Below are 230,686 nucleotides of genomic sequence, written 5' to 3' on the forward strand. Positions count from 1 at the left end.
GTGAAATGTACTGCGTCATCTCCTCCCCACAATAGGGACACTTTATCTTCAGCCAGTCAAGCCTTGTCAGTTCTCTCAGGTTCTGTATCAATTTCCCCAGAGCATCCTCATAAGCTTCTGGAGAAAAGACAATGGGCTGCAGGTGACGTATCAGGACAGGCAATTCGACCCCTGTCTCTACCAGTGGAATTATAAGCTGATCTACCCCGACTGCAAAGCCGATTTCCTGATTTACTTCTTGCGACCCTGCCCCTTCCTTTGTGAGAATGGGGATAAAACAATCTGACTGACGAATCCCAAAACGTATCCTCTCACCAGGGGAAAGAATTCGAGCCTTCCTGTACAGGAATGAAAAGCTCTCCAGTTCCACAGCCCAGAGAGCTCTGACAAGTTCCCGAGCAAGTGGTTCATCCTGCTCGCAGTGAGCTATATAAACTTTTGAGATCATAACTGCCGCATTTTATCGAAATTCCTCTATTTCCTTGGTTTTTTATCGTGCTCGATTTCCGGCTCGGGATGAGGTATCGGCTCAGGCGGAGTAACAGGTTCAGGTTCAGGTATCGGTTCAGGCTGGAAAGATGGTTCTCTGTCTTCTTCTGGCAAAATTATTCCCCCCTTATTCATTGATGCCTTTTCGTGATTTCTCAAAAAGTTTATCTGGATTATCTGGTTTCTTTCTTTTAAATCAGGTTTTCTACTGAGTTTTTTAATGAAAATAATTTCTATATCATCCGGAAGTTCAACTACTTCAGAGTTAACAGATCCATGTATTATTCTTTTAATTACCCTTCACACATTGCGTGCACTTATTTTTATTATATCCTCCGAGTCCAGATATTTATTTTGTTATAAATAAGGTCAGCTTTGTCGGCTATAGAAACATAGGAATCTGGCTTTCTGAACTCAAATCACGTAATATAAATTTCAATTATATCTTTAATAAATTCTTAATTGATCCGTTTTTTATGTCTGCAGCTTAAATTGAAGTTTAAATAATTACAAAAATATACTGAATTAAAAGTAAAAGATATCTCAAAAAAATCAACTACGGAATCAATTTGGGAGGGGTATAATGAAAATAAAAGTAAAAATAAGAAATAAGAGCAGAAGCCTGGTTTCTTTATCCTTTATTGCCATAATCATCGTAGTTTTATTTTCATCAGGCTGTGCCGAGCAGGGAGTAAGTTCTCCCGAATCTGACGAGCAGCCAGTAAATTCTGATGGAATCTCTGTTGAAAATTTGACAAATATTGAATGGCAGTGGATAGGTTTCCAGCAGTCCGACAGCCCTGAAAATAGAACTGTAGTGCCGGACCCTGAGAATTATACGCTTGCTTTCTTCTCTGACAACACATACTATGTCAAAGCTGATTGTAACAGCGGCGGCGGGAACTATATTCTGGAGGGGGACAGTCTTTCCCTTGATCCGCCTGTGATGACGCTCATTGCATGCGGGCCAGAATCTCTGGACAATGAATACCTGTCGCTTTTAAGCAATGTAAGTTCGGCAGCTTTTGAGAATGAACAGCTTATACTGCATTCAGGAAGCACAGGTCAGAAGATGTTCTTTATCAGCGGAGGGCGGACTGAACAATCCATTTAATCTAAAACTGACCCTACTTTTTTGTCAATGAGGAACTATGAGCTTTTTTTATGCTAGTAAAACACATTTCCCGTTTAATTTTTCAGAATTAATTTTTAACGACAAATTAATAAAATTATTTATATAAAAACAAATGATTATACGATATAGCAGGCTATTTAAATCAATGTCTCTGGAAGAAGATCTGAAACTATGTGTGGTAGCCATAGCCTGCACACTATTACTTGTTACAGTACCAGAGAATTTAATTCATGTCCAGCTTGATTTTGCATCAAAATATGCGCCTTTATTGGTTTTTCTATTTTATTTATTCTTAAGAGAAGAAGAAAAAAGTAGTCCTTTACCCTGGTATTTTTTAATGATTTATGCAACCGCTGGAATTCTGATTCTTAATATAATTGATTTTTTTTTCTAATGGTACGGTGTAAATTGGATTCTTTTACTAATGGTACGGTGTAAATTGATTATTGTAATTGACTTACTCTTTTCACAGACAGGGATTTCCTGAGACGAGGATTGCCTGTATTCATAGCTTCCACCAATTCCAACAACTTTAAAAACAATGCCTGTAATCAAAACGTTAATTTTAATGTCTGCAGGTCAGGGTTTACATTCCCCTGGTTTATTACTAAAAACCGGGTTGGTTTTTTCAGACTTTAACCTTAGAAGCTTTATGAGAGATTAAAATGGAGCTTGACGAAGTTATAATCACACGGGCAATCTTTGATGAGTATTCCAGAACCTTCCTTGATTACACGGATATCGATGTGGCACTCGTAGGAGGAGGGCCTGCAAACCTGGTAGCTGCAAAGTATCTTGCAGAGGCTGGGGCAAAGGTTGCTATTTACGAACAGAAATTGTCACTGGGAGGTGGCATGTGGGCTGGCGGCATGATGTTCCCGCGCATAGTTGTGCAGGAGGAAGCCCGCCGCATTCTTGATGACTTCGGGATCAGGTACAGGGAGTACCAGCCCGGATATTATGTGGCAAACTCTGTAGAGTCTGTCGGAAAGCTGATTGCAGGCGCAACTTCAGCCGGGGCTGAGGTCTTCAACCTTGTGAGTTTTGAGGATGTTATTATCCGGGAAAACGACAGGGTTGCCGGAATCGTGATAAACTGGGGACCTGTCACGGCACAGCGCCTGCATGTGGATCCTCTCATGATCCGGACAAAATTCGTAATTGATGGCACAGGGCATGATGCGGCTGTGTGCAATACAATTCTCAGGAAGATTCCCAATGCAAAGATTGGAGAATTTGGGTCTCTTGGAGAAAAGCCCATGTGGTCAGAGGTTGGCGAGCGTCTGGCTGTCGATGCAACCCAGGAGATTTATCCGGGTCTGATCGTTGCGGGCATGGCTGCAAATGCCGCAACATGTGCCCCAAGGATGGGACCGATCTTCGGAGGCATGCTCCTCTCGGGAGAAAAGGCTGCAAAACTTGCCCTTGAGAAACTTGAAAAACTCTGATGATTATTCAGGGGAAACATTTAGCTGGATTCGGTACATCCCTGAGGCAAAAAAGCAGAGATCTTCCCTTCCCAGGGAATGGTCTCCTGCCTTTTTCGGCAAAAACTTTATATAAAAAAACTCCATCTATAGCTTGCTTCTATCTTAAGCATCAGACCCCAGTGGCCGGGGTAGGGTAGAGGTCCATCCTGTGGCCCTGTGGAGGCTACGACCCGAGTTCGATTCTCGGTCCCGGCCCTAATTATTTTTCTAAATTCTTCATAAACTTTTAACCAGTCCCTTTATTTTTGTGGCGATTTTGGTTATTACGGTCTTACCTCTCTTTATATCCTTGCATATCCCTTTAATACGATTTTTAAAACCTGTTCGTTTACCAGTACTTTATATCTGGCTGCGCTCTATACTTTCGATTATCAAGCAAATGAAAACAAGAATTGACATGAAAGCACTTATTATAGATGGCTATGTGGACGAACCTGCCTGCCTTGGGGTTCCTCCTTACCTTTCTCCCTATCCACGTTACATGGCAGGCGCTCTCAGGGAACGCGGACTTTCTGAAAAAGATATTCACTATCTGGCCATTGACACCCTGCGGGAAAACCCTCCCGGAGCAGGGGAGCTTGCAAGAAAAGCGGATCTTGTTATCGTTATAGCAGGCATGACTGTGCCAGGTAAATATTTGAGGGCTTCCCCGATCACACTGGGGGAAATTGAGACAATTTTTCGAACTGCACATGGAGTAAAGGTTATAGGCGGTCCTATCAGGCTCGGTTTCAGCAGTGAAGGCGGAAGGGCTGCAAAAGGTACTGAAGGCAAAATAAACCTCTCAGGTGCAGTGCTTGCGAGAATGGACCTTGAAGCTTTTGTTTATGACCTTTTTAAAGACGATGCCAACCGGGTTTCTTCTGCAAAACTCAGAGATCCTGAGACTGTAGAACACCGCTTCAGGACAACAGCCGAAATCGGGCGCTGGGGTCCCGGTGGAGCTTTTCTTGTCAGGCAGCACCCTGATTTTCCTTACTGCATGTGCGAGCTTGAGACCTATAGGGGCTGTGGCAGAGAAGTCCATTGCTCCTTCTGCACGGAACCTTTTTACGGGGCTTCTGACTACCGACCCATCGAGGATGTGATCTCCGAGGTTTCCTCCCTTTACTCCCATGGAGCCCGCTATTTCAGGATAGGTAGACAGCCTGACCTCTTTTCCTATCACGGCATGGATACCGGCGGACCTGTGCCAAAGCCCAATCCGGCTGCTATTGAGAGGCTCTACAGAGGAATCCGAAACTCAGCCCCGGAATTGTCGGTGCTCCATATGGACAATGCAAACCCGATAACCCTTGCAGCTTACCCTGAAGAGTCCGAGCAAATCCTGAAAACCATAATTAAATATCATACACCAGGAGATGTGTCAGCTTTTGGAATGGAGAGTGCCGATCAGGCAGTAATTGAGGCAAATTTCCTAAAGGCATCTTCTGAGGAAGTCTTTGAGGCAATCAAACTTGTTAACAGGTTTGGGGCAGTACGAGGAGCAAACGGGCTTCCTGAAATTCTTCCTGGCATTAATTTCGTGCATGGGCTGATGGGTGAATCCAGGAAAACCTTCCAGCTTAATTATGACTTCCTGAAGCAAGTGCTCGATTCTGGACTGCTCCTGCGCAGGATCAACATCCGCCAGGTCATGGCTTTTCCAGGGACTTCAATATATGGAAAAGACGAGGCTGCAAGGAAGCATAAAAAACTCTTTCTGGATTACAAGGAGCGGGTACGGAAAAATATTGACCTTCCTATGCTTCGGCGTGTTGTGCCCGAAGGGACTGTACTCAGGGACGTAATGTGTGAGGTACATGAAAATGGAGTTACTTTTGGAAGACAGCTTGGGTCTTATCCTCTGTTAATAGGGATTCCTGCTCCCTTGCCTTTGCGGAAATTTATCGACGTAACGGTCACAGGACATGGAATGCGCTCGATTACCGGCATCCCTTACCCTCTGCCTATCAACACCGCTTCTCCCAATCTAATCAGGGAACTCCCCGGGCTTGGCAGGAAAGCTGCGGATCGTATAATTGCCGGTCTTCCCTATACCGACAGAGCTGATTTTCTTAAGCGAGTGAGTGAAGGAGACAAATTGAACCGATTTATTGAGATTTAATTATTTATTAAAATTTGAATTGTTAGAATTTGAGTTGTTGGGCTATCACAGTTGATACATGTATGAATTATATTACAATGTAGATAACTCAAGCAGCTACTTCTAATAAAGGAGATATACAATTTAAAAAAATGTTTGGATTAAATAAGGTAAACTCATTAATAAAGTAAACCCAATCAAATTATACTGCCTTGATTATAACTGTCTCACGAAAATTCATTTCTTCTCGATGACCCCGCAGGCAATCCGCGCCCCACTGTTACCAGATGGATTCGTCATCTGGTCGTCAGGATCGGAATGGATAATCAGCGCAGTGCCGTTGGCTGAGAACAGCGTTGTCGGTCCGGGTGAGAGCGTCACAAGGTCTGTGGTGACGTTCATCTGTCCCCTGCCGTCCTTGCCAACCTTTAGATTGGGCAGGTCACCGGCATGAGGACCTTTAGGGTTATTGAGGCCGTGCTCTTTACCCAGAGGATTATAGTGTCCGCCAGCAGAGGCGAAGTCTGGTCCGGTACAGTTCCCTTTCTCGTGGATATGGATTCCATGCATGCCCGGCGTCAGGCATTTTACGTTGACATTGATGCGGACAAGCCCATCACACTCCTCGGTAAAAGTTGCCAGTCCTACAGTATTGCCCTTTGCATCTTTCATGACAGCTACGGCACTATTTGTGGTGTTTTCACGGGCATAGACCGTAGTCGCAGATATCAATGCTGCCGAAATGATCAGTATTGTTATCAATCCAGCTCTCATAGTTTGTTCCCCCCAGAAAAATGATTATCTTGACGTAAGAGAAGTTTGCCTGCTAAAATCCTGGATGATAAGATAATGGCTTCCTTTTCTGTAACGGTTGATGCAGGACGCCCCATCTCAGTTCCAATCCATTGCATATGCCCAGTCTCCGTTCCAGAATCGGTATAACTGCAGTAATAATATACCATCTGAATGCCGGATGTCTGCAATTCGAAGAATGTCTGTTAGGCATACGCCTAAGAAAAATAAATGTATTATACTATAAATTAATTATTATAAATATTAAATTTATAATCTAATCCCAGTAAGCGTTTTATTCATAATCTTTTGCTCTGATTGTGCTCCAGGTGTTCTACTGAATGTCCTGAATCAGTACTGGCGCCTACTAAAAATGGAAATTATCCGGTCTCTACCGGATGCTGAAGGCTCAATTTATCATTGTTGGGCTCAGAATTCGCCCAGGTTTCAGGTGACTTTTTACAGTGCTTTTTATATTCGTATTTTCTCAAGATCTGTCATTCCAATAAACACATATTTATTCAATCAAGAATTATTTTTATTCGGGATCTTTGGAGGGGTTCTTTGAGGGGGATTTTGTTAAGCAAAAGCGAGGAGAATTTATACAGGGTAAAGATTGCTCTTCAACTCAGTTTCATCGTCTGGGTCATGCTTGCAATTTTCATGTTTTATGCTACTTTTGAGGCAACGACCCGAATGTACGGTACTTTTCTGCTACTATTTATGGTAGTCATTTTCACTCCTTTCCTGCCAGATGGGGCAGGTTATGAGGAAGGAAAACCAGAGTAGCAGGGCAGATAAACCTGATTTGTAGTTGCAGGGCAGATATACCTGATTTTTTTCTGTCAATCCAGCTGTTTGTGAAGACAGCTCTCAAAATTTTACCTTTTTATAAAAATTCTCTTTATTATCTCAGTCGTTTATCTAGTCGTAACTGAACTGCTCTGTACTTCATGGCATAAGGAAAAGTAGAACCTCTAAACTTTCTTCTCATTGTTTGTTCTGTTCTTAGTGTTACTATCTCTTAGTACCTGACTGTTTTTTAGTCAAGCATCCGATACTCTTAAAAGTGCAGCTAGTTCTTTTCCTTCGCTTCCGAGGGTTGAGAGTTCCCTGTAAATCTCCGACTTCTCAAGATATTTCTCGGTCCTGATCCCGACTGGCTCTTCAATTTTTATGGTAATTTCCCCTTCGGTATATCCCCTCTCAAGGCACTCTGTTACCAGTTTTCCGTATATTGAGGCAATTAGTTTCAGGCAGTCAAAGATTTTATTCTCCTCAACTGCATTTCTCCCGTCAATTGTTATACGCCTGAGACTTTCCGACCCCACAGATTCTCTGAAAAAATTTTTTAGCTTTGATATGAATGCATCGACCGAATTCTTGTTTAATGCGGCTGCCAGATCTGGGTCCCGTGTAATCTCGTAATCTCTGTGCGCAATCAGAAAGGCTTTCTCATCCGATGAGATTATGAACCTGTTTTCCGAGTCTTTGTCTTCAATAACAGCTCTCAGGTTATTTCCCTCATACTCGATATTCGTTATATAAAAATCGGATACATCGAAGCTTTTTACTTTCTTCTCTCTGGACAGAATTCCACTCTTTGCCCAGATCGGCAAAGAAAGGTTTTGCAGGTCTTTTACCTTCAGGGTGTCCTGTGTAAAAAGAAGGTCAAACTCATACTGCATGTTCTCAATGGAACCAATATGCTTTCCCCTCAGTACCTTATCCTCAATATACACATAATATGTATTTTGAGCTCCATATATGCTGTCTTCGAAAAATGGACCGAGAACTGAGAGTATCCTTTCATAAAGCTGCTGTGTCTCCATAAGATCCAGTTTATTCTGCCGGTCAAGCTCCGCAAGTTTTTCATTTTTCATCTCCAGCGCCGCGCTTGAGGAGGTTTCTAATATCCTTTTCCTGAGCTCAAGAATCTCAGGTGCATCGATTCCGGCTGTACGGCTTTCAATATAATCCCTGATATCCTTCTCTAATCTATTGATTTCTTGAATTCTCCTCTCGAAAACTCCAAGCTTTTCTTGGTTCTCTTTTTTTATTTTGATAGCTGACTTTTCCAGAGGTATGACTTCCTTTGAAATCTTTATAAAATCCTGTAGGTCACCAATAAAATCTCTCTGGATAGGAAAATCCGTATAATCCTGAAAAGTATATCGAATTTTAAGCCCCCCATTCCTTCCGCATAGAAAGCGTTTTTATTAAATTATGTTTTTCCGGACTTTAAGCTTGTGAGTTTAAATTTTGAAAATTTATGCTCTCTAAGAATCTCTATTTGCGAAATTTTACAATCATAAGATAATTTATCCTTTGCCGGACGCTCTGAGCTTTTCTATAAACTGACATAATATAATCATTTCTATCTTTTACTGTCTAAGTAATTTCTATGGAATAACCTGAAGTTTCTTTTTATAACTATCTAAATTTAATTACTCTATTCTTTTAGAAAGATTTATATCAGTTATTGTGTAATCTTAGCTATATTATCGTCACAAGATAATATACAGAGATATGTGCACCGCGTCAAAACATTATGTTTGCCGTTGGCGAAATTTCAGTTTGTGACGATTTACGCCTTGCGGTATTGGCACGTATCTCACGCACAGACTGATAGTTCAGAACTGGCACAAAAACAGGTTCAATAGCCTCCCTGTATGCAGCAAAATCCTTTGAGGTTATTGCTTGCCGCATCAGGATCTAAATGTTACCGCACTTCATCCAAAAACGAACTATGGAGAAGTGTTGAGTTCCTTGTAATTGCACATATCAAATTATCTCAACTCATTTATATTAAGGGGGTTTGATTGAAAAATTGGGGGTAAAATATAAACTGCAATTGCCAAATAGTCTTAACTTATTTATTAAATGAGTGTCCCACTAACTCATAATTCATATACTGTTTGGAGGAAATATTTTAATAGCTAAGATTTGCTATATCTTTCAACATAAAAATTTTATTTAATAAGATATAATATTCAATGTTTAATCTGGAACAAAATGGATATTAGAGGTAAGGTGCAGAACATGAAACGAATAATGAAATTTAGTGTGCTGCTCATGATATTTCTACTCTTTGGAATGGGGAATGCACTTGCTGCAGAAACAAAGAGTATTGCATTACAGAACATGAGCGCTAATATCACATACGACAAAACCGATGTTGTACCGGGAGATATTGTAAATATCACCGTTGATTTCAATACGTCTGTCAAGTACGCCAATATAGCAATTGACAACTCTTCTGGTTCACGTATATTGAACAATGTGTCAATGGAAGGTTTGGCAGCAGATAATTCATTTGCTTACAACAACTATACCATCCCACCGGACATAATAAGTGGTCCTCTGGCTGTAAACATCTATGCGTTTGATGCAGAAAACAATCCGCTGCTGGATGGTGAACCTGTAAAAGACCCTGAAGCATTTAAGTTTGATATTGATAGATATCTAGACATTGATATCGGATTCAACGACACCGGTCCTTTCATACCGGGAAAAATTGTAAACATCATTGCCAATTTCAGTAAACCTGTCGATAAAGCCAAAATATTGATTAAAGAAGGTGGTTTTCCTAATGCCAGTAATGCAAGCCTAGTAGGCACTACTCCAGTGACTGAAGCTGAGATGTATCCAATAGGTGACGATGGTAAAGCCTTTGGTTATGACTATGAGATTCCACAGGACATAAGTGGTCCTTTAGACATAGATGTCTTTGGCTATGACGAGCTCGGAAATTTACTGGGTGATAAATCTTTCCCTGGCGGGATTAATTTTGATCCGAGCTTTGATTACTGGAGCCCACAATTTAAACTGGTTACACCTGAGTCAGAGTTTGCCAATAAGAAATGTGTAAAGTTCAATTTCAGTGCTTTTTACTATGACTACAGGTCTAATGATATTACCTACACTTTCGAGCTCAATGGTATCCAGAAGTTTAACGGAGTTTTGAAACCCGGGTCATATAAGCAATTTGAGCTTGATCTGGCTGACGGCAAATACACCTGGGAAGTCAAACTGAGGGACGAACAAGGAAACATAGGTGGCAGTGGTCTCAGAACTCTGTATGTGGATACAAAATGCCCCACTGTGAAACTTGTTTCTCCTGCAGACTGCTACAAAGAGGTAATAGGTCCTGAAACTAAATTCAACTTCATCTGTGAAGATGAATTAGCTGCTCAGTATAAAGATGATCTTAAGCTCAAATACACACTCTACATAGATGGAAAACCTGCTGGAAAATATGACCAAATTCCTGGCTATGTTCCCGGGTATAACTATGATGAGGATGACTATGGGCAGATTCCCTGGGATCAGATATTCCCCGACGGTATTCCATGGAATGAACTATTCCCTGGTATGTCCTTGGATGAACTATTCCCTGGTATGTCCTTGGATGAACTATTCCCTGGTATTCCTGAGGGTCAAATCCCTGAAAATGGTATTCCTGAGAGTGGTATTCCTGAAGAATATTGGGATGACCTGTTCCCAGATGATGTAATCTCCGGGGCAGTTGTATCTGGAGATTCAGTCACCGAGAAAATCCACCTTGCAGATGGCGCTCACAACTGGTCGGTTGAAGTTGAGGACGCAGCCGGAAACAAAGCTAAAAGCGAAGTCCGGAAATTCTATGTCAGCCTCGACGGACTTGTAGTCACTCTCGAGAAACCTGACGGAGGATACGTCACCTCAACCCCGACATTCATATTCAGAGTTGAAGGAAAGAATGGAGAAGGAGCAGGACTGCCTTTCCACTACAAGCTTCTTATTAACAACACACAGGTAGATTCAAGCTGCGATGAAAAAGATAAGAATGTCTGCAGTGGAGTTTCCTGTGAAGGAGGCGCTTGCGATGAATGCGATTTCCTTGTTGGTGCAGACAACTATTCAGTAAAAGCGTCGGTGAAAGACGGGGAGCAGGTATCCTGGACGGTACTCGTTACTGACTGTACAAGCGGCAGGACTTACCAGCCTGATCCGAAGTACTTCTCAGTTGACAGCAAGTGCCCGGCTCCTGTGGCAAACCTGACTGTTGAAGACGCACTTGGCCTTACTGATTGGTTCTTAGTGAGAGATTATCCAGGGTTGATGGTTAGCTGGAGTGCAAACACCGAAGAAGATCTTGACTCTGACGAGCCATATGAAGTTTACATCAGCACATCTAAGCCGACTTGCATTGAAGATATGAAGAAGGTAATCATAGACGGGTCAGAGACTCACACAGATGGCACAGACACTCCAAATCAGAAATTAAAGAGTTCAGAAGATAAGAGTGTATACTATCTGTGTATTGAAGCAGTCGAAGGTAAGGACCTTGTCTTCGGCAAGGACTACTGGGTAGCTGTTATTGCTCGTGATAAAGCCGGCAACTACGATCCTAAGTTTGCCATGTGCGGTCCTGTACAGACATATGAAGATATGACCATCACGCTCGAGCAGGGCTGGAACCTTAAATCCGTGCCGAAGAGACTTATTGATTCAAAGGCATGTCCTGAAGATGTCTTTGGCGCTGGTAACTATGTTATCTACTGGAACGGCTCATGCTGGGAAATTCCAAAAACAATTGAACCTTGCAAGGGCTACTGGGTCTATGCTAAACAGCCTTGCGTGACCAATGTTAAGTTCAAGGGAATGGCTTCTGACAGCGCTAACCCAGATGTTCCAGCTTCTCTGACTCTGAGCCGTGGATGGCACATGATAGGTCACACCTCTTCATACTTTGCACCCTGGTCAACAGCTCTGGCTTCGCTCAATGAGTTCAATACCGATAATGCTCAAAACTACAAGTTCTCCAACCTCATAACTTTCCAAAATAATGAAGGTTGGGGCGGCATAATCCCTGGTGCGAGCGCTGTAAGCGGAGTTGCCAAGTACGTCGGTGAATCAGATCCCAGACCAGTCGGAGCACTTGAGACTGATAACTGTATGGTTCCCGGACAGGGCTACTGGATCTTCATGAAGAGTGAAGGTACCTACGCATCCATAGAAAACTCGTACAAACCGAATTTAGGTCAGGATGAGGGAGGTTTTAATCCGTTTGATCCGTCTACATGGCCAGAAGACTTTGACCTGAATGATCCATCTACTTGGCCAGATGGCTTTGATTTGACGGACCCATCCACCTGGGGAATCTTCTAAGTGGGTGTAATTTCAGAACAACTGACTGTTCAGCCTCTGCAGGCTGAACGGTTTTTTTCTTTTTGTTGTTCACGTATATTTGGAGGTCTACAATGGATAAAAAATTAAAAAGCTGCCTGGTAACAACATCCGTATTATTGTTGTTTTTCCTGGCATTACCCCTGGGATGTATGGCAGCAGCGGATGTTCCTCCCTCTCCCCCAATACTTCCGATGACAGTAACAGGGGTAGCTCTCATTAACGGCACTCCTGCTCCCGACGGGACTGTCGTTGCAGCTTATCTTGATGAAAAGGAGTATCTTGCAAATACCTCCTCAGGAAATTACTCCCTCTTTATTCCTGGTACTGCCGAAGATGTAGGAAAACTGGTTACTTTTAAGGTGGATGGAAAGGCTGCTTCGAGCAGCGTTGCCTGGGAATCCGGCAGTATGGTTACCCTCGAGCTGCCTGATGGTAAGGCAATTTATTCCACAATTGCTGAAAGTGATTCAAGTAGTGGTTTAAACAGCAATTCAAACAGCAACTCAAATACTAATTCAAACAGCAACTCAAATACTAATTCAAACAGCAACTCAAATTCAAAAATAAGTTCAAAACCCCTGGTAGAAGATGAAGAACAGGAAGATTCCGCAGAAAGCTCCAAAGTCGATACCGTTGAAAGTTCAGTCCCTGAGCCGAACATGACGGCATTGCAAAATACGAGCGCAAACTCTGAAGATTATGAGGCAGTTGAATCTTCCGAATCTTCCGAAAGTTCCCCTAAACCAGAAAGTGCTCCAGGTTTCCTTAGTGTTTATGCGGTTGCAGGCATACTTCTGCTCGCTTTTGGATTCAATTTTGGGAGGGGATCCAGAAAGAATCCCTGAAGGACTTTTAAAAAGAGTCTGCATGAGTAATGGTAAAATTTCAAGGTGACAAGATGACGATCAAGGACAACTACTTAAAAATTTTATCATGCCTGGTTATTCTGCTACTGGGCATGTCCCTTGTTCCGGCTGCATCTGCCAATAGTGATTCCTCTACTATTCCTTCTCTCCCCAACGTGTTTGGAGGAAATCTGAAAGGAGATGCTGCAAATGCGGGTGCCGGACTTGTAATCTCTGCGTACATAGATTCAAGGCTTGTTGGCTCAAACACTATTGACGGAAATGGAAGATATCTGGTGACAGTTGACGGTACGAAGGAAGATAATGGAAAGGCGATAACTTTCAAGCTGGCAGGTGTCCCATCCGAACCAGTTTTAGTGACTTATAAGCATGGAGCTGATCCCGTAGAAATTGACCTGACGTTCAATGGAGACTTTGAACCCCCAACAATAGAAAGTTTATCAGCGTTCCCTCTATACATCCTGAATGATGGAAAGGACTCCTCAACTGTAAGGGCAAAAGTTGTGGGCCGACCCTCTGGAGCACCTTCAGTGACTATCGACCTTAATGGCATAGATCAGGGTGTTGTCTCATTGAATCCAGATAGTGGAGGCCTCTATTCCTGTGAAATAAAAAGTACTAAAACGGGTAAATTCAAATTCCCCTTTACGGCTGCGAACCCTTCAGGAAGCAGTATTACAGATAAAGAGAGCATTTCTATCATTATACTGAGTGAAGGTGAACTCGAAGCTGAGTTCGGAAACGCTGACGGAGCTTTCTCCCCTGAAGAAATTATGAATCTTGTAAGTAACAACGATGTATCCAGCGGAATCAAATATGCAGCTCTGGGTATATACTTTGCTGATGGGTGGGATAAAATATGAGACAGCCTAAATTTAAGTTCATTATTATACTGCTCCTGGCTCTGACTTTGTGTACTGCCCCAGCTTCTGCAGGCAGTGCAAATAGGGCTGTCCCTGCTACGGTCAATCCAGGCCAGGAGTTCCAGGTAACAGTCACTGTAGATGAGTATGGTGCTGCCGGGCAGGTTCTTGAAAAGCTTCCAGCTGGCTTCACCTTTGTTAAATCTTCCCTGCCGGAAAGAGCTGTAACTGTAAACGGTGATAAAGTTTCTTTCCTGCTCATGGGTGAAAAAAGCTTCACTTATACTCTGAAAGCTCCGGCATCAACCGGTACGTACAAATTTACGGGAATTTTAAGGGATATCAACAAAGCTGAGTTCGCTATCACTCCTGCCGACTCTTCCATCACTGTCATTCAACCTCCCAGTGGAGGCGGCGGAGGCGGTAAATCACGCAGTGGAGGCGGCGGAGCAGGAGCTTCCCAGGAGCCTCAGAGCAATGTAGAGGCTAAAGAACTGTCCCAGAAAACAGTTACCACAGGGAAACACATTAAGTTCGATTTCCCGAAGGGTGCAACCTGCGTAAGATATGTGGAGTTTGATGCCAAGAAGAGTCTTGGAAAGGTTACTACCATTGTCGAGATGCTGAAAGGTCAGTCCAAGCTTGTTCCTAACCTGCCCGAGGGTTCGGTCTATAAAAACATTAACATCTGGGTAGGTTCAGGTGGAATCGCAAACTCCAATAATATCGAAAACGCTGTTGTTGGCTTCAGAGTCGAGAAAGCATGGCTTGAGGAGCGCGGAGTTGACGAGTCGTCTGTGGCTCTCTGGCACTACAACAAAGGCTGGAATAAGCTCGAGACTGAGAAGGTTGGTGAGGATAACACCTACGTCTTCTACGATGCCAAAACTTCAGGCTTCGGCTGCTTCTCAATTGTAGTACCTGAGAAGATAATAGAGCCTTCTATCGAGGAAGACACCAGCTCTCCCACTCCTGAAAACGACACAAAACCACCGGCTAATGAAACACGAAAACCCCTTGGATGGAGATCTATTCCTGGCTTTGAGTCTGTAATAGCCATCGGCGTTCTCGGAGCTGTGTATCTGGTTCTGAGAAGGAAATAAAAAGTACCGAATTAGAAACAAATTTCAATTAAAGCAGCTTCCAAAGCTGCTTTTCTTTCTTTTTTAACCTGCCCACCAGCAGTCCCCTGTTTTTCAAATGCATCTCTTCTGGAGTTCTCATAATTGAGGCAACGATCGAGAATACTGAAAAACTTAAAATAAATATATTCATTCAAAATCTCAAAATTAACTTCTTAAGGAATAAAAAACAGCTTATTTTGACTACAAATAGCCCTCTTGAGCGAAGCGAAAAGGGCACCGTCCTCCCGAGATGGGACTCGGGTGATACATCAGCCGGGATTCGAACCCGGGTTCGAGCGTTGGCAACGCCCGGTGATAACCGCTACACTACTGATGTTCGAAGCTTACAGGATGCCCTGCCTTTTTTATTGTATATATTTTCTCATTAATTAATTTGACCCTTGATAGATCTTCGAGGCATTTTTTTATATTATCACGCCGGTATAGTCTGACATCCCTTATGCTCTGGCAGCATTTACTAATTCAACATCTTAAATTGGGCTTTTGACTTTGTTACTGAATCTCTTGAGTGATGGATTTTGAGCGAGCTTGAGAAACTGATAAATCTTGCAAAAAATGCAGCCGAAAAAATCCGGAAATACAGATTTGCACGTGTAGTCTCACACAATGATGCGGATGGGCTGACCTCAGCCGGGATAATGGCACAGGCACTGCTGCGGGCAGGCATTTGTTTCCAGATTTCTATAGTTGGAAGGCTGGATGAAGCTGTGATTGAGGAAGTGAACCGAAGTATCTCCGTGGAAGAAGTTGTTATTTTCTGTGATATGGGCAGCGGGCAGCCTGAACTTATAGGCAAGGTGGCGGCTGACGTTATAGTGCTTGACCATCACCAGCCTGTAGGGCAGTCGCCGGCAAAGGCAATCGTAAACGCCCATCTTGCAGGAATTGATGGAGCCACTGACATCTCGGCTTCCGGAACCTGCTATCTTGTAGCCAGAGAACTGTCAGCCGATAACATTGATCTTGCAGGGCTTGCGCTTGCAGGCGCAGTCGGTGACAAGCAGCTTTTCCGCACAGCTAATGCCTTCATTCTGGGAGAGGCTCTAAAAGCAGGGGTCGTGTCCATCAGGAAGGGGCTCAAAGTAGGAGACGGAGACCTTGTAGACGTGCTTGCATATACTATTGAGCCTTTCATGGATATAACCGGCTACCCTGAGAAAACTAAAGAATTTCTGGACCTGCTGGAGCTTTCAGGAAGGATTGAAGATCTTTCTGAGGAGGAAGTCTCAAGGCTTGCCAATGCTGTCGCCCTCAAACTTGTAAGGCAGGCAAGCCCGGAAGCTATCGAAGCTGTCATAGGAGAAGTTTTACTCCTGAACCGGGAGCTTGTAAGAAATGTTTACGATTTTAACTCTATTCTTAGCACATGCGGAAAGCAAAAAATCTATGGACTGGCTATTTCACTCTGCCTGAAAGACCGGGAAATTGTCAATGAAGCTCTCTCTCTTAAAAAAGAATACGAGAAGAAACTTGTACTGAATATCAGGGAAAATGTTGAAAAAATTCGCAAAGGAGAAAACATCTGGTATGTTATTACCGCTGATGCCATTTCTACAGGCAGCCTTGCAAGTACAGTTGTCCGTTACCTTCATCCCGAACTCCCTTTCATCTGCGTAAACGAATCTGAAGGTATCCTGAAAGTCTCCGCAAGAGGCACCCGTGAACTCGTCTCAAAGGGTCTTGACCTTGCTTTTGCCCTGAGAGAGGCAGCAAGCGCAGTTGGAGGAAGCGGAGGTGGGCATAATGTAGCTTCTGGAGCTGTACTCCCTATAGGGAGTGAAGAGGAATTCCTGAGCATTGCAGATCGGATAATAGGTGAGCAGCTCCGAAAGCCTGGAAAAGGAAAAGCAAGATAAAATGATAAAAAATAAAGGAAAAACAAAATCAAAAGTTATTAAGATAAAAGCCACAAAGCGGCGAGGAATGCTTATGAAAATAACAGGTACAATTGAATTTCCCGATCCTGAATCAAGAAAGGCTGCTGCGAAAATTCTTCAAGCTCTCTCTCCTGATAATCTTAGAAGTATGGAAAGTGAGATCAGTGATGAAAAAGTTGCTGTCCGGTTTCACGCGGAAAAAATAGGCTCTTTGCTTGCAACTGTCGATGATTTTCTCATGAATGTTAAAATCGGGGAAGGAATTGAGCAGGTTTTAGAAAAAGAAGAGATAGCCAGCGAGATTTGAGTTTATTTCTCAGCTTATCTCTTCCTTATTTCACTCCTCTATTGCCTTTAAATTTACTGGCGGAAGCTATTTCCTGCTGAACCTTATTTCCTGCCTGAACCTTCCTGCCAGAGTAAAATAAGCTCTTTAAGTCTCTCTTTCGTGAGTTCTGCTCCGGTTTCGGGGATTTGCAGCCCATTGAGGTAGATACGGATAGCTTCCTGCAATTCTTGGGTGCTTATCTTTTCTCCTTCTTGAGAATCCGGGCTATCCCAGGGATTCCAGGAGCGAACTGTCCAGTTCCAGCTCTGTATAACTTTCTCACTTCTGGTTTCGGCAACTACTGTGACTTTACAAAGCCCAGTAGAATTGATGGTCTCTTTATGTGAACTATTCTTGACACAGGATTCGGATTTCCTGTTCTCTCCGTTAAGATACCAGCTTACATTACAGGCAGAGTTTGTACTGATATTAAAAATTTGTTCCTCCCCCCTGAAGGTTATAATATCCTTCTCAGGGCTGGCTGAGTTAATTGAGAAGGGAACAACTTCAATGTAACCCGGTTTTATTATAGTATCCGATCCTTCACTATTACTGCTGGTAAGCGAAACTGTATAACATCCGTAAGAGCAGTAGGTATAAACTGGGTTCCTGGCAGTTGAGTCAATTTTTCCATCACCATTCATATCCCATTTCCAGGAAGAGGCATTGCGGGAACGGTCTGTGAACTGGACTGTTAGAGGGGAAATCCCTGCTGTAACGTTTGAAGAAAAATCAGCTTCAGGAAGTTTGTTAACGGTTGTGAAAGCTTTAATGCAGAGATTTGCCTCCGAGCTGCCGGCGGATATATCCTCCCATTTTATCCCGTCAGGGCTAACATAACTTTCTCCGGGATTAGCCTGTGCCTTGCTGCTGTAAAAAACTATAGGCTGTTCGACTGCAAGAGGACCAGGATTCGAAGGGTTAATGAACTTTATAACTATTGAGAATCTTTCTCCAGCACTTATTGCTACACCAGAGCGCAGCACATGTGTATGATATCCTGGGTAGGTATATCTCCCGCTTTCCTGCGCAACGAATCCCTGTTCCAGATTAACGGGACCGGAGACAGGATTTTTGTAAACATATATCTCATAAGCAGTATTAAGGTCTGTAGTATAGAATCCTACGGCTTTGAGTGTCTCATTTCTCTCCGACAAGAAAACATTGCCTCCCCAGGCAACCAGGCTCCCTGGATATTCTTTCGATATTATCCATCCCAGTGGATCATACTGGTAGATATGGTCATAATTGTCCACACTTTCGGCTGTGAACACGGCATTCTCTTCATATCCAAGTTTTGTGTCGTAGTATGAGACATAGAAATACCCATCCTCACCCCAGGTCTCTCCCCAGCTATTCTTGACTATAAAAGCACCGTCTCCGGGCGGAACTCGTGCAAACGAATTTCTGTCAAAATAATCGTTCCAGCCCACGATAGTTACAGCGTGATTAACAGGCTGATATCCTGTATACCGATATGTGTGATTTTTCTCCTGATAGTAAGCAGGATTCCAGTACATTGTTGTATACACAGCTCCATATTCCAGAAGCGCCCTTTTGAGAACCTCATTATTTAGCGGCTCGGTCTTTCCTGGAAGGAGAAGTACCTCCTGTACATGTTTCTGTACGGGAAGTCCTGTGGGCGAATAGACAGAGGAGTCATTATAAGGATCTTGAGATTCATCTACAGGCCCACTCCAGCGGGAAAGGTATGCTGTTGATATTAATGCGTTGCCACCTTCACTCGGAGTAAGGTCAAAACCCTGAGGATAGCTGTTTGTGACAAGATTTTTTATGTTATTTTCGGAAAAATCATAGGTTTTTCCTTCTTTTCCCAGGATATAAGACTCAAGAGAAGCAATAGTTGAAAAAGCCCAGCAACTTCCGTCTTTTCCCTGGTTTTTTGCGGATGTTACCTTCCCTTCACTCCGCAAATCATAAACTGGCGGAAGATTTGAACCTGAAGCTCTCACTAACTGTCTTCCTTCAGGGGTTACAGGTTCTGGAAGTTTGACAGGTGAAGGCTTATACCCTGTACCTGAAATCTGTCCGTTCCTATCCACCAGAGACAGGGGTTCAATTGGACAGGGCTGCAAGCTTTCCAGGAAATCGGGATTTATCGGTACCGTTTCAATCACAGGTTCAACGGTGGACTCAGTGGAAGCTGTGCAGTTCTGCAGCATTTCAGGGTTTTCTGCATTTCCTGCAGCAAAACCCGGGCTACCCGGCAGGCACAAAAACAAGACCATTAAAACAGGCAGAAAAAATTTTAGTCTTCTAAGCAGGGAGAGTTTAATTCTTTTCAAGATTTTTGGCCTCAGTTAGATTGTCTCCGGACAGCTTTTGGATAATTTCTTGAAGCTTGCCGGGATATAAATTCCTATCATTATTTTTACAGAAAGTCTGTAAAAATATTTATGATATTTGTCTATATATCTTTTTCCAACTGGGCACAATTTTTTATTATATCCGGACAGCTTATTCATCTACATTGTCTCTACAAGCTAACTGGGATTATTCTCTAGCGAAAAACCGCATTCTTTCTAGAAAAATTTCCAATAGAAAGAAACATTACTCTTGCCTTTCCATACTTTATGGGGGAGCATTTTAACGGGGGTGAAAATCTGCTTTCGGAAGCACTTGCAGACCTTGAGAAAATCAAGCCTGAGGACCTTGATAAGGAGATCCTTAGAGCTGCCATGATTGCTGAACTGGACGCTATCAATATTTATGAGCAGATGGCAAACCTGACAAAAAGCGAAGAGATACGCAAAATCCTGCTTGACGTTGCCAGAAAAGAAAAAATTCACGTAGCGATGTTTGAAACCGTACTGCTGCAAACCGACCAGGAGTTTTTGAGAATCTACTCAGAATATGCTCTTGCCAGAAGTAGAGAATAAACTTTATTTTCTCCATTTTTTTCAGTTTTTCCTTATTTTTTCCCTACTTCTGTCCTGTCCTTACGAGGTTAGCCAATCTTAACACCAGATCAGCCTGTTTTTAACCAATTACCCTGCCATACCCAGACTGACCTTCCACATTAACTTTATCTCGTCAGAACCACATTTTCTATTGATCCTCCATGTTTGATGAATACGAGAAGAAGAGAAATTTTAAGAAGACTCCTGAGCCTCCAGTCAGCGATCTTAAGAAAAGCTCTGACAAACTGATTTTTGTGGTTCAACGCCATGATGCACGTAATCTTCACTACGATCTACGCCTGGAGATGGATGGGGTTCTGAAAAGCTGGGCTGTGCCAAAGGAACCCCCTAAAGAAGCAGGCATACGAAGGCTCGCTGTCGAGACTGAGGACCATCCTCTGGAATATGCCGATTTCGAGGGAGAAATCCCTGAAGGGGAGTACGGAGCCGGCACGGTCGAGATATGGGATAAGGGAACCTTTGAACTTTTGAAGCGTGAGGAAAAGGAAATTGTGGTAGCGCTTGAAGGAGAAAAACTGAGAGGGGATTATGTTTTGATCAGGACAAAGTATGGGAAAGGGGAAAAAGGTTGGCTTTTCTTTAAAAAGGCTAACTGAAGATTGGCTAAAGATTGGCTGAAGATTGGCTGAAAATGGGCTGAAGATCAGCTGAAGATCAGCTGAAGATCGGCTAAAACTCGGCTGAAGCCCGGTATGCAGGGTTACTCAAACCGTGTGACGAGAATAAGGCATAAAGCGAAGCTATCAACGAAGCACATTAATGAAAAATAGGTTTGAGATACCCTGGATTAGGGCTCGAACCCTGACCTTTTTAAACTATTATGAATAATAATCATATGGGGATACTTACGGAAGAAAGGGTAAAAATCAATGTTTCTGAAACTGCTGGGGAAAACTGCTGCGTTGCCGCGCGTGATGGACAGAAGGTTTATAATAAAATTGCAGCTGCACTCTGCGAAAATAAGAAAATTGAACTTTCTTTTGCAGAGACGGCTGAGCTGACGCCTGCCTTTCTGAACTCAGCAATAGGGCAGCTTTATGGCTGTTTTCCCGCAGAACAGATAGAGAGCAGCCTTTTATTCACGGATATCTCCGATGAAGACGAGGTTATTCTTAAAAGGGTCATCGAACGGGCAAAAACCTATTTTGAGCACGCGTATACCTGCAGAAAGGCGTTGAAAGACGTGCTTGGAGGAGAAGAGGATGCGTAAGAGCATTCACCGTGCAACCGTTTATCCTGTGAGACGCCGCCCGAGGCTTCGCGCCGGAGCATCCAGACCGGCAGAACCTCTCCCTGTAAAAGAAGTCCATTCCATAGACGAATATGATTTTCCCGAAGGAAAAGGCTACTTCTTTGACACCAATATCTGGCTGTACATCTACGGCCCGATCGGCTGGCCTGACCCGAGGTCGGACGCCTACTCCAAAGCCCTGAAGGAAATCCTGAACTCAGACGGCACGATCTATATAAACTGCATGATAATCTCAGAATTCATCAATGCCTTCGCCAGAATAGAATTCAAGCAGCAGACTGATTTTACGCGGTTCAAGGATTTCCGAAACTCCCTTGCCTTCCGGGCAATCGCCCAGGATATTGCCTACAACGTGAGAAAAATCCTTAAAAGCACCCTTGCCTGCGACCCCGAACTTCAGGCAATAGACCTTCCAGAAGTCATGGACTTTTTCGAGCAAGGAAAATACGATTTCAACGACCTCCTCTTTGCCCAGATCTGCCGCGCAAAAAATATGGTTTTCGTAACCCATGACAAGGATTTCAGCGAACTCGGAGTCGAGATCCTGACCGCAAACGAGAAGCTGGTGAATACTGGAAGAAAGTAACCGATTTTTTTACTTTTGGGGCTTAACCTCAAGATAGAGTTCAATTGCTTTTTTCATTCTCCTGTTCAATTCGCCAAGAATTTTTGATTGTGTGTGGCAGCCTGGGAGTTCAGGTACAGAGGCTACATAAATTTCAATACTTCTTTAAATCTATTTTGTAAATGTGCTGCGGAGCGAACTGCTTTTTATCATTAAGAATGATCCCTCCGTTGTAGAACTGAAAATCAGGAAATACGGCAAAATAAACCACTGTTCCCAGTTTCAAGAAATACCCGGGAATCAATCTTTTGTTTGAATTTTTCTGAACCTGCTTGATGGAAAAATAACTTTGTGCCAGCCGAGATCCAGGCCGCCTCTCCCATCTGGAAAATTCTTCCCTTCAAAGAAATAAATACAATTTTCCGTAAATATCGAGTAGTCCAGGTCTTCCATCACTTCATACCTGAAAATCTTAATGATTTCCTGTGTCCTTTTATCCTTGAAATAGACGCAAAAGCCGATCTTTTACCTCCTCTCGGACCGATATAATACTCGTTTTCCGAACTTATCCTGCCTATTATTTGCTTAAAAACCCCTAAAAACCATAAATGCTCTATAGAGAAATTCTCAATCAGATTTTCCTTAAGGCATCTTCCAGATGTCCAAAATTCTCTGGGATTTCATAATCCAGTTCTTCCGCCCTGGATAAGTCCAGATCTAAATAGGGTTTTTCAAACCGATTTTCATCAAAAATGACAAAATTACCTTTTCCAGTCCTTATTACAAAATAGTTTTTGTCCCTTAGCTCTTTAGACTGCATGGAGTAAAAATCAATTGAAAGATAATTTGGAGTGCGACCTTGCAGTTTTAATCGGTGCTTAGTTTTATATTCGGAAAAATTTCTTTCTTTAGAGTGACCCTGTGTTGAGAGTTCTTTGAGAAATTTGGGGTCGTTGATGAGTGGAAGCCAAACAGTATTAATTATGAAAGACAGTTGGCGAGGGAGTTAATAAATTTTTTTGATTTAGTTGTGAGTGGGAGTTTTGGGATGATTTTATTGGTTAATAGTTTCTATTCTAGATTTTTTACAGGAATAATGGTTCACGAAGTTTAATGATCTATTGGAAATTGAACTAATTCGAGTAAATAAAATTTTATAGGCTAAATAAAGTTGATGAATTTATTATAAAATAACTTTTTTATTAATCAGATCTCTTTATTGATTCTTTAATCTTTGGCTATAATATATATTATTATAATTCTCTATAAAAAAACCAAAAAATTTATTAATTTAGTAAGTTTCCCCGTATACATGCTGCTTTTCAAAAATTCAGCTAAAACTATGGAAGGAGTTCTCAGTAACGCAAAGCATGCTACAGATGGGAAGCCACATTATGTCAAACCGGGCGATATAATATTGACAGCTCAAACTAAAAGCACGTTGTTGCCTGGACAAAAGCCAATAAGATGGATAATGAATTATGTGTCTTGTGAAGAAGATGTAAATAATCTAAGCGACAAAATCTGGGGTAAGCACTGGAGATATATAATAAACGGGAAAAACGTGAGATCTGTGGAGCCTTTCGATATAAACGATATAAAAGTTACTTCAAAAAATTACGATGCAGTCCAAACTTTTGCTATAGTTGAACCTGAAGATGAAGAAAAAGTGCTTAATTGGATAAACGAGCCTACAATCACTTATGCATATGATTCTGGTATCTTCTCCGAAGAATTTAAAGAAGGACAAATCCTAGATTACGATGAAGTAATACAAAAATTAGACTTGAAATATAGAAATACTCCTGAGTTCAAAGAAACTGTCATTAATCTAATACAAAGACCTTCTCTACTATCTAATGCTATTAAAGAAAAATATGGATATAAGTGTATGATTTGTGGATATCCCGGATTTGTGAAAAAAGATGGAGAAAAGTATGCAGAAGTTCACCATATGATAGAGCTAAATAAAAAAGCTCCAGAAACACTTCAGAGCTGGAATTTGCTAGTTGTTTGCCCACTTTGCCATAAGAAACTTCATTATGCAGAAGTGAGATCAGATTATTTAAATCCAGGATGGAAAATAGTGATTGATGGTGAAGAGCACATTATTAAGTAACGTTTCTTAAAGTGTCAAAAATTATTTAAAGAAAATTCAGTGAAATCTCTCTGATCTTTCTTGTAAGTCATAAAGATATCACTTCATTGAGAACACGTTTCCCAATGTTGGGTTTAAGCCCTGTCCTGGTAACAAGGTCTACTTTCACTCCCAGCAGGTCACTCAGATAATACTCAAGTTCAATGTACTTAAGGAGCCCAGGAGTTTCATCAAATTCTACCAGAATATCAAGATCGCTTTCACCTGTTTGTTCCCCTCTTACATATGACCCGAAAACTCCGAGATAGCTCACGCTGTACTTTTCTCTAATCTCCGGCAGGTGTTGCCTGAGTATTCTTATGAAATAGTCAACATCTTTAAGTTGTTGGGAAGGCATTTTTATTCTTCTTATGTTTCATTCTTTATTTACTAGATAAAGATGGCTACTTTATTATGATATTGACTTCATGTTATCTGGCTTTTCTGCTGTCCAGCCTTTTATACAAAATATGCATTCAAGCTAAAAAGAGTAATAGCTGCATAAAGTATCGGATGAGAATTCGGATGAAAATTATGCAACGATTTCGTCAAAGATGTAGCTAGCTATTTTTCCAGACGCTAAATATATAAATAGCTGGTCAGGTTTTTATGTAGGTGACACAAGTATAAGCGGGTTACAGATATCTATAACTAATTCTATGTCTGAATTATAGGTGTAAACTCTTAAACTATAACTACAATGTTTCAAAACTCGATATCCTCTATCTGAGTTACGAATACTCGCCATAGAATAGGCATTTATATTAGAAACAGGATTTAGACTCTGTTTACATCCTTATTCCAATCCACATATTACATTATATTACATTATTTCCACATCACACAAAAGAGGCTTAAACTTTGGAATTAAAGTTCAATCTCAAGGCTTATTTTAAAACAAGTGCAGACCCCACTCCTGCAAAGGACACCATAGCTGCGCTTTTCGAAGAGGCAAATAAGACCCTTCTTACAAAAGGAGCGCCTGAAGGACAGGGAGCAAAGGTTACGGAATGGAAGCTCGGGGAGGATAGGATCGAGCTTGCGCTTGTATCCGGCAGGTATGTCAGGGTGCACGATGCGATATTCAGGCTGAGGAAACAGTTAGCTGAGGCTCTGGGAAAGAAATACAAGATCGGGATTCGCGGAATCGAGGTTGAATCCTTTATCATTCAGGTGCCGGCTGAACACGAGCTCAGAATGCTGAAGGTACCCTACATAAAAGGCATGGAATACATAGAAGGTGGGATTCAGCTTGAGCTTGAGGTCGGGGAAACTGAGATGAAGAATCGGGTGCCGGACAGAATTCTCACGCTCCTTGAAGAGAAAATCGAGGCTTTGCAGTACGGGGCAAAAGCCGAGCACTGGAATTTGCTCTGGCAGAGAGAGCCTATGGAACACCCTTTCAAGGAAGACCCAACCCAGGCAATGATAAAAGAAGGCTGGATCAAGCGAGGTTCAAGCCGTGGGCAGTGGATCCACGGGCCGCAGTCCACAAGGATCTTCCGGACTTTCGAAAAGATTGTCCTTGAAGAGCTTCTTGAGCCTCTCGGATACAGGGAGATGATTTTCCCGAAACTTGTAACCTGGGAAGTCTGGATGAAATCTGGACATGCCAAGGGTGTATACCCTGAGATATATTACATATGCCCACCGAAGACAAGGGACCCCGATTACTGGGAAGAAGTTGCCGATTATTATAAGGTCACCCATGAAGTGCCCACGAAACTCATCAAGGAAAAAATCGGAGAACCCATCGGGGGCATGGCTTATGCCCAGTGCCCTCCTTTCTGGATGTATCTGGCAGGGGAAACCCTTCCAAATGAAGAGATCCCTATAAAGGTCTTTGACAGGTCAGGCACCTCACACAGGTATGAAAGCGGTGGAATCCACGGGATCGAAAGGGTGGATGAGTTCCACAGGATAGAAATCGTATGGGTCGGGACAAAGGAAGAGGTAATAAAGTGTGCAGATGAACTCCATGAGCGTTATGCACATATCTTCAATAATATCATGGATATTGAGTGGAGAAAAGCAAGAGTTACCCCCTGGTTCATGGCACAGGAAGGGCTTCTCGGGCTTGCTGAAGAAAACACTGTGGGAACTACGGATTACGAAGCCTGCCTGCCTTACCGTGGCCCTGATGGAGAGTGGCTTGAGTTCCAGAACGTGAGCATCAACGGAGACAAGTATCCCAAAGGCTTCAATGTCAAACTCCAGTCAGGAGAAGAACTCTGGTCTGGCTGTTCTGGAGTGGGGCTTGAAAGATGGGCTGCGGTCTTCCTCGCACAGAAAGGACTTGATCCTGCAAACTGGCCTGAGGAATTCAGAAAGAGGGTAGGTGAGATGCCGAAAGGTATCCGCTTCCTCTAAACTTCTTCTTTTAAACTTTCTCATATCCCTCTTTTAGATAATAGGCAGGAAGCGTTTCTGACCGATTTGTTTATATACTGAAATGATATGTATAGTGAGCCATTAACTAGTATAGATACCGCTAATTTCTGAGAACTTCTGGCATTTCCCGAATCATATTTTTGATTATCAGGAGCCTTTAGCTGCCGGAAGATAGGGGACGGGTTCAGTTCGGAAGCCTGTGGAAGCTCGGAAATTTATCTCGAAAGAGAGACTATAGTGTTGAAAGCACCATAAACTGCGCCGAGCAGCGTAAGATCTGTGCAAACGCGCTGAAGGTCATTCATTATCATTGATTAAGGAGAAAGCTCACCTGAGCATCCGGAAGAAGAAACTGAAAGGCTTGAGGGCCGCAGGACAAAAGCAGCATACAAAACTGCACGACAACACCTATAAAATAAAAAATAAGAATAAAAATGAGCATCACTTCGGAGGAATCACTTGGCAAGAAAGAAAGTACAGAGAAAGCTTGACGGATGGAAATCCAAGGAATGGTTTAATATTGAAGCCCCCGTTTATTTAAACAGGGCTATTGTCGGCACCACTATGGCATCAGACCCTTCCCTGCTCATAGGGCGCAATGTTGAAACCACTGTTGGGGAACTCACTAACGATATCACCAAGAACAATACAAAGGTCATCCTCAGGATCAACAATGTCGTCGGGGATGTCGCAACCACGGACCTTATAGGTCATGAACTAACAACCGACTATGTCCGCTCAATCGTGAAGAGACAGACCTCAAGGATAGATGCAAACATCGATGTCACAACAAAAGATGGCTATGTCATCCGTGTAAAGCCCACCTGCTTCACCATCAAAAGGGCACGCTCAAGCCAGATTAAAGCTATCAGGGAAATAATGGTCGACATCGTCCAGAAGCGCGCATCTGAAACCGATTTCGAAACCTTCATGCAGGAAGCAATCCTTGGCAGGCTCTCAGCAGCCATTTACAGGCAGGCAAAATCCATTTATCCGCTCCGCAGAGTCGAAATCAGAAAAACCCAGGTCAAAACCGCGCCTGCACTTGCACCCGCACCTGCAGCAGCATAATTTCGTTTCGGTTTAATACAAAGAAGCAGGAGAAAATCCTTTCGGATTTTCTTAATCTCTTTTCTCAATCTCTTGCTGATAATTTTGAAGTTTTTCCACTTATCAGGCTTTTGTTTAAGTTTGCTGTTGAACCTACCTCTGAGCTTGCTTCTGGGCTTGCAGAAGCTTTTTCCTTCCTGATTCTAGTTTCTCATTTCCTTTGCCTGATTTTTTCCAGTATTCTCTACCTTCTTTGCAGCGCCGGTTTACACAAAAAATCATTTCAGTGCTTTGATCCCCTTCTTCTTTTAATCTGAAGAGCTTCCAGCCGCAGCTCTCACAGGTTCTATCAACAAGGGTCAATTTTCCGGTTTTGGGGACAGAGTGAGTATACCCGCAGCGTTTCGTACAGCCCAAGAATCGGGTATCTTTATAGGTGATCAGGAACATGCTTCCGTCACATTCAGGGCAGGGACCGACTGTTTCGGGAGGGTAGCATTCTTTTTCAAGGTCGCAGGTAAAGCAGGGACCTATACCTACAGCCCAGTTATACTTGTTTCCGACTTTCAGGACAGCGATTCCTTCCTTCTTGCATTCTTTACTCCTTAACACGGTAAGAGCCCCGGCTTTGGGCAGGGGATAGGAATTCCGACAATCAGGATAGCCTGTGCAGCCCACGAAACGTCCCGATTCTGTCTGTACTATCCTGAGCACATGCCCGCAAGCTTTGCACGTTCCTATGTAATTTTTTTTGTCTTCAAGGGCAGCTTCGTCCTTTATCGCGCCTGCTATGCTTGAGGTCAGTTCCTTTTTGTTTGCTTCAAGCTGGGCGTACATCTCCCGAATAAGGGCTGTACCTTCCTCAAGGGCAGCTTCAAATTCTTTTTTCCCGTCTTCGACTTCCTGGATTAAAGCCTCAATCTTTGCTCTTATATCCGGCTTGATAAGAATTGGGACGGTAAGAGAGAGCCCTTCCATAAGGGTAAAACCTGTATCCAGGATAGAAATTGTTTTTCCCTTTGTCTCGAAATACCCTCGCTTCTTGTTTGTTTCTATATGTGTAGGAGCTGTTGCCTTTGTCCCAATCCCATTTTTGTCCATAAGGGTCAGAAGTTCGGCTTCGGTCAGCTTTTTTGGAGGGCTGGTTTTGGATTTTGTGTTGCTTAGTTTTTTTATGCCCACTTTCTGTCCTTCTTCCACAAACGGGAGAAGCTTATCCTTCTTATTTTCAAAGGGATACGCTTCAAGCCAGCCCATTTCCTTGAGCACAGTTCCCGATGAGTCAAAGGGTTCTTCCTGCACAAGCAGGTGAAGATGGGTTTTTTCGAAAACTGCTGCCGGCATAAGATTTGCCAGGAAATGCCTTGCTATAAGGTCATAGACTTCAGAAGCCTGAGGGATGTTTACTGCCGAGCTTACCTCTTCTCTTGAAGCTGCCCTTATTGGGTGGATAGGAGGATGGTCATGTGCATCTTTTTCTCCATTCTTCGGAGCAATCGGGGCTATAAGTATACTCTCTGCAAAAGGTTTGTACTCCTTCTGGCGTGCAAAATCAAGGACAAGAGATTTGAAATCGAAGTCATCGGCGTACTTGTTAGTCTCGGTTCTGGGATAACTGGTAAACCCTGCAAGGTAAAGCTGTTCTGCAACCTCAAGGGCTAGCTCGGGGCTTATCCCAAGGTACTTGGATGACCGTTTCAGAAATTCGGTAGTATTTAATGGGCTGGGAGGGCTGGTCTTTGTCTCCTTCACCGTTTTCTTCGCGACCACCCCTTCTTTTGCTCCTTTCAGCCGCTTGAAAATCTCAGCAGCTTTTTCCTTGTCATGAATATTTCCTGCTCTGTGGGTGCCTTCGAAATCTCCCCCTTCTTTTCCGCCTTCTGCCGAGAAAATAGCGGTTATCTTCCAGAAGTCCTTTGCCTGGAAAGCCCGGATTGCCTTTTCCCTTTCGTATACAAACCCGCAGGTAGGCGTCTGGCAGGGACCAATTGAAAGAATATCCTTTGTCCTGGTTTTTTCCCTGACTGAAAGCGTGACAAAACGCGTAAAAGCAGCTCCCATTTTCAGGTCAAGAATCTGCCTTGCTTCGGCAGCCATTGCCATGTTATAATCCGGCTCTACCAGGCTCTCAAAGGCTTTTTTTACCTCTCTTGGGGACAGGGCTGAGAAGCGTGCCCTTGCAATCGGTACATCTGTCACTTCCTCGGCAAGCGTTTTGGCTTCGAATCCTATGTTTTCTCCTTCCCTATCATAGTCGCAGGCAAGCACGATCTTATTCGCCCTTTTTGCAAGGGTCTTTATAGCAGCCGCATAATCGGCTCGCGTTACAAGCTTTTGAGGGTCAATTTCAAAGAGTACACCCGGGTTGACATCACTCCATTTATTATACTGCTCCGGAAAATCATAATTCATAATATGCCCGGACAACCCCATTACCAGCCATTCTTCCCCTTTCCACTTAAATTCGTATACTGGCAGCCCTTCCACTGTAATTTTCTCGACTTCTCCTTCGCCCAGAATGCTGGCAATCTGGGCTGCTGCCTTATTTTTTTCCGCAAATGCTACAATTGTCATAAAATACCCTGATTTTGTTCTTGAGATCGCCTTCAGACCTAAAATAGTGTAAATTAAGAGATCTGTAAAAAGTAATAATCGAATTTATGATTAAATTCGTAAGTTAACACATAAATAAATATATAATTGAGTAACAATCAAATGCACAGGTGGATAATGAATTAATGGTTAACGATACTACTGATTCGATTTAATTCTGCTGACTCAGTTTAATTCTACTGACTCAGTATAATTCTACAGACTCGATTTAATTTTACTGATTTAATTTAATTTTACTGTTTTAATTTCATTATACGGGCTATCTGTAAAACCCTTTACTTTTTGAATAATTTCGGCATTTTTCTCTTTGCTTTCTTGCTATACAATATGCTAAAAAATACGTCTACATTATTTATATATTTGTCTGTTTATACATAATAAACGACTTCCCAGACATGAAAAGATATATCAGTTCACTGTCTGTTCTGCCCTGAAATAAAGGAGCATCGAGTTAATCTTTACGCTCAGACCTCTGGTCGGGTTGTAAAATATGAGAATTAATTGCAGTCAAGATTATTCATACTATCGCGATGTGTTTTTATCAAATGTGTTTTTACCAATACACTTTAATTAAATATTAGATTATAGCTGCTTTATTCACCTCACAATCTGGAGTAACAATGACACTGATGGAAGATGCGAAGAGGGGAATTATTACTCCCACAATAGAAGCCGTGGCAAAAGCTGAAGGAATAGACCCTGAAATCGTCCGCTCCTGCGTAGCAAAAGGGTTGATAACGATTCCTTTAAATAATAGACGAGAGACCCGTCCAGTCGGCATTGGCAAATATATGAGCACAAAAATCAATGCCAATGTGGGAACTTCAAGGGATTGCATAGACATTGAAGCCGAAATCGAAAAAGCAAAAGCTGCAGAAGCTTTTGGCGCTCATGCAGTAATGGATCTTTCCACAGGCGGGAACCTGGATGAAATCCGCACCCGCATCCTGAAATCCGTTAATATTCCTGTCGGAACAGTTCCGATTTATCAGGCTGCAGCTTCCAGAAAAGTTGTTGTGGAGATGACCTCGGATGATATGTTCAATGCTGTCCGGAAACACGCCGAACAGGGTGTGGACTTCGTAACCGTGCATGCCGGAATCAATTTAAATTCCCTTGAGCGCCTGCGCCAGAGCGAGAGGATAATGAACATTGTAAGCCGGGGAGGTTCTTTTACCCTTGCCTGGATGCTGCACAATGGGGAAGACAATCCCTTCTATGCCGAATACGATTACCTCCTTGAAATCGCAAAAGAATATGATATGACCCTGAGCCTCGGAGACGGTATGCGCCCGGGCTGCATTGCCGATGCCTCCGACCGTCCGAAATTCATGGAATTTATTACACTCGGCGAACTTGTAAAGCGGGCAAGGGCAGCTAATGTCCAGACCTTTGTGGAAGGTCCTGGTCATGTGCCTCTGAACGAGATTGAGCTAAGTGTCAGGGGTATGAAAGAACTTTGTAACGATGCTCCCCTCTATCTACTGGGTCCCCTCGTAACCGATATTGCTCCAGGCTTCGATCACATTACTGGCGCAATAGGGGGCGCAGTTGCAGGTATGCATGGCGCGGATTTCCTCTGCATGGTAACCCCATCCGAACATCTTGCCCTTCCGACTCTCGATGATATAAAAGAGGGCTTGCTTGTAACAAAGGTTGCAGCTCACACCATTGATCTTATAAAAGAAGGTCCTAGAGAACGCGCCTGGGAAAAAGACCTGGCAATGGCATATGCTCGCAGGGATCTTGACTGGGAAAAGCAGTTCGAGCTGGCAATCGACGGCAACAGAGCTCGAAAAATCCGGAACGCCAGAAAAACCGAGAGCGATACCTGCTCGATGTGTGGGGATCTCTGTGCCCTGAAAATCGTAAAGGAAGCTTTTGAGGACAAGAAAAAGGGATAATGAGTTTTTCTCAATTCTTTTCTATTTTAGTTCTTCTTTACTTCATTTTATCTCATATTATCTCTTTTTTAGATCTTTTTAACTCTTTTTTAGACCTTTTTAACTCTATCTTTATTTTTAATTCTCATTTGAATCTTTTTTAATCCTTTTTCAAACTTGCTGTCTGAAAAATAAAGTTCATTTGATAGATGGAAAACAGGTTCACTGTCTGAGCGAATAAACCTCAACCATATGATGAGGGTGGTATCTCAGCTTTGCCTTTCGAAGCCCGTCGATGCCGAGATCGCTTTCGCGGTTGATAAACTCCACCTCGCTGGCAAGAACTGCTGCGGTCTCGGTATTGATTACCTTGTAAATTCCTTCATATTCAGGCAGACCTTTCTCGAAATGAATCAGTGCTGTGTTAGCGTTAAGACGTTCAAAAAGAGAGATAGCTGCTACCTCTGAATCTACCCTTATCATAAGACCTCTTAGGGGCAGTTCGGTGAAATGCTCTATCGCGTAAGAGATTGCCTCTATCTCGTGGGCAAGGAAGAGATTATCCTCGCACTTTTTGCTCTCACACCATTTTACCAGGAACTCCATTATCTCTTCCCGGTTACCGGGTTTTATCGGCTCGACCGTATGCCGATATTTTTTTCGGAATCTGTTAATCTGGCTGCGGATCTTGAGATATTTTTTTCCCGGAAGCTTCACAAGGTCTGAAGCCCGGTATACGTAATCGAAGTGGTTCAGGTCTGGAACCAGCAAAAGCTCAGGTTCAAGTCTCTTAATCCACTTTGCAGTCTCAGGGTCAATCCGTATAAGGGGCTTCTTATCGTCGCCTATATCAAGTGCGAGCCGTATTACCTCCCGCATGAGTTCAGGATCGCGGGGACCGATAGGCGGATGCAGCCGGGTCACTCCTGCGGCAGTACACGCAAGAATCACGTTTCCTTTCACATACGCATACCTGTGATGCATAAAACTGTTCCAGCAGACCATGCTCGTGAAAGTATAATCGCTATGAGTTTGCGGGTAAAGCGCATAATGCCGCTCGAAAAAGGCCCGATCTGCAAGTGTGACCGGTTTGAAATCTTCCTGACAAAGCATTTTAAACAAGACTTTTTAGCTATTAAATAAATTTTTTAATCTCAAATCTATTTTTCTGTTGATAAAAATCGTATACAGTTGATTACTCTTACTTTTGAGGTAATATAATTTTTACTAAATATTTCTTTTTATGAGAGTTTAAGATGAGATTTACTTAAAATTAAATTGGAATATTTTACGATCCTTTTTTCATAACTTTTTTACCTTCGCAGGAAAGCCGGCGATCTGTATCGGGTAGATTTTCATAAAATCTGAATTATGGGGAAAAGAAGCAGGAAAAGCGGTATTTCTTCACTATGTAAGGCTTGCAAAAAGGAAACTGAAGAAGAGTGGAATGGGCAGCCCCTTTCTGGAATCCTGCCAGAAAATTCTATGAACATTCTGGAGGATGCCCTGTTTTGAGGGCTGGCATATCTACAGATCGGATGCGGATAAGTTCGAGAATATCATTGAAAAATAAAAAATCGACCTTTTCTAGCCCTGACCGTACTCCTGACCGTACTTACTTTGAGTCCCACATTTTTACAGTTGATTTCAACCTACTGAAATCAAGGTGACACTTTCCAGTTCAGGTAACGTCTTCCTGCTGGATAAAAGAATGCCGTTCGAGATGTTCAATCCTCTTTTCAAGTTTTTCTATTTCTTGCAAAATATCTTTTACTGCCGCTTCTTTACCCTGTTCAGCACCCGGCTCTTTTCCTTCGGTTTTTTCTACAAATTCCTGAGCCAGCTGCATAAAATGGTCAAGTTTCATGACCGGAAAGGTCTCGAACCTGCACAGCCCAATAAAAGGTATCACTGATTCTGCATAAGTTTTTTCATTCTCAGATTCATAAATTACAAATGTTCGATAGCCCCTAAGATCGGTCCATTCATCAATTACTTTTATGCCCTTCGGATATTTGTAATTCTTATAGAGTTCTGCAACTTTTAAGGAATCTTTCGGCTCCCAGGTAATGATATCCATTAGCAGCATTTCATTATACCCCACGTAAAAAATGATCCAGATTCTCTCTTATTTTTTTTCATTGAATCGGAAACGGATTAAAAAGTACATCTGGCAAAGTTAAGTATCGTTTCTTTCCAAATAGTATATACTTTTAGGAACAAATATTCAGGAAAAAAGGTTCAGGAAAAATCTTATTTTTAAATCTGTATTTAAAATCTCTATTTATATTCTTTATTTTGATTTCCCGATTAAGTTTACTCTCAGGTTTTTCCTGTTGGAGTAAAAGTATACGAGCTTTTTGAGTTAAAAAAACGAGAGTCTGGATCACTTTTGTCTTCTATCCGAAAGTTCACTTCTTTAAGACCTGAACATAATTATCTATGTATACATTTTTAGGTACTGTTCTTATTGCAATGTAGATAAGAATAGGAACGATTATCATGTCGTCAAGATGTCCAATTACAGGTATGAAATCCGGTATTAAATCAATCGGAGATACTGCATAGCCTATGGCTATCCATAACAGTATTTTTGCACGCCTGGGAGTTCGAGGATCTGCGTATATAAGCTTGCACAATTCTATGTACTTTTTTGCATTAATTTTTATTTCTCTTAATTTTAGCATGACTAACAATAGATACAAAATTCATTGTTTATAAATAATTATCTGTATTATTAATAGTATATAATCATTAATATGTAAAAACAAAATTTGTTCATTGATGATAGCCTGATTTAGCTAAGATCACGAATTTTAATCAGAGCACGCGTTAAATCTATTCAAAACTAATTTTTTTCATTACTCAATATAAAAAGCAGGCATGGAATAATTTGCATAGACTGATAAGGGAGAAGGACTAACTTGTGAGATTCAGGTGGCACTTCGCCTAATTCCACTCCCCAGATCAGTCGGCTTGAACGCAAATAAAAACAATCAGTTTTTTCTGCTAATCTGTTCTAAGTTCTGAAAAAAAAGCTAATCTAAAATAACTACATATATTTTAAAAAATAGTGACAATGTCCCTTCGTTCATCTTCGAAAAAATTAATATTCTGCTGATCTTTATATGTCCTAACTCGCTTTCTGCACGCTTGTAACTGGAAGATCAGCGGAAAACGCCAAAAAATATGTGCAAATAAATTGATCTATTTCGAAACAGAAGCAGAATAAGGCTTTTTGAAACCCTATTACAAAACAGCCTCCAGCAAAACAGGGATCGAGACAATAAAAACATGGAGAAAAACATATGAAGGGAAATGAATATGACTGGGATAAGGAACTTAAGCCAGACATGAAGTACTATCGCGGCTGGCATTTGATAGCTCTTATCATTCTTATGCTTGCTAATATATATCTAGAAATTAAATGGCTTTTCTTTAGTTAAATATCACAAAACTGATTCAAGCAAAACAAGGATTGAGACTTGCTATCATCTCTAAATTCTTTGAAGCATCTCTTAAGAGAGTTAAATGTTGAAAAACAGCTCCCAGCAATACGAGAAAGAAAATATAATCAGTGAGAAAATCTTTTTAGAAATAAAATCTTTTTAGAAATATTATTTTTCTTTTCTTTAGATTCGATTTTATATCTTTACTAATGGTGCACGTTTATGCCGGTTATTTATAAAATAACATATCCTAATGGTAAAATATACATTGGGCAGGACAGGACAGATAGCATCAACTATTTTGGAAGTGCTAACAATGATCTCATTGAAAAAGATTTCACCAAGGATCAAAAAAGAGATTTTACAATAAGGAAAGAAATTATATGGGAATCCGAAACTTCTTCTATCGAAGAGCTTAATCGAATGGAGATAATGTTCATAGAAAAGTTTCAATCAAATAATCCCGACATAGGTTATAATAGAAGACCAAAATTCAAAAAGTAATATATTCTCAACTAAGTTTCTATCCACACTTAATTACTTTCTTATCTATAGAGAAAAATAATCTATTAATCCCACTTCCCGCATCTATACACAAAGTTGCCACTTTTTTAAAATAAAAGTGAATTTTGAAAAAAGAGATATTTATTAGTGACTAATTATGACCCCTTTGAAAAAAGGAGATCTAAAATAGACTCTTTCTGCCTCTCAATAATCTCTCCCCAGAAAAACCTCAGTACAGTTCTTCTTCAAAATCTTCCTCATTTTGAATACACTTTAACACTTCAAGTTTCCTTTTCGCATCTGCCATATCGGGGTAGAGGCGCAGGATCTCATTGAAGGTTTTTATAGCTTCTTCATATCTTTCCATCTTTCCGAGGATAACTCCTCTGTAGTTCATGGACTGAACATCGCGCGGGTTTATCCTGAGCAACCTGTCAAAGGTTCGCAGGGCGTCTTCGTACTTTCCGAGTTTTGCAAGGGAAATTCCCAGATATTTCAGGGACTTCTCGTGCCAGGGGTTGAGGGCAAGGGCTTCCCCGAAAGCCCGGCAGGCAGTTTCGTAGAGTTTCTGTTTGAAGCAGACAACCCCTACATTGTAGATTGCCATGATGTTTTCTGGATCTTTTTCCAGCACAAGACCAAAGGCTTTTAAGGCTTCCCTATACATTTCAAGCGTGCAGAAAGCGATACCTTTGTAGTTCAGGGCATCAAGGTTTTCAGGGGAGATGTCAAGGATGCGGTCGAGATAGCCAATAGATTCCTGAGCCCGACCGAGTTTGATAAGGGTCGTGGCTGCGTTGTAAAGGGCTTCTTCGTTTTTCGGGTTGAAAAGGGCTGCTTTTTCAAAGGCTTTCAGGGCTGCTTCAGGGTTTTCGAGTTTAAGCAGGCAGAGCCCGAGGTAGTTCAGGCATTCAGGATCCTCAGGCGAGGCTTCAAGCAAAACTTCAAAAGTTTCGGCAGCAGCCTCGTATTTCCCAAGGTTGAAAAGCGAAAGTGCGGTGTGGTAGAGGGCTTCGCTGTGAGTAGGGTCGTGTTTCAGAATCAGGTCAAAAGCCTCAAGGGCTTTTTCATACTCCTGAAGCTCCATTCTGGCAATTCCAAGCAGGTAGCAGGCTTCAATGGAATCAGGGTAGTCAGGGGTGAACAGGGGCAGCCTTTCAAGGTACTGCACTGCTTCCTCAAAGCGCTGGAGTTTGAAATTCGCGACTGACTGGTTGTAGAGCGCGTTTAAGCTCTCAGGGTTCAGGGTCAGGACTGAACTGAAAGCCTGGCATGCTTCCTCGTACCTGCCCATTCCTAGAAGGGTAAGCCCCATTTGCTCCCAGCCAGCTTCCAGGGCTGGATCGAGTTCCACAGCCTTCTCTAAAAACTCAATAGCTTGCTCGTTCTGGTCAAGCCCCCTTAAAGCAAGCCCTGATACATACCATAGGTCAGCAGCCTCAGGTTTTATCTCAAGGAGCTTTCCAAATGTCTCAAAAGCAGCTTCATAATATCCCATTTTGAGCTGGGAAAGCCCTATTTTCATCCAGGCATCCTCGGTCTCAGCTTCATTTAGTTTATCTTCTAATCTGCGACTTTTTTCCCGGCTTTCCTCATGATTCTCTGCTCTGGCTGCTCCCTGTATTTGTCCCTGACTTTCTTCCTTAATTTTTCTATCTAATTCGGATTTATCATCTTCAAGACTTTCCAGATTGTTTTTTTCAGGGATTTTGGTCTGATTTCCCGTGATTGCTTGCTCGAAAGCCTCCAGGGCTTCAGCATAGTACCCCGCAGAAAACAGGATAAGACCTTTTCTGTACCAGGCTTTTTCAAAGTCAGGATAACGTAAAAGGAGCTCGGAAAACACCTCCATAGCCTCTTCAAGCCTTCCGAGTTCCAGAAACACAATTCCTTTACCATAAAGAACTTCTTTAGAAGCCATTCCGCTCACTGACAGCTTTTCGAGCGGCAGGAGAGCTTCTTCATATCTGCCAAGCTCTATCAGGGAGAACGCAAGTTTTTCAAGGAGTTCTTCAAAAGCCCTGCTGTTCTTGAGAGCCAGAGTTTCTTTTGCAGTTTCTCCCTTACCTTCTTCTCCGAGCACTTCAATGCCTTCAATATCAAGGTTCTCAGCTGCAAGTTCAAGAAGAGTGTCAACTGCAGAGACTGCTTCTTCTATCTTTCCGAGTTCGAAAAGGGCAAGGGCTTTTTTGTGCAGAAGCTCCAGATCGGTACCTTTGACATCAAGGGCAGCATCAAAAGCTTTTACGGCTTTTTCATGTTCTCCGAGCTCGAAGCAGGAAAGCCCTGTATAATAGGGTAATTCGGGCTTCTGGCAGCCAAGCTCATAGGCATTTTCAAAAGCTTTTACAGCTTCTTCAAAGTTCCCGAGCCTGAAGAAGGCAATACCTTTGTAGTAATACAGATCTTCCTTTCTCGAGCAGTGTTTCAGTGCTGTACTAAAAGCTTCGACTGCCTTGTCATATTCCTTAAGTTCAAAATGAGTATGCCCTTTTTGCTCAAGGGCGAAAGTACAGTCAGGCTTAAGTTTAAGCACGGAATCGAAGATGGCTGAGGCCTCCTTTAGCTTCCCGCGGGTTTTCAAAACAAGCCCTTTCCTGAAAAGGACAGTTTTCCTCTCTGGATTTCTCTTCAGAACCATATCGAAAAGTTCAAGGGCTTCATCGTAAAGCCCCTGTTTGAAGTAGGTTGTGCTCAGGTGTGCAAGAGCCTCAATATTTGACGGCTCTCTCTCAAGAACTTCCCTGAAGCCTGAAGCTGATTCTTTATATCTTCCCGACCGCAATAAAGCAAGGCTTTTCATGTAGAGAGCGTCAAGGTTTTCAAAATCTATTTCAAGCGCGGCTTCAAAAGCCCTTACAGCCTCCTCAAAATTCCCGAGTTCGAAACAGGAAAGCCCGAACTGGTAACGTGCATCCTTGTAAGCAGGGTCAAGCTCAAGAACCTTTTCAAAGGCTTTTATAGCCTCCTCATGCTGTTTCAACTTTGAATGGGCTGTGCCTTTAAGGTACCAGGCTTCTCTGGATTCCGGTTTTTTGTTGAGCACTTTGTCAAAAGCCCCAAGGGCAGTCTCATATTCCCCGAGTTCCATTGCAAGTTTTCCTTTTTTACAGTGTATTTCCGGATTTTCGGCATTTTCCGAAGGAAGCTTCTGAAAAATTTCCAGGGCTTCCTTTAACTTCCCTAGTTCCAGCAGGGCAGTCACAAGGTTGTCTAAGAGATCTGGGTAATCAGGATTAATAGAGAACACTTTTTCAAAGCATTCCAGGGCAGCTTCTATTCTTCCGAGCTTGAACAGGGCTGTTCCCCTGCTGTAAATAAAATCTGGATTCTCTGGGTTTGTTTTAAGCGCTTCGGCAAAAGCTTCGCTTGCTTTTTCATATTCTTCTCTAGCCAGTAAAATCAATCCCAGATTTTTCCAGGCGTCCTCAAAATCAGGTTTGAGCTTTACAGCTTCTTTGAACGCCTCAATAGCTTTATCCTTTTTTCCAAGTTCTCTGAGAACAATACCCTTTTTATTCCAGACCTGCTCAAGATAAGGGTTAAGCCGCAGACCTTCTTCAAAAGCGCTCAGGGCTTCCTCATAACGTTCCAGGGAATAGAGAGCAAAACCCCTGTTAATCCAGCAGGTATCGCAATCGGGTTTAAATTCTGTAGCTTTCTCAAGAGCTTTAAGGGCAGTTTCAAATTTTCCGCAGTCAAGCAGAATTAATCCTTGCTGGAGCCACAGCCTGTAGTTTTCAGGTTCTTTTTCGAGACTCTGTGCAAGGGACTTAAGGGCTTCTTCAAAGCGACCAAGTTTAATAAGCACATCCCCTCTCAATTTCTGGGCGTCTGTAAATTCTGGATTGTGCTCAAGCATGGAATCGAAAGCTTCGAGGGCTTCTTCGTACTTTCCTATCCTTACAAGCAAACGCCCCTGCTGATACAGGGCATCCCCGTACACAGGATCAAGTTTGGCAACTTCGGAGAAAGCCTGTGCAGCCTCCTCAAAGCGCTGCAGTTTCACGAGAGCAAGAGCTCGATTGTACTGGATTTCTTTTGCTTTCGGATAGATCTCAAGCATTGCATCAAAGGCTTCAAGGGCTTCATCATAGACCTCAAGTTTCATCAGTGCAAAGCATTTGTAATTCCAGGCTTCAAAATAAGTGGGATCCAGCCGGATGGCTTCATCGAAAGCTTCTATGGCATCATTGAGCCTGAGCAGCTGGATAAGAGCCAGACCTTTCCTGAGCCAGATCTCTTTATTCTCTGGACTGATTTTCAGAACTCTGGAGAAAGCTTTTTCCGCATCTTCATAACGACCAAGTTTATTTAAGAGGATGCCCCTGTGATAGAGCGCAGTCTCGCTGGCAGGAAATTTTCTTAAAAATGCATCAGTACATTCCAGAGCTTCTTCATACTTCCCAAGCTTTGTCAATAAAAGGCATCTTTGTTCCCAGGCATCGGTATGCTTTGGATTTTCACGGATCAGAGAATTGAAGCATTCAAGTGCCTTTTCATACTGCTCAAGCTTTGCAAGAACCAGCCCTTTTGCATAGCAAACGTCTGCGTTTTTAGGGTCGATTTCAAGTGCATGCTCGAAACACTCCAGAGCCTCTTGGTAGTTGCCAGCTTTTCCAGCTACAGTTCCGCGCGCATGCCAGGCGTCTCCGCATTTGGGCTCAATTTCAAGTACCTTCTCAAAACAAAGAATTGAAGCCTCATTCTTTCCTAACTCGGCAAGTGCAAGCCCTTTCCAGTACCAGGCTTTTGGGCTTTCTGGATTTATTTCAAGTGCATTGTCATAAGCTTCCAGAGAAGCTTCAAATTTTCCAATAGTGGACAGAGCAATTCCTTTTTTGTACAGGGCATCGAAATTCTCTGGCTCGAAGTGCAGGATTTGATCAAAAGAATCGAGGGCTTCTTCTGTCTTCCCAATTTTCAGCAGGGCTAGTCCTCTGTTAAAAAGAGCTCCTGTGTGACCTGGAGTTTTGTCCAAAATCTTATTGAAAACATTAATTGCTTTTTCGTACCTTTTTTGCCTGATCAGGCTAAGGCCTTTTTGAAAGGCTTCATCGTGATTGATAACCAACTCCTCCGATCCTTTTTTCTAATTTTCTTCCTGCAATTTTTCTCAATCATATTCTTAAGTTTTCTATACTCGTTCGTTTTCGCTTACACTGCCATTTATTCATAAAAGTTTTTATAAGATTTTCTTTCATTTTCTTTCAAGTTAAAACCAGTCTAAATGTAATATACAGGTCTTTTCATGGAGACTTTAATAATATTTTCCCTTTACTTATTACTATTATATGTGAAAGACTAAATGCAGGATTTCTAAACTTGATTAAACTACAAAACTTTCTGACAATGCTGCCTTAAGATGCCTGCATGTTTCTTCATTGAAGCAAATAAGGAAGACCTTCTCCGGCAATTGGTTTTCCTGAATAAACTTTTTTATTTCGGAGACTGCAATTCTTGCAGCCCTTTCTGAAGGAAAATTGTATGCTCCTGTACTTATGGCTGGAAAGGCAATGGTTCTTACTTCATATTCTCTGGCAAGCTCAAGACTTTTTCTATAACAGGAAGCCAGCAGATTGTCCTCTCCTTTCTGTCCCCCCTGCCATACAGGACCCACAGTATGTATTACCCATTTTGCAGGCAGGAGATAACCCTTTGTAATTTTTGCCTCTCCTGTAGCACAACCTTTTAAACCTTTACATTCTTCAAGGAGTCCGGGTCCTGCAGCTCTATGGATAGCGCCATCGACCCCTCCACCTCCAAGGAGAGTAGGGTTTGCGGCATTTACAATTGCATCAACTTCCATTTTTACAATGTCTCCCTGGATTATTCTTATCCTGTCCGAAATCTGCAACATATTCCATTCTTTTGCTTTGGTTTCTTTATATTTTATTCGATTTTTATATTCTCCATTAAAATCTTTTCTAATGTAGTGTATACCTATGTTTATCTGTATGTTCTGTTTTTGCTATTTTCACGCTGTTTCTTGCTTACCTTCTTGCTTTATAACTACATTATCTGCTCTTGCTTTGTCATTTTGGTTCTATTCGTTTAATCGTCTCTCTCATTTCAATGTTTTAGATTGTGTGCTTTCTCTCTTTCACTTCAATATCTTAGATTGTGCATTCCCAAACAATCATATAGCATAAAACATAGATAATATTAATCAAATTGGGCATGGGGATTTCGGTTTTCCGAAGGCAGTTATTTGCCTTTGACGGTAACTCCGAAAATTTTGATATGCTTCAAAGAGGCTCCAAATCTACATTACTGCCGATCTTAAAGCTTGGCAGTGCCAAAAGTAAGCAACATTGGGAGTAAAAATACCAGAAATTTTCAAATTGAAATTTAATATGGGGAGAAAATTATGGCTGAAATGACACTTAGAGAGAGACTTTTAAACGCACTGGAAGGGAAAGAAGTTGACAAAGTGCCGGTCTGTTCTGTAACCCAGACCGGAATTGTTGAATTAATGGAAGAAGTGGGAGCTCCCTGGCCAGAAGCTCATTCTGACCCAGATAAGATGGCAAAGCTGGCAATTGCAAATTACGAGCTTAGCGGACTTGAAGCTGTAAGAGTTCCTTACTGTCTGACCGTACTTGCCGAAGCCATGGGCTGCGAGGTGAACTTAGGCACAGTTAGCAGGCAGCCTTCCGTTACTGGGCATCCTTATCCTAAAGATCTGGAAGACATGAAGATGCCAGAGAATCTGCTTGATATGGGCAGAATCCGGGCTGTACTGGATTCAATAAAAATAATAAGAGAAAGAGTTGGACCGGATGTGCCCATTATAGGTGGTCTGGAAGGTCCTATTACCCTTGCTTCCGATTTGGTGAGTATAAAATCCTTTATGAAATGGTCTATTAAAAAACCCGATCTGCTACGGCAGGCACTGGATTTTGCAACCGATGCAACGATAGCTTATGCGAATGCTATGGCTATTGCAGGAGCAGACGTTGTCTCTGTTGCTGATCCTGTAGCATCTCCTGACCTCATGAGTCCGGACTCCTTTAAAAATGAACTCCAACCAAGGCTACAGAGATTTGCTTCAGAAGTAAACTCTGTTAAAGTCCTGCATGTCTGTGGAAATGTCGCCCCTATCCTTGATTATATGGCTGACTGCGGTTTCGAAGGCTTGAGCGTTGAAGAGAAAGTCGGCAGTATAAAGAAGGCTAAGGAAATACTTGGGGACAGGGCAAGGCTAGTAGGAAATATCTCCAGTCCATTTGTCCTTCTTCCGGGTCCGATTGAAAAAATAAAGGAGGAAGCGAAAAAGGCTCTTGCCGAGGGTGTAGATGTACTGGCTCCAGGATGTGGAATCGCACCTATGACCCCGCTTTCTCACATTAAGGCTATGGTCGAGGCAAGAGACGAGTATTATGCCTCAGGATCCGCAAAGTAAAACTGATTTAATTACATTTTACCGATTTTATTAATTATTTTTTATTAATTATTTTTTATTAATTATTTTTTATTAATTATTTTTTATTAATTATTTTTTTATTAATAGTTTAACTTCTACACAATTTTATATATTTTTGTATATAAATATAAAAAACTTTATATGAATTAAATGAATTTATCAGGAAAATTAAAGTTTGTATTCCGTATTCTGTATTAAAAAAGGAAAATACACCCAAAAAATGAAAGTACATCCCGTGTTTTAAAAAAGGGAAAAGGAGAAATTGCCTTGATTAGAGGCCGTAATTCTCCGGCTTAAATACTTTAATTTCCTGTTTGTACTTTGTAAGGCAATCACTCATGAACTGTTCCTTATCATCAGTAAGACTCTCGAGTGCAGCTTTTGCATCTGAAAGGGCTTTGGATTCGAATCTGGAGAGTTCGAGGTTTTTCTTCGCTCCTTCCTCAATAATATTGATACATTCAATAGCTGCGTTCTTGGCGCGGAGATAAATATCATCTCCGTTTCTTGTGATTGCCTCTCCGATTCTGTAGGCGTTATTGTATGCTAGTACATAGCCCTGTGCATCTCTGTTCATGTCGGAAGCCACAAACATGTCTCTCAGGATTTTTTCGTTGCCCGACTGCAGGGCTACATTCATGAGTGCGCAGTCATAAGCAAGGGTCTCGGCCCAGCACTGGACAGTTGTACCGCCGAATTCTCCGTGATATTCAACGGATTCATTGGACCAGAGGTCACAGCACTGCATAGTGAGGTTACCCATGAGGTCAGAGTGGGCACAGGTTGAGGTCTTACCTTCCTGAGAAATCGGGACACCTGCAATAGCCTTACAAATGGTGTTTTCGTAACCACAGTCCTTTCCGGGTCCTACTGCACCTGCTTCATAAGCAACGAGAGATCTGGCGGCAGAAACTGCCCTTGCAATGATTGCAAGTGTGTGAGCGAGGTTCTTATCCAACAACCCGCCTGCAATGAACATTGCAGTGTTTGCCTGGGCACAGTCAGTATCACCGGATGCCACTACGTTGTTTTTCTTTGCAATTGATGCAATGTCCTGCCATATCATTTCCATATCCATGCTGCCAAGAACGCCTATGCCATAAAGCACTCCAGCCATATCGTTCCTGAGAATTGCATAGTCAAAGACTTCTTTCCCACCCATTGACTCAACCGCGAGCATGTCGGCTCCATTCTCGGCACACTGTTCAAATGCCTCCATAAAGACGCTGTACTTGTCTCCTCTGAGTTCGAGGAAATCCCTGCTCTCACGGATATCACCAATGGTGTGGCGGAGTGCGCACTTTATGCCATACTCGTCATGGTAATCTTCCATGATAGTCTTCTGGGCATGTGCAACCTCTGCTCCCCAGTCAGGGTTGTTTGACATCTGCTGAACGTGTTCGGTTTCAAGTACCACAGCAGGAGCTCCGATTTGTACCATCCTTGCCATAATGTCGGTGGTGATCCTTTCATATTCTTTTACGAGTTTTTCTTTGGATACTCCGGCTTCAGGTCTTGGAGCATAGTTCACTTCGGGAGTTGTATAACCAGCACCGATCTCAAGTCCCAGTCCGGCTTTGACGGGATTGACAGCTCTTCCGAAAACCATCTCATCTGCGCTTGAATAAGCCATTTTAGTACATCTTGTTACTGCCATCTACTACACCTCCTCAGTGCTTATGGAATTTCTCCCTCAGTTTTACGATGTTGTCCCCATGCTCCCTGATGAAATCGGCTATCTTGGGAGCATCGGCTGCTTCTTCACCATATACTCCAAGTTCATACTGGGATACGAAGTCCTGGTTCACAGCACCGCCGCCACATGCAAAAGGAATCCTGTAGCCTTTCTCCAGAAGTTTGTCATTAACTTCCTTGAATGCATACATGGTCGTGGTCATGAGAGCCGTACCTGTAAGCATAAGGGGATTTTCTCTTTCAACAGCTGCTACCACTTCGTCTACAGGGACATCTCTTCCAAGATCCACTACATCATAGCCAGCTGCTCTCAATAGTGCGGCTACAATATTCTTTCCAATATCGTGGACATCACCTTCTGCAACATGGCAGACAACTTTTCCTTTGGTTTCAGGTGCTTTTCCTGCTTTCTCCTTGACGAATTCTATACCTTCTAACATGGCATCAGCGGACATCATAACATTTGGCAGGAAAATGACTCCTTCATCGTAAAGCCTGGAGACTACTCCCATTCCAACCATCAATGCATCGTTAATAAGAGAGATTGGGTCTCTCCCAGCGTCGATGGCTTTTTGCAGTCCCTCTACGACATCATCTTCTTCGCCTTCAAAGATAGCTTTTGCAATCGGGTAAATCAGTGAATCCTTTGGGTAAAGTTCTTCTGCAGCCTCTTCCGGTGTCATTTCCTTTTCCATTTTTACATTGTAACGAACCAGAATACTACTGGGATCTATTTCTATCAAATGTTTAACCTCCATTTTGGCATTTGAGGAGCAAGCAATCCCTGATTATCTACAGGAATCAGAGCCGGGTTTAAAGCTAAAATTCTCCCTGAATTAGATCCTACTGTTATTTAGGCATCTAAATATCTGGGTTTTTTCATAGAGATAACTAAATGAGATCTAATCAGGTATAAATCCCCAAATTCTTCCCAATTTATTAAAGGGACTCTTAACTCCCCTTAATTTAATTGGAATCCCGCATATATAAAACTCACTGAGCAAGTTTAACGTTCTAATACTGAGTTACAATTACTATTTTTGTCATTAGGAGGCTTTGTTATCCTCAATGTCATCGCCTTTACTGAACTCTTTCTAACATATATCCGATTAAATAATATACAGAGTTCTTAACGTTTCGACTACCTCTAACAAAATATACTTTTCAAGTTTCCAGCAGAATGAGGAACAGCCAGAGGATCTAAGGTAGAAAAAGAAATTTAGCAAGCGTAAAATTAGTTGTTTTATATTAATTGCAGTTCAATATAACAAGTTCTAATCCAATAGTGACAGATTTTAAATTACTCATTTTCTCTTGACTTAATGGATACTGGAAATAGTCTCCCGAAAGATAACTGTAGATAGTCTCCCGAAAGGTATATGTAGGTAATGCATTTAGGAAATTCCCTGATTTGGATTAATCAGGGTACTAAAAACTATAGCTTTAGTAAATGCATGCATTTGCTGTATTGATCTTTAGCTGAATGTCCCCTCAACAAAATCTTTATCAAAAACTTTATATAAGATTTGTCTTATGTGATTCCTCACAGAAGACAGTTTGTGAACATTCGACTTTCTTACGATCCTGAAAAATCGTAATGATAATATTCTCTATAAATTCAAACAAATTTTCCTTTTGTTCTGAATTTGTGGAGATAATCGGATGAAAAAGCTTTATATATCAGACTGACCTTGTATCTGATCCTCACACAAATCAAATGTGTTGAGAGGAATGATACAAAGCTTTATATATATGAAATATCTTGTATGAATTCCTCATAACTCAAAACGCAATGAGGAATGATACAAAGTTTTATATACAAGAAATGTCCTGTATATATTCCCTTACAGCACGACTGTGTTGAGAGGAATGATGCAAAGCTTTATATACAAGAAATGTCTTGTATATGATCCTGCGCAAGATGATTGCGTGGGTTAAATCATATATCTCTTTCATCTTTTAATGGAGTCAGGAGTTTTTTCCTGTCTGACGAGGATTTTGTCGGTTCGGTTAATTCTGGGCGGTGAGAGTTTATCATAAACAAATACAGATCATCGCGGAACTGGAATAACTGAATTGATAGTTGTTAGTGCAGTTTCTGCGACCAAGCCCTTTAATTTTCAGTGTGCGACACACAATTCTGGTTGATCCTGCCAGAGGTTACTGCTATCGGTGTTCGCCTAAGCCATGCGAGTCATATGTTCTTCGTGAACATGGCGTACTGCTCAGTAACACGTGGATAACCTGCCCTTGGGACCGGGATAACCCCGGGAAACTGGGGATAATACCGGATAACGCATATCTGCTGGAATGCTTTATGCGTAAAATGGATTTGTCTGCCCAAGGATGGGTCTGCGGCCTATCAGGTAGTAGTGGGTGTAATGTACCTACTAGCCTACGACGGGTACGGGTTGTGAGAGCAAGAGCCCGGAGATGGATTCTGAGACATGAATCCAGGCCCTACGGGGCGCAGCAGGCGCGAAAACTTTACAATGCGGGAAACCGTGATAAGGGGACACCGAGTGCCAGCATCATATGTTGGCTGTCCAGATGTGTAAAATACATCTGTTAGCAAGGGCCGGGCAAGACCGGTGCCAGCCGCCGCGGTAACACCGGCGGCCCGAGTGGTGATCGTGATTATTGGGTCTAAAGGGTCCGTAGCCGGTTTGGTCAGTCCTCCGGGAAATCTGACGGCTCAACCGTTAGGCTTTCGGTGGATACTGCCAGACTTGGAACCGGGAGAGGTAAGAGGTACTACAGGGGTAGGAGTGAAATCTTGTAATCCCTGTGAGACCACCTGTGGCGAAGGCGTCTTACCAGAACGGGTTCGACGGTGAGGGACGAAAGCTGGGGGCACGAACCGGATTAGATACCCGGGTAGTCCCAGCCGTAAACGATGCTCGCTAGGTGTCAGGCATGGCGCGACCGTGTCTGGTGCCGCAGGGAAGCCGTGAAGCGAGCCACCTGGGAAGTACGGCCGCAAGGCTGAAACTTAAAGGAATTGGCGGGGGAGCACAACAACGGGTGGAGCCTGCGGTTTAATTGGACTCAACGCCGGACAACTCACCGGGGACGACAGCAATATGTAGGCCAGGCTAAAGACCTTGCCTGAATCGCTGAGAGGAGGTGCATGGCCGTCGCCAGTTCGTACTGTGAAGCATCCTGTTAAGTCAGGCAACGAGCGAGACCCGTGCCCACTGTTACCAGCATGTCCTCCGGGACGATGGGTACTCTGTGGGGACCGCCGATGTTAAATCGGAGGAAGGTGCGGGCTACGGTAGGTCAGTATGCCCCGAATTTCCCGGGCTACACGCGGGCTACAATGAATGGGACAATGGGTCCCTACCCCGAGAGGGGTTGGTAATCTCCCAAACCCATCCGTAGTTCGGATCGAGGGCTGTAACTCGCCCTCGTGAAGCTGGAATCCGTAGTAATCGCGTTTCAATATAGCGCGGTGAATACGTCCCTGCTCCTTGCACACACCGCCCGTCAAACCACCCGAGTGAGGTATGGGTGAGGGCACGAACTTCGTGTCGTGTTCGAACCTGTGCTTTGCAAGGGGGGTTAAGTCGTAACAAGGTAGCCGTAGGGGAATCTGCGGCTGGATCACCTCCTAAGCAAAAAACTCACCACCCAGATGCCGATAAACCGAAACAAAATCCTCAAACCATTAAAATAATCGATCATAATTCTATGATCAATTCAAACTCATCAAATGCACCCGGGAAGTAAATTTCCGGGGAAGGGCGGATTGCCTGCGTTGACACGCAGGTACATGAAGTCATGTACAGGTGCTGTATACTGGACGCTTACTGGACCTGGTTAGGATACACAGGAGCTATGCTATCAGGTGGATGGCTCGGCTCAAGAGCTGATGAAGGACGTGCCAAGCTGCGATAAGCCTGGGGTAGGCGCAAGGAGCCAATGAACCCGGGATCTCCGAATGGGACCTCTCCATAGTGATCAGTAATGATCGGGAACGCTCCGAATTGAAACATCTCAGTAGGAGCAGGAAGAGAAATCAACTGAGATGCCGTGAGTAACGGCGAGTGAAACCGGCACAGTTCAAACCGAATCCCCTTGGGGAAATGTGGTGTTGCAGGGCTGTTCAAACGTCTGACGGCTAAGCAGAACTTGCCTGAAACGGCAGACCATAGAGTGTGACAGTCACGTATGTGTAAACCAAAAGACCGGAACATGTCCCTGAGTACCGTGCGTTGGATATCGTGCGGGAATCTGGGGGGCACCAACCTCCAAAACTAAATACTCCTTGAGACCGATAGCGAAATAGTAGGGTGACCGAACGCTGAAAAGTACCCCGAGAAGGGAGGTGCAAAGTGCCTGAAACCTGGTAGTGATGGAACGATACGGCATGAAAGGATCTCTGGTACGAAGGAAACACTCGCGAGGGTGCAGTACGAGTACCACTGCCAGTGTCGTATCTTACGTTTTGAAGAACGGGCCAGGGAGTGTGTTTTGGTGGCGATGGCTAACCATTAAATTGGGCAGCCGAAGCGAAAGCAACATGTGCGCAGCTCTTTTGAGTGAGGCACGGCGTATACAAGTGCGTGGAGTCACCGGGACACGACCCGAAGCCGGGTGATCTAGGCGTGGGCAGGTTGAAGCGTGGCGAAAGCTACGTGGAGGACCGCAAGCGGTGTTGATCTGCAAATCATTCGCGTGACCTGCGTCTCGTAGTGAAATGCTAATCTAACCCGGCATCAGCTGGTTCCTTCCGAAACATGCCGCAGCATGACCTGACTGGAGATCGTCGGTGGAGTAGAGCACTGATTGGCGGTTCCGGGGGGGAAACCCCTCGCCCGCTTGTCAAACTCCAAACCCACCGTCGTCTGAGAAGGTCGGAGTCCGGACTGCTGGGGTAAGCTTGTAGTCCGTAAGGGAGACAACCCAGCCCGTGGTTAAGGTCCCCAAGTGTCGACTAAGTGTTAACACTAAAGGGCGTCCCAAGCCCAAGACAGCTGGAAGGTTAGCTTAGAAGCAGCTATCCTTTAAAGAGTGCGTAACAGCTCACCAGTCGAGGTTTGGGGCCCCGAAAATTGACGGGGCTCAAGTCGACCACCGATACCACGGAGTACCGCAAGGTAATCTTGTAGGAAGGCGTTGCGTTCGGACAGAAGCAGGGCTGTGAAGTCCTGTGGACCGTTCGCAAACGAAAATCCTGGTAATAGTAGCAGCATAGAAGGGTGAGAATCCCTTCCGCCGAAGGGGCCAGGTTTCCTCGGCAATGTTCGTCAGCCGAGGGTTAGTCGGTCCTAAGACGTACCGTAACTCGAGTACGCCGAAAGGGAAACAGGTTAATATTCCTGTACCATTTAGCAATTTAGTCTGACGTCTCAGGGCAGGCCGAGCGGAGTCGTCGCTCCGTCTAAGCAGCGAAACCCGTGGAGAGCCGTAATGGCGAGAAGCGGGTGAATCTGTGAATGCGCAAGTCGGTTGCACCCAGGGACCCGTGAAAAGGCTGCTAAATGTCCGTACCGAGAACTGACACAGGTGCCCCTGGCTGAAAAGGCCAAGGCGTGTCGGAGTAATTCAGTTAAGGGAATTCGGCAAATTAGCTCCGTAACTTCGGGAGAAGGAGTGCCTGCTGTGAAGACAGCAGGTCGCAGTGACCAGGGGGCTCTAACTGTCTAATACCAACATAGGAGATTGCAAACCTGTAAAGGCTAGTACAATCTCTGAATCCTGCTCAGTGCAGGTACCTGAAACCCCGGTTCAACGGGAAGAAGGGCCTGTAAACAGCGGGGGTAACTATGACCCTCTTAAGGTAGCGTAGTACCTTGTCGCTTAATTGGCGACTTGCATGAATGGATCAATGAGAGCCCTACTGTCCCTAACTGGAATCCGGTGAAGCTTACATTCTAGTGCACAGTCTAGAGACCTCTAGGGGGAAGTGAAGACCCCGTGGAGCTTTACTGCAGCCTGTCGTTGGGTTGTGGTTCTGGATGTACAGTGTAGGTAGGAGGCGTCGAAGCGGGTGCGCCAGCATCCGTGGAGCCGTCCATGGGACACTACCCTTCTGGGACTGCGACCCTAACTCTGAGAAGAGGACCCCGATAGGTGGGCAGTTTGCCTGGGGCGGGACGCCCTTGAAAAGATATCAAGGGCGCGCAATGGTTGACTCAAGTGGGTCGGAAACTCACTGAAGAGTGTAAGAGCATAAGTCAGCCTGACGTTATTCAGCACAGTAGTGGATGACGAGACGAAAGTCGGCTCTAGCGAACTTTTGTGCCTCCTTGGTGGGGGCCAAAAATGACAGAAAAGTTACCCCGGGGATAATTGAGTCGTTGCCGGCAAGAGTACATATCGACCCGGCAGCTTGCTACCTCGATGTCGGTTCTTTCCATCCTGGCCGTGCAGCATCGGCCAAGGGTGAGGTTGTTCGCCTATTAAAGGAGATCGTGAGCTGGGTTTAGACCGTCGTGAGACAGGTCGGTTACTATCTACTAGAGGTGTCTGAGGTCTGCGGGTAAGCTGCTTTTAGTACGAGAGGAACCAAGCAGCGGCGCCACTGGTGTACCGGTTGTTCGACAGGGCATTGCCGGGCAGCTACGCGCTAAGGAATAAGAGCTGAATGCATCTAAGTTCGAAATCCGACCTAAAAAGAGACCTCATTAAGGATTCCGGTAAAAGACCGGTTTGATAGAAACGGGATGTAAGCACCAAGGCAACGAGGTGTTCAGTCCGCGTTTACTAACCATCCGTTCCTTTCCTAATCCGGTCCAGGCGAAATCCAGTCTTGCAGCACCGTACATGACTTCTTGTCTTGCGTTTGTCATAGACAAATTTCATTCATCAATTCCGTTCATAGGCGAGTGTGGCGGCCATAGCGGCAGGGCAACTCCTGTACCCATCCCGAACACAGAAGATAAGCCTGCCCACGTTCCTGACTGTACTGAAGTGCGCGAGCCTTCGGGAACTCAGGATCGCTGCCATGCTCACCCTATATCACTCTAATCTTTTTCTAACTAGTTTTTGTTACTCTTTATTACTGTTACTCTTTATTACTGATCGTATTTTGCCAGTTTTGTGTAATACTTTGGACTTGTTCTCTAGCCAGCCTGTTACATAAGTTTCAGAAATAGTTGAACTGAGGCCGTTTCATAGGCAGCGATTAATGATCTCAGGAATTGACGCTTCAATTTTGAGCTTGAAGACTTAAGAAGCATACCTGTACCTTGCCAGGGTTTTTGAACCCCATAGGAATATTACGAGTACAGCCGTGATTGCAGTGAGCAGTCCGGTAATAGCTGGATCATAATGTGAGCCATTATTCGGGAATAAAGACCAGCTGACATTGTCCATGTCATGAAAGAGTACCACTGCAAATATACTATTTCCGGTATTATTGTAAATCCATACAATCAGGATACGAAATGCAACCGAATAGACACCGCGTTGCCATACTATCCATGCTAGATCATGATGAGCCTGGATATCGGGCACAACATGTAATAATCCCCACACAAGCCCAAGAACAATGCCGGTCGTCAATGCACTCCACCGACATCGCATAGAATCAGAAGCATATCCCATCCAGCCCAGCTCTTCACATACCGCGGTAATAAAGAACCCGATGAAAAGGATCGGTATTGTCAGAAATGGAATTTGTGGTTCTGGAAGTGGTCTGTCCAGAAGGCGCATGATCCCATACGACAGCGAATATATGGCAGGCAGCAGAAAAATAATGAGCAGATACCAGAGCTTTGGCTTGATTTTTTTATAATCAAATATTCTCTTAAATAATTGCTCTATTCCAGAGAGTTTACTTTTTCTATAGGTAAGGATCAAAGCCGCAATCAAAGGACTAACGAATGAAAGCGCACTCACAGGAAGATTCATTGGAACTGGAAGTCCCTTCTCAACCATAGAGCCAATTAACCAGAACGGAGTGGAAAGAGCGAAGGTTAATAGAAAGAACTTTAAAGGCGATCTTTTTGCTAAATTGTCGTTGTTCACGATTCGCGGTCACCTGGGCGGTTTGATCTGATTTTGACTGGATAAGAAGCTTTTTGCGCTGTACTGCATAAACGAGAATCAAGATGTTGATTTTTTATTCCTTTCCGGGATCATTATGGTTTTTAATATATGTTTTTATAATTCTTATTATTTGATAAAAAATGTTTAAACCGTGTTTTCTATAATTGAATTAAAGAATTCATAGAAATTCAAGGGTTCAAAGGGGCAAATCTCATCAAAGAGGATTGTTTCAATGCAGACATAATAAATTATTTATTAATGTTCGCTCAATTACTAGTTATGAATAAATATTATTCATACTGGTTAGCTCTGATCATTCTTTCTGGTATATTTTATATCATATTTGGAGCATCGTATGCACTCTTTGGCTTTAATGGCTTTCTAATTATTGCAGGCACTCTTCTTGTTTTGAGTATTATATACGGTCTATGGTATTCTATTACTCATAAGCCCCATAATTGAAAGAAAGTATAACTGTTTTTAATTATTACGTTTTCAGGGAAGTGTGGAGATAACAGCAAAAAAGTGAAAAATTAAAAACAATTTAAAAGTTAGAAGTTATTTGTTTGCCTTAAAAAATAAAGATTTTGGATCTGTAATAAAATTTGATCCAACTGCACAGAAGACAATTTTTTAAAAAACAATTTTTAATTCATATTCTAAGAGCGTTATCTACGCATCTGTTTATTTCGTAAAGGCTCTGACGTGAGTCAACGAAATAGAAGCGTTCTATCAGAATCTTTTCTTCCTTCAGCCTGTTTAATGCATATCTTACTGTGCGTGAAGGAAGTATTGTTTCACGAATTATGTCTTTCTGTGTCATCTGCCCTTTGGCTTCAAGGGTTTTAAACACCAGCTTTGCCGATGGAGGCAATCTTTCAAGTTTCTCATAGTTTATATCATTCAGAGTTTCATTAGCAACAAAAACGATCCCTCATAGTGAATCACCAACACCTTAAAAGAGTTCTTTGTTTTTAAATCTTTTGGCTCAAACTCTCTGTATAAAGACAAAAAGGATATTTTATTATCCGATAATTCAAAAATAACTTTTTTAATTGTGATAAATTATACAATTGTACCTTCCAGTATCACAATTGTAGAATATTCTGAAATTCGAGCCTGACACCCGATTAAATAAGAAGGATTTAAGTGAGATTGGCAAGGTCTAAGGATTAACTAATAAGGATTAACTAATGATGATAAGTTCAAACGTTCCATCCATACATGAGACTGCAAATTCATGGAAATACTTCATATTATCGGACATTTCTTCGTAAATTGAAGGGGAGACATAAATCCTCATATGTGGGCTCTTTTCAGGATTCTTTTTAAGCTCCATATATAAATCCTTAAAAATTTCCATAAGCGTCCTCAAATTAATACGCCTGAGTATCCTTATATGGCCTATGCCTTCCGAATCGATCATAATCCGGTAGTTTTTACTCTCCTTTAAATTTTGATCACTCAACCCCATTGTTCCTACCAGGGAAATTTGATCTTTATTTTATATATTGAGGTACTGATAATTAATTTTAAATAATCTAACTTTAATAATCAAATTCACAATTGTGAACTATCCTTATTACTTAAGTTATAAAAACATTGTGTTTCCATGAAACATTTAAATTGTCAATCTATTGAAGTGTTGATGAGAATTACAACTTATTGAATTATTGCAATGAGATTTTATTGCAATGAGAATTATATCATACAAATACTATAAGTTCAAGATTTCTGCTGTATAGAAAGTTACAGCAGAAATTTGTTCAGCGAATTGCTAACACTGTGGCTCTCAATTTTTTCATGCAAATTTATCTCAGATCTCGATGCCTACAGGGTTTATTTCTCCGATACTGTGTTTCACCTGTCCTTTCTGTTCGCGCTCCCTGAGAAGTATGTCTGACCAGCTCTCAGCCCAGATTTTGAGTTTTTCGGACTCAAGAGGTGCAGGCACATACTTTTTATCGTTGTTTAAAATGCTTCTTGCAAGTTCCCTGTATAATTCAGCCTGTTCGGATTCGGGTGCATGTTCGATCACGGTCTGTCCTCTGAGTTCACTTCGGGTAACATCAAGCGAACGAGGTATGAAGCCTGCAATCGTTGTCTTTGTCTGTAGTGCAAAGTCATTAATGATCTCTTTTTGAATAGGCTGGTTCATTGAATTTGCAATTATGCCGCTGAACAGTGCACCGCCGTTGTTTGCATATTTTCTTATTCCCTTGAAGAGGTTATTAGCCGCGTATATTGCCATGAAATCCGACGATGCGACGGTATAGACCTGTTCTGCAACGCCTTCACGGATAGGTATTGAAAATCCTCCACAGACTACGTCTCCAAGCACGTCGTAGATTACTACATCAGGCTTGAATTCCTTGAAGACATTTTTTTGCCTCAGGAGTTCTATTGCAGTGATAATACCCCTGCCAGCGCATCCTACTCCAGGTTCCGGGCCCCCGGCCTCCACACATAAAACCCCATTGAAGCCTTCATAGACAATATCGCTGATTTCTATTCTTTTCCCACTCCTTAAAGTATCAAGAACCGAAGGAATCGATTTTCCTCCCCTCAGATTATTGGTGGAGTCACTCTTGGGGTCACAGCCGATCTGCATTACCTTAAGCCCCAGATCTGAAAGAGCTGCTGAAAGGTTTGATGAGGTAGTCGATTTTCCAATTCCGCCTTTTCCGTATATTGCAATGTTTCTTGCTTTTGTCATTTCATCACCATACACGGAAACAAATCGAACCGATTTATACGCTTACACTTCAGCAATAATTGACAACGAAATTCTGTTTTTCTGAATTTTGCGGCAAAAATTTCATTATTCGAAACTCAGCAGCTTGCATACCCGAGAATTATTGCCGCAAAAATTCGGATAATGAGAAACTAGACCACATTTTTGCTGAATTCCCGATTTATATATTCATTAATACGAATGGAGGAGGTGATGCCAGGAGCAGAACATAACGGAGACGAATCAATTATGAATAATATGTCTCCTACGGAGAAATATTAATGTCAGGAACAGAACTCACTGAAAATAAATTGATCGAGGAAAGAATCGATCTATCGCGGGCCACATGTCCCAACAGAGAACAGAGGGCAAGCGGTATTAATGTCTGGTATGGAAAAGCAAGCGACCTTGTAAAAGAAGCCCGCAGCGGTTGTCTCAGGCAAAGGGAGAGGAATTTCCAGCAGTCAAGTGGTTGTGTTCTGAACTTCTACCTTTCAGTAAGGATAGGAACAATCCGTGATGCTGTGGCAATATACCATGCACCTGTAGGCTGTTCATCAGCAGCACTCGGATACCGTGAACTCTACAGGCATGTGCCTGTTGAACTCGGGCGCCCTGCAAATTATGACCTCCACTGGATGACAACAAATCTCGGGGAAAAAGATGTCGTGTATGGTGCAGGTGACAAGCTTGCAGCAGCAATAAAAGAAGCTGAGAGACGGTACAATCCGAAAGCAATCTTCATACTCACATCCTGTACTTCAGGAATAATCGGAGAGGACATCGAAGGAGTTGTCGCACAGGTTCAGCCTGAAATAAAGGCAACTATAGTCCCGATTCACTGTGAGGGTTCACGTTCAAAGCTTGTCCAGACTGGGTATGACGCCTTCTGGCATGCAGTTTTGAAATACCTCACAAAAAAGCCGGAAAAGAAGCAGAATGATCTCGTAAATGTAGCGAGTATGCTCTCGTACACCTGGCAGGACAGGCTGGAGATAAAACGCCTGCTTGGGAAAATTGGCCTGAGAGTGAATTTTGTTCCCGAATTCGCATCAGTAGAACAGTTTGAACAGCTCTCAGAAGCTGCTGTTACTGCACCCCTGTGCCCGACTTACACAGACTATCTCGCACGCGGGCTCAAGCAGGAATATGGAGTGCCTTATTTCCTCTATCCCTCGCCTATGGGTATCGCAAATACGGATGAGTGGCTGAGAGAGATCGGAAGGCACACCGGGAAAGAAAAGGAAGTAGAAGCCCTCATCGAAGAAGAACATAAAAAGTGGCTTCCAAAACTGAAAGCAATAAAACACGAGTTTGAGAACTTCAAAGGCAATGGAGAGAAAGTGGAAGTTCTGGGTGCACTTGGTCAGGGAAGACTTCTGGCGCAGGTCCCGTACTTTGACGAACTCGGGCTTAAATCTTCAGCTGCAATGTGCCAGGACTTTGACAATCTCATCCTTCAGGACTTGGAGAGATTACTCTCTCAGGTAGGGGATTTTGACATACTGGTAAATACCTTCCAGGCTGCCGAACAGACACACATAACAAACCATAGGAATCCCGATATTGCAATGACCTGCCCATTCCAGGGAGGCGCATTCAAGCGCGACAAAGGAGTAACAAGGGTGCATGCCTTAAGGTCCGATGCGCATCCCTGGAGCGCTCAGAGCGGGTATACGGGAGCGATTGCATTTGGGAATTTCCTTTTGCAGTCTTTAAAAAGCCATTCTTATCAACGGACAATGAAAGAGAAGACTCAGAGTACATACAAAGACTGGTGGTACAAACAACCTAATCCGCTGTATTATCTAAAAGCGGAGGACTGAGCAGGGAAAGAAAGGATATACAGAGATAAATAAAGGAGATAGAAACTGGCCAGATAAATAAAAAGGTGTAATCATGGGAATCAGTGAAACTTTAGAGACTACTAATCTTATATCAGGTGCAATCGAAGCCCCTCGCTACTCCTGCGCGCTTGGAGGGGCATATGCAACCGCAGTCGGCATATTCGGAACTGTACCTATCCTTCATTCAGGCGCAGGGTGTGGAATCGGACAGCTTTTCGGCCAGTTCTACGCAGGCGGCCAGAACGCAGGAGGACCCTTCGGAGGTACAAGTACTCCCTGTTCATCTCTGGTTGAGGAGCATGTTATTTTCGGTGGGGAGAAGAAACTTGAAAATCTCATAAAATCTACAACTGAACTTGTAAACGGGGAATTATTTGCAATCATCTCAGGCTGTGTGCCCTCCCTCATCGGAGACGATGTCGAATCCGTTGTCAGGGCATTTAAGGAAAAGAATCCAGGAATCCCAATTATACATGTGAATACCTCGGGCTTTGCAGGAACCTCGTATGACGGTTATGAGTACTTCTTCGATGCAGTCATAAATCAGCTTCTTGAGGAGACTCCAAAAGAGAAAGGGCTTGTAAACGTATTCGGAATAGTTCCTTCTCAGCATATCTTCTGGAAAGGCGAGGCAAATGCGGTAAAGAAACTCCTTGAAAGAATAGGCTTGAAGCCGAATCTAATTGTAGGGGAATTTGACGCGCTCAAAAACCTGAAAAAAATCTCGGCTGCGGAATATAATATCGTACTCTCTTCCTGGATCGGGCATAAAACCGCACAGAAACTGGAAGAAAAGTTCGGGATTCCTTATATCTCCTTCCCTGGGGTGCCGGTCGGACCTAAACAGACTTCGGAATTCCTAAGAGTCGTCGGTGAAAGATTAGGTGTTTCATCCGATCTGATTGAAAACCTGATTGCCACTGAGGAAAAGCGGGCTTATAGGTTTGCAGAATACATCGGGGATGTACTTTTGATCGCCAGGCCTCATCCTTATTTTGCAGTGGTCGCTGACAGCAATTCCGCTGTAAGCATTACAAAATACCTTGCAAATGAAGTTGGATACCTGCCTGACCTTGTTCAGATAACGGACAATCCACCTTGGGAAGCCCGTAAACTGATAAATGAGGAACTGACAGTCAATCTTGAAACCCCAGCCTGGCCTGAGATAATATATGAAGTGGATGCCCACAGGATTCGAGAGAATTTGAAAGACAGGAATTTCATGTTCCTGCTTGCAAGTTCTCTTGAGACTTTCATATCCGGCCCGGAATTTAATGCCATACACCTGACGGTTTCATTCCCTTCCTATGACCGTGTGATACTTGAGCGGAGTTACGCAGGGTTCAGCGGAGGGCTTACTTTAATGGAAGACATAATGAGCAAATATGCAGGGCCTCTGTGATATGCCTTGTAAGTTTGCCTCCGTGAGTTTTACCTCTATGAGTGGATCTAACCTCCAGTTTCCACTCATTTTGTAAGTTAGGAGTTTCACCATCTGTCCTTTTCCTTTATCCTTTTTTAAGCCAGGAAAAACAGGAATCGAAAACAATATGCTGGCGGACGCTTTGCAGCCAAAATCCATAGAGTATTGAATATGAAAATCAGAGAAAGCGGTATGCCAGCCGAAAACCAGTGGGAAGACTTTTTTGACCCGGGAAAAATCCAGGTGACGATGGGATTTGATCATGGCGTAGTAAATGCAATTGATTTTGAATGCGGATACGGAACTTTTACCATACCTGCATCAAAGCTGATAAACGGGACAATATATGCTATTGATATTGAAGAAGAAATGGTAAAAAGAGTTACTGAAAAAGCAATCAATGAGAATCTAATAAACGTAAAAGCAATGCTCTGTGACTTTATTCTTGAAGGTTCAGGGCTGAAGGACCAGAGTGTGGACTATGCAATGCTTTTTAATATCCTGCGTGCAGAAAAACCTGAAGGGCTTCTTAAAGAGGCTTACCGTATTTTAATTCCAGGAGGTAAATTCGGCATTATACACTGGAGTTATGATCCTGAAACTCCACGGGGTCCACCAATAGCTATACGGCTCAGACCCGAACAATGCATTAAATGGGCTTCTGATCTGGGATTTAAGTTAGACAGCAGGCATGATCTGAATCTATACCACTATGGGCTTGTCTTTTCAAAGCCAATATGAAAATAAAGTTACGTTCATTATGTGATTACAATGAAGCTATTGATGTTTGATACCGAGGATTTCTGGTATAAAAAGTTCAGCAAGACCGTGGACTCTGCTGAGACCTGTGAGGTTGAAAAATCCACAACTGATTCCCTGGTCATATTTCTTAATGTCGAGAAAGAAGATGAAGACCAGAGGATAGAGTTGTTAAAAAGGCTGTAAATAACATCAGCTGGCTGGCAAAAAAACCGACAGAAACAAAGTCATCCTGCATTCTTTTGGGCACCTCTCTGAGAGCAAGTCAGTATCGAATTTGCTGCAGATGAAATTAAAACAATCATGGAAAAACTAAATTCAAAGGGATTTGAAACTTCGATGACGCCATTCGGATATCTATTCGAATTTAAAATCCACGTGAAAGGGGAATAGCTGGCAAAGGTCTGGAAATCAATATGATCCAAAATGGATAAAAATATTATGAGTCCTGCAATAAGATCTCGAGCTTCTGAATCCTATCCAACTGCTTGAACAGATAATGATTATACTCTAGGTCTGAGTCTATCTTTACTCTGACCTCTTCCCTCGAAGGATGCATGATCCAGTTTCTGAATTTATCCAGACCCCCGAATTGTTCAACATCTCTTATTGACAAACCGTATTTTTGCTTAAAAAAATCATAATTTTTCAGGGCTACAAGATAATCGTAAAAGCTGCACTCTTCAAAAACAGAGAGTTCGTACACCTTATTTTGTGATCTGCATTTGGGTTTTGCGAGTTCTATAAATTCGGCTTCAGACATCCTTTCCTTAAAAAATGCTTTCATCCGGTTCTCCAGCCTGTAAAGCAGTAAATAGAAGAACATCCTCACAGCTCCCTTCCTTAAGTCTGCAACAGTAACTATTCCTACAATCTCGTCATGAGTTACAAAGAAAAATGAGTTTCGATCCAGCATTTTAATTAAAGACATTATATCCAGGTTTTTTGAAACCACCTTGTTCGGCAATATATAATGTTCTCTGGAACCCTCACTATCATAATATCTAATGATTGATCCGTCTTCATTTTTAATAGGAAATATAGTTATTTCTTTATGAAGTTTTGAATCTTGAGGATGGAAATAAAACTCTTCTTTCGGGGTCATTATTTGTTCCACAGTTAAGCTCCTGTGAATTTGTTCAAAAATTTCGTCGTTCACTTAAACCACCCAGTATTATTGATATCAGCTATGGTGTAGTGCGTCTGATAATCTTGATCATTGATATTATAACGTTATCGTAACACTTGATTTTTATTCGGATATATGTTTCATCCTGAAATAATTTCGCCTCAAAACCCAGAAGTTATCTCTTAAATTTTAGTAAATATGAAAATCTACTGTTTTGTTAAATTTATAGTGCACTCATGATTAACTTCACATCTTAGTACAATTCAAATTTATCATCTTAAAAACAAAATTATGGAAAATATTCGATCCAGATTTTATAGCCGCAGAAAACACGGAAGCAACTTTGCCAATAATCAGTATTCTTGAGCAAAATGAAACAGAGCGGAAAGGATATCTTGCTATTGCGATTACATCGTAGCTCTCAGAAAATATACGATTTCCCGTGGGCCTGAAGCAAAACTCGGGAACCGGATTTATAAAGTAAGAATAATCTCTGTGCAGACTAAAATCAATATCTTATGGACACGAATCGATCTTATCAGTCTGTTTTTTTACCATTTTGTATGCGTCTATTACTGCAAATATCCAGATAGTGGGAAATGTGAGTAATCCTATAATGAGAGCCATCAAACATAAGCTAATCCCAGTCCTACAAGTAATGCAAGTCCTCTAAGTAAATCACCTGCATAGACCTGGCCGAGTCCCGAAATTATAAGAAATAATAACGCGGCAAGTAAAGCATTTTTTCTTTTGCTTCTGGTTTTTTCTATGCTGCATTCAGGGTGTATTTCTGCCTCCGGATGAATCTTCAAATCTGTATCGTATTTTTTGTTATATGCTTCTTCCATAGTATTTACTCCACGGTTAATCTACTAAATAATAATATCTGTTTGATCGGAGCTTTGAGAATAGAGCTATTGGCATTTATGAAACTACTCAGGATCATTAACAGCATTTTACGCCAAAAAAAACTGATTCAGGGGATAGAAATATAATTTCTTTTTGGAATGAGTCTATCCCAAAAGCCATTTTTTACTCCCATATTGGGAGGTGCCCATAACTATTTTCCTAATCAGTAGTTCGATTGTTCCTTTCAAAACAAGATTCAAAGAAGTAGTTTTTGAGTTTTGGGATCAGCTCGAATAAGTTATATCTTAAATTATAAGATAAAAAATGTCTCCAATGTATTTGAACAGAGAAGAATAGGTAAATTTTGCCGTAAAATGTGGGTTTAAATATTTAAAAGTGTTATTGGAATTTACCAAACTAAAGATGATCTTAAAATAGATAAAGATGTGAAATCGCAGGTATAAGCATGAACTTAAAAGGATTGAAGTATGGTAAATCAGCTAATCTTTTTGTTTTGAATGCAATAGAATCTTTATCCTTCAGATGTTGTTGATTTAACTCGTCTCTACCTCCCTCCTTTTTTCTTTTTGTATGACTGTACTAATCTACCCAACCAATTACTCTTCCATAAATCTCAAGACAGAATTAAGCACAAAATATTTTTTGACCGTTAGTAGCTCTAAAAACTTGAATGCTGGCTATTATCGCTCAATATCCTGTAATGTAAATTAATTTTGATAATAAAATGTAAAGGAGTAGTTCAAATGGCAAAGAGTGTCTATAAAAGTATTTACAAAAGCACAGTTCCTACTAGAGAGGATCGCTTGAACACTACAATCACATATGGCGGAACCGCCAGTGAACTTGTGAATTTAACAACAAGGAAGTGTTTGAAGTCAAAAGACCGGGCGTTCTCCCAGACTACTTTCTGTCAGGAGTGGCTTGCAATATTCACGCTTGCAACCATAAAAGATGCAGTTTTAATTATTCATGCGCCTGTAGGATGTACCAGCTCACTGCCTTATATTAATATATTCAGCCGCTTTGGACAAATTCTGAGGGGAGAGATACCATTAAATGTTAAATGGATTTCTACAAATCTTACTCATGTAGAGGCCATTCATGGAGGAGAGGACAAACTTAAGGAAGCAATCTTAGAGGCAGATAAAAGACACAATCCGAATGTTATTTTTGTATTTTCCTCATGTGTTGCAGGGATTCTCGGGGAGGACATTGACTCTATAACAAAACGAGTTCAGGGAGAGGTATCTGCAACAGTAATCCCCGTATACTGTGATGGGTTTAAATCAAAGGTATGGGCATCCGGATACGATGGGTCATTCCAGGGAGTTTTGAATCATCTTGTTAAGAAGCCTAAAAAGAGAAGGAATGATTTAGTCAATGTGATAAATCCACTTACAGTAGGAAGACTTGATGAAGTTGAAATCGAACGACTTCTGGCTAAATTAAAACTTAAAGCAAACTTCATCCCAAACTTCACTACTACGGAAGCTATTGGAAAGTCGTCAGAAGCAGCTCTCACTACAAGTATGTGCCCAACGTTCAGCGAGTACTTTGCAAAATCATTAGAAGAACGCTTCCAAGTGCCTTATACTCAAAAAGTAATGCCAGTCGGCCTTGATAATACAGATCTGTGGCTTAGAGAGATTGGGAAATTACTTGGAAAAGAAGATGAGGTAGAAACGGTCATAAAAGCGGAAAGAGAAAGAGTAGAGCCAAAGATAGAAGAACTTAAAGAAAAGCTTGCGGGAAAAAGAGCATTCGTAAGTGCAGGACAATCAAGGGCAGTGGGAATTCCAAACCTTCTTGCAGATCTGGGGATGGATATTGTAGGAGTCACTGCATATCATTATGACGAAGTAATCTTCGAAAGCTTTGCAAATTTAGAGAAGAGATGTGGAAACTTCTGTACCAATATTGCTAATGTACAGCCGTTTGAGCAGACAAATATACTAAATAAAGAACAGCCTGTATTTCTATTTCGGTCACGTGGGGGAGTCAATCTGGGCTGCAAAGCAGGGATTCCCTACAGCTATGATTTACAATTTATCAGTTATCTATGCTGGCTATAATGGCGTAATATCGTTTGGAAGTAGAATTCTTAACTTGCTCAACAATCCTTCATTTAGTAAAAATCTTGCCGAACATTCAAAGCCGATTTATCGTGAAAGCTGGTTAAATGAAAATCCTTTTAAATATCATAAAGGGGAGAACTAAAATGAGCAACATTATTGAAGCACCACGTTTTTCATGTGCTCTTGGAGGAGCTTTAAGCACTATTACAGCTATAGAAGGCCTTGTTCCGATTATTCATGCCGGACCAGGATGCGGTGTTCAGTTATTTTACGGACAGAGCTTTGCCGGAGGTTTTAGAGGATCCGGGTGGATCGGGGGAGTGGGCGTCCCAAGTACAAACACCTATGAAAAAGAAGTTGTGTTTGGAGGAGAAAAACGGCTAAAAGAGCAAATTGAGAAAACAATTGAGCTTATAGAAGGAAACAGATATGTTGTACTTACTGGCTGTACTTCTGAACTTATCGGAGATGACGTGAACTCAGTATTACGTGAATTTAAAGATAAGTCGGTCATCTACGCTCAAACTGCAGGTTTCAAGGGTTCTAGCTATGTAGGTTATGAAATCCTGTTGGACGCATTCATAGATCAGCTAGTTGAAGAAAAGCCCAGAAAAGAAAGGCTTGTCAATATATTTGGAATAGTGCCTTCTCAGGATGTGTTCTGGGAAGGAAACCTTGTCGAGATAGAGCGGATACTAAATAGTATTGGTCTGGAAGTAAACACGCTCTTTAATGGAAAGAAAATCGAAGATTTGTCGTCTGCTGCTCTAAATATTGTATTATCACCCTGGGTAGGTATCAAAGCAGCTGAAAAACTTAAAGATCGATTTGGGACTCCTTACATTATTAATCCGCTTCCTATAGGAGTTATTGAGACAAATTCGTTCTTGAAAAATGTCGGTGCTGCATTAAAAATAGATGTTAGTGATTTCACGGCAAAGGAAGAGGAGAAAACCTACAAATCTATTGATAAAGTTGCGGATTTTATTGTGGATTTTGATGTACAGCTTCGATTTGCAACCATTACGGACTCAAATTATGCAATAGCTCTCAATAAGTTTCTTGTAAATGAGTTAGGATGGATTCCTTCACTTGCCATTATAACGGATGATGTGCCGGAAGATTATAAAGATTCCATTAAAAAAGAATTTAGTTTTAAGAATAATCTGTCCCCGGAAGTCATTTTTGAATCAGATTCCGGAAAAATATGGGACGCTGTGGAAAAAGAAGCTCCGAATTTCATTTTTGGCAGTTCGCTTGATAAGGATCTTGCAACAAAGCTTGGAGCAACAAAATTAAGTGTATCTTTTCCATTTACGGATAAAGTCGTAATTGATAGAGGTTATGCAGGATATAGGGGTGCAATAAGCCTTATAGAAGATGCTTTAAGTGAATTTGTAGCTCCACTTTGAAGGTATATTAATAAAAATCAACACAAACTCTATCATTCTTTTCCTTTTTAGATCCTCTTCATCTTGAGTTTTTAATAGAGAGAGTAGAGGATGAATGGGCTAGATCCTCTGCCCCATTTCTCATTCTTGTCCCTCAATATGGCTACCGTCACACAAAGGCTTATTCTTCGATTTTCCGCACCTGCAAAGAGTTACACGGTTCCGAATTTCGTACAGTTTGCCATCTGCGGATTCTATCGGGATACCGCCACGTACCCAGAGAGGACCTTGTTCGTAGCGCGGAGGAGACTCAACAACAATTGACTTCTCAAATTCAGGCTCAATCGCCTTTCCGGTAGCATTGTCGATGATCACCAGTCTCCCGGAAGGGCAGTTGCAAGTTTCCTCAATAGTTATTTCCCTTGCCTCGGGATTATTGGATTGTCTAACAAGATTCCATGTTCCCCCTTCGCGTACACAGAATTCAGTGTGGAAACAGAGGTGCTTATTAGGTCAGAGTTAGCACAGGGTCAGGGATAACATTCGCACCTTCACTAAAGGGTTCATAGTCGTCCGTCTCGGTTTCGTCAAAGTGAACTTTTTCAAGGTCAAGTTTTTCTTTGATATTGTTCATGAGATCAATAAGCTCTACAAAATCACGATAGTCTGTACTTATATACTCTTTCAGTAAAACAAGAACCAGAAGCTGATGTTGAGTATAAACACATTTTGAATATTTACAGGAGTAAAGGTTCAGTCTGGAAGACTGACCGTTTTAAGACTGAGATCTATAAAATTAATATACTTATTGGGTTTCAATATATGATGCTCCTTCGTTTTTTGTGAGGACAAAAAATAAGGAGCAGTTTTACAACTTTATTACTAAGGGAGTGCAGAGGGTCACGAATACCCCGTCCTTTAGGTCGGGGATGAAGTGAACCCTCGCCTCTTCTTTTTTTCACTCTTATTATCTAAACCCTTACTTTTTTTGTAAAACAAGGTTTTTTTTGGCACCATAACCAGAGATGGTGCCAGCCACCTTTGGCTAGGATGTGATATAGTTGGAATTACGCAGTTTTAGCCATGGCTATGGTCAGATTACTTACCACATCGTATTGGTGCCTAACTATCGATACAGTAGATACAGTATATTCTATAATAAGAGAATTAAAAAGGATTGCGAGTTGATTCTCAGTAACATTTGCGCTAAAAATGGCTACAAAATATATGCAATGGAAGTAGTAGACAATCACGTTCATTTGTTTTTAGAATTTCACCCAAATAATTCCCTTTCAGAGGTAATTCAGTATTTAAAAGGAGGTAACTCTTACAGACTATTCAAGCTTCATCCAGAACTTAAAAAACGATATTGGGGTGGAAGTCTATGGTCAAATGGAAAGTTCTATCGATCCGTTGGAAACGTAACTGCTGATACAATTAAGCATTACATTAAAGAATCGCAAGGAAAACCGAGTGAAGAGTCTCGATTACATAGGTTCATGAAATCCGAGCAAAAAAGACTTGATGATTTCTAAATATCAGAAAAACCGGGCGGGCGGCCCGAAGCATACTCCATCTTTAGGGTGGGGTGACCTCCCGCGATTTGATTTTTAAGCAGCAAAGTTTACTGTACTCGAATGTACCTCAATTATGTAAGTCTAAATACGAAAATACTTCAATAGTGTTAATTCGGCTCAATAGTTTTTTCATGTGCAGCGACTACATCCTCGAGCTTCATGGTGATCTTGTCATCCGAAACCGTATAAGAAATGCTCTCTTTTGGAAATGCTACACAGCTTCCCTCGATACCCTTGTTTGTTACTGCATCAAAAACAGTGCCGCAAGAATCGCACACAAGAGTATCGTTTTTTAGGGAAAATCCTATAGAATTACACGGAAGGCACACATTGGATCTGACAAATAACTTATTATCAAACTGGTATGCCATAATTGAAAGATTGCTGCGCAGTTATCCATGCTTTCTGCTATCGGCACTATTGTTGCTGCCATGCAATGTAGCCGGATGCTGACAATTACAATTTATACCGTATGTATCGTGCTTTCGACTGCAATAATCATGCTGCTGCCAAAGGTATACTACAGGATCCTGATCAAAACTGATCAAAAGGTACAGAGCCCAGCCAGTTACAGATATAATGGACTGGCTTCAGGCATTCGTTAATATCTTGGCTGAAAGGGTAGATGTACTACGAATCCGCAGTCTCTAAAGCCTTTGCTTCGGGAAAATTTATTTTTCTATCTCTGGGCATGCTTGAATTAATGGATGACAAGAAATTGAGAGCTGTACTCGCTCATGAAGTCTGACACATTCGCCACAATAACAAAACTCCTTTGTTAAGACAACTGTCACTTATGACTTTTACAAAAACCGTTCAGAAGGTGAACTCGAACTTCTTGCTGACGCTTTTGCAGGCAAAATTGCTGGCGAAGCAGCAGTAGAATCTGCAAGGGGAAAGCTACAATAAAAATCCCTTCACTTCGAGTTTTAATATTCTTTTTCTTCTATTAATCGGAATTGATCATAACCTTTTTAAGCTCACAATAGTTACCATTAATCTATTCACAATTGTTAACATCTTAAAAATACTGATGTTAATGAATTTAATTTCACCATTGAAAACTTCCTGCTGGTAAACAAGAACCAAACTTAGCAAATACACCATCGCAATATGCTTCTTTAAAGGGTATAACCATGGACGCTGAACTTAATGCATTTATAAAAGCATACCTGATAAGTATTGGAAGTGTTCGGGTAGACAGCTCGCTTCTTCCTGACCAGCATAGTAGTATGGCTACAGCTGGACCAGGGGCAGGATGCTCCTCAGTTTTTCTCAGGTCAGGAGACAAACGGGTCAGGCTAGCAATTAATGATTCTTCTCCTTTGTGTATAATGCCTGAAGATGAACATGTTGTCGTTGTTAAAGGTGAAGAAGTAATTGCTAGGGGTGTACTTGAGCTTCCTCTCTGCCATTGTCCGGAACAGGCATACATTACCCTTTCCGAAAAGTGTGTATATGACTGCCAGTTCTGCCCGGTACCTAAAATGCAGGGCGGAATAAAGGATAGTGCAAAGGTCCACCGGATGGTTGCCGAGGCTTATGCAACAGGGCAGTTAAAGGCGATTTCTCTTACCAGCGGTGTAGCCGTTTCGCCGGAGAAAGAGGTCAGAAGGGCGGCAGAAATTGTAAAGCAGCTTACACGTGAGTATGACCTTCCTATAGGTGTCTCACTGTATCCCACAAAGACCTCATCCGAAGAACTTTATTCGGCAGGCGCATGCGAGATAAAGTACAATGTCGAGACCATGGATCCTGTACTTTTCCGCCGCTTCTGCCCGGATCTTTCACTGGATTCTGTGCTTGATTCTCTTGATACAGCAGTGGATGTATTCGGCCGAAATCGGGTATCTTCGAACTTCATAATTGGCCTTGGGGAAAGTGACGAGACCGTCCGAAGAGGTATTAAACAGCTTACTGAGCGATGCATAATTCCTATTCTCAGGCCTATATCCCCTCATCCTCTCAGAAAAGATGTAAAAAATATTACCAGACCCAGTGCAGAACGGCTTTTGAAGCTCGGGAATATGTTGAGGAATATGCTTGACCGTAATTCGCTATGTGCAGATAAAGCTCAGACAATGTGCCTGTTGTGTACAGGTTGTGACCTTACACCTCATAGAGACCTTTGAAACTGTACTTATGCAGTTCTAATATATGCCGAATATTGAGTTTAAAATGTCCTTAATTAAAAAATCATGACAAGTAGTTTCAGAGATTATTCAGGAACATTGTTTCATTTTAACAGATAATATGGAACTGGAAAAGATAAATTAGAATTATGATAGCAGCTCTTGCAGAGCATCTCTAACTGGCGAATTCACATTCGAGTCAATATTTGATAAAAGGTGAAAAATTAAATTGCGAGCAGCCACCCCACCCTATAAGAGATCTGGCTTGGCAACCTCTGTAAATTTAAGATAGTTTTCACGTTTATTTATAGTATCTTTAATTTGATGGGAAATCCTAGCATATTAAGATCAATTAAGAAAATATTAAGATCAATTAAGAAAATATTAAGATCAATTAAGAAATAATACAAAGGATCAACCTAGTCTGTTTGATTATTTTCCGTCCTTCATAGCATCCTTAATAGTTTTAATTATTTCTTCAAACTCACCATCATCGGGCGTATGTTTTGCAAACTCAACGAGACTGGTCAATTGTAAGCATTTCTCAAATTTCGCATATTCTACACCTTCACTTTTCAGATAATTTATCAGTTCAGAATTTGTAACTTCTCTCTTTAAGCCATATTTATAGCTCAGATACAACCTCAGAGCCTGTGCAGCAGTTCCGTAAGCATCCTTGAACTGTTTTTCTTCATAGAGTGATATTGCTTTTTCCACAAGTTTTCCTGCTTCTTCCCTGTAGTCAAAGTTTCTTTCCTGAAGTGGTATATTCTCTCTAACTAATTTTCTCTGCTCCTTTTTACCTGAAAACCTGTTGTATATAATATAACCAAGAAGAAGAGGTATAAGAACTCCCATGCAGTATATAGGATAAAGGTTTCTTTCCTGCTCTCTTACAAGTTCAACATGCTCAACACTGCCGTTTACAAATTTGGCATTTATCTGAGCTGTTTCATTTTTAGAATTTTCGTATTGTATCTGAAGAGTTGTAGTGTTATTCTCGCGTGAGAAAGTTGAATTGACTTCTTTAAAGCCATCATCTTGCAATTTTTTAAGGTACTTATTAAAGTCGCTATTCTGAGAAAGCAAGTCCCGGAGTTTTTGTCTGCCTTCTGCCGTATCAATCTGCAGACTCTTTATTTTACCATTACTCATTTCTCCCTGAATGCTTGCCTTATCGCCATTTTGTTTCTCATAGCTCACTGTGAAAGTTCCTGTGTTATTTGATGACGGATTAACTTCGAGAGAAGTCAAATCGTATCCAAGACCAGATAATTCCTGATTTGCCTTCTGGAAGTCTTGATTATTTGCAATTTGCTGCTGGAACTGCTGCTGCATTTGTTGCTGCTTTTGTATCTGTTTTTGCATCTCCTCTTTCAGTGATGAAATATCCTGATTCAGCTGATTATTTTGCGAAACCCACTGGGGAGTTTGCACTACATACTGCTGATTTATCATCTGTTGCATTATTTGCTGTATTTGCTGTTCTTGCTGTGCTATACGCTGTTCTTGCTGCGTAAATGGATCCGTTATTTGCTGTGTAGCGGATGTTTCCTGTGAAGAGCTCTGAATTGGATTGACTTTATTTTGTTTATCAGATTCATTTTCAACAAAATGTATTCTAATGTCCTCTAGGCGGACAATTTTGCTTCCTTTATCATCGTAATTGAAAATTAGCGATACACTTAAGTTCTCAGGCTTATCGATACTCCCAAACCCAAGGTTAACTGTAGTATTACCTTTACTTATCTGAAAGCTCGTAGATTTGGTATTTGAACTTGAGAAATGAATTGGTCCACTATTAATTTCCTGTGTGATCGTGTATCCAAGGATGCCATTTATATCTTTATTGTATGAATTAGTGATATTGAGAGGAATATAAGCTTGTTCTCCGACAAGGAAATAATAATCCTTCTGAGGAACTGAAAATGTTATGTTCTCCTCGGCATAAGTTATGGGTACCAGTAGCAAGAAAAGTAAGAAAATAGCAATGGCTTTTCTTATCATTGCAATATCCTTCCTTTTCCGTATCTATAATACATCTGGATAAGTAATGTCAGAAATGCTGCAAAGAAGAACCAATCTTTGATGTTCGTTTCTTCTTTATCTCTTTTTATATTTTCGCCGATGTTTCTGTAAATTTCATCTAATGTTTTATCATCGATGGATTTGAAATATTTTCCTCCAGTACTCTCTGCAATGGTTTGCAGTGTAGCTTCATCAAGTTCTGCGTACTGAGGGTTACCAAACCAATCATATCCAAGTAATACCTGACTGTTTGAACCCATGCCGATAGTATAAACCTGAATGTTGTTAGCTTTCGCATATTGGATCGCTTCCTCAGGGCTAATATAACCCGCATTGTTCACGCCATCACTTATTAAAATAATTATTTTTTTCATGTTTGGAATGGAAGAAGCCATATCAATTCCAAGACTAAGCCCATCCCCTATAGCAGTGCTGCCATCTTTCTGCGCGATGTTATGAAGTTTTTCGATTACTTTTTCTTTATCAGGACTTAGATAAGCCGCAGTAGTAGCCCCTGACTCAAAAGTGACAATTCCCGCATAATCTTTACTTTTAAGGGAATTAATCAGTATCTCTGCAGATGATTTTGCGGCTTCCAGTCTTGATGGGGCGTAGTCTTCTGCCTGCATACTTCCTGAAACATCCATTACCAACACAACACTTACTCCTTCTTTGGTTTGTTCCAGGGGAATATGAGGGTTTGCAAAACCTATTATCATGAGACCGATGGTTAGTAACGATAAATAGAAAAGATGTATATCCCGTTTTGACTTTTTAGTGTCGCCCAATGCGGATTTAATAAAAGCAAGATTGCTGAACTTTATTGCTTCGTTCTTCTTCTGAATCCTGACCTTATTATGCAAATAATAAATAAGTGGGATTATCAGTAAGAATATAAGAATATGAGGGGAGTCAAAACCTGCCATTCTCTTATCTCCTTACTTTTCTATCCCTGAAAAACTTTCTCAGCGCGATTTCATATGGTTCATCTGTAACAAAGTTAACCATGTCGATTTTCATCTTTCTGAACAGTCTTTTTAATGATTCATCATATTCTTTGACAAGTTCTTCATAGCGTATCCTGAAATTTTCGTTGGAAGTGTCGACAAGAAGCTGCTCGCCTGTTTCCTCGTCTTCAAGTTCAATAAGCCCAACATAAGGAAGTTCTTGTTCACGTTTGTCAGTTACTCTTAACGCTACTACATCGTGTCGGTTTCTCATTACTTTAAGAGGCTGTGAGAAGTCATCAGAATAAAAATCTGAGATTACAAAAACGAGACTTCTTCTTTTGAGCAGCGCGGCAATAGCCTCCATACTGTTCATAATGTTAGTCTTTTTTGTTACAGGCTCATAGGAAATCAATGTGCTGAGTAATTTAAGAACATGCCTTTTGCCTTTTCTGGCTGGAATATACTTCTCAATTTCTTCAGTAAAAATGAATAGTCCGACATTATCATTGTTTTTCATGGCTGCAAACATCAAGCTTGCTGCGATATCTATTGCTTTTTGTTTCTTTGTGATGTTACTTCCGAAACTTCCAGAAGCCGACATATCTATAGCAAAATAGACATGCAGATCTCTTTCTTCAATAAATTCTTTAATGAATGGACGATTGAATCTCGCAGTAACCTTCCAGTCAATTGCACGGACATCATCCCCAGCCCTGTATTCTCTTATTTCAGAAAAGTCAATACCCTGGCCCTTGAACACAGAGTGATAATTTCCAGTGATCAGTCCCTCGACCTGTTTTTTTGTGCTAATCTCTATGCGCTTTACCTGCTTAATTACTTCTTTTGCACGCTGCATATAGCACACAACTCACTATGATTTGCATACTTTTTTTGCCAGTGAAAATCTTAATCTGGTCTATCAGGGAACTTTTACTTTGTTAAGTATCTGTGTAATTATCTGGTCGCTGGTGACCTCTTCAACTTCAGCTTCGTAGTTAAGAAGTATGCGATGTCGAAGCACGTTGTATGCAACAGCTTTTATGTCTTCAGGAACCACATATCCTCTCCCATCAAGCATTGCATGCGCTTTCGCAGCAAGTATAAGCCATAAGGATGCACGTGGAGAGGCTCCGTACTCAATGTATCCCTCTACATCAACATTATAAGCCTGTGGATGTCTAGTTGCGTCCACAATCCGCACTACATAGTCTTTGATCTTTCTGTCAGCATATATCAGGGGATTGAAGTCCTGGATTTCAATAATTTGTCTGGATGTGAGTACTCTCGATACCTGTGGTTTTATATCCTGGGTAAATCTCTCGATGATCTCAATTTCCTCGTCCTTCGTGGGATAATCGATAATGAGCTTGAACATGAACCTGTCTACCTGTGCTTCAGGAAGCTTATAGGTACCTTCTGACTCTATAGGATTCTGTGTTGCCATTACAAAGAAAGGGCGCTCGAGTTTGAAGGTCTCTCCCTGGATGCTTACCTGTCTTTCCTGCATCGCTTCTAAAAGCGCTGACTGGACTTTTGGAGGGGCACGATTTATCTCGTCAGCAAGGACAAAGTTAGCAAAGATCGGACCTTTAAGTGTGGAAAAAGAAGCTTCGTTGTGGTTGTATACTTTGGTACCGGTTATATCTGCCGGCAAAAGATCCGGCGTGAATTGAAGTCTCACAAAATCACAATCAAGGCATTCTGCCATTGTCTTGGACATGAGGGTCTTTGCAAGTCCAGGGACTCCTTCAAGCAGAACATGACCCTGGGAAATTAATGCTATGAGCATGCTGTCTATAATATCGTTCTGTCCGATTATTCTATTTTTGATTTCGGCTCTTAGTTTTGAGAGCTGCTCAGAATAATATCTCGCTCTTTCATTGAGCTTCTGAATACTTTCGTCCATTTACTCACACCTGCATTAATTTTACTCACATTTGCATTAATATTCCAGTGTCTTCAGTTCTTTTGCCTAGGTCTTTCGTGAGGAGATGGACACTACGTTCACAAAATATGTATTTCAACTTAATAAAGTTTATTCGATATTTTCAATACGCAGGTACAGAATTCATACAAAATACTAAGTCCTAAAATGGCTTTTACTAAAAATTACACATCAATGAAAGAGGTTCCTGTAAGTTTTTGTGCCTGAGCATTTTGATATATTAATTCAGCCTTGGTTTTCCGGAATGCTTCCTCTTAATAAATGACCTTAGATTCTTTTATGTTCATATTCGCTGAATATAAAATTAAATAATTAAATATTGAATTTATGACCTGGGGATTAACGTTTTTCAAATGAATAAATGGGGAAGAGACTGGTGAATATTAACAAAAGATCATATTCGATAGCTTTAGCCTCAATAATCTTATTTTTTCTGTTTTCTATTTTATTTCCAACCGTAGCGTCAGCGGCGCAGATAATAAAAATTGGCAATGGGACTGATCCTGCCGTTCATGGGAACAAAGTGGTATGGACAGACAACGGTGTTATTCATGTTTATGACCTGACCGCCAGAACAGACACTGCAGTTGACTCTTCTGCAGCATCTCATCCAGCTATCTATGGAAATAAAATAGTGTGGCATGATATGAGTAGCGGGACACCAAAGCTTGCGATATACGATATTCCTACAGCTACAAAAGATTACATAACTCAGAATGTAGACCAATATAGCAAACCTGCTATTTACGGCGACAGAATCGTGTGGAGTGCGGATTACAACGAGACAAGCTACAATTATAATGTATACATGTGGGATATGTCAACTTCTACACTGACTAAAATTGCGGAGGGCAATAGTCCTGATATATACGAGACCAAGATAGCGTATGGTTATGATGGTGACTATGGGCGAAACATTGTTGTTTATGATGTTAATACTAAGGAGACCATAAATGTACATTATTCCGATCAGGTATTCAATCCGCATATATATGGTAATAAAGTGATGTGGTCAGACTTCTTTAACAGAGATGGATACATCCAGATGTATGACCTTGAGACTAAAGAAATTATAGACGTTACCAGTGACCATACAGGTAATACTTTATACGGATCTGATTATGCTGATGCTGGAGCTGACACTGGCACCCACCCCAATATCCATGGTGACAAAATCGTATATTCAAAATCCGGTGATGACCAGTTTGGTTATGCGGGTGTATATATTTATGACATTCCTTCTGCAAAAAGCACTCCGGTCTATATTTATCCAAAAGGGACTCACACAACACCTGATATTTACAATAATACGATTGTGTGGGGGATAGACAGTAACTATGGTGCAATTAATGATACTGGCATCTATATCTATGATCTTTCTGTCACAAACACCTTGCCACCTGTAGCTGAATTTGCTGCAAACACAACCTATGGAGCTGCACCTCTAGTAGTGTTATTCATCGATACCAGCACTGGCGGAGTACCGACCTCTTGGATTTGGGATTTTGGGGACGAGATTTACTCAAAACATGCTATGAATGCAACCCACACGTTTACAAAACCAGGGAACTATACAATCAGTCTGACTGTGGGAAATGAAGCAGGTAATAGTAAAGTAATGAAACCAAATTACATTGTCGTTACTAATCCATTTCCAGTTGCAAACTTCAGTATCAACGCTACCCATGGTTATCCTCCTCTCTCAATTCAGTTTACTGACCTTTCACAAAATGCAACTGGATGGTGCTGGGATTTCGGAGATGGGAATAATTCTACACAAAGGAACCCAGTTCATGAATACACAGATCCAGGAATCTATTCAGTTAATCTGACAGCAAGCAACGAAAATGGTACAGATTCAAAGTTAACTACAATAACAGTAATGCAGCCATTCGGTGTAGGTCCATTTGCTTATATTGCGAACTCCGGCGACAATACTGTATCAGTAATTGACACGGCTACTAATAACGTTACAGCCATAATTCCTGTAGGAAACTATACCATGGGAGTTGCAGTCAGCCCGGATGGAAAAAAGGTATATGTGACTAACTTTTTCGACAGTACTATATCTGTAATTGACGCAGCAAAAAATAAAGTTACAGCCACAATTCCTGTAGGAAACGCTCCTCGCGGAGTTGCAATAAGTCCGGATGGGAAAAAAGTATATGTTCCACATACCGATGTGGGAGCTCCCAGCAACAATATGATTTTTATTATAGACACGGCTACCAACGAGGTTGAAGCCACAGTGCTTGTAGGCGTAGTTCCTTTTGGAGTTGCGGTCACACCGGATGGGAAAAAGGTGTATGTGACTAATCTCGATGATAAAACTGTCTCGGTAATTGACACGGCAACAAACACTGTTATAGCTACAATTCCTGTAGGAAACAATCCTCGTGGAGTTGCAATAAGTCCAGATGGGAAAAAGGTATATGTAGCGTGCGACGAAGGAAGCAATAACGGATATATCTATGTAATTGACGCAGTAAAAAACAAGGTTACAGCCAGAGTACCTGTAGGGGAATTTCCTTCTGAAGTCGCTGTCACACTGGATGGAAAGAGTGTATATGTGACTAATGGTCTTAGTAACACTATATCTGTAATTGATGCAACAAAAAACAAAGTTACAGCCACAATTCCTGTAGGAAATAGTCCGAGTGGAGTTGCTGTTACACCGGATGGATCATGGGTATATGTTACTAACTACGCCAGCAATAATGTTTCTGTAATTGACACATCAACAAACAAGGTTACAGCAACTATGAATGTAGGACGTAGTCCTAATTCCTTTGGGCAGTTCATAGGTTCTCTCCAAGCGTAACCAATATTTGCTGTTGCATATTTTATTACCGGCGTTACCAGAGGTTATGCTCCTCCGGCTGTCCAGTTTATAGGCTATCGGAAAATGTAGTGTCAAAGAGCTGGGATTTCAGTAATGATGGAATTACTGACTCTGCAAAAATGAATCCAGTTTATGAGTTCGTAACTCAAGGAAATTATACTGTTAATCTGACAGTAAAAAATGTGAACGGTGCAAATTCAAAACTTGCTACAATAAATGTACTGACAAAAAGCAACTCTAGCGGTGGAAACAGCGGTAGAAACTTTGGTGGAAGCAGTGGAAACAGTGAAAACAGTGGAAACAATCACAAAAGTGGCGGCATTGGAGGAGGTTCTCCTGAAACTGTAAGGAATGTCCAGGTCAAGGAACTTTTGCAGGCATTTATTACAGGTGGAAAGCCTGTAAAATTTGATTTCACAAAGAATGCAACCTATGTTGTGTATGGATTGCTTGCAGACTTCTGTATAAAAAAGGTAAAATCCAAAGTTAGTGTAAAAAAGAGTGCGACGGGTGGGATTCGAACGCACGAACTCCTACGAGACTAGACCCTGAAACCAGCAATAATACCTGATAAAAATTTGAGATATGCTCAGGTTGTCAAAAATAAGCAAGGAAAGAAGCTTCAAAAATTAGAAAAAAGGATCATCTTTGGTCAAAATATAGATCAAGATAAAATATCAACAAGTTTACTTGAGAGACAGAACCTGACTTTTAGACAGGACTATAATAGGATTTCAAGAAAAACAATAGGATTTTCAAAGGACCTAAAAAGCCTGTATAATCAAATGAGGCTTTACTGTACTCATTTTAACGTCTGTAGAGATCATAGAGGATTAACAAAAAAAGGAGAAGGGAATTCTGGAAAAGAAAACATCTGCATAAGAGTCTGGAATCACTAAAAAGAAATGGAGATTAACAGAGCTGTTAAATTACAGGTGTCAAAATATCAACTGATTAATTAGAGAGCACCAAGGTCTATCTTAATCAGATTAAAGCCAGTGATTTATCTCTGACCATAATTCGGCAGAATTATTGTCCAGTAATATACTGGCGTGTCCCTGGTCGTTCCAGCTAATGGAAGTAACCTTCTTGTTTGTTTTTCCAACCTCATTTTCATACCACCAAGAACCATAATCGCTAAATCCTCCTCCGAGTCCAACATAAAGAACTGGAGAGTCTATTTTGGAAGAATCAATTTCATACCCTTCCACATTACCCATCAGACCAGCCATATATTGATCCATATATTTTGGAGTGTAAGGGACAGCTCCCCCGTTCAAGGTGATGTCGAGTAACCGGCTCTCATCAACATAATAAAGGCCGTTGATATCTCCGCTCCAGTAATGATAATCTGGAGTATATGGGTATAGAGAAAAACTATATGTCTGGCTGGCCAAGAGCCTGAATAACTGGATATTTGTGAGCCCAGCTCCAGAGCTTCCCACTGGATTTGAGAAAGCATTGTAAGCTATCTGCATCATAACTGCCATGCCAGTACCTTGATACTCCCCTTTATCGATACTGCTGGATATAATATCATATTCCTGTGCCTGACTCTGTATTAATTCAGAATATTCAGGATTATATTTAATGATAATATCAACAGGCACTATTTTGTCAACAGATCCCAAGGGCAAATCATCGTAATCACTTGCCTCATAAGCTGTAAGAAGCAGTGCCCCATGACTGTGGCCGATTGCCATAACTTTTATGTTTTTTGCAGGCTTACCGCTTAATAAAGATGTATGGTTTCTTGATTCAGCAATACCTTTGTATGTGTCCTTCAGATGTTCATCAACAGTCCAGCTTTCCATGAAACTGAAATCGTCTTCATTTGAAGGGATATTTGTCTCTCTCCTATCCAGAATATATACACTATATCCCTGTTGAGCGTAATATATCGCCAGATCTGAATAGAACTTTTCAGTCAAACCCTGTCCGGGAAGAATTACCAGATTTTTATTTGCATTTGTATGCCAGGGACTTTTCTCCTTCACATAGTTGGTAAGAATGATATTGTCATATTCTCCAGGTCCAACGGTTACCTTAATTTTATATTCTGCCACGTCCCCGGAAACAAGACCAATTCTATCGTCTCCTGTGAAAGACAGATCTGATTTTGAATTAGCAAACAAAGAAGGATCATATGAAATCCCCAACTTACCTGACAGGATGTCATTATCACCTTGCATATCAGGAATTACGGCTGAAACCGGAAGAGAAACTGATAGCAGAACCAAGAAAGCAGCTATTAATAGTGTCAACATTTTTACGTTCTTACTTCTATGAGGCGTTAAACACACAATTGGAGCTGCTGTCGTTAAGGCTGATGAATGTATTTTTTTAGTTTTCATACTAAATTTTCCTTTCTCTGTAGTTTATTTTTCATATTAAAAATGTTAATATCCAAAGCCTCTCGTAAATTTTTAAACTTTCTCTTTTGAATCAAGCCTTTATAAAAATACACAAATGTGATTTAATATATTTAATTATCAATATGATTATAAAAATCAGATCAAAAAAATAGGGAATTTTGCACAAAAAATAAGGGTTTTATATTGAAAATTAAATAAGCTTAGAAAAGTTGAGAAATTAGACAGTTAAGTTAGTAATAAATGGAAGTGATACCGTGCAGTGTCTAGTTATAACAAGATGAATTATTTTGAGGCAGTCTCTTCAGAATAAGAACTGGTAAAAAATGAAATACAGGGAAATGACGAAATTAGTCTCTAAACAGTTCAAAACCATATGTTTAAGTGGTTTTACTCTATCTTTCAGTTCTTATTCTTAAGCTTCTCAAGCAAACTTGATACTATTTCCTTTGTATCTTTTATCTCTTGAACATCCCTATCAATGGTAATATTCAGATATCTCCTTCCTTACTTTCAGGAGGTAATAAAAAAGAGGGCTTTAAGGAGGTAATAAAAAAGAGGGCTTTCAGGAGGTAATAAAAAAGAGGGATATTAATTTTAACTGTTTCTTCATCCCTCACAAGCAAGACCGCAGTATCTTCTTCGATCCTGTCTAATGTAACTTTAAAATTCTCCGTTATTATCTCTCCAGCATGGAAACAAGTTTTTCGGCATTATCATAAAGATACGCAATATCTCCATCATTGTTCCATACATGCGCATTTTCCGATCTTCCCCAATACAGTGTATTTGCAGTGTTTGTGCCTTTTCCACTATAGAGAGTCACTGTATTCTTAGGTTCTAAGGTATAAGAAGACGGGAAAGAATATGTATGCTTCGCATCTTTGTCTTTAATTTTCCAACCTTTCATATTTACTGATGTTGTTCCTTTATTTGTAATTTTAACATATTCTTGATTTGCTGTTTGATGAGGAGCACCGACATTAAATCACTGATATAAAGTGAGTTAGATGCACTGCTCGTGTCAGTTATATCTGATTTCTTTGAATCTGGTGCTGTAACTTGTACCTTTGCCGGTTCAGATGTTGATGTTTCTGTCGGTATTACTTCACTTGTTTCTGTCGGTGTTGTATTAGGACTTACATATGGGGTATCAGATTTCTGAGTAGTTACTGTATAAGTAGACCCATCTGTTGTAACCGTAATTGTGCCATTTAAGTCTGTTCTGTAAACTTTCGAAGTCGCCTGCAATCTCTCAAGAACTTCAGCATCAGGATGTCCGTACTCGTTTTCTGCTCTAACTTCAATAACACTTACTTCAGGACTTACAGTCGAAATAAAGGTTGATCCACTGCCAGATTGGCTTCCATGATGTCCTACTTTGAGAATATCAGAATCCACATCGTAACCAGCTTTCATTATGTTTTCTTCAGTCTCCAAACCTGCGTCGCCCATGAGCAGGAAAGAAATGTCCTCATAATTTATTTTGAGAACTACGAAATTTTCGTTCAGCTCGTCGGAGTATGTAGTTCCAGGGTTCAGGATCTCAATATCAACATCAGGATCAAAATCAATTTTATGACCGGCCTGAGCTATTTCAAAAAGAATGTCTTTCTGGTCAATTATGGTCAGCATATCTTCATATGTCTGAGTTGTATGAGCATATCCACTGTCAATGAAATGATCAATTTTAAAGCCATTTATAATATCGCTCATACCACCAATATGATCACTCTGAGTTCATTGGAAAACAAAAAATTAGACTTGTAGGTCTAGGGGTTTCAAGGCTAAGGGAAAGAGACATGAGGCAGACTCTGATTACGGACTTTGTATAGGATATCCTGAATCTGGCTTAGAAGTCCACTACAAGCCTGTGACTATCTTCTAGGATGTGGAAAATATCTTTGGCTTCAATCATAAACTAAGTATATAAGGCCGAACAAGAGAGAAGCAAGAAGAAAACATGTATAATCTTTCTACGGAATATAGAAAAAAAACTGATGCGAGGGGTGGGATTCGAACCCATGAAATCCTTCGATACCAGATCTTAAGTCCGGCATCTTTTACATACTTTCTTACCGCAACTCCACAAAAGAGCAAATGAATTAATAATTAAGCAAAAAAGTAACTGAAAGAAAATTAATTGATTAAAAAGAAATAGTGCGAGGGGTGCGATTCGAACGCACGAACTCCTACGAGACTAGACCCTGAATCTAGCGCCTTTGACCTGGCTGGGCAACCCTCGCACGATATAGCTTATGTTGCAGCAGCAATAGTAGTGCTCTTTGTTCTTATACTTTTTCCTTGAAAGCCTGTTCGGAGGGCGAAATTTGTCCGAACTTTTTTAATAATTCTTTTTTCCGTGTATAAAGTTTAACCAGTTTTAAACTTTACTCTTTAAGCTTATACTCAAAAAACAGGAGGCGAAAAACCTTTTCATATCTATAAATTATAAAAAGTTGGGATTGATGAAATTTTCATCTCATCAATTTCAGGATAAGGGCTTTTTGCGCATGCAGGCGGTTTTCGGCTTCCTCGAAAATTACGGAGTTTGGTCCGTCCATAACGTCATCCGTAATCTCAAGCCCGCGCCTGGCTGGGAGGCAGTGCATAACTATTACATCCGGTTTTGCGACCTCGAGGAGTTCGGTATTGACCTGGAATTTGGCAAAGTCCTTCAGGCGCTTCTCCTGTTCGGCTTCATCACCCATTGAGACCCAGACATCCGTATAGATAATATCGGCATCTTTTGCAGCAACTTTTGGGTCGTCTGTAATTATGAACTTTCCTCCGAGGGTTTTTGCTTTCTCAAGGAACTCAGCTTTTGGCTCATATCCCTTTGGGCAGGCTGCAGCAAATTCCATTCCCATAATAGCCGAACCAAGCAGGGCAGAATTGCAAACATTGTTTCCGTCTCCCACCCAGGCGAACTTCAAGCCTTCGAATTTCTTTTTGTATTCCATTATTGTCATGAAATCGCCCAGAATCTGGCAGGGGTGTTCCAGATCCGAAAGTGCGTTGATGACGGGTATTGTTGAGTATTTAGCTAACTTCTCTACAGTTTCGTGTTTCATAACTCTAGCCATAATTCCATGAAGGTAGCCTGATAGGGTCCTGGCAGTATCTTCAATAGTCTCTCCTCTTCCTATCTGGATATCCCTCGAGTTAAGGTATAGGGCGTGTCCCCCAAAGTCGGTCATTGCAACCTCAAAAGATACCCTGGTTCTTGTGGAAGATTTCTCGAAAATCATCCCGAGGCTTTTGTTCTTCAGGAACTCTGTAGGTTCTCCTGCCTTGCGTTTTGCTTTCAGGTCTGCGGCCGATTCGAGGAGCTCATAGATCTCCTCTCTGGTTAGGTCAGTTATTGAAAGTACATCCTTCTTCATCGCTTCAACCCCGACATTATTCTAGCAAAGCTACTCCATTCTAGCTAAATTTGCTTCATTCTGGCTGAACTTAAACTTTATATTACTGCTATAGTACTTATTTGCACGCTGTATATCTGCAGGACTTTTTCAGGCATTTAACAAAATTTTCAGGAGGTTTGCCTTATTTTCAAGAGGTCAGCCCCTGAGTTCTTTCATATGGTCAATTCTCTTCTGGATAAGAGCAGCAGTTCCAATATCTCTCCGGAAGAATAGCTTTCCGTGGAGGTTCTCAAGGGCGTTCTGGGCAATCTTTTCGGCTTCAGCTATAGTTTCTGCAATCCCGACTACTGCAATTGCACGGGAAGTAGTTGTGTAAATTTTTCCTTCTTTTTCATAGACGCTGGCATAATAGATGGAAGCTTCCCCTATATCTCCTACAGTTACCTCGCTGTCCTTCTCAGGTTTATCAGGATAACCAGCAGGAACTGCATATTTACACACAGTTGCTTTTTTACTGAAGCTTACAGGCAAATCTCCAAGGGTACCATTAACCACTGCAGACATAATCTCCACGAAATCGGTCTCAATCAGGGGAATTACATTCATAGCTTCGGGGTCGCCGAATCGCGCATTAAATTCCACGACCTTGGGACCGCTGGCTGTAAGGATAAACTGCCCATAGAGCACGCCCTGATACCCGGTTCCTGTTTCCTCGTAAAGCGCCTTCACGGTATCCTTCATGATTTTCTTTGCTTTTTCAAGGTCGTCAGGAAGCATAAAAGGCAGGAGCTCTCCGGCGTCGCTATATGAACCCATGCCGCCTGTATTGGGTCCCACATCTCCCTCATAGGCTCTTTTATGATCCTGCACGGCAGGGAAGAAAACAAGGCTCTTTCCGTCCACAAAGGCCTGAAGTGTGAATTCCTCTCCTATAAAACGCTCCTCGATAACTACAGGTCCCTTCTCAAGAAGCTCGCTTGCATAGGCTTTAGCAGCTTTAAGATCAGGAAGCTGATCTCCCATGACTTTTACACCTTTGCCCCCTGTCAGGCCTGAGGGTTTTACCGCCACATCGCCAAGTTTTTCTATGAAAGCATGCGCAGGGTTTTCCTCTGTGAAAACCTCATAGGCAGGGCAGCCTTCAATTCCGTATTTTTTCATGAAATTTCTTGCCCAGGCTTTGTCAAATTCTATAATTGCACAGGCTTTTTTAGGTCCTACAACCGGAATTCCGGCTTCCCAGAGGGCATCTGCAGCTCCTGCTGCAAGGGGGGCTTCGGGACCTATGAAAGCCATTTCGATATTTTTGGCTTTTGCATACTCAACGACTTTCTCAATTTCAGTTTCCTTCTCAAGGAGAAAATCCTCACAAAGAGCGGCAATTCCGGGATTTTTTCTCGCCATTAACGCATAAAGGGAGGGTTTATGCTTGCTTTTCTTGATTCCTTCGGCGATTGCATGCTCCCTTCCGCCTCCACCGATAAGCAAAATTTTCATCTTTATTCTCCTGTTTTAAAAAGATTCTTTTTACATTCAAGTATAAGTATGGTTTCAATATGTACTGATATAAGGTGAAATAGATGAGATAAGAAAAAGGTAATGAATTTCAGTCCTCAAAACCTTTCAATGCTGCTTTATACGCTGTCTCTTTTTATTGATAATTTGTTGGCAATTTAACTAAATACATTTAGTAAGGAATGTACTGAAGGACTTCCTAATTCTCTATTTCTTCTAATAAATATCTTGTCATTGTCAGGCTTTAAATCCAACTAATAATTTTCCTTTTTGAGATCGATTTCATATTTTTATTCCAATTTTTTCCAATAATAAAAAATTCATTTTCTCCTAACCGAATACCCGGTTTTTCTTAGGAAGGTGAGAACACGTACTTTCTTTTAGATAAAAACCCAATTTTTATAAAGTAATAGTGGTTAGATTCTTTCAGGAGATGAGAAACACGAACCAAAATCCATATGAAGTTTTCCAGAAAGAATGTCCGGAAGTAGCAGCACGTTTTAATGACCTTATCGAAGCCCAGAAAGCATTAAAGGGCCTTGATGCCAAAACAAAGCAGTTGATCAACATAGCTATCCAGACTGCAAATCGAAATCCAAGAGGTGTACAGATGCATGCAATGATGGCAAAAAGCGAGGGTGCAGCTCGTGAAGAAATTATTGCTGCAGTGGTACTAAACCTTCATCACTCCGGTTTTGCTAACGTTCTTGAGTGTCTTCCTGCAGCAATTGATGGGTTTGAAGGTAAAATCTGAAACTTCCATGCAGGAATGTGCTCTCGAACTTTCCTTATTTTAAAAGATCGCTTGCACTCACAAGAGGAATAAGTTCCGTACCTGCTTCGTTCAAGTTTTCTTTCGCTCCTTCTTCCCTGTCCACGACGCTAATAACGTATTTTACGCTTGCTCCAGTTTCCCTGATAACATCAATTGCATCCCTGACCGAGCCTCCGCTTGTGGTCACGTCTTCAAGTATTACAAGCCTGTTTTTAGGTTTAATGTCACCCACAAATCTGCTCTTTGTACCGTAGTCCTTTACAGCTTTCCGGACTATGAGCAGAGGAAGTTCGGTCTCCAGGGAAACTGCGGTTGCAAGCGGCACACCTCCAAGCTCCACCCCTGCTACTATGTCCACATCCATTTGCTTTATTCTGGATGCAGCCTGCTGCGCTATAAGTTTCAGAGTTTTGGGGTCAGTACTGGCTCTTTTTATGTCTATATAGTACTTGCTTTTCTTTCCCGAGGCAAGCGTGAAGTCTCCGTAGCGGACAGCTCCACAGGCTTTGAGGGCTGCGATCAGTTCCTGCTTCTGCGTCTCTAATTCACTTTCTGTTTCCGATTTTTTCATAGTCTCACCGGTTTGCAGTCTTATAGCTCCCTGTCTTTTATTAAATCTTATCTGTCCAGTATTACCACGGTTCTTTCTTTATGCCTGTAAGGTATCCTATTATATTTGTTGTAAGGTGCATCAGAGGTGTAGTTATAAGGATTATTATCATTATCAAGGGCGTAAAATTGCTTATAAACCATTCCGGCGCTGTAAGGTATGTAAAGACCCACGCTCCTATTACAAAGTCCAGCTGGTCTACGAACGGAAGCGGAGCTCCTCTTTTCAGGCCCATCCTGCGCTTGAAGAAGCTTTTGAACAAATCTCCGAAAAGCGAGCCGAAAGCAAGTGCCAGGACAACTTTGAGAGCTTCTATGTAGTTCGGGCCAAAAGATGGCATCTCGATTCCAAGAATCTCGAACCCTCTAGAATTCAGCCAGATCTGGATGCTACCTGCAAGCGCTCCGAAAAAAACGCCTGAAAAAAATCCTCTGTAAGTTTTTCCATCTCCAAAAATCCTTCTTCCATCCTTTAGAGTCCTGCCTCCGTCAATTGGCTTTCCGCCGCCGAAAACAGCTGCAAAAGGGTTGGGAAGATATGCAGGAATCATCAGCCAGAACGCTTTAATTATTAGCTCTATCGTGGTATCAACTCTTTGTATTAGTTTTGTTTTCTTTGAAGTTAGATCAGCTTCCGAACATTGCTGTACTCCTTATTCTCCTGTGATTTGCCCATAAAACATGCAATTAACTCGTGCCTGCTGTCATGTAACTGTTGACCCTATTTAATTGTATTTATTTATTGAGGTTTAATCTCAGTTGAAGCCTGTCAATGACCTCTTACAACCGTTCTCCGAATAGTTACCTATGACAGGTAAAAGTCAGAATATGCTCTGACAATAAGAAATTGGCTAATACAAAAACCTATAAAAATAAATATTTTCAATATCAAATTTCTCAACATCAGTTTCAATTTTTATCGTTTAGATTATTAAAATTGAGACACTATCATTTTTATAATTTTTATCTCCTGAATTTTTAAACATTCCTGTCTTTTTAGAGAAATTGTTGATATTAAAAAATTATAGTATTGTTTAATTCACCCATTTCGGTCATTGCTTTCCTTCGACTGGGCTTGAAATCCCAGGTTCTAATCTGTTATCTGATCCTTTTCTCCTGAAATTGAGGTCCAAATTATTAAACAGTTGAATTATAATATTTTTATGATTATTATTGAAATTTTTTATTTAGACCAGGTTATTAAAATATATTCTACATTTGAATATTTTAAGAAAGTTACATGTGTCAGGAGTGATTGAAAGTTTTTTCAATTCCTTTTTAATATATACAACTTTAAATAGTATGAGTACATTATTAATTGTTGGAGATGAATAACCTTCTAATTATATACGTATACAGGTTTAATTCTTGAACCTGTATTGCCCTTCCCATCAATCTCATAAAACGGGGCTCTAGTAGTCGGTTACGAACATGTTATATTTGTTTTCGGTAACCGGTTGTTGGACTTAAAACGAGCACAATCTGCTACATCACGTAAAAACGATTTTTATGCCTTTAAAAATTCAAAACGGAATACGTTACCGTATAAATATATCTACAGTGTATATATTTAGGAATTGTTGTCAGTTTTGAAAGGTGATTATAAAAGAAGTCTTTAAAGGTCTAAACATAATTATCTTGAAATTATTTTTACTGACCAACTTATTCGCTAAACTACAAGTATAAAGGGGTTATCATGAAAGACTATGAAGTAAAAGTGCTGGACGAAAACGACCACATTTTTATTGAAACGTTAAGGAATCTCGGGATGTCCAGAAATGTCGCTATGACTATGGCATATCTTATGAATGTTGACGAGGCGTCATCCCGTGAAATCGAAATCAGTACCGGACTAAGACAACCTGAAGTAAGCCTTGCAATGAGGCTGATGCGCAACCAGTCCTGGGTCAACGTTCGTTCGGAAAAGAAACCTGGTAAAGGGCGCCCTATAAAGATTTATTCTCTCGCAGCTCCCGTTGACGAGATTATAAGCTATTATGAAGATAAAATTTATAAAGAATCTCAGGCAACCATCTCAGCAATTAAGAAGCTGAAGGTCATGAGTAAAAAGGTGCCTATTACTCCCTCAAAATAAAGACCCTCAAACAGAATTTGCTCCATAATGGCTGATAATCCTCTCTGGAATTCGCCCATTATGGAAGTAAATATCTTCTCATCATTTTTTCTTTCTATTTCTTTACTCTCCCTGATTCCCCTCAGTACACTCAATAATTTCGTATTAAAACCAATTCTATTTCGAATCTTTGCAGCTCTTACTGCAGTTTCTGTTCTTCCTCGCCCGTTTATATTCAAGCTTTGCACCACTTGATCATGCCGTTGCTTGGGGGTTTTCATTCAAGCCTTTTTTCAAAAGGCTTGTGATCAAGCTATTTTTCTAAAAAGTCTGCAATCAAGCTTTTTTTCTAAAAGGTTTGTGTTTGTGAAAAGGCTTGATAAGAGAAAGGCTTGATAAGATGATAGGATAAGGATTAATAAGAGTAATGTCCTGATGATAAAAATAAGCTCAAAAAAAAGGTGGAAAAAAGGAATTGTAATAAAAGGAGGGTTGTACCTTTTGCTGGCAGGTCAGCCACCTGTGACAACTCTAAGGATTGTAAGTCTGTCGGAATTGACTGCTCCATCTAGGGGGACAGCATTCCCTCCATTTAATACAAGTACTGTTTCCTGATTTATATTCAAAGTGTTTAGCAGGTCTTCGTAGGTAGCGCTCTCAGCTATTTCTACGGTCTGCTCAGAAATCTCTCCAGCTTGGATTGTTACGTGTACTCTTTTACTCACTCTATAGATCCACCGCCGCTTACCTGAATTTCGTTTACGATTTTCTTTATTAATTTCTGCTCCAGTTCATATTCTTTTCTGATGCCTTTCCTTTCTGCATTCCTTTTCTGGAACTTTCCTGCTGCCATTTTCAAATCTCCTACGATTTTTCAGGTTTGCAACATAGTTGGTATAGATCTCCTCGAGCAGACTTGTCTCTGTCTTCTAGAGATGTATATCCAGTAATTATAATGATTTTATGTTTTAATTAATTTTTTGGTTAACGATGAATGGTTAACATATTTAATTTTCCATATCAATGTCTGTTACTATTCTAAATATCGACTCCGATCATGGTTAACGTTGAACCTGATATCATTCGAAAAGTTGACAAAAAATATCTGGGATTGAATTATTAAATATAACAAACAGTACATTTTTTCCAAGATTTTATATTTTTTGGAAGTTCGGACAATAAAATATTTACTTCAAACTCAAAACAAAAAACTTTAATACATGTTTAGTTGGAAGATCAGAACTTCCAGAGAGCAGAGAAAGAAGAGGAAAGTGTTAAAAGAAATTAGCAAGAAGGCAAAAGAGATTAGCAAGCAAGAAAAAAATTAGTAAGAAAGAAAAAGAAATTAATAAAAAGGGTGGAAAATCGATAAAAATAAGAATATCAAAAATTATACTAATTCAACTATTTTTTGGCGTAATTGAATTACAACTCAATCTGCCTGAGTGCAACCATTGAGCTTAAACCGCTGCGACGCTTGACCACACCGTTGCTGCTTGGGGTTTTCGCTCAAGCCTTTTTTGAAAAGGCTTGTGATACATCAGCCGGGATTCGAACCCGGGTTCGAGCGTTGGCAACGCCCGGTGATAACCGCTACACTACTGATGTACTCTGGTGCCCAGACCCGGATTCGAACCGGGGACAACTGCCTCTTCAGGGCAGCGCTCTCCCACTGAGCTACCTGGGCAGGCAAAATTACTATTTAATTATGAATAGTAACCTGTTTTTTACTTTCCAGAAAATCTCCGGAATTTTTGAGTGGGCCCGCTGAGATTCGAACTCAGGACCTCCGCCATGTCAAGGCGACGTCATAACCATCTAGACCACGAGCCCTTTATGTTTGATTTTTTTTGCCAGGAACTCTTTGCCCGGATATTTATCTTTTAAAAAGATTTTTCGCTCAAGCCTTTTTTGAAAAGGTTTTTGATCAAACTTTTTTCTAAAAAGTTTGCGCTCAAGCAGTTTTTTGAAAAGGCTTGTGAAAAGTGCCCCGTCCTCCCGAGACGGGACTCGGGTGATACATCAGCCGGGATTCGAACCCGGGTTCGAGCGTTGGCAACGCCCGGTGATAACCGCTACACTACTGATGTACTCTGGTGCCCAGACCCGGATTCGAACCGGGGACAACTGCCTCTTCAGGGCAGCGCTCTCCCACTGAGCTACCTGGGCAGGCAAAATTGCCATTTAATTATGAATAGTAACCTGTTTTTTACTTTCCAGAAAATCTCCGGAATTTTTGAGTGGGCCCGCTGAGATTCGAACTCAGGACCTCCGCCATGTCAAGGCGACGTCATAACCATCTAGACCACGAGCCCAGTCGTTTATTGCTTCCGTTTTTCGCACCAAAGTGTAACTCCATAGTACACATCATCATTTATATAAGTTTTGGGTGGTCTAGACTTCTTATATTCAAATCAACCTCGAAAACATAAATAATTTTGCATTGTGGGAGCTAATTTTTTACTTCTGCCTCAAACTTTGGACTCTAGGCTCAAATTCTTAAGTTCCGCTCAATTCTTAAAAGCTCTTATACCTTTAACCCTTCCATCCTTTACTTACTTTCCCCATTTCTTACTTATTTTTCCAGCTTTTTCTTTATCTCTTTCCTTTAATAGACTGCTTTAATTTGTTTTCAGGTTTTGTTCTCAGAATTGTGCTATCTATGGTTGTAGCAAACATGCTTCTAAAATAGGATGAACTTCAATATCCCGGTTGAGGTAACATGAACGGAGCACTTGATGACATAGGAAAATCCCGCACAATTCTGGAAATTCAGAATAAGATTGATGCCGGGGACGCCGTGGTTCTAACGGCAACAGAAATTTGTGCGAAAATTCGGGCAGGAGAGGAGATAGGGTTTGAAGATGTGGATGTCGTAACTACTGCAACGCGCGGCATTATGAGCGGAACATACGCTGTACTTTCGTTCAAAGTTGCAGAGCCTGACTCCTTCGTCAAAGCTTCTAAAGTCCTGCTTAACGGTGTGCCTGCAGTTGTGGGTCCCTGCCCTAATGAAAGGCTCGGAATCCTTGATCTGATCGTACTCGGAACCGCTCACAGCGAGTTCGATCCCAATTACGGAGGCGGACATCTATTCAGGGAGATGGTAGAAGGAAAGACTATTAAAGTTGATGTAACTACCAGTGAAGGAAAACAATTCTCGGTGGAGACGCAGCTTTCTGAAATCCCCTATGCAAAACTCCATGCGACAAGGCACACTTTTAAGAATTACCGAGCTTTTGTAAATCCCGGGAAAGAGTCTATCAAAACTATTTTTCATGCCCTACCGTTTGAAGGCGAGTTTAAAGAAATGACTTTTTGCGGCTGTGGTGAGTTAAATCCCATTGAAAATGACCCCAGGCTCGAGACTATAGGGATCGGAACAAGAGTGCTTATCAACGGAGCAGATGGGTTTGTCACCGGTGCCGGCACTCGAAGCGCTCCGGATAATCCGAATCTTACAGGTTTTGCGGACATGCATGACATGATTCCTGAATACATGGGAGGCTTTGTAACATCTGCAGGTCCTGAAATTATCAATACCTGGGCTGTCCCAATCCCTATCCTTCATGAAGGGATGATGAAAAATATCCTGAAACTCGATAAGGAAATTCCACTAAAGCTGGTAGACCTTGCAGGCCGAATCCCGCTCTGTGAGATTACCTACGGTGATGTCTGGGATAATGCGGACCTGAATATTAAGTACGATCCCGAAAAATGCATTAATTGCATGGATTGCCTTGTAATTGAAGCCTGTCCTATGGGTGCTGTAAGACGCGGGGAAACCGGAGCTGTACACCAGCCTGAACTTTGCTTTAACTGTGGGCTTTGCATTTCAAGGTGCAGGGGAGAAGCTTTCAGTGCAAACCTGGGTTCTGTCAGATGTGCAGTCGGAGGTTGCTTCAGGGATATTAAAGTGACCCTGCGCCAGTCTGACCGTGCGAGGGCAATTATAGCCGCTGAGGAACTTAAAGAAAAAATCCTGACAGGAAGATTCAGGCTTACCGAACCTGTAGAAAAAATAAGCTGGAGAGAGTAATACTAAAAAAGGCTGATGGGAATTTTACCAGCTTTCCGGTTTTTAAATTTCCTTTAATTTTCGGCTTTTAGAGCTTCTTTAAAGCGTTTTGTAACTTCTTCAGGGCTCAGGGGGATATTCGGAGCTCCTGTATTTCCGGGTTTCAGGATTACATGTATAAAGGAAAGTTCCTGCATGCTTCGAAATTTCCTGAAAGCTTCGATTAGTCCCTCTCTGCTGTTTACTTTAGCCGTGTTCTGGATTCCACAGGCATTGGCGAGAATCTCTAGGTCAATATATCGTAGAGCGCAGGTTTCCTGTGAGCCTGTGGAGCCGTATGCACCGTTATCAAGGCATATAATTATCAGGTTTTTCGGGGCTTCTCTGGCAATCTCGAGCAGGGCATTGGGGTTCATAAGCAGACTGCCGTCCCCATCAAAGGTCACAACTGTCTTTTTAGTTCGAAGAGCTATGCCAAGCCCTATAGACGAGACAAGCCCCATTGAGCCGAACATATAGAAATTAAGATCCCTGTCCCTGCAAGCATAAAGCTCCTTGCAGGGCACTCCCAGATTTATTACTGTAATTTCATCATCGAGTTCGGAAGCAATTGCACAAATCGCATCGTTCCTTAACATGAGTGGTCTTAGAGTTTCCCTTGTAAAATTAAACCTGCATGTCCTTTCCATAACCTCCGGCTTCTCAGGCATTCCTGCAATTTCCCAGGCGCAGCACTCCGAGCCTTCCCAAACTTTCGGGGAGATCAGGGCAATATGCGGCCTTAAGTTTTCAAACGCATCTCTTATCACGTTTTCAAGGAGAGGGAGTTTTTCAGCTTCATGGATTACTGTAAATTCCAGCCCTGCTCCCTCAAGGATTGCTGACAGATGGACACCAAGCGGAACCTGTGCTTCTATGCCTTCTCTATATACTCCACGCCAGCTTGCCAGCACAGGCAGGGGGATCTTACATATTACATTCAGCGACTCCAGGGCATTTATCATATTTCCTAGCCCTGTGCTCTGGATAAGCATCATGGGCTTCCCCCCTGCAAGGTAAGCTCCCGCACAGATGCCCACACCGTTCTCTTCTCTTGTTAACCGGATTTCTGGAAAATTCTCTGAAACCAGGGGAAGCAGGTTCTTGATTCTGTCACAGGGCAGAGTCGCAGCAAGGTCTATCCCTGTTTTTTTCATAATTGCTATAACTTCTTCTTCCGGATTTGCCATGGAAGCGCCTCTTTAGCTTTCCTTCTCTCACTTTTCTGTAACTTTCTGAACACAGCTAAGATCTTTCTTTAATCAGTTTTTTCCCAATCAGATCTTTCTCAGACCTAGTCTTTTTCCTAATCAAAGTTTTTTGGATCATATATTCAGTTCTTCTAGAGGCATGTCCGGATCTGTGGCAGTAGCTACTGGCGGGACCTGGGAAAGGTTGAAGTCCTCTTTAAGACGTTTATATCCCCCACCTGCAACATTCAGGAGAATGGTATCATCCCTCGAGACCTTTCCTGCCTCTACAGCTTTTAATAGGGACGCTACTGCAACTGCCGAAGGGGACAGGATATCGATTCCTTCCAGGGATTCAAAAAGGGACTTGGCTTCAAGGGCTTCTTCTTTCGTAACTGCATACATTATTCCGTCAGTGTCTACAAGAGCATCATAAAGCCCGCCTGTTACCCCGTACGGGGGAGCCCGATTGGTAAGTACTGTGGCATAAGTTTCCTCGATCTGTTTCTTTGCGTTCTTCATATCAAGTTCGGGAATAATATCTCTTCTCCTCTCCTGCCAGGCATTGTACATTGGCACAAAAGGAAGGTTCTGGGAAAGCTGAAGTTTCGCAAGTTTTTGCCCGAACCGCCCGTCATCCCTGAGGCGTATTGAGGCTTCCCAGGCTGAGATTCCTCCAGTCCCACTTCCGACAGCCTGGAAATAATGGTCAGGAATTCTCCCTATGGTTACGGCTGCATCCAGCATTACAGTGCCCATCCCATCTCTTCTGGCAACATTTCTAGCCCCACCTTCGGGAACCATGCCAGGCAACTTTGCAATCCGACCCGCAAGATTGATAGCATCAGTGTAATCATTTCCGGGGCTCATGCGTATAAGATGAATGGATTCGGTTGGTTCTTCGGGCAGCCAGAGACTTGAGATTCCCGAATCTGGCACCACTATATAAACATCAATTCCTGTCAAAGCCGAGACGTGTGCAAAAGCCCTGCCCGTGTTTCCTGCAGAGGCAAGAACTATTGCTTTTCCCCCGGTTTCTTTCAGAAGCTGCATGGTCGGGTAGGCTTCAAGTTCTTTGAAACTGCAGGTTTTAATGAACGCACTTCTTTCGGGCCAGTATCCACTGAACCCTATATAAAGGTTTGAAAGCCCTAGTTCCCTGGCAAAGGCTTCACTTTTGTAGGTTATAGGTCCCGCGTCCGTGATAAGTTCTTCCTGAACCGGAAGCCAGGAATGAAATCGTCCAATACCTGGCTGGTTTCTTAGTTCCAGCTTTTTTTCGAAGTATTCTGTCCGTAAAAAGGAATCATCGTTCTCACAGGTGAGCCTGTGTTCCTGATCGTATTCTCTTCCACACTTGAGACATTTAAGTTTGAATCTTCCCATCGCAATCAAAGAAAATTGGGTTTCTTATTAAATATATATTCCTAAAATTCGTACAAAATCGTCTTTTTGTACTAAATCATAAAATTAATGTCCTTAAGTGGATATTCTTTTCTTCAGAAAGGAAGAAAAATCACATTCAAATGTATAAAGCTAGAAAAATAAAATTGACTGTAAAGAGATGAATGGGGTAAAAGGAATAGAAAAGCTGCTTGAATGGAGTGAAATTGGAATATTAAGTGTTGGATCACTAAGTATCAGTTAATGGTTAATTAAAAAGCTAATAAATATTAAATAAAAACTAATTAAAAATTAAATAAAAGCTAATTAAAAATTAATTGAAAGCTAATTAAAAATTAATGAAAGCCATCTGAAAGTTACTAATCCAATTGAAAGTTACTTTATAGTTACTTAAAAGTTATACTGAGCAGTCTCAAGCATCGTAAAATATATTCGGAGTGGAGTCTGCGTTTTCACTGTTTCTCCTGGCACCATTGGGATAAATCACAGTAAGGATATCAGGTGACATGCCGAATTTTCGGGACTCATGCAGGTAGTTCTCATCACTCCGCCTGGAGACGCCCTTCACTTCAATTACTGCACTGCTTTTCCCTATCTCCTTGACTTCCACATTTTCAAAATCATAAAAAATCTCCTCTATTTTGGGCTCCAGATGCTTGCTCCCAAAAAGAAATATATACACCTGGGCAAAAGGGCTTAGATGGTACTCAATACTGATTCTCGCATCAGTTTTACTGAACGCGATTTCCATTCTATCAAGGTGGATGTACTTCCCTTCCCTGAACTGGTCAGTATTAACAATCCCCGGAGATAACTTTGCAGCCATCAGGGCAGCCGAAATTATCAGCGCAATCGCAATTATAGCTTTTATTCTCATGGCTCTTACGCAATTATTATTCTTTAATCTAATATTTCTTTTCTCTATTTTTGCAATAATATTAAATATTGCCAGTGTAAAGCTACTCCTGACTAACTGACAAACTCCAGTGAGATCAAAGACAACGAGACAAGAAAATGAGCAGAAATATTAACTTCGTGTGCCCCAAATGCGGTAATAATTCATACGAAACCGGCGAGATCCGCACTACAGGCGGTTTTCTCAGTAAACTCCTCGATCTCCAGAACAAGAAATTCACCCACGTCACCTGCAAGCGCTGTAAATACACCGAATTCTACCAGGCTGACAGCAGCATGCTTGGGAATATTTTCGATTTGTTTACGTAAAGTCAAGCCGCAAAACGAATTCTCTGGCAAAATTGCCAGCCTTCTTACTTTTTTTGCTGTTTTAAGTACTTGTTATCCTTAGCTGAAGAGTAGCATCTTTAACGGAGCTTGAGGAGGTTTTGAGAGATTAATAAGGACAGTTCGTAGAAGTTTCCTTCCGATTTTCCTTTTTCCATTAAGGATAAGGTCTTTTGAGATTGCTTTTCCGCTGAATTTCTCAAACGCTCTGACACAATAAAAGAATTGATTCAGAATAGCTTAAATATTGTGTTTTTTTACTCTGTAGTTGTAGCAAAAAGTGTGAATAAGAGATAGAGATTGTTTGCTTCTTTTTCTTTTCATGCAGGGAAAAGCTGCGCCGAGGCGCATGGACAAAAAAGGTAAATAATGTTAATGGAGAAATAAAGCAAGAAAAAGATACGGAGTGTTGGGGGAAGGGTAGAATCGAGATTTCTGAGATTAGAAAACGAGAACAAATATACCTTCTACTTGTGGGCATCTTTCTCGCAGCTATCCTTATTTATACCCTCTATGTTGGGCAGCTTCTCTGGGGCATAATTATCGATATCCTGATTCTGAGGCTTTACTTCCTGCTGAAGTGGGAAAGAAGTTACTTCACGGAATGTTACCAGGATGAAGAAGAAGCCGGGACCCTGCATGACCCCCGAATGAGAAGGAAAGTCAGGCTTGCAAACATCGCCATTACCCTTTTCGCGCTTGGGCTAGTCATTTATTCATACTTTACTTTCCAGTTTATCTGGGGGGTCGCTGCAGGCCTTTTGGTCTTATTTTATATGCACATGCTGCTGTTTTCGGAAAAAAACCTTTAAATCTGGTGGTATCAGGTTTTGAGAAGTCCCAGGTCTCGGGGATCTGTAGGCTTTAAGATTTTAAGATTTACAGGTTCTGTAATGCTGCGCATTTAATCTGAATTCGGTCTGAGAACCTCAAACCTCTTCCGTACTTTCCGTGTTCCCCGTATTATCTGGGTTCTCCAGTATTTCCTGTTTTTCCGCATTTTCCAGTTTTTTCAGCCTTTCGCGGGTTAAAGCAATCGCTTCTGCTACGTTTTTATTTTCGGGCTGCTGGTTGAGGAGATTTTCCTGCATGGTAAGAGCTTTTTTAAGGTTTGATTTCGCAGAATCGTGATTTTCCGGACCCTGCTGGATAAGGCAGTTTCCAAGCTGGCTGAGTGCGACTGAAAGTCCCGCCTGGTAGTCGAGGTAGTCTGGCTTTTCTTCAAGGAGCTTTTCGTAAAGCTCAATTGCCTGCCTGAGAACCTCCTGTGCTTCTTCAAAAGAGCCCATTTCCGCGAGGAGAGCTGCATAATTATTCAGATTCTCGCCGGCATAGGATCGGAAAACCGCATTCTCAGGCTCTTTTGCTAGGAGGTTTGCATAGATCTCACGGGCTCGGGTGTAATATTCGGCAGCTTGTGAAGTTTCACCTTTCTTTTTAAGCAGGTTTCCGGTATTGCTCAGGGTTGTGCCCATATAGTGCTGGTAATCGACATTCTCAGGATCGGCTTTAAGTAGTTCTGAACCTGCATCAATCGCCCTCTCATAGGTCCCAAGGGCATCATCATATTTCGCTGCAGTATAAAGAATGCTTCCGCGCGTAAAAAGAATATAATAGAGGGCATCAGTGGATTTTGACTTTCTTGCCGAGTTTTCGGCTTTGTCTAGGGTTTCAAGGGCTTTATCCAGCTTACCTTTTTTGATATGGGCTACAGCACTATGAATCTGCTTAAGAAGGAGGAGATTTCTTACCTTGCTTCTGGACATAAAAGAAAAATGCCCCTTGTATTTTTAAATAGCTGTCGATGTCGATTTGTGGGCAACCAGAAGGGCAAGGCATTGAATTAACTTTGAATCAGCTTTGAATTAACCTTGAATCAGCTTTGAATCGACTCAATCCAGCTCTGAATTGGTCCCAAGTTGGCGCACATGCTTAATGTATATATAGGGGAGATGTCATAAAAGATTTGAGACTTCCTAAACATTGATTTGAAAGTTAATTTTCGATTGTGCTTTCGAATCAGATGGATGTCCAACTAGCGAATAGTATATAATAAGAGGTTTCTATATATTGTATATTGTATATACAATGGTAGGTTAATTTTATATACAGTAAGTTTATATAATTAGCCGAAAGTATGGAGAGGGTACTACAGTAACTTTAAAAATCAGTTATTGTAACATCCACTTTTCACCCATCATTTTATCACTAATCTCATTATTTTTAGAAAACTTCAAGTATTTATATTAATCAGTAACGTCTATTCAACAACGTTCGAATATGTGAGCTAACCATGGTGAATAATACTAATAAGAATATAGACGAGTCTTCGGGGAAGATGGACGATCCCACTCAAAATATGGGGGAACCCGTTCAGACCGTAGACAAGTCTGCGGCCAACCAGGAGAGGGATGAGTCCGGTAGGGGTATGACTGAGCCTGAACCCAACCAGATTAAGGCCGCGTCTGAGTCCAATCAGGACATGGATGAAGATGAAGATATTGATATTGGCTTTCATTTTGAAGACACTTCTAGTATAGAAGTGCCCAAACTTCTTATCGACCAAGTGCTGGGGCAGGAGCATGCCGTAGAAGTCGTGAAAAAGGCAGCCAGCCAGAGACGGCACATCATGATGATAGGGACTCCAGGAACAGGGAAATCCCTTCTTGCAAAAGCAATGGCAGAACTTCTTCCTAAAGAGGAGCTCAAGGATATTCTTGTATACCCTAACCTGGAGGATCTGAACAATCCCAAAATAAGGGAGGTTCCTGCAGGAAAGGGCAGAGAAATCGTCATGGCTCACAAGATGGAAGCTAGGAAGAAAGTCCAGGCAAGAAATATGCTTATGATGCTTTTTGTTGTGGGCATTGTTATTTACTCTTATTTTGTTGCCCAGTTGTTATGGGGTATTATTGCAGGCATTATGATACTCATGTTAACCCGCCAGTTCTTGCCTAAAGAAGAAATGATGATTCCAAAACTGGCGGTTTCCAATTACGACAAAGAGCACGCACCCTACATCGATGCAACCGGAGCTCACGCAGGAGCCCTGCTCGGCGATGTAAGGCACGACCCATTCCAGTCAGGTGGGCTTGAAACCCCCGCTCACGATAGGGTAGAGGCAGGAGATATCCACAAGGCACACAAAGGTGTGCTCTTTATTGACGAAATCAACACTCTCAAGCTGGAATCCCAGCAGAGTCTTCTTACTGCACTTCAGGAAAAGGAATATCCAATTACCGGACAGTCCGAGAGAAGTTCGGGAGCACTTGTCAAAACCGAGCCCGTACCCTGTGACTTTATCATGGTCTCTGCAGGAAACCTGGATGCTGTGCAGAAAATGCATCCTGCGCTCAGGTCGAGAATAAAAGGCTATGGTTACGAGGTCTATATGCGGGACTCGATGGAAGACACTCCCGAGAACCGGAAGAAATTGGTCCGCTTCGTGGCTCAGGAAGTTGTCAGAGACGGTCATATCCCTCACTTCGATGAAGGCGCAGTAAAAGAAGTGATCCGTGAAGCCAGAAGGCGGGCAGGCAGGAAAGGACACTTAACCCTCAAGCTGCGTGACCTTGGAGGTCTTGTGCGTGTGGCAGGGGATATTGCCCGTTCCGAAGGCGCTCCATTGACAACTGCAGAGCACGTACTTGCAGCAAAGAGAATTGCAAGATCTATTGAACAGCAGCTTGCAGACAGCTACCTAGAACAGCGCAAGGATTACGAATCCTTCCTCAGAGAAGGTTCTGCTGTGGGCAGGGTTAACGGACTTGCAGTCATGGGCGGAGACTCAGGAATTGTACTCCCTATTGTATCCGAAGTCACTCCTGCAATTTCCGGAGCCGAAGGAAGAATTATAGCAACAGGCAAACTCAAGACGATTGCAAAAGAAGCGGTGCAAAACGTCTCTGCTGTGATTAAAAATATGACCGGTACGGATATCACCAGACATGATGTCCATATCCAATTTGTAGGAACCTACGAAGGTGTAGAGGGAGACAGTGCATCGGTTTCCATTGCAACTGCTGTTATATCTGCCATAGAAAAGATTCCTGTAGACCAGACTGTAGCAATGACAGGTTCCCTTTCAGTCAGGGGCGATGTCTTGCCTGTAGGAGGAGTTACCTATAAGATTGAGGCTGCAGCCCAGGCTGGCCTGAAGAAAGTCATTATTCCTAAAGCAAATGAGGCAGATGTTCTTATCGAGAAGGCTTACAGGAAAAAGATTCAGATTATCCCCGTTTCCTCTATTGCTGAGGTAATGGAACACAGCCTTGTAGGTCCGAAAAAGAACTCAATTATTGAAAAACTTCGATGTATTACAAAGCTCAGCTTTGATATTCCCGAAGTTACACCTGCTTCCGTACAGGCTAAGAATCTTCTTGGGTGCAGGAACTGATCATGACAGATATTATGCAGCACATTAAATTTTATGACTGCAGGATAATTGAGGGCAGTTCTACCTCAATTATTCTTGATAACGGAAAAATTGAGGAGATCTCCAGAAACTTCACAAGAGGAGCCGGCATAAGGGCTCTTTGTGGAGGTTCCTGGGGCTACACCTCAGTAGAAGGGGATATCAACCTTAAAAAAGGAGTCGACGCTGCCTCAAAACTCGCTTTTTCTATGAATGCCAGTACCCCAAAGGAAGAAGTAGAACTTGCAGCCATAAATCCTCCTGAGGTAAAGAATCTTCCTGAAATCAGGATTGACCCGAAGGATGTCTCTATTGAGGAAAAAGTCGATCTTTTAAAGGATATAGAAATTAGTGCAAAAGTAAAGGGCGTTAACAGTACCAAAGTGATGTACCTGGAATCCGAGTTTAAAATCGAATACAGGAGTTCCGAAGGTATTGAGGCGGGGTATGAGCTTACGAACGTCGGTTTTGTAGTTTCTGCGGTTGCCTCCGAGAACGGCGTGTATCAAGCAGGCAGAGAGAGCCGTTTTGGGTACGGATATGAGCTTTTTGAAAACGAAAATGTTCTGGAACTTGCCAGCAAAGCGGGAAATACTGCAGTTGAACTTCTCAATGCGAAAACTCCTAAAGGCGGAGAAATGCCTGTAATTCTTGATCAGGAGTTGGCTGGCGTCTTTGCTCACGAAGCCGTTGGACATGCATCCGAGGCTGATCTTGTCCTTGAAGGAGATTCTATTCTTGAAAACAGGATTGGAGAGCAGATTGCATCTCCCCTTATTACGATTATCGATGATCCTACCCTTCACGAGTTCGGATACTATCCTTTTGACTCCGAAGGGGCACAATCAAAAAGAACAGAAATAATCAAGGACGGAGTCTTTAATTCTTATCTTCATTCCCGTGAAACCGCAGCAAAACTCGGAGGAACTCCAGGGAATTGCAGAGCCCAGGGCTATTCCATGCCCATTGTCAGGATGAGCAATACCTTCATAGATAACGGGGATGCCAGATTTGAAGAAATGCTTGAAGAGATAAAGGACGGGATGTATCTTATAGGATCCAGAGGAGGACAGGTGAATACCGGAGAAGGAATTTTTCAGTTCAATGCTGAGAAAGGATACCTTATAAAAAATGGAGAACTCACCGAACTTATAAAGGATGTTTCTCTCTCAGGTAAAACCCTTGAGATACTCAACCACGTAGTTCTTGTAGGCAACGACCTGAAAATGACCGCAGGGAGATGTGGAAAAGCCGGGCAGCTTGCACCAGTATCAGATGGTTCTCCCCATCTGGCTATCTCAAAAGCCCTTGTTGGAGGTGCCTGAATATGTACGAGCTTGCAAGGAAAGCTCTCAGGCTTGCGGAAAGTGCAGGGGCTGAAGAAGCAGAGATCTATTACGCTGCAAATCGCTCAACAGGCGTGAACTTCAAAAAGGATGCCATAGAACATGCTAAAGACCGTTTTTCGGAAGGTATAGGCATCCGGGCTATAGTAAACGGAGCCGTTGGCTTTGCCAGTACGAATTCTGCAGCGCAGATAGAAAACGCCATAGAGGTCGCTGTTGCTGAAGCAAAGGTAAGGAGAGGCGACCCTGATTGGGTGAGTCTTCCTTCTAACGGGAAATATCCCACGGTTTCTGGTATTTTTGATAAAAAAGTTGAGGCTCTGGAACTTGAAGCCTGTATTGAATATGCCCTTGACCTTATTGAAGGCACAAAAGAGGTTCCGGGCACACTTCCGACTTCTGGAGGCTTTAGCCGTGCAAAAGGTAAGCAGCTTATTCTGAACACAAACGGCGTAGAGATAGAAGAGGAATCAACAGTTGTTTCCGGTTTTGTAGATGTCATCACGGTTAACGGGCAGACTTCGACAGCTTATGACTTCGCGATATCACGTTCTCTTGATATTGATTTCTTTGCCCTCGGAAAGAATGCCGCCGAACTTGCACTGAAGTCTAACGGCGGTATAAAAATCGAACCTCAAAAGACTGACGTGATTTTCCATCCGTTTGCTTTATCCGGCATTATTGTGGAAGCGCTTGCTCCTTCCCTTGATGCGGACAATATCCAGAAGGGAAGATCAGGTTTGATAGATAAACTTGGGGAAGAACTGGCAGCACCGGAACTGAATATCTATGATGACGGGCTGGTTGAAGCCGGAATTGAAACTTCAGCTTCGGATGACGAGGGTGTACCTTCGCAGCACACCACTGTAATTGAAAAAGGCGTGCTTAAGACTTATCTCTATGACAGTTATACCGCGGGGAAAGCAGGTGTAAAGAGCACAGGAAACGGTGCAAGGTCTTCTTATGCAAGCCCGCCTTCCGTAGGGCTCAGGAACTTTATTATTGATTACCCTCAGACTGATATTATTGCTGACACCCAGTCCGGAGTCTTCGTAAATACGGTAATCGGCGCACATACGGCAAATTCAATTTCAGGTGATTTCTCTGTAGAAGCCAGAAATGCCTTCACAATTAAAGACGGGGCTCTTGATAAACCTATAAAATCGCTGATGATTTCAGGCAACGCTTTTGAACTCTTAAAGCAAATTACAGGGGCAGGCTTTGATGTCAGGAAAGTCGGAGGAATAATTACGCCTTCCATCCGGGTTTCGAATATGAGCGTAGTAGGTTAAAGGCTCCTCAAGAGCCTTTTTTCCAATAATTCTTATCATTTTTCGACTTTACCTGGATTTTTCGCCTTTTACAACAAGCACTGGTATCTTTGAGTGCCTGATAACGTTTTCAGCTACACTTCCAAGCAGGAACCTATCAAGTCCCGTTTTTCCAAGTGTCCCCACAACTATCAAATCCATGCCATTCTGCTCTGCAAACCCTATGATTTCTTCTGCCGGATGTCCTTCAAGTATTACGGGTTCAACCTCTACGTTTGCAGCTTTAGCGATTTCTTCCACAAAAGCTGTAGCTCTTTTCCCTTCAGTTCTGAAGTTTTCTATGCTGGCTCTCACCCATCCAAGATCCCTTGCAGTATAGGCTACAGGGGTTACTACATATACGGCGTATACTTTTGCTCCGCTTAGTCTAGCAATATCAACTCCAGTTACAACTGCTTTTTTACTGAATTCTGAACCATCGGTTGCGATCATTATTCTTTGATAAACTTCCCCTCTCATACCAACCCCCCAATTAATTTATTTTAGGCGCTGTTTTAGGCATCCGTTTTTTAAAATGTTTCCACAGGATATTTTTTGATAACTTGTTTTAACAAAACTCAATTTGAGAAAAAATTTTTCCCTTATTTCTCAGCTTCGCCTTTTACGACCATGACCGGGATCTTTGAATGCCTTATCACCTTCTCAGCTACACTCCCAAGCAGGAATCTGTCAAGCCCAGTTCTTCCAAGTGTTCCCATAACTATCAAGTCCATGCTTTCCTGTTCTGAAAATTCCAGAATTTTGTCTGCAGGATGCCCTTCAAGAATTAAGGGTTCAACCTCAATGCCTGCGGCCCTTCCGGCATCCACAACAAAATTAACAGCTTTTTTCGCTTCCGATTCCAGAAATTCTCTCAATGATGCTTCCCAGCCGAAATCTCTAGGAGTATAGCCTGCAGAAACGATTACGTATACAGCGTAAAGCTTTGCTCCTGTGAGTTTAGCAAACTGGATTCCTGCGTCAATTGCTTTCCTTGCATGCTTTGAGCCGTCGGTTGCAATCATCACTTTTGTATAACTCTTGCCTTCCACATCAAGATCCCCCGGTCATTATACACCTTTATATTATTAAATCGAGTTTTTGCATTTTACTCTTGCATTAGAGTTTACTCGCAGCTTTTAAATAATAATTTTTCTTTAATTTTTTCTTTAATACTTTCTTAATGCTTCTTTAATCTTTTCTAACATTTTATAGCATTGTTTTAGTATTTTTAATAATATTTCACATAATCATGAGGACAAAAACACTTAAAATCTGATCTATTCCAACTTATTCTGGCACAAAAAGCTAATACCTTTTTGAGATACCAAAATACATATATACAGCTTAACCTACAGAGGGGAGTAGTGAACGGGTAATCTCAAAATCAAATATTATTGACAATAATTATATCCAACATATTTTAACCTCCTTCAAAAACCCCCGTTCACTGCTGTGTTTTTATATCTTTATTAAATTTACGCAAGTAATTTTTAGTTACTTTTCTCTATTTTTCTTCCTTTTAAAGGATCATTTCTATTTTTTAAAGGCTCTTTAAATAGAGTTTTTCAGCAAATTCTATACTTAATTACTTTACCCGAGATTCCGGTGCTGATGACCCTTATATTGGTGATTTCTATCTAGCTTACTTCTGCCTTCCTGTATTATGCCATGCTTAATAGTAATAACAGGAATGCAAACCTTACGAACACGCTTATTGCAGTCGAGTAAACGACAATCTGAACACCAAGGCGGGCACCAAAGATCGCTACTTTACTTGGGAGCTGGCTGCGAAGCGCAAAAATTGGGAGCATAAACATGCTGCCAAGCATGAGCACAATCATAGCCTGTATGTTTGTTATCTCCCCTGAGTGAATCATGGGACCCAGAAGTGAAATTCCAAGGATAGGGCTGGCTACGTAGCTTGTCAGCGGAACAATTGACACGGTAGGGATTTTAAAAATCTCAGCAAGTGGCAGCACGCTGAAAATTTCGAAAGCTCCCTGCTCCTGAAGTACGAAGACAATGGTAGTTGCAATAAGGTAAACCCCTGAAATCTTTAAAAAAGCCCTAAACTCTTTCCTGAAAGCCCGGCTAACCGCAGTCTTTATGGATACCTTCTTCCTGGCTTCCGGCTCAGGAACCCTGCAGGAGTTGCCTTTAAGAAACAATTTGCTTGCAATCGCAATTATCAGGATTTTAACCACTGCAGTGATTATAAACACAAGGGAATAGAATCCCCCTACCACAAAGCCGAGCGCAGGCAGGACTACTGGAATCTGGTAGGTGAAAAGTTCCCGAAAATAAGCAGGTGTAGCATTCATCATCGAGCAGAGCAGAACTTCCCTGTCCTCCAGACAATTTTCTTTCTTTGCCTGGAGAAGCATGCTGTTTGCAGCTACAGTAGATCCTATTGATACCAGGAAGGCTGAAGCGCAGGTATCGGGCAGGTTGGTGTAGGCGAAAATAGGGCTTACAAGTTTTGAGAACTTCTGCATTAGACCCAGTTCTACCAGTATACCTGTGCCTACAAGCCCCACAAAAATCATTGCAAGTACGGGAAGCGCAAAATCAAGTACCTGGATTAAAAGGTCTATCATTGTTAGTTTATTTGTATAGGGAAGTAAATTAATATATCCGGAAAAGCTCCTGGACTCTTTCTTTGAAAAATTTTAGTTTTTATGTTTATTTGCCTTTTCCGGCAGTTTCTCCTCTTACGACAAGTACAGCCTTTTTCGAATGCCTCATCACATTTTCAGCCACACTTCCAAGCAGGAATCTTTGAATTCCAGTTCTTCCAAGTGTACCCGTAACAATAAGGTCAATATCATTTTCTTCAGCAAATTCGACAATCTCATTCGCAGGATTTCCTTCCAGAAGTACGGATTCGACATTAACATTTTCAGCTTTCGCTAGGTTTTCGACATAAGTGATCGCTTCCCTGCCTTCTGCCCTGAAATAATCGAGAGCGATTTTCTCCCATCCTACATTCCCGGGATAAGTTATCGAAGGTACTCCATAGTTGATCACATACACAGCGTACAATTTTGCTCCGCTTATTTTTGCGATTTTAACTGCTGTTTCGACTGCTTTTCTAACATTTTCCGAACCGTCAGTTGCAACCATTATTTTCCTGTAAATATTACTTGTCATGCCTGATTCCCTGTTTTTAAGTTCCCCATTTAATAGGAAATGCTACTTTAATACTCTTATTTAGGAAAGGAACGATGGTGCAACTCCGTTGTCTAGAGCAGAATGCACCAGTCCATTTAGTTTATTTTAAGAGTTCCTGAGCCTTTCCAAGTTATTTCATCTTTTAACTCTCTTCCGTCTCGAACAAAGTAAGGGCATGTGTTGGACAGGTTTCTACACAGGCAGGCATATCCCTGCCTTCACAGAGATCACATTTTATTCCTGCTTCAGCTTGCCTGTTGATAATTCCGCGATTTGATAACATGGAACTGGTCCAGCAGCCCATAACGAGAATCATATTGTACAGAGAAATGAAACGGGGGCATACTGTAGAACAGATCCAGCAGTTTACACAGCATTCAGGGTTATGAGTTACTGTGCTGGTAATCTCATCCTGGCAGAGGGCATTTGTAGGACAAGCCGAAACACAGGGAGCATCCTTACAATGGCGGCAGGTAATGGGTAGAGAGGTTTCAAGGTCAGGGACGTACTCTAGATTAATGCGTTTTTTGGGAGCTGGCTTTTCTCCTATAGCCGAAAAAAGATTCTTGCTCTCGGAATGTGCAACTGCACAGGCAATCTCACAGGAGCGACAGCCCAGACAGCGTTCGGGCTGAATCATTATGTCTCTCATTGTAAATCATCTCTCTGAGGTCAGGCCCATTGCCTTTCTTTTCCCTGTAATCAAACCCAATGCCTCTCTTTTTCCGTCAATGTGCTCAAGCATCAGACCCGCCGCTTTGATGGGATCGGGTTCAACCGCAAAACTTGCTCCGACCACATCGTTTAAGCCTTCTGTCAGAAGGGACGTAACAGCCTGGCTTCCGAGCACTGCCGGAACAGTACCGAGAACGGTGTATACACCTGATGAAACAACATAAGCCCCGATACTAACTGCCTTTTCGCTCATCCATTCTGGAGCCGCTCCCGCTGCCGGGAGGTCACTTATATCTACACCCAGGCGGTTTGCAAGCGCAGATGAAAGCACAAGGATACGGCTGATATCAACACAGGAGCCCATGTGCAGGACCGGAGGTATGCCAAGGGCTTTACATACAGCTTTCAACCCGTCGCCCGCAAGTTCGGAAGCCTCAGGCAAAAGCAGACCTGCCTCAGCACAGGCAATTGCATTGCAGCCAGTTGTTACCACGAGCACGTTGTTTTTGATTAGTTCCTTAACAAGATTAACATGCCCGTAATTATGCTTCACTTTTACATTGTTGCAGCCGACAACAGCCCCGACTCCTCGAATTGCCCCACTTTTTATCGCCTCAATGAGAGGATCTGGAGTTCCTCCAAGCGCATTCAGGATGGCTTCAACACTGAAACCGACCATGCACTCCTGCTTTTCATCAGGTATGGTAACCTTTTCCGGAACTCTGTTAGGGAAGTTCTCGACGGCTGCTCTTACGATCTCTTTTGCAGTTTCATAAGCCTTATCCTCGTGGAATTCCATTCTTACAGTATTTGGAAAATCAGCTTTTGAGGACGTCGATATAAATTTCGTATGGTAGCAGCCTGCAAGCTCTCCAAGTGATGGCATGACGCACTGGACATCTACTACCATAGCCTCTACAGCACCTGTAATTACTGCAAGTTCCTGCTGGAGGAAAGTTCCTGCTATGGGAGTCCCGTGGCGCATCAGGGTCTCGTTGCCAGTACAGCAAATCCCAGCAACGTTGATGCCTGCTGCACCCTTTTCTTTTGCGAGTTCAAGAAGCTCGGGATCTTCCGCGGCTTCCACGATCATTTCTGAAAGAATTGGCTCATGCCCGTGGACAATTACATTTACTTTGTCTTTGGACAGCACTCCCAGATTAACAGTACTCCTTCTCGGCTGCGGAGTTCCGAAAAGTATATCCTGAATATCGGTGGCGATCATCGAACCTCCCCAGCCGTCCGAAAGCCCTGTGCGCAGCCCTTGCAGCAGGATATGGACTGCATTATTATCCACACCCATGTGGGTTCTGTGCATGCATTCCACGATTTCCCGGTCAATTCCCCTTGGTTCTATTCCAAGCTCTGCCCAGAGTTTGAGCCTTGGTTCGGGGGCTCTTCTGGTACACAGGAGGTGCCCATCCTGTTTTCCAAATTCCAGAAGTAGTATGTCGGCGAGTTTTGCCGCTACTTCCTCAAGGCTTCCCCCTTCGGAAGAAATTCCATATTCCGACGCAAGGGATAACAATTTTGCTGTGTCTTTTATTTTATAACTTCCAGCCTTTCCCTCACTCATTTTCTTGAAGGTCAACACTGAATCTCTTGCATGATCGGAATGAGCTGCTGCACCTGCAGCAATTGATCTTAGGAGGTTTCTTGCAACTATGATATCTGCGGTAGCACCGCATATCCCTTTGTCGGCTTCTTCCCCGAAAGGATCTATCCGGCATGGACCCATATTGCAATTCCGGCAGCAGATTCCTAGCTGTCCGAAACTACACTGAGGTAATTGCTTCTCATACCTTTCCCAGGCAGTTTCAACGCCTTCTTCTTTGGCTTTCTGAAGCATTGCCAGGGTTGCTGGGTCAATGCTTCTCTCGTGTACTTCCTGTTCCATCTCATATCACACAGTTTTCTTTATACTTTTTTATATATCCATGATTTTCGGTTCCAGTACCCGGATTTAGGCAACGAACTTCCTTAAATAATATTAATCTTAAGTAATATTTTCTTGAATTAAATAGCCTGAGCGCCTCTCATTTTCTGAGATAACATTCCGGTTCCTGATCCCGTGCTCCATACCTGGTACTGAGTTCTATGTGATCTAAAAACCGGCTAATCTAGAATCCCTTCAGAATTATCAAATGTTATTGTTTTATAAACTTTTTGAAAATGCCGCATTTCGCCTCATTTATAAAGTAGTAATACTCGATAAAACTTATAAGAACTGAAATCATAAGTGCCGGTAAATATAGATTACATTAAATAAGAGGATGCGTTGTATACCGTAAATAGCAGGATAAACTCACTGGATTAAGAGAATGTGAGGAAAACAATAAAATATTCCGATTATAAATAAAATTCTCTCTTCCCTATAGGAAAAGCGGCTTTAGCGGTGAATTTTAGTGAAAAAAGATCTTATGGATGTTCTGGCTTGCCCTGTATGCAAGGGCGACCTGATTTTGAACGTTGTTGAAGAAAATAAAGAAGAGGTCGTCTCAGGAACCCTGTACTGCCCCGTATGCAAGGAGTACTATCCAATAGATGAGGGAATCCCAAACCTGCTTCCTCCTGACCTCAGGAACTGATGTGGGGGTTAAACTTGCAGCAGATATTCCAGAATGTTATTATTAACCGACAGGAACTAAACTCAATTGAGTTTGAAAAGGAAAGCATCGAGATTCCTCTTTCTCCCGGAGGAGAAGAGACCTTTGAGATCCTGATAACAAACTACGGATCTCCTACTCATATTCATCTCTCGGTAAGTGAAGAATTAAAAGGCCTGATCACTTTTTTGAGGGATAACCCGTATGTGCTTCAAAAAGAGTACGTCTCCGCAGTTGCAAGAATCCCGCAAGAAGGAAAGACACTAATCCAAGGGCAAATCTTTATCACAGCAGGTTACGGATCAAGAAAGAGAGGTTTCCCAGTTCAGCTTGGAAAGACAGACACAAAACCGCAGGAGCATCCGAGGGATGAAGTCTATGCAGTGGATGAGGAAGAGGAACTGAATTCTCAAAAGCCTGTAACGAGGATTTCTGGATCCAGATCTGCAAATGGGTCTGGAAGGTTTTCATCTTTTATTCGTAAAAGCTTTACAGGAGGATTTCCGGCTTCAGCAGGAAGAAGAACTTACAGGAATGTAAGTGGGAACGAAAGACTTTCTTTGAATATGGCTTTCGGAGGTGTTTTGCTACTTATAGGCCTGTTCTTCCTCTACTTTATTCTGCCATCAGGTCTGCAATTCAAAGTTAGTTTTGCGCAGTCGCTTTTATTTTCAATCCTATTTGTGACCTGTATGACATATGTCCTGTTAAGGATTGCAGAGGAAGGTTAAACCCTAATAAAAACTCATTTCGGTCCTGTTTTACACCTGTTAACTCGTTTACAGTCGAGAAAAGCATGAAACTATTCCAAATATTTATGATCTAGGGTTACCGAATTGGAAAAATTGTACTCTTTTGTACTTTCCTCTTCCTCTCCGGGTTTTTCCTGCTGCTACACTTCACATAAATATTCTAAAGTGATCAGAAAGGTTATTCGTCTTATGCAGATTTATTCTCTTACTTCCACTTCTTATTTGAGCCTGTACCTTTTTAGAAGTAGATAGTGTTTTTATACAATGAAGATATTGGTATTGTGTTCGTACCAGAGAATTAATGACAGATATCTTAAACGTTATTAATTTGATCATTTTTATGTCTAATTCAACATAATTATTTTTAGTCTGAAACCGTTATTAGGAAAATCTTTGAGGAAGTTCCCATGAAGTACATAGTAGTTACCGGTGGAGTGATGAGCGGGCTTGGAAAAGGCATTACCATCGCATCCATTGGCAGAAATCTTAAAAACAAAGGTTATAAAGTTACAGCTATCAAAATCGATCCTTACATCAATATAGATGCAGGCACCATGAGCCCCTACCAGCACGGGGAAGTCTTCGTGCTCAAGGACGGGGGTGAGGTTGACCTGGATCTTGGGAATTACGAGCGTTTCCTTGATACGGAACTTACAAGGGATCATAACATTACTACAGGCAAGATTTACCAGGAAGTAATTTCCAAAGAGAGAAGAGGGGACTATCTCGGAAAAACTGTCCAGATTATTCCTCATGTCACAAATGAGATCAAAAGCAGGATCAGGAAGGTTGCAGCCCGCAGCGGGGCTGATATCTGTCTTATTGAAATAGGAGGCACAGTTGGGGACATTGAGAGCATGCCTTTCCTTGAGGCTGTACGCCAGATGCACAGGGAAGAGCCTTCCGAAAATATTGTGTTTATTCATGTGACCCTGGTTATGGAAGACCTTCAGGGTGAACAGAAAACCAAGCCTACCCAGCACTCTGTAAAGGAACTCCGAGCCCTTGGTCTCAGCCCAGAAGTGATCGTTGCAAGATCTAGAACTCCTCTTCAGGAAACTGCCAAAGAAAAAATTGCACTCTTCTGTGATGTGCCTCAGGAACTGGTTATCAGCGCCTATGATGCCGGCGACATTTATGAGGTGCCTCTTACGATAGAAGAGCAGGGCTTGACCAACCAGCTTATGAAACACCTGCAACTGGAATCTAAAGTCGAGAACGGCAGCTGGAAAGAGATGGTCGCAAAGATGAAATCCACAACCGATACGGTTAGACTGGCAATTATCGGTAAATATACCAATCTTGAGGACGCTTATCTCAGCATCCTTGAGGCTGTCAAACATGGAGGGATTGATAACAAGTGCAGGGTTGAGGTTAGCATGGTTGAATCCGAGACCCTGGAAGAGAACCCTGCTGAAGTTGAGAAGCTGAGACAGTACGATGGGATTCTTATTCCGGGCGGCTTTGGAGAGCGCGGCATTGAAGGGAAAATACTGGCAATCAAGTTCGCCAGGGAAAACGATATCCCTTTCCTGGGAATTTGCTTGGGCATGCAGCTTGCGGTTATCGAATTTGCGAGGAATGTGGTTAAACTTGAGAATGCAAACAGCACAGAATTTGACGAGGATACTCCTTATCCTGTGATTGATATCTTGCCTGAGCAGGCATGTGTTGCGGGCATGGGCGGTACAATGCGCCTTGGAGACTATGAGGCTATCCTTAAAGAGGGTTCGCTTGCTTCAAAAATCTATGGAACCAATTACATTGTGGAACGGCACCGCCACAGGTATGAAGTTAACCCTGAGTTCGTGGACAAGCTTGAGTCCTTTGGCATTGTCTTTTCCGGTAAAAACAAGAACAGAATGGAGATTGTTGAGATCCCTGGCAAGCGTTTCTTCTTTGGCTCACAATTCCACCCTGAATTCAAGTCAAGACCGGGCAGGCCATCTCCCCCATTCAAAGGGTTTGTTGCAGCAATGTGCAAATACAGGAAGGAGAGAGAAAGGCAATAATGCCTGTACATACATCGCAACTTCACTAAATTTATAAAGGTGTACACTATGGCAATGTCTAAAAAAGATATGGAGAAAAAGAAGAACGCTAAGAGAGAAAAGATTGCAGAGCTTGAAAAACTTGCTTCCTCAGGCAGCAAGGATGCTAAGAAAAAGCTTGCAAAGGCAAAGAAGAAAAAATAATCTTTAATAAGTGTTTCTTTTCTATGTAGTGTGCGAGAAGGTTCCGGGATAATTCCCGCCGTCCCACCAATTTTATTTTGAGAATTTTAAATAAGTATTCTACGGATTTATTCCTTGTCAACTTGAAATATTCCGTTCTTTACTCAAAATTCCCAGAACTGCTTTTTCTAAAGCTATGTATCTTTTTTCTACGAAAAACAGGTAATACGAAAAATAGGTAATTCTAACATTCAGAATTTTTGTTCATATGAATGTGATAAATTTTTATTTCAATTCTGTTTTAAAGTATTATAAAGGCTGTAATTTGCAGAAAATTCAAATTTATTTTAACAAAGTTTCAAATATTTGAAAAACTTAGTAATTATGGGTGATTACGTGGAAAATATAAGTTTTTCAGATGCTTTTAAGTACCCATTCAAAAAACCAAAAAGGCTTCTATACGGGCTCTGGCTGCTCATTCCGATTCTTGGATGGTTTATAATTTTCGGTTATAGTGTAAGGCTTGTCAATGAATTTATTGAAGGCAGATATGAAGGACCCATTAAACTCAACCCTATGGAAGACCTGAAGCTCGGGTTTGTTATTTTTCTTAAATCTATTCCTTTCTATATCTTATATATAGCTATAATTGTTGCAGTAGATTCTGTCAATGAAACATTGGGATATCTTGTAAGCTTCCTGCTCGGTTTCTTTGTAGTTCAAATTCTTATGGTTAATTTCTTCAGAAAACAAACTATTGGGTCTTTTTTTGAGTTCCAACTGCTGGATATTGTCAGGGATAACCTTGGAGATTATATCATAGCAATGCTGAAGCAATATGCTCTCACTATTGTTTTCCTAATACTTTCAATTATACTCGTAGGAATACCAGCTATGCTCTTTACAAGCTCGATATTCATTGCAAACCTCTACGGAAGGCTTGTTGAACAGAGGCATAACCTCGCCTTAAAAACTCGATCGGATGATCCTGTTACAGTATAACCAGGATGGATTCTATTGGCAGACCAGATTTTTTCCTGGCTGCCGAGTATTTTTCATTCTATAAAAGGAGCTGAAAACTACAAAAGCTGAAGTAAATAAGGAAACTGAAGGATCGGCAGAAGCTTTGCAGGTGTCTGTCAGTATCTCAACTTCGGGGAAATGCTTACTTTTTTGAGAGACACTTAGAGAAAATTATTTGAAGTATTACGAAGAGAGTACAATTTTTGAGGACGTTTATGGGAAGAAATTTGCTCTATCTTACACTACTATTATTTGTTTTTTTATTTGCTTCTGTTTCAGTTGCTTCTGCGGCCGATATAGTTCTTGACACCGAACATCACCACCTTGGGGATAATTTTAAAGAAGAATTGAACCCTGGTGACCCGGAAGGGCTGGTTTACACAGCTACTTTTACCCTGGACCCTTCAGTGGATATAGAAAGTGCAGAACTTACAATGACAGGAAAAAGCATTGTTCCGGGGCCGACAAAAGAATTTCTGGATAAGGTATATCTCAATGAAATAGAAATCGGAACCCTTAACGACTATGTTCCGGCAGAAACCCCGGATTCTACCTCGGTGAGCATTAAAATTCCGGTTCATCATTCTCTTTTCGATTCGGGAACCAACATCATAAAAATTAGCGCCGGGAGTAACGCTAACCGCAGTAATTATGATGACTTTGAGTTCTATAATCTTTCACTTCATTTAAGTGAAGTCGAACCTGTAACTCTGGCTCCGCCTTTAGAAGTCGCCTGGACCTATAAATTTCCGTGGAGATTAATACACGGGGCACCGGAATTCGAAATTCTTGCTGCGGATGGGGTTCTCTACATTTGCCAGGGTTATTCTGAAACCAGTGTTACAGCGATTAATGCGGAAACAGGTGAGTTACTCTGGGATAAGAATCTTACAGAGCAGGGTCACCTCGGGTATAAGGATGGGGTTTTAATTGTTTTAAGCTATCCAACTGTTGATGCACTGAATGCAAAGAACGGTGAACTTTTATGGAGTAGAGGCTATCAGGGTGGTTGGCCGGATATTCCCCTTATTTTTGGGGATACTTTGTTTGTGAGCGAGTATGGTAGCAGGTATGTGACTGCCATTGATATTGGGAGTAGCGCCCTGAAATGGGATTATGAAATTAATTTAACAGGCTCTAGAAATACTGGTAGTTATTATTTATCAGGTCTCCAGACAAACGGAAATGTTCTCGCACTCCGATATAATATATATGATATTCCTTACGAACACGGTTTAATCGCACTCGATATAGATACAGGAAAAGAGGTCTGGAGATATACGGATTTAAGAGAACACTCCCCTGATCCTCTCTTCTACAAAGATTTGATCTATATTGGAGGCGAAGAAATTGTTGCGTTATCTGCTAAATCGGGTGAGGAAGTTTGGAAAACAGATACTAACGGATAGGTAATAAGTACTGAAATAAAGGATGGTAAATTAGTTGTTAAGGAGGAATTATCTAACTATTCCCGCAGGTCTGTAGTTTTAGATGTGAATACAGGAGAAATTTTGGAAGAGTTCCCCAGTTCGGAACGATATTTCTCGTCGTCCGCGGTTACTGATGAATATGTATATTCCACATCCGGGTGCAAGATAAGGGTTTTCGACCCCGTCACAGGGGAACCTGTATGGAGCAGCAGCAGGATAAAAGGTGCTGCACTATCAGAACCAACACTTTACAAAGATAAATTATATCTGGTCTCAAGTGACGGAGTATTATATGCCTTTGAGCAGGGGGAAGGAGGATTATTCTTTACCAGAGGCCTCGAGGATTCTGCTATCCTTTACTTGCCCCCAGTTGCTACTGCTGGAATGCTTTTTCTGCTGCCCTTCCTTCTCAGAAAAAATGAAAACAAAACCCTTGTTCTTGGTTACTGGTTGATAGCTCTTGTGGGAGTTCTTTTGCTTTCATTTATAGCTATACAGCCATATTTCATTGCATGGGATATATTCGGAATGCTGACTTTTCTGGTCTTATGTGCCCTGGGTGTGATATTGCTGTTTGGCATTATATTTCTTGTCTTTGGGCTCCTAAAAAGGAGGAAATAATGGAGAGCAGAAAAAAATCTTCCACTTCTGGAAATAAACTAATTTAACTCCCAGGAAAACTGCTTGCCTTTCGCGTATACGAATCCGGATGCCGGGAAGTAAGAAGCTTCACGGGTTAAAAAGAGCAGGTAGATAGCTGGATTAACCAGCTTCTTCTTTTATTTAACCTTCTTTTGAGTTATCAGCCTCTCAGCTCATCTGCAGCGGGTCTACCTTCATATATTCCCTGAGTACAGTTGTTGCATAACTTCCTTTTGGCAGCATGAATTCAAGCACAGCTTTTGATTTTCCGGGGTTAAGTTCATCTTCGTTAACCTCAAACTTCGGTTCAACCTGAAGGAGGATTTCCCTCCTGGCACCTTTTGAACTCATTTCCGGAATTTCTTCAATATTGAAACCCTGCAGAGGAACTTTTAATTCTTCAAGAACCACCTGCTCGATTTCTCCCGGAACGCCTGAAGCAAACTCCGTATCATAGCCCGGAAGGGGAGCGGTTATGAATGCCCTTTTTCTTTTAATCAGGTTGTTCATGGCATTTACAGTCTCAGCGGTAACTTTTTCAGTTTTTGATGAATCAGGCAGCCCGAGCTCATTCTTAAAACAGACAATATCGCCTTCCACAGCCTGATTTAAGGGAAGACCTTTTTCAATTCTTCTGCACAGGATGGTATTATAAATATACGACTGGTAACCATGCACGAATATTCTGTACAGGTTTTTCGGGAGCACCAGAAAAGCGCCTGCGAAGTCATCAGGGTTAGCTATCAGATGGTTCATCATTGCCCTTTCGTGCCCAAGACGTAAAGGATAGATTTTTAGCCCCTCCTTAAAATTACGGGTTTCCTTTACGAACTGACGAGCCTGTTTTGTTTCTTCCGGCTCATAAGGGAAGGGTTCGGCAATATAGAGCATGGCAGCTTTTTCGAAATTTCCCTCTACAATGGTTTTCCCTACCAGATGTGTAACAGGGCGTACAGAGCCAAAACGCTGGATTCCGAAGAAGTTGGGGACGCCTCCCTGAGCTACGATCTCGTTTGTAGTCTTTTCTAACAGTTTGCCTGCTTCCTCAGTCGAACGGGCTATGTTCCGTATAGTAATTATGAAATCATTTCCCCAAAGGTCTCCTAATTCTACGGGTTTACGGGAGCGTCCAAGGACTTTCAGCTCTATGTCTTTTAAATGGACTTTTTCAATTTCGGAGGCATCAATATCAAAAATGCTGATTTTCTGAGTGGTAAGTGCACGTTTATCCTTTGTGCCTGCAACACTGATCCTTTTCTGGCTTATCTTAAGAATTTTCGCAAGGGTCCGGGTAAAATGGTGGGTGTCCCAATCTCGTTTTACAAGCTCAAGGATAAGATATTTTCCTTCCTGTCCTTCTTCCCGATTCGTAATCTCTTTAACAATAAAATCTTCCACTTCCTGGCGGAGCTGTCCCCCAAGACCGTCGGTATCTGTGGAGTAAAGGTTTACTCCGATCTGTTTTTCAATTTCCGGCACTTGCATGATTAAAAAGCTCTCCTTTATGTATCTGATGAAGTTATAAAGGCCACCTTGGGTCGATATCAATAACCTTTACTACACTCGTGTTTACGAAAGTCCAGCTCCTGTATGCTTCATCTCCTTCATTTTCCTTACTTCTCACCTGGGCTGTTTTCCCGGGAAGTCCGCCTGCATAAAGGCTTGATGTTGGGTCAAGCATCAGCCAGGAGCCGTATTCGTCGGCAAGATAATTCACATCGACATCTCCATAATAAGCTCTGATTCCTTCTACTGAGGCCTCTGTTTCATTGGTTCCATTACCTATATAAACAGCTGCAAAGGCATGGGTGTCGGTCAGGTAAACCCGGGTTGTGCCTCCTATAGCCTCAAGCAGGGATGAAAGAAGGATTGCCTGGTCTTCGCAGTCTCCGGCTCCTATTCTCAGAGTAACGTTGGCAGGCTCCCAGATATCATTACCCCTTGGGTCACTGACATATTCGATATTCTCTTTTACCATGTCAAAGAGGGCACAGATCTGATAAATATTATATTTTCCCGGATATAAGCGAGCCACTTCGGCTGCCTTTCCCCTTACATTAGGTTCGGCTGGCTCAACAAGTCGGTTTATGGTTTTAAAGGAAGAAGCAGGATTGTATCGGTAAACTGGATCCGATTTCTCTGGCATTGGTTTCAGGTTTACAGTGAAATCTTTAAGGAAATAGGATTCGTACTCATGCCATTTACCCTCAGAAGTAGAGGCAAGCAGCCAGAGGACAATCCTGAAACTGGCGCTTTCTTCTTCGGGAATCTGAACTGCGATTACTCCGAGATTTTTCTCCTCACCGGGAGGAATCAAAACTCCACAATCCTCAGAATAAATCCTGTTTTCGGAAGCATTAACCGAAACACCATACCTATCAATAAAAATCGGATTTCGCCCTTCGTTTTTAATGCTGGTTCTTATATACCCCACTCCTCCCTGGAAAAACTCTGAGGTCTGGTAGCTACTGCTCAGAGAGAAACCAGGCTGCAGCGGGGTTCGCAGGATTGGCGTAGGCTCACTTTTCCTGGGAGAATATTTGGGTATTGCAGGAGAAGTAAATAAAGCCGGCTCAGGTGTAAAAACAACCTCCTGGCTTCCGGGTTCCAGTCCTGCTATAATATAGCCTGTCACTTCATCTTTAAAATTCTCAATAGAATCCGAAGACAGTACCCCGGTAAGTGCGGCAAGTATAAGGCATAGGCATGCGCATAAAACAGCAATTATTGAGGCTGTTTCCTTTCCCGAATCCTCTGATTCTCTCATGAGCCCTCCTGACCAGATATCACAAAATATCTATCATCGGAGAAGCTATCGTATTGATAGCTTCTACTATTTAATTTCAGTGTAGCTTCTCTAAACCTGGTTTTCAGGTTTCTGGAACTTAAACAAGTTTAAGATCTCGCGTAATTTTATCTATAAGCTCTTCCTTTGCCGGTCCAATTCCTAGAGCTGTAACAGTTCCCGGTGGAATTTCCGTAAGCCCTGCATCCTGTATAAGGGCAGTAGGAAGTCCTTCCCGCCTTGCTTTTTCCTTAAGCTCATAAAGATCTTTAAGTGTAGGAACCCTCAGGACAATTTTCTTCTGTCCGCCTTCTTTCCATTTTTCAAGATCACTTTTGCTTGCCCACTCCGCAGCCGAAATGGCAGCGTGAGCTACCTGTACTGCAAACTTGCCTTTAGAAAGTTTCAAATCGTCCCTTGTGACTATACACTGTTTATATTCACTCATCCTTTGCCTCGGGTTTATTCAAAGTACATCTATTTCTTAAAGGTTTTTGATGCGACTGCCGAATCCATCTACATCTTGGTCTCTACACTTATTTTCAGGTCATTTAATTGCGGTCTGTCGGCTGCATTAAAAATGATAAAACCTAATGTCTTTACTTGAAGAGCTGATTTCAGTTATATATATGGAGAATTCCATTTATAATTCTTTCACAAAATACTTACAATGTATTCCATGATATATTCTGCAGGGTTTATTCCCCAGGCATCAAAAATACCTTTTCCTGACGGGGTTCCGTTGACCTCAAGAATTTTAGGACTTCCTCCTGTCTGGCTGGAATGAATCTTAACTTCTTTTCCTAGATTGTCAGTCATACCTTCTACAATATCTACACCTGCAAAAACCGTGCCTATTGCCAGTGCAGCTTTCTCAGCAATTTCTTTTTGCTCTTCCGTAAGCGAGCACCTGTCTGCGCTTCCTCCCTGGCTAAGGTTGTTAATCCAGGAGCCAGATGCCGCTTTACGGTAAATGGCACCTATAGCCCTGCCACCAACGACAAAGGCTCTAATATCTCTTCCAGGATTCTCTATAAACTCCTGAATATACAGCATACCTCTCTCTTCAAGCAATTTATTGAGGATTGCTTCCAGGGATGAAGATTCTATCTTTCTGTCCGAAAATCTGACTTTCCCATGCTTTACTCTTGCAATGTCCTTTCCCTTATACCCGAATACAGGCTTTATAACGGCATCTCCGAACCTTGATATTACCCTCAGAGCCGACTCTACATCCTGTACTGCCACAGTTTCGGGCACTGGCAGTCCGGCCCTTGCCAGAAGATAGGAAGCATGGTACTTATTTGCGGCATTCCGGATCGCTTCAGGGGAATTGACAACAGGGATTCCTTCGGCTTCAAGTTCCCGCAGAATATCAAACCTTAAAGACACGCCTTCAAAGGCTCCTGCGCCTACGTCCCTTACAATTATAGCATCAAGATCTCTAAGATCTATATTTCCTACTTTAAAGACTGTCGTTAATTTCCTGGCTATTGGCTCGTCAGTTATCGTATTAATGCCGACCTCTGCAGCCCTGAGGTCCAGAATAAAAGGAGAAAAACCTTTCTTTCTTGCTGCATCAGTAAGTGCTCTGGCTGTCCAGTCTCCAGGGTCAGTAATTATAATTCCTACTTTTTTCATGGAGTATCATCGGGAGAATACAAGATCAACTTTACGATAAGTAAGTAAAGCAGATACGGATATGTAAGCAGATGAGGAATACAGTACATCTAAAAGGTTTTGTGCGTCTCTTGTGTAAGTATGGTAAGGGAAGCGGCTTTTTCAGTAAGCTTAAAAGTTAAATCGGGTAGATTGTTTTTTGTTCTTTTCTTTCAGTCCTGCTCCGGAAGTGTTTCCAGCCCCTGCTTTTTCCTGTAATCGTTAATTGCCCTGTGGATAGCTTCCCTGGAAACGACTGAACACTCCAGTTTGCCTGGAGGCAAGCCTTCAAGAGCTTCGGCAACTGCCTCGTTTGTCAGGTTCCAGGCTTCTTCCAGGGTTTTGCCTTTTATCATTTCAGTCGCCATGCTGCTGGATGCAATCGCTGCCGCACAACCGAATGTCTTGAACTTTACGTCCTCAATGCGGTTATCCCTGATTTTCAGGAAAATCTTCATGTGATCCCCATGTGGGTTTCCTGCTTCTCCAACGCCGTCAGCATCCTCAATTTCCCCTACGTTCCTGGGATTCATGAAGTGATCCATAACTTTTTTATTATACATATAGTTCCCCAGACCTTGTTATTTTATACGTCTTTTTATTTCTCACATATATTTTCTGGTTTATAGAAAGGAGATATAGCTCTGAGTTTTTCAACAATTTCAGGCAGGGCTTCAAGTACATAATCAATGTCTTCTTCAGTATTTTCATCCCCAAGTGTCAGGCGAAGCGTACCCTGAGCTATTTCCGGAGGCAGCCCTATTGCCCTGAGCACATGCGAGGGATCAAGGGAACCTGAAGAACAGGCACTGCCTGTAGAACAGCAGACTCCCATCTCGTCAAGCATAAGAAGCAGGGATTCCCCTTCAATATATTCAAAACTTAAGTTGATGTTGTCTGGAAGGCGTTTTTCCGGGTGTCCGTTTAACCTGCAATGAGGAATTTCCAGAAGTCCAGCAAGAAGCCTGTCTCTCATTTTTCTCATCTTCCTGTCGTGCTCCTCAATATTTGCTGCTGCAAGTTCTATTGCTTTTCCCAATCCAACTATACCTGCAACATTCTCGGTTCCTGCTCGTTTTTTGCTCTCCTGGCCGCCTCCGTGCATGTAGTTATCAATTTCTGTCCCTTCCCGCAGAAAGAGAGCTCCAATTCCCTTGGGCCCATAGAACTTGTGAGCGGAAAGGGAAAGCATGTCAACGTTCCTCTCTTTCTTTTTCATCTCCAGGGGGATTTTACCTATCACCTGCACAGCATCGGTATGGAAAGGAATCTCATGCTCTTGTGCGATCTCACCTATCTCAGAAATCGGCTCTATTGTCCCAATCTCATTGTTTGCATACATTACCGAGATAAGAATCGTGTCCTCCCTGATTGCAGCCTCAACCTCTGCAGGGTCTACAAGTCCGTACCTATCTACAGGCAGATAAGTAACATCAAAGCCCTGTGTTTCCAGGTACTCACAGGGGTAGAGCACGGCATGATGTTCGATTGGCGTTGTGATGATATGTTTTCCTCTCTTTCGCCTGGCAAAAGCCGTTCCTTTAATCGCCCAGTTATCGGATTCTGTTCCCCCTGAGGTAAAATATATCTCTTCAGAATTAGCCCCCAGGGCTTTTGCAAGCTGCTCACGGGCGGCTTCTACTGCCTCTTTACCTTCTCTCCCTATTGAATACAGAGAAGAAGGATTTCCGAAATGTTCCTTTAAAAAAGGCAGCATAGCTTCAAACACTTCAGGTTTTGTAAAGGTAGTGGCTGCATGATCCATGTAAACAAAGCGCTTTTCTGCCATCAGAACTCCCCTATGAAAATAGGGGCTTGCGCAATATGAATTTATTGTATATTTTGCTTCCCTGAGCTGTGCATGAGTCCATTTTTATATAATAATCAATATATACAAACACAGGTCTGAGTCAAAGCGCTGAGCAGTATGGCATACAGTTATGAAGGGGATAGGGTACAGGTCTGGGCCTGCTCTGAAATTACCGATGTACAGCAGTCTATTCTTTCTGGCTATCGATTCTTTCAAGATTATGTGAAAACTGAGAGCTTATTGTATAACTGCCTGGAAGAACTTATCCGAATAACTGCCTGCTGGAGATTCTGTGGCGCTCATGCTCAATATCAGCAGGAATTTGTGCCTGCAGAGGTCAGGATAAAGAGAATCATTAGGGGGGTAATTTAAACGGCAATTTATTCAGTTCAAATCACTGCTAAAACTCTTGAAGAATTGAGGGCTCTGGATAAATTCGAGCTTGATTTAAAGTATAGCTCTGCACGGCAGCTGGCTGCTGATCGTTTTATGGTTCCAGGTATTTTAACGGAGGAACAGATTCGGCAGGTTGAAGCGGCAGGCTATATCGTGGAGAAAGTCTCCGACCTTTCACGGGTAGCTGAGGAACGAGTACAGGAAGTCTCGCCTGTAAACCGCTTTGCTGAACTTGCCGGGCTTTTGGGATTTGAAGAACGTGCAGTAATGGGCTACATGACCGCAGATGAGGTTGAGTCTGCACTTGCCAATCTCCAGGCTCTGCACCCCGGTCTCGTAACTCTCATTGAACTTCCTCATCGTACCTGGGAGAATAGAATATCTCATGCTGTCCATATACGCGCCGGAACGAAAACAGATCGAACTGGTGTACTATTTACCGGCAGTATACATGCGCGGGAATGGGGCGGTTCGGATATCTGCGTAAACTTTCTTGTCAATCTCATCAATGCTTACCGCGCTGGCAGCGAGCTAACCTATGGAGGGAAGAGTTTCCCTGCAGATCAGGTCCGTGAAATTCTTGAAAACCTTGATGTGTTTGTTTTTCCTGATGTGAACCCGGACGGCAAGCACTACAGCCAGACATATGATCCAAACTCGGGTGGTCACCAACATTTCTGGTGGCGTAAGAACCGCAATCCGAATAATGCTGTAGAGATATCATCTCAGGGTGTGGATTTAAACCGGAGTTTCGATTTCCTGTGGAACAGTGGAATTGGAACCTCCTCAAACCCATCGAGTTTTATATACAAAGGGAAAAGTCCATTTTCCGAGCCAGAAACCCGTAATGTACGCTATCTCTTTGATACTTACCCGAATATCGGTTACTTTGTGGATGTGCACAGCTATGGCGGGCTTATACTATATAATTGGGGAGATGATAATAATCAGACCATTAATCCAGAACAAAATTTTTTTAATCCTGTATATAATGGAAAACGTGGATATTTAAATGATACAATTTATGGAGAGTTCATATCCACTCAGGATAAAGACAGGATTATAAATCTAGCCGAACGTATGAACAACGCACTGGCGGCAGTACGTGGAGAGAATTACACCGTTCAACAGTCTGTAGGGCTCTATCCGACATCCGGGACATCAGACGACTATGCCTTTAGCCGTCATATAGTAAACAGCCTTCACAGGAAAGTTTACGCCTATACTATCGAGTTCGGGCAGGAATTCGTTCCACCTTTCAGTGAAATGAGCAATATTATTCAGGATGTCTGCGCCGCCATGAGTGAACTTTGCCTGGCTGCAGCAGGACAGTAATCCTCGATCTTAACGGCATTTTTCCAGGGTAAGCATCCCTGAAGGAAGGACTGATTTTCGTGGGTCATTATATTGTAAGGATACACACCGATACATGGGACCGGTTGCGCGATCTTCAAAGCCTGTATGATCTTGATGTCTTTGGCAAGACGGCAAAACAGCTTGTGGATGGTTCATTTGAGGTCCAGGGAATACTCTCGGAAAAACGAATCAGGATTCTGTCTGAGAAAGGATACCGGATAGAGATTCTTAATGACGTTGAAAAGGTAGCAAAAGAAAGGCTGAAGGATGTAGCCAATCCCGGTTCATTGAACGGAGATCAATCAGACAAGTAGTAATTAGGTAAATAACTTTGATAGAAGGATTGCACTGCTCCTTTAATATTATACTTTTTCTACCTTTTCAAGCAGGAACTGCCAGATGTCTCATCAAAGTTGTTAGAACAAGCTTAAAATGATTAATGAGTTTTTGATCCTTTTGTCAGGGCAAAAGTGGATACTTAAAGTTATCGAAAATTAGTATACATTCTCATCTGCCACTGACCACTCTGTATCTTTTTTCTTATAATCCCTTTTGTGAATTCCACATAAATTTCCCTCATCCGGGGTATGAGCATGGTGAGCCCTATTATATCGGACAGAAAACCCGGAGTTAGAAGGGCAAAGCTGCCAACCAGTACGAAGAAACCATGAAGAAGTTCATTTCCTGGCATGTAACCTCTGCTCATTGTTTCCTGGATCTCGCGGAGCACGCGGAAACCCTGGGATTTTGCCAGATAAGCGCCCAGGCTTGCAGTTATTAAAATAATGAGCACGGTATTTAATGCCCCGATGACTCCCCCTATTTTGATGAGTAAGTAAAGCTCAATAATTGGGATAATCAGGAAAATAGACAAAAGTTTAAAAAACATACTGATCATTTTCAGGATTTTGGGTATTTATCAGTGTTGAGATGTACTTATTAATAATTCTCTATATGTGTTAGCAATAGTTTAAATGTTTGTTTTAAATCTTACAGTGAGGAGCTACTATCCTTCTATGTTAGTCAATTGTATTTTCTTTCATTTTTTACAAAAAATAATAATTGCCTTATTTTATAAATTTCTATTAATTTTTTAAGCCGTCTTACTTTAATAAGGCTGCCCTTATCATGAAAAGCCTGCTTTGTCAGGAAAGTGTTGTTGCTCTAAGCAGGCAACTGTTTTATTTTGCGAGAAAAAGGGATAGCCTGTTATATGATAGGTATAATACTATGTTCGTAATCTAACGCACCATTTATAAAATAATAATATACACCAGATACTTTGCAATACTCACTCACTAATATATTCTATCAAATGTTAAATATAGTCCGGATGTTACAGAGATAGTTTCACTTACCCCCCTAAAAAAATGGTTTTTCTGAGGTGCCGGATGTATGGACTTCGATGCAATTGATGACTTTGTATATAATGTTGTTGGAATAATTGGATCCTACCAGAAAAATCTGTGCTCTGCAGTTAATTTTGCCCTGGAACTTGCGGAAAGAAAATCCATTTCCCCCACAATCTTGCTTGATCTTTCCAGTGCCTGCAAGCAGCAGAAAATGGTCATGGAAGAATATGTTTTCGCAAAAGCATGCTTTACTCGAGCCTCTGGAAAACTCCGTGAGGATGCCTGCTTTGCACTTGGCACTGCGGCTCATGTTCTGGGCTTTTTCCCTGAGGCGGAGGCAAGTTATCTGGAGGCTCTGAAAGAAAGTCCAGAGAACGGAGATGTAAGGTGTGCCTACGCTGAACTTCTTTTGGAACTCGGAAAGACTGAGGATGCCGAGAAGGAATATGAAACCGTACTTAAAGCTTCACCACAGCATGTAAAGGCGAATGCAGGATACGCACATCTCCTGACCGAGTGCGGGTATGTAAGGGAAGCTGAAGAGTACTATTTAAGGGCGCTTACGGTTGACCCTGACTATGTCCCTGCGCGAGGCGGGTACGCAAACCTGCTTTTCGAGCTGGGAAGACTGAGGGATGCGGAAAAGGAGTACAGGCGTGCAATAGTACTGGACCCTGAAGATCCAAGCCTCCACCACAACTATGGAGTCCTGCTCTCTTTCCTGGGGCGCTCTTCAGAAGCCGAAGTCGAGTACAGAAAGGCTCTCTCTCTCAACCCCAGGCACAGGCGAACTCTTTTTAATTATGGGAACCTCCTCGCAAGAGAAGGCAGAGTCTCAGAAGCTGAGGCTCACTACATGGAAGCTCTCGCCCTTGATCAAAACGATGCAAAAGTCCATTCCAATTATGCAAATCTCCTTGCCCGTTTTGGGAGGCGGTACGAAGCTGAAATGGAATACAAGAAAGCGCTCAGTCTGGATCCTGAGAGTGCAGAAGGACATTACAGCTACGGAAACCTTCTTTCAGAAATTGGACGCTTATCCGAAGCCGAGGACGAATATAAGAAGGCACTTGCCCTAAATCCGTATTATCCTCCCCTTCACTACAACTACGGCCTTCTTATGAGAAAAATGGGTCGCTTTGACGAAGCCAAAAAGGAATATATGAAGGCTATGCAGCTAGATCCAGATATAGGAAGCAAGATGACAGAGACCTGGATAATTCTAGACTGAGATAAAAGTCTGGATCTTTATGTCATCAGGCTTTTCGAATCTGCGATCCTGCCTATATAACATCCAACCCTATAGCATCCAACCCTATAATAACATCCAACCCGACATTTTCTTTTTTACTTTGATTATTCCTAGGGTATAAAACGAGATTCTCGGGTATTCCGAGTAGAGTTTTCAGAATACATATTACAGATAGAATTTTTTCTAGAAATTAGTGGCTCAATAAGAGTAAACTTTCTCTTATTCCTGCTGATCCCCGAAGACGAACAGCTTTATTTCCTCTTTTTCAAACAGGGCAAAAGCTGCTGCATTCCCAAGTCCGACATAATCCGGGCAGGAAAAAAGTGAGAGCAGTTTTCCGTCAAACCACCACCTGTACCCTTTGTCAAGGGCTGTATGACCTCTCACTATTCTTTTCAGGTGGTTTGTCTTTAAAAATCCATCTACAATGTCAGGTCCGAATTCCTTTACAGTTGAGCCTCTCCTCGAAGCGGTGAGTCCGGGATGGTTTGAAGGATCATTCCAGAGATAGGGAAAAGCCTTTTCCTTCCTGATATCATTAATGCTGCCTATCCCATTGATCCCTCCATGTACGCAGAATGTGTGCCCGGATAGTACAGCCGCTATCGGCATTTTATCATATGTCTGGCTCACTCTAAAGAGAAATTCCTCATCAAAACCTATCTCTGCAAAAAAACCATAGTAGATGTTCATATCCACAGTTTCGTGATTTCCCCTTAGCAGGAAGATATGATCCGGGTCTTCAAGCTTCATCCGGAAAAGCCTTATAAGAGCCTCGGTACCCTGAGGGCCTCTATCCACGTAATCCCCGAGAAAAAGAAAATTCTTATAATTCATTTCTTCCCTTTTTTCTATTACGTATTCCAGCGCCTGTAAATTCCCGTGAATATCCCCTACGATCATTACCGGCTCAGTATCAATTCTAAGCACAGCTGGTTCCGAATCAAAAATGCGGTCTATCTCAGGTAAAAGGAGAAGCAGTTCTTCTTTTGCGGCAACTTTCCTGGAAACCTTTTTTGATACCACGGGGGCACCTCTACTCAAGAGCCTCTCAGGGAGGCAAATCCGAGTTTTTCTTCCATATATGAAAGGAATTTTTTCACAATAAACGTTTTCCAAACCTCAAGGGAAGTTCTTCAAGCACCATATACTCTATCAGGTTTTCAATTTCCTTTTGTAAAGGCAGGCTTATAAATGTCAAAGTCTAAAATCAAGTATTAATAAGCTTAAAAATCCAGATAATTAGATGTCGGTCAATTAAAAATCCAGTTAATTAAAAATCCAGTTAATTAAAAACCAGCTGAAAAATTCAATCAGTTAAAAAGAACCATGGGAGTTTTTATTCTACTTATACATAGGGGGCAGAATAGTGGAACTTGATATTAATGAACAGGATCCTGAAGACATGGATCTTATGGATGTTGTGCTTGAATACGATGATATTGTCTCTGCAATCTCGATTCTGGAAAAGCGCAGAGAGGAATTGAGAAATCGTATCCTCAATGCCCTTGCGGAAAAAGATATCGATGTATTGAGAATAGGGAACGTAGAAGTCAAGCGGCAGAAGGTTGAATGGAAACTCTGGCGCATCAACAGGTTAAAACCCTACCTCATGAAGAAAGACCTCTGGGATATAGTCGAATCGGTTGACAGGAAAACTCTCAGCAGATTGATTGATAAAGGAATCCTGACCGAAGAAGAACTTAAAGGTACATATGACGTAGAAACGCGCTACAGTTTACATGTAAGCAGAGTCTAAATTGACGGAAAGAGGCGCCTGAGTGGGTCCGGAATTGCTGTACGCAAATTCAAAGAAGTGCTCGCTGAGAATACAGGCAGGCTGAGCTGTTTAAACGAAGTGCCTGGTAACCGATCAATACAGCCTGATGGGTTCAATTCCCATTTTTTCCATCAGGCATGCAGGAATATCCAGCACCTCTTTGACCGAATCTATGATAATTCCGTCGGAAGTTGCTACAATCACATTACTTTCTGGATTTCCTCCTTCGGTTTTAAGCTCAAAATCCGCGATTTTTGAGGTCTTTGCCTCGCCTGAAATTTTATATTCTTTCAATTTACGGCGGGTGAAACCTGCAAGTTCCCCGCTGCGACTTATCTGGGCGTCAAAAAGAAAAAAAACTGATTTTGGGCTGGCTTCGGAAAGAAATCCCAGGACTGCATCAAGAGCTTCCTCAATATCTTCAGCCTGCTTTGCCTTGCTGAAATAGTATCTGGTGTCTCTTATATACCCGTCATCGCAGAACCACATGAGTTCTTTTTTTAGCAGGCTGTCCACAGTAAGGAGAACATTGTACCCGTCAATGAGAATTTTTCTATCTTTTATTTCTGAGCAGTCTATTTTCTTGTTGATCCTGGAGATGATCCTGTCAGGAGGCATAATTACCCTTGCGAGAATATGCCTTTCTTCCAAGCTGAGCTGAAAATGGTCAGCCACAAATCGGATAGTTGAAAACTTGGGGTAACCCCACCGGAGTATGCTCCTGATATCCCGCGCAGGTCTGAGCAATTTTTCTTTGAGCACTTCCTCTTTTATACAGGAATCTGAAAAATCAGCTGAACTTTCATGCATATCTCTCATTAACGGTTGTCTCCTTTTAGGAAGGGAGTTCTTTAAATGAGTGAAGATATATGTTATATATACATATTTGCGCAAATAAAAATGATAATGTGTGGTCTCAGGTCGTTAGTTTGTATCTTAGGTTGTTTCGGATCTGTTGAATTTTATCTTGGTTTTCAGCTGTGAGCCAGCTCACGGTTCAGGCTGGAGGGTTATAATATGGAAGTATTATGGCTGGCTCAAGAAGAAGTAAAAAGCGTTATGGATATGAGTTCTGATATGCAGGTAGTGGAACAGGCTTTCAGGCAGCATGGGCTTGGCAGAGTCCAGATGCCTCCCAAATCGTATCTCTATTATACAGCTTATAACGGAGACCTGCGTACGATGCCTGCATATCTTGAGGAAGAGAATATTACTGGCGTGAAAATTGTAAACGTCCACCCTGGAAACCCTGCTCGTGGACTCCCCACAGTAATGGCGCTTATTGTCCTCATTTCCCCGGAAACAGGGACTCCTATAGCAGTTATGGACGGAACCTACCTGACCGATGTCCGGACAGGAGCTGCAGGCGGGATAGCCGCAAAATATCTTGCAAGAAAGGATTCGAAGATTATAGGCATAGTAGGAGCCGGAAACCAGGCAAAGACCCAGCTCGAAGCCCTATGCAAGGTTTTTGAGCCCGAACTGGTAAGAATCACCTCAAGGACAAAAGAAAGTTCTGAGCAGTTTATCCGGGAGATGGCAGGCATTACGCCCTGTGAAATCCGTTATGAAGATAGTATTGAGAAGGTCTGTGATTGTGATATTCTCGTCACGACTACTCCTACCCGGAAACCTATAGTAAAGGCTCAGTGGATCAAAGAAGGCACCCATATAAACGCAATAGGCGCTGATGCTGTAGGAAAAGAAGAACTTGACCCCGAACTTTTAATTCGGTCCAAGATTATTGTGGACGATATGATCCAAGCCCTCCATTCAGGAGAAGTAAATGTCCCTCTCTCAAAACACTACATCTCGGAAAATGATATTCATGCCCAGCTTGGCGAGGTGATTGTTGGCTTGAAACCAGGCAGGACAAGTGAAGAGGAAATTACTATTTTCGACTCAACTGGTCTTGCTATTCAGGATGTTGCAAGCGCGCACCTTGTTTATGAGAGGGCTGTCAATAAAGGACTCGGCATGAAGGTCAAGATGTTCTAAAATTCGGGCACAGTCTCGCCTGAATTGCGCCCCGAGTTCCGTCTCGCCCGAGTCCCGTCTCGCCCGAGTTCCGTCTCGGGAGGACGGTGCCCTTTTCGCTCACTTCGTTCGCTCAAGAGGGCTTATTATGAGTAGAAACTTTGCTTATTTTCTCCCAAACCCTATAAGTCTTTAAGAAAAGTTTGATCACAAGCCTTTTTTCAAAAGGCTTGAGCGAAAACCCCAATCAACGGCGTGGTCAAGCGGCGCAACGTTTGGTGATAAACCGGCGCAACGGTTTCGGTCAAGCATTTTTTGAAACGGGTTATAGGCAACGGTTTCAGGTCAATGCGAGTCAACGAATTATGCATGCTTTTTGGTCAGGAGATTTCGGGGGATTTTAGCATAAATGTTAAAATTTGAAATTATAATCGAACAAATTCACAATATATAAATAACTAGCAATAAATCAATATTATTGAGCGGTTTCCAGAGGCCGGTTACACCCTCCGCGAACACTGTACCTATTCCCCGATTATATAATTTTTTCTGTCCCAACTATTCCCAATACTCTCCTGAAACCGCTCACTCCTTTTCTAAAATAAGCTTTATCAGGTTTTTCCATCTGGTAGATCCTGATTGTTGTTGTTATATTTTATATTTATACAATGCATATACTGTGAAAACTATTTTTAGACTCCAATTATCTCGTAGATTTTTTCCATTTCAAGATTCTGCTCGACTATATTTGCAAGTTCTTCATAGGCATCGTTTTCGGTCATGACATTATCAGGCTTGTACTCAAGCCCTTTTTTCTCATAGAGGTATTTCATAAGTGCATCTCTTATATTTTTGTTGTCAAAGAGCCCGTGCAGATAGGTGCCAATTACCAGACCGGCTTCATCAATCGCACCATCATCCCCGAAGACATTGCGGTAGGAGTCGGTTATTCCCATATGGATCTCATATCCTTTGATCTCCTCTCCGTCGATGGGAGCCAGTATGGGACCATAAGCATTCACTTTCTTCGTAACCTGAACCGTTCGCTTTTTGTATTCTCCGAACTTTGTCCTTATATCCAGAAGTCCAAGTCCCTCAAATTGCGCTTCAACTCCGTTTTCGACTCCGGAATCGTAAATTATTTTGCCAAGAATCTGGTAGCCGCCACAGATCCCGAAAATCGGGACTCTTCCCTTGAAGGCTTGAATTTTTTCAGCCATACCGCTTGCCTTAAGGGCGAGCAGGTCATTAACCGTATTCTTTGTGCCCGGGATTATGATTGCATCCGGGTTTCCGAGATCTTCATCAATTTCCACATAGCGAACTTTAGCAGATCTCTCCAGGGGTTCGAAGTCTGTAAAATTCGAAATCCTGGGCAGGCGGATAACTGCGATTTCTACCGGTTTTTCGTTTTTTGTTTCTTCTTTATCCTCAATTGAAACTGAATCTTCCGAGGGAATATTGAGCTTGAAATAAGGAAGGACTCCAAGTACAGGGATGCCGGTCATTTCTTCAAGCTGCTTAAGGCCTGGTTTCAGGATTTCCAAGTCGCCTCTGAATTTATTGATAATAAAACCCTTTACATTTTTCCGTACATCCTCAGGAAGAAGTGCAACAGTGCCGTAAAGGCTTGCAAAAACGCCTCCTCTTTCTATATCCCCAACAAGGATTATGGGAGCCTGCGTAAGCCTTGCAGTGCCAATATTCACAATATCCCTTTCATAAAGGTTAATCTCTGCAGCTCCTCCAGCCCCTTCCATAACAATAATATCATGTTCCCTGTAAAGTCTTTCGAGAGCCCCTGCGAGAACTTCATTCATCTCTGCAATGGAATCATAATACTGACCTGCACTCCTGTCAGCATAAGGCTCTCCCAGCAGGATTACCTGGGATACGCAGTCTCCTTTGGGTTTGAGAAGAACAGGGTTCATATCAGCAGTGGGCTCGGTACCTGCGGCTTTTGCCTGGATTGCCTGGGCAATTCCGATTTCCTTTCCATCCTTTGTGATCCAGGAATTCAGGCTCATGTTCTGAGCTTTGAAAGGGGCAACCCTGTACTCCCTCGACAGGATCCTGCATAGAGCAGTCACGATTGAACTTTTCCCAACGTGGGAGGCGGTTCCCAGGATCAAGATGCTTTTCTTTTCCATTTTTTACTACACCTTCTGCTCGAAAACCGATTTTTAAAACTTATTTTTATACTTACGTTTGTAATTCTAATAAGTTGGCTGTTGTTTTCTCCTGAGGATGCAAATCAAGTAAACTTGTTTATTTTCAATATTCCTCCTCATATACCTCAACTAAAGAATAAATACTTTCGGATTCAATGCAGGTTTTGTTTATTTACTTTAAAAACTGACTGATTTCAGATATTTATCTTCTGAAGTTTGTTTTCTTATTTTTTGCCTTTAATCTGGTGCTTCCTTTCCCATTTTCCATCCCTGATCGGCTTATGTTTTTCTCCAAACCGAAAAACTATCTTTTCTCAAGTTACATTTCTTTTAAATAACATCAAAACAATCTTTCTGACAATTGAATCGGGGAAAAAAGACAATGAAAGCCGTGCTTTTTTTATTTGTTTTATCTATCCTTTCCACCATTCCAGCATTTGCAGCAGACGTTTCTCCTCCCGGAGAGAATAACACGGTTCACGTAACCGAACTTTATAGTGATATTGAATCCTTTGATGTTACTCTTTATTCGACCCAGCCCGAAGAAAACCTTAGTTTTGAAGTACTCCTTATAAGTTCCGAAAGGATGCGTGAGAGAACACTTGACAGGCAGGTGCTTTTACTTGGCAGTTTTCCTGCAGGTGTCGAGGTTAGAAAGGTTGGTTTCTGGAACGTCAGCAATCCTGAACGTGGAGCTTATATAGTAAGAGCTCGGCTTCTTGACGGGGGACAGGTTGTTTCAGAGTTGGAATATAACTTTGCTTACGGCAGCAGTTCTGCTCCAAAGCTACAGGTCAATGATCTGGTCCCTAATTCCCAGGGAATAAGTGTTGCACTTTCACCAAAAGAAGCCTCACTTTTTGACATTGAATACATGCTTATAAGCGGCTCAGACGTTGTTTACTCCACAAAGTCCGAAAAATTATCTCTTACCAGCGCTCCAGATATCTTTTCCGCTCCCTGGGGTACCCTTCTTGAGAACAATAAGGAATATGTGGGACGGGTCAAAATTCAGACATATTCTCCTCAGAGGGAATTTATAAGTTCAAGCGAAAGGTTTACTGCCAGGGACGATGCCGAGATTACCTATATCTACGAAGATGAAACCGGAGCCAGTGCAACGGTTTTTGGGCGCTCCCAAGTGCCCTTTGAGGGAAATCTAACATTTTCTGTATATGGACTGGCTGAAAATTCAGGAAATAGAACCTCAGGGCTGATAGAATCTATCCGAGCAAGGATTCCTGTGCTCCTGAATAATGAGGATGAAACAATTGAGGTTGCCTGGAATGAGAGGCTTCCGGAAGGAGTTTACAGGCTTGAGATTGAGCTTCTGGGAAACGATGGCGACATTATTGAGCGCAGGGAAACTATAATCGAATCCGACCTTTCAGCGGTTTCAAATGTAAGTCAGATAAATGATACTGACAACGGGGCAGTAACCCCGGGTGAGAATGATGAAGATGGAATTCCCGGGTTTTCTTCAGTTGCGGGAATTATAGGACTTATTCTGGTGTCGGTTTTTTTGAGGAAAACTCGGAGATGAATCTGTCATTTAAGTATAAGATTCAAAGAAACAGGTTCAAAGAAACAGGTTCAAAGAGATATAAAATTCAAAGCGACATAAACTGAGAAAACTCCAAAATAGGAATGACAGGGAAACTTAAGAAGTAGAGTTGTGAACCAATGCGCTACGAACTCTTTATTTCGTTAAGGCAGATACGGGCAAGAAGATTTCAGACAATTCTTTCGGTTGGAGCGATAGCTCTCGCCGTTATGATACTTACTGTTTCCCAGGCGCTTATGGTTGGTTTCACGGACGAACTCTACGACACTACAGTGGATAAACTCCCTCACGTCTTAGTCTCACCGAAGGAAGGTGAAGATTATATCTATCTTTACAGGACTCTGGTAGACGATATATCTAAGATCGAAGGTGTTTCTACGGTTTCTCCCTTTCTTACTGGAGAAGCTTCCTTCAGGTTCAAGACAAATTCACTTAACGCCGAGCTAAAAGGTGTACTTCCTAAACAGGAAAACAATATCAGTGGTATTGAAGCCGATATGGTAGAAGGAGATTTCAGGGAACTTGAATATTCCAGAAACACAATAGTAATCGGCTCGAGGCTGGCAGATAAACTTGAGGTTAATCTGGGCGATTCCGTTGATGTGTCTTTTCCCAATGCAAGCCCTCTTTCCCTGAGGGTTGTCGGGATCTTTCATACTGGCTCTCCTCTGGATGAATCCCTCACTTATACTTCCCTGGATACCGCCCAGGAGTTTTATGATGTTGCGGATGTAATTAACGGACTTTCTGTAAGGCTTGAGGATTTTAACAGGGACAGAGAAGTAGCTGCCGAGATCGAAAAAACAGGCTATAATGCAAGAGGCTGGACTGAAACCAATCCCGAAATTCTCAGGACTATTGCCATTGAGAGCACCTCTAATACCGTCGTGCTCGGCCTCATTGTCGTAATTGCTTCTTTCGGCGTGGTCAGCACATTGAATCTGGCAGTTATAGGCGCGACACGCCAAATAGGTATGCTTCGCGCAATGGGTGCCACAGTTTCGAGTATCCGGACAATTTTCCTTCTTCAAAGCGGCATTCTCGGCTTGTTAGGAGCTCTTATCGGTACCCTGACAGGGGTAGTGGTAGCCCTGGCAATAGGTCAGTATGAAATCCCTGGTGCTTCTTCCGAACTCTATGGGGGACTTACCACAATTCCCGTCATAGTCAGAGCACAGGATATTCTATTTATTATAATTGCGGTTTTCCTTCTGAATTTAATTGCGGGTATATATCCTGCTCAGCAGGCAGCAAAACTCGATCCAGTAAAAGCCATAAGCTCAAGATGAAGTCATTAAAATGATGTTATTATGTTGTTACCTGCGAGCTTATTATAAGTATAAAGTGAGCCTGGCTAATTCTTGTTTGCGAATCAATCAACTATCCACAAATAGCTCAAATCTCACTGGCGAATCTGCACAATTATGGCAGTATTTACTGGTGAATCTGCACAATTATGGCAATATTTTTATCTGAACAAGGGAGTATTAAGTTAAAAATTCTTTAAAGATTTTGCAAACTCTGGTATTCTTTCTTTTTCCCTGCTTCACCCCTTTTTGCACTTTCCCCCTAAATAATTTAATCCGGCAAAAAATTAGCAGCATGGTTAAAATAATCGCTCTAATTAAACATTTCAATGCCGACTAATATCTCTCCGGGTTTAAAATTTAATTCCCGTTAATTATATATCGTTTTTAGCTATTGTTTTACATACTAGAGCATAGCGAACAAGACCTTGTGCAAGAATTCTCATCAACTGATCACTGTATGGGAATTCTATTTTCTTATTTTCTCGTTTTGTATGATATTTTGCAGTGTTTTTACACATTCTTCAGAAGCACTTAGTTAATTTTTTATATAACAGTTTTCCTAATAATTATTTTTCACATGAAAATTTTGTAGTTTCTCTTGAGACTTGTAGTTCATCAGTTTTTTATCAAACTTGTTAGCGGTTTTAACCTCCAAAAAGCTCAGGAAAATTTACGGCAGATGTACTTAACATGTTTTAGTTCATAGTGCAATACAAATATTTATATTGATTGGTAGATATTTATAATGTAATGGAAAATAATAGTAGAGAATACCAGCTTTTCCTTGAAGCTCTGGATGATGAAAGATCAGCATGGGGAAGGAGAACGGCAGTTAGGCGGCTCTGTGACTGTAAAACCGAGGAGGCTCTGTACTACCTGAATGAGCTTATAGTTGACAGATACTGTCTGGTGCCTGAATGGCTCAAGAAGATCGCAAGAGAGTATTACGTATCGTTATGTCTTGAATTTCTTTGATACGGATCTTTAATGAGTCCGATTTTGTAGATGTCTTCTGACAAAGAAGATCTCTATTATGATAATTCATTTAACCAGAGAGTAACAGGATATTTAATTCTAAGGTGGGAGGTCCCCTTCCTCGGAAGCTTCCGAAGAGAACCGGAAGCTTGCAGGTTGAGATGAAAGCTGTCATCTTGCCAGCATTCTCTTGATATTGATTTTTCAACGTACTTTAGAGCAGGTATTTAGGTATTTATTTTAGATATTAGCCTACTTGCTTAAAGTATTTATATATTTTTTGGTATGATTTTTAGTAGCACAATCTTTAGTATAAGTTTTGGCTAATTTTGTAATTTCTAGTATGATTTCATAATTTTTAGTATAATTTTATAATTTTTAACGTAATTTTCAATAGTTATGGGCATATTATATTAAAGATGGAGTTTAGTAATATTAACGCGTACATTTTTTTGCTGTTTTTAAACAATCTGTTTTCAAAATTTGAGTTTCCCGGTTTATCTGAACTTGAGAATTTCAATTACCTAAGATTTATATGCAATTACCTCAATTCTTTGATAAATCACAGAAACAATTACGCTTGGCTACAGATTTACGTTATTCATGAGTTTTAGCATCTGGTTTCGGCTATGGAAACAGTCTATTTCACTAAAATTTAATTAGTTTATTCGGGAATTTGGTATTATAGGTCTTTAAACCTTAATTTGACGACCTGCTTCAGGATGGATTGGACGATGGTTAGGGATACTGGAAAAGCTTTAAAAGGCCCGGCGTTACTCTTGCTGGCTGTTGGAGCTGTACTCAACATTATTTTGTTCGTTTTAATGTTTAGATTTGCTGACGAGGAAAACCTGCTTATGGTGCTCTTAACTGCAGCGCTTATAGGAATTATTTCACTGGTGGTTGCAAAAGGGCTTGTTTCCATATCTAGGCGTAACTACGGTAAATAACAGGATGAGTAAGTGACCTGATTAATATTGATTATAGCAGCTGCATAGTTATAGCAACTGCATAGTAACGTATGTACTGGATACTAAACTGTAGCCAAATTAAGCTAAAAAGTCAGCAAATTAACTGGACGATAATAATTGATAATAATTATAATATTATTGAAAAAAAGAAGTACAATTTCCAGCTTAATTTATTTCTTAAATCCCTATTAGGGTCGGTTTAAGTTCTTGAGAGTTTTTGAGATCTTTAAAACTTCTATGCGATACAGACAGTAGGGGAGCCAAATATTGGCACACCTATTGATCTTCCTATATAACTTTTATCTTTTATTTACCTGTCTTAAAGTATTTGCGGATTTACTTAAAATAATATGAAGGTTAATGTTATCTCAGTTTAATATTTATTATTTCACGTATCACAGGTATATAATTTCTCAGACCGGGCTGTTAGTTTCCTGATGGAGAACAGGCATAAAGTCGGAGCTCAGGGAAATGAATTCATAGTGACAGATTCACAATTATAATGAGAAAGAAACGGAAGGAGTTTACTCATGCAGTTGAAGCTTGAACATTTTAATATAAAGATTGGGCAGCACAAAGTGTTGCTAAATGTTGCCGATGCAAGGGAACTGGGGGTTAATCCGGGAGATAGGGTTCGTATCCGTGGGCACCAAAGCCTTTCTGCCATTGTGGATACAACGGATGATATGGTTCCTCCGGGTACGCTGGGACTTTTTCACGAAGTATATGAGCACTTTCAGGACTGGGATAAACCTGTTGAGGTTGTCCCAGCATACCGCTCAAAATCTGTATCTGTAATCAAGAAATTCATGGATAAAAAACCTGCAACGCAGGATGAAATCAAAATACTCGTAAACGATATCGTGGAAGAGAATCTCAGTGATATCGAGCTCTCCGCTTTTATAACATCTTCTTATATCCACGGAATGACAGATGACGAGGTCGAATGGCTGACAAGGGCTATGATCGAGAGTGGGGACACGATTGAATTTGATACTCACCCAATAATGGACAAACATTCAATAGGAGGAGTTCCCGGTAATAAGATCTCTTTGCTGGTTGTCCCCATTGTAGCTGCAAACGGGCTTCTTATTCCGAAAACAAGTTCCAGGGCGATCACAGGGGCAGGCGGGACTGCCGACCTCATGGAGGTGCTCTGTCCTGTTGAATTCAGTTCCCAGGAAGTCAAGGAAATAACCGAAAAAGTAGGGGGCGCACTTGTCTGGGGTGGAGCCACCAATATTGCACCTGCTGATGACAAACTCATTAGGGTTGAATATCCCCTCTCCGTTGACCCTTACTATCAGATGCTTGCCTCGATTATGGCAAAAAAGGGAGCCATAGGAGCCGACAATGTTGTGATTGATATCCCTGTAGGTCCAAGTACAAAAGTCCCCTCTGTTCAGGAAGGACAAAAACTTTCAAGAGACCTTATTAATCTCGGGCATAGGCTTGGAATGAACGTCGAGTGTGCAATTACCTACGGCTCCTCGCCTATAGGAAGAAAAGTTGGACCTGCTCTGGAAGTACGGGAGGCTATGAAAGTGCTGGAGAGCATGGAAGGTCCAAACAGCCTTATTGAGAAGAGTGCCGCAATTGCGGGTATTCTTCTAGAAATGGGAGGTGCGGCTCCAAGAAATCGCGGAAAGGAAATTGCACTTGAAACTCTGCGGAGCGGGAAAGCTCTTGAGAAGATGAAACAGATCATTGAAACCCAGGGCGGAGATCCGAACATAAAATCGGATGATGTACAGGTAGGGCAATATACAGCCGACATCTTTGCTTCTGCAGACGGGTATGTAATCGAATTTGACAATAAATGGATAATCGAAATAGCCAGGCTTGCAGGTGCTCCTAATGACAAGGGAGCCGGAGTCTCTATCCATAAGAAAATGGGTGAAGCTGTTCGAAAAGGAGACTCAATCCTCACGATCTATGCTGAGAAAGAATTCAAGTTAGAAAACGCATTGACAACGGCACAGAGAACAAATCCGATAGTTGTTGAGGGCATGCTTCTAAGAAGAGTTCCCGGAACCTACGGGTTCCAGTAATCTTCTCTTTTTTCAGTGAAATCTTTTAATACCTTGCAAGGTGTTAGCACGAGCATGAAAAGGATTGTTTTACTGCGCCTTGGGCACCGCCCGGAAAGAGATAAGAGAATTACCACCCATGTGGGCTTAACTGCCCGTCTGCTCGGTGCAGAAGGTATGCTCCTCGCCTCAGACGATCCAGGAATAGTAAAGACGCTTGAGGACGTTGTCAGGCGCTGGGGTGGGGATTTCTACGTTAAGAATAACGTCAATTTTAAGCAGGAGATCAAGGAATGGAAAGATGCTGGCGGAAAAGTCTGCCATCTTTCTATGTACGGAGTCAATCTTCCCGGCGTCACTGACGAGCTTAAAAGCTGTGACAAGCTTATGATTGTCGTAGGAGCAGAAAAAGTCCCTCCAGAAATTTACCAGCTCGCGGACTGGAACGTCGCGGTTGGAAACCAGCCCCATTCCGAAGTTGCAGCAGTTGCTATTACCTTGGACAGGATTGCAGATGGTGAGCCGCTTGAGAGGGAATTCCCCAATGCTGAACTGACAATTGTGCCTTCAGAAAGGGGAAAGCACGTTATAGAAAATCCTAATGATTGACTGGCAGGGAAGATAAAACCTAATCTTTTTACTTTATTAATTTTCGTTATCTTTAATACTCAGCCCTTTAATTTTTCTTAACTTCGGTCTAAGTTCTCAGGAAATCTGTTTTTAATTTTTCAGAATATTCCCCTTGATTAGAATGAATATTTTAATTCTATTTAAGCTCTTTTCCTTCAAGTTGTCATTTTTTACCTGTATTTTTTAGTGATAACTTATTTAATAATATAATCTAGTATATTTTAATTTATTATTACGATTTATAAGAAAAGTGTTAAATATAAGTTCCATATAGATTTAAATGTCTACAGACAGACAATTCCTCCTGTTAAAGCAGTATCCGGATTTTTCCGTTTCTGTTCCGCCATAAGGGGATGCTAGGCATGAACCCATAACGATTCTCCGGAAATTGCGTTAAGGCTCGGTAGAGGGATGCAAAGGCAGAAATGTCTTTTGGTCTGATTTCTCGCTTAATGGGCATCCTATCCGGCTATTTTTATTGAACAAATTATTAAAAAGCTTATTTCAGACCATAAATATTCAAACTTATTTATGAAAATACAAATCCAGAAGTTTTAAAAGTATATATTACATATTATAAATGGGGTGAAATTCTGGATTTTAATGAACCGAATAGCCAGAAGTACAGCCAGGATAGCCTTGAATAGGAGTTGCACCTTACAAGGCAACTTGTCCTCTGTAAATACGGAGTTCTGCGAGGAAGTAACTGCTGCAGCGCCTATAGACCTGAAAACGTTCTGTATCCAACCCGCTGTTGCTGTCTTTACTGTGCAAACTCAATCTGGATAGGGGATGAGAAGAGCGCGATAAACCCTTTTGCTGCCCTGAAAGGGGACCCGGTCTATGCAATCGAAGTCGTAAGGGAAGAATCTCCGGATGAGACAGAGATAAAGGCGAGAATCTGAAGCCAAAAAGTGGGAATAAAAACGGAATTTCCTTTTTTAAATCGCAGCTTTTAATATTCTTAACTTGCTGTTTCTTGCTCTTCTTAATCCATAACTTTATGATTCTATTTATAATTCTATTCTTTTTAATTCGTAACTTTATAATTCATAAATTCATGGCTTTTCTTATTCCAATTGGTGTGCTCTATTGAATTAAAAAACGATAAAAAACAATAAATAGGGATAGGGCACGTGTATACACTGACTAGAACGGAAAAAAAGGAGTAAATATGTGTGGAATAGCAGGAGCAGCTGGAGCTCCTGATATCAATGAAAAGGTAAAAAGAAGGCTTGTAGCCCTGGGACACAGAGAGTCAAATGCTTGTGGAACATCTCAAGTCGAAGGACTGAGTACAGGAAACATTCTGCTTAAAATTACAGGCGATATGCCCCAATCACTGGTTGGAAAAGGGGCTCTTATATTCGATGGAGATATTTTCAATTTTAGGGAACTCGGAACCGAACAGGGGATAAAAAGCGATTCTGATATTGAAATGCTCTCTACTCTGGTAGAAAAGAAAATTAAGGAAGGATATTCCCCGATAAACGCAGTCTTTTCCTCACTTTCTGGCGCAAACGGAGGTTATGCCCTGGCTTATGCCCTTGATAATGAGCTTGTGCTCGCCAGAGATCCTGTCGGAATCAAATCCCTGTTTTATTCCCTGGAGAAAGAGGCAGAAAAGCCAATAATCTTCTTTGCCTCTGAAAGAAAAGCTTTTTGCGGTGAAAGAAGTAATATACAGCCTCTCCCTCCTGGCAGCATAATGAGTTTCAATGTTTGGAGCGGAGAAGTTAAGGAGAAATTTCTTGGAATTGAACCTCCGAAAGAAAGGATTGTGGAAGAGCATGAGGCGGCTTTCCGACTAAAAGCGGCTCTCGAAAAAGCTGTGGAGATAAGGCTCACAAAAACAACAGGAATCGCATTTTCAGGAGGTATTGACAGTACTTTTTTAGCGGCTCTTGCAAAAAGGATTGATCCCTCGGTTCCACTTTATGCCGTAGGGCTTCCGAATTCTCATGATCTGGTTCAGGCTGAGTTTGCGGCTGAAGCGGCTGGCATGCTGGATTCCCTCAAAATCCACCTTCTTTCCCCCGAAGAAATCGAAGCCGCAATCCCTGATATAATATACTCGACAGAATCAACAGACCCAATGAAAATTGCAATAGGACTTCCCCTTTATTTTGTTGCGAAAACTGTAAAAGAAGATGGAAAACAAGCTCTTCTTACGGGGCAGGGCGCAGACGAGCTCTTTGGTGGTTACAGCAGATATGAGGGTTTTTTTGAACAGGGGCTTGAGGTTCTTGACAGGGAGATCTACTCTGACCTCAAACAGATTTCAACTATAAACCTTGAGAGAGACAATATGGTCACCACAGCTAATTCTGTGAAACTCAGGGTACCTTTCCTGGATAAGGAAGTAATAAGAACAGGGCTTGCAATCCGCCCCGAACTTAAAGTCCTTAAAAGAAGTGACCGCTATATAAGAAAGTACATCCTGAGAAAAGCTGCCGACAGCTTGCTCCCGCCGGAACTTCTCTGGAAGGAAAAGAAAGCAATCCAGTATGGGACAGGAGTTCAGAAGGTGCTCGACAGGCTTGCCCGGGATGCAGGATTTTCAAAAAAGGAAGGAAACCATATTGAGAAGTACCTTAAATGTGTTGCTGCAGACAAAGGGTTCAATTTTATAGCAAAGTGAGTTAATTTCCTTTTCATAAAAAGATATGAACTCTTTCTTCGATAAAGAAAAAGTATTTTTAATGCGTAATCAGGTATTTAATTCCTAAATCTTTATTAAATGGAAGGATTTTGAACAATACTCTGTAAGGTATTACGAAACGAAGTCGGGGATAAATGAACAGATATAAACAGTTTGAGGTTCTTATTCCTGCTTAAAAATCACTGTAGTTAATCTGAACAATGTTCAGGGGGAATCCTCATAAAAATAGCAATTACCGGAAAAGGCGGCGTTGGAAAAACAACGCTCTCAGGTACTCTGGCAAGACTGCTTGCAAGGGATGGATACGAGGTACTGGCAATAGATGCAGACCCGGATATGAATCTGGCATCTTCGCTTGGGGTAGAAAACCCACCGAAGCCCCTGACAGATTACAAAGACCTTATTCGGGAAAGGGCAGGTGCCGAAGGTGGGGCATTCATCTATAACCCTAAAGTCGATGATATTGCGAGCAAATACGGAGTTATAGGCCCCGATGGAGTAAGAATGCTTGTCATGGGTACCGTGGACCGCGGAGGAAGCGGGTGCATGTGTCCTGCTTCAGCTTTCCTTAGAGCTCTTCTCAGGCACCTTATGTACAGGGAAAAAAGTGCAGTTATCCTTGATATGGAAGCCGGGATCGAACATCTCGGGAGGGGCACTACAAGAGGAATGGATCTCATGATCGTGGTAGTTGAGCCCGGAGCAAGATCACTTGAGACGGCTGAAAGAATAAAAAAGCTCTCTTCAGAAATAGGGGTAAAACACCTTGCTGCCGTAATTAATAAAGGAAGCTCCGGTAAAGTTAATGAAAAACTTGAAGAGCTTGGGATTCCGGTGCTTGGTGAGATTCCCTTTGACCCCATGTTAATGAAAGCCGACCTCGAAAAACGTGCTCCTCTTGATGTAGGCGGCGAGGCTGTAGACGCCATAGTAAAAATTAAGGAAAAACTTGTGGAAATTGTTGAAGAGATCCGAAAGGAAAAAGAGAGCAAAAAATAAATGCTGGAAACCGGTCCTCTTCACTCCCTTTCAGGAATTTTCCAGTCCTTTTGGCAATATTGCTTTTTTCTTCAATATTGCTTTTTTTTGCTTTTTTTCTTCAATATTGCTCTACTCTTTATGGTTCTTACATTTCCTTTTTATCTATTCTTTCCTTTTTATAATCCGTGCAATTCTTTTAACAACACTTATTTTCTTCTTGTGATCCTTTCAATTCTTTTTTGATCTGCTTACAAATCATCTCTGATTTAAAGATCCGTTTCAGGCCTATTAAGACTTTTAAGCTCAGTTTTTAATTAAATTTAGTTATAGCCGATGTCCGGAGAGTTTTCCATTGTTCCTTTTTTGTAAATCAGCTCAAGAAGTCTCATTTGCTTCTCTCTGACAAGAACATCCGTCGGATCGATCTCAAGTGCTCTGTCGTAACACTTCATAGCTTCCCCATATCTATCAAGGCTTTCCAGAGCCATGCCCTTCTGATATAGTGAGAATATATCATCGGGCTTTATTTTCAGTACCTCGTCGTAGGACTCAATCGATTTTTCAAATTCCTTTAAATTATTGAAGGCAAAGCCCTTGAGGCACTTAATTCCCAGGTTTTCAGGATCAATTTCAAGAGCTTTATCGTAGCAGATAAGAGCCTCTTTTGATTTTCCAGTCCTGTCCAGGGCAAAACCTTTCTGAACCCACGCCTCGAAGTATAAGGGATCCAGTGTTAAGGCTTTATCATACAGCTTGAGCTTGTCCTCGTAATTATCAGTCTCACCGGCCTTTGTAAGGAGTTTTTTGGGATCCTCTGGTTCTTCTGTTGTTCCTGCCGCTTTCGACTCCTCTCGCTTTGCCTTGTTTATTTTCGCATTCGCATTTCCTTCTGTCATATAGGAATCCTCGCTTTTCCAGTGAAAGCCCATTCCGGACCCCTTCCGGGTTTTTGCCGCACCTTGCCGTTTTTACATCTCATGCATGGAACCAGAGCTAAAACTGGTATTCTGAACTTTTGTTTTCAATGCAATATACCTTTTCTGATTGGATTTTTACCTGACATACTGAATGTCTTTTAATTAAAACACAGTTATTTTATGCTCAAAGCCTTGCACACCGGATAATAAGGCTAACAAAATAATATTACGGACAGGAAAATAAAACAACAAATAAAAAGAAATTAAATGGTAAAGGAACGATCGAAAAAATTAAAAAAAGTTACTGAGAAGAACAGACCTTCTGCCTCTGGATTTCCGAGAGTATCTTCACCTTGGTTTCAAGTGCAGGAATGAAGCCTGGTTTCAGTTCGAGAGCCTGGTTGCAATTTTGCAGGGCTTCATCGTGTTTACCAATTTCGGAAAGGACAAAACCTCTGGCTGCCCAGAAGCGGGGTTCAGTCGGGGCAAGCTCAAGTGCCTTATCATAAATTTTCAGGGCTTCCTCAAACCTGTGGAGTCTGGAGAGCAGACTTCCAGCCGAGGTAAGGGCTTCAAGGTAAGTGGGTCTTATTCGAAGAGCGGTACTGTAAGCTTCAAAGGCTTCTTCTTCTCTGCCGAGAGCCGAAAGTATGGAACCTTTACCTGCCCAGGCTTCAGCGTATCCGGGATATTTCAAAAGGATTTCTTCATAGGTCTCCAGGGCTTCCTCAAACCTGCCAAGCCTGGCAAGAACAACCCCTTTATTGTCCCAGGCAACCTCAAAAGTCGGTTCAAGCTCAATAGTTCTGTCATAAGCAGCAAGTGCTTCTTCAAGCCTGCCCAGCTCAGAGAGGATAACGCCTCGGTTATACCATACCCTGTGATCTTCAGGAGCGATCTTCAGAACCTGTGAAGTAAGCTGCAGGGCAGTCTCAAACCGCCTGGCTTTATACATGAGCACTGCCTTCTGAAAGAGGGCTGTGGCATCCTGAGGATCTTGTTCAAGCCTCTCAGTGCAGTACTGCAGCTCCTTGAAGAACGGGAGGGAGGCATAAAGGTCTCTTACAGCCAGGAAAATAGGCAGGATTTCATAATTTTCCCCGTGAAATGTAAGTGATTTTGTTACCATATTATATGAGAGAGCTGCCGATTTCTCCTGACCAGCCTCTCCTTCTGGTACACTCTCCTTTTTTCTATTCTTAGAGGGCTTTTCTATTTTTATAGTCTCTTCCATTTCTTTGGTAGCCATTATTTCCACAGTTTTTTCTATTTCTGAATTTTTCTCTTTTTTTATTTCCTTAATCAAAGTTTTCAGCCTGGAGAAGGCTACTGGAGAAATAGGAGAATTGCTTGAGATCGAGAGTACAGATCTAAGGTGTTTTCTAAGTTTTTTATCGTTGTTGCGCCATAAGATTGCTGAAATGCCTTGGCATTCGTTGAGAAACTTTTCCAGGCAGAGCCTCAGGGATGCCTGGCTCCTGGATTGCTCAAATGCGGAAAAGGCTGAAATTGCTGCTCTGCAGTGCTCCCTGAGTTCGTTCAGGGAGGTCTTTGTTCTGGAAGAAAGAGTCTCCGTTTTAAGCCCTCCTCTGCCTCAGCTCAGGCTTGCTCGGAAAAATAGTTGCACAGTGAGTCTTTCTTACGTGGCAAGTGCTTGCCCTTTGCCGCAACTACAAGTTTTACAGCCGATCCAGCAGGGAGCATCGTGCCTGGTTTTGGGTCCTGCCTTAGAACTTCTCCGATCATAATCCCTATGGGAAAAACTCCTTTTTGCTCGACTATCTCTCCTGCGGTGAACCCGGATTCTTGCAGGATTTTCACGGCTTTCTCAAGGGGCTGTCTTACAACATTCGGAACCTCCACATTTCCTGTTACGGTTCCTTCTCCTGTTCTGATTTCTGGCTCCGATGTGCCCTCTTTTCCTTCCAGCACTTCTTCGAGCAGGTCGATTGCACCGCTAATGCGGAGGAGGGTTTCATTAAGACCCTTTTTCCGCTTTTCGAGCTCTGCAAGCTTTAACTCGATGTCTTTGAGGATTTTCTGCCCAGACTCATATTCTGCCTTTAGCTCAGCTAAACGCTGTTCAAGTTGTGCTTTCATACTTCTACAAACCCCTTCTGATCAATTGCTTCCATTTTATTCAGACTTCTTCATTTCGTTCTGAATCTCCATTCTATTTAGATTTGCCTTTCATTCTGGATTCAGAATCGACTTTACCTAAGATTTTACCTCGCTTTTGCCTTTATTTTCTTGCCAGGCTCTCCTGATTTAAGTATGACTTTATCTTTTGATTTTATCTATAGTTTCATTTGCTGTTTTTTAATATAATGTGCTTTTTCCTTTCTGTAAATTCCAGCCCAATACATTTTAAGTTTTATATTTTTACACGTAACCGGCTTAAAAATATATAATCTCTGAGATGCGGGAAAAAATTTTCTGGATACAGAAAGAAAAAGAAATATTGCTTCGGAGTCCTATTTAAGCCATCAGTGTTACACTATATATAATAAAGTTATATGAGGGTGATTTTATAGAAACAGCCAGTCCCGAGCAAATTAAGGAAATCAACGAGTACGGTAAAGAGATGATCGAGTTACTTAAGCTGGAAACTTCTCCTGTAGCAGTTGCCCTGGTGCCGGAAGGTGCCGAAGTACCTGAGAATATAAAGAAAATTGAAGAAAGTATGAGGCACTGTCAGATGGTTGACCGTGTGCGTAAAACCGGGGAAGAATTTTATGCAACGCTTGAGGATGAGACCTGCAAAGGAGGAGCAGCAGCCCTTGGCTTGGGAAAGATGCCTCCTAAAGTTGAAAGTGGAGAGTTCTACTACGAGATCCTGAAGCATTTCAAAACCCTCGAAGCCTCACAAAAAACCGTGGAGAAAATTCCCAGGATCGAAGCCGGGTCAAAGGTCGCAAGCATATATGCACCACTTGAGAGTGCCACTTTCATGCCTGATGTTGTTGTGATTATCTGTAACGCAAAACAGGTAATGCTCCTGACCCAGGCGATTCTTTATAATGAGGGAGGCAGGCTCGAAGCGGAGTTTGCAGGCAAACAGAGCCTCTGTTCAGATGCCGTTGCCCTGCCCTACCTTACAGGCAAAATGGGAATAACAGTAGGCTGTTCGGGAAGCAGAAGTTATACCGGCATTGAGGAATCAGAGTTAACGGTCGGGATTCCTGTAAACCTGCTAAATGACCTGATAGAGGGCTTGAGGGCAATTGTCGGAAAAGCCCCTGCAAAGTAACAACCTGAAGGAATTAAAAAAAACATGAGGAAATTAAAAAAAAACATGAGGAAATTAAAAAAATCTAAGTAAATTAAAAAAATCTGAGTGAATTAGAAATCAGGAAGATGAAAGCAATTCAGGGAAATAAAAAGCCATTTTATAAAAAGTACAGGATCACAGGCAGTAAGATGACTCCCATCGCATGAGATTTCCTGACATTCATAAAGGAGGCAAGCATGCCTATGGGAGTCGAAATTACAAAAATGAAAAACCCGAAGAGTCCAGTGAAGAGATAAACCATTATTGCAAGCCCTATAAGAACCCCTGCGCAGAGCTTGCTGTAGTCGACTTTTTTTAGAATAAGATGTGCATTATCTCCGATCCAGATCGTGGAAAAGTAAGAAAGCAGGGCTGTTAATACCATGGCGGCAAAGAAAAGCAGTATTGAAGGAAAATCAAGTATATTCGTTCCCAGGATGTCTTCTATAGCAACCATTGCCCCGCTTCGGGTTCTTCCTATTACTACAAACGCTACCAGCCCGAAAATCGCGTTAGAGGTATTCACTCCGGAATTCGAGATTATGAATTCTTTGGAACTCTCAAGCGTTTCAGGGTTGTTGGCATAGGGATCAGAATAGAGAGAGGACTTGAGCCTTCCGAGTTTAGGTTCAGGAACTTTTTTCTTAAGGGGGATCCTGTCAAAATCGACTTTTGCAAAAAGCCCAGTAATAAGTGCGGCAATAGCAGAGGAGAGACCTGGCAGCCATGCCACAAGTGAGCCTGCTGCGCTGCCTGTAAGAATTCCCCTGAGAATTCTTTTTCGGGAAAGTCTGAGTGCAGACACGGATTCCTCGGGAATTTTAGAGCTTGTGAGAAGGCTTATTATTAGCTGAGATGCACCGAAGAGCCCGCTCAACAGGGGCAGGAGTATGGAAGGCTCCCCGAAATTAATAATAGGAGCCATAAGTGATTCCCTGGCAAAAGCGAAGAGTCCAAGCACTCCTGTAATCAGAAATAACACCAGGGCAAAAGCTTTGTACTTATATTTTGCAAGTGAACCTTTTTTCTCCTTTGGATCCTCTCCTTTCTCAGTTGCAAGCATAAGAAACACTATTAGAATAAGAATCGCTGCCATATGCGCTTCAATATAGGGATAGACAGCCTTGAAGAAAAGAGAGAATGGCAGTACGAAAATCAGGGAAGCAACTACTGAGCCTGCGCTTCCGAGTGCTGAAAGCCGGACTGCCTCAGCTCCTGCCCCTTCAATCAGAAGCCTGTGCCCTGGCAGGACTGTAAGCGCAGTATCCCCATCAGGCGCCCCTAAAAATATTGAAGGGATAATATCATGAAAAGTCTGTGAAAGTGCATTTGAAAGAATAATCACGGCTATATAAAAAGGTGTAAGCCCTTTTTCAGCCAGGAAAGGCGCGAGGGCTACAAGGGCAAGTGCAAAATTATTGTTATGTATCCCTGGCAAAAGTCCGGAAATTATACCAAGCAGGTAACCGCCCACGACTGATAAAAAAAGTAAAAATAGAGAGATGTCTTCCACTCAGCCAACCACCGATACCTTGATTTTAGATTTCAGATTTCAGATTATACACAATAATTACAATTATCTCTATTTATAGATATTTTACAAGTAGGCATGAGAAAAAAATTATTTTTAATTTCAGAGTGAGTACAAAAAAACGATTGGAGCTGAGCGGATGATGGCATTGATTGAACAATTAGAATTAATAAAATAGAGAGAATAACTCTGTGAAAAAATATAGGAATGAATTGCTGAAAGAAGACAGAATGTGTGAGAGGAAAACACCATATAAAGAAGAAAATGACCCTATAATATAAATCCAGGTGCTAAATGTATGTTTCAATTTGCAAAAAATAGTATATTAATTTAAAATATTTATATAATTAATATATTAATTTAAAACATTTGCATAACTAATATATTAATTTAAAATATAATAAATAAAAAATCTAACCCAATATTTTAGTTATTTGTTGTATAAATATTTTATCTTCAAATTTGGACAATTATCAAGGAAATTAGCTAATAGGAATAATTATAGCCCTTCTAGGCGATAAAACGTTCAAAAATTTGAGTTCTCTTTATCACATCAAAGTAAAAGAAAAATCAATTCCACTTATGTTTTATATAAGACTGATATTTTATATCTTGCTGCTCTAAATGCTAATATTGAATGGGGTTCGTGAGTAGCATTTAGTGAAATGCAGAGCAAGGGTTATGAGGTTCGCCATTCCTCAACCCTGCCTCCATAGATCTGAAGCCCCTCCTGAATAGGAAAGATCTTGAGGTTTTGCCATTCCTCAGGTTTGAATTCAGGAGAGGTTTCAAAAAGGAAATGGAGTGAGGTTCGCCATTCTCCTCGCTCCGGATTCCGGAATATTAGAAGCCAAAAAGAAGTGAGAGGCAAATCCCTCTCTAAGCTATTTTTTACCTCTCACTTCAACTCTTTTCTAAACTTCTCTCAACTTTTTTCGGAATTTCTTTTATCTCTTTTTAGAACTTTTTTCTCTCTTTTTAGAACTTCTTTTAACCTTTTTCAGAGCTTCTCTTAACTCTTTTTAGGACTTCTTTTAACTCTTTTCAGAACTTTTTTAACTCCCCTCTAAACTTATTCTCAACCCTTTTCTAAACCTCCCCCTAATCTTTTTAGGTGCAGCCCTATCTTCAATGCGGGTTCATGAGCCTGCCTTAATTTCCAGCCAATCCTCTCTTACGACGGTTTGCTTTTCATCCACTTCCTCTTCCTGGATGTTCCTCTCTTTTGTCACTCCCCCTGTCAGGCTGTTTTTCTTCAACTTCCCTTGAGTGTTCTGTTCCTCCATTACTTCCCCTATCAGGCTGTTCCTCTTCGACTTCTACTGAATACTCCTGCTTTCCATTACTTCCTCTTCGAGGCAGCTCCTTTTCAACTTCTCCCGATTGCACTCGCTTTCCATTACTCCCTCTTCGAAGTTTTTCGTGCTTTCTTTCACTATCCCTCTCAACTTGTCTCAGACTCATGCAATGCCTCTTTTTCTGCTTTTTATTTTAGCTCATTTTTGTTTTTCTTTATCCATAATTTCTTACTTTCATATTTTTTTATATATTTCTATAATTTTTTGTATTTCTATGATTTTTATATATCTTTATTATTTTTTATATATCTTTATGGTTTTATATATTTACCTGGTTTACAGGTATGTCAATCAGCACTAACTCTGCAGAAGTAGCCGTTTCCAGGTGAATGGTTTCTTCCTCATCAAAACGTGCCTGATCTCCCTGCCTGAGACTCTGGCCATTGACAGAGAGTTCTCCATTTGAGATATATATGAAAACAAACCTGCCTTCCTTTGAATTAAAATGAAGCTTATTTTCTTTTTCGAGGCTGGCACGATAAATTGTCACATCTGCATTAATTTTCAGAGCATCTTCAAAACCCTGCCCTGAAGCCAGAGGAAGTAGCCTGTTCTTCCAGCCGGAAGGCTCAAATTTCTTTTTAGAGTATGCCGGCTCCAGATTATTTTTATAAGGAGAAATCCAGATCTGGTAAAAACGCAGGGGCTCCTTTCCTCTGTTAAACTCCGAATGTTCGATGCCCCTGCCTGTGGTAATACACTGCACTTCTTCTTTTCCCAGAACCCCCCTGTTTCCCATATTGTCTTCGTGAGTAATCTCTCCTTCAAGCACTATTGTTGTTATTTCCACTTCGGCATGTGGATGAGATGAGAAACCCTTACCTGGTTCAAGAATAAATTCATTAAATGCCCTCAGGCTGCCGAAATTGAGATTTTTAGGATCATAGTAATCAGAATAGGATAAAAGAAAATAGCTTTCAACCCAGCCTTTATCCCTGTAGTACCTTGCTTCTGCCGGAATAATTCTGATTGTAAAACCCCCTGCTTCCCAAGTATTATATTAATTACTTGAGTAATATGTAGATTTTTATTAGCTGAAAAGGATAATACCCCTGGAAACAGAGATTCTGAACTACATTTATAGGGCTTGAAAGGGGTAGACAGGAAGAACAGAAAGTAAACAAAGGAGTTACAGGGGAGTTTAAAAACAGTTTTTCCATAAAAACATAAAAAGCCATATATATTATCGCTTCCTTTCCTAAAAGAATTGTGGCACTGCACAGTTAGAAGTAGTTTATTATATTGCAGCTAAAAATATAATTATATATAAATTATATCTCCGTCTATTAAATTTTAATTTTTCAGTTATTTCTTGTTAATTAGCAGAAAAAAGGATTTAAATGACAATCAAATGCAAAAAATGCAATAATGAAGCTATTATTTTTCAGAAGTATTCCGGGATGCACCTCTGCAAGAAGCATTTTGTGGAGGATGTCGAAAGAAAAATCAAACTAACTATCAGGAAAGAATGCCGTATACGCAAGAATGAGGTTATAGCTGTCGCTCTGAGCGGAGGTAAGGACAGCTCGGTTGCCCTGTATGTGGTGCATAAAATTCTGGGAATCAGACCTGACATTGAAATTGTTGCAATTTCTATCGATGAAGGAATACACGGATACCGTCCGCATTCCCTAGAACTTGCAAAAAACCTCACTGAGATACTCGGAGTACGGCATATTATAAAATCTTTTAAAGATGTACATGGGGTGACCATGGATGAGCTGGCAGCAATGGATCGAGAAAAAGGCACATGCAGCTACTGTGGTGTACTCAGGAAAAATATCCTTAATAAGACGGCGCTTGATATCGGTGCAACAAAACTCGTCACAGGGCATAACCTGGACGACGAAGCACAGACAATTCTTCTCAACTATTTCAGGGGAGATATGGAGCGTATGGTCAGGCTTGCACCGCCTGCAGCGGTTGAAGGCCTGGTCCTGCGGGCAAAGCCCCTGAGGAATATTCCTGAGAAAGAAGTAGCACTCTATGCCCTGGTAAACTCCCTTCCTGTGGACTTCAGCGAATGCCCGTATGCCGGAGAAGCCCTGCGAGGGGAGGTAAGAGAGCTTTTAAATAACTTTGAGGCAAAGCATCCTGGTACCAAATATTCCCTGCTAAGGGGCTTTGATAAGCTTGTAGGAGCCCTTGCAAAGGAAATACCTCCAGCAAAAATCGAAAAATGCAGGATTTGCGGCGAAACCTGCACTGAAGATCTTTGCCAGGCCTGTAAATTGCTTGGCAGGTCTTAAAAATAAAAATCAAAACAAAAACTGCCCCTCTAGAGACCTGCTTTTCAGAAGCTATCCGGGTCTAAAAGCAGTTCTGAAGGGTCATATAACTTCTTTCCTCTTCGGGTCATGTAGAGGCGTGTCCACAGGACAGCAGTGAGAGGTTGCAGAATCGCAGGGGGAATGAATAATGTAACTGCTGCAATCATCCCGTTTCCCGGGCCTGCTAATTCGCCGACATAATTGTTGATTAAAACCAGCCCTATAGTGAATACCCACATAAAGAAAACATCAAGCTTATTGTTTATAAAGAAGATAACGCTAGTACTTAGAGCTTCCAGGGGTCCAAGTTCATCGATCACAAGAGCATATGAGCTCAGGGAAAGCACGAGATTTACAATTATTATATACACTGTCCAGAGAATGACTCCTATAACCAGCGCGGTCATGCCATGTATAGATGCTTCCGGATTTTCAACCAGTGCGCTTAAGTTCCCTACTGCAAGGGCACCGGGTACCAGAAATATGATTCCTACAAGCAGGATCAGGGAAGTCAGCAGGACTGTCAGGAAGAGCCTGAATATGTTTTTCGAGCCCGAATCCAGCATGTCCGCAATTCTTGTATCCCCTGTCTCGGAGGCTTTCTTTGCCATCCCTATCGCCCCTGCCGTGAAATAAGACTGAGTGAGCGCCGCAAACAGGAAAACTGCGAGAAGCAAAGATACTGATAGTCCTAGATTTTTAGAAAATCCTTCCCACATCATAGCAAAAATTTCCTCGTCAGAAAGGGTAGCAGGATCTATAATAGTTCCGGTACTTGAGGTAAAGAACAGCAAGCCCATTATCGCAAAGAAAAGGAGGTAAAGAATCAAGCTAATAAAAGAATTAAGCATATACGGAATACAGATGTTTAAATTTCTAACCCAGGTTTTGAATCCTCTGTGGAGTACTGTCCCAAATTCTTCATGCATATGCTGTGACCTTCCAGTATAAAGGCAGTGAGCCTGCATCCCTTTTGCAATCATATCCTGACAGCTTGCAAAAGTATAACTTGTATGCAGGCTCACAGATACCATTTTTGAGTACATATGCAGAAGATAAATATAAAATCTCTTGTCTTCGTACGAAGAAGCATGCATTGAATACCAAAAGAATACTAGAAAGTGCTGAGCGAATACCAGAGTTGAACTAAAAGCAATCAGTAAACATACAGAAGGCGACAGTAAACCGACAGAAAGTAAATGGTAAACCGACAGAAGGCAAATGGTAAACATATCGACGCTGAGTAGTAAACATATAGAGGGCGGACAATAGACATATAAAAAGCAGATGTAGGTAGAAGGCGAATACATATAAAGAAAGGCGAATATATGTAGGAAGAGTACAGGTAGGCAGATACAGGTAGGAAGAATACAGATAAGGTAGATACGGACAAGAAGAATACAGGTAAGGCAGACGCAGGTAGGAAGGAACACAGGTAAGGTAGATGCAGTTAGAAAGAACTACAGGTAAGGCGAAACAAAGGTGATGAAGTGAAAAAGCTGGACAATTGTAGATATTCTCAAGTTCCTGAAAACCCGACTGCTGGCGGCGATAAAGAAGAGGTTCTGGTTATAAGCCACTGTCTGCTCAACCCCATTGTAAGGGTAAAAGGCGTAAAACCCGCCCGTCCTATCGACACGTGGGGTGCAAACGTTATCCAGCTTCCCTGTCCCGAAGCCATGTTTTTCGGCATGCGGCGCCGAGAAATCACTAAAGACCAGCTCGACCATCCTGCCTACCGGCGCTTTTGCCGGGAAATCTTTACTCATATTGCAGACCTGCTCGAAGACCTCTCAGCCAGGGGCGCAAATATAAAAATTGTCGGCGTTCCAAAAAGCCCCTCCTGCGGCGTGAAAATAACATCCGTCGGCGGGGAACCAGGCAAGGTAAAAGAGTTTCATCACAGGCATGAACCGGAACCTGGGGTGTTTATGGAAGAGATTATGAAGGAGCTTAAGAAGAGGAATGTAAAGTTTGAGATAGAGGATGCGGGAAAGTAAGGATAAAGGAGTAGTAAAATATCAACAAAAGTTGAAGTCGATTTTTACTTCAGTCTACAAAGCCATCAGAGTAAATAGGTTCTTAAAACCCCATGCACTCACCGTCGTCGCAGGCGACTGGCTTTCTCATAAAAACACATAGACAAAGACGTAAAAAATGAAGAGATCAACTTTTTAATTGATCTAACTCATATCACATAAAACAAACCTGAATACAGATCATTTTCCGCTTTTTTGATTTCTTACTTTTTGGGTATATTCTCATTATTTCCCTGAACATCTAGAGGATAACGGAGAAATAGTCTCTTCTTTGATTCTCATTTACGCAAATGCTTAATTTCCTTCAACCTCTCCCAGAGATCCTCTTCACCAGTAAGTTTTGCCTGCACCGACGTCTCCTGCCAGTAAAACTTTAACTTCGTTTAATGGTTAGATTTCCCATATTCAAGAAACTTAAAATAATTTATAACGTCCTCTCTACCTTTTTTTACAATCTCAATTGGAGGATTTTCAAGAGGGTTTCCTTCGAGGAATATTCCTTCCTGTAGGAACTGGTACTTCCATTTAATATCCAGACCTAACTCTAATATTTTAGGAGGCAGCGAAGTCAATTGATTGCAAGATATGTTAAGTGAAGTAAGATTTTTCAGCTTGGATATTTCAGGAGGCAGAGAGGTCAATTGATTTTCAGACATCTCAAGTTCAGTAAGATTCTCCAACTTGGAGATTTCAGGAGGCAAAGAAATTAATTTATTGCAAGACATGCAAAGTGTCTTAAGATTTTCCAACTTGGAGATTTCAGGGGGCAGAGAAGTCAGTTTTTGACACGAAAGGTCCAGCATAGTCGCGTTACTTTCTTTAGCTTTTATAATCAGATCTTTGATCTCTCTTAATTCCATTGAAAGCCCACATCCCTAAGAATAATTAAAGACCAATGTTTGTAATAGATCGCAATCTCTGAAAATAAAATAAATAAAATGAAATCAAATTTTTAAACATAGTTTTTTACTTAAATACGTTTTCTATCTTAATTAACATTAGTCGATATTGGGAAATATAAGGCAAATAGGACAGTAAATAAAGTTATTTCATCTGGATATTTCAGAAATTTTCGGAAATTACCGAGAATATGTGATAACTTTTTAATTCAGTTTCTTATTTTTACTCATAGACCCTATAATAATTCTCATATCCTCAACCGTATTAATATTAACAAAAGTCCTTAATTCAGGATCAATCTCCCTAATTTCCGAAACATCAACAAGCACTACATCCTTCATTTCAAAAACCGGCGTAAGTACAGATCTTTTTCCTTTCTCAAAGGCTTTTTCGATTTCAGGAATCAGTTTTTTTGAGTAAACCGCATGCAGAGGTTCGAACTTCTTATCCTCCCATTTAGGAAGGGCAGCATCGTGCCCGCTTGCTTTCTCAAACAGCAGGTCTACAACTCTGGAATTTACAAAAGGCATATCTCCTGCGCAGACAAAAGAGTATTCTGCTCTGGATTCTAGCAGCCCAGCACGGATGCCTTCAAGAGGACCGGCGTCTTCCAGGGTATCAAAACAGAAACGGATCTCGCACGCAGGGAATTTTTCAAGCACAGGGCTGAACTTTTCTTCTTGGGTTTTGTCCCGGACTGAGAGAATTACCTCGTCCACAGCTCGGAAAAGGCTTTCTAGCAGGCGTTCAAGAATCGTTTTTTCTTCGAATTTTAGAAGGGCTTTCTCAACCATGCCCATTCGCCTGCCCCTGCCGCCCGCCAGCACGACAGCGCTTCTGAATTCTATCTGTTCCCTGTCTGGTTCTGTTTTTCCGCTCATTTGCTCATTTCCGGGGGTTTTATTGCTCTGGTGTAATTTTCTGTTTTTTCTTCTGTTTGCCTAGGGTTTTTAATTCTTGTCTTCTCTCAGGTTTGTTTCTCATCTTATTCTCTGTCGTGCACCCAGAATTCTTCTTTTTCCGTAAATTCCTTCTTCCAGATAGGAGCTTCTACTTTTATGCGTTCTATGGCTTCGCTGAGTGCAGGGAAAAGTTCAGCCCTGTGGGCGGCTGCGATGACTATGTAGACTATGTCTTCTCCGGCTTTGATAACGCCTGTTTTGTGATGGATCAGGACTTCAAGGATTCCTTCTTTCTTTTTCAGGTTTTCCCGGATGCGGTCAAGGGCTTTTGAGGCTTCAGGTTCATATTTCTCAAACTCGAGCTTTGAGGTTCTTACATACCCTGACAGCTCGCGGACTATTCCGGTAAAGGTGCCGATTGCGCCTGCTTTTCGGATGGCAGGATTTTTCCGGGCTTTCTTTATAAGGGCTTCCAGGGTATAGCGGTCTGGCTGGGCAAGGGCGATTTCTACAAGGGAAGCTGTAAGTTCTTCATGCATATCAATATCAGCAGGCACTCTAAAAACTACATTTGAAACTTCCTGCAGATCGCCAATCACGATTTTCGGAAGCTTGCTTTCTTTAAAACCTTCTACCACGGCAAAATCCATGCCCTGGTCGCAAAGCAGGTCAAGTGCATGCTCAAGGTCAGAGCCCCTGGAGAAGCTGACAAGCTCGGTACCGGTTGTTTCCGTGCCTGTTATTCCTATTACTACGTCAGCGCCTGCATCAAAGTGCCTTCCCGTATCGGTATCTGCGGGATTGAGTCGCTGTTCTCCCATATGCTTTATAGTGCCTACGGCTCCGAGCTCGGAAAGGTTTCGGACAAGAGCGGAAACAAGGGAAGTTTTGCCTGATTTCTTATACCCAACAACTGAAATGACTTTCATTAAAGAGCGTTATATACTTCCCGGTATAAGTAAGGGTCGGCACTTTTTCTCATCTTCTCTCTTCTTTTTCTTCTTGATTTTACCGGGCATTTGTGAAGATTCAAATATTGAGACTTTGATATTATCTGTAAAGAGTTAACCAGTTTAATCCATTCAATCCATATAAATAATTGCAAATAAGATGGGAAAAAGAGGGGGGTAACTTGGCAATAAGTAAGATCAGGATTCGCGATATCCCTGAAGAGGAGCGCCCTAGAGAGAGGCTTATTCGAAACGGACCGGAATCGCTTTCAAACGCTGAACTGCTTGGAGTTATCCTGAGGACAGGATCAAGGGAAGAAAATGCTGTCAGCCTGGCTAACCAAATACTCTCGAAATATAATATTAAACAGCTCAGTCTTACAAATGTCTCAACGCTTACGCAGGTTCACGGAGTAGGGAAGGCAAAAGCTGCCCAGATAGCTGCGGTTTTCGAGCTTGCTCGCCGGCTTGAGACTTTTGTAGAAGAACCGAAAAGGAAAATTTGTTCCCCAAAAGATGTATATGTCCTTATGTACCCTAAAATGCGGGAACAGAAAAAAGAAAAATTTATAACGCTTTGCCTTGATACAAAAAACCAGGTTCTGAAAGAAGAAGTCGTATCCATCGGCAGCTTGAATGCAAGTATTGTTCATCCGCGTGAGGTTTTCAAGTCCGCCCTTATGGAATCTTCGGCATCGGTAATTATAGTTCATAATCATCCTTCAGGAGACCCAAGCCCGAGCCGGGAAGACATAATGGTAACCGAGAAACTAGTAGAAGGAGGAAAACTTCTTGGGATTGACGTGCTTGACCACATTATTATCGGGGACGGCAGATATGTGAGCCTTAAAGATGAAGGTTTTGTAAAGTGAAATCTGGCTTAAAGACCAGAACCCTCAATATAGAGACTATAAATACAGAAACTGTCAAGATAGTTGAAAACTCTGAAAATGCTGGTAAAACAAAACCCTGTGAAAACAGACAACAATGCGATCCTGCTCAAACCTTATTTGAAAAATTGATAAAGTGGAAATTTAAACCTGACCCATTTAACTGTCAGGGAAAAACTCATTTAATGTGAGCGAATTTATTAAATCGAAATCTGTAGACTTCTGTTCTCAGGGGCTATAGTCAACAAATGCCAGAATCAGTTGCTTTACCTTCAGTTTATCATCCTGTAAAACGTGTATTATTGAATTTCGTTTTATCGGACTTTCTAAAATTGCGATATCTATATATATTTAAAAGAAATGGGCTTTTCGATTAAACAAATTTTCCTCCCAGTCCCTATCCCCTTAAAAAAGGAGGTCTTCTGAATTACAAAACATATAAACGCCTGTACACTGGATAGCAGAGAGATTGAGGAAATAACCCTGGATGACCCTTATACTGTACCTTATAAGGGCATTTACGCTATCTGTGATGCAGCAAATGAATATGCGGAGATCATTGAGCACTCTAACTGCTACAGCGGGGCTGCGTGGTCCCTTTATCATTATGCAAAAGCACCTCTTGTCCTGAAAGCCCGTTCAACCGGAAATATGATCCGCTATCTCATGAAAACCGGATCCTCAAAGCTTGAGCTCAAACCATCGGTTGCAGCTGCGGGCATTGAATCCGTGATTGTGCATGGAGATGAGGTAGAAATTACCTATGTTGGGCTAGGAGGCGGAGGCGTGGGCGCGACCCGCTGCAGAGCATTTGCAAATGGAGTGCTTCGTTATAACATCTCTGAGTCGGGAGGCGAAAAATGCGCAAGGGGGACGATTATAGTTCCGCGTAGGGACCGCGTCCTTATAGGCATAGATGACACCGACTCAAAAGAGATAGGAGCGACCTGGACCCTGACTCACAATATTGCAAAGAAACTCAACTGTCAGGAAGCTGTTTATCTTTCCCATGCACTTGTCCAGCTTTTTCCGGTTCCGGAAAGAACCCAGAACTGCATGTCTACCGTGCTCGAATTCGGCTGTGTGGACGAGAAAGCTAAATCATGGCTGGTAAACGCTTTCAAAAAAACCCTTAAGAAGTACAGTGCTTCAACCCAGACCGGAATGGTTGTCCTTTCGGATTTCTATGCAAAAGGACTATATGAATTCAGCAACCGCAGTCGGACTGAAAGGGTTTCGAAAGTTGAGGCTTTGCAGTGCGCCAGAGAAAACGGCGTGGGAGTCCTGTTAGATGGCAACGGAGTAATAGGTGCGCTTGCCTCTCTCCCCTGGTTTGCAAGACCTGATGAGTCTATAATTTCCGGCACTCCGATCAAGCCCCTTATCACGAAAGAGATTAAAAACGGCATTTAAGATTCAGGAAACAGCAAAACAAGAATCTTGAAATAAAAACCTCAGCCGAGAATGAAAGCTTAATTATTCGAAATTTTAGAGTATAAAAGTAGAGTTATGTGGCTTTGAGTTACATGAAACTTTGAGCTATATAGCTTACATTATAAAGGTTGAATTCAATATTCTTGAAATTCCATCAGTGTGGGGTCAGTTTGAAAAAAGAAAAAGAAGTATCAGAGTGCACCGGATTTGAAGCTCTCTACCTTGCAGCCCTTGATAGTGATGTCAGCCTTATAACAGGTGTTCCCGGGTACCCGATTACCTCCCTTATGGAACTTTTTTTGAGGAAACACGGGGAAAAGGAGCCTGTCGAAGCTTCTAAAGATAAGCCTCGGGTTTCCAGTTCATCTGCTTCCGAAATTCCGAGGGACTACAGCGCCATGTGGCTGACAAATGAGAAAGTTGCCCTGGAAATGGCTCTTGGGGCATCGGTTTCGGGCAGAAGAGCACTTGTGCTTGTAAAGCATGTAGGGATGAACCTCCTCTCAGATCCACTTATAACTTCGACTACACACACTATAGGAGCCGGTCTTGTTATAATTGCAGGTGATGACCCTGGTGTAAAAGGTTCTCAGAATGAACAGGATTCCCGCTGGTACGGCAGGATAGCAGAGGTGGCTGTGTTTGATCCGGCTAACCCAAATACGGCATACAGGGCTCTAAGGCGGGCTTACGAGCTTTCAGAAGAGACCAGGACACCTGTTATCCTCAGAGTTACTGCAGATCTGAAAAAAAGTAAAGGGAAATTAGAACGCCTTCCAGAAGCCTCAACTCTCCATCCTGAGTTCGACCGCACAATCTGGAAAAAACGGATGGTAGAAAAACATCAGTTCTTCCACTCCGTAACTTATCCACTGCTGGAAAAGGAAGCTGAGGGCACGTATCTAAATGAGGTAAGGGGAAAGGCAGCCGAAAATACGGACCTTAATGAGGTAAAGGAAAAAGCAACTGAAAACACAGGATATGCATCAGGTAAGGAGCATGAAAAGATAGGGATTATTTCCTCAGGTTTTGCATCTTCGATTGTCGAAGAAATTCTCAAAAAACAGATTAAGCCCCAGGCTGAGGATTCCTGTCCTGAGATCTCGCACCTGTCCCTTACCCTTGTGAACCCTCTCCCCCTTGAGAAAATTAAGGCTTTCCTGAAAAGCAACGATAAGGTACTCGTTGTCGAAGAGTCCGAACCTTTTATAGAAGAACAGATTCGGATCGCAGGCAAGGTTTACGGGAAAAAGACAGGGCATCTTCCATACGGGCAGGTAAAGCCTGAAGACCTCGAATTCGCCCTTGAGCATATAGGAGGAGAGATCCCAAAACCTGCAATTTCTGCGGCATTTAAAGCCAGAGGCAGGACTTTAATTTGCAACGACTGCCCCTATCTTCCCCTTTATCACCTGCTTAGCAAGCTTGACGTGAGGGTTGCAGGCGATATGGGCTGTTCTGTCCTAAGTGCACCCGAACCCATTGCTGCAGTTGATGTTAGCTTTGCCCTTGGTTCGGCAATCTCGGTTGCCTGTGGTTTTGAGAAAAAAGGCATAGCCGTAATTGGGGATTTTGCTCTTGCACATTCGGGCATTCTCGGGCTGCTAAATGCCGCGACTACAGGCTGCAATGTGCTTGTGCTCGTTCTCCATAACGAAGTTGCAGCCATGACCGGTGGGCAAACTGTCCCTGATCTCAGGAAAGTGGTTGAGGCAATAACTCCTGATGTTTCATTTTTTGATATCGACACAGATGAAGAAAGAGTGCCGGACAAGACAGGGGAAGTAATAGATAGAGGGAAAGTGACATATGAGGTAGAAAAAACGACAGATAGAATCGGGAATGATAGAGAAGCGGGAAATGAAATCGAATACCATATCCTTAATACCAGGCTCTCGGAACTGATCCGGACGAAACTTGCACTTCCCGGGCTTTCTGTAATATTCATAAAAGGAAAATGCAGAAAATATTGATCTGGAACTTTCTATTCTTTGGGTCTAGAACTTTCTATTATTTGCCCCTTGAGCTTGGTCTGGAGGCAGTAAGGTTCTAATTTCACATAATTCTCTGTTATCTACATAATTCTCTATTATTTCAATAAATTTCATTATTTTTTTATCTCGTCTTTGTACTTTCATTTATAATATGACAACCTTCTGCAAGGTTCAGGTATGACCTTAAAGCCCTGTATTCGGAATAAAAGCTTATTATCCTTTTTATCCTGTGCTTCCTAAGAGATCTGTATACAGGGGACAGATAAGACATAATTTCTCCAGAGAGAACAAGAACTCTTTCAGGCTTAATAATATAAATGTGAATACGGGTATCTGGATAATTATTATATGGAGATCAAAATAAAAAATCACAGAGTTTATATATAAAACGATTAATATCTGTTTAAAGTATTTATAGTGATTAAATAAAAATTATTTCATAAGTTCACTCTTCAGTAAACAGGCGCTGTATAAATCCTCACAACTATTTGGGCTTTAATTTACAGAGTTGAGATTATGAAAAACAAAATAATCGCATTTGACTTTCTCAGGGCTTTAGCAATAGCAATGATCATCCCGGCTCACTTAAGTAACTTTTTGTCTTCTACTTACAGCAAGTTAGCCCTTTACGCGGTTGACCCTTATGTCGCAAACATGGGTCTGGGACTTTTTATATTCATGAGTGGGTACTTGCTATACTTTAATAATCACTCAATACGTTCATTCCAGAATATATTGTCTTTCTACAGGAAAAGACTTCTGAGGATTTTCCCTCTTTACTGGGCTGCTATTGCCGCTTTTACACTTGTATTCTTTATATTTGCCCCGAAGTTAAACTCAGGCTTTGTATACCCTAATGCTGAGCAAGTGTTTACTTTTCATAATATAATAGTGCATATACTGGGACTGCAGATTTTCCTTGCGCCTGCTTATGCATCTCCTATGCTGACACTGTACTTTGTAGGTCTGATTATTGTCTTTTATGCGGTTTATCCATTGATAATAATGCTTTCAAAGAGTTCAAAGCAGCTGTTACTTTATTCTTCTCTAGTGTTCCTCGGGTTTTTATTAATCTCAAGGAGTTTTAACATTATTGAACACCGTTTTTTTATGTTTTTCCCTGTATTTATATTTGGAATTCTTACCTGTAAAGAGGGTCTATTTGAAAAGTCAATTACATCTATCTTGAAGATTCCCTTTGTCAAGATATTCCTGGCAGCCCTTCCTATTATATTCGTACTGATTATTGTTCTGGGCTCAAGAGTGACCCTACTCCTCGACCCCAAGGTTTCGTTAACCATTACGTCAGCAGGCAGCGGCACGATTGGTTCTTCAACAGTTGTATCGATGCTGGAAAGCGTTGCAAACTCTCTGGGTCTGGGGTACGTTACTCTGAAATTTATCATCGACACTGTACTTCTTAATGTTTTCATAATTACTTTCTGTATTCTGGAGTACGGGTTTGCAATGAAATTCATTGATAAATTATCAAACTCCTGGAATTCTGCCCTTACGTATATCGCTACAGCTTCATATTGCATTTACCTCTTCCACAGACCTTTCTTGGCACTCTGGAATACGGCTACAAACTTTATAAGCAATCCATTCTTGCACGATGCCATCGTAATTTTTGTAGCTTTACCCCTCCTGCTTTTTGTCTCGTACCACCTCCAGATTCTTGAATTAAATCTGAAGAAATCCTTCTCACACAAAAAAGTCCCTCACAGGGATTTCTCCCTTACAGACTCCACAATCGACTCCGGCAAGTTAGCAAGTAACCGGTCGAAAACTGGAAGAAGATCGAAGCTTTAAAACCCTCCATGCCAATACAGCAGTTTTCACTCAAGCCGTTATGTAGTTTAATTTCAGCGGGAGGAAGAATGAGAAAATATTAAGTGGGTAACTGATGCGGCAACTCGTAAAATGCAAGGGTAATAATAAGAATGAACTCAACTTCTAGAGAAGTGCATGAGAAAAGGCGCTGAGGGGGAGATTCGAACTCCCGCAGCGCGAAGCGCTACCGGTTCTCAAGACCGGCGCCGTAGTCCACTTGGCTACCTCAGCAGGTTGATAGGATTATCTTTACAGTTCCTAGTAAAGCTATGATCAAATCACTATGAAATTCCCGCAAGCGTATACAGAAAACCCGATTATGATATATAAAATTTGCGAAGAGGAAGAACCCTTCGCTTTTTTGAAGTTAAGGTGAAATCAGGCTTCAGATTCTGAGGATCCGCCGGTTTCAACTTCGGGCTCTGGTTCAGTTTCGGGCTCAGCTTCAGCTTTGGTTTCAGCTTCAGCTTTGGTTTCAGCTTCGGGCTCGGCGGGTACTTCAGCTTCAGGTTCAGCAGTCACCTTTTCAATGAACTGGACTTCCTTAAAGCCGGCGTATTTAATGAGTTCGGATGCGACTCTGTTCTTTGCCATGAGCCAGCGCTGGTTAAAGGTCAGGCCAGTAGGGATGTAGATTTTTGCGACGCCGTCTGCTGTTTCAACTTCCAGATCCCTCAAGCCGGTATAGAGGGCGAGCAAGCCCTGAATTTTTTCAATGTCGGTCTCAAGAACCTTTTCGATAGTATAATCATAAGTAACAGTCTTGCCTGCGAGAGGGCTGTTAAAGTCTACAGTTACCCTGCGGCCTATAACCCTGGTGACAATACCTCTCCTGCCATCTACCTCAACTGCAAGGCCAGGGCGGACGTTACGGTCTTTTAGTTTTGTAATGGAAATTGTCTCTATAAGTTTGGGGTTGCTTGGGCCAAAGGCTTTTTCCGGAGGGATTACAACGGTCCCACTGTAACCGACTTCCTTTCCTTCAAGATCCTCATCAAGGCCTTCAATAGTATGACCTGCCCCGACAATAACAACGTCTCCGCCGTAAAGTCCACGCGGGTTAAAAATATCTTCTTTTTTTGCAAGATCTTCGTCTGTTGTGTCGAAAATCCTGCCATCTTCGAACTTACCTGTGTAGTTCAACTTTATAAAGTCGCCTTTTTGGATTGCCATAATTTTCAACTCTTTCATAAATTAACTAAATTGATAAGCAAGATAGCTATTCATTGTCAGCCAATTCAGCATAAACGTGTTTCACGCTATAGAACTCTGCCTTTAATAATCTTTTGGGAATCCGGGGGGTTACTGCCTATTATAAGAACAGTTCTAAAAACATCAGACTCCTGAACAGCTTTGTCTGAATCAGCACCGGTTGACCACAAAATTTACTTTGTATAAAACAACGGTTCTGGAAGTGAACAGATAAAACCGTTTTATATTATATTTATAGTGATCGTCAGCTTTTGCAGAAATGCGCTCCCCCGCAAATTGCCCGGACAAAAGCAAAAGTTCGGGCACAAAAATTCGTATTACTACGTTTTAAGTCTAATATATTTCTAAGTCTAAATCACTTTCTGATATTCCATAGGTCTTTCGATTACTATTTATGCCACAAAATTACAATAAAATATTAGAATATAATTCAGGGTATAATTTGGGGAATTCGGGAATGTGATATTTATTTTCTCGTTAAGTATCCTTTTATATTTTATCAGCCGGACTGTGAGGATACTTAACAGAAAGTTTCCGTTTCCAAGAGAGGGTATATGGAAAAGAAGCTCATGAGAATAGGAATTTCCCTGCCCAGGGAACTTCTGGACAAATTTGATAAAACTCTTCTGAAGAGAGGTTATTCATCTCGGTCTGAAGGAATAAGGGATTCCATAAGGATATACAACCAGCACTATGAGTGGATGCAGCAGATAAGGGGCAGAAGAGTTGCAACGATTTCGATTGTATACGATTGCTCAAAAACAGGGGTATCGAACGAGCTGGCAGAAATTCAACATGAAAACATGGATCTGATAAACTCCTCAGTACGTTTCCATATTGAGCCAAACTCCTGTTTTGAAGTGATAATTTTGCAGGGCGAAGGGGAGAAAATTGTAGAGCTGGCTGAAAAAATCTTAAGTTTAAAAGGAGTGAAGCACTCCAGACTAATGACTGTCCCTATAGAAAAAATTGAAAAGACGTCTTAAAAGCCTTCCAGTCCTGAAATAGTTCGAAGCATATTTTATTTTCAATTCACGGGATGTGAGATCTAAGAATTAACAAGAAATAGATTTGCTAATTGTCAATTTGACTAAAAGTGATCTGCATGGATCTGACAAAAGTTCATTTCACTTTAAATGTGTATCTGATTAGTTTTGAGAGATTGGTGCGGGATATTATTTCCACTTTATGCATAAGGAAATGGAGACAGGTAGAAAAAGAAAATGTTGTATCTATAGAGGATTCCATGCTTCCTGAGATTATCCGAATTCAGGCAGAAGGCTTTGAGACTAAAAGCCGTAATGGTATCAGGCGATACTCAAAACGACTGAGGAAAATCTTTTACGTGGTACTGGACCAGGACAGAGTTGTAGGTTACTGCATATATTATATAAAGCCTGTCCTGTCTCTAAAGGGAATTAAGAAAAAGTCTGTAATTTACTCAATTTCAATTGATAAGGAATTTAGAAGAAAAGGTTATGGTGAAAAACTCTTAAGAGAAAGTGCCAGAGAAATGGGAGTAAATGGAATAACTTCAATTCTTTTATATGTCAACGTAAATAATATTCCTGCTATAAAGTTATACGAAAAAGTAGGCTTCAAGACGACTAATGAAATAAAAGACATATGCGGACTTAAAGAGACATGTTATGAGATGGAATTGAAAATTCTTTAATCTCAGGCTATCTATAATTCCTTTATCTTCATAACTCTCTTATCTTCATCATTCCCTTATCTTCATAACTCTTTCATCCTCATCATTCTCTGATCTTCATAACTCTCTTATCTTCATCATTCCCTGATTTTTATCGCTTCCGCAATATTTCTCAAACTTCTTGATACTAACTTTTAGATGAATAAGTAGCTATGGGGAAATGATTTTATTCAAATGTCTTTTTACCTGATATAACATTTTTTACCTGGATTTACTAACTTTTAGATGAATAAGTAGCTATGGGGAAATGATTTTATTCAAATGTCTTTTTACCTGATATAACATTTTTTACCTGGATTTTCTCTCTTTCATGACGATATTTGGGAAAATTTTGTTAAAAGATATATTTAATAAAGATTGAATTATCTATATATGTCTAATTGCCCGGCTATAGGGAACTTCTGTTGCCTCGGAGGTAATAATTTTAATGGTTCCGAATTAAAAAATTTTTAAAGCTGATGAAATCAGCTTTTTATTCTAAGGTGATCCTATGGATCTTACAAAAATTCACACTAGATCAGTTATATACTTTTTTAAGAGGCTACTGCAAGATACCGCTGGCAGTCTTCTTGTAAAACAATGGAAGCTGATAGAAAAAAAAGATATTGTGTCATTTGAGGACTCCATGCTTCCTGATGTTCTTAGAATCCAGCTTGATGGATTTGAAAACGGGAATGAGGAAAAACTGATAAAATATTCTAAAAAGTCAAGAAATATTTTTTACGTCATCAAGAACAAGGATAAAATTGTGGGCTACTGTGTTTACTACCTGAAACCTGTACTTTCTCTCAGAGGCTTTGAGAAACAATCCGTAATATCCTCAATTGCAACGGATAAAAATTTTAGAGGCAGAGGGTTTGCTGAGAGATTATTAAAGGGCAGCATTGAAGAAATGAAGGTAAACGGAATATCCGTCATTCTCTTATATGTCAATGTAAATAATCTTCCTGCTATAAGATTATACGAAAAAACTGGCTTTCGCATAATTAAACAGGTAGAAAACATATGCGGCCAGAATGAAAAATGTTATCAGATGGGGTTGAGACTCGCTTGAAGCTTTTCCCTGCGTGACCTGTTTTTCTGCTCTGGCAAATTTTCCTTACTTTCTTAGGATATTTCCTAACTTTCTGGTTTTTACTAATAAACCGATCTATGTACAGTATTAAGTGAGATAATTTTGATTTTTCATATTTTTCTCGCCTACATTTTCAGATTATTAAGTTCTGCTCATACCAACTTTATGCTTTGGGATATGTTTAAATAAATCTCGGGCACACATTTCAATGTGCCTGTAATTAATATTCTTGTATTTCTTGCCGGGCTAGTATTGCTCGTAAGAGGAGCAGACCTTTTCGTATTAACTTCATCCCGAATTGCAAGAAGGTTCGGCGTATCCGAATTCGTAATAGGATTGACTCTTGTATCTATAGGCACGTCGATACCTGAACTTGCATCCTCCCTTGCGGCATCTTTTCAGCAGGCAAGCGGAATAATCATGGGCAATATACTTGGGTCAAACATTGCAAATATAGGGCTGATTGCTGGTACGGCTGCTCTCCTGATGAATATCAGAACTGAAGAAGTCATGCTGAGAAGGGACGGCTATATAATGTTATTCTCTTCTTTTCTTCTTTTCCTTTTTATGCTTGACTTTAAAATTTCGAGGCTAGAAGCCTTAATTTTTATTTTATTATACCTCATCTATCTTTTGTTCCTGTTTGAAAAAGTGAAAAAGCACGAAGGGGATATTTATTTTAAAGATTTTATGATTTATATAATCAAATTCGAATATATTTTTGATCTAATATCAAGAATTAACCTCCAGGCCCGGAAGTCCCGAGAAGAAAAGCAGGGAGCAGTAAACAAAACTGAAAGGAAAAACGGAACCGAAAAGAGAACTATAACCGAATCAGAGACCGAATCCGTAACCGAGGAATATGAAGATATTGATATCGATGTTACAGAAGAACATCTTCAAGAAACCAGCCTTTTAACAGAATTCTTCAAGCTTATTGCAAGCTTAGCTGCAATCATAATTGGGGCAAATTACTTTGTTGAAGAGGCAATCTTCTTTGCTCTGCTGCTCGATGTTCCGGAGACAATTATAGGGATCAGCCTTGTTGCGGTTGGGACATCAATTCCAGAACTTATGGTAACTGTCTCGGCAGCGCGGAGCGATTACGGTGGAATTGCCCTTGGAAATGTAATAGGATCAAATATTTCGAATATACTTTTGATTCTAGGCTGTTCAGGGCTTGTCCATCCTATAATGACAACCAGCATCGACATTTATTACGTAGCACCGTTTTTGCTGATAATAAGCACCCTGTTCCTCTTATTTATCCGAACGGGCTGGAAAGTAAAACGCTTAGAGGGATTTGTCATGCTCCTTCTTTATTTAGGCTTCATGATAAGGATCGTAGGTATGGGGTAAGAAGTGCCATTCTAAGTGTATGCCCAGGAAGATATAGAGATTAAGGGTTAAAAGATAGAAATCCAGCAGGCTCAGAAATTGCGGGCAAAAGCTGTTATCAATAAAAGCTGCTTTTAATTTTATGATACATGCGGGATAACAGCTCGATAATTATGATGGCGGTTAATAAAGCCGCACTTTATTTATCCAAATTGAATTATTCTGCGTTTTTATCCAGATTCGAATCATTCTGCGTTTTTATCCAGATTGAATCACTCTGCATTTTGATTCATTATGTCTTATTTAAATTCATTATATCTTATTTCAATTAATCTGTTTTCAGGATATCTTTATATCTGTTCCATGTCTTTATTATTTTCTCATAAATGTTATACAAATAATGGGGGATATCTGTCTATATGCTGACTGGCACATCGGAATTCTGGAACACGCTGCAGGAGCATGCATGATGTATAAAAACTGGCTTAAAACGAGACAACAGAATTTCAGTAAGTAAATACATAACAGAATAAAATTATATTCGAGAATATTAAAAGGGCAGTGAAGAAAGATGATAACTGAGATGATAACTGGCAACGTTATGTTCTTCATCTATATGTTTACATCTATCTTCGTAGTTGTTAGCCCAATAAGTGGGGTAGTAACTTTCATTTCCCTGACCAGCAAAATGACTCGTGACGAGAAGAACGAGATTGCAAAAAAATCAGTTACACTTGCATGTTCAATTGCCCTCTTTTTTGCAATAACAGGAAGTGTAATACTTAATCTCTTTAGCATTAGCGTCGATTCACTGCGGGTTGCAGGTGGGCTCCTACTCTTCAGCATTGCCTTTGATATGATGCATGCGAAGATTTCAAGAGAAAGCATAACCGATGAAGAGATCTCAGAGTCTCAGGAACGCGCAGATATCTGGATCTTTCCTATAGGTCTCCCGCTTCTGACAGGCCCGGGTACTATCAGCACTGTAATTGTCCTGATGGAAAGTACAGCAAGTCTCGAGCAAAAAATAATAATTCTTGTATCGATTATACTGACATTTGTACTTTGTCTGTATATCTTCCTTTTCTCAAGAAGAATTCATGAGTTAATAGGATATAACGGAATGCTGGTCTTTACAAGGCTTATGGGACTTCTGCTTGCAGCCCTTGCAGTAGACCTGACTTCAACAGGACTAATAAATATTTTTAATTTAACAAATTAAGTACAATCTAGAAAGGTAAGTAAAAAACCGGCATTTGAAAGAACTGATAGCCTCAGAAGTCAGGAGATTCCTAAGTTAAGTCTCTACCAACCGTTTTCTCAAAATCAAGTTTCTACAGCCGATTCTCAACGTGATCTCTCAGTTAATTCGGCTTCTACCATACCGCCGGTTAACGTACTCAAGCAAGTCACTGCCTGTGAGTCTTTCGCTGGAGGGGCCTATCCGGATATAAAATTCTTCTTCTTTGCCTGATTTTAAAAACACAGGGTCGTCACTCTTTTGACAGTCTATCTTCAGGATTTTCTTGCCGTTAACAGGTACAAGAGCATAATCGATAAGTGAAGCATAAGCAAGACCTATGTGCTGTTTGAGGAGCTGTTTGAAATGGAGGAGAAACTTGTCTTCATTGAGGAAATTATCGCTTTCGATCCCCAGTACTTCTCCGGTATTTGAGACTCCTACAAGCAAAATGCCGCCATCGGTATTAACATAGGCAACAATTGTTTTCAACACTGCATGTTCAACACTCCAATCCGGCTTGCCGGTCATAAGATTCATGCGAAGGGTGGACTTGAATTCCAGTTTCTTACCTTCTCCCCTGCGGATCAATTCCAGGATGTAGTCTGAGTCGTTTGCAAGCTTGATAGCCTCGTTGATAAGCTCAAGCTTCTCTTGAATGTGTGTGAGATTCTTAGGATAAGTCGAGAGCCTGTGCTTGAAAAGGGTAAGCTGGGAAATGAGTGTCTCTGTGAGGTCCTTAATTTCAAGGATTTTAATCTGTGCCTGCAAATCAGGCAGGTACAGTTTACTGTGCATAAGAAAATCGATACCGGTCTCTATGGACTGCGAATTTCTGGCAGGAATGGAAGCTGCCTGACCTGGAAACAAATCAATGCTTCCATCAAGCTCTGTACATATATCCTCCACAGAATCCCTGCCTGCAAACCCACCTGTAATGGGAGCTGTTTCAGGAAACCCGTATTCTCCTGAAAACCTGGTCCTTCGGCTGGGAGCTTCCACTGATCCATGCAAAGAGTCAAGAACCGACTCATGCAGGTTAAACTGGCTCTCTGATTCCCTGATAAAATCCGTCCTTATCCAGGCTTTTCGAATTCTCATGCCCAGAGAATTATTGAAAAAATCTGCAAGATATTCCGCACTTACTCTTTCGGGATTGAGTACAAACTGGATATAAGCCCGAAATTCAACTTCCACATCGGAAAGCGAAGAGAACGCCTGTCTTTCCTCATTGAGAGGAAGATAGAGGGAGTTATCCTGTTCAATAAAACCTCTTTCAAGACTTGCATCTGGCAGGTTAACTTTTAAAGTAAGCTCTGAGAGACTGGTTAATCTCAGGCCATACTCACTGCATACGGTATTTACTATTTTCTCAATCATAGATGATCAGATTGTGAAGGTTATGAAGTATAGGAGTTCCTGAAGTTATCATTTCAGTTACGGGTTTAAATAATATACTTTATCTTCCCGGATAATATGAGAGTTCATTTTCAGGAAACAGAGATAGTAGGAAAGGTGAAAAACAGTATTAGAAGAGAATCAGGAAAAACGTAAAACAACACGCATGAAAACCAGAATCGAACACAAAAGATTTAAAGCAAAACCAGCAGGTCATAAACTGGTTAATCGACCAGAGTTTATGAGAACTGGTTTTGCTGAAAGTCTCTGATTCTAAAATAGTTCTTTCAGGATGCCGATTTTCAAAATTAATTATTTGATAAGCTGGGCTGTAGAGTGAGAAGATACACTTGCAAATGCAGCCGAAGAAGTACACCCGCATTTCCTGCAGTAATAAAATACATTTGAACCAATTACCTGCTTTTTGAGCGGTGTTCCACATCGAACACATTCTACAGAAGATTCAAACATCTCAGTCTCACTCCATGATTATAAGTGGTTCAAGCCTCACAGTTTCTTTTTTTGTCCAGTACCCGCAGACGTGGCAGTACTGGAATCCCTCGAAAAGGTTATTTTCAAGTTTGGAATGGCACTCAGGACAATATTTTAAGAAAGACATTTAAATCTCTCCCAGTAAAGATCATTAATTGGAATTCCTTCCATTAAATTTCAGACAATTTTAACTGTTCTAGTTTACTTTTCCAGTTCATCTCATTGAGTTCTCAGTTCACCTCATTGAGTTCTCAGTTCACCTCATTAAGGTCCCAGTTCTTTTTCTGTTTCCAGAACTTTAAGAGTGATTTTCATAACCGAATCAGGATTGAGCGAAATGGAGTCTATGCCTTCCCTTACAAGAAATTCCGCAATCTCAGGGAAGTCGCTCGGAGCCTGTCCACAAATTCCGCTGTGCTTTCCATTCCGTTTTGCTCCCTGCACAGCCATTGACATAATCTTCATAACCCCTGGATCCCGCTCATCGAATTCTCCGGCAAGAAGTTCGGAATCTCTGTCAACTCCAAGGGTCAGCTGGGTCAGGTCATTTGAGCCTATGGAAAAGCCATCGAAAAACTCGCTAAACTCATCGATAAGGAGAACATTGTTCGGAATCTCGCACATAACATAGACCTGAAGTCCGTTTTCTCCTCTTTTGAGCCCATTTTTCTCCATTTCGGCAATAACCTTCCTTGCCTCTTCAACCGTCCTGCAGAAGGGAATCATAAGAATAAGATTTGTAAGCCCCATTTCATCCCTGACTTTTTTCATAGCTCTGCACTCAAGGGCATATCCCTCCCTGTAGCGTTCATCGAAGTAGCGGGAAGCTCCCCTGAACCCTATCATGGGATTGCTTTCCTCCATTTCGAAATAACTGCCCCCTATAAGGCTTGCATATTCATTGGTCTTGAAATCGCTCATACGGACTACAACAGGCTTCGGATAGAAAGCCGCAGCAATAGTCCCAACTCCCTGAGCAAGCTGTTCGACAAAGTAATCTTCTTTCCTGTAGCCCTGAGTAAGCTGTTCAATTTCCTGAAGGACTTTAGGGTCTTTGATCTTCTCAGGGTGCACAAGCGCCATAGGATGGATCTTTATATAGCTTGTAATGATGAATTCAAGCCTCGCAAGCCCTATCCCGTCGTTTGGGATCATGGAAAGACCAAAAGCCTCTTCCGGATTTCCCAGATTCATCATAATCTTGGTTTTCGGGCGTTTTATGTCTTTCAGGCTAAGAGTGTCTTTATGGAAAGGAAGAATACCGTCATATACAAGCCCATATTCGCCTTCGGCACAGCTCACCGTGATCTCCCTGCCTGTCTCAAGCACCTCAGTTGCATTGCCTGCTCCCACAACAGCAGGAATCCCGAGTTCCCGACTGACAATAGCTGCGTGGCAGGTTCTTCCTCCTTTGTTTGTAACAATAGCAGCCGCGGTTTTCATTACAGGCTCCCAATCCGGAGTTGTGGTATCCGCAACCAGAATCTCCCCGGGTTTAAAAGAAGGCAGGTCTGAGATATCTGGAATTACATGCGCTTTTCCCGATGCAATCTTGTCGCCTACGCTCCTGCCCCTCACAAGGACTTTTGATCTTTTTTCAAGCACATAGGTTTCAAGGACATCTTTGCTCCGCTGGGACTGGACCGTTTCTGGCCTTGCCTGCACTACGAAGAGTTCCCCTGTTATGCCATCTTTTGCCCATTCAATATCCATTGGCCTGGGTTCCCCGAACTTTTCAGAGTAATAGTCTTCTATGGCTATTGCATACTCGGCAAGTTTGAGCACTTCGTCGTCATTGATACAGAATCGCAGCCTGTCAGCCTCGGGAACCTCAACGTTGCGGGTAAGTATTTTGGAGCCGCCCTGGCCATAGATCATCTTGATTTCCTTGCTCCCTACCTTTTTCTGGATAATCGGTCTGTATCCTTTCCTGAATGTCGGTTTGAAGACATAGAACTCATCAGGGTTAACCTGCCCTTGAACGATATTTTCCCCGAGCCCGTATGCGCCTGTGATGAAAACCACGTCCCTAAAACCAGTCTCCGTGTCCAGGGTAAAGATAACCCCGCTGGAAGCCAGATCCGACCTGACCATCTTCATAATTCCTATGGAGAGAGCTACTTTAAAATGGTCAAAATTGTTGGTTACACGGTAGGAAATAGCCCTATCTGTAAAGAGTGAAGCAAAACAGCGGATACAGGCGTCACGAAGCGCGGGATAGCCCCGGATATTCAAATAAGTCTCCTGCTGACCTGCAAAAGAAGCTGTGGGAAGATCCTCAGCCGTCGCTGAACTCCTCACTGCTACATCCGTATCTTCCCCGTATTGCTCACAGAGGCGGTCGTAAGCGGCTTTAATTTCCTCCCAGAGGTCATCCGGGATTCCAGCCCCAAGAATTAGGTCTCTTGCAGCTTTTCCCCTTCTTGCAAGGTCTGCAATGTTTGAGGTATCGAGCCCTTCCATTGTTCTTTTAAGTTTATCCAGAATACCTCCGGCTTCAAGTGTATGCCAGTAAGCATCAGCAGTAACTGAAAACCCGTTTGGAATCTTCACCCCCTTCTTGGTAAGCTCCCTATACATCTCCCCAAGCGAAGCATTCTTCCCGCCCACAAGCGGGATGTCATCAATCGTGGTCTCTTCAAACCAGCGGATGTATTTGTTTTCTTTCTCAAACATCTCCCAGAAATCCCCTTTTAAAATTATTTACTGTAATGTAAAAGTGCGGCAACACATTTAAACTTTCATGTTAAATTTATAAACCTCGGCTAAGGTCAGGACGTTCCCTATAAAATCCAATTTCCTAATCGCATGTTTGATACTATCAATGTATTAATGTTCCAAATATATTTATGCGCTAATCAAAGAAATGAGTTTCCTGCCTTGTGAAAGTTAAAAAATGTTCATTCTCATCGCTTTTCAAATTCTGAATTATGGACATCAAGGTTTAAGATCATCCCTGAACAAATACTGAACCAAAGCTATTTTTTCTAAAACTGTTTCCTTGCTTATGGGGCTAGCTTTATGGAACTGGCAGGTATCGACATATTTGATATTCTTACAGCGATAGACCAGTTTATCTGGGGACCACCACTTCTGATTTTGCTTGTGGGGACCGGAATTTTCCTGACATGGAAACTCGGGATGATCCAGGTGTTCAGGCTTCCCCTTGCACTCAAATATGTTTTAAACTCAAGAAAAGCTGAAATTGGAGTGCAGGGGGATGTTTCGAGCTTTGCAGCGCTCAGCACTGCGCTGTCCGCAACTATAGGGACTGGGAATATAGTCGGGGTTGCAACTGCACTAAAAACCGGAGGTCCGGGAGCTCTTTTCTGGATGCTTTTTGCAGCTTTTTTTGGAATGGCAACCATGTATTCCGAATCCCTGCTTGCAGTCAAATACAGGACTGTGGATGCAAACGGGCAGATGTCAGGAGGACCCATGTATTATATCAGAGACGGGCTGAAGGAAAAAAAGTACAGCCGCGTTCTTGCATCTGTTTTTGCTTTCTTTGGAGTAAGTGTATCCCTTTTCGGGATAGGTATTTTTCCGCAGGTAAATGCCATAGTCGATTCAGCAAGGATTGCCTTTGATATTCCTGAAGTCCTGAGTGCGGCTGTAATAAGCCTGCTTGTAGCATTTGTCACGCTCGGCGGGATCAGGAGAATTGCAGCCGTAGCCCAGTTTTTAGTGCCTTTCATGGCAGCAGGCTATGTACTGGGCTGTGTGTTAGTTATAGGGTTAAATCTTGAAAAAGTTCCTGAAACCCTTGCCCTGATAATAAGCTCCGCATTTACAGGAACTGCTGCACAGGGCGGCTTCCTTGGGGCAGGGGTGATGCTTGCAATAAGAATAGGAATTGCTCGGGGGGTTTTCTCAAACGAATCAGGACTTGGGAGTGCCCCTATAGCTGCCGCGGCTGCAAAGGTAAAAGAGCCAGCCAGACAGGGTCTTATTTCCATGACAGGAACTTTCTTTGATACCTTTATCATCTGCCTCATGACCGGAACAGTACTGATTATAACGGATTCCTGGAAAGGCGAACTTGCAGGTGCCTATATGACAAGCTACGCTTTTTCGACCGTACTCTCAGAAATCGGAAGCTATATCGTAACAGTCGGGCTAATTTGCTTTGCCTTTACAACTATTCTAGGATGGAATTACTATGGCGAGCGCTGTACGGAGTTTCTCTTCGGGGTAAAAGGAATTCTCCCTTACAAGCTAGTTTATATCCTTATTGTCGCCTCAGGCGCTTTCCTGACTCTCGATGTCATCTGGGTGCTTGCAGACATCGTAAACGGTCTCATGGCAATTCCAAACCTCATTGCCCTGCTGGCTCTTCGGAAAGTAATTGCCTCCGAAACCAGGCAGTATTTTAAGAAGCTGGAAGCTGAAACCTCAAACACGACTAAGGTATCGAAATAAACTGTTGCACTGCGACCGCTGAGCCACAACCCTTTTACGAAAAGGCTTGACCGCAAACTTTTTAGAAAAAAGTTTGATCAAAAACCTTTTGAGGGCTCTGTAGAAATCCTTAATTTAATCCATAATAATTGTATTACTTTTTTGTTTATATTATAGACTATTAGTTTAACTTTTACTTCTTTTACTTGATTTCTAACCTTTCTTGCTCTTAATGTTTCTCCAAATTTTCTTTTTACAACAGATATTATTGTCTCTACTATATTCCTTCTATTGTATTTGATCTTATCAAAGTCTTTGTTTAATTGTTTTCTATATTTTCCGTTTATTCTCTTTCTTTTTCTTTCTCTCAAAGGTACTATTGAATCTGCTTTTATCTCTTCTCTTATTAGAGTATGAATTTCTTCGGAATCATATCCTTTATCCATCACATAACATTGAGACTTTCTTGACTTGTTTGATTGTCTTATCAGAGTCTTTGCATGCTTGACATCATGATCTGTTTTTTGGCTAATTTTCCATCCTAATATTACTTTTTTAATAGTGTCTACTGATATTGAAGTTTTAAGGAAGCTCCTTCGGAGCTTCCCTGTTCTCTTAGAATAATAATGACTTGCATAAGAACTCGTAAATCCTGTTGCATCAATTGCCGTAATGAGAACTTTTTCTCCATGTGAGTAAAATAGTTTTAGAGTTTTTGACAAAATTAGGTTAAACAATGAAGAGGGAATTCTGGACACAAACTTTTGAAGAGTAGTGTAATGAGGAACCTTATCAAGGTCAAGTTTTTCCTTTATACTGTTCATGAGGTCAACAAGTTCTACAAAGTCACGGTAGTCTGTACTTATATACTCCTTCAATAAAACAAGAACAAGAAGCTGATGTTGAGTATAAACACGTTTGGAATATTTGCAGGAGTAAAGGTTCAGTCTGGAAGACTGAACCGTTTTAAGACTGAGATCAATAAATTTAATATACTTATTTGATGACAATAGCAATTGCTCCTTTGTTTTTTGTGTGGACAAAAAAATTAAGGAGCATTTTTACAATTTTATTTTTATAATTTTTGGGTAAAAACAGAATTTAGAGGATTTCTACAGAGCCCTTTTGAGAAAAGGTTTTATCGAAAATGACATGACGGCGTGGTCAAGCGGCGCAACGCTTGGTGATAAACCGGCGCAACGGTTTCGGTCAAGCTCTTTTTTTCAAAAGGCTTATTAGAAAAATACAACATGTCAGAGATTGCAAATAAAGTGCAAACATTATAAACCAGGTATTAGGACTGTTACCTATGAAGCTCTCCTATCCAGAGAAAGGTTCCTGCCCCGGGAAAAAGAAGCATAAACTGATATATCAAGTGCCGGCAAAAAGAGGATCGGTAGATAATGAAAAGCTGAGAGACAGAAAATCTGTGTATAAAATGCCTGTAAATAAAACACAGGCATCAGCTCTTCGTTTTGCAGTTGCCGTGTTAATAATATCTGTCTTTTTGACAGGCTCAGCATCTGCAGTTGTAGTGTCCGGAAGTACACAGCTTGGAGTTGAGGTATCTGAGATCACTCCCAACCCTGCAAGGCCGGGTGAAGACCTGCTCATAAGGATCAATATACAGAATATCGGAGATGATCCTGCAGAGGACGTGATAATAGGGATTGAAGAAATTCCTCCTTTCGTTTTTAAGTACAGCACGTCAGAAGTGTACGGCTCCGGGACTAACATGGAGCGAACCTTCCAGATTCAACAGATACGGCAGCGTTCCAAAGTCGAACTGAACTTCTATTTCAGGGTGGACCCGGAAGCTCAGTCCGGAATTTATCAGTTGGAATTTACTGTCAAGGACAAGGGCGGTACAAGTTTTTCGAGAAGAATTCCGATCAGGGTGGAAGGAAATCCTGACCTTGTGCTTACAGGCACTGAAATTTTTCCTGCAAACGGAGATAATTACTCTTCGGGAGCCATAGTTCCGGGACAGGAGTTTTACCTCAGGACAACTGTTAAGAATGCAGGAAATGGGGACGCGAAAAATGTCAGGGTAATGATTAACCTCAATAACTCCTCGCCTTTGATCCCGCTGGAAGATAATGTCCGTTTTTTTGAGAATCTTAGTGCAGGCAGTTCCGAAAACCTGTCGTTTAAGCTTTTGCTCGGCAGCAATGCCGATGTGCAGCCCTACAGGATCCCCCTGCGAATAACAGCCTCGAATAACACCGATACCTTCCAGATAGACAAGGTTCAGGAAATCGGGATTAACGTGCTTAACCGGGCGAAAATCGATGTCTCAAGCCTGAAATTCGATTCTGGCATGCCTGTGAGAGGGCAGCAGGTGTCCATGACTGTCAGGCTTGAAAATGTTGGAGAAGGGGAAGCCCGTTCAGTTAAAGCAAGGCTTGAAGGGCTTGAAGGTTCAGGAAGTACTGCCGCCTTCCTTGGACGCCTGGATAAGAATGACGATGCCCCTGCAGTTTTTACCTTTACCCCTGAAAAAGCAGGTGAGCAGGAAGTGACGCTGCTAGTTGAGTATGAGGATGACTTTGGTAAACATCAGCTTAGCGAAGATCTTACATTCAATGTGGAGAGCCAGAATGGAAACATTCTTCCGCTTGTGCTCGGAGCAGTCCTCATTCTTGCAGCTATAGTTTTTTATATGAAAAAGAAAGGCAAAATCTGAGACGTGGAATTAAAAAAGCTGAAAAGCTGAATTAACCTTAAAGGATGCCTGTTATGCTCGAAAAAATGAGAGTCTCCTTCTTTCTTGCCAGCCGCTCCATAATCAGGGGTAATAAAGGGATTACGATCTTTACGGTCTTTGTCCTGACCCTGATCTTTGTGCAGCTTGTGCTCTTTTCAACCATACTTGCAGGAGTTACGGCACAATTCAACAAGCTCCTTGTAGACTTCCAGACTGGAGACATTGTAATCGAACCCAGAGAAGAGCAAAGATATATTGAAGACGCTTCAGCTATGCAAAGAAAGATAGAGAGTTTACCTGAGGTCACAGGGACTTCTGCTCGTCTGAAGTCATCGGGCTCCTTCCGCTACAAGGGAAAAGAAATGGGAGCTACTGTGTACGGCGTAAACCCGACGGATGAGAGCTTTGTCACGGGGCTTGAAGGAGCTATGATAAGTGGAGAATTCTTAAGCAAATCAGATAGGGGCGAGATCATACTGGGCAGGGAAGTTTCAGGAGGCTTTGGAGGCCTGATGGAATCTCGTTCCCTTGGGGGTGTAGAAGTCGGAGACAGGGTTGAGGTTACAATCCAGGGCAAAACTAAAGAGTTCAGGGTTAAGGGAATCTACAGCACTCTCTTTTTTATGATCGATGCTGGTGCCTATATAACCAGAGCTGACATGGAGGAAATGCTCGGTATAGAGAACCAGGGTCTGGCTCAGGAAATTGCTGTCAGGACTATCCCAGGTACGGACGAGGCTGTAACCCGAGAAAAACTCCTTTCTCTTGGGATAGGAGAAAATGTCCGTACCTGGAGGGAATTTGCCGGTATACTGGGCATGATAGAAGACACCCTGGGAATGGTCAGGAATATTATGAACTTGATAGGTCTACTGATAGCTTTTGTTATAATTTTTGTAGTTATCTACGTCAATATTGTAAATAAAAAAAGACAAATAGGCGTTCAGAAAGCTATAGGGATCGAGCAAAACGTAATAATAGCTTCCTTTGTCCTTCAGGCAATGCTTTATGCAGGTGCGGGTGTGATTTTTGGTTATATACTGATGAATTATGGAATCGTCCCGTACACGGTTTCCCATCCTCTGCAGGTTCCAGCAGGAGCGATCAGTTTGGAGCTGGATAGCCTTGAAGCCTTAAATCGCGCTATACTACTTTTCCTGGCTTCCGTTGTGGGTTCTGTAATCCCTGCATATAGACTGGCAAATAAAAACCTCCTGGAGCTTATCTGGGAGAAATGAGACTGAGGTGAAAAAAATGGAATCTCTGACAAAAGCCGGAATTGTGCCTGAAAAAGAAAAGGAGGGTAAGATTATAACCCAGAACCTTAACCTACCTGCACAGGTTCCGATCATTGAGGGCATCAATATAGTGCGCACCTTCAGAATGGGGGAGGTTCAGGTTCGAGCCCTGCGCGGCGTAACTGTAAGAATTATGCGCGGAGAATTTATTGCAATCATGGGACCCAGCGGCTCAGGGAAGACAACCCTTTTAAACCAGCTTGGCTTGCTTGATACTCCAAACTCGGGAAAAGTCATTATAGAAGGCACAGATACCTCTCGCATGTCCGACAGCGAGAAAGGCAAATTCCGGCTGAATAACCTGGGTTATGTCTTTCAGGATTATGCCCTTCTTCCCGAACTCAATGCTTCGGAAAATGTCTATATCTCCCTCATGATGCAGGGAAAGAGTAAAGCCGAATGCGAAGCCGCAGCCGCAGAAATCCTTACCGCAGTTGGCCTTGGAGACCGCCTGCAGCAGCTTCCTTCCAAAATGAGTGGAGGTCAGCAACAAAGAGTTTCAATAGCCCGGGCTCTTGCCCACTCCCCAAGAGTCCTTTTTGCAGATGAGCCCTGTGCCAACCTGGACTCCCAAACTTCAAAGGAAGTCCTTGACCTCTTTAAAAAATTCAACCTGGAACAGGGGCAGACCATTGTAATGGTTACCCATGAAGAATGGCATGCTGATTATGCTGACAGGATAATAAGGTTGAAAGATGGACTAATTCAAGAGTGAGTATTCTTCACAAGCTTGGGTGTCAACATAAACTGGATGTCCTATATAACACTGGACTTTGAATAAGATCAATATATGTACCAGGATCTATTAGGGAAGTCAAAGATACATATTGATTTGCTGGTACCATGCCAGCAACCACAGTGAAGAGGTCTTTGAGCTCTCAAATGGCTGCAGAAAATATTGCACCTGACATGTTACACATTCTAACATATCGAAGTGCAAATATTCTATTCCCCGTAACTTTGCTCTAATACTCCCTCATCTTCTGAACAGCCGTGAAGTTAAGTGTGTTTCGCCCTTCAGCGCAAAGTTGATGCCAGACTTACCAAGCACCACCTGTAAGTTCCATCCGAAATGAGCCAAGAGCCTTGCTGGAGTCAAACCCGGCTATATCCCCAATAGGGAATAGGATGTATGAATCTTATTAACCCCGGCTATCCTGAAACCAGTTTCAAGTGTTTAATAGTTGAAATTTTTTCATCCGGTTTAGTGCACAATTCGTGTAATAATATCACCATTAGATCAATGATATAAGCATTAAATCATTGGACTAAGGTTAGAAAGGTATACAAAAAAAGATAAATGAAACAATATTAACAGTTAAAAATATTATATATAATAAATGCATAGTATAATCTGCGTTCTCATCTCTTTAATACCCCACTAGCAAATAACACCTACTTCAAGACATTACTCCACTGTAAAGGGATAAAAAGAGAAACTCACACCCCAGAATTAATAATACCTCAATACCTCTTCCCCAGCTATAAAAAGTGAGTCTCTTGAACACTGTTCGGAACTCCCAGGATTTTAGGTGAGAACGCTACCTCTCTTTTTTTTAAAGAAATTTTAGAATCCTCAAGATAAACTGTCTAACCGCAACCACTGCGCCGGTCGATCACGCCGTCACGCTGATTTTTGATCAAACTTTTTCAGAAAAAGTTTGCGCTCAAGCAGTTTTTTGAAAAGGCTTGTGATCTAATTTTTTAGAAAAAAGTACACACTTAAGTTTTTAAGTATGCCTGTTAAAAGGCTTGCAGGATCGGGCAAAAATGAGTAAATTTTCCGTCCAAAAATAAGCCCTCTTGAGCGAAGCGAAAAGGGCACCGTCCTCCCGAGACGGGACTCGGGTAGTTCAATGCTATAAGGTTAGGTCGGTGAAGAAAAATTAGAGTCTTATACTAAGAAAAGGCAGCTTAAATAACATTATGTGTTAAAAATATTATATATGGTGCGAACATAGTATAATTTGCGTTCTCATCGCAAGACCACATAGCAGACCTATTCCACAAGAAATACTTCAACGCCTACTCCGAAAAATTACCAGAAAAGCGAAGAGACAATATAAAAACTCGCTATAAGTGAGTCCAGTACCACACCTCTTACAAGACCTGATAAGTGCCGTTCGGAACTTCCAGAAATTTCCAGATGAGAACGCAATCTTTTCTCTAAACAAAGTATTACTCTGGTTTTTCAAGATAGTAAGGATATTGTCTTCAAGATAGTAAGAATATTGAAAGATAATTAAACATCAGAATATATTAGAAGATCAAAAGCGGTAAAGAGCAGTAAAGCAGCAGAAAACTGCAAAAACAATAAAAAAGAAGTAAAAAGGTAGTAAATTAAAAAAGAGTTTTTATACTGAGATTACCTCACTTTTTTTCCGTTTGAAAATCGCGATTACTTTCCCTTCTTCATCGATGTGATCCTTTATCCATACCAGTTCCCAGCCTTCGTTTCCGATTCTCTCAAGTTCTCCCATCATCTGTGGCAGACTTAAGCCATCAAGTTTTCGAGCATCATACTCCCATAGATGTATCGTTTAATACCCCTCCAAATAATGATAAAGATAAAATTTTTAATGTTTTATAATTGGAATAAAACTATAAATAACCTGAACAGAAGGAAAAAAACAATCAGGTACTCACACTGGATTAAACTTTATCTTTCTTATTCCAGGTTCATTTACTCCATTTCCCTTTTTCTGCGATCTATTTTTAAGCAAGATTTACTCTATCTTAGAATGGTATAATTCCGGAATTTCGGACCGAAAGATGAAAGATTATACCATTTTCATATCTTGGTCTGCGGATTCCCTCCTTTGCCGTGAAATCTAATATGAGCTCGATTAATTCTCTCCCCTCAGATCAGAATCTTTTTTTCTTGCGGTCTTTTGTTAAGGATGACTTCTTTTGCTCAACCCGTTCCAGAAGGGCTTTTCCAAGGTTAGAGTATTCTTTTTTTGCAGGTTTTTCTTTTTTCGCAGTTTTCTGAGTAAAAATAACCTCTTCTTCCTTACTTTCTAAAAGCGCTGAATATGTATCAAAAGTTTGAATAGATTCTTGAAGAAGTTTCTTTTGCCCGGGCAGGTCGCCTGGACTGAGCTTTCCGGCACGTATGAGAAGTTCTGCAAACTGTTCAAAAATTCCAGGCAATTCTCTATCTTCACTGCCGATTTCTTCAGCCATTTTTGAGAGGTATTTCTCGCTCTCAATTTTTGCTATGCCAGGTCTGTCGCTGAAAAGGATGAATAAGAGAGCCTGATAGAAATGATAATAGAATTCAGGAATATGGAAGCCTATAGAAGCTTCGGATGCCTCTTTGAAGTAATTGACTGCTTCTTTTAGCCCAAAAATGTAAGTTGCCTCGTTTTCCGCCCTCAATGACCTCCAGAGGGAAGCTTTTCCAAGGGAACGAAGAGCATACCTTCGAACATAAATGTACGAATTGTCAGTAAGAGCCTTCAAGTCTCTCCAGGCCTGGGTTTTGTCCGGCACATGGAAAAAGGCAGATCCAAGCACACGTACCGCCGTCCTCTGCACAAAACTATCGCTGTGATCAGAAAGCCTTACCAGATCCATCCAGGCTTTTCCTTTATCTGGAACCTCTGCAAAGCCTGAAGATAGAGCGAGAACAGCCCCTTTCCTGACTTCCCGATCTTCAACGGACACGAGTTTGACAAGCTCGTTCCAGGCTGTCTGTTTATTCTCAGAGTAAACAAAAGCGGCAGCAAGAAGTTCTGCTGCTCTTTTTCGGATGTAGGCATCCTGGCTTTCAGTGAGCCTGACAAGGTCATAAAAAATTGCAGATTTATTCTCTACTGCCGGAAAGATATTCTTAAGCAGGTCTGCTGCATCTCTTCTGGTGCCTGTGTCCTCTTCCCCGGTCAATTCAATAAGTTCATCCCAGATATCCTGCACTTTGCCGTTATATCGTGAATAAGCCGCAAGCAGAGCTTCTATTTCAGCTTTTCGTCTCTGGGGATCCGAATCAGAACCCAGGCGTATGAGCTTGCTTATAATTTCTTTCCTGTCCGGAATGGAGCCTGACCCTGCAAACAGGTCAACCATACCTTTCTTGCGTACGTATGCGCTGCTGTCAGGTTCAGTCCTGGCAGGTTCGGAGGCAAGCTTACTACGACCTTTTTCTTTAATCTGCCACCTGCCGTTTTCCTCATTTTCCCCGGAGAGGACAGAACTCAGGGAATTAGCTGCTTTCTTTCGAAGAAAAGTACCCTTTTCTGATGCAGTTTCATAGGCTTCCCCAGCCTTGCTTCTTTTTTCGAGCTTAACCTGCGCTTCGGATTTATCTTTATCTCTGAAGAAATCCTTTTCTTCCGGCTCTCTCCGATCACGTTTTCCTATCTCTTCCCACTCCCTTGCCTCACGTTCCTTGCATAGTTCGGAATAAGCAGAAATAAGCGTATCTACAAGCTTTTGGAGCACAGAACTCTCTTTCGTTTCAGCCAGGCGTATAAGTTCGGAATATGCCTCGCTTCTTAAGGAGAGATATGGAAAAACCTTCGTGAGAATGTCAGCCGTTATGCTCTGTACATCTTCTTCCTCATTCTCTGAGAATTCCAAAAGTTCCATCCAGAGTGAGTCTTTGTTATCCATACCCGGGAATAAAGATATAAGCGCATCAGCTGCCACACTCTTTACATGATTGTCACTCGCCTTTATCAGGCTCAGGAAATCTTCCCAGACTTTTCTTTTGTCAGGCATATCAGGAGATATAAATATCAGGGCATTAATCGCCTGCTTCCGGATATGCTCATCCTCGTCTCTCGTAAGCTTGAGGATATCGTCCCAGGCTTTTTTCTTATCCGGGACGTGGAAAAAAACCGAGGGTAGAGCCAGAAGGATTTCCCCTTGAACCTCAGGATTTCCCGATACTGCAAGTTCCAGCAGAATCTCAAGGGTCTCATCCTTCATCTCATCCGGCATCTGGGTGTAAACAGTTCCAAGAACACGCGCAGCCTGTTTCCTGACTTTTTCATCCTCAGACTCCGTAGCCAGTTCCAATACCTCGTTCCAGGCTTCTTCCTTTTCCTTATCTGTCAGTTCCGCGAAAACAAGACTCAAAAATGAAGTCGACTTCTCCCGCACATAAGAATACTCCGAAGTTCCCATTGCAAGCAGGTCTCTCAATACCTGCTGTTTATCTGGAACTTCTTTTATCAAATAGTAAAGCGAATTGACAATTTCGTTTTTTACATCCTCCATGCTTGATCTGGAGCTTATCAGCCCGGTAAGATCCCTCCATGCCACGGCTTTATCCGGCATGAGAGAAAAAACGCTAACCAGAGCACTGGCTGCAGTTCTCATTACATTTTCTTCCGGATAAGCTGTCAGATTAACGAACTTGTTCCACACAAATTCCTTATCCGGGACATTCGGAAAAACGGTTACAAGGGAATTGATGGCTTCTTCCCTGACTGCACTGTCCCTGTCAGAACAAAGCCTTAGTAAATCATCAAAAGCCTGTCTCCTGTCAGGAAATGCCTCAAAAAAGATTCCCAGCTGCTTTGCGGCTTCTATTCTCTCATCTGAAACCTGACTTAAAGTTTTGTTATGTATCTCTGGCTGCTCACTCAAGAATTGTCACCGACCTCTGCTCTAACACCGTCCTGTTTGCAAGCTCTTATTTACAATCCAATCTGGCAGATTCCCTCTTATAATTATTGATTCCAGATTTCAACTGGCAGTAAAGAATGATGAAATGACAGACTAAGTAGAAAACTGGACGAATCATATTTGAATCAGAGATCTCTCAGGCAGGAGGCAGGATTATTTCTTTTTAGGGATACCTGCAAACATAATTCTCAGGAATTGTTCAATCCCATTATTTTTTAAAAACGTTCTTTCAATATAGGATTATTTGAATATGGACTTATATAATTGTGAATTATGTAGTCATTGAGGGTGTTACACCTGGGGTGCTGCACCTGGCTCTATCAGTTTATTTAGACTGAAGAGGAAAATAAAAATAACATATTATGTTAAATGGAAGGCTGAAATAATGCGGCAACAGGACATAATAGCCAGACAACTGGCGCAAAAAGTAACAGATTTTATTGAACCTGTTATCCCCTATCTGGTCATAGGGTCCAAAAAAGCGGCTGAGGAAGCCCGCAAACAGGTAGGACCTGAAGTCTGGGAGATTAAAAGAAAATTATGGGGAAAATTATGTTCGACAGGGTGCGTTGGGTTGAAAGAAGCCGCAAAAGATATGATTGTTGCACCCTCTGATACGGAGGTAAGGCAAGTTCTGACTCAGGAGATTTTAAAATTGCTTGAAGAAAACCCTGATTTAACTGAAGAAATTTCGTCTTTTATGGAAGATGAATCCATACAGAGGCTGATGACCGAATACAATCCGGCAAGGGCTACAGATCAGAATTCAAAACAGGAATCAAAGCAGATCTCAAAGCAAACCCTCATTGATAGACTTAGAGTGTTTGAAGAATTTAACAGACTGCTTGAGGGATTTGCAGCAAGAAAGGGCACTTCTGAGGGTTTGGAGCGGTCTGAAATGCCTGACACCGAAAAGCTTACTGGTTCGGGCGTTACAGGTAAAAAAAGTGCAAGTGCCCTGAGACTTGAGCAAATCGCAGAAATTAAACAAATTGAAAAAACGGATTTTGAAAGAGCTTACGTCGCAAAGAATAATCTTGCAAAAATTTGTTTTGGAGATACAGGCGTTTTGAAAGCCGAGCCTGAGCTCCAAAATGAGTCCGAGAGGACAAAGAACCTTTTATTGCAGATTTCTTATCTGGAGAAGCCGGAAAAACAAGAGGTATTGAAAAAAGCCCTTGATTTTGCCTCCCGGATCCAGTACGGGGATCTGAGATCACAGGCTCTTTCCCTAGTTATTCCCCATCTTAACGGACCAGAGAAAGCCGAACTTATCGGGAAAGCCCTTGAATCCGCCTCCCATATCCATGATGAGGATGAAAGAGCTCTTGTCCTTTCTTCACTTCTTCCCCACCTGAGAGGTCAGGGCAAAGAAGAGCTTATTGAAAAAATCTTTGGCTTTGCCTATTTCTTTAAGTATGGGGATATAAAATTCCAGATTCTTTCCTCGCTTCTTCCTCATCTCTACGGGTCAAGGAATGAAATACTTATTGAGAAAGCCCTTGAACTGGTAACAGTGATCCACTCCAGATACCAAAGGGTACAGGCTCTCTCATCTCTTATTACATACCTGAATGAACAGAGAAAACAGGAAGTTATAGACCAGGCGCTTGAGTTGGCTTTCACTCTTAATGATAAAGACATGAGGCCTGAAGCCCTCTCATACATTCTTCCATATCTGGAGGAACCAGAAAGAAAAGAAATTCTTAAAAAAGCCCTTGATATGGCGTCCGAAATTAAATCAGAATATCAAAAAGCTGAAGCTCTTTCCTCGCTTGCTCCATACCTTGATGAGCTGGAAAGTGAAGAAGTTATGGGCTCCTGAACCTCTGTTTTTAACTTTCTTAACATTTTCTTAACTTTCTTAGCTCTTTCTTAATTTTCTTAACTCTTTTTTAACTCATGATGCTCTAATAGAATTATATAATTAACTTCAGCAAGCCAGAAGCGCAGGAAAGACTAATCTTGAACTCTGATTCAAAAACTTTAGATGTATAAAATCCTGTCACTTCTGAAAAACCAGAATATTCATATGCTCAATAGAAATTCGATAATTAAGAGTGCTTAAATATATAATTAATCTATTATTAATCCTACAAAAATTAATTTTGATATTATCTATTTGTATTGATTATTTTACTTTATTATATCCATGCATTAGCTGAATCAAATAACCGAATAAGTAGCCGAATAAAGTAGCTGAATTCGGAATGGGGGTAAAAAGTGAAAATCAAACTGGTATTTCTTCTGCCAGTCCTGTTTCTGGTTTTCTCTGCGGGATTTGCTCAGGCGCAGTTAGGAGGAAGCGGGTGCAAGCCTATTAAATTCGTTAATGTCACGCCTGATAGATTTAAGTGCATGAAGGAGAGGCTTCAGGACGCTGGAATAACAGTCACGCCTGGGAATGAGGGAGAGCTTTCGGGGCAGGGTTTTACTGCAGAATTCCAGTGGGATGGAGAATCGAACCTTACAATTACGGTTACGGACAAACCTCTCATTGTCAACTGTAATAACATAGACCATGCATTAATACGGTTTGTAAAAGAGTGCGACATTACGAGGAGCTAATAAAGCTTGTAAATGGGCTGTACAAACCTTATTTTGATGCTTCAGGATTGTCTCTTTAGCCTTTTAACGTGTATTTAGTTTCTATTTTTGAGTACCAGCGCTCTCACCGGCTGTCAGGCAGCCGGCATTTCTCTAAAAACAAAATAGAAAAAGACTGAACTTTAGAAAGCAGCAATATTATCGTTTCTTCCCGTTTTTTACTTTCTCTGCCTTTATTCTCTCAAGCAAAACCTCCACCGTCTCATAATCCCTCCCTTCCCTTCTTGCAATCTCAGCCTCTGTCTCAACAAGTTGATCGGAAAATGCTTTTGCAAGAATGGACTGCCTTAGTTTTTCAGTTTTTTCTCTTGTTGTTTAGTTTTTGGATTGACAGAGAAGGCAAAGTGCATGCAAGTGCCAAAATAGTCATCAATATGATCGCAGAATCTTAGAGACGGTATCATACATTTCTTTTGCAAAATTTATAGAAAATACGGCTTCTTCGAAAGTAACAAAAGTTCCGCGTACTGGACGTTGTGACGAGAGATGCGCATCTTATCGAAGACGTTTACGAGTTTTAGTAGGAGAGGATCATCTTTATACAGATGTTTAAGTGCGATACTGAGACAGGAGTGGCTGCGTTCTGTATAGCCTTTTGAGAAAAGTAAAGCTCTAGCACTATGAAATGCACTATTATATGCAGCTAGTTGCACCATTTCATACTCGTCAATTTCCAGATTCTTTTGTGCGGAGCGCAGAAAACGTTCTGCCGCTGATATTGATACAGGTATTCTTTCCCAAGCTCGGGAATCATGCTTAATCAGTTTTTCGGCTTGGCACTCCTTCCAGTTCATAGTTCCGCACCCGTGAAAAGAATGTGTTTGGTGAGTACGCTAAGGACAAAGGGATCATCTTTTTTCTTTCGACTCTCCCATTCATAGTAAGGGATAACAGTCACTTGAAGCTCATGCCCGACATTTGTTTCAATTTCTGGAACGAGTGCATAATTAACGTCCTGCTCTGTTCCAATTACCAGAACATCAATATCACTTTTTTCATCAAAACTTCCAGATGCTATGCTCCCGTACACTGCAAGAGAAATCGCATTTGGAGCCAGTTCTTCCAGCTTTCCTTCCCACAGCTTCAGCACCATAAAAGTTTTTTTCAATTCCCTTGCTATATAGCTGGAATTGTTAAGGGTAAACATATGCGCCGTACCGATTTTTTCCATGTCCACAAGTTGTTCTCTGTAAAACAAATCTGTGAACCTCTTGACGCTGCCGGGTGAAACCTCAAGCTCACGGGAAAGCTCATTAATGTTTATGGAACTGGTAGGGTGGGAAAGAAACCATCCCAGGATTTTATTACCAACACATTTGTTAAATTCGTCTATCATTCAATATGTTGAATGATCATTCAATATATTAAACGATTATGGCATGACCATAAATCCTGGCTGGATCTTCGTTATCTTAAAATCTTAGCAGAAGAAAAATGTCAAACTAATTAATTTTGAGCTTGCGAACCGGAAAATTATAGAATTCTTGGACTCCGAGATACTCAACGGCTGCGCAGCAGGCGGCCTTTCCTGAAAAATAAAGAAGAAAAGAGATTAAATTCGAAAAGATATAACATTGTCATTTTTTCTTGCTTTTCACATTTTCTATTTTCCTCTTTTCCGCTTTTATTCTCTCAAGCAAAACCTCCGCCGTCTCATATTCCCTGCCTTCTCTTCTTGCAATCTCAGCCTCTGTCTCAACAAGTTGACCGGAAAACGCAGGTTTTTCGAGTTCGTTCGATTTTTGATTGACATTTTAACTAAATGAATTCTTATTGGACCTAAAGCTTAATGTAATCGTAATCTATAATTTTGCTAGAATCATAATAAATAAAACATTAAAAGTCATTTGGTAAAAATTTACACAAACTTGCTAATTCAAAAAGAATGTAAAATAATCAAATGAAAATATTCTGAACATAAACAAGCAATCAATAGATGGTAATTTAATGAAAAATTTAAACCACAAACAAAGAGCTCTTCTTTACACTATATATAAACTACATGAACGGGACTTATCTTCTAAGTTTATGGTAGTGAAGAGTCTTTTTTTGTTAGTGCACGTAGAACGAATTGATAAGTTAATTAAATTCTACAATTTTTTCCCTTATAACTATGGACCTTTCTCTATCGTTTGTTATAACGATATTTCCAAGCTGCAAAAAGAAAGCTATATCATAGAGAAGGATAAGCAACTTGAACTAACCGAAAATGGTAAGGCATTTCTAAAGGGAATTGACAAGAAGGTAGCTCTAAAAATAAACAGAGTTGTCGGGAAGTTTAATTCTGACAAAGAAATTAAGGCATATGTCTATCGAAAATTCCCTGCTTATACGATAAGAAGTAAGCTTCTACCCCCTCAAGAGGAGAGAAAACAGGAACCATGTCTTTTCACCATAGGATATGAAGGAAGAGACATTGACCTTTTCCTTAATATCTTAATTCAGAATTCCATAGATATTCTTATTGACGTTAGGAAGAATCCCTTCAGTATGAAGTTTAGTTTTACAAAAAATAGACTTAAAAATTATCTTGAGAACTCAGAGATTCAATATATTCACATTCCTGAGCTTGGAATAGAAGGAGAAAAAAGAAAAGCCCTTGCCACATACAAAGATTACGAAAAGCTCTTTGAAAATTACGAGAAAACCACAATAAAAAAAAACCCTGAACTTTTAGATAAAATTGTGGAGTTAAGCCGAAACCATCGTGCTGCACTAATGTGTTTTGAGGCGGACGTAAATAGGTGTCATCGTGGAGTTATTGCACGAAATATAGTCCAAAAAGAAAATGTGGAAGTTTTAAATATCTGAAACACATAAATGCCATATAATACTATTGTCATATTTTTTGGAGGCTTTTCCTGATTGAAACAGGAAACCGAGAGAATCTTAGTTCTGGTGAGGGCTACACCAGAAGAAAGTAAAAAACATGGTTATCTTGTATGTGTTGCCGGAATAAATGAGAAGGGAGAGTTCAGGAGAGTTTATCCTTTCGAATTCAGTTATGGGGAAAAGTCAATCGATTTTAAGAAGAAAGACAGGATTGAAGTTGTCCTTACAGAACCGGATAACGACCAAAGAAAAGAAAGCAGAAAGCAAATCCGCTACAAGAACCTGCATTCTCCTGTTGAGGACGAAGAGCTAAGAAATTTACTCCGGTCGAAAGTAAGTTCAATAGAAAAATTAACAGAAGAGAATGCAAGTCTTGGAGTAGTAAAGCCTGAACTTATTGATGTAAAGGTAGAAATAAATAGTACTGAAATATATGACAAGCAGCAGTACTTTAATTTGATGGGCGATTATCTGGTCGAGAAAAGAGAAAAAGTCAAAATGCCTGTCGAATTAAGATATAATTTCAGGTGCAAAAACAATCCTGCCTGCAGAGGACACCAGATTATCCTGCTTGACTGGGAATTTAACGAACTTGCAAGAAATATTATGCGGACTGACGCAAATCCTGCATCCATTGAAAAAAAGATTCGAAACAGGTTTTATGACTTCATGAAGGAAAGAGATCTTTATTTTGTAATGGGAACCCATTTCCGCTTCAAGACTTGGATGATTATTGGGATTTTCTATTTAAAGAAAAAAGACGAAAAGCAGAAGGAACTTTTTGATTTTTGAAAGTTTTTATATCATGTATATTATGAAAATCCAAATTGTAAAAAAATTATATAGTTGAAGGTCTATTTTATTAAAAAGATGGATTGATAGAAAGAACAGTTTTATCATCAAATATTGAATCGATAGGTTGTGATGAGAGTAAAAAGTATTAGAAGTTGAATTTAAATAAGAAAGTATATATCAATATAAAGGCGTTCCTACAATATTCTTCAAAATCTTCTTCGTGCAGGTTCACATGGAAAGTATTTCAATGTGTGTATAAAAGATAAGTACCCAACAGCAAAAATTAATTAGATAACTTAAGCAATAATTCGTTTATTTCACTAGGGATTTTTGTTTTATCACAATAATTACCTAATACTTCTCCAAAAATTATTTTCCTGAATTTTTTTCCACTGCCACTATTTAAAGATTGAAGTTCTGAACTGAACTTTTTGCCAGGATTAGAGCTACATTCCTCTCTTAATTTATTTATGTTTTCCAAAGTCCATCTGGATTTGCTAATATCTTTTCCACACTCGACTAAGTAATTTTTCCAAGATTCATATATAACATCATCACTAAATGAATCTTCAAATTCTTTTGTTCCTACAGTGATCTGCCTATCTGGGTGGATTTTTAGCTCATCGATTAATTTTAAAGTTTCTTCGCTTGCGTCATTGTCCTTAACGACGTAAATACTATTTTCGTCCACTAACTCTAACAAAGCTTTTGCAAAACCAGGAATATTCTTTATTCCTCTTGTATTTATTACCTTAATTAAATCACTATTTAATGAAACATCATATATTTTTTCATAAATCCTTGGCAAAAATGATTCTTCTGTTTCACCTTCTACAATAATAATTTTCTTGGCAAAATACAAGTAGATATTTTCAATTCCAAGTTTTCTTAAGATCTCATCTGAAGTTTCCGGTTCATTTTTTAGAAATTTGATCTTTGTTTCATTTGCGTTCTCTTGGACTAATAGACGTATTTGTTTTGGCTTTATAGCATTTATTAAAAAGGGTGAGTGAGTAGTTATGATAATTTGACAGCCTTTTTTACCTAATTCTTTTAAAATGTTTAATAGTTCTAACTGTGCTTTTACATGTAAGTGTGTGTCTGGCTCATCTAGTATATACAATTTTGAGTCTTTGCATGGCTCTTCACTTTCCATTTTGTATTCAAGTAATGCTAAAGAAATTCTTCTTTTGGTTCCATCCCCCTTTTTTTCAACGGAAATTTCATTTCCATTTTCTAAAAATTTAACTTTTGAATAGATATTTAAATTCTTAGGTTCAAACAGGGGTTCTATTTTAATATCAGTAAGTCGATTTAAATACTGTTTCAATTTTTCTTTTATTCCTTTTGATTCAAGGTTTTCAGAAATTGATTTGGCATAACGATCCAATTCTTCTTGAATTATTTCTTTAATTGTTTTCTCATCTTGAATTTTTGTGTCCCAAATATTAGCTTGTTTGTCTTTGAGAAAAACTTCCTTAAAAAAAAATTCCACATTTTCAAATTGTTTTCCATCGAGTTGAATTTTATTTAATCCAAAAAAACGCCCATTACTAATGGTTATTTCATCTTCAGATAATTTCGAAACTAACTGATTTTTTAAAGTTTGGATGCTACTATTTACGCGTACAGTCAATCCAAACATTTTAGCTAAATCTTTGATCTTAGATTCTTGAGCTTCAGTTAAGCTACCTGGTAAAGAATTTAGAAATTCTTTAGTTTCTTGAATGAACTTTTGACTTGGTTTTATTATAAAACTAGAGTCAGGAAATTTTTCTTTGCTGTATTTTTTTATAAATTCAAAGTCTTCCGTAACTAGTTTTACTTCTATTTCTTCACGTCCATAATTAAAGTCATCAAGTTCTAATGAATAATCTTCCGTAAAAAGATTTAAACAGCTGATGATAGAGCTTTTACCGCTGTCATTTTCTCCAACTATTAGAGTAATATCATTCTCAAATGCAATTGTTAAGTTACATAAACACCTAAAACCATCAATTTCTAGCTGTTTAATCTTCACTTTAATTACTTCCACTAGTAATTAATGCCAGTTACTTCCTAATGTATTTATAGATATTTAATTTTCTAATTATTATATTAAGAGCTGCAGTTGACAGAGTCGGAGTACAATAATGGTAAAAAACTCATCTTTCCTTCTCACCCCTCCCTATCTCTTTCTTTATCCTCCAACCAAAGGAACATTCTGGATACAGTATTACGGTACTGTTCCAACTAATTCGAAATTTACTTTTTTCAAACTCACACCTTTATATAATCCTGAACTTACCTCCCAGCATGAGCAACGGTACTATCAGAGCAAATATTAAAGAAGGGATGAACGTAGGGATTGTTTAAAAACAAGACCAGAAAACCGGAAAAATTCAGAGGGCGTTGTAAGAAGAATATTAACCAATTCTTCAACTCATCCGCAAGGAATAAAAGTCCAGTTAACTGTGCACCAATTACAAATTTTGATTAACAGATTTGCACATTGAATCTTAAAAATAACAATTAATTCAAAAAAAGAAAAGAAATAAAGCCGCAAAACGCAGCTTCACTTAATGCTCATGCACATGCTCGTGCCCGTGTATTCTGCCCTCTTCGTGAGCCTGCTCGATCTGTTCTCTTTTAAACTTGATATAAGCCTCATTGATTCCTTTAAGGCAAATTGTACAGACATTTGCTTCTTTTTTCACGATTCCTTTTGAGAAATCGGGGACCTGAAGTTCTACAGGGTAAACCCTGCCTTTTCTTCCGCACAGAGCACATTTGCTTCTCCTGCAGGAAAGTTCTTCTTTATCAATGCTTATGTAGGTTTTCTGGGCGGAATCGAGGCAGATTGCACAGAGTCCTTTCCACACACCCTCTGGATAGGCGAATTTGAGGAGGGGAGGGAAGGTTTTGACCGGGATAACGGTCGGGAGTGCACGTCCGCAAAGATCACAATCTGTCATTTCTCATACCTCCTTAGGCTAATACCTGTGCTGCATCCATTGCCCACTGCAGGAAGGGTTCGGACCAGATTCCCATTACCAGCACGCCGGCTACTGCAATCAGGAGAGCTGCCGCATATTGGAAAGGCATTCCTATCTTTTTGCCGTCGGGGGGCAGGAAATACATGTATCTTACAAGCCTTGCATAATAGAACAGCGAAAGGGCACTATTCAGGACTGCGATTACTGCAAGCCATGCCATTCCTGCTTCAATAGTCGAAGAGAAGAGCAACAGCTTTGCCATGAAACCTGCAGTCGGGGGGATACCTGCAAGGGCAAAGACGAAAACCGTCATTGAAAGAGCCGCCAGCGGCATTTTTTTCCCAAGACCTTTGAAATTGTCCAGATGATCCGGAGTAATTAGATCCCCTGTCTTCTGTGAGGTTACCATCCAGACAACGGCTGCGGTTGCAATAAATGCTCCTCCTTTCATAAAGGCATGGGCAAGGGTATAGAAGATTCCGCCTGTAAGCGCCATTGGGGTCATTACCACAAAAGCCATTGCGATATACCCTGCCTGGGCAAGGGAAGAGTAGGCAAGCATGCGTTTTACGCTTGTCTGCGATACTGCAACCACGTTTCCGAAGGTCATAGTAACGGCTGCAAGAATTGTAAATGCAAGCTGCCAGTCAACCTGAAGGGCTGGAAGAGCCAGAATAAAAACCCTGAAAGCTGCCACAAAACCCATCTTTTTCGACCCGGCTGCAAGCAGTGAGGAAACAACTGAAGGCGAGCCCTGGTAGGCATCAGGAGCCCACATGTGGAAAGGCACAAGCGCCATCTTGAAGCCAAAACCTGCAATAAGCAGCACGATGGCGACAAGCCCAATAGGATTCTGAGCCAGAAAAGCGGCGTTTTCAGCAATTGCAGGAATTCTGGTAGTGCCTGTTGCCCCGTAGACAAAAGAGATGCCAAAAAGCATAAGCGCTGAAGAGATTGCACCTATTATAAAATATTTCATGGCGCCTTCGAGCGACCTTGCATCCTGCTTCTCAAAACCTGCAAGTGCAAAAGTGGCAAGGCTTGCCAGCTCAAAGGCACAGAAGAGCAGGATCAGGTCATTTGCGGATGCCACACCCATCATCCCGAAGGTTGCGAAGAGCACAAGGCAATAGAACTCTTCGGTATGGTCGCTATTTTCGTTGTACTTTATTGAAGCAACCGAGACGATCAGTGCAACTGCCAGGAATACCAGCTTAAAGAACTGGGAAAGGGCATCGATACTGACAGTATTGTAGAACATCACAGCTTCGGTCCCTAAACTCTGCACTGTCAGGACTAGAGCTGCGAACACTCCAAGGGTTGCCAGGTAACCGAGCACATTCTTGGTTCTGGGGGACATAAAGGCCCCTATTAGCAGTATAATCAGGGCGGTTGCAACGACTGCGATTTCAGGTGCAAGTAGCATAAAATTCACCGTTTTTTACACCCCCACGGCAGCCCCAAGGCTAACTATTGCTTCCGAATTCGTAATCATCATATTAAGCACCGGACTCGGGTTCCAGCCAAAATAGATCACAAGAAGGGCAATTACTCCCATCGAAAAGACCTGTAGGGAATTAATATCGCTGATATCTCCGACTTTTGCATTGTACACTCCGAACATCGCCCTCTGCATTGCCCAGAGGTGGTAACCTGCAGTAATCACTATTGCCAGCAGGGCAAACAGGACAAAACCAGGCAGGTTGACATAGCTAAAGGTAAACACCAGGAACTCGGCAATAAAGCCGCTAAGCCCGGGCAGGCCGAGGGATGCCATAAATCCTACCATCATAAGCACGGTCAGTTTCGGCATTCTCTTTGCAAGCCCGCCAAGGTTGTTGATGATCCGTGTGCCTGTGGTGGTCTGGATTGCACCAGCGGACATGAACAGGATGCTCATTATAAGTCCGTGGGAAAACTGCTGGAACATAGCACCTGAAACTGACAGTGCAATGAAGCCGGCCGAACCCAGTACGACAAATCCCATGTGGCTCAGACTGGAGTAAGCGATCATGCGTTTGAGGTCTTTCTGCCTCAGAGCCACAAGCGCCCCGTACACTATGCTGAAAGCTCCGAGCAATCCCAGCATGTTAATTATAAGTTCAGGGCTGCCTGTATTCGGGAGCATGGGTAGCGAAATCCTGAAAAGCCCGTACCCTCCGATTTTAAGCAGGATAAAAAGTACACTACCTGCCGTAGGGGCTTCGGTATAAGCATCCGGAAGCCAGGAGTGGAAGGGGAAAACCGGCAGCTTTGCCAGGAACCCGAAGATAATCGAGAGGAAAATCGCATCTCTCAACAGGCTGGATTCAAAGAACTGGAACTGTGCAACCAGTTCTCTTATATCAAAACTGGGAGCGCCTGTCTGCTGCCAGGAGGCGTAGAAGAGCCCGAAAATCCCAAGCAGCATTATCAGGGAGGCTACATGCGTGTAAATAAAGAACTTGTACGATGCATGTACCCGCTTTTCTCCTCCCCAGATATTCACCATAAAGAAGAGGGGAATAAGGGTAAGCTCCCAGAAGATATAGAAGACCAGGAAGTCAAGGGCTACGAAGACTCCTATAACTGCAGCCTGCATGGTAAGGATCAGACCATAGAACCTGTTAGGGGCATCCCTGTCTTCCTTCCAGCTGTAAAGGATCAGGAATGGGATAACAATTGAATTCAGGAGGATGAGAGGCATGGAAATGCCGTCGATTCCTACTGAATAGTTAACCCCGAGAGAGGGAATCCATTTTATAGACTCAAAGAACTGCATGGCAGCAGTACTGCTGTCAAAGTTCAGGTAGGCATACAGGGTAAGACCAAGAGTCGCAATAGACCCTAAAAAGCCCAAGCCTGCAGCCTGTTTTTTCGTTTTTGTGAAAAAGGTCACGGCTGCGAAAATCAGCGGCACCAGAATCAACAGTGATGCAACCGGCAGCATCAGAGTACCTCCATTATTAACTTAACAAGTATAATTAGCAAACTCACACCCGCAACTAAGGCAGTTGCATAAGTCTGGACAACTCCGGTCTGAATTCTCCGGAGTTCCTCACTTATACCGACTGTAAGAATTCCGATTCCTTCCACGATGCTGTCAACTATTACATCAAGCACCTGAGTAAGAAGAGCAACTACACCGTATATTATTCCGAGTGAGAAGAACTCGGTATAGATCTCGTGCTGGTAATAGCGTTTGTAGAGCAGCCTGTAAACCGGATTCTTCATTGAAGCGAGAGGCCCGAGTTTGATTATCCTCAGATAATAGATTACAAAAGCGACTGCAAGACCTGCAACGGCTACAATCAAAGGAATCCACAGGACAAGAAGAGGCTCATGCCCTGCTGCCTCTACAAGCTCATATCCGCCGATGCCTGCAAGGCTTCCTATATCAAGATTCACGAAAGTGTTGACAAAGGTCTCCTCAAGGAAAGCCATAAACCCTGTCTGTGTCAGCCCTCCAAACACTAGGGCAAAGACTGCCAGAATGGAAAGGGGGATGGTCATAATGGCAGGGGACTCGTGTCCATGATAGTCACTTCTGGGCTTTCCAGTAAAGGTCATGAAGATCAGCCTGAAGATGTAAATCGACGTGAGGAGTGCAGCTGCAATCGAGAACAGGTAGGGAATCCAGTTGTTGCTGTGCTCTCCAAAAATATAGGCAGCTTCAATAATTGCATCCTTTGAGAAGAAGCCGCTTGTTCCTATTGAAGTCCCTGGAATTCCAAACCCTGCAAGAGCCAAGGCTGCAATTGCCATAGTGACTGCCGTAATCGGCATTACCTTTCCTACGCCTCCGAGCTCCCTCATATCCTGTGTGCCGACGGCATGGATTACGCTTCCTGCGCAGAGGAAAAGAAGCGCTTTGAAGAAAGCATGGTTGATAAGGTGGAATATGGAAATGCCGACGGCTTCAAGCCCTATTGCTGAACCCATTCCAAGACCGAGCATCATGTACCCTAGCTGGCTTATGGTTGAGTAAGCAAGCACACGTTTGAGGTCGTTCATTACAATGCCCATAGTGCCTGCAAAAAGCGCGGTAAAGCCTCCGAGATAGGCAACCACCATAAGGGATTCAGGGGCTGCAATAAACATCGGGAAGGTTCTTGCGACCAGGTAGACCCCGGCAGTAACCATTGTTGCAGCATGAATAAGGGCTGAGACGGTTGTTGGGCCTTCCATTGCATCAGGAAGCCATACATGCAGGGGAAACTGCCCGGATTTTCCTATGGCTCCTCCGAAGAAGAGCAGGGTAATGATAGTAAGGTGGCTTACCTCAAATCCGAAAATATTTGCCTGAAGCGCGGAAAGCTGAGGGATATAGCTAAAGATTTCATCGAATCGGAGCAGGTATGTTCCGTCCTGGAAACCTCCTGCAAGTTTCAGAAGATCGGAAGTCAGTAAGATTATTCCAGTAAGGAACATCACATCCCCGACCCTTGTTGTCAGGAAAGCTTTCTTGGCAGCGGCTGCAGCTGAGGGCTTTTCGTACCAGAATCCAATAAGGAGATAGGAACATAACCCTACAAGTTCCCAGGAGACAAAGAATTGAAGAATATTGTCCGAAAGCACAAGGGAAAGCATTGCCGCAGTAAAGAGCGCAGTTTCTGCAAAGTATCTGGGTTTTCCCGGGTCATGGGACATATAGCTGACTGCATAGATATGGATAAGCAGGCTCACAAAGGAGACCATTGACAGCATTACTGCAGCCAGAGGGTCAATTAATATTCCAATATTGAGCACTGCAAACCAGGAATAGGACTGGCTTACAACCTCTTCCGGGTTTGCCAGTAGCCTGAGCGTAATCACTAAAGAGATTATGAAGGAGGCAGCAATTGCCAGGATAGGAACGACTGCACCGCCTGACGGCATTTTTTTGCCGAAGAAGAAGGTGATTACAAAAGCCAGTGCAGGAAGCAGGGGGATTAAAAATGCATACTCTTCCAGAGCCGTTTTTACCACCTCAGGATGTTGAGCTCATCAAGGTTGATATTGTCGTGCATTCTGTAGATTGCCATGAAGATTGCAAACCCGACTGCTGCCTCGGCAGCTGCAAGGGCAATTGAGAACAAAGCAAAGACCTGACCGTCAAGCGTATTTGTATAACTTGAGAAAGCTACAAGGTTCAGGTTTGCGGAGTTAAGCATGAGTTCAATGCACATTATCATCCTAATGCCGTTTTTATGTGTCATTACCCCATAGAGCCCGATTGAGAAAAGCAGGGCTGCAAGCCCGAGGTAAAAACTTAAAGGAATCATCAGTTTCCCTCCCCTTTTGCCATGTAGATCGCTCCTATAAGGGATGCGAGCAGGACAATTGAAAGAACCTCAAAAGGCGCTACATACTGAGTAAAGGTCAGCACCCCTATACCTTCTATATTACTCTGGTCTTCAGGATTTGCCGGCAGTTCGGAAACTGTATTCCAGGAGGTTCCAAAGGCTCCGACTATCACGACAGCTGTAAAGAGCAGGGCTACAAGAAAGGCTAGAAGCTGATTAGTCCGCACCTGGTTCGCCCCCTATCTCACGTTTTGTAAGCATAACTGCAAAGAGGATCAGTACTCCGATAGCCCCTATATAAATCAGTACCTGGATAACTCCGAGAAACTGGGCGTTTAAGAGGATATAGAGAGCAGCTATTCCGAACATACACAAAATAAGAGCAAGTCCAGCCCGGACAACATCTTTTGCAATTACTACGAAGATTGCAAAGAATACTGTGATAACTGCAAGAAGCCCGAAAACAGCCATTTGCAGAGCTGCTCCAATTGTTTCGAGTTCTATAGTCTCAAGTCCCATTGCTTCGAGCCAGATCATCTCTCGTCACCTTTCTCAAGATCGACTTCTCTGGCGAGTTTCTCAGGGGTCATAAGCAAGTCTTTATGTCTCCATTTAATGAGCCCTTTAGCGTATTCCTTACCACTTGAAAGCGCGCCTTTTGGGCACTGGTCTATACAAAGCCCGCAGAAAAGGCAGTGTCCTATGTCAATCTGGGGGAACCAACGTTGTTTCTCACTGCCTGGTGCAATAGGAGCTTTTACGATCTGGATTGCGGCGTTAGGGCAGGTATTGGCGCAGATGCCGCAGCCTATGCATTTACTTTTATCAAGTATCTGAAGCCCCCTGAACCGGTCGGAAAGTTCTGTAGGTTTTTCCGGATACATTCTGGTAACGGGAGGCCTTGTGATAGTTCTAACCGCGTATTTAATGTTTTTAAGAACCATGATTTCATCACGCTCCCAGGTAGAGTCCGAGCGCCACAGCCCAGACAAGGTTTAAAAGGGCAAGAGGAAGCAGTTTCTTCCAGCTCAGGTCAACAACCTGATCTATCCTGAATCTCGGAACAGCCCATCTGAGACCTATAATTACCATAAGTACAAAGACAGTTTTCACAAGCAGGAATCCTGTTGGGGCTATAAGACCAAGCACAGGGTTGTTTGCAACAAAGGAAGGTACGTTCCAGCCGCCAAGGAAGAGCAGGGCTACAAGGAAAGAACCGAGGATCATGTGGATATATTCGGCAAAGAAACCGAGCCCAAACCGCATTCCACAGTACTCCGTAATCCAGCCTGCTATGAGTTCTTCTTCGGACTCATTCTGGTCAAAGGGAAGCCTTCCCATATCAGCCATAAGTGATACAAAGAACACGAAGAATCCGATTGGTTGGAGGAAGATATTCCATAGAAGCCCCTGTGCTCTTGATATTTCCACAATACTCAGGGAGCCTGTCATGACAGCTACACTTACCACGCTTAATCCGAGAGGCACTTCATATCCTACCATCCGGGCGAAGTTTCGGAAAGCTCCGAGCAGGGAATATTTATTGTTCGAGCCGTAAGCCACCATGAAAATCCCGAAGATCGAGATTGCGGACATTGCTTCAATATAAAGCACACTTATGTCCATCTGAGTGACCGCAAGCGGGTATTCTACCCCATTAATAAAGACCGCGCCCACAGGGATAGCTACCAGCATAAGAAGAACTGAACTGATCATAAAGATGTTAGCATTATTGAAAAGTAAGCTGTCAGCATTCAGTGGTCTTAAGTCTTCTTTTGTAAAGAGCTTGATCGCGTCGGCTACGAGCTGTAAAAGCCCATATTTTCCTACACGGCAAGGTCCCATCCTGGACTGGATATCGGCAGAAAGCTTTCTTTCGAGCCACACAGCTCCCATAGCTGCTATGAAGATAAATCCAACCAGAAGAAGGCCAACAGTTCCGCGAATCCAGGGGAGTAAAGGAATTATAAATTCAGGAATTTCTATTGGCATTATAATCACCTGTCCGCTTCACTGGTACAGCCGTCCATACTGCCCGCAATTGCTGCTACGTCTGCAACAGTCGTGCCTTTGATAAGCGGAGGCAGAGCTTGCAGGGTTGGGTAGTGAGGACCTCGGATCTTTACCCTGTATGGCTTGTCCGTGCCATCGGAGATCATATACATTCCCATTTCCCCCCTCGGGTCTTCCACTCTGTGGAATACCTCACCTGGCGGAACTCTCATTACCGGGGTTCTCCTGCTGTACAGGGCATCTTCCGGAAAAATTGGCCCGCCTGGAAGCTGGTCGAGACACTGTTCTATTATGTAGATGCTTTCCCTCATCTCATTGAGCCTGACCTGTACTCTTGCAAAACAATCTCCTGCGGTTTCCGTGCAGACATTGAAGTCCAGATCTTTATAAACCAGATATGGCTCATTTTTCCGAATGTCAAAAGGCACACCGGTTGCACGCAGAGGAGGCCCTGAAACCCCAAGTTCCTTTGCAATATCTGCAGTCAGGACCCCGACTCCAACGGTCCTTTCCCTGTAGATCCTGTCAGTGTGGAACATTTCCTCAAAGTCATCGATGGCTTTTTTCAGATTGTTAAGGGCAGGAATCGCCTTTTCTTTAAAGCCGTCCGGAAGGTCTTCACGCACCCCTCCAAATCTCAGGTAGCTGTGGGTAATCCTGGCTCCTGTGACCATATCGATAAGGCTAAGAACCTCTTCCCTTTCCCTGATCGTATACATGAACATGGACACGAAGCCAATGAATTCTCCAAATTCACCCATACCCAGCAGGTGGCTCTGAATCCTTGTGAGTTCCTCAAGAATGACTCTGATATACTGAGCCCGCTCAGGCGGCTCGATGTCTAACAGTTTCTCGGTACAGCCTACAAAACATTCTTCGTTCATAAGGGCTGCAAGGTAGCATATCCTGTCCACGATTGTAATTCCCTGGAGGTAGGTCTTATTCTCCAGGATTTTTTCAATACCTTTGTGAATGAATCCCAGTTCTACCTCGGCATCTACGACTGTTTCTCCTCTTAATCTCAGGTTCAACCTGAAGGGTCCGGGCTGCATAGGATGCTGAGGGCCCAGGTGTATAATCATCTCATTCGGTCCAAGCTTTTCTTCCATTTTCCACCCCCTCATACCAGATTTCTTGCTGTTTTATTAGGGAAACCCTTGTAATCTTTCCTTAGAGGCCATTCTCCAAGCATATCTTCGGGAAGTACAAGTGGCTTCAGATTAGGGTGGTTTTTGAACAGGATTCCAAAAAGTTCGTATGTTTCTCTCTCATACCAGTTTGCATTCCAGTATACCGATACAATGGATTCGATTTCCGGATTATCTCTCGGAAGTCTAGCTTTGAGCGTAAGAACTACAGGATGGTTATATGATGCAATATGGTAGACTACTTCAAGCTCATTCCTTTTTATGTAGTCCACCCCGCAGACTGAACAGAGATGGTCGAATTGAAGGGAATCCTTCAGGTACTGGCAGACTTCTTTTGCTTTCTCCTTATCGACGTAAGCCCTGGCACGGATTTCGGATTCGGCGGCTGCTTCGAAAATTGCCTCAGGAAACGCATCTGTTAGTGACTTAAGAATTTCTGTAACATCCATAATTTCCCCTCAAATGAATCGGAAAATCAAAAAGAGCCTCAGCAGTCTTAGTATTCCGTGCCTCGGTCTTTTTTGGCTTTAATTTTTTCTTGAAGCTCCACAAATCCCTGAATCAGTGCTTCGGGCCTTGGAGGGCATCCAGGAATGTAAACATCAATCGGGAAGATTTCATCAATATTCTGCACAGTGCTGTAGGATTCGTAGAAAGGCCCGCCGCTGATGGAACAATCCCCCATACAGATTACCCATTTCGGAGAAGGCATCTGTTCCCAGAGCCTCCTTAAAGCAGGCAGGTATTTCTTTGTCACATAACCACTGATTATCATGACATCAGCCTGCCTCGGGGAGTTCCTCGGAATTATCCCAAAACGATCAGTGTCATAATGTGCACAGCCTGTAGCGATCATCTCAACCCCGCAGCAGCCCATAGGCTGAGTCATAAACCAGAGCGAGTTTTTTCTCCCCCAGTTGATAATGTCCTGAACCTTGGATTTCTTAAGTAGATTGTGAATAGCACTGGTTGTTGTCGTGATGACTCCAGGAATTTCTTCAGACTTTTCATCGGTTTTATTCGTTTTTTTCTCCTTCACTTCACCCATGTGAGAGCCCCCTTCTTCCAGAGATAAATGTATCCAAAGAGCAGTACAAAAACAAAAAGAAACATCTCAATTACTGCGATAGAGGTAATCCCGTGTCCCTTATAGACTGTAACCCACGGATAAAGGAAAAGCACTTCCACATCAAAGATCACAAAAGCGATCGCATAAAGATAATACTCAACATTGAACTGGATCCTTGCAGTTCCTGTGGGAACTGAACCCGATTCGTATGTCGTATACTTGCCTGCTGCCTTGCTCCTCGGACTCAGATGCTTTACCATAAACATTGTCATTGGTGGCATAACAAGTGCCACAAAAAGAAATATGGCGACTGGTATGTAACTATCAATTATTCCAGACATTAATATCACCTATTGGAATGCAGCAACCTGAATTGCAGCGTTACATGACATCGACTGCGGGGTTTGGACATAAACTGCGTCCGAACACCCGAGTTTTAAGCAAATCGCGTTCAGTCCACAACACAGGCCTTTCTGGAAACGCCTGAATCCACCAATCCTTAATTTCAGTAAAAGGATTACTGCATTCAGACATTTGCTTTCGGGCTCTGAAAAATTTGATTCATTTGCCCGGAGTTGTATAATAAATTGTTGAAAGTGCAGATATTTCCTGTTTCAGATAGTATTAATTCAGTTGCGTGAAATTAGTATAATTAATAACCATTACAGTACACTATAGCTAATTCTGCAATTGTATTAGGGGATATTTATAATTATTTGCTAGATAATTTGTATTTATATAAATATTGAATTTAATTAATTAAAGATGTTCTTTTAGAATATGAGCATGTTTAAAAAATAGAATAAAAGCACTTGCCCGTCTATGACATTATATAACCCTTAATTATGTTGTTGCCTATTAAATGTCATAACTCTAATAATATAATTTATTACATATATAAGTAATCCTATAACTTAGGATTACTTATATATACAAATTAATTATTTCAAATGAATAAAAGAATCACATAAATATTATGAACAATTGTGATAAATCTATGAACAATCGTAATAAATCTAAAGGTTAAAAATTTAATAATGAGCATTGAAATATAAAATAACAAGCTTAAAAATATTTTTAAGTTGTCTGCGAAAGGCTGGGGCGAAAGATTTCATTTCTACTTCAACCTGTACTGCTGCATTTATGATATATTCCGAACCTTACATTATAAAAATATTCAATAGAAAATAAATCACATCACTGATAATAATTTATGTTGCCGCATTCATGGCAAAGGTAAAATTCACGCCGAGATATAAGCCTGAGAACACACTGTACCAATACATTATAATAAGTCTTTTATGATAGGAAAGCTGGTGGAATCGCATGAAGATCAACGATAATTGTGTAGGATGCGGCCAGTGTGCTTCTTTTTGTATGAAAGAAGCAATAGAGGTAAAAGGGAAGGCACGAACTACCAATGCCTGTATAGACTGTGGGATCTGTGCTGTTTACTGCCCCGTTAAGGCTATAGAGGTGCCGGCGTGAAAGCAATTGTAATTGGTGCAGGGCTTGGAGGGCTCTTAAGTGCAGCCAGGCTCTCAAAGGCAGGGTATCAGGTTGAGGTTTATGAGAGACTTCCTATCACAGGAGGAAGGTTTACAAACCTGAGTTATAAAGGATTTCAACTTTCGAGTGGAGCTCTCCACATCCTGCCTCACGGACCTACAGGCCCTCTGGCTCAGTTTCTCCGTGAAGTCGGAGCTGATGTTGAGATCGTGCGGTCAGACACGACAACAGTGCGAGTTCCCCTGAAGAAGGACAGCCCTGATTACAGTGAAGGTTTCAGGGATATTCCTTTTTCCGATTTTCCCACACTTCTCTCGCATAAAGACCGCCTGAAGATTGCCCTTCTTACAGTGAGTACGCGCAAGAACCGACCCACAGGAAGCACTCTCCAGGCCTGGCTCAGGAGCCAGATTAAGGACGAATGGCTTGTGAAATTTGCAGATTCTTTCTGCGGCTGGGCGCTGAGTCTCAGAAGTGATGAAGTGCCTGTAGAAGAAGTCTTCGAGATAATTGAAAACATGTACAGGTTCGGCGGACCTGGTGTTCCTGTAGGCGGATGCAAAGGAATAATCGACGCCCTTGAGAATGTAATTGCCGCACACGGCGGAAAGATCCATACCAGAGCCGAGGTTTCAAAAATCCTTCTGGAGAATGGTAAAGCTGCAGGTGTGCTTGTTGGCGAGGAAGCTCATAAAGCCGACCTGATAATCAGCAATCTCGGGCATGTTGCAACAGCCTGCCTTTGCGGGGAGGCACTTTCAGGAGATAAAAACTCAGAATACCTGAAACAGCTTGAGACCCTGAGACCCTCTGCCGGCATAAAGATCTGTCTTGCTGCAGATGAGCCGCTTGTAGGGCATTCCGGCGTCCTTCTCACCCCATATGCGAGAAGAATAAATGGGATAAATGAGGTTACCCAGGTTGATCCGAGACTTGCTCCACCAGGCAAGCACCTTGTGATGTCTCATCAGTACGTAGCCCCTGAGAATATAAAAAATCTCGAGGCTGAAATCGAATTAGGACTTCAGGATCTTAAGGAAATCTTCCCTGATAAGAGATACGAAGTTCTGCTTATCCAGTCATACCATGACAGCTGGCCGGTAAACAGGGCAGCGTCAGGTACTGATCCTGGTAATGAAACCCCGATTCCAGGGCTCTATGTCGTGGGGGATGGAGCCAAAGGAAGGGGGGGTATAGAAGTCGAAGGCGTGGCTCTCGGCGTGGCTGCAACCATGAAAAAAATTCTTGGTTAAACAAATTCAGCAGGTGTTCTATCATTCCACCGAAAAATCCCGATTTTGTAACTTACTCGAAAAACGTCTTTATCCCTGTAACCAATATATGCAGGAACCGCTGCGGGTACTGCGGCTTTCGGCGGGAACCCGGGCAACCGGACGCCAGGCTCATGAAACCTGAAGAAATTCTTCCCATACTTGAGAATGGGGTAAAGGCGGGGTGCACTGAAGCCCTTTTCACCTTTGGCGAGCTTCCAGAAGAGGTGCCGGAGTATAGAAGGTGGCTAAAAGAACTTGGCTATTCTTCTACTCTTGAATACCTTCTCTTTCTCTGTGAAGCTGCGATCGATATTGGAATTCTTCCTCATACGAATGCGGGTATCATGACGCGCTCAGAGCTTAAGGCTCTAAAGCCTTTGAATGCAAGCATGGGGTTGATGCTTGAGAGCACGGCAGCTCTCGATGCACATAAAGACTGCCCTGGCAAACTTCCCGAACTCAGGCTTGAAACTATCCGGGAAGCCGGAAAGCTCAGAATCCCTTATACTACCGGCATTCTTGTAGGGATCGGGGAGAGAAGAGAAGACAGAATTGAGTCGCTTGAGGCTATTGCAGGTCTTCACAGGGAATACGGGCATATCCAGGAGGTTATTATCCAGAATTTTACCCCAAAATCCGGAACACATATGGAAAACTTTCCAGAACCTGCAGTAGAGGAAATGGTTGATACTATATGCCTTGCCAGGCAGATCCTTCCTCCTGACGTGGCAGTGCAGGTTGCCCCAAACCTTATAGACCCTAAGGCTCTTATCGCAAAAGGGGTTAGTGACCTTGGAGGTATATCCCCACTGACAATTGACTGGATTAATCCTGAAGCCGAATGGCCGGATGTAAAGGACTTGAAAATGAAACTCGAACCAGTTCAGCTCAGGGAACGCCTGCCGATTTACCCCCAGTATGTGAAAAGAGGGTGGTATTCAGACAGGTTAAGCGGGCTGATAGCACAGCTTTCGGACTCGGAGGGTTACAGGAAACAGCCCTGAAAAGGGCATGCGGAGAATTAGAAAAATGAACAGTAAAATTCCCGAAGACCTTATAGAACGCGTATATCAGGGGAAGAGCACAAAAGAAGACGGGCTTCTACTCCTTGAGGTACCTCCTTTCGAGCTCTTCAGGTTTGCGGATGAACTCCGCTCCCTTACGGCAGGGGATACGGTTACTTACGTCGTAAACAGAAATATTAACTTTACCAGCCGCTGTGTGGGAACCTGCGGGTTCTGCGCATTTAGGACGAATAACGGCAAAGTTCTGACCCTTGAAGAAATAATGGAAAAAGTAAGGGAGGCGGCACAGGCAAATGCTACTGAAGTCTGCATCCAGGGAGGACTTCTGCCTGACGCTGGTATTGACTTTTATCTCGGGATTGTAGAAGCCATAAAAGCCGAATTCCCTGATATGCATATCCATTCCTTTTCACCGATGGAGGTTTACCATGCTTCCCGTGTCAGCGGAATTTCTGTAAAAGAAGCCCTGCTACAACTTAAAAAAAGCGGGCTTGACACCATGCCCGGCACGGCAGCTGAAATTCTTTCGGACAGGGTAAGGGAGATTATCTGCCCTTCAAAAATCAAAACCTCGGAATGGATAGAGGTGGTTACCCAGGCACATGCCGCGGGCATTCCTACGACTGCAACGATGATGTATGGGCATGTTGAAACCCTTGAAGAAAGAATAGAACATATATTGATCGTCAGGGAAATCCAGAAAGAAACAGGCGGAATTACGGAATTTGTACCCCTACCTTTTATGCCTTATAACAATCCTGTAGGGGAGAAATTAATGAGAGAAGGTAGATACGCCACGCCTGGTCTTGAGGATCTTAAGAATTATGCTGTTTCCCGTATTCTTCTCCACGGGTATGTAGACAATATTCAGGCAAGCTGGGTGAAGTTAGGGAAAAAACTTGCGCAGTTTGCTCTTCATTGTGGGGTTAACGATCTTGGGGGTACCCTTATGGAGGAAAGTATTTCAAGGTCTGCAGGAGCCTCTAATGGAGAAGCGATATCTGTAGAAGAACTCGAGTGGATGATTTATGGAGCTGGGAGAGTTCCAAAAGAAAGAACCACTCTGTACGGAAGAGTGAATGAGCTGATTTCGGGAAATCCGAGGCGATCAGGGTTCAGAGTCTCAGAGTGAACCTATCTAGGGATAGATATATCAGATAAACAGGAATGATCGGGATGTACATGAGAAAGCAGGCAGCAATTCCTGAGGATGTCCTTGAGAGGATATATCAGGGAAACTGCACAAAAGAGGATGCACTTCTCCTGCTTGAAGGAAGCCCATTCGAGTTATTCGAACTTGCCGATAGCCTTCGGGCCAGTACCACAGGTGATATTGTTAGTTATATCACGAACAGAAATATTTATATTACAAATAAATGCGCAGGAAATTGCGGATTTTGCGCTTACAGGACAGAAAAAGGGTATATACTGAGCGTGGAAGAAATCCTGAAAAAGGTGAGTGAAGCCTGGAAAGCCGGAGTTGTTGAGGTTTGCATCCAGGGAGGGTATATTCCGGAAATCGATATGGAATTCTACCTGGAGATTGTAGAGTCAATAAAAGCTGAATATCCAGAACTCTGTATTCATGCCTTTTCCCCTATGGAAATACACTACGCGTCAGAAATCTCAGGCATGTCCGTAAAAGAGGCTCTTCGTAAGCTTAAAAAAAGCGGGCTTGATTCCCTTACCGGAACTTCAGCTGAAATTCTTTCCGACAGGGTGAGAAATATAATCTGTCCCGAAAAAATCAGTGCACAGCAGTGGATCGATATTATAAAGACCGCACATAAAACCGGAATTTCTACAAATGCAACTATTATGTACGGACATGTTGAAACAATCGAAGAGCGTCTTGATCATGTTTTTACTATCCGCGAAATACAGAAAGAGACCGGTGGATTTTCAGAGTTTATCCCAATGTCCTTTTTGCCCTATAATAACAGGATAGGGGAGAAGATGCTAGCATCTGGAAAATTCGCAAGCACAGGGCTTGAAGACTTGCAGCTCATTGCCATTTCTCGCGTAATCCTGCACACCTACATAAATAATATTCAGGCAACCTGGGTTAAACTCGGGAAAAAGCTTGCTCAGTTTGCCCTCGAATGCGGAGCTAATGATCTAGGAGGCACGCTTATGGAAGACCAGATTTCAACCGCATCTGGAGGGAATCACGGAGAATACATGTCTCCTGCCGAGTTCGAATGGATGATAAAAGGGGCAGGAAAGATCCCTGTACAGAGAGATACCCTTTACCGGAAAGTGGAACCAGGTTTCCCGAATAGAGCAGGCTCATTGCCAGCTTGCGGAAAGGCAAAGATAAGCAGTAAAGAGTAACTACTCTAGCCTACAGCGTTAGAGGCTTGAATTCAGTTTAGACAGAATTGTAGCCCCCAATTTCCAATTCGGTCTCTTCCATGTGATTTGACTATATCAAATAAATCAGAGCCGCTGAGATTCCTGCAAGCTGAACTAACAGAAAAATCAATGAACTTTTTCGGGCTGCAGGGGTTTAATTATCTAAATTTCAATAAATTATGTTTAATATTCATGTATTTATGTTCCAATCATATTTTCAGGAGTTCCGATGAAAGCTGTAATCCCCTATAAAAAAGCCGGTGCAAAATCCAGATTATCGCCTGTCCTGAGTCTGGAAGAAAGAGAAGAACTTGTGGAACTGATGTTGAATCAGGTAATAGATACCCTTAAGGAAGCCGGAATAGAGACAATTGATATTCTCAGTCCTTCGATGTATGGACTTGAGAACATGACGAAAGCCACTGTGATTCTGGATAGAAATGATCTCAATGAGGCTCTTAACTTGTATCTGGAGCAGGCTGAAGAGCCGGTTATGATTGTTATGGCTGATCTTCCTCTTCTGTCTCCAGATCATGTTAAAGGGATAATTTCAACTGAAGGAGACGTTTGCATCGTCCCGGGAAAAGGTGGAGGCACAAATGTATTGTTTATCAAAAATCCTTCTGATTACAGGGTCAGGTACTACGGTTCGAGTTTCCTGACTCATTGTTCGATTGCAGAAGAAGCAGGGCAGAATGTTGAGATTTACGACTCTTTCCTTGCAGGTATAGATATAGATGAGCCTGAAGACCTGGTAGAACTGCTTATACATGGAAGCGGGGCTTCGAAAGAGTATATTAGCAAAAAATTCAGGCTTGAGATTAGCAGAGGAAGAGTAAGGCTGGCTCCAATATGAGATTAGCAGGGGCAGTTCTCAAATAATTGGAAAAGCAGAAAGGTTATATGAAATTTGAAATAAACTGTTATGGGGTAAATAACCTGACTAGCTTTAATTTGGAAATCTTGTATTGAAATCTTATATTAAAAATTTCCATTGAAACCTTATATTAAAAACTTAGAAACCTTATATTAAAAACTTAGAAACCTTATATTAAAAACTTTATATTACGAATCTTTATATTAGAATCTTTATGTTCAAACTTTATGCTCAAATTTTGTATTCAAATCTTATATTAGAAAAGTTACGCTAGGACTAAAAAACTACGTATCGAATTTTTCAACCTGGCTTCAGATCAAAAGTTATAAATATAATTTACTATTTGGTTTGAAATTGAATAATATGGAAACAAACTAATAGTCTGAGCTTTAAGCATTCAGGTAAGTGACCTGCAAACAAATCTAGCTTGTCTTCCAGAAGTGTGTATTTATATGTAGGAAAAAACTTTGACACTCGGAAGTTAAAAGTCGGAAGTTAAAAATGTTCAGATATGGTAGTTTTAATCAACAAAAAATATATGGTAGAGGACTGCTATTACTGCCTTAAAATTACCATGATTTGCCAAACTGCCTAACATGCCATAAATTGCCTTATTTGCCTTTAAAAGTTACAGGTGAGCTGGTGAGCTTCAAGATAAACCGATATAAATGTGGATATTGTGGTGCCTGTGTGGGAGTCTGCCCTAAGGGAGCACTCGAACTTATAGAGACATGGGTTGAAGTAGATGAAAGCACGTGTATTGCATGCGGAATATGCGATCGCATCTGCCCTGTAGGAGCAATTGAGGTAATGAAATGAAGGACAGATATGATGTTTTAGTAATAGGAGCAGGTCCTGCAGGTTCCATTGCTGCGAGAAACGCAGCTGAAAAAGGGCTTGATGTACTTCTAATTGAGAAACGCCAGGAGATAGGCGATCCTGTACGCTGTGCTGAAGGCGTGAACAAAGAATGTCTCAAGAAGCATGTGGAAATTGACAAAAGGTGGATTTGCGCGGACCTTAAAGCTTCTCACATCTACTCCCCAGATGGTACAAGGATAGTGATGGCAGAAGAAATCTCTGGTGGAGAAGTAGGCTATGTCCTTGAGAGAAAAGTGTTTGACAGGGCACTTGCAGAGCAGGCTGCCCGTGCGGGGGCTGAAGTAAGAGTAAAAACCCGAGCAATTGACCTCATAATCGAGGATGGTTTCGTCAGGGGAGCCAAACTAATGCACCTTGGAAAAACATATGATGTGCGTGCCAAGATAGTTATAGGTGCTGACGGAATCGAATCAAAGGTAGGTCGATGGGCAGGCATCGATACTTCCCTGAAGCCCATAGACATAGAAACCTGTGCCCAGTATTTGATAGCCGGAGTGGATATAGCCCAGGACTATTGCGAGTTTTATGTAGGAAACGAGATTGCACCGGGCGGTTATATATGGATCTTTCCTAAGGGCGAAGGCAAAGCCAATGTAGGGATTGGTATCCTCGGAAGCAGGGCAGGAAAATTCAAGCCAAGACCTGTAGATTACCTTAACAGCTTTGTGGAAAAGAAATTTCCCAATGCTAGAATTATTGAGATGGTTTATGGAGGAGTTCCGGTATCAGGCAGCATTGAGAAAACGTCGACTAATGGTCTCATGCTAATCGGAGACGCTGCCCGTCAATCCGACCCGATCACAGGCGGCGGAATTCTGAACGCTATGGAAGCAGGGAAGCTTGCAGGAGAAGCTGCGTATGCGGCTATTTCCTCAGGGGACGTTTCCCTCCAGAAACTTGAAGAGGTTTATGAGAAGCGCTGGAGGGCAACCATAGGGCATGATATTGACATGAGCCTCATAGTAAAGAATTGCTTTATCAACCTGAGTGACGATGACCTGAACTCTCTTGCCCGTTCCCTGAAAGATGTAAAATTTGAAAGAATGAGCCTTCTCGATTTATTACAGGCTCTCTTTAAAGCCAATAAAAAACTACTCTGGGACCTTCGAGTCCTTTTCAAGGACGCTGCAAAAGAAGTAGCAAAAAATAAAATATAACGCCCGGAAACCCGGGCATTTTCTGTTTTTATATTTTTCCTTTAATTTTCCTCAAAGGGTTTCCTGTAATATCACTTTTTCCAGAATTCAGGAGTGAAGAGTAAAATTACAGTATAAACTTCAAGCCTGCCAATCCACATATTCGAAATCAGGACTAATTTCCCTAGAGGGGGGATAGAATCAAAACTGCTCATAGGGCCTACGATATTCATGCCTGGTCCTACATTACCAAGCGTAGCTATGGACGCAGTAAACGAGGATATTATGTCCATGCCCAGGACCGAGAGAATAAGGGTGCTTGAGACAAAGATAAGTAGATAAATGACAACAAATGAAACTATGGAATTGACAATCTCCTCGGGCACGTTTTTACTGTTTAATTTAACGCCTTTTATGGCTCTTGGATGAAGGGCCTTAAAGAGTTCCATTCTACTGTGCTTGAGAAGGATAAGAACGCGTACAACCTTGATGCCTCCGCCTGTAGAGCCGGCACAGCCTCCAATAAACCCAACTATAATAAGTATCATTTTCGCAGAATCAGACCAGAGATTGAAATCCGTTGTCACGAGCCCGGTAGTTGTCATGACTGAGATTACATGAAAGATTGCAAGTCGGAATGAATCTGAAAGGTTTGTACCAAAATCTCGCCAGAGCAGGAAGGTGAGAAGCCCGCTTGCAGCAAGGATCAGGGCAGTATAAAACTGGAATTCTTCATCTTTAAGAAGGGTATTTTTGTCTACAAATATTGCTCGGTAGTAAAGGGCAAAGTTTGCACCGGCAGCGAAAGTGAATAACGCTGTTATATACTCTACAAGGGGGCTGTTAAAAGCTCCAACACTCAGTCTGTAATTGGAGAAACCTCCACAGGACACTGTAGAAAACATAAGATTAAGTGAATCATATAGGGAGACTCCTGCAAGCATAAGGACGATAACCTGCAGGAAAGAAATTACAAAGTAAATTGTCCAGAGAATTCTTGCGGTTTCCCTTACCCTGGGCTTCAACTTATCCTCGGTGGGTCCGGGCATCTCAGCGCGGAAAAGCTGGCGGCCTGCAACCCCTAGCTTGGGCAGGATAGCAATGAAAAGCACGATAATACCCATGCCCCCAAGCCACATAATCATGCCTCTCCAGAAGAGAATGCTTTTAGGGTGGCTTTCTATATCATTAAGAATTGTTGAGCCTGTAGTGGTAAATCCTGACATGGATTCGAAAAACGCATTTAAAGGAGAGATTCCGTCCATAATAAAAGGAATTGCTCCGAAAACGGCAGCTGCAAGCCAGCCCAGGGCAACGATTGCAAAGCCTTCCTTGCGCATCCATTCCTCTTCGGTCTTATAGGAGAGCAGGAGAAAGCCTGTTAGAGTGGTTACGAGAATTGAAACCAGAAAAGGAGTTAAACTCTCCCCGTAATAATATGCGACTCCGAGAGGGATTATCATGAAAAGCCCCAGGAGCCTGAGCAGACCGCCAAGCACATATAAAAATTCTAAAATTCATGCAGATCCACTGTTTTAGAGCTGTTAGACCCTTTTGGATCGTTTGTATTTACCTGTTCACTTAAAAAACTTCTCCACAGCCGGAACAGCGGAAGATAAAGCAAAGATTATTACCCTGTCTCCTTCCCGAATTACGGTATCTCCTCTAGGTATAATAGTATCATCATTATGGACTACCATTGTAACAAGCGCTCCTTTGGGAAACTTGACCTTATCAAGGGATTTTCCGACTATTTTTGAGCTTCTTGACGCTGTATACTCGATGATTTCGGCCTTTTCGCCTTCAAGAGTGGCAAGTTTTTCAATACCTCTTCCCATTGTAAGCTTCAAAACCTCATTTACTGTTGCTTGCCTGGGACTGACTGCCATATCTATCCCAATCATTTCGAACAAAGGCACGTAATCCGGACGATCAGCCCTTGCTATCACTTTCTTTGCCCCAAGCTGCTTTGCCAGAAGTGAGCACAGTAGATTTTTTTCATCGCTATTCGTAACTGCAAGCACAACGTCCATATCTTCGATATTTTCTTCCCTCAAAAGATTGACATCTGTACCATCCCCGTTTAAAATGAGGGCATTTTCCAGCATTTCAGCCACTTCTATGCAGCGGCTTTTCCTGTACTCGATAATCTTGAGGTCTGCATTCTCATCTTTATCAATCAGTTTAGCAAGATAAAATCCTACAATTCCGCAACCTATAAGGAGAATTCTATTCCTGTGGGGCTCTCCGTTCCCGAAGATACGACCAAGTTCTTCCAGGGCTCTGGGCTTGCCTACAACTACCATACGGTCATTTGCATTAATAGCATCATCCCCATGAGGAATAACTACTTCGTTTTTCCGAAAGATCGCACTTACAATGCAGCAGTCATCAAGCTTGAGATCCTTTATCTGCTGCCCTACAAGCCTGTTGTCTGGATGGATAGCGAATTCCATCATCTGAACTTTTCCCTCGGCAAAAACTTGCGCATCTATAGCTGACGGGCTTGAGAGCACCTCAGCAACCTCGGAAGCAAGCGCAAGCTCAGGACAGATCATGATATCAACTCCAACCTGAGCCCTTGAAGTTACAGGCACATCAATATAATCCGGGTTGCTCACTCTCGCAATTGTCTTTGTTTCTTTCCAACCTGGATGGGACCTTAGTATAAGCTTTGCAGTCATGCAGGCAACGATATTGACCTCATCGACTCCAGTGACAGCGATCAGAATATCCGCATCATGAAGGATACTGGTGAGAATATCAGCGTTTGCGCCATTTCCTTCCAGAACCTGAACATCAAGTTCATCCGCCCTTCGTGCAACCTCCTCATCTTTTTCGACAACAATCACATCATGTGTAAGAGAGAGAAATTTTGCGATATGGTATCCAACTTCGCCTGCACCTATAACTACAGCTTTCATAAGAGTTCCTCAAAAAGGCTTGGTTGCAGATAAATTAACCTGCTTGCTTAAATAATCATGGAAAAAGAAAAAAGTAAATGGTTGGTTTATGATGAGTGTTATTTAGTAATACCATAATAAAGCTTCAGTGGGAAAAGGTGAGATTTTTCCCATAGTGAGATTAAAAGGCAGCTCCATGAAGGTATGATTTTATCTGAAAAATTTTTCAATTTCTGGTGTTGCAGAAGACATAGAAAAGATAACCACTCTATCTTGATTCTCAATTATAAAATCCCCTCTCGGGACTATAGTCTCTTTTCCCCGAACTACCATATTTATGAGAGCTCCTCTTGGGAACTTTACTTTGCTTAACGGTCTCCCGACAATTTTAGAGCTTTCAGAAGCCGTATATTCTATGATTTCTGCTTTTTCGCCTTCAATAGTTGTCAGGGTTTGTATTCCCCTGCCCATTGTAAGCTTCAATACTTCATTTACAGTTGCTTCCCTGGGACTGACTGCCATATCTATGCCGACCATTTCAAAGAGAGGAAGATAATCCGAGCGGTCAGCCCTGGCAATTACTTTCTTTGCCCCAAGCTGTTTTGCAAGCAGAGCGCACAGAAGATTTTTCTCATCACTGTCTGTGACTGCAATAACAACATCCATATCCTCTATATTTTCTTCTTTGAGCAAGTTGAGATCAGTGCCATCCCCATTAAGTATAAGGACACCTTCGAGTGTTTCCGCTACCTCAATGCAGCGGTTCTTCCTGTGCTCAATAATCTTAAGGTCAACATTCTCTTCTTTGCTTATTAACTTAGCCAGATAGAAACCAACAATTCCGCAGCCTATGATAAGAACTCTATTTTTATGATGTACTTCATTTCCGAAAATGCTACTCAGGCTTTCCATAGCTTCAGGCTTACCAACAACCACCACATGGTCATTTGCCTTTATAACATCGCTCCCGTGAGGAATAATTATTTCATGATCCCGAAAAACCGCACTTACAATGCAGCAGTCAGCAAGCTTGAGATCCTGCATCTGCTTTCCTACAAGCTTGCTTTCGGGGCTTATTGCAAACTCGGTCATTCGGACTTTTCCCTCAGCAAACATCTCGGCATCTATTGCGGACGGGCTTGATAGAATTTCAGCGACTTCGGAAGCAAGCGCAAGCTCTGGACAGATCATAAGATCGACTCCAACCTGAGCCCTGGAGGTTACAGGTGAATCTATGTAGTCTGGGTTGCTGACCCTGGCAATGGTTTTAATATCCTTCCATCCGGGCTTGCTTCGGATGACCAGCTTTGCCGTCATGCAGGCAACAATATTAACTTCATCGAGACCGGTCACAGCCACAAGCAGATCCGAATCTTGAAGAAATTTTGAGAGAAGCTCAGCGTTTGCACCGTTTCCCTCTATAGCAAGGACATCAAGTTCGTCTGCCCTTTTTAATGCTTCTTCAGCTTTTTCAATAATTATTACATCGTTTTTGGGGGAAAGGGCTTTTGCAATGTGATAACCTACTTCCCCAGCGCCAATAATTATAATCTTCATAACACACCTTCAGAAAGTCTGTTTTTAACTAACCTGATGTTGTAAAACCTTGCGGTCGAGAAGCAAAAAGCACGGAAAATCAGGATAGGACAAATATAATGAAAAAATGTGTGAAATTATGAGAACATAGACAGGACAAAATTGTAAAACGTGGTCAAATGAATTGTTTTTGATGAAATTAATCAGCGTGTTGACCATCTCTGGAAATTAGATATCTTGCGAATAAATATAGAGACTATATTTCTTGCAAAGCAATTTCAGATTAAAGCTTTAGTAAACTTTTAAAATTGAACAGTTATATATAAATCTTTTTAGATATTTGAAAAATAAATATGAAAGTAAGCGAAATCTGTAAAAGTAAAAGGTGAAAGGGAAGAAGGCAGAAAGAAGAGATAAACGGATAAGAAACTACCTGAAAAAGCTAAAAATACTGAAATCCAGGAATGATAAGCAAAAATTTCACTAAGGATAAGATGTAAGTGTGGAAATAAAAAGAAAAGGATCAAGGAAAAATATAAAAAGGAAGTATATTTGGGATTAAGGAGAAAAGTCTCAGTATTAAGAATTTGATTATTAAGAACCTGAGTATTACGGATCTGATTATTAAATATCTGATTATTAAATATCTGATTATTAAATATCTGATTATTAAATATCTGATTATTAAATATCTGAGTATTAAGAAACCTGAGTGTTAAGAATCTGAATGTTAAGAATCTGAGTGTTAAGAATCTGAGTATTAAGAATCTGAGTATTAAAATTCTTAATACTCAGAATCCCTGTACTAAGGAATCCCAATATTACAGAATTTCGGTTTTTCAGTTTTAAAGAGGAAGATACCTTTAAAAAGATTAAAATATAGCTAAAAGCGCTTTTAACTCTCAAAAGCATCCTTTACTTTCTCAAAAAATCCTTTGCTTTTTTTGGATTTTTCTGTAAATTTATCGTACCTGCCTTTTTCGCCTCCCGGGTTTTTACCACTGCTCAATGCTTCAAACTGGCGAAGAAGTTCTTTCTGTTCGTGGCTGAGATTTGTTGGGGTTTTTATTACAACCCTTACGAGCTGGTCACCTCTCCTGCTTCCATGCAGGTGCTGGATACCCTTTCCTTTAAGCCTGAACACGGAATGGGTCTGAGTCCCTGCAGGAATATTCATCTTGACCTTGCCGTAGAGGGTATCTACCATAATATCAGTCCCGAGCGCAGCCTGAGCAAACGAGATTGGAACCTCGGAGATTACATCGTAGTCTACTCTCTTAAAGATTTTATGCTCCATAACATGAAGCACTACATAGAGATCTCCAGGCGGAGCTCCGGGGTCTCCCGCATCACCTTCTCCACTAAGCCTCAGGCTCATGCCTGAATCAGCTCCTGCAGGTACGTTTACTGTTATTTTTCTCGTATTTCTAACCCTACCTGTGCCACTGCAGACCGGGCACGGAGATTCAATAACTTGACCCTTGCCGCGACAGGTAGAACAGGTGGTAGTGCTTACAAACTGCATGCCCAATCCTGTGCGTGTGGTGCGGATTTGACCTGTACCGCCGCATGTTGGGCAGCGTTTTGGGCTTGTGCCGGGTCTAGCCCCGGTTCCGGAACAGTTAGAGCATCTTTCAGTCCTCGGGACATCAATATCTTTACGGACTCCAAATGCTGCTTCTTCGAAGGTTATATAAAGGTCATACTGGAGATCTGATCCTCTCCTCGGTCCCCTGGGACCCCTTCTGCTTCCGCCGAAAAACATTTCGAAAATATCCCCGAAGCCGCTGAAATCCGCACCCCGGAAGATATCTTCTGCGGTGTACTGTCCATTTATTCCGGCATGTCCGAAACGGTCGTACTGAGCCCGTTTCTCAGGATCTGAAAGCACAGCATAAGCTTCTGAGATCTCTTTGAACTTTTCCTCAGCCCCAGGTTCCTTATTCCTGTCAGGATGATACTTTAATGCAAGTTTTCGATAGGATTTCTTTATATCCTCGGGTGTAGCATCTCTAGACAACCCAAGAATTTCGTAATAATCACGCGTTGTGGCCATCAGGATTCCCTGTCATTTTAAAAAAGATAAAGCTCCGGAGCCTGCAAGTGCAGGTTTCCGGTAAGGCCTGAGAATCTCCAGGCCTGTCTTATTACTTGCTCTTTCTTTATTTACGCTTTTCGTCGTCAACTACCTCATAATCGGCGTCGACGACCGTCTCTTCAGGACCTTTTGCATCTGTGCGTCCTGCTGCTCCACCTGCTGCCTGTTGAGCCTGCTGGGCGGCTTTCTGATACATTGCAGTGGAGATCGGATATATAGCTTCCTGAAGAGCTTCGGTTTTTGCCTTAATCTCTTCGGCGTCCTTACCTTCAAGAGCTTTTTTAAGGTCGTCAATTGCGGCGTTTACCTTTGACTTCTGATCCTCTGTAGCCACATCTCCGGCTTCTTTCAGAGTCTTTTCGGCAGCATTGATCAGGGTTTCGGCATTGTTCCTGGTCTCGACTTCTTCTTTGCGCTTTCTGTCTTCTTCGGCATGCAATTCTGCGTCTTTGATCATGCGCTCGATTTCGGCGTCTGTGAGTCCACCTGGTTTCTGGATGGATATAGACTGTTCCCTGCCGGTTCCAAGATCTTTTGCACTCACATGCAGGATACCATTTGCGTCAATGTCAAAGGTAACTTCGATCTGTGGGACGCCTCTAGGAGCTGGTGGGATGCCGTCAAGGGTAAAACGCCCAAGGGTTTTGTTTTCGGAAGCAATTCCCCTTTCTCCCTGAAGGACATGAATCTCTACCGAGGGCTGATTATCAGCTGCCGTTGAGAATATCTGGCTCTTCCTGGTCGGAATTGTCGTGTTTCTCGGGATCAATGGAGTTGCTATGCCTCCAAGTGTCTCAATTCCAAGGGTGAGTGGAGTGACATCAAGCAGCAGGATATCTTTTACCTCGCCTCCGAGCACACCAGCCTGGATGGCTGCCCCGATTGCAACGGCTTCGTCAGGGTTAATGTTCTTGTAGGGTTTCTTGCCTGTGAAGTTCTCTACAAGCTCCACTACCGCAGGCATCCTTGTAGCGCCTCCGATAAGGATTACTTTGTCGATATCGTTTGGCGTAAGCTTTGCATCGCTGAGAGCCTGGCGCATGGAAACGAGAGTTTTCTCAAGAAGGTCCTCGGTCATCTTCTGGAATTGGGCTCTGGTCAGGTCAATATCAAGGTGCTTTGGTTCCCCATCTGGACCAACTGTAAGGAATGGAAGGTTGATATTGGTACTTGCGACACCAGACAGTTCGATTTTGGCTTTCTCTGCAGCATCGGTTAAGCGCTGGAGTACAGCTCTGTCCTTTGAGAGATCAATTCCCTCAGTCTTTTTGAATTCGGCAAGTAAGTAGTTGACAATGCGCTGGTCGAAGTCGTCTCCTCCGAGATGGGTATCGCCGCTTGTGGCTTTTACCTCAAAGACTCCGCCTCCAATCTCAAGAATGGATACGTCAAAGGTTCCGCCTCCAAGGTCGTAGACAAGAATAGTTTGCTCAACTTCGCCTTTATCAAGTCCATAAGCAAGGGATGCAGCAGTCGGTTCATTGATAATTCTGAGGACTTCAAGACCTGCAATTGTCCCTGCATCCTTTGTAGCCTGCCTCTGGGCGTCATTGAAATAAGCAGGAACTGTAATAACAGCTTGTTTGATTTCTTCTCCAAGATAAGCTTCTGCATCGGCTTTGAGTTTCTGGAGAATCATTGCAGAGATTTCCTGCGGTGTGTATTGCTTTCCCTGAAGGGTCACCTTGTAGTTGGGTTCTCCCATATGCCTCTTAATGGAGTAAACAGTGTTCTCAGGGTTTGAAATAGCCTGTCTCTTTGCGACCTGACCTACAAGTTTCTCCCCTTTTTTGGAAAATCCAACCACTGACGGGGTTGTCCTGGCGCCTTCGGCATTAGGGATCACGACAGCTTCCCCGCCTTCCATTACTGCCATGCATGAGTTAGTAGTACCAAGGTCAATACCCAGTATTTTTCCCATGTTTTATCCTCACTAGATCCTGATTAAATTCTTCACTTAATGATTTAGATAAAAGTTCTTAGACAAGTCATTGAATTAATTTATTTATTAAGTTAACTGGTAAGTTATTCGATTAAATTCAAGAATCAGGTCATAACAGAATTACAGGAGTAAAATTATGCCTGAATCTCCTTTATTCCTTAGTCTCATTTGGGTTTCTTGCCACTGAGACTATAGCAGGCCTGATAACTTTCGAGTTAAGAGCGTATCCGGCTTTGTAAACCTCTACTATAGTATTGTCCGGAAGTTCAGAGGTTTCGACATGCTGAACTGCTTCGTGCTTGTGAGGGTCGAATTCGCTGGCTCTTTCACTCTCGATTTTCTCAATTCCATATTTTTCGAGGATTGAGAAAAACTGTTTTGAAAGCTGTTCTAATCCGCTGGCGATCGAGCTCATATCCTCTGCAGTCTTTGTAGACTTGATGGCACGATCGAAATTGTCCGTTACTTCAAGGAAATCAAGAAGTACCTGCTCAAGCACAGCTTTTCGGGTTTCCTCTATCTGGCGGGCGGTCCGTTTTCTGAAATTGTCAAAGTCTGCTGCAAGCCGAAGAAGCTGGTCTTTGAGAATCTCGTTCTCCTCCCGGCACAGCTCCTCAGGGCTTTTTTCAGTTTCGGAACTGGCAGAAGCCTCTTCGGGACTACCCTGTGCTTCTTTAGCCTGTGTTTCTTTAGCCTCTTCGGGACCACCCTGTGCTTCTTTAGCTTCTTCAGGACTACCCTGTGCTTCTTTAGCTTCTTCGGGATTATCCTGTGTTTTTTTAGCTTCTCCCCCCGAAGAACCAGAATTCTTAGCATCAGGGTCTCCAGCTTCAGCCTGGGTATCTTCTTTAGAATCCGCATTTCCTTCTTTATCGAATATTTTCATTAATCGATCCCCATCAAGTAATTATAGCGGTTTCGCTCGTCCTGATCTGTGATTGTTTGTAATTCTATAAATACTTTTCGGATAACGGGTATATCTTCTAATCCAAATGGGTGAGAAAAAGAAAGATCAGTAAAAATGATTTTGAAGTTTATATGAAAGTGCTTTGAGTATTACAACGCTTGCAATCATAGAAGCTGCGATTGCTGAGATCACCTGATCCCACCCGATTGCCGAGATTCCTCCTCTCAGTGCAAACTGCACGCCGCCTACAAGCGACACAAAGACAAAGGAAAATCCGAAACCTGCAAGTGCTCCTCCAACAAGGGAGCTGAGAGTGTCCAGTCCCTGTCTTTCGTAAAAAACCATACCTGCAATAAATATCACAGCAAAGATCAAGAGTACGACTGCAGTAGGCAATGGACTTTCTTTTGTGGAAAAAATCTTAAAAAGCCCGAGCCCCATGTCAACCAGGAATATGCCCATGAGAACCGCAATAGAAAGGGTTTTCACAAACGAGTTTTCAAAGACCGACTGAGAGTTAGGGTTTCTGCTGCTAATAGTACCAGGCACCTTTATGTTTTTACGATGTTTAACTTTTAAGGTATACGTATAATTTATATAAACTTTTACATAGCAAATTTAATCCTCAATTCCAACCGTTGAGCCGAAACCGTTGCGCCGGTTTATCACCAAGCGTTGCGCCGCTTGACCACGCCGTTCTGGGGTTTTCGCTCAAGCCTTTTTTCTAAAAGGCTTGCGTTGCAAAAGTAATATATAAATGACTGGGTTTTTCCTTTCCAATGAAAATCCTGATTGCGGAATTTGCTGTCGGCACAGAAATTGAAAAATCCCTTATCCCTGAGGGAGCAGCTATGCTGAAAACCCTTGTAGAGAGTTTTGTCCGGCTTGGGTATGAGGTTTATTACCCATCGGCAGGCACGAAAATCTGTGCAGGCATGCGGGTTGAATCTACAGCTGAGAATTTCAGGCAGGTAATTGGGAGAGAAGCAAAAAGTTGCGACGCGGGGCTAATTATTGCCCCTGATTCAATGCTTCCCGAGCTGAATGAGGTTCTTGAGGAGAATACTGTAAATTTGGGATGCTCTCCCAGGTCGGCAGCCTGCTGTGCGGATAAGTTGCTCTGTGCGGAAATCCTGAAGAAAGCCGGGATTAAAACTCCTGAAATTGCAAAAGAGCCGGAAAAAGGCAAAAGATATATCACAAAACCAAGATTCGGCTGCGGAGCAGAGGCAACATACCTGGTCACAGAGTTCGAGAACAAAGAGGGATTCTTTGCGAGTGAGTATATTGAGGGAGAGCATCTGAGCGTAAGCCTTATTGCAGGAAAAAAATCGCTTCCTCTTACTGTAAATCGTCAGTTCATAGAATTTGGCAAGAAAGAAGCTGAATCCGGAGAAAAGGGGAAAGCAGAAGTTTCCGGAATAAAGTATAACGGGAGCCTTACTCCTTACCAGACTGAAAGAAGAGAAGAAATCTATGAAACCGCAATTTCCACAGCGGAATGTCTGAACTGTTTCGGATATGTAGGTGTGGATATTATACTCACCGATTTTCCGTATGTAGTGGATGTGAATCCAAGGCCCACAGCTTCGCTTTTCGGGATCAGCCGTGTTATGCGGGAGGAAATAGGAGACCTGATTCTGAAAAACAGGTTTGGAGAACTTCCTGACCATGTGAATATTGAAGGAGAATTCTGTTTTTCAAAGGATGCTCTGGGCGAACTTTTTGGAAGAACTTGAAAAATAGATAGCAGATTAAAGACCAGAAAAATAGAAACGCTGGAAAGCTTAAAAAGAACCTAATAAAGGGCTCAAAAATGAATTCAAAAATTATCGGGCTTGATATTGGAGGAGCGAATACCAAACTTGCTTCCTCGGACGGAAAGATCGTAGAACTTCACTATTTGCCTCTCTGGAAGAACACGCGGCTTCCTGAGGTTCTGAAGGAAATCGCACAGCGGCTGCAGCCCGAAAAAGTTGCTGTTGTTATGACCGGAGAACTTGCAGACTGTTTTGAGGATAAGGAACAGGGCATTCTCTATATAAAGGCATGTGTTGATTCTGCCTTCGGGCCCTCGAAAGTTTCATATATAAACAATATGGGCAGGTTCCAGCATGAAACTGATGATATAAGGAAACTTGCTGCTGCCAACTGGGCGGCTTCTGCCAGGCTGGTAGGAAAAGAGTTAGGAGATTGTATTTTTGTGGATGTTGGAAGCACCACAAGTGATATTATTCCTATCGTTTCGGGTGGACATAAAGCAGGGCTTACTGACTTTGAGAGGCTTTGCAGGAGTGAACTCGTGTATGCAGGCACACTCAGGACAAACCTTGCCGCACTTCTCGAAAAGGTAAAGCTTGAGAGAGGCTGGTGCAGGACGGCTTCAGAACTCTTTGCTACAACTGCGGACGCTTATCTCCTGCTTGGAAAAATCGATGAGGGTATGTATACATGCGAGACTGCTGATGGAGCAGGCAAGAGCAAAACCGATGCTATGCGCAGGCTTGCAAGGCTTGTCTGTGCGGATCTTTCTGAAATCCAGGAAGAGGAAATCTATGAAATCGCAAATCAGGTAAAGAGAAAACAAGTTTTTACCCTGGCTGAGGCGATTTCCGAGGTTGCGGAGAGAAACGGGCTTAAAAGAATCGCAGCCGCAGGCCTTGGGGAATTTCTGATAAAAGAAGCTGCAGAGAGGCTTGATATGGAATTCGTATCGATATCCAGCCACTGGGGAGAAGAAATCTCAAAAGTTTTCCCGGCATATGCGGCTGCCAGGCTGATTGAGATGTAAAATCTTCACCTGAGGAATTCCAGTCTCAGGGCAGGCAGGTTGAGAACAAACACCGGATAATTGAAACCTGAAAGAAAACTATGAGATTGGTGGTTAAGATTGGGGGAAGCCTTATCAAAGAGGCTACCGAGCTTGTAAATAGGTTGGTAGAGGAATTTGGCTCAGGAAGCCAGAAGATTGTAGAGGGAGGGCACACAGCCGAAAGCTTCCCTTTTTCCATTCTCATAGTGCCTGGAGGAGGCATCTTTGCTGATGCAGTCAGAGAAGCCGATGAGAAGTTTTGCCTGAGTGCCGACACAGCCCACTGGATGGCAATTCTTGGGATGGAGCAGTATGCCTATTATCTTCAGGATAAAACCGGTTCAAGGGCTGTAGACTCAATAGCAGATGTGCCTGAAGGGGTTTCAATTCTCTTTCCATACAGGCTCCTGAGAGAAGAAGATCCCCTGCCTCATAGCTGGGACGTAACATCCGATACTATTGCAGCCTGGATTGCAAAGCAAATCGGAGCAAGATTAATAAAAGTTACGGATGTAGATGGCATATTCAGGAATGGAAAGCTAGTCAGGGAAATTTCTGCCTCCAGTTGCGTAGGGAACAATGCAAGCTGCATCGACCCTGCCCTGCCGAAGTTTCTTCTGGAAAACCGAATGGAATGCCTGATTGTTAACGGAAAATCTCCTGAGAGGGTCATTAGGGCTGTGTACGGAAAGCCTGTACCTGGTACTATGGTAAAGGGGAATGTTTAAATTGTATATTGTATATGACTAGGGGAGAAGCAAAGAGTATAGTAAAGTGCATCCAAAAGCGTTAATTAAATTCAGTTAATTAAATCTGCTAATGTTTACAAAGGCGCCAGGGAAAATCGAAACTCGATGTTTAAGGAGGGCGCCCAATTCACAGCAGCTCATAACCGTTTGCTATTTGAATTAACATTTAAGGAGAAAAAAATGTCAGCACAAAAAATTGAGTACTGTACTTCATGTGGAATTCGCCTTGTGGAAAGGGGTTATGTAAAGTTTCCCTGCCCGGAGTGCGGATCAGAAATAGGAAGATGTGCAAGCTGCAGGCAGCAGGGTAACGTATACACCTGCCCCAAGTGCGGATTTAAGGCACCCTGATTCAGGTAACTTAATCAGATCAATGCCTGTGTATAAAATTCTTGAACTCGATCAAAAGACAAAATAAAAGTATAAGAGGAATCAGAATGGGTGACGTTGCAGCAAAAATTAAGATTATGCCAGAAAGCGTTGAAACCGACCTTGCAGAATTAAAAGAGAAAATAAAATCCGTAATTCCTGCCGGGGCAGACCTTCACGGAGATATTGTTGAAGAGCCTATTGCTTTTGGTCTGAAGGCTCTAATTGTAACATTAATTGTCAATGACGAAGAAGGCGGAACTGAACCTGCAGAAGAAGCTTTTGCAAAAGTTCCCGGTGTCGAGACCGTTCAGGTTCTGGAAGCCTACCGTATTTAAGAGGAGAAAAGACCGGACACAAGTCCGGAAAACCATCTTTTCAATTCTCCTTTCCTATAAGGGCTCGTAGATCAGGGGAAGATCGTTACGTTCGCAACGTAAAGGCCGCGGGTTCAAATCCCGCCGAGTCCATTTAATATTCCGGATTATTGCTTCTACTTCTTTTTTTCATGATTAAGCATTCATTTGATGATAAAAGAATAGATTCAAAGAGACAAATTGGAAGAGCGATAAAGCACTCTCCGCAAATGTCGTTTTAAGCTGTCGGATTTTAATAAATTATGCTGAACTTTCAAAATCTTGGAATATATCAGATGCTTTTTAAATAGGGGATGCATAACGGATCAACATATATTTTTAATAAGATAATAAAAAGATAAGCCAGGAAGCATCGGGCTCAAGAAAAAAGAGTGGAAAAGTGAGGAAAGATCCTCAAAAGACGCTCTTGGTCTGGATTTCGATAAAGATAATGATATCTATTTCTGTACAACTCACAAATATGCGAATTAAGAAAAACGGGGGATTGTAAATTACTAAAGACAATAGTATGCTCGGAAATGCCGAAGGGATAAGCGAATCAGGTAAAGAAGAGCTGAAGATGGAGCTTCTCCCGACAGACCCAAATTTTTTCCTGAAATTGGGAGAAGAGGGAACAATTCTTTGCGCTAATAAGGCAGCTAAGGCTCTTCTTGAATATTGGGGTGTAAAAGAAGGGCAAAAAGTGCCTGATGTACTGAGGCACAATATAAAAAGAATCCTTGCACAGAAGGAGCCGAAAAGTTTTGAGATTCAGGCAGGGAAGACAACATATGCTGCAGTACTCTATCCTTTTCCGGAAGAGAACTATGTAAACCTTCAAGCTTTTGATATAAGCTTCAGGGCTCTTAACGAAGAAAAGCTCCGCAGAAGAGAAAAACAATACCTTTCTCTGAGCAACCTCAGCAGGATCTCCTTAACCTGCAAAAACTTACAGGAAATTCTGGAAAGAAGCGCCCTGCTTATTGCTAAAGGGCTTGGTGCGGACTTTTCCAGAATCCTGGAACTCATGCCCGATGGAACTTTTATTATGAGGGCAGGATACGGCTGGAAAGAGAAGTACATAGACAGCGTTATTATAAAAGAGAAGTCTCAAGCCGAATATGCCCTTGCTTTGAAAAAAACTATTATCCTGGAAGATATTGATACCGAAACCCGTTTTGAGTGCAGTGAGTTTATCAGGCGGCACGGCATAGCCAGCGGAGCTACGGTTCTGATAGGGGATATGAGTAAGCCTTTTGGGGTAATGGAAGTTTACAGTCGGGAAAAGAGAGAGTTTACTGAGGATGAGATATATTTCCTGGATTCTGCTGCTATTTTATTATCCGAGATCATAGGGCGTCGGCATGCCGAGGAAAAACTCCGGATTCATCAGAAGGAGTTGGAAAAGCTCGTTGAAGAAAGAACCCTTGAGTACACGGAAGCAAATGAGAACCTTCTACATGAAATAATGGAAAGGAGAAAAACTGAAAAAAACCTCACGAATAGCCTGAAATTTCTTGAAACTCTCCTTGATACCATACCCGCACCTGTGTATTATATAGATAATAATGGCAGGTGTCTCACTTGTAATAATATTCTAGCCAGGCAGGTTCTGGGACTGGAAAAAGAAGAAATTATAGGAAAAACTTTTGCTGAAGTGCACAATAAGTCGCAAGCGGGGATTTTACTTGAAATCCATAAAGACGATCTGGAGCTGTTGCAGAGAGGGGGAAGCGACGTATCTGAAAAAGAAATCATGTGTGCTGACGGCATAAAAAGAGACTTCCTGGCGAGCAGGGTAACTTTTCTGGACGAAGAAAAAAACGTAAGGAATATGGTCGCTGTACTGCTTGATATAACTGAACTCAGGAAAACTGAGAATAAGCTCCAGAATAATGTGAGATTTCTGGAGACCCTGCTTGACAGCATTCCAAGCCCGGTGTTTCAGAGGGACTTGAATGAAATATACGTAAACTGTAACGAGAGTTTTGCCAGGCAGATTATGGGGCTTCCCAAAGCTGAGGTTATAGGGGGCTCTTTTAGAGAGTTCCAGAAGAGAGTTCCAAAGGAGCTTGCAGAGATCTATCACAAGCATGATAGGAACCTCCTTGAAAAAGGGGGAAGCAACTATTACGAAACCAAGGTGCTCTGTGCCGACGGCATAGAGAGAGATTTTCTTTTCCATAAAGCCACTTACCAAGACAGTTCGGGAAAAGTGGCTGGAGTAGTCGGTGTAATGCTTGATATTACCGAGCGTAAAAAAGCTGAGGAGATTTTCAGGAGAAGTGAGGAAAGATATCGGATCGCTGCCGAACAGACAGGGCAGATTGTGTATGACTTTAATATAAAAACACAGGAGGTAGATTGGGCAGGAGCTATTCCAGAGCTTACCGGTTACAGTTTTGAAGAGTTCCAGAAAATCAATCCTGAAACGTTGCTGGAGCACATTCATCCTGATGATCTCGGTGGAATAATAGAAAAAGTCAAGGTCTTCTTTGAGAAAGGAGAGAGATTGAGAGAAGAGTTCAGGTTCAGGAGAAAGGACGGTAATTATATTTATGTAGAAGACCGGAGAGTCCTTCTCAGGGACGCGGAAGGAGATCCATATAGAGTGCTTGGGGTAATGAAAGATATTACGGAGATAAAGCTTGCATCGAAAAAAATGAAAGAGAGCGAAGAGCGCTACCGGTCCTTTATGAAAAATTTCAGGGGAATAGCTTTTCAGGGAAATCTGGATTTTACACCTATAATGATTGACGGGAGTGTGGAAGAGATTACAGGGTACCGGGGAGAAGATTTTATGTCCGGAAAAGTAAGCTGGAACCAGATTGTTCTCCCTGAAGACTGGCAAAACCTTGTTAATAATAATGAGAGATTAATAAAACATCCGCTGCTTGTAATAGAACACGAATACCGTATAAGACACAGGGATGGAAAAATAAAATGGGTTCGCGAAGTTGTCCAGAATGTTTCAGATTTTACAGGCAAGAGAAGAATCCTGCAAGGTGCAGTTTATGATATAACCAAACAAAAAGAAGCTGAAGAGTCTCTGAAAAAGGTAGAAGAAATCCGTAAAAAAGAAATCCATCACCGCATAAAAAATAACCTTCAGGTTATCTCCAGCCTCCTGGAACTCCAGGCTGAAAGATTTGACGAAGAAGAAGTCCTTGAAGCTTTCCGTGAGAGCCAGAACAGGGTTGCCACTATGGCTATAATCCACGAGGAGCTCTACAGGTCAAAAAATAGTGAAACCCTCGATTTCTCGGAATACCTTCAGAAATTGACCTCAGATCTTCTTCACTCCTACACTGTCAGGAAAGGCGATATCAGGATGGAGCTGGATATTGAGGAGGTCTTCTTTGGAATGGACACGGCAGTCCCTCTTGGGATAATTATTAACGAGCTCGTGTCTAATTCTCTAAAACATGCTTTTCCTCAGGGTAGAAAAGGGGAAATTCGGATAAAACTCTGCAGGGTTGAAGAGAACGGAGAGAATAAAAATATAAGTAATAGCACTAATAATATTGGTGCTAAGAGCTCAGTTGATAAAAGTAGCCAATATTCGCTGGTAGTTTCGGACAATGGATTAGGTTTTCCGGAAAATCTCGATTTCAGGAATACTGGTTCTCTGGGTCTGCAACTTGTAAATATTCTTGTTGAACAACTGGAGGGTACAATCGAACTCCAAAATGGTGCAGGGACTACCTTCAAAATATTGTTTAAAGAAAACGACTGACTATCCGGAGACTTATTCGATATTAAAGGGGAGATACAATGAAAAAGGCAAAAA

The 230,686-nt window shown here is 41.9% G+C and carries 202 protein-coding genes, 11 tRNA genes, 3 rRNA genes and 2 pseudogenes (2 of these 218 only partly in view); 107 read left to right on the forward strand and 111 right to left on the reverse strand.

Translation table 11 applies throughout. The features are described 5' to 3' along the window. Positions 1-448 carry the 5' portion of a TIR domain-containing protein gene (locus tag MSTHT_RS00280; protein ID WP_048166083.1) on the reverse strand. It extends 113 nt beyond the left edge of the window, so the window shows 448 of its 561 coding nt (coding positions 1-448); the start codon lies at positions 446-448; its stop codon lies beyond the left edge, outside the window. A gap of 26 nt (positions 449-474) precedes the next feature. After that, positions 475-603 (reverse strand): hypothetical protein, encoded by a 129-nt coding sequence (locus MSTHT_RS15270; RefSeq protein WP_259274580.1) that lies wholly within the window; start codon positions 601-603, stop codon positions 475-477. A 469-nt stretch (positions 604-1,072) separates the two neighbouring features. Between MSTHT_RS15270 and MSTHT_RS00285 the strand changes: the two genes are divergently transcribed. The 5 genes from MSTHT_RS00285 to MSTHT_RS00305 all read left to right on the forward strand — a co-directional run bounded on the left by MSTHT_RS00285 (position 1,073) and on the right by MSTHT_RS00305 (position 5,221). Continuing rightward, positions 1,073-1,603 (forward strand): META domain-containing protein, encoded by a 531-nt coding sequence (locus tag MSTHT_RS00285; RefSeq protein WP_048166084.1) that lies wholly within the window; start codon positions 1,073-1,075, stop codon positions 1,601-1,603. Positions 1,604-1,769: 166 nt separating this feature from the next. Beyond that, positions 1,770-2,018, forward strand: coding sequence for a hypothetical protein (locus MSTHT_RS00290; protein ID WP_048166085.1), 249 nt, complete (start codon positions 1,770-1,772; stop codon positions 2,016-2,018). 271 nt (positions 2,019-2,289) lie between these two features. Further along, complete coding sequence (locus MSTHT_RS00295) at positions 2,290-3,072, forward strand: sulfide-dependent adenosine diphosphate thiazole synthase (protein WP_048166086.1); 783 nt, start codon at positions 2,290-2,292, stop codon at positions 3,070-3,072. 164 nt (positions 3,073-3,236) lie between these two features. After that, positions 3,237-3,309, forward strand: a tRNA-His gene (locus MSTHT_RS00300). 202 nt (positions 3,310-3,511) lie between these two features. After that, positions 3,512-5,221, forward strand: coding sequence for a radical SAM protein (locus MSTHT_RS00305; protein ID WP_048168252.1), 1,710 nt, complete (start codon positions 3,512-3,514; stop codon positions 5,219-5,221). A gap of 216 nt (positions 5,222-5,437) precedes the next feature. Here the strand turns inward: MSTHT_RS00305 and MSTHT_RS00310 are convergent, their stop codons facing one another. Next, on the reverse strand, positions 5,438-5,932 hold the full coding sequence (locus tag MSTHT_RS00310) for a superoxide dismutase family protein (RefSeq protein WP_231588116.1): 495 nt from the start codon (positions 5,930-5,932) through the stop codon (positions 5,438-5,440). A gap of 636 nt (positions 5,933-6,568) precedes the next feature. Between MSTHT_RS00310 and MSTHT_RS00315 the strand changes: the two genes are divergently transcribed. Then, complete coding sequence (locus tag MSTHT_RS00315) at positions 6,569-6,781, forward strand: hypothetical protein (RefSeq protein ID WP_048166088.1); 213 nt, start codon at positions 6,569-6,571, stop codon at positions 6,779-6,781. Positions 6,782-7,038: 257 nt separating this feature from the next. Here the strand turns inward: MSTHT_RS00315 and MSTHT_RS00320 are convergent, their stop codons facing one another. Together MSTHT_RS00320 and MSTHT_RS14195 are read right to left on the reverse strand one after the other, a co-directional pair. Beyond that, a complete protein-coding gene (locus MSTHT_RS00320) occupies positions 7,039-7,875 on the reverse strand; it encodes a hypothetical protein (RefSeq protein WP_231588117.1) in 837 nt (278 codons plus the stop codon). A gap of 658 nt (positions 7,876-8,533) precedes the next feature. Beyond that, positions 8,534-8,701, reverse strand: coding sequence for a hypothetical protein (locus MSTHT_RS14195; protein ID WP_156149683.1), 168 nt, complete (start codon positions 8,699-8,701; stop codon positions 8,534-8,536). Positions 8,702-9,007: 306 nt separating this feature from the next. Between MSTHT_RS14195 and MSTHT_RS13610 the strand changes: the two genes are divergently transcribed. From MSTHT_RS13610 to MSTHT_RS00340, 4 genes are all read left to right on the forward strand, one after another. Further along, positions 9,008-12,145: an Ig-like domain-containing protein gene (locus MSTHT_RS13610; RefSeq protein ID WP_052721778.1), complete on the forward strand. Its 3,138-nt coding sequence runs from the start codon at positions 9,008-9,010 to the stop codon at positions 12,143-12,145. A 92-nt stretch (positions 12,146-12,237) separates the two neighbouring features. Further along, positions 12,238-13,011 (forward strand): hypothetical protein, encoded by a 774-nt coding sequence (locus tag MSTHT_RS00330; RefSeq protein ID WP_148704359.1) that lies wholly within the window; start codon positions 12,238-12,240, stop codon positions 13,009-13,011. A gap of 53 nt (positions 13,012-13,064) precedes the next feature. Next, complete coding sequence (locus tag MSTHT_RS00335; RefSeq protein WP_048166091.1) at positions 13,065-13,895, forward strand: hypothetical protein; 831 nt, start codon at positions 13,065-13,067, stop codon at positions 13,893-13,895. Continuing rightward, positions 13,892-14,998, forward strand: coding sequence for a PGF-pre-PGF domain-containing protein (locus MSTHT_RS00340; RefSeq protein ID WP_048166092.1), 1,107 nt, complete (start codon positions 13,892-13,894; stop codon positions 14,996-14,998). The genes MSTHT_RS00335 and MSTHT_RS00340 overlap by 4 nt, the downstream gene beginning before the upstream one ends. 11 nt (positions 14,999-15,009) lie before the next feature. Here MSTHT_RS00340 and MSTHT_RS14200 read toward each other — a convergent pair whose 3' ends face one another. Continuing rightward, entirely contained in the window at positions 15,010-15,174 is a 165-nt protein-coding gene (locus MSTHT_RS14200) for a hypothetical protein (protein WP_156149684.1), read from the reverse strand. Between the two features lie 110 nt (positions 15,175-15,284). Beyond that, positions 15,285-15,356: transfer RNA gene (locus MSTHT_RS00345), tRNA-Gly, on the reverse strand. Between the two features lie 202 nt (positions 15,357-15,558). Here MSTHT_RS00345 and MSTHT_RS00350 point away from each other — a divergent pair. Together MSTHT_RS00350 and MSTHT_RS00355 are read left to right on the forward strand one after the other, a co-directional pair. Beyond that, positions 15,559-16,896: a DHH family phosphoesterase gene (locus MSTHT_RS00350; protein ID WP_048166093.1), complete on the forward strand. Its 1,338-nt coding sequence runs from the start codon at positions 15,559-15,561 to the stop codon at positions 16,894-16,896. Between the two features lies 1 nt (position 16,897). Then, positions 16,898-17,224, forward strand: coding sequence for a KEOPS complex subunit Pcc1 (locus MSTHT_RS00355; RefSeq protein ID WP_231588118.1), 327 nt, complete (start codon positions 16,898-16,900; stop codon positions 17,222-17,224). 83 nt (positions 17,225-17,307) lie between these two features. On the opposite strand, the gene MSTHT_RS00360 is transcribed toward MSTHT_RS00355, so the two are convergent. Then, on the reverse strand, positions 17,308-19,494 hold the full coding sequence (locus MSTHT_RS00360; protein WP_048168255.1) for a C1 family peptidase: 2,187 nt from the start codon (positions 19,492-19,494) through the stop codon (positions 17,308-17,310). A gap of 375 nt (positions 19,495-19,869) precedes the next feature. Between MSTHT_RS00360 and MSTHT_RS00365 the strand changes: the two genes are divergently transcribed. From MSTHT_RS00365 to MSTHT_RS14205, 5 genes are all read left to right on the forward strand, one after another. After that, entirely contained in the window at positions 19,870-20,145 is a 276-nt protein-coding gene (locus MSTHT_RS00365; protein WP_048168256.1) for a ferritin family protein, read from the forward strand. A gap of 182 nt (positions 20,146-20,327) precedes the next feature. After that, the gene (locus MSTHT_RS00370; RefSeq protein WP_048166094.1) at positions 20,328-20,783 is read left to right on the forward strand and encodes a DNA polymerase ligase N-terminal domain-containing protein; all 456 of its coding nucleotides are present in this window, start codon (positions 20,328-20,330) and stop codon (positions 20,781-20,783) included. A 239-nt stretch (positions 20,784-21,022) separates the two neighbouring features. Continuing rightward, on the forward strand, positions 21,023-21,397 hold the full coding sequence (locus MSTHT_RS00375) for an STAS-like domain-containing protein (protein ID WP_048168257.1): 375 nt from the start codon (positions 21,023-21,025) through the stop codon (positions 21,395-21,397). Next, positions 21,390-22,025 (forward strand): type II toxin-antitoxin system VapC family toxin, encoded by a 636-nt coding sequence (locus tag MSTHT_RS00380; RefSeq protein WP_048166095.1) that lies wholly within the window; start codon positions 21,390-21,392, stop codon positions 22,023-22,025. The genes MSTHT_RS00375 and MSTHT_RS00380 overlap by 8 nt, the downstream gene beginning before the upstream one ends. A gap of 330 nt (positions 22,026-22,355) precedes the next feature. Further along, on the forward strand, positions 22,356-22,553 hold the full coding sequence (locus tag MSTHT_RS14205) for a hypothetical protein (RefSeq protein ID WP_148704358.1): 198 nt from the start codon (positions 22,356-22,358) through the stop codon (positions 22,551-22,553). A gap of 82 nt (positions 22,554-22,635) precedes the next feature. Here MSTHT_RS14205 and MSTHT_RS00385 read toward each other — a convergent pair whose 3' ends face one another. Further along, positions 22,636-22,824, reverse strand: a complete 189-nt coding sequence (locus MSTHT_RS00385) for a hypothetical protein (RefSeq protein ID WP_048166096.1) — start codon at positions 22,822-22,824, stop codon at positions 22,636-22,638. A 492-nt stretch (positions 22,825-23,316) separates the two neighbouring features. Here MSTHT_RS00385 and MSTHT_RS00390 point away from each other — a divergent pair, with 492 nt between their 5' ends. Then, positions 23,317-24,123 (forward strand): HNH endonuclease, encoded by an 807-nt coding sequence (locus MSTHT_RS00390; RefSeq protein WP_148704357.1) that lies wholly within the window; start codon positions 23,317-23,319, stop codon positions 24,121-24,123. A 67-nt stretch (positions 24,124-24,190) separates the two neighbouring features. Here the strand turns inward: MSTHT_RS00390 and MSTHT_RS00395 are convergent, their stop codons facing one another. Then, positions 24,191-24,499: a nucleotidyltransferase family protein gene (locus MSTHT_RS00395; protein ID WP_048166098.1), complete on the reverse strand. Its 309-nt coding sequence runs from the start codon at positions 24,497-24,499 to the stop codon at positions 24,191-24,193. 503 nt (positions 24,500-25,002) lie between these two features. On the opposite strand from MSTHT_RS00395, the gene MSTHT_RS00400 reads away from it, so the two are divergent. Both MSTHT_RS00400 and MSTHT_RS00405 read left to right on the forward strand, forming a co-directional pair. Next, positions 25,003-26,511, forward strand: coding sequence for a serine--tRNA ligase (locus MSTHT_RS00400; protein WP_048166099.1), 1,509 nt, complete (start codon positions 25,003-25,005; stop codon positions 26,509-26,511). Positions 26,512-26,991: 480 nt separating this feature from the next. Beyond that, positions 26,992-27,603, forward strand: coding sequence for a 30S ribosomal protein S3ae (locus MSTHT_RS00405; protein WP_048166100.1), 612 nt, complete (start codon positions 26,992-26,994; stop codon positions 27,601-27,603). 132 nt (positions 27,604-27,735) lie between these two features. Here MSTHT_RS00405 and MSTHT_RS00410 read toward each other — a convergent pair whose 3' ends face one another. Continuing rightward, complete coding sequence (locus tag MSTHT_RS00410; protein WP_048168258.1) at positions 27,736-30,156, reverse strand: DNA topoisomerase I; 2,421 nt, start codon at positions 30,154-30,156, stop codon at positions 27,736-27,738. Between the two features lie 659 nt (positions 30,157-30,815). Between MSTHT_RS00410 and thiC the strand changes: the two genes are divergently transcribed. Further along, positions 30,816-32,099 (forward strand): phosphomethylpyrimidine synthase ThiC, encoded by a 1,284-nt coding sequence (gene thiC, locus MSTHT_RS00415; RefSeq protein WP_048166101.1) that lies wholly within the window; start codon positions 30,816-30,818, stop codon positions 32,097-32,099. Between the two features lie 201 nt (positions 32,100-32,300). Here the strand turns inward: thiC and MSTHT_RS00420 are convergent, their stop codons facing one another. From MSTHT_RS00420 to MSTHT_RS15435, 3 genes are all read right to left on the reverse strand, one after another. After that, positions 32,301-33,191: a DUF2156 domain-containing protein gene (locus MSTHT_RS00420; RefSeq protein ID WP_048168259.1), complete on the reverse strand. Its 891-nt coding sequence runs from the start codon at positions 33,189-33,191 to the stop codon at positions 32,301-32,303. Between the two features lie 568 nt (positions 33,192-33,759). After that, positions 33,760-34,182 (reverse strand): DUF3303 domain-containing protein, encoded by a 423-nt coding sequence (locus MSTHT_RS00425; RefSeq protein WP_231588120.1) that lies wholly within the window; start codon positions 34,180-34,182, stop codon positions 33,760-33,762. Between the two features lie 307 nt (positions 34,183-34,489). Continuing rightward, positions 34,490-34,765, reverse strand: coding sequence for a YkvA family protein (locus tag MSTHT_RS15435; protein ID WP_048166103.1), 276 nt, complete (start codon positions 34,763-34,765; stop codon positions 34,490-34,492). A 984-nt stretch (positions 34,766-35,749) separates the two neighbouring features. Here MSTHT_RS15435 and MSTHT_RS00435 point away from each other — a divergent pair. Further along, positions 35,750-36,031: a GIY-YIG nuclease family protein gene (locus MSTHT_RS00435; RefSeq protein WP_048166104.1), complete on the forward strand. Its 282-nt coding sequence runs from the start codon at positions 35,750-35,752 to the stop codon at positions 36,029-36,031. Positions 36,032-36,260: 229 nt separating this feature from the next. On the opposite strand, the gene MSTHT_RS00440 is transcribed toward MSTHT_RS00435, so the two are convergent. Further along, positions 36,261-41,105, reverse strand: a complete 4,845-nt coding sequence (locus tag MSTHT_RS00440) for a tetratricopeptide repeat protein (RefSeq protein WP_048166105.1) — start codon at positions 41,103-41,105, stop codon at positions 36,261-36,263. 255 nt (positions 41,106-41,360) lie between these two features. Next, complete coding sequence (locus MSTHT_RS00445; protein WP_048166106.1) at positions 41,361-41,891, reverse strand: O-acetyl-ADP-ribose deacetylase; 531 nt, start codon at positions 41,889-41,891, stop codon at positions 41,361-41,363. 510 nt (positions 41,892-42,401) lie between these two features. Here MSTHT_RS00445 and mtaA point away from each other — a divergent pair. After that, positions 42,402-43,436 (forward strand): methylcobamide:CoM methyltransferase MtaA, encoded by a 1,035-nt coding sequence (gene mtaA / locus MSTHT_RS00450; RefSeq protein WP_048166107.1) that lies wholly within the window; start codon positions 42,402-42,404, stop codon positions 43,434-43,436. A gap of 292 nt (positions 43,437-43,728) precedes the next feature. Here the strand turns inward: mtaA and mtaB are convergent, their stop codons facing one another. Together mtaB and mtaC are read right to left on the reverse strand one after the other, a co-directional pair. Beyond that, positions 43,729-45,114: a methanol--corrinoid protein co-methyltransferase MtaB gene (gene mtaB, locus MSTHT_RS00455; protein ID WP_048166108.1), complete on the reverse strand. Its 1,386-nt coding sequence runs from the start codon at positions 45,112-45,114 to the stop codon at positions 43,729-43,731. 13 nt (positions 45,115-45,127) lie between these two features. Continuing rightward, on the reverse strand, positions 45,128-45,910 hold the full coding sequence (gene mtaC / locus MSTHT_RS00460) for a methanol--corrinoid protein MtaC (protein WP_048166109.1): 783 nt from the start codon (positions 45,908-45,910) through the stop codon (positions 45,128-45,130). A gap of 1,379 nt (positions 45,911-47,289) precedes the next feature. On the opposite strand from mtaC, the gene MSTHT_RS00465 reads away from it, so the two are divergent. The 3 genes from MSTHT_RS00465 to rrf all read left to right on the forward strand — a co-directional run bounded on the left by MSTHT_RS00465 (position 47,290) and on the right by rrf (position 52,108). Next, positions 47,290-48,767, forward strand: a 16S ribosomal RNA gene (locus tag MSTHT_RS00465). Positions 48,768-48,978: 211 nt separating this feature from the next. Next, positions 48,979-51,886: ribosomal RNA gene (locus MSTHT_RS00470) — 23S ribosomal RNA — on the forward strand. 100 nt (positions 51,887-51,986) lie between these two features. Next, a 5S ribosomal RNA gene (gene rrf, locus MSTHT_RS00475) occupies positions 51,987-52,108 on the forward strand. Together the 16S, 23S and 5S rRNA genes form the textbook arrangement of a ribosomal RNA operon. 220 nt (positions 52,109-52,328) lie before the next feature. Here rrf and MSTHT_RS00480 read toward each other — a convergent pair. The 4 genes from MSTHT_RS00480 to MSTHT_RS00495 all read right to left on the reverse strand — a co-directional run bounded on the left by MSTHT_RS00480 (position 52,329) and on the right by MSTHT_RS00495 (position 55,866). Further along, positions 52,329-53,129, reverse strand: a complete 801-nt coding sequence (locus tag MSTHT_RS00480; protein ID WP_048166110.1) for a CPBP family intramembrane glutamic endopeptidase — start codon at positions 53,127-53,129, stop codon at positions 52,329-52,331. 673 nt (positions 53,130-53,802) lie between these two features. Then, positions 53,803-54,024 carry a MarR family transcriptional regulator gene (locus MSTHT_RS00485; protein ID WP_231588121.1) on the reverse strand — a complete coding sequence of 74 codons (222 nt, stop codon included), beginning with the start codon at positions 54,022-54,024 and terminating at the stop codon, positions 53,803-53,805. A gap of 312 nt (positions 54,025-54,336) precedes the next feature. Next, positions 54,337-54,624 (reverse strand): hypothetical protein, encoded by a 288-nt coding sequence (locus MSTHT_RS00490; RefSeq protein WP_048166112.1) that lies wholly within the window; start codon positions 54,622-54,624, stop codon positions 54,337-54,339. A 342-nt stretch (positions 54,625-54,966) separates the two neighbouring features. Further along, positions 54,967-55,866, reverse strand: coding sequence for a nucleotide-binding protein (locus MSTHT_RS00495; RefSeq protein ID WP_048166113.1), 900 nt, complete (start codon positions 55,864-55,866; stop codon positions 54,967-54,969). A gap of 299 nt (positions 55,867-56,165) precedes the next feature. Here MSTHT_RS00495 and MSTHT_RS00500 point away from each other — a divergent pair, with 299 nt between their 5' ends. The 4 genes and pseudogenes from MSTHT_RS00500 to MSTHT_RS00515 all read left to right on the forward strand — a co-directional run bounded on the left by MSTHT_RS00500 (position 56,166) and on the right by MSTHT_RS00515 (position 60,306). Next, complete coding sequence (locus MSTHT_RS00500) at positions 56,166-57,710, forward strand: nitrogenase component 1 (RefSeq protein ID WP_048166114.1); 1,545 nt, start codon at positions 56,166-56,168, stop codon at positions 57,708-57,710. Between the two features lie 73 nt (positions 57,711-57,783). Further along, on the forward strand, positions 57,784-59,133 hold the full coding sequence (locus MSTHT_RS00505; RefSeq protein WP_048166115.1) for a nitrogenase component 1: 1,350 nt from the start codon (positions 57,784-57,786) through the stop codon (positions 59,131-59,133). Between the two features lie 192 nt (positions 59,134-59,325). Continuing rightward, positions 59,326-59,895, forward strand: coding sequence for a class I SAM-dependent methyltransferase (locus MSTHT_RS00510; RefSeq protein ID WP_048166116.1), 570 nt, complete (start codon positions 59,326-59,328; stop codon positions 59,893-59,895). Positions 59,896-59,937: 42 nt separating this feature from the next. Beyond that, a pseudogene (locus tag MSTHT_RS00515) lies at positions 59,938-60,306 on the forward strand (threonyl-tRNA synthetase editing domain-containing protein). Between the two features lie 46 nt (positions 60,307-60,352). Here MSTHT_RS00515 and MSTHT_RS00520 read toward each other — a convergent pair. After that, a complete protein-coding gene (locus MSTHT_RS00520) occupies positions 60,353-61,072 on the reverse strand; it encodes a hypothetical protein (RefSeq protein ID WP_148704356.1) in 720 nt (239 codons plus the stop codon). Positions 61,073-61,668: 596 nt separating this feature from the next. Next, positions 61,669-61,890, reverse strand: coding sequence for a hypothetical protein (locus MSTHT_RS00525; protein WP_048166118.1), 222 nt, complete (start codon positions 61,888-61,890; stop codon positions 61,669-61,671). A 765-nt stretch (positions 61,891-62,655) separates the two neighbouring features. Here MSTHT_RS00525 and MSTHT_RS00530 point away from each other — a divergent pair. Beyond that, positions 62,656-63,984: a nitrogenase component 1 gene (locus tag MSTHT_RS00530; protein ID WP_048166119.1), complete on the forward strand. Its 1,329-nt coding sequence runs from the start codon at positions 62,656-62,658 to the stop codon at positions 63,982-63,984. A gap of 107 nt (positions 63,985-64,091) precedes the next feature. Beyond that, positions 64,092-65,399 carry a nitrogenase component 1 gene (locus tag MSTHT_RS00535; RefSeq protein ID WP_082086697.1) on the forward strand — a complete coding sequence of 436 codons (1,308 nt, stop codon included), beginning with the start codon at positions 64,092-64,094 and terminating at the stop codon, positions 65,397-65,399. Between the two features lie 120 nt (positions 65,400-65,519). On the opposite strand, the gene MSTHT_RS14670 is transcribed toward MSTHT_RS00535, so the two are convergent. Together MSTHT_RS14670 and MSTHT_RS15440 are read right to left on the reverse strand one after the other, a co-directional pair. Next, positions 65,520-65,753: a CDGSH iron-sulfur domain-containing protein gene (locus MSTHT_RS14670; RefSeq protein ID WP_052721780.1), complete on the reverse strand. Its 234-nt coding sequence runs from the start codon at positions 65,751-65,753 to the stop codon at positions 65,520-65,522. Positions 65,754-65,886: 133 nt separating this feature from the next. Further along, positions 65,887-66,012 (reverse strand): hypothetical protein, encoded by a 126-nt coding sequence (locus tag MSTHT_RS15440; RefSeq protein WP_374756234.1) that lies wholly within the window; start codon positions 66,010-66,012, stop codon positions 65,887-65,889. A 427-nt stretch (positions 66,013-66,439) separates the two neighbouring features. Here MSTHT_RS15440 and tnpA point away from each other — a divergent pair, with 427 nt between their 5' ends. After that, a complete protein-coding gene (gene tnpA / locus MSTHT_RS00545) occupies positions 66,440-66,913 on the forward strand; it encodes an IS200/IS605 family transposase (RefSeq protein ID WP_048166121.1) in 474 nt (157 codons plus the stop codon). Between the two features lie 149 nt (positions 66,914-67,062). Here tnpA and MSTHT_RS00550 read toward each other — a convergent pair whose 3' ends face one another. Continuing rightward, positions 67,063-67,326 carry a Fe-S-containing protein gene (locus MSTHT_RS00550; RefSeq protein WP_048166122.1) on the reverse strand — a complete coding sequence of 88 codons (264 nt, stop codon included), beginning with the start codon at positions 67,324-67,326 and terminating at the stop codon, positions 67,063-67,065. A gap of 27 nt (positions 67,327-67,353) precedes the next feature. Here MSTHT_RS00550 and MSTHT_RS00555 point away from each other — a divergent pair, with 27 nt between their 5' ends. From MSTHT_RS00555 to MSTHT_RS00560, 3 genes are all read left to right on the forward strand, one after another. Further along, complete coding sequence (locus tag MSTHT_RS00555) at positions 67,354-67,560, forward strand: hypothetical protein (RefSeq protein WP_048166123.1); 207 nt, start codon at positions 67,354-67,356, stop codon at positions 67,558-67,560. 20 nt (positions 67,561-67,580) lie between these two features. Then, entirely contained in the window at positions 67,581-67,703 is a 123-nt protein-coding gene (locus MSTHT_RS14210) for a M48 family metalloprotease (protein WP_148704355.1), read from the forward strand. A gap of 388 nt (positions 67,704-68,091) precedes the next feature. Next, a complete protein-coding gene (locus tag MSTHT_RS00560; RefSeq protein ID WP_048166124.1) occupies positions 68,092-69,087 on the forward strand; it encodes a radical SAM protein in 996 nt (331 codons plus the stop codon). 432 nt (positions 69,088-69,519) lie between these two features. Here MSTHT_RS00560 and MSTHT_RS00565 read toward each other — a convergent pair whose 3' ends face one another. From MSTHT_RS00565 to MSTHT_RS00580, 4 genes are all read right to left on the reverse strand, one after another. Further along, positions 69,520-71,094: a hypothetical protein gene (locus tag MSTHT_RS00565; RefSeq protein ID WP_048166125.1), complete on the reverse strand. Its 1,575-nt coding sequence runs from the start codon at positions 71,092-71,094 to the stop codon at positions 69,520-69,522. Continuing rightward, positions 71,091-72,041 carry a vWA domain-containing protein gene (locus MSTHT_RS00570; RefSeq protein ID WP_048166126.1) on the reverse strand — a complete coding sequence of 317 codons (951 nt, stop codon included), beginning with the start codon at positions 72,039-72,041 and terminating at the stop codon, positions 71,091-71,093. The genes MSTHT_RS00565 and MSTHT_RS00570 overlap by 4 nt, the downstream gene beginning before the upstream one ends. A 4-nt stretch (positions 72,042-72,045) precedes the next feature. Then, a complete protein-coding gene (locus MSTHT_RS00575; RefSeq protein ID WP_048166127.1) occupies positions 72,046-72,921 on the reverse strand; it encodes a DUF58 domain-containing protein in 876 nt (291 codons plus the stop codon). A 63-nt stretch (positions 72,922-72,984) separates the two neighbouring features. Further along, on the reverse strand, positions 72,985-73,971 hold the full coding sequence (locus MSTHT_RS00580) for an AAA family ATPase (RefSeq protein ID WP_048166128.1): 987 nt from the start codon (positions 73,969-73,971) through the stop codon (positions 72,985-72,987). Positions 73,972-74,386: 415 nt separating this feature from the next. Here MSTHT_RS00580 and MSTHT_RS00585 point away from each other — a divergent pair, with 415 nt between their 5' ends. The 3 genes from MSTHT_RS00585 to MSTHT_RS00595 all read left to right on the forward strand — a co-directional run bounded on the left by MSTHT_RS00585 (position 74,387) and on the right by MSTHT_RS00595 (position 77,751). Next, complete coding sequence (locus MSTHT_RS00585; RefSeq protein ID WP_231588122.1) at positions 74,387-76,831, forward strand: PKD domain-containing protein; 2,445 nt, start codon at positions 74,387-74,389, stop codon at positions 76,829-76,831. 89 nt (positions 76,832-76,920) lie between these two features. Beyond that, positions 76,921-77,397 (forward strand): PKD domain-containing protein, encoded by a 477-nt coding sequence (locus MSTHT_RS00590; protein ID WP_048166130.1) that lies wholly within the window; start codon positions 76,921-76,923, stop codon positions 77,395-77,397. 33 nt (positions 77,398-77,430) lie between these two features. Then, complete coding sequence (locus MSTHT_RS00595) at positions 77,431-77,751, forward strand: IS1 family transposase (RefSeq protein ID WP_052721781.1); 321 nt, start codon at positions 77,431-77,433, stop codon at positions 77,749-77,751. A gap of 90 nt (positions 77,752-77,841) precedes the next feature. Here the strand turns inward: MSTHT_RS00595 and MSTHT_RS00600 are convergent, their stop codons facing one another. The 6 genes from MSTHT_RS00600 to purD all read right to left on the reverse strand — a co-directional run bounded on the left by MSTHT_RS00600 (position 77,842) and on the right by purD (position 84,089). Beyond that, positions 77,842-79,206: a hypothetical protein gene (locus MSTHT_RS00600; RefSeq protein ID WP_231588123.1), complete on the reverse strand. Its 1,365-nt coding sequence runs from the start codon at positions 79,204-79,206 to the stop codon at positions 77,842-77,844. Positions 79,207-79,903: 697 nt separating this feature from the next. Further along, entirely contained in the window at positions 79,904-80,134 is a 231-nt protein-coding gene (locus MSTHT_RS13620; protein WP_052721782.1) for a lamin tail domain-containing protein, read from the reverse strand. A gap of 2 nt (positions 80,135-80,136) precedes the next feature. Further along, positions 80,137-80,940 (reverse strand): ComEC/Rec2 family competence protein, encoded by an 804-nt coding sequence (locus tag MSTHT_RS00605; protein WP_052721783.1) that lies wholly within the window; start codon positions 80,938-80,940, stop codon positions 80,137-80,139. Positions 80,941-81,385: 445 nt separating this feature from the next. Beyond that, positions 81,386-81,470 (reverse strand) — tRNA-Leu (locus MSTHT_RS00610). Positions 81,471-81,701: 231 nt separating this feature from the next. Beyond that, positions 81,702-82,610 carry an ornithine carbamoyltransferase gene (argF, locus tag MSTHT_RS00615; protein ID WP_048166131.1) on the reverse strand — a complete coding sequence of 303 codons (909 nt, stop codon included), beginning with the start codon at positions 82,608-82,610 and terminating at the stop codon, positions 81,702-81,704. A 177-nt stretch (positions 82,611-82,787) separates the two neighbouring features. Then, positions 82,788-84,089: a phosphoribosylamine--glycine ligase gene (gene purD, locus MSTHT_RS00620; protein ID WP_048166132.1), complete on the reverse strand. Its 1,302-nt coding sequence runs from the start codon at positions 84,087-84,089 to the stop codon at positions 82,788-82,790. Positions 84,090-84,540: 451 nt separating this feature from the next. On the opposite strand from purD, the gene MSTHT_RS00625 reads away from it, so the two are divergent. Beyond that, on the forward strand, positions 84,541-84,861 hold the full coding sequence (locus tag MSTHT_RS00625) for a carboxymuconolactone decarboxylase family protein (RefSeq protein ID WP_048166133.1): 321 nt from the start codon (positions 84,541-84,543) through the stop codon (positions 84,859-84,861). A gap of 34 nt (positions 84,862-84,895) precedes the next feature. On the opposite strand, the gene pyrE is transcribed toward MSTHT_RS00625, so the two are convergent. Both pyrE and MSTHT_RS00635 read right to left on the reverse strand, forming a co-directional pair. After that, positions 84,896-85,453 (reverse strand): orotate phosphoribosyltransferase, encoded by a 558-nt coding sequence (gene pyrE / locus MSTHT_RS00630; RefSeq protein ID WP_048166134.1) that lies wholly within the window; start codon positions 85,451-85,453, stop codon positions 84,896-84,898. Between the two features lie 61 nt (positions 85,454-85,514). Further along, the gene (locus MSTHT_RS00635) at positions 85,515-86,063 is read right to left on the reverse strand and encodes a CDP-2,3-bis-(O-geranylgeranyl)-sn-glycerol synthase (protein ID WP_259274561.1); all 549 of its coding nucleotides are present in this window, start codon (positions 86,061-86,063) and stop codon (positions 85,515-85,517) included. A gap of 1,124 nt (positions 86,064-87,187) precedes the next feature. Between MSTHT_RS00635 and MSTHT_RS00640 the strand changes: the two genes are divergently transcribed. Continuing rightward, a complete protein-coding gene (locus MSTHT_RS00640) occupies positions 87,188-87,586 on the forward strand; it encodes a transcriptional regulator protein (RefSeq protein WP_048166136.1) in 399 nt (132 codons plus the stop codon). Positions 87,587-88,077: 491 nt separating this feature from the next. Here MSTHT_RS00640 and MSTHT_RS00645 read toward each other — a convergent pair whose 3' ends face one another. The 8 genes from MSTHT_RS00645 to MSTHT_RS00675 form a co-directional block, all read right to left on the reverse strand. Beyond that, positions 88,078-88,290: a MoaD/ThiS family protein gene (locus MSTHT_RS00645; RefSeq protein ID WP_048166137.1), complete on the reverse strand. Its 213-nt coding sequence runs from the start codon at positions 88,288-88,290 to the stop codon at positions 88,078-88,080. Beyond that, entirely contained in the window at positions 88,287-88,418 is a 132-nt protein-coding gene (locus tag MSTHT_RS15275) for a hypothetical protein (protein ID WP_259274556.1), read from the reverse strand. Before MSTHT_RS15275 ends, MSTHT_RS00645 begins: the two co-directional genes overlap by 4 nt. A gap of 683 nt (positions 88,419-89,101) precedes the next feature. Then, positions 89,102-89,173, reverse strand: a tRNA-Gly gene (locus tag MSTHT_RS00650). Positions 89,174-89,177: 4 nt separating this feature from the next. Next, positions 89,178-89,252 (reverse strand) — tRNA-Phe (locus MSTHT_RS00655). A 72-nt stretch (positions 89,253-89,324) separates the two neighbouring features. Further along, a tRNA-Val gene (locus tag MSTHT_RS00660) sits at positions 89,325-89,398 on the reverse strand. A gap of 185 nt (positions 89,399-89,583) precedes the next feature. Beyond that, positions 89,584-89,655: transfer RNA gene (locus MSTHT_RS00665), tRNA-Gly, on the reverse strand. 4 nt (positions 89,656-89,659) lie between these two features. Next, positions 89,660-89,734, reverse strand: a tRNA-Phe gene (locus MSTHT_RS00670). Positions 89,735-89,806: 72 nt separating this feature from the next. Next, positions 89,807-89,880: transfer RNA gene (locus tag MSTHT_RS00675), tRNA-Val, on the reverse strand. A 407-nt stretch (positions 89,881-90,287) separates the two neighbouring features. Here MSTHT_RS00675 and MSTHT_RS00680 point away from each other — a divergent pair. Next, positions 90,288-91,604 (forward strand): methanogenesis marker 16 metalloprotein, encoded by a 1,317-nt coding sequence (locus tag MSTHT_RS00680; RefSeq protein WP_048166138.1) that lies wholly within the window; start codon positions 90,288-90,290, stop codon positions 91,602-91,604. A 53-nt stretch (positions 91,605-91,657) separates the two neighbouring features. On the opposite strand, the gene comE is transcribed toward MSTHT_RS00680, so the two are convergent. The 3 genes from comE to MSTHT_RS00695 form a co-directional block, all read right to left on the reverse strand. Then, the gene (comE, locus tag MSTHT_RS00685; protein ID WP_048166139.1) at positions 91,658-92,812 is read right to left on the reverse strand and encodes a sulfopyruvate decarboxylase subunit beta; all 1,155 of its coding nucleotides are present in this window, start codon (positions 92,810-92,812) and stop codon (positions 91,658-91,660) included. A gap of 135 nt (positions 92,813-92,947) precedes the next feature. After that, a complete protein-coding gene (locus MSTHT_RS00690; RefSeq protein ID WP_048166140.1) occupies positions 92,948-94,198 on the reverse strand; it encodes a cysteate synthase in 1,251 nt (416 codons plus the stop codon). Positions 94,199-94,628: 430 nt separating this feature from the next. Next, positions 94,629-95,093, reverse strand: coding sequence for a hypothetical protein (locus MSTHT_RS00695; protein ID WP_048166141.1), 465 nt, complete (start codon positions 95,091-95,093; stop codon positions 94,629-94,631). Positions 95,094-95,230: 137 nt separating this feature from the next. Between MSTHT_RS00695 and MSTHT_RS13865 the strand changes: the two genes are divergently transcribed. Together MSTHT_RS13865 and MSTHT_RS00705 are read left to right on the forward strand one after the other, a co-directional pair. Beyond that, the gene (locus MSTHT_RS13865; RefSeq protein ID WP_082086700.1) at positions 95,231-95,440 is read left to right on the forward strand and encodes a zinc ribbon domain-containing protein; all 210 of its coding nucleotides are present in this window, start codon (positions 95,231-95,233) and stop codon (positions 95,438-95,440) included. Positions 95,441-95,931: 491 nt separating this feature from the next. Next, positions 95,932-96,270 (forward strand): hypothetical protein, encoded by a 339-nt coding sequence (locus MSTHT_RS00705; protein WP_082086701.1) that lies wholly within the window; start codon positions 95,932-95,934, stop codon positions 96,268-96,270. A gap of 117 nt (positions 96,271-96,387) precedes the next feature. Here MSTHT_RS00705 and MSTHT_RS00710 read toward each other — a convergent pair whose 3' ends face one another. Then, positions 96,388-97,224 (reverse strand): tetratricopeptide repeat protein, encoded by an 837-nt coding sequence (locus MSTHT_RS00710; protein WP_082086702.1) that lies wholly within the window; start codon positions 97,222-97,224, stop codon positions 96,388-96,390. A 527-nt stretch (positions 97,225-97,751) separates the two neighbouring features. Here MSTHT_RS00710 and lonB point away from each other — a divergent pair. The 3 genes from lonB to MSTHT_RS00725 are packed head-to-tail and all read left to right on the forward strand — an operon-like array spanning position 97,752 to position 102,510. Beyond that, positions 97,752-99,854: an ATP-dependent protease LonB gene (gene lonB, locus MSTHT_RS00715; protein WP_048166144.1), complete on the forward strand. Its 2,103-nt coding sequence runs from the start codon at positions 97,752-97,754 to the stop codon at positions 99,852-99,854. Positions 99,855-99,856: 2 nt separating this feature from the next. Further along, positions 99,857-101,197, forward strand: a complete 1,341-nt coding sequence (locus tag MSTHT_RS00720; protein ID WP_181952218.1) for a TldD/PmbA family protein — start codon at positions 99,857-99,859, stop codon at positions 101,195-101,197. A 2-nt stretch (positions 101,198-101,199) separates the two neighbouring features. Then, positions 101,200-102,510 (forward strand): TldD/PmbA family protein, encoded by a 1,311-nt coding sequence (locus MSTHT_RS00725; protein WP_048166146.1) that lies wholly within the window; start codon positions 101,200-101,202, stop codon positions 102,508-102,510. Between the two features lie 48 nt (positions 102,511-102,558). Here the strand turns inward: MSTHT_RS00725 and MSTHT_RS00730 are convergent, their stop codons facing one another. The 6 genes from MSTHT_RS00730 to cooS all read right to left on the reverse strand — a co-directional run bounded on the left by MSTHT_RS00730 (position 102,559) and on the right by cooS (position 108,274). Next, a complete protein-coding gene (locus tag MSTHT_RS00730; RefSeq protein ID WP_048166147.1) occupies positions 102,559-103,008 on the reverse strand; it encodes a universal stress protein in 450 nt (149 codons plus the stop codon). A 122-nt stretch (positions 103,009-103,130) separates the two neighbouring features. Beyond that, positions 103,131-103,580 (reverse strand): universal stress protein, encoded by a 450-nt coding sequence (locus MSTHT_RS00735; RefSeq protein ID WP_231588124.1) that lies wholly within the window; start codon positions 103,578-103,580, stop codon positions 103,131-103,133. 612 nt (positions 103,581-104,192) lie between these two features. Continuing rightward, a complete protein-coding gene (locus tag MSTHT_RS00740; protein WP_048166148.1) occupies positions 104,193-105,128 on the reverse strand; it encodes a nucleoside recognition domain-containing protein in 936 nt (311 codons plus the stop codon). Between the two features lie 85 nt (positions 105,129-105,213). Continuing rightward, positions 105,214-105,681 carry a universal stress protein gene (locus tag MSTHT_RS00745; RefSeq protein ID WP_048166149.1) on the reverse strand — a complete coding sequence of 156 codons (468 nt, stop codon included), beginning with the start codon at positions 105,679-105,681 and terminating at the stop codon, positions 105,214-105,216. A gap of 163 nt (positions 105,682-105,844) precedes the next feature. Beyond that, on the reverse strand, positions 105,845-106,354 hold the full coding sequence (locus tag MSTHT_RS00750; RefSeq protein WP_048166150.1) for a 4Fe-4S dicluster domain-containing protein: 510 nt from the start codon (positions 106,352-106,354) through the stop codon (positions 105,845-105,847). Between the two features lie 6 nt (positions 106,355-106,360). Then, the gene (gene cooS / locus MSTHT_RS00755) at positions 106,361-108,274 is read right to left on the reverse strand and encodes an anaerobic carbon-monoxide dehydrogenase catalytic subunit (RefSeq protein ID WP_048166151.1); all 1,914 of its coding nucleotides are present in this window, start codon (positions 108,272-108,274) and stop codon (positions 106,361-106,363) included. 508 nt (positions 108,275-108,782) lie between these two features. On the opposite strand from cooS, the gene MSTHT_RS00760 reads away from it, so the two are divergent. From MSTHT_RS00760 to MSTHT_RS14215, 7 genes are all read left to right on the forward strand, one after another. Next, positions 108,783-108,965: a methytransferase partner Trm112 gene (locus tag MSTHT_RS00760; protein ID WP_048166152.1), complete on the forward strand. Its 183-nt coding sequence runs from the start codon at positions 108,783-108,785 to the stop codon at positions 108,963-108,965. A gap of 14 nt (positions 108,966-108,979) precedes the next feature. Further along, positions 108,980-109,714: a DUF7524 family protein gene (locus tag MSTHT_RS00765; RefSeq protein WP_048168263.1), complete on the forward strand. Its 735-nt coding sequence runs from the start codon at positions 108,980-108,982 to the stop codon at positions 109,712-109,714. A 428-nt stretch (positions 109,715-110,142) separates the two neighbouring features. After that, positions 110,143-111,747, forward strand: coding sequence for a glutamine hydrolyzing CTP synthase (gene pyrG, locus MSTHT_RS00770; RefSeq protein ID WP_048166153.1), 1,605 nt, complete (start codon positions 110,143-110,145; stop codon positions 111,745-111,747). Between the two features lie 48 nt (positions 111,748-111,795). Continuing rightward, on the forward strand, positions 111,796-111,930 hold the full coding sequence (locus MSTHT_RS15280; RefSeq protein WP_259274554.1) for a hypothetical protein: 135 nt from the start codon (positions 111,796-111,798) through the stop codon (positions 111,928-111,930). 345 nt (positions 111,931-112,275) lie between these two features. Then, positions 112,276-112,911 carry a DUF4013 domain-containing protein gene (locus tag MSTHT_RS00775; RefSeq protein WP_231588125.1) on the forward strand — a complete coding sequence of 212 codons (636 nt, stop codon included), beginning with the start codon at positions 112,276-112,278 and terminating at the stop codon, positions 112,909-112,911. 236 nt (positions 112,912-113,147) lie between these two features. Beyond that, positions 113,148-114,341 carry a PQQ-binding-like beta-propeller repeat protein gene (locus MSTHT_RS00780; RefSeq protein ID WP_048166154.1) on the forward strand — a complete coding sequence of 398 codons (1,194 nt, stop codon included), beginning with the start codon at positions 113,148-113,150 and terminating at the stop codon, positions 114,339-114,341. 84 nt (positions 114,342-114,425) lie between these two features. Next, on the forward strand, positions 114,426-114,983 hold the full coding sequence (locus MSTHT_RS14215) for a PQQ-binding-like beta-propeller repeat protein (RefSeq protein ID WP_197071753.1): 558 nt from the start codon (positions 114,426-114,428) through the stop codon (positions 114,981-114,983). Between the two features lie 189 nt (positions 114,984-115,172). On the opposite strand, the gene truD is transcribed toward MSTHT_RS14215, so the two are convergent. From truD to nifS, 6 genes are all read right to left on the reverse strand, one after another. Then, positions 115,173-116,489, reverse strand: a complete 1,317-nt coding sequence (truD, locus tag MSTHT_RS00790; protein ID WP_048166156.1) for a tRNA pseudouridine(13) synthase TruD — start codon at positions 116,487-116,489, stop codon at positions 115,173-115,175. Between the two features lie 34 nt (positions 116,490-116,523). After that, the gene (locus MSTHT_RS00795; RefSeq protein ID WP_048166157.1) at positions 116,524-117,771 is read right to left on the reverse strand and encodes a transglutaminase-like domain-containing protein; all 1,248 of its coding nucleotides are present in this window, start codon (positions 117,769-117,771) and stop codon (positions 116,524-116,526) included. Positions 117,772-117,889: 118 nt separating this feature from the next. Beyond that, positions 117,890-118,237 (reverse strand): peptidyl-tRNA hydrolase Pth2, encoded by a 348-nt coding sequence (pth2, locus tag MSTHT_RS00800; protein ID WP_048166158.1) that lies wholly within the window; start codon positions 118,235-118,237, stop codon positions 117,890-117,892. A gap of 206 nt (positions 118,238-118,443) precedes the next feature. Then, positions 118,444-119,430 carry a tetrahydromethanopterin:alpha-L-glutamate ligase gene (mptN, locus tag MSTHT_RS00805; protein WP_048166159.1) on the reverse strand — a complete coding sequence of 329 codons (987 nt, stop codon included), beginning with the start codon at positions 119,428-119,430 and terminating at the stop codon, positions 118,444-118,446. 191 nt (positions 119,431-119,621) lie between these two features. Further along, entirely contained in the window at positions 119,622-120,011 is a 390-nt protein-coding gene (gene nifU / locus MSTHT_RS00810; protein WP_048166160.1) for a Fe-S cluster assembly scaffold protein NifU, read from the reverse strand. A gap of 35 nt (positions 120,012-120,046) precedes the next feature. Continuing rightward, positions 120,047-121,237 (reverse strand): cysteine desulfurase NifS, encoded by a 1,191-nt coding sequence (gene nifS / locus MSTHT_RS00815; RefSeq protein WP_048166161.1) that lies wholly within the window; start codon positions 121,235-121,237, stop codon positions 120,047-120,049. Positions 121,238-121,375: 138 nt separating this feature from the next. Between nifS and MSTHT_RS00820 the strand changes: the two genes are divergently transcribed. The 3 genes from MSTHT_RS00820 (at position 121,376) to MSTHT_RS00830 (ending at position 123,324) form a co-directional block, all read left to right on the forward strand. After that, entirely contained in the window at positions 121,376-121,630 is a 255-nt protein-coding gene (locus tag MSTHT_RS00820; protein WP_048166162.1) for a hypothetical protein, read from the forward strand. A 117-nt stretch (positions 121,631-121,747) separates the two neighbouring features. Next, a complete protein-coding gene (locus MSTHT_RS00825; protein ID WP_231588126.1) occupies positions 121,748-122,989 on the forward strand; it encodes a M14 family metallopeptidase in 1,242 nt (413 codons plus the stop codon). A 59-nt stretch (positions 122,990-123,048) separates the two neighbouring features. Next, positions 123,049-123,324, forward strand: coding sequence for a hypothetical protein (locus MSTHT_RS00830; protein ID WP_048166164.1), 276 nt, complete (start codon positions 123,049-123,051; stop codon positions 123,322-123,324). Between the two features lie 170 nt (positions 123,325-123,494). On the opposite strand, the gene MSTHT_RS00835 is transcribed toward MSTHT_RS00830, so the two are convergent. Next, a complete protein-coding gene (locus MSTHT_RS00835; RefSeq protein WP_048166165.1) occupies positions 123,495-123,899 on the reverse strand; it encodes an FxsA family protein in 405 nt (134 codons plus the stop codon). Between the two features lie 506 nt (positions 123,900-124,405). Here MSTHT_RS00835 and MSTHT_RS00840 point away from each other — a divergent pair. Then, positions 124,406-125,593, forward strand: coding sequence for a tetratricopeptide repeat protein (locus MSTHT_RS00840; protein ID WP_048166166.1), 1,188 nt, complete (start codon positions 124,406-124,408; stop codon positions 125,591-125,593). Positions 125,594-125,833: 240 nt separating this feature from the next. Here the strand turns inward: MSTHT_RS00840 and MSTHT_RS00845 are convergent, their stop codons facing one another. Beyond that, positions 125,834-126,640 (reverse strand): serine/threonine protein phosphatase, encoded by an 807-nt coding sequence (locus tag MSTHT_RS00845; RefSeq protein WP_048168265.1) that lies wholly within the window; start codon positions 126,638-126,640, stop codon positions 125,834-125,836. 343 nt (positions 126,641-126,983) lie between these two features. Between MSTHT_RS00845 and MSTHT_RS00850 the strand changes: the two genes are divergently transcribed. Next, entirely contained in the window at positions 126,984-127,373 is a 390-nt protein-coding gene (locus tag MSTHT_RS00850; RefSeq protein WP_231588127.1) for a hypothetical protein, read from the forward strand. A gap of 114 nt (positions 127,374-127,487) precedes the next feature. On the opposite strand, the gene MSTHT_RS00855 is transcribed toward MSTHT_RS00850, so the two are convergent. Further along, positions 127,488-128,213, reverse strand: a complete 726-nt coding sequence (locus MSTHT_RS00855) for a DUF434 domain-containing protein (protein ID WP_052721784.1) — start codon at positions 128,211-128,213, stop codon at positions 127,488-127,490. Between the two features lie 198 nt (positions 128,214-128,411). Here MSTHT_RS00855 and ala point away from each other — a divergent pair, with 198 nt between their 5' ends. Further along, entirely contained in the window at positions 128,412-129,392 is a 981-nt protein-coding gene (gene ala, locus MSTHT_RS00860; RefSeq protein ID WP_048166167.1) for an alanine dehydrogenase, read from the forward strand. A gap of 671 nt (positions 129,393-130,063) precedes the next feature. Here ala and MSTHT_RS00865 read toward each other — a convergent pair. Continuing rightward, a complete protein-coding gene (locus MSTHT_RS00865) occupies positions 130,064-131,521 on the reverse strand; it encodes a cobyric acid synthase (protein WP_048166168.1) in 1,458 nt (485 codons plus the stop codon). Positions 131,522-131,924: 403 nt separating this feature from the next. Here MSTHT_RS00865 and MSTHT_RS00870 point away from each other — a divergent pair, with 403 nt between their 5' ends. From MSTHT_RS00870 to MSTHT_RS00910, 9 genes are all read left to right on the forward strand, one after another. Next, the gene (locus tag MSTHT_RS00870) at positions 131,925-133,085 is read left to right on the forward strand and encodes a hypothetical protein (RefSeq protein ID WP_048166169.1); all 1,161 of its coding nucleotides are present in this window, start codon (positions 131,925-131,927) and stop codon (positions 133,083-133,085) included. Positions 133,086-133,225: 140 nt separating this feature from the next. Beyond that, on the forward strand, positions 133,226-134,395 hold the full coding sequence (locus tag MSTHT_RS00875) for an ABC transporter permease (protein ID WP_048166170.1): 1,170 nt from the start codon (positions 133,226-133,228) through the stop codon (positions 134,393-134,395). A 771-nt stretch (positions 134,396-135,166) separates the two neighbouring features. Further along, positions 135,167-135,391 (forward strand): hypothetical protein, encoded by a 225-nt coding sequence (locus MSTHT_RS00880; RefSeq protein WP_181952217.1) that lies wholly within the window; start codon positions 135,167-135,169, stop codon positions 135,389-135,391. A gap of 734 nt (positions 135,392-136,125) precedes the next feature. After that, entirely contained in the window at positions 136,126-136,341 is a 216-nt protein-coding gene (locus MSTHT_RS00885) for a hypothetical protein (protein ID WP_048166172.1), read from the forward strand. Between the two features lie 551 nt (positions 136,342-136,892). Next, on the forward strand, positions 136,893-138,413 hold the full coding sequence (locus MSTHT_RS00890; protein WP_048166173.1) for an AMP phosphorylase: 1,521 nt from the start codon (positions 136,893-136,895) through the stop codon (positions 138,411-138,413). A 54-nt stretch (positions 138,414-138,467) separates the two neighbouring features. Beyond that, positions 138,468-139,001, forward strand: a complete 534-nt coding sequence (locus MSTHT_RS00895) for a tRNA (cytidine(56)-2'-O)-methyltransferase (protein WP_048166174.1) — start codon at positions 138,468-138,470, stop codon at positions 138,999-139,001. Positions 139,002-139,672: 671 nt separating this feature from the next. Continuing rightward, positions 139,673-139,927 (forward strand): hypothetical protein, encoded by a 255-nt coding sequence (locus MSTHT_RS00900; RefSeq protein ID WP_048166175.1) that lies wholly within the window; start codon positions 139,673-139,675, stop codon positions 139,925-139,927. 269 nt (positions 139,928-140,196) lie between these two features. Then, positions 140,197-141,663 carry an asparagine synthase-related protein gene (locus tag MSTHT_RS00905; RefSeq protein ID WP_048166176.1) on the forward strand — a complete coding sequence of 489 codons (1,467 nt, stop codon included), beginning with the start codon at positions 140,197-140,199 and terminating at the stop codon, positions 141,661-141,663. A 234-nt stretch (positions 141,664-141,897) separates the two neighbouring features. Further along, complete coding sequence (locus MSTHT_RS00910) at positions 141,898-142,683, forward strand: ATP-binding protein (RefSeq protein ID WP_082086703.1); 786 nt, start codon at positions 141,898-141,900, stop codon at positions 142,681-142,683. Positions 142,684-142,985: 302 nt separating this feature from the next. On the opposite strand, the gene MSTHT_RS00920 is transcribed toward MSTHT_RS00910, so the two are convergent. The 3 genes from MSTHT_RS00920 to MSTHT_RS00930 form a co-directional block, all read right to left on the reverse strand. Beyond that, positions 142,986-143,561 carry a tetratricopeptide repeat protein gene (locus MSTHT_RS00920; RefSeq protein WP_048168268.1) on the reverse strand — a complete coding sequence of 192 codons (576 nt, stop codon included), beginning with the start codon at positions 143,559-143,561 and terminating at the stop codon, positions 142,986-142,988. A 322-nt stretch (positions 143,562-143,883) separates the two neighbouring features. Further along, positions 143,884-144,831, reverse strand: a complete 948-nt coding sequence (locus MSTHT_RS00925; RefSeq protein WP_231588128.1) for a tetratricopeptide repeat protein — start codon at positions 144,829-144,831, stop codon at positions 143,884-143,886. A 350-nt stretch (positions 144,832-145,181) separates the two neighbouring features. Further along, positions 145,182-145,682 carry a PASTA domain-containing protein gene (locus MSTHT_RS00930; RefSeq protein WP_048166180.1) on the reverse strand — a complete coding sequence of 167 codons (501 nt, stop codon included), beginning with the start codon at positions 145,680-145,682 and terminating at the stop codon, positions 145,182-145,184. Positions 145,683-146,166: 484 nt separating this feature from the next. On the opposite strand from MSTHT_RS00930, the gene MSTHT_RS00935 reads away from it, so the two are divergent. Further along, entirely contained in the window at positions 146,167-146,832 is a 666-nt protein-coding gene (locus MSTHT_RS00935; RefSeq protein WP_048166181.1) for a DUF169 domain-containing protein, read from the forward strand. A 139-nt stretch (positions 146,833-146,971) separates the two neighbouring features. On the opposite strand, the gene MSTHT_RS00940 is transcribed toward MSTHT_RS00935, so the two are convergent. The 4 genes from MSTHT_RS00940 to MSTHT_RS00955 all read right to left on the reverse strand — a co-directional run bounded on the left by MSTHT_RS00940 (position 146,972) and on the right by MSTHT_RS00955 (position 150,712). Then, positions 146,972-148,366 carry a tripartite tricarboxylate transporter permease gene (locus tag MSTHT_RS00940; protein WP_048166182.1) on the reverse strand — a complete coding sequence of 465 codons (1,395 nt, stop codon included), beginning with the start codon at positions 148,364-148,366 and terminating at the stop codon, positions 146,972-146,974. 697 nt (positions 148,367-149,063) lie between these two features. Next, positions 149,064-149,255 (reverse strand): hypothetical protein, encoded by a 192-nt coding sequence (locus MSTHT_RS00945; RefSeq protein WP_048166183.1) that lies wholly within the window; start codon positions 149,253-149,255, stop codon positions 149,064-149,066. Positions 149,256-149,575: 320 nt separating this feature from the next. Next, positions 149,576-149,848: a hypothetical protein gene (locus MSTHT_RS00950; protein ID WP_048166184.1), complete on the reverse strand. Its 273-nt coding sequence runs from the start codon at positions 149,846-149,848 to the stop codon at positions 149,576-149,578. 153 nt (positions 149,849-150,001) lie between these two features. After that, positions 150,002-150,712 (reverse strand): pirin family protein, encoded by a 711-nt coding sequence (locus tag MSTHT_RS00955; RefSeq protein WP_048166185.1) that lies wholly within the window; start codon positions 150,710-150,712, stop codon positions 150,002-150,004. A 370-nt stretch (positions 150,713-151,082) separates the two neighbouring features. On the opposite strand from MSTHT_RS00955, the gene MSTHT_RS00960 reads away from it, so the two are divergent. Then, entirely contained in the window at positions 151,083-151,991 is a 909-nt protein-coding gene (locus MSTHT_RS00960) for a TIGR00269 family protein (protein ID WP_048166186.1), read from the forward strand. Between the two features lie 44 nt (positions 151,992-152,035). On the opposite strand, the gene MSTHT_RS00965 is transcribed toward MSTHT_RS00960, so the two are convergent. Then, a complete protein-coding gene (locus MSTHT_RS00965) occupies positions 152,036-153,058 on the reverse strand; it encodes a DUF7847 domain-containing protein (protein WP_231588129.1) in 1,023 nt (340 codons plus the stop codon). Positions 153,059-153,502: 444 nt separating this feature from the next. Between MSTHT_RS00965 and MSTHT_RS00970 the strand changes: the two genes are divergently transcribed. Beyond that, complete coding sequence (locus MSTHT_RS00970; RefSeq protein ID WP_052721786.1) at positions 153,503-154,012, forward strand: DUF523 domain-containing protein; 510 nt, start codon at positions 153,503-153,505, stop codon at positions 154,010-154,012. A 422-nt stretch (positions 154,013-154,434) separates the two neighbouring features. On the opposite strand, the gene MSTHT_RS00975 is transcribed toward MSTHT_RS00970, so the two are convergent. The 3 genes from MSTHT_RS00975 to MSTHT_RS00985 form a co-directional block, all read right to left on the reverse strand. After that, positions 154,435-154,911, reverse strand: a complete 477-nt coding sequence (locus MSTHT_RS00975) for a leucine-rich repeat domain-containing protein (protein WP_052721787.1) — start codon at positions 154,909-154,911, stop codon at positions 154,435-154,437. Positions 154,912-155,154: 243 nt separating this feature from the next. Next, on the reverse strand, positions 155,155-155,832 hold the full coding sequence (locus tag MSTHT_RS00980; RefSeq protein WP_048166187.1) for a molybdenum cofactor guanylyltransferase: 678 nt from the start codon (positions 155,830-155,832) through the stop codon (positions 155,155-155,157). Between the two features lie 104 nt (positions 155,833-155,936). Beyond that, positions 155,937-156,782, reverse strand: coding sequence for a molybdopterin synthase (locus MSTHT_RS00985; RefSeq protein WP_048166188.1), 846 nt, complete (start codon positions 156,780-156,782; stop codon positions 155,937-155,939). A 203-nt stretch (positions 156,783-156,985) separates the two neighbouring features. Between MSTHT_RS00985 and radC the strand changes: the two genes are divergently transcribed. Together radC and MSTHT_RS00995 are read left to right on the forward strand one after the other, a co-directional pair. Next, the gene (gene radC / locus MSTHT_RS00990) at positions 156,986-157,675 is read left to right on the forward strand and encodes a RadC family protein (RefSeq protein ID WP_048166189.1); all 690 of its coding nucleotides are present in this window, start codon (positions 156,986-156,988) and stop codon (positions 157,673-157,675) included. Beyond that, positions 157,672-157,884 carry a hypothetical protein gene (locus MSTHT_RS00995; protein WP_048166190.1) on the forward strand — a complete coding sequence of 71 codons (213 nt, stop codon included), beginning with the start codon at positions 157,672-157,674 and terminating at the stop codon, positions 157,882-157,884. Before radC ends, MSTHT_RS00995 begins: the two co-directional genes overlap by 4 nt. A 214-nt stretch (positions 157,885-158,098) precedes the next feature. On the opposite strand, the gene MSTHT_RS14870 is transcribed toward MSTHT_RS00995, so the two are convergent. Next, positions 158,099-158,299, reverse strand: a complete 201-nt coding sequence (locus MSTHT_RS14870) for a hypothetical protein (protein WP_231588130.1) — start codon at positions 158,297-158,299, stop codon at positions 158,099-158,101. Here MSTHT_RS14870 and mmp11 point away from each other — a divergent pair. The 3 genes from mmp11 to MSTHT_RS01010 all read left to right on the forward strand — a co-directional run bounded on the left by mmp11 (position 158,210) and on the right by MSTHT_RS01010 (position 162,933). Then, entirely contained in the window at positions 158,210-159,106 is an 897-nt protein-coding gene (gene mmp11, locus MSTHT_RS01000) for a methanogenesis marker protein 11 (RefSeq protein ID WP_231588227.1), read from the forward strand. The genes MSTHT_RS14870 and mmp11 overlap by 90 nt on opposite strands. 191 nt (positions 159,107-159,297) lie before the next feature. Continuing rightward, positions 159,298-161,100: a thiamine pyrophosphate-dependent enzyme gene (locus MSTHT_RS01005; protein WP_048166192.1), complete on the forward strand. Its 1,803-nt coding sequence runs from the start codon at positions 159,298-159,300 to the stop codon at positions 161,098-161,100. A 537-nt stretch (positions 161,101-161,637) separates the two neighbouring features. After that, positions 161,638-162,933: an acyltransferase family protein gene (locus MSTHT_RS01010; RefSeq protein ID WP_082086704.1), complete on the forward strand. Its 1,296-nt coding sequence runs from the start codon at positions 161,638-161,640 to the stop codon at positions 162,931-162,933. Positions 162,934-163,100: 167 nt separating this feature from the next. Here the strand turns inward: MSTHT_RS01010 and MSTHT_RS01015 are convergent. Together MSTHT_RS01015 and MSTHT_RS01020 are read right to left on the reverse strand one after the other, a co-directional pair. Further along, a tRNA-Ser gene (locus tag MSTHT_RS01015) sits at positions 163,101-163,185 on the reverse strand. Between the two features lie 147 nt (positions 163,186-163,332). Continuing rightward, a complete protein-coding gene (locus MSTHT_RS01020; protein WP_048166193.1) occupies positions 163,333-164,127 on the reverse strand; it encodes a peptidylprolyl isomerase in 795 nt (264 codons plus the stop codon). A gap of 593 nt (positions 164,128-164,720) precedes the next feature. On the opposite strand from MSTHT_RS01020, the gene nikR reads away from it, so the two are divergent. From nikR to MSTHT_RS01045, 5 genes are all read left to right on the forward strand, one after another. Beyond that, entirely contained in the window at positions 164,721-165,152 is a 432-nt protein-coding gene (nikR, locus tag MSTHT_RS01025; RefSeq protein ID WP_048166194.1) for a nickel-responsive transcriptional regulator NikR, read from the forward strand. 119 nt (positions 165,153-165,271) lie between these two features. Next, positions 165,272-165,841, forward strand: a complete 570-nt coding sequence (locus MSTHT_RS01030; protein WP_181952216.1) for a GNAT family N-acetyltransferase — start codon at positions 165,272-165,274, stop codon at positions 165,839-165,841. 529 nt (positions 165,842-166,370) lie between these two features. Beyond that, a complete protein-coding gene (locus MSTHT_RS01035; protein WP_048166195.1) occupies positions 166,371-166,934 on the forward strand; it encodes a GNAT family N-acetyltransferase in 564 nt (187 codons plus the stop codon). Between the two features lie 231 nt (positions 166,935-167,165). Further along, entirely contained in the window at positions 167,166-168,314 is a 1,149-nt protein-coding gene (locus MSTHT_RS01040) for a calcium/sodium antiporter (RefSeq protein WP_048166196.1), read from the forward strand. Positions 168,315-168,864: 550 nt separating this feature from the next. Continuing rightward, positions 168,865-169,515, forward strand: coding sequence for a MarC family protein (locus MSTHT_RS01045; RefSeq protein WP_374756217.1), 651 nt, complete (start codon positions 168,865-168,867; stop codon positions 169,513-169,515). A 138-nt stretch (positions 169,516-169,653) separates the two neighbouring features. Here the strand turns inward: MSTHT_RS01045 and MSTHT_RS01050 are convergent, their stop codons facing one another. From MSTHT_RS01050 to ppsA, 4 genes are all read right to left on the reverse strand, one after another. Continuing rightward, the gene (locus tag MSTHT_RS01050; RefSeq protein ID WP_048166197.1) at positions 169,654-170,913 is read right to left on the reverse strand and encodes an AlbA family DNA-binding domain-containing protein; all 1,260 of its coding nucleotides are present in this window, start codon (positions 170,911-170,913) and stop codon (positions 169,654-169,656) included. 330 nt (positions 170,914-171,243) lie between these two features. Then, on the reverse strand, positions 171,244-171,402 hold the full coding sequence (locus MSTHT_RS14225) for a hypothetical protein (RefSeq protein ID WP_156149686.1): 159 nt from the start codon (positions 171,400-171,402) through the stop codon (positions 171,244-171,246). 7 nt (positions 171,403-171,409) lie between these two features. Beyond that, positions 171,410-171,550 (reverse strand): hypothetical protein, encoded by a 141-nt coding sequence (locus MSTHT_RS14680; protein WP_181952215.1) that lies wholly within the window; start codon positions 171,548-171,550, stop codon positions 171,410-171,412. Positions 171,551-171,687: 137 nt separating this feature from the next. Further along, positions 171,688-174,099: a phosphoenolpyruvate synthase gene (gene ppsA, locus MSTHT_RS01055; RefSeq protein ID WP_048166198.1), complete on the reverse strand. Its 2,412-nt coding sequence runs from the start codon at positions 174,097-174,099 to the stop codon at positions 171,688-171,690. Positions 174,100-174,444: 345 nt separating this feature from the next. On the opposite strand from ppsA, the gene MSTHT_RS01060 reads away from it, so the two are divergent. Then, positions 174,445-175,845 (forward strand): alanine/glycine:cation symporter family protein, encoded by a 1,401-nt coding sequence (locus MSTHT_RS01060; protein WP_048166199.1) that lies wholly within the window; start codon positions 174,445-174,447, stop codon positions 175,843-175,845. A 77-nt stretch (positions 175,846-175,922) separates the two neighbouring features. On the opposite strand, the gene MSTHT_RS01065 is transcribed toward MSTHT_RS01060, so the two are convergent. Then, positions 175,923-176,834 (reverse strand): IS5 family transposase, encoded by a 912-nt coding sequence (locus MSTHT_RS01065; RefSeq protein ID WP_048166200.1) that lies wholly within the window; start codon positions 176,832-176,834, stop codon positions 175,923-175,925. Between the two features lie 299 nt (positions 176,835-177,133). On the opposite strand from MSTHT_RS01065, the gene MSTHT_RS01070 reads away from it, so the two are divergent. The 3 genes from MSTHT_RS01070 (at position 177,134) to MSTHT_RS01080 (ending at position 180,544) form a co-directional block, all read left to right on the forward strand. Next, positions 177,134-178,510, forward strand: a complete 1,377-nt coding sequence (locus tag MSTHT_RS01070; protein ID WP_148704341.1) for a COG1361 S-layer family protein — start codon at positions 177,134-177,136, stop codon at positions 178,508-178,510. Between the two features lie 53 nt (positions 178,511-178,563). After that, complete coding sequence (locus MSTHT_RS01075) at positions 178,564-179,769, forward strand: ABC transporter permease (RefSeq protein WP_048166201.1); 1,206 nt, start codon at positions 178,564-178,566, stop codon at positions 179,767-179,769. A 145-nt stretch (positions 179,770-179,914) separates the two neighbouring features. Then, positions 179,915-180,544 (forward strand): ABC transporter ATP-binding protein, encoded by a 630-nt coding sequence (locus MSTHT_RS01080; protein WP_231588228.1) that lies wholly within the window; start codon positions 179,915-179,917, stop codon positions 180,542-180,544. 1,639 nt (positions 180,545-182,183) lie between these two features. Here the strand turns inward: MSTHT_RS01080 and MSTHT_RS15285 are convergent. Beyond that, entirely contained in the window at positions 182,184-182,312 is a 129-nt protein-coding gene (locus MSTHT_RS15285; RefSeq protein ID WP_259274550.1) for a hypothetical protein, read from the reverse strand. Between the two features lie 382 nt (positions 182,313-182,694). After that, entirely contained in the window at positions 182,695-185,424 is a 2,730-nt protein-coding gene (locus tag MSTHT_RS01085) for a HEAT repeat domain-containing protein (protein WP_048166202.1), read from the reverse strand. Positions 185,425-185,848: 424 nt separating this feature from the next. Here MSTHT_RS01085 and MSTHT_RS01090 point away from each other — a divergent pair, with 424 nt between their 5' ends. Next, positions 185,849-187,288: a hypothetical protein gene (locus MSTHT_RS01090; protein WP_048166203.1), complete on the forward strand. Its 1,440-nt coding sequence runs from the start codon at positions 185,849-185,851 to the stop codon at positions 187,286-187,288. Between the two features lie 398 nt (positions 187,289-187,686). Next, positions 187,687-188,031: a hypothetical protein gene (locus MSTHT_RS14875; RefSeq protein ID WP_231588131.1), complete on the forward strand. Its 345-nt coding sequence runs from the start codon at positions 187,687-187,689 to the stop codon at positions 188,029-188,031. A 461-nt stretch (positions 188,032-188,492) separates the two neighbouring features. On the opposite strand, the gene MSTHT_RS01100 is transcribed toward MSTHT_RS14875, so the two are convergent. Next, positions 188,493-188,864 carry a HEPN domain-containing protein gene (locus MSTHT_RS01100; RefSeq protein WP_197071754.1) on the reverse strand — a complete coding sequence of 124 codons (372 nt, stop codon included), beginning with the start codon at positions 188,862-188,864 and terminating at the stop codon, positions 188,493-188,495. Next, positions 188,861-189,406 carry a nucleotidyltransferase domain-containing protein gene (locus tag MSTHT_RS01105; RefSeq protein ID WP_048166204.1) on the reverse strand — a complete coding sequence of 182 codons (546 nt, stop codon included), beginning with the start codon at positions 189,404-189,406 and terminating at the stop codon, positions 188,861-188,863. Before MSTHT_RS01105 ends, MSTHT_RS01100 begins: the two co-directional genes overlap by 4 nt. 719 nt (positions 189,407-190,125) lie before the next feature. Here MSTHT_RS01105 and MSTHT_RS01110 point away from each other — a divergent pair. Both MSTHT_RS01110 and MSTHT_RS01115 read left to right on the forward strand, forming a co-directional pair. After that, positions 190,126-190,881 (forward strand): DUF488 domain-containing protein, encoded by a 756-nt coding sequence (locus MSTHT_RS01110; RefSeq protein WP_231588229.1) that lies wholly within the window; start codon positions 190,126-190,128, stop codon positions 190,879-190,881. Positions 190,882-190,935: 54 nt separating this feature from the next. Next, positions 190,936-191,694 (forward strand): hypothetical protein, encoded by a 759-nt coding sequence (locus MSTHT_RS01115; protein WP_048166206.1) that lies wholly within the window; start codon positions 190,936-190,938, stop codon positions 191,692-191,694. A 286-nt stretch (positions 191,695-191,980) separates the two neighbouring features. Here MSTHT_RS01115 and MSTHT_RS01120 read toward each other — a convergent pair whose 3' ends face one another. Continuing rightward, a complete protein-coding gene (locus MSTHT_RS01120) occupies positions 191,981-193,717 on the reverse strand; it encodes an ATP-dependent nuclease (RefSeq protein ID WP_167829501.1) in 1,737 nt (578 codons plus the stop codon). A gap of 379 nt (positions 193,718-194,096) precedes the next feature. Between MSTHT_RS01120 and MSTHT_RS14880 the strand changes: the two are divergent. Next, positions 194,097-194,192: pseudogene (locus MSTHT_RS14880) on the forward strand (DUF2196 domain-containing protein); the annotation flags it as partial. A gap of 63 nt (positions 194,193-194,255) precedes the next feature. Here the strand turns inward: MSTHT_RS14880 and MSTHT_RS01130 are convergent. The 13 genes from MSTHT_RS01130 to fpoA are packed head-to-tail and all read right to left on the reverse strand — an operon-like array spanning position 194,256 to position 204,507. Beyond that, on the reverse strand, positions 194,256-194,651 hold the full coding sequence (locus MSTHT_RS01130; protein WP_048166209.1) for a F420H2 dehydrogenase subunit FpoO: 396 nt from the start codon (positions 194,649-194,651) through the stop codon (positions 194,256-194,258). A gap of 13 nt (positions 194,652-194,664) precedes the next feature. Then, positions 194,665-196,098 carry a F(420)H(2) dehydrogenase subunit N gene (gene fpoN, locus MSTHT_RS01135; protein WP_048166210.1) on the reverse strand — a complete coding sequence of 478 codons (1,434 nt, stop codon included), beginning with the start codon at positions 196,096-196,098 and terminating at the stop codon, positions 194,665-194,667. A gap of 15 nt (positions 196,099-196,113) precedes the next feature. Beyond that, complete coding sequence (gene fpoM, locus MSTHT_RS01140) at positions 196,114-197,601, reverse strand: F(420)H(2) dehydrogenase subunit M (protein ID WP_048166211.1); 1,488 nt, start codon at positions 197,599-197,601, stop codon at positions 196,114-196,116. Next, on the reverse strand, positions 197,601-199,619 hold the full coding sequence (gene fpoL, locus MSTHT_RS01145; protein WP_048166212.1) for a F420H2 dehydrogenase subunit FpoL: 2,019 nt from the start codon (positions 199,617-199,619) through the stop codon (positions 197,601-197,603). Before fpoL ends, fpoM begins: the two co-directional genes overlap by 1 nt. Continuing rightward, the gene (gene fpoK / locus MSTHT_RS01150) at positions 199,613-199,915 is read right to left on the reverse strand and encodes a F420H2 dehydrogenase subunit FpoK (protein ID WP_048166213.1); all 303 of its coding nucleotides are present in this window, start codon (positions 199,913-199,915) and stop codon (positions 199,613-199,615) included. The genes fpoL and fpoK overlap by 7 nt, the downstream gene beginning before the upstream one ends. Beyond that, positions 199,915-200,163 (reverse strand): F420H2 dehydrogenase subunit FpoJ, encoded by a 249-nt coding sequence (fpoJ, locus tag MSTHT_RS15290; protein WP_048166214.1) that lies wholly within the window; start codon positions 200,161-200,163, stop codon positions 199,915-199,917. Before fpoJ ends, fpoK begins: the two co-directional genes overlap by 1 nt. Beyond that, a complete protein-coding gene (locus MSTHT_RS15295; RefSeq protein WP_259274549.1) occupies positions 200,153-200,473 on the reverse strand; it encodes an NADH-quinone oxidoreductase subunit J in 321 nt (106 codons plus the stop codon). Before MSTHT_RS15295 ends, fpoJ begins: the two co-directional genes overlap by 11 nt. After that, on the reverse strand, positions 200,470-200,880 hold the full coding sequence (fpoI, locus tag MSTHT_RS01165; protein ID WP_048166215.1) for a F420H2 dehydrogenase subunit FpoI: 411 nt from the start codon (positions 200,878-200,880) through the stop codon (positions 200,470-200,472). The genes MSTHT_RS15295 and fpoI overlap by 4 nt, the downstream gene beginning before the upstream one ends. A 7-nt stretch (positions 200,881-200,887) precedes the next feature. Then, positions 200,888-201,928: a F420H2 dehydrogenase subunit FpoH gene (gene fpoH, locus MSTHT_RS01170; protein ID WP_048166216.1), complete on the reverse strand. Its 1,041-nt coding sequence runs from the start codon at positions 201,926-201,928 to the stop codon at positions 200,888-200,890. Between the two features lie 5 nt (positions 201,929-201,933). After that, complete coding sequence (gene fpoD, locus MSTHT_RS01175; protein WP_048168279.1) at positions 201,934-203,058, reverse strand: F420H2 dehydrogenase subunit FpoD; 1,125 nt, start codon at positions 203,056-203,058, stop codon at positions 201,934-201,936. 11 nt (positions 203,059-203,069) lie between these two features. After that, complete coding sequence (fpoC, locus tag MSTHT_RS01180; protein ID WP_048166217.1) at positions 203,070-203,546, reverse strand: F420H2 dehydrogenase subunit FpoC; 477 nt, start codon at positions 203,544-203,546, stop codon at positions 203,070-203,072. Between the two features lie 47 nt (positions 203,547-203,593). After that, positions 203,594-204,145, reverse strand: coding sequence for a F(420)H(2) dehydrogenase subunit B (gene fpoB / locus MSTHT_RS01185; protein WP_048166218.1), 552 nt, complete (start codon positions 204,143-204,145; stop codon positions 203,594-203,596). Beyond that, on the reverse strand, positions 204,133-204,507 hold the full coding sequence (gene fpoA / locus MSTHT_RS01190) for a F420H2 dehydrogenase subunit FpoA (RefSeq protein WP_048166219.1): 375 nt from the start codon (positions 204,505-204,507) through the stop codon (positions 204,133-204,135). The genes fpoB and fpoA overlap by 13 nt, the downstream gene beginning before the upstream one ends. A 985-nt stretch (positions 204,508-205,492) precedes the next feature. Between fpoA and MSTHT_RS01195 the strand changes: the two genes are divergently transcribed. The 8 genes from MSTHT_RS01195 (at position 205,493) to MSTHT_RS01230 (ending at position 213,245) form a co-directional block, all read left to right on the forward strand. Beyond that, the gene (locus MSTHT_RS01195) at positions 205,493-205,654 is read left to right on the forward strand and encodes a 4Fe-4S binding protein (protein WP_048166220.1); all 162 of its coding nucleotides are present in this window, start codon (positions 205,493-205,495) and stop codon (positions 205,652-205,654) included. Beyond that, on the forward strand, positions 205,651-206,928 hold the full coding sequence (locus tag MSTHT_RS01200; protein WP_048166221.1) for a phytoene desaturase family protein: 1,278 nt from the start codon (positions 205,651-205,653) through the stop codon (positions 206,926-206,928). Before MSTHT_RS01195 ends, MSTHT_RS01200 begins: the two co-directional genes overlap by 4 nt. Positions 206,929-206,951: 23 nt before the next feature. Continuing rightward, on the forward strand, positions 206,952-207,953 hold the full coding sequence (gene cofG / locus MSTHT_RS01205; RefSeq protein ID WP_048166222.1) for a 7,8-didemethyl-8-hydroxy-5-deazariboflavin synthase CofG: 1,002 nt from the start codon (positions 206,952-206,954) through the stop codon (positions 207,951-207,953). Positions 207,954-207,978: 25 nt separating this feature from the next. Then, positions 207,979-209,106, forward strand: a complete 1,128-nt coding sequence (gene cofH, locus MSTHT_RS01210) for a 5-amino-6-(D-ribitylamino)uracil--L-tyrosine 4-hydroxyphenyl transferase CofH (RefSeq protein WP_048166223.1) — start codon at positions 207,979-207,981, stop codon at positions 209,104-209,106. 44 nt (positions 209,107-209,150) lie between these two features. Next, positions 209,151-210,308 carry a 5-amino-6-(D-ribitylamino)uracil--L-tyrosine 4-hydroxyphenyl transferase CofH gene (gene cofH, locus MSTHT_RS01215; RefSeq protein WP_048166224.1) on the forward strand — a complete coding sequence of 386 codons (1,158 nt, stop codon included), beginning with the start codon at positions 209,151-209,153 and terminating at the stop codon, positions 210,306-210,308. Positions 210,309-210,558: 250 nt separating this feature from the next. Next, complete coding sequence (gene cofC / locus MSTHT_RS01220; protein WP_048166225.1) at positions 210,559-211,185, forward strand: 2-phospho-L-lactate guanylyltransferase; 627 nt, start codon at positions 210,559-210,561, stop codon at positions 211,183-211,185. A gap of 663 nt (positions 211,186-211,848) precedes the next feature. After that, positions 211,849-212,025, forward strand: coding sequence for a 4Fe-4S binding protein (locus MSTHT_RS01225; protein WP_048166226.1), 177 nt, complete (start codon positions 211,849-211,851; stop codon positions 212,023-212,025). Continuing rightward, the gene (locus MSTHT_RS01230; RefSeq protein WP_048166227.1) at positions 212,022-213,245 is read left to right on the forward strand and encodes a digeranylgeranylglycerophospholipid reductase; all 1,224 of its coding nucleotides are present in this window, start codon (positions 212,022-212,024) and stop codon (positions 213,243-213,245) included. Before MSTHT_RS01225 ends, MSTHT_RS01230 begins: the two co-directional genes overlap by 4 nt. A 71-nt stretch (positions 213,246-213,316) precedes the next feature. Here MSTHT_RS01230 and MSTHT_RS01235 read toward each other — a convergent pair whose 3' ends face one another. The 7 genes from MSTHT_RS01235 to MSTHT_RS01265 form a co-directional block, all read right to left on the reverse strand. Beyond that, positions 213,317-214,687: a TrkH family potassium uptake protein gene (locus MSTHT_RS01235; RefSeq protein WP_048168280.1), complete on the reverse strand. Its 1,371-nt coding sequence runs from the start codon at positions 214,685-214,687 to the stop codon at positions 213,317-213,319. A 114-nt stretch (positions 214,688-214,801) separates the two neighbouring features. Further along, the gene (gene trkA, locus MSTHT_RS01240) at positions 214,802-216,148 is read right to left on the reverse strand and encodes a Trk system potassium transporter TrkA (RefSeq protein WP_048166228.1); all 1,347 of its coding nucleotides are present in this window, start codon (positions 216,146-216,148) and stop codon (positions 214,802-214,804) included. Positions 216,149-216,337: 189 nt separating this feature from the next. Continuing rightward, positions 216,338-217,684, reverse strand: a complete 1,347-nt coding sequence (trkA, locus tag MSTHT_RS01245; RefSeq protein ID WP_048166229.1) for a Trk system potassium transporter TrkA — start codon at positions 217,682-217,684, stop codon at positions 216,338-216,340. Positions 217,685-218,558: 874 nt separating this feature from the next. Continuing rightward, on the reverse strand, positions 218,559-219,719 hold the full coding sequence (dnaJ, locus tag MSTHT_RS01250; RefSeq protein ID WP_048166230.1) for a molecular chaperone DnaJ: 1,161 nt from the start codon (positions 219,717-219,719) through the stop codon (positions 218,559-218,561). Positions 219,720-219,825: 106 nt separating this feature from the next. Further along, a complete protein-coding gene (gene dnaK / locus MSTHT_RS01255; RefSeq protein ID WP_048166231.1) occupies positions 219,826-221,682 on the reverse strand; it encodes a molecular chaperone DnaK in 1,857 nt (618 codons plus the stop codon). 172 nt (positions 221,683-221,854) lie between these two features. Then, positions 221,855-222,589, reverse strand: coding sequence for a nucleotide exchange factor GrpE (gene grpE / locus MSTHT_RS01260; RefSeq protein ID WP_082086706.1), 735 nt, complete (start codon positions 222,587-222,589; stop codon positions 221,855-221,857). Positions 222,590-222,715: 126 nt separating this feature from the next. Then, the gene (locus MSTHT_RS01265) at positions 222,716-223,159 is read right to left on the reverse strand and encodes a heat-shock protein (RefSeq protein ID WP_231588132.1); all 444 of its coding nucleotides are present in this window, start codon (positions 223,157-223,159) and stop codon (positions 222,716-222,718) included. Positions 223,160-223,389: 230 nt separating this feature from the next. Between MSTHT_RS01265 and MSTHT_RS01270 the strand changes: the two genes are divergently transcribed. The 8 genes from MSTHT_RS01270 to MSTHT_RS01305 form a co-directional block, all read left to right on the forward strand. After that, positions 223,390-224,349: an ATP-grasp domain-containing protein gene (locus tag MSTHT_RS01270; protein WP_048166233.1), complete on the forward strand. Its 960-nt coding sequence runs from the start codon at positions 223,390-223,392 to the stop codon at positions 224,347-224,349. A 77-nt stretch (positions 224,350-224,426) separates the two neighbouring features. After that, the gene (locus MSTHT_RS01275; protein ID WP_048166234.1) at positions 224,427-225,401 is read left to right on the forward strand and encodes a hydantoinase/oxoprolinase family protein; all 975 of its coding nucleotides are present in this window, start codon (positions 224,427-224,429) and stop codon (positions 225,399-225,401) included. 80 nt (positions 225,402-225,481) lie between these two features. Then, the gene (locus MSTHT_RS01280; protein ID WP_048166235.1) at positions 225,482-226,150 is read left to right on the forward strand and encodes an amino acid kinase family protein; all 669 of its coding nucleotides are present in this window, start codon (positions 225,482-225,484) and stop codon (positions 226,148-226,150) included. Positions 226,151-226,351: 201 nt separating this feature from the next. Then, positions 226,352-226,522, forward strand: coding sequence for an HVO_2753 family zinc finger protein (locus MSTHT_RS01285; RefSeq protein WP_048166236.1), 171 nt, complete (start codon positions 226,352-226,354; stop codon positions 226,520-226,522). An 86-nt stretch (positions 226,523-226,608) separates the two neighbouring features. Further along, positions 226,609-226,878 carry an elongation factor 1-beta gene (locus MSTHT_RS01290; protein ID WP_048166237.1) on the forward strand — a complete coding sequence of 90 codons (270 nt, stop codon included), beginning with the start codon at positions 226,609-226,611 and terminating at the stop codon, positions 226,876-226,878. A gap of 60 nt (positions 226,879-226,938) precedes the next feature. Then, positions 226,939-227,010, forward strand: a tRNA-Ala gene (locus MSTHT_RS01295). Positions 227,011-227,425: 415 nt separating this feature from the next. After that, positions 227,426-230,632 carry a PAS domain S-box protein gene (locus tag MSTHT_RS13880; RefSeq protein WP_082086707.1) on the forward strand — a complete coding sequence of 1,069 codons (3,207 nt, stop codon included), beginning with the start codon at positions 227,426-227,428 and terminating at the stop codon, positions 230,630-230,632. 38 nt (positions 230,633-230,670) lie between these two features. After that, a protein-coding gene (locus MSTHT_RS01305; RefSeq protein ID WP_048166238.1) for a response regulator crosses the window boundary here: on the forward strand, positions 230,671-230,686 show its start. The gene runs 416 nt beyond the window's last position; 16 of the gene's 432 nt are visible here — the first part of the coding sequence; its start codon is at positions 230,671-230,673; its stop codon lies off the right edge, out of view.

It is taken from the genome of Methanosarcina thermophila TM-1 (assembly GCF_000969885.1).
GTDB lineage: Archaea > Halobacteriota > Methanosarcinia > Methanosarcinales > Methanosarcinaceae > Methanosarcina > Methanosarcina thermophila.

Excerpts from the sequence above, each read along its gene's own strand:
- MSTHT_RS00935 (WP_048166181.1), top strand. The coding sequence starts at position 146,167 with ATGATCGAGTTACTTAAGCTGGAAACTTCTCCTGTAGCAGTTGCCCTG.
- MSTHT_RS00875 (WP_048166170.1), top strand. The coding sequence starts at position 133,226 with ATGCGCTACGAACTCTTTATTTCGTTAAGGCAGATACGGGCAAGAAGA.
- MSTHT_RS00555 (WP_048166123.1), top strand. The coding sequence starts at position 67,354 with ATGCTTTCTGCTATCGGCACTATTGTTGCTGCCATGCAATGTAGCCGG.
- MSTHT_RS14195 (WP_156149683.1), bottom strand. The coding sequence starts at position 8,701 with ATGCGGCAAGCAATAACCTCAAAGGATTTTGCTGCATACAGGGAGGCT.
- MSTHT_RS00575 (WP_048166127.1), bottom strand. The coding sequence starts at position 72,921 with ATGCAGCGTGCAAAAGAAGTAATTAAGCAGGTAAAGCGCATAGAGATT.
- MSTHT_RS00525 (WP_048166118.1), bottom strand. The coding sequence starts at position 61,890 with ATGGAAGAAGCATATAACAAAAAATACGATACAGATTTGAAGATTCAT.
- MSTHT_RS00820 (WP_048166162.1), top strand. The coding sequence starts at position 121,376 with ATGGCATACAGTTATGAAGGGGATAGGGTACAGGTCTGGGCCTGCTCT.
- MSTHT_RS00285 (WP_048166084.1), top strand. The coding sequence starts at position 1,073 with ATGAAAATAAAAGTAAAAATAAGAAATAAGAGCAGAAGCCTGGTTTCT.
- MSTHT_RS00825 (WP_231588126.1), top strand. The coding sequence starts at position 121,748 with ATGGTTCCAGGTATTTTAACGGAGGAACAGATTCGGCAGGTTGAAGCG.
- MSTHT_RS15295 (WP_259274549.1), bottom strand. The coding sequence starts at position 200,473 with ATGATCTGGCTCGAAGCAATGGGACTTGAGACTATAGAACTCGAAACA.
- pyrG (WP_048166153.1), top strand. The coding sequence starts at position 110,143 with ATGAAGTACATAGTAGTTACCGGTGGAGTGATGAGCGGGCTTGGAAAA.
- MSTHT_RS00330 (WP_148704359.1), top strand. The coding sequence starts at position 12,238 with ATGGATAAAAAATTAAAAAGCTGCCTGGTAACAACATCCGTATTATTG.
- fpoM (WP_048166211.1), bottom strand. The coding sequence starts at position 197,601 with ATGCTGCCGGTTGCATCACTGTTGATTCTGGTGCCGCTGATTTTCGCA.
- thiC (WP_048166101.1), top strand. The coding sequence starts at position 30,816 with ATGACACTGATGGAAGATGCGAAGAGGGGAATTATTACTCCCACAATA.
- cofH (WP_048166223.1), top strand. The coding sequence starts at position 207,979 with ATGAACAGTAAAATTCCCGAAGACCTTATAGAACGCGTATATCAGGGG.
- MSTHT_RS00920 (WP_048168268.1), bottom strand. The coding sequence starts at position 143,561 with ATGACAGAAGGAAATGCGAATGCGAAAATAAACAAGGCAAAGCGAGAG.
- MSTHT_RS00745 (WP_048166149.1), bottom strand. The coding sequence starts at position 105,681 with ATGACAAGTAATATTTACAGGAAAATAATGGTTGCAACTGACGGTTCG.
- MSTHT_RS00360 (WP_048168255.1), bottom strand. The coding sequence starts at position 19,494 with ATGGTCTTGTTTTTGTGCCTGCCGGGTAGCCCGGGTTTTGCTGCAGGA.
- MSTHT_RS00395 (WP_048166098.1), bottom strand. The coding sequence starts at position 24,499 with ATGCCTTCCCAACAACTTAAAGATGTTGACTATTTCATAAGAATACTC.
- MSTHT_RS00305 (WP_048168252.1), top strand. The coding sequence starts at position 3,512 with ATGAAAGCACTTATTATAGATGGCTATGTGGACGAACCTGCCTGCCTT.
- MSTHT_RS01080 (WP_231588228.1), top strand. The coding sequence starts at position 179,915 with ATGGGGGAGGTTCAGGTTCGAGCCCTGCGCGGCGTAACTGTAAGAATT.
- MSTHT_RS00695 (WP_048166141.1), bottom strand. The coding sequence starts at position 95,093 with ATGAGAATAAAAGCTATAATTGCGATTGCGCTGATAATTTCGGCTGCC.
- MSTHT_RS01020 (WP_048166193.1), bottom strand. The coding sequence starts at position 164,127 with ATGGCAATCCAAAAAGGCGACTTTATAAAGTTGAACTACACAGGTAAG.
- nikR (WP_048166194.1), top strand. The coding sequence starts at position 164,721 with ATGGAAAAGAAGCTCATGAGAATAGGAATTTCCCTGCCCAGGGAACTT.
- MSTHT_RS01270 (WP_048166233.1), top strand. The coding sequence starts at position 223,390 with ATGAAAATCCTGATTGCGGAATTTGCTGTCGGCACAGAAATTGAAAAA.
- MSTHT_RS14210 (WP_148704355.1), top strand. The coding sequence starts at position 67,581 with ATGTACTACGAATCCGCAGTCTCTAAAGCCTTTGCTTCGGGAAAATTT.
- MSTHT_RS00530 (WP_048166119.1), top strand. The coding sequence starts at position 62,656 with ATGGCAAAGAGTGTCTATAAAAGTATTTACAAAAGCACAGTTCCTACT.
- fpoN (WP_048166210.1), bottom strand. The coding sequence starts at position 196,098 with ATGCTACTTGCACCTGAAATCGCAGTCGTTGCAACCGCCCTGATTATA.
- MSTHT_RS00510 (WP_048166116.1), top strand. The coding sequence starts at position 59,326 with ATGAAAATCAGAGAAAGCGGTATGCCAGCCGAAAACCAGTGGGAAGAC.
- MSTHT_RS00390 (WP_148704357.1), top strand. The coding sequence starts at position 23,317 with ATGCTGCTTTTCAAAAATTCAGCTAAAACTATGGAAGGAGTTCTCAGT.
- MSTHT_RS01105 (WP_048166204.1), bottom strand. The coding sequence starts at position 189,406 with ATGATAGACGAATTTAACAAATGTGTTGGTAATAAAATCCTGGGATGG.
- MSTHT_RS00605 (WP_052721783.1), bottom strand. The coding sequence starts at position 80,940 with ATGAGCGATATTATAAATGGCTTTAAAATTGATCATTTCATTGACAGT.
- MSTHT_RS14870 (WP_231588130.1), bottom strand. The coding sequence starts at position 158,299 with ATGATAAAGGGACCACGCAGCCCCGCTGTAGCAGTTAGAGTGCTCAAT.
- MSTHT_RS00495 (WP_048166113.1), bottom strand. The coding sequence starts at position 55,866 with ATGACAAAAGCAAGAAACATTGCAATATACGGAAAAGGCGGAATTGGA.
- MSTHT_RS00725 (WP_048166146.1), top strand. The coding sequence starts at position 101,200 with ATGTACGAGCTTGCAAGGAAAGCTCTCAGGCTTGCGGAAAGTGCAGGG.
- MSTHT_RS00855 (WP_052721784.1), bottom strand. The coding sequence starts at position 128,213 with ATGAGAGATATGCATGAAAGTTCAGCTGATTTTTCAGATTCCTGTATA.
- MSTHT_RS15440 (WP_374756234.1), bottom strand. The coding sequence starts at position 66,012 with ATGAACAATATCAAAGAAAAACTTGACCTTGAAAAAGTTCACTTTGAC.
- fpoI (WP_048166215.1), bottom strand. The coding sequence starts at position 200,880 with ATGGTTCTTAAAAACATTAAATACGCGGTTAGAACTATCACAAGGCCT.
- trkA (WP_048166229.1), bottom strand. The coding sequence starts at position 217,684 with ATGAAGATTATAATTATTGGCGCTGGGGAAGTAGGTTATCACATTGCA.
- MSTHT_RS00560 (WP_048166124.1), top strand. The coding sequence starts at position 68,092 with ATGGACGCTGAACTTAATGCATTTATAAAAGCATACCTGATAAGTATT.
- MSTHT_RS00445 (WP_048166106.1), bottom strand. The coding sequence starts at position 41,891 with ATGTTGCAGATTTCGGACAGGATAAGAATAATCCAGGGAGACATTGTA.
- MSTHT_RS15275 (WP_259274556.1), bottom strand. The coding sequence starts at position 88,418 with ATGGCAGCAGGAAAGTTCCAGAAAAGGAATGCAGAAAGGAAAGGCATC.
- MSTHT_RS01285 (WP_048166236.1), top strand. The coding sequence starts at position 226,352 with ATGTCAGCACAAAAAATTGAGTACTGTACTTCATGTGGAATTCGCCTT.
- MSTHT_RS01235 (WP_048168280.1), bottom strand. The coding sequence starts at position 214,687 with ATGATAATCCCTCTCGGAGTCGCATATTATTACGGGGAGAGTTTAACT.
- MSTHT_RS15285 (WP_259274550.1), bottom strand. The coding sequence starts at position 182,312 with ATGATGGGAGAACTTGAGAGAATCGGAAACGAAGGCTGGGAACTGGTA.
- MSTHT_RS01075 (WP_048166201.1), top strand. The coding sequence starts at position 178,564 with ATGCTCGAAAAAATGAGAGTCTCCTTCTTTCTTGCCAGCCGCTCCATA.
- MSTHT_RS14225 (WP_156149686.1), bottom strand. The coding sequence starts at position 171,402 with ATGTTTGAATCTTCTGTAGAATGTGTTCGATGTGGAACACCGCTCAAA.
- nifS (WP_048166161.1), bottom strand. The coding sequence starts at position 121,237 with ATGGCAGAAAAGCGCTTTGTTTACATGGATCATGCAGCCACTACCTTT.
- MSTHT_RS01195 (WP_048166220.1), top strand. The coding sequence starts at position 205,493 with ATGAAGATCAACGATAATTGTGTAGGATGCGGCCAGTGTGCTTCTTTT.
- mptN (WP_048166159.1), bottom strand. The coding sequence starts at position 119,430 with ATGAAAAAAGTAGGAATTATAATTACTGACCCTGGAGACTGGACAGCC.
- MSTHT_RS00290 (WP_048166085.1), top strand. The coding sequence starts at position 1,770 with ATGTCTCTGGAAGAAGATCTGAAACTATGTGTGGTAGCCATAGCCTGC.
- MSTHT_RS01275 (WP_048166234.1), top strand. The coding sequence starts at position 224,427 with ATGAATTCAAAAATTATCGGGCTTGATATTGGAGGAGCGAATACCAAA.
- cofC (WP_048166225.1), top strand. The coding sequence starts at position 210,559 with ATGAAAGCTGTAATCCCCTATAAAAAAGCCGGTGCAAAATCCAGATTA.
- MSTHT_RS00680 (WP_048166138.1), top strand. The coding sequence starts at position 90,288 with ATGAACGGAGCACTTGATGACATAGGAAAATCCCGCACAATTCTGGAA.
- MSTHT_RS00410 (WP_048168258.1), bottom strand. The coding sequence starts at position 30,156 with ATGACAATTGTAGCATTTGCGGAAAAAAATAAGGCAGCAGCCCAGATT.
- MSTHT_RS00355 (WP_231588118.1), top strand. The coding sequence starts at position 16,898 with ATGATAAAAAATAAAGGAAAAACAAAATCAAAAGTTATTAAGATAAAA.
- MSTHT_RS01290 (WP_048166237.1), top strand. The coding sequence starts at position 226,609 with ATGGGTGACGTTGCAGCAAAAATTAAGATTATGCCAGAAAGCGTTGAA.
- MSTHT_RS00335 (WP_048166091.1), top strand. The coding sequence starts at position 13,065 with ATGACGATCAAGGACAACTACTTAAAAATTTTATCATGCCTGGTTATT.
- MSTHT_RS00840 (WP_048166166.1), top strand. The coding sequence starts at position 124,406 with ATGGACTTCGATGCAATTGATGACTTTGTATATAATGTTGTTGGAATA.
- truD (WP_048166156.1), bottom strand. The coding sequence starts at position 116,489 with ATGCAAGTGCCGGAAATTGAAAAACAGATCGGAGTAAACCTTTACTCC.
- ala (WP_048166167.1), top strand. The coding sequence starts at position 128,412 with ATGGAAGTATTATGGCTGGCTCAAGAAGAAGTAAAAAGCGTTATGGAT.
- MSTHT_RS13620 (WP_052721782.1), bottom strand. The coding sequence starts at position 80,134 with ATGAAAGGTTGGAAAATTAAAGACAAAGATGCGAAGCATACATATTCT.
- MSTHT_RS00895 (WP_048166174.1), top strand. The coding sequence starts at position 138,468 with ATGAAAAGGATTGTTTTACTGCGCCTTGGGCACCGCCCGGAAAGAGAT.
- cooS (WP_048166151.1), bottom strand. The coding sequence starts at position 108,274 with ATGGAACAGGAAGTACACGAGAGAAGCATTGACCCAGCAACCCTGGCA.
- MSTHT_RS00570 (WP_048166126.1), bottom strand. The coding sequence starts at position 72,041 with ATGGCAGGTTTTGACTCCCCTCATATTCTTATATTCTTACTGATAATC.
- MSTHT_RS00550 (WP_048166122.1), bottom strand. The coding sequence starts at position 67,326 with ATGGCATACCAGTTTGATAATAAGTTATTTGTCAGATCCAATGTGTGC.
- fpoD (WP_048168279.1), bottom strand. The coding sequence starts at position 203,058 with ATGGAAGAAAAGCTTGGACCGAATGAGATGATTATACACCTGGGCCCT.
- MSTHT_RS00965 (WP_231588129.1), bottom strand. The coding sequence starts at position 153,058 with ATGTACTCAAAAATGGTATCTGTGAGCCTGCATACAAGTTATACTTTT.
- MSTHT_RS00420 (WP_048168259.1), bottom strand. The coding sequence starts at position 33,191 with ATGCTTTGTCAGGAAGATTTCAAACCGGTCACACTTGCAGATCGGGCC.
- MSTHT_RS00930 (WP_048166180.1), bottom strand. The coding sequence starts at position 145,682 with ATGAAAGCACAACTTGAACAGCGTTTAGCTGAGCTAAAGGCAGAATAT.
- fpoA (WP_048166219.1), bottom strand. The coding sequence starts at position 204,507 with ATGTCTGGAATAATTGATAGTTACATACCAGTCGCCATATTTCTTTTT.
- MSTHT_RS01060 (WP_048166199.1), top strand. The coding sequence starts at position 174,445 with ATGGAACTGGCAGGTATCGACATATTTGATATTCTTACAGCGATAGAC.
- MSTHT_RS13880 (WP_082086707.1), top strand. The coding sequence starts at position 227,426 with ATGCTCGGAAATGCCGAAGGGATAAGCGAATCAGGTAAAGAAGAGCTG.
- MSTHT_RS00505 (WP_048166115.1), top strand. The coding sequence starts at position 57,784 with ATGGGAATCAGTGAAACTTTAGAGACTACTAATCTTATATCAGGTGCA.
- MSTHT_RS01010 (WP_082086704.1), top strand. The coding sequence starts at position 161,638 with ATGAAAAACAAAATAATCGCATTTGACTTTCTCAGGGCTTTAGCAATA.
- MSTHT_RS00295 (WP_048166086.1), top strand. The coding sequence starts at position 2,290 with ATGGAGCTTGACGAAGTTATAATCACACGGGCAATCTTTGATGAGTAT.
- MSTHT_RS15435 (WP_048166103.1), bottom strand. The coding sequence starts at position 34,765 with ATGCTAAAATTAAGAGAAATAAAAATTAATGCAAAAAAGTACATAGAA.
- trkA (WP_048166228.1), bottom strand. The coding sequence starts at position 216,148 with ATGAAAGCTGTAGTTATAGGTGCAGGCGAAGTTGGATACCATATCGCA.
- fpoB (WP_048166218.1), bottom strand. The coding sequence starts at position 204,145 with ATGGGTGAAGTGAAGGAGAAAAAAACGAATAAAACCGATGAAAAGTCT.
- MSTHT_RS00780 (WP_048166154.1), top strand. The coding sequence starts at position 113,148 with ATGGGAAGAAATTTGCTCTATCTTACACTACTATTATTTGTTTTTTTA.
- MSTHT_RS00320 (WP_231588117.1), bottom strand. The coding sequence starts at position 7,875 with ATGAAAAATGAAAAACTTGCGGAGCTTGACCGGCAGAATAAACTGGAT.
- MSTHT_RS01100 (WP_197071754.1), bottom strand. The coding sequence starts at position 188,864 with ATGAACTGGAAGGAGTGCCAAGCCGAAAAACTGATTAAGCATGATTCC.
- fpoK (WP_048166213.1), bottom strand. The coding sequence starts at position 199,915 with ATGATTCCTTTAAGTTTTTACCTCGGGCTTGCAGCCCTGCTTTTCTCA.
- argF (WP_048166131.1), bottom strand. The coding sequence starts at position 82,610 with ATGAAGAAGGATGTACTTTCAATAACTGACCTAACCAGAGAGGAGATC.
- MSTHT_RS00370 (WP_048166094.1), top strand. The coding sequence starts at position 20,328 with ATGTTTGATGAATACGAGAAGAAGAGAAATTTTAAGAAGACTCCTGAG.
- MSTHT_RS00340 (WP_048166092.1), top strand. The coding sequence starts at position 13,892 with ATGAGACAGCCTAAATTTAAGTTCATTATTATACTGCTCCTGGCTCTG.
- MSTHT_RS00865 (WP_048166168.1), bottom strand. The coding sequence starts at position 131,521 with ATGGAAAAGAAAAGCATCTTGATCCTGGGAACCGCCTCCCACGTTGGG.
- MSTHT_RS00890 (WP_048166173.1), top strand. The coding sequence starts at position 136,893 with ATGCAGTTGAAGCTTGAACATTTTAATATAAAGATTGGGCAGCACAAA.
- MSTHT_RS00740 (WP_048166148.1), bottom strand. The coding sequence starts at position 105,128 with ATGATAGACCTTTTAATCCAGGTACTTGATTTTGCGCTTCCCGTACTT.
- lonB (WP_048166144.1), top strand. The coding sequence starts at position 97,752 with ATGGTGAATAATACTAATAAGAATATAGACGAGTCTTCGGGGAAGATG.
- MSTHT_RS01050 (WP_048166197.1), bottom strand. The coding sequence starts at position 170,913 with ATGATTGAGAAAATAGTAAATACCGTATGCAGTGAGTATGGCCTGAGA.
- comE (WP_048166139.1), bottom strand. The coding sequence starts at position 92,812 with ATGGCAAATCCGGAAGAAGAAGTTATAGCAATTATGAAAAAAACAGGG.
- mtaC (WP_048166109.1), bottom strand. The coding sequence starts at position 45,910 with ATGGAGGTTAAACATTTGATAGAAATAGATCCCAGTAGTATTCTGGTT.
- MSTHT_RS01280 (WP_048166235.1), top strand. The coding sequence starts at position 225,482 with ATGAGATTGGTGGTTAAGATTGGGGGAAGCCTTATCAAAGAGGCTACC.
- purD (WP_048166132.1), bottom strand. The coding sequence starts at position 84,089 with ATGAAAATTTTGCTTATCGGTGGAGGCGGAAGGGAGCATGCAATCGCC.
- ppsA (WP_048166198.1), bottom strand. The coding sequence starts at position 174,099 with ATGTTTGAGAAAGAAAACAAATACATCCGCTGGTTTGAAGAGACCACG.
- MSTHT_RS00925 (WP_231588128.1), bottom strand. The coding sequence starts at position 144,831 with ATGGCTACCAAAGAAATGGAAGAGACTATAAAAATAGAAAAGCCCTCT.
- MSTHT_RS00905 (WP_048166176.1), top strand. The coding sequence starts at position 140,197 with ATGTGTGGAATAGCAGGAGCAGCTGGAGCTCCTGATATCAATGAAAAG.
- MSTHT_RS00720 (WP_181952218.1), top strand. The coding sequence starts at position 99,857 with ATGACAGATATTATGCAGCACATTAAATTTTATGACTGCAGGATAATT.
- pth2 (WP_048166158.1), bottom strand. The coding sequence starts at position 118,237 with ATGAGTGAATATAAACAGTGTATAGTCACAAGGGACGATTTGAAACTT.
- MSTHT_RS00710 (WP_082086702.1), bottom strand. The coding sequence starts at position 97,224 with ATGTCCAGAAGCAAGGTAAGAAATCTCCTCCTTCTTAAGCAGATTCAT.
- MSTHT_RS00600 (WP_231588123.1), bottom strand. The coding sequence starts at position 79,206 with ATGAAAACTAAAAAAATACATTCATCAGCCTTAACGACAGCAGCTCCA.
- MSTHT_RS15280 (WP_259274554.1), top strand. The coding sequence starts at position 111,796 with ATGGCAATGTCTAAAAAAGATATGGAGAAAAAGAAGAACGCTAAGAGA.
- MSTHT_RS00565 (WP_048166125.1), bottom strand. The coding sequence starts at position 71,094 with ATGATAAGAAAAGCCATTGCTATTTTCTTACTTTTCTTGCTACTGGTA.
- fpoH (WP_048166216.1), bottom strand. The coding sequence starts at position 201,928 with ATGCCAATAGAAATTCCTGAATTTATAATTCCTTTACTCCCCTGGATT.
- dnaK (WP_048166231.1), bottom strand. The coding sequence starts at position 221,682 with ATGGGAAAAATACTGGGTATTGACCTTGGTACTACTAACTCATGCATG.
- nifU (WP_048166160.1), bottom strand. The coding sequence starts at position 120,011 with ATGTATAATAAAAAAGTTATGGATCACTTCATGAATCCCAGGAACGTA.
- MSTHT_RS00985 (WP_048166188.1), bottom strand. The coding sequence starts at position 156,782 with ATGAAAGTCATTTCAGTTGTTGGGTATAAGAAATCAGGCAAAACTTCC.
- MSTHT_RS00490 (WP_048166112.1), bottom strand. The coding sequence starts at position 54,624 with ATGGGGTTGAGTGATCAAAATTTAAAGGAGAGTAAAAACTACCGGATT.
- MSTHT_RS00580 (WP_048166128.1), bottom strand. The coding sequence starts at position 73,971 with ATGGACGAAAGTATTCAGAAGCTCAATGAAAGAGCGAGATATTATTCT.
- MSTHT_RS00835 (WP_048166165.1), bottom strand. The coding sequence starts at position 123,899 with ATGTTTTTTAAACTTTTGTCTATTTTCCTGATTATCCCAATTATTGAG.
- MSTHT_RS00690 (WP_048166140.1), bottom strand. The coding sequence starts at position 94,198 with ATGGGAAGATTCAAACTTAAATGTCTCAAGTGTGGAAGAGAATACGAT.
- MSTHT_RS00950 (WP_048166184.1), bottom strand. The coding sequence starts at position 149,848 with ATGAGTCTGAGACAAGTTGAGAGGGATAGTGAAAGAAAGCACGAAAAA.
- MSTHT_RS00500 (WP_048166114.1), top strand. The coding sequence starts at position 56,166 with ATGTCAGGAACAGAACTCACTGAAAATAAATTGATCGAGGAAAGAATC.
- MSTHT_RS00870 (WP_048166169.1), top strand. The coding sequence starts at position 131,925 with ATGAAAGCCGTGCTTTTTTTATTTGTTTTATCTATCCTTTCCACCATT.
- MSTHT_RS00975 (WP_052721787.1), bottom strand. The coding sequence starts at position 154,911 with ATGGAATTAAGAGAGATCAAAGATCTGATTATAAAAGCTAAAGAAAGT.
- MSTHT_RS00795 (WP_048166157.1), bottom strand. The coding sequence starts at position 117,771 with ATGAGAGAATCAGAGGATTCGGGAAAGGAAACAGCCTCAATAATTGCT.
- MSTHT_RS14680 (WP_181952215.1), bottom strand. The coding sequence starts at position 171,550 with ATGTCTTTCTTAAAATATTGTCCTGAGTGCCATTCCAAACTTGAAAAT.
- MSTHT_RS00380 (WP_048166095.1), top strand. The coding sequence starts at position 21,390 with ATGCGTAAGAGCATTCACCGTGCAACCGTTTATCCTGTGAGACGCCGC.
- pyrE (WP_048166134.1), bottom strand. The coding sequence starts at position 85,453 with ATGAAAAAATCGGAAACAGAAAGTGAATTAGAGACGCAGAAGCAGGAA.
- dnaJ (WP_048166230.1), bottom strand. The coding sequence starts at position 219,719 with ATGGCCACAACGCGTGATTATTACGAAATTCTTGGGTTGTCTAGAGAT.
- MSTHT_RS00885 (WP_048166172.1), top strand. The coding sequence starts at position 136,126 with ATGGTTAGGGATACTGGAAAAGCTTTAAAAGGCCCGGCGTTACTCTTG.
- MSTHT_RS00625 (WP_048166133.1), top strand. The coding sequence starts at position 84,541 with ATGAGAAACACGAACCAAAATCCATATGAAGTTTTCCAGAAAGAATGT.
- MSTHT_RS00385 (WP_048166096.1), bottom strand. The coding sequence starts at position 22,824 with ATGCAGTCTAAAGAGCTAAGGGACAAAAACTATTTTGTAATAAGGACT.
- MSTHT_RS13610 (WP_052721778.1), top strand. The coding sequence starts at position 9,008 with ATGGATATTAGAGGTAAGGTGCAGAACATGAAACGAATAATGAAATTT.
- MSTHT_RS01230 (WP_048166227.1), top strand. The coding sequence starts at position 212,022 with ATGAAGGACAGATATGATGTTTTAGTAATAGGAGCAGGTCCTGCAGGT.
- MSTHT_RS00375 (WP_048168257.1), top strand. The coding sequence starts at position 21,023 with ATGGGGATACTTACGGAAGAAAGGGTAAAAATCAATGTTTCTGAAACT.
- fpoC (WP_048166217.1), bottom strand. The coding sequence starts at position 203,546 with ATGGATGTTACAGAAATTCTTAAGTCACTAACAGATGCGTTTCCTGAG.
- MSTHT_RS00750 (WP_048166150.1), bottom strand. The coding sequence starts at position 106,354 with ATGAGAGACATAATGATTCAGCCCGAACGCTGTCTGGGCTGTCGCTCC.
- MSTHT_RS00640 (WP_048166136.1), top strand. The coding sequence starts at position 87,188 with ATGAAAGACTATGAAGTAAAAGTGCTGGACGAAAACGACCACATTTTT.
- MSTHT_RS01130 (WP_048166209.1), bottom strand. The coding sequence starts at position 194,651 with ATGACAGATTGTGATCTTTGCGGACGTGCACTCCCGACCGTTATCCCG.
- MSTHT_RS00960 (WP_048166186.1), top strand. The coding sequence starts at position 151,083 with ATGACAATCAAATGCAAAAAATGCAATAATGAAGCTATTATTTTTCAG.
- MSTHT_RS01030 (WP_181952216.1), top strand. The coding sequence starts at position 165,272 with ATGGATCTGACAAAAGTTCATTTCACTTTAAATGTGTATCTGATTAGT.
- MSTHT_RS00435 (WP_048166104.1), top strand. The coding sequence starts at position 35,750 with ATGCCGGTTATTTATAAAATAACATATCCTAATGGTAAAATATACATT.
- MSTHT_RS01035 (WP_048166195.1), top strand. The coding sequence starts at position 166,371 with ATGGATCTTACAAAAATTCACACTAGATCAGTTATATACTTTTTTAAG.
- MSTHT_RS13865 (WP_082086700.1), top strand. The coding sequence starts at position 95,231 with ATGAGCAGAAATATTAACTTCGTGTGCCCCAAATGCGGTAATAATTCA.
- mtaB (WP_048166108.1), bottom strand. The coding sequence starts at position 45,114 with ATGGCAGTAACAAGATGTACTAAAATGGCTTATTCAAGCGCAGATGAG.
- MSTHT_RS00730 (WP_048166147.1), bottom strand. The coding sequence starts at position 103,008 with ATGAGAGGGGAAGTTTATCAAAGAATAATGATCGCAACCGATGGTTCA.
- MSTHT_RS01045 (WP_374756217.1), top strand. The coding sequence starts at position 168,865 with ATGATAACTGAGATGATAACTGGCAACGTTATGTTCTTCATCTATATG.
- mtaA (WP_048166107.1), top strand. The coding sequence starts at position 42,402 with ATGGCTGAAATGACACTTAGAGAGAGACTTTTAAACGCACTGGAAGGG.
- MSTHT_RS01070 (WP_148704341.1), top strand. The coding sequence starts at position 177,134 with ATGAAGCTCTCCTATCCAGAGAAAGGTTCCTGCCCCGGGAAAAAGAAG.
- MSTHT_RS00980 (WP_048166187.1), bottom strand. The coding sequence starts at position 155,832 with ATGAGCGGAAAAACAGAACCAGACAGGGAACAGATAGAATTCAGAAGC.
- cofH (WP_048166224.1), top strand. The coding sequence starts at position 209,151 with ATGTACATGAGAAAGCAGGCAGCAATTCCTGAGGATGTCCTTGAGAGG.
- MSTHT_RS00880 (WP_181952217.1), top strand. The coding sequence starts at position 135,167 with ATGGAAAATAATAGTAGAGAATACCAGCTTTTCCTTGAAGCTCTGGAT.
- grpE (WP_082086706.1), bottom strand. The coding sequence starts at position 222,589 with ATGAAAATATTCGATAAAGAAGGAAATGCGGATTCTAAAGAAGATACC.
- MSTHT_RS01090 (WP_048166203.1), top strand. The coding sequence starts at position 185,849 with ATGCGGCAACAGGACATAATAGCCAGACAACTGGCGCAAAAAGTAACA.
- MSTHT_RS00535 (WP_082086697.1), top strand. The coding sequence starts at position 64,092 with ATGAAAATCCTTTTAAATATCATAAAGGGGAGAACTAAAATGAGCAAC.